The sequence below is a fragment of the Rhizobium indicum genome (assembly GCF_005862305.2).
GTDB classification, from domain to species: Bacteria; Pseudomonadota; Alphaproteobacteria; order Rhizobiales; family Rhizobiaceae; genus Rhizobium; species Rhizobium indicum.
Genome location: NZ_CP054022.1, coordinates 401,634 through 632,319 on the forward strand (window position 1 = coordinate 401,634; position 230,686 = coordinate 632,319).

General features: G+C 61.3%; 204 protein-coding genes and 1 pseudogene (2 of these 205 only partly in view). 112 read left to right on the forward strand and 93 right to left on the reverse strand.

Annotation, left to right across the window (positions count from 1 at the left end; all coding sequences use genetic code 11):
* The 9 genes in view from FFM53_RS26300 to FFM53_RS26340 are tightly spaced (at most 60 nt apart) and all read left to right on the forward strand, a layout consistent with a single transcriptional unit that may run on beyond the window.
* On the forward strand, nt 1-394 hold the 3' portion of the coding sequence (locus tag FFM53_RS26300; RefSeq protein WP_138388998.1) for a FadR/GntR family transcriptional regulator. Its footprint begins 320 nt before the window's first position; 394 of the gene's 714 nt are visible here — the last part of the coding sequence; the start codon falls outside the window, past its left edge; its stop codon occupies nt 392-394.
* Between the two features lie 20 nt (nt 395-414).
* A complete protein-coding gene (locus FFM53_RS26305; RefSeq protein ID WP_138388849.1) occupies nt 415-1,245 on the forward strand; it encodes an NAD-dependent epimerase/dehydratase family protein in 831 nt (276 codons plus the stop codon).
* A complete protein-coding gene (locus FFM53_RS26310; protein WP_138388848.1) occupies nt 1,242-2,132 on the forward strand; it encodes an SMP-30/gluconolactonase/LRE family protein in 891 nt (296 codons plus the stop codon). The genes FFM53_RS26305 and FFM53_RS26310 overlap by 4 nt, the downstream gene beginning before the upstream one ends.
* Before the next feature lie 60 nt (nt 2,133-2,192).
* Nucleotides 2,193-3,143: a dihydrodipicolinate synthase family protein gene (locus FFM53_RS26315; RefSeq protein WP_138388847.1), complete on the forward strand. Its 951-nt coding sequence runs from the start codon at nt 2,193-2,195 to the stop codon at nt 3,141-3,143.
* A gap of 42 nt (nt 3,144-3,185) precedes the next feature.
* Nucleotides 3,186-4,772 (forward strand): ABC transporter substrate-binding protein, encoded by a 1,587-nt coding sequence (locus tag FFM53_RS26320; protein ID WP_138388846.1) that lies wholly within the window; start codon nt 3,186-3,188, stop codon nt 4,770-4,772.
* Nucleotides 4,773-4,778: 6 nt separating this feature from the next.
* Entirely contained in the window at nt 4,779-5,876 is a 1,098-nt protein-coding gene (locus FFM53_RS26325) for an ABC transporter permease (protein ID WP_138388845.1), read from the forward strand.
* Between the two features lie 3 nt (nt 5,877-5,879).
* On the forward strand, nt 5,880-6,815 hold the full coding sequence (locus FFM53_RS26330; protein WP_138388844.1) for an ABC transporter permease: 936 nt from the start codon (nt 5,880-5,882) through the stop codon (nt 6,813-6,815).
* Complete coding sequence (locus tag FFM53_RS26335; RefSeq protein WP_138388843.1) at nt 6,812-7,669, forward strand: ABC transporter ATP-binding protein; 858 nt, start codon at nt 6,812-6,814, stop codon at nt 7,667-7,669. Before FFM53_RS26330 ends, FFM53_RS26335 begins: the two co-directional genes overlap by 4 nt.
* Nucleotides 7,666-8,409: an ABC transporter ATP-binding protein gene (locus FFM53_RS26340; RefSeq protein WP_138388842.1), complete on the forward strand. Its 744-nt coding sequence runs from the start codon at nt 7,666-7,668 to the stop codon at nt 8,407-8,409. Before FFM53_RS26335 ends, FFM53_RS26340 begins: the two co-directional genes overlap by 4 nt.
* 41 nt (nt 8,410-8,450) lie before the next feature.
* On the opposite strand, the gene FFM53_RS26345 is transcribed toward FFM53_RS26340, so the two are convergent.
* A complete protein-coding gene (locus FFM53_RS26345; protein ID WP_138388841.1) occupies nt 8,451-9,296 on the reverse strand; it encodes an alpha/beta fold hydrolase in 846 nt (281 codons plus the stop codon).
* 318 nt (nt 9,297-9,614) lie between these two features.
* On the opposite strand from FFM53_RS26345, the gene FFM53_RS26350 reads away from it, so the two are divergent.
* Together FFM53_RS26350 and FFM53_RS26355 are read left to right on the forward strand one after the other, a co-directional pair.
* Nucleotides 9,615-12,494, forward strand: coding sequence for a helix-turn-helix transcriptional regulator (locus tag FFM53_RS26350; protein ID WP_138388840.1), 2,880 nt, complete (start codon nt 9,615-9,617; stop codon nt 12,492-12,494).
* Between the two features lie 173 nt (nt 12,495-12,667).
* Nucleotides 12,668-13,276, forward strand: a complete 609-nt coding sequence (locus FFM53_RS26355; RefSeq protein WP_138388839.1) for a class I SAM-dependent DNA methyltransferase — start codon at nt 12,668-12,670, stop codon at nt 13,274-13,276.
* 68 nt (nt 13,277-13,344) lie between these two features.
* Here FFM53_RS26355 and FFM53_RS26360 read toward each other — a convergent pair whose 3' ends face one another.
* Nucleotides 13,345-14,457 (reverse strand): hypothetical protein, encoded by a 1,113-nt coding sequence (locus FFM53_RS26360; RefSeq protein ID WP_173883658.1) that lies wholly within the window; start codon nt 14,455-14,457, stop codon nt 13,345-13,347.
* Between the two features lie 364 nt (nt 14,458-14,821).
* On the opposite strand from FFM53_RS26360, the gene FFM53_RS26365 reads away from it, so the two are divergent.
* Both FFM53_RS26365 and FFM53_RS26370 read left to right on the forward strand, forming a co-directional pair.
* Nucleotides 14,822-15,334, forward strand: a complete 513-nt coding sequence (locus FFM53_RS26365; RefSeq protein WP_138388837.1) for a hypothetical protein — start codon at nt 14,822-14,824, stop codon at nt 15,332-15,334.
* A 112-nt stretch (nt 15,335-15,446) separates the two neighbouring features.
* Nucleotides 15,447-15,650 carry a cold-shock protein gene (locus FFM53_RS26370; RefSeq protein ID WP_018480679.1) on the forward strand — a complete coding sequence of 68 codons (204 nt, stop codon included), beginning with the start codon at nt 15,447-15,449 and terminating at the stop codon, nt 15,648-15,650.
* Nucleotides 15,651-16,025: 375 nt separating this feature from the next.
* Here FFM53_RS26370 and FFM53_RS26375 read toward each other — a convergent pair whose 3' ends face one another.
* The 21 genes from FFM53_RS26375 to FFM53_RS26475 form a co-directional block, all read right to left on the reverse strand.
* On the reverse strand, nt 16,026-17,645 hold the full coding sequence (locus FFM53_RS26375; RefSeq protein WP_425504966.1) for a GMC family oxidoreductase: 1,620 nt from the start codon (nt 17,643-17,645) through the stop codon (nt 16,026-16,028).
* A 2-nt stretch (nt 17,646-17,647) separates the two neighbouring features.
* Nucleotides 17,648-19,177, reverse strand: coding sequence for an FGGY-family carbohydrate kinase (locus FFM53_RS26380; protein ID WP_138388835.1), 1,530 nt, complete (start codon nt 19,175-19,177; stop codon nt 17,648-17,650).
* A gap of 32 nt (nt 19,178-19,209) precedes the next feature.
* Nucleotides 19,210-20,052 (reverse strand): class I fructose-bisphosphate aldolase, encoded by an 843-nt coding sequence (locus FFM53_RS26385; RefSeq protein ID WP_138388834.1) that lies wholly within the window; start codon nt 20,050-20,052, stop codon nt 19,210-19,212.
* Complete coding sequence (locus tag FFM53_RS26390) at nt 20,025-21,773, reverse strand: glycerol-3-phosphate dehydrogenase/oxidase (RefSeq protein ID WP_138388833.1); 1,749 nt, start codon at nt 21,771-21,773, stop codon at nt 20,025-20,027. The genes FFM53_RS26385 and FFM53_RS26390 overlap by 28 nt, the downstream gene beginning before the upstream one ends.
* 12 nt (nt 21,774-21,785) lie before the next feature.
* Complete coding sequence (locus FFM53_RS26395) at nt 21,786-22,781, reverse strand: aldo/keto reductase (protein WP_138388832.1); 996 nt, start codon at nt 22,779-22,781, stop codon at nt 21,786-21,788.
* A complete protein-coding gene (locus FFM53_RS26400) occupies nt 22,778-23,782 on the reverse strand; it encodes a sugar-binding transcriptional regulator (protein WP_018480685.1) in 1,005 nt (334 codons plus the stop codon). The genes FFM53_RS26395 and FFM53_RS26400 overlap by 4 nt, the downstream gene beginning before the upstream one ends.
* Nucleotide 23,783: 1 nt before the next feature.
* Nucleotides 23,784-24,776 (reverse strand): ABC transporter permease, encoded by a 993-nt coding sequence (locus FFM53_RS26405; RefSeq protein ID WP_018480686.1) that lies wholly within the window; start codon nt 24,774-24,776, stop codon nt 23,784-23,786.
* Nucleotides 24,777-24,804: 28 nt separating this feature from the next.
* On the reverse strand, nt 24,805-26,343 hold the full coding sequence (locus tag FFM53_RS26410; RefSeq protein WP_138388997.1) for a sugar ABC transporter ATP-binding protein: 1,539 nt from the start codon (nt 26,341-26,343) through the stop codon (nt 24,805-24,807).
* 68 nt (nt 26,344-26,411) lie between these two features.
* Entirely contained in the window at nt 26,412-27,440 is a 1,029-nt protein-coding gene (locus FFM53_RS26415; RefSeq protein ID WP_138388831.1) for a substrate-binding domain-containing protein, read from the reverse strand.
* 367 nt (nt 27,441-27,807) lie between these two features.
* Nucleotides 27,808-28,749 (reverse strand): ABC transporter ATP-binding protein, encoded by a 942-nt coding sequence (locus tag FFM53_RS26420; protein WP_138388830.1) that lies wholly within the window; start codon nt 28,747-28,749, stop codon nt 27,808-27,810.
* 22 nt (nt 28,750-28,771) lie between these two features.
* Nucleotides 28,772-29,407 (reverse strand): ABC transporter permease, encoded by a 636-nt coding sequence (locus tag FFM53_RS26425; protein WP_138388829.1) that lies wholly within the window; start codon nt 29,405-29,407, stop codon nt 28,772-28,774.
* Entirely contained in the window at nt 29,404-30,036 is a 633-nt protein-coding gene (locus FFM53_RS26430) for an ABC transporter permease (protein WP_065283107.1), read from the reverse strand. The genes FFM53_RS26425 and FFM53_RS26430 overlap by 4 nt, the downstream gene beginning before the upstream one ends.
* A gap of 37 nt (nt 30,037-30,073) precedes the next feature.
* A complete protein-coding gene (locus FFM53_RS26435) occupies nt 30,074-30,892 on the reverse strand; it encodes a phosphate/phosphite/phosphonate ABC transporter substrate-binding protein (RefSeq protein WP_138388828.1) in 819 nt (272 codons plus the stop codon).
* A gap of 6 nt (nt 30,893-30,898) precedes the next feature.
* A complete protein-coding gene (locus tag FFM53_RS26440) occupies nt 30,899-31,903 on the reverse strand; it encodes an ornithine cyclodeaminase family protein (RefSeq protein WP_138388827.1) in 1,005 nt (334 codons plus the stop codon).
* 118 nt (nt 31,904-32,021) lie between these two features.
* On the reverse strand, nt 32,022-32,909 hold the full coding sequence (locus FFM53_RS26445; protein WP_138388826.1) for a glycine betaine ABC transporter substrate-binding protein: 888 nt from the start codon (nt 32,907-32,909) through the stop codon (nt 32,022-32,024).
* Nucleotides 32,910-33,023: 114 nt separating this feature from the next.
* Nucleotides 33,024-34,529 carry an HAL/PAL/TAL family ammonia-lyase gene (locus FFM53_RS26450; protein ID WP_138388825.1) on the reverse strand — a complete coding sequence of 502 codons (1,506 nt, stop codon included), beginning with the start codon at nt 34,527-34,529 and terminating at the stop codon, nt 33,024-33,026.
* The gene (hutC, locus tag FFM53_RS26455) at nt 34,526-35,293 is read right to left on the reverse strand and encodes a histidine utilization transcriptional repressor HutC (protein ID WP_138388824.1); all 768 of its coding nucleotides are present in this window, start codon (nt 35,291-35,293) and stop codon (nt 34,526-34,528) included. The genes FFM53_RS26450 and hutC overlap by 4 nt, the downstream gene beginning before the upstream one ends.
* Nucleotides 35,290-36,141 carry a MaoC family dehydratase gene (locus FFM53_RS26460; protein WP_138388823.1) on the reverse strand — a complete coding sequence of 284 codons (852 nt, stop codon included), beginning with the start codon at nt 36,139-36,141 and terminating at the stop codon, nt 35,290-35,292. Before FFM53_RS26460 ends, hutC begins: the two co-directional genes overlap by 4 nt.
* On the reverse strand, nt 36,138-36,944 hold the full coding sequence (locus FFM53_RS26465) for an SDR family NAD(P)-dependent oxidoreductase (RefSeq protein WP_138388822.1): 807 nt from the start codon (nt 36,942-36,944) through the stop codon (nt 36,138-36,140). Before FFM53_RS26465 ends, FFM53_RS26460 begins: the two co-directional genes overlap by 4 nt.
* Nucleotides 36,941-38,491 carry an acyl CoA:acetate/3-ketoacid CoA transferase gene (locus FFM53_RS26470; RefSeq protein ID WP_138388821.1) on the reverse strand — a complete coding sequence of 517 codons (1,551 nt, stop codon included), beginning with the start codon at nt 38,489-38,491 and terminating at the stop codon, nt 36,941-36,943. Before FFM53_RS26470 ends, FFM53_RS26465 begins: the two co-directional genes overlap by 4 nt.
* Nucleotides 38,492-38,591: 100 nt before the next feature.
* The gene (locus FFM53_RS26475; RefSeq protein ID WP_138388820.1) at nt 38,592-39,653 is read right to left on the reverse strand and encodes a YeiH family protein; all 1,062 of its coding nucleotides are present in this window, start codon (nt 39,651-39,653) and stop codon (nt 38,592-38,594) included.
* 64 nt (nt 39,654-39,717) lie between these two features.
* On the opposite strand from FFM53_RS26475, the gene FFM53_RS26480 reads away from it, so the two are divergent.
* From FFM53_RS26480 to FFM53_RS26500, 5 genes are all read left to right on the forward strand, one after another.
* Nucleotides 39,718-40,641 (forward strand): LysR family transcriptional regulator, encoded by a 924-nt coding sequence (locus FFM53_RS26480; RefSeq protein ID WP_138388819.1) that lies wholly within the window; start codon nt 39,718-39,720, stop codon nt 40,639-40,641.
* Entirely contained in the window at nt 40,629-40,814 is a 186-nt protein-coding gene (locus FFM53_RS26485) for a hypothetical protein (RefSeq protein ID WP_138388818.1), read from the forward strand. The genes FFM53_RS26480 and FFM53_RS26485 overlap by 13 nt, the downstream gene beginning before the upstream one ends.
* 3 nt (nt 40,815-40,817) lie before the next feature.
* The gene (locus tag FFM53_RS26490) at nt 40,818-42,314 is read left to right on the forward strand and encodes a DUF1254 domain-containing protein (RefSeq protein ID WP_425504965.1); all 1,497 of its coding nucleotides are present in this window, start codon (nt 40,818-40,820) and stop codon (nt 42,312-42,314) included.
* A 62-nt stretch (nt 42,315-42,376) separates the two neighbouring features.
* Complete coding sequence (locus FFM53_RS26495) at nt 42,377-43,825, forward strand: DUF1254 domain-containing protein (protein WP_246413290.1); 1,449 nt, start codon at nt 42,377-42,379, stop codon at nt 43,823-43,825.
* A 307-nt stretch (nt 43,826-44,132) separates the two neighbouring features.
* Complete coding sequence (locus tag FFM53_RS26500; protein ID WP_138388817.1) at nt 44,133-45,050, forward strand: DMT family transporter; 918 nt, start codon at nt 44,133-44,135, stop codon at nt 45,048-45,050.
* A gap of 46 nt (nt 45,051-45,096) precedes the next feature.
* On the opposite strand, the gene FFM53_RS26505 is transcribed toward FFM53_RS26500, so the two are convergent.
* Complete coding sequence (locus FFM53_RS26505) at nt 45,097-45,888, reverse strand: hypothetical protein (RefSeq protein WP_138388816.1); 792 nt, start codon at nt 45,886-45,888, stop codon at nt 45,097-45,099.
* Between the two features lie 208 nt (nt 45,889-46,096).
* On the opposite strand from FFM53_RS26505, the gene FFM53_RS26510 reads away from it, so the two are divergent.
* The 14 genes and pseudogenes from FFM53_RS26510 to FFM53_RS26575 all read left to right on the forward strand — a co-directional run bounded on the left by FFM53_RS26510 (nt 46,097) and on the right by FFM53_RS26575 (nt 60,554).
* The gene (locus FFM53_RS26510) at nt 46,097-46,387 is read left to right on the forward strand and encodes a hypothetical protein (RefSeq protein WP_138388815.1); all 291 of its coding nucleotides are present in this window, start codon (nt 46,097-46,099) and stop codon (nt 46,385-46,387) included.
* Between the two features lie 95 nt (nt 46,388-46,482).
* Nucleotides 46,483-48,210, forward strand: a complete 1,728-nt coding sequence (locus tag FFM53_RS26515; protein ID WP_138388814.1) for a tetratricopeptide repeat protein — start codon at nt 46,483-46,485, stop codon at nt 48,208-48,210.
* A 264-nt stretch (nt 48,211-48,474) separates the two neighbouring features.
* Nucleotides 48,475-49,455 carry a SphA family protein gene (locus FFM53_RS26520; protein WP_138388813.1) on the forward strand — a complete coding sequence of 327 codons (981 nt, stop codon included), beginning with the start codon at nt 48,475-48,477 and terminating at the stop codon, nt 49,453-49,455.
* A gap of 23 nt (nt 49,456-49,478) precedes the next feature.
* Nucleotides 49,479-49,776 (forward strand): annotated as a pseudogene (locus FFM53_RS36520) (esterase); the annotation flags it as partial.
* 152 nt (nt 49,777-49,928) lie between these two features.
* Nucleotides 49,929-51,563 carry an arylsulfatase gene (locus FFM53_RS26530; protein ID WP_138388812.1) on the forward strand — a complete coding sequence of 545 codons (1,635 nt, stop codon included), beginning with the start codon at nt 49,929-49,931 and terminating at the stop codon, nt 51,561-51,563.
* 59 nt (nt 51,564-51,622) lie between these two features.
* A complete protein-coding gene (locus FFM53_RS26535) occupies nt 51,623-52,600 on the forward strand; it encodes an AAA family ATPase (protein ID WP_138388811.1) in 978 nt (325 codons plus the stop codon).
* Entirely contained in the window at nt 52,597-53,535 is a 939-nt protein-coding gene (locus FFM53_RS26540; protein ID WP_138388810.1) for a DUF58 domain-containing protein, read from the forward strand. The genes FFM53_RS26535 and FFM53_RS26540 overlap by 4 nt, the downstream gene beginning before the upstream one ends.
* Nucleotides 53,535-54,056, forward strand: coding sequence for a DUF4381 domain-containing protein (locus FFM53_RS26545; RefSeq protein WP_138388809.1), 522 nt, complete (start codon nt 53,535-53,537; stop codon nt 54,054-54,056). The genes FFM53_RS26540 and FFM53_RS26545 overlap by 1 nt, the downstream gene beginning before the upstream one ends.
* Nucleotides 54,043-55,032 (forward strand): vWA domain-containing protein, encoded by a 990-nt coding sequence (locus FFM53_RS26550; RefSeq protein ID WP_138388808.1) that lies wholly within the window; start codon nt 54,043-54,045, stop codon nt 55,030-55,032. The genes FFM53_RS26545 and FFM53_RS26550 overlap by 14 nt, the downstream gene beginning before the upstream one ends.
* Nucleotides 55,029-56,582 carry a VWA domain-containing protein gene (locus FFM53_RS26555; protein ID WP_138388807.1) on the forward strand — a complete coding sequence of 518 codons (1,554 nt, stop codon included), beginning with the start codon at nt 55,029-55,031 and terminating at the stop codon, nt 56,580-56,582. Before FFM53_RS26550 ends, FFM53_RS26555 begins: the two co-directional genes overlap by 4 nt.
* Entirely contained in the window at nt 56,579-57,871 is a 1,293-nt protein-coding gene (locus tag FFM53_RS26560) for a BatD family protein (RefSeq protein ID WP_138388806.1), read from the forward strand. Before FFM53_RS26555 ends, FFM53_RS26560 begins: the two co-directional genes overlap by 4 nt.
* 89 nt (nt 57,872-57,960) lie before the next feature.
* Nucleotides 57,961-58,935 (forward strand): formylglycine-generating enzyme family protein, encoded by a 975-nt coding sequence (locus tag FFM53_RS26565; protein WP_138388805.1) that lies wholly within the window; start codon nt 57,961-57,963, stop codon nt 58,933-58,935.
* On the forward strand, nt 58,932-60,026 hold the full coding sequence (locus FFM53_RS26570) for an HAD family hydrolase (RefSeq protein ID WP_138388804.1): 1,095 nt from the start codon (nt 58,932-58,934) through the stop codon (nt 60,024-60,026). Before FFM53_RS26565 ends, FFM53_RS26570 begins: the two co-directional genes overlap by 4 nt.
* 81 nt (nt 60,027-60,107) lie before the next feature.
* Nucleotides 60,108-60,554, forward strand: coding sequence for a pyridoxamine 5'-phosphate oxidase family protein (locus FFM53_RS26575; RefSeq protein WP_138388803.1), 447 nt, complete (start codon nt 60,108-60,110; stop codon nt 60,552-60,554).
* 23 nt (nt 60,555-60,577) lie between these two features.
* Here FFM53_RS26575 and FFM53_RS26580 read toward each other — a convergent pair whose 3' ends face one another.
* On the reverse strand, nt 60,578-61,822 hold the full coding sequence (locus FFM53_RS26580) for a DUF763 domain-containing protein (RefSeq protein WP_138388802.1): 1,245 nt from the start codon (nt 61,820-61,822) through the stop codon (nt 60,578-60,580).
* Nucleotides 61,823-61,939: 117 nt separating this feature from the next.
* Between FFM53_RS26580 and FFM53_RS26585 the strand changes: the two genes are divergently transcribed.
* Nucleotides 61,940-63,466 carry a phospholipase D-like domain-containing protein gene (locus tag FFM53_RS26585; RefSeq protein WP_138388801.1) on the forward strand — a complete coding sequence of 509 codons (1,527 nt, stop codon included), beginning with the start codon at nt 61,940-61,942 and terminating at the stop codon, nt 63,464-63,466.
* Here FFM53_RS26585 and FFM53_RS26590 read toward each other — a convergent pair.
* Complete coding sequence (locus FFM53_RS26590; protein ID WP_138388800.1) at nt 63,413-64,375, reverse strand: lysylphosphatidylglycerol synthase domain-containing protein; 963 nt, start codon at nt 64,373-64,375, stop codon at nt 63,413-63,415. The two genes, FFM53_RS26585 and FFM53_RS26590, sit on opposite strands and share 54 nt — an antisense overlap.
* Before the next feature lie 140 nt (nt 64,376-64,515).
* Here FFM53_RS26590 and FFM53_RS26595 point away from each other — a divergent pair, with 140 nt between their 5' ends.
* Nucleotides 64,516-65,244: an endonuclease/exonuclease/phosphatase family protein gene (locus FFM53_RS26595; RefSeq protein WP_033183281.1), complete on the forward strand. Its 729-nt coding sequence runs from the start codon at nt 64,516-64,518 to the stop codon at nt 65,242-65,244.
* 18 nt (nt 65,245-65,262) lie between these two features.
* Here FFM53_RS26595 and FFM53_RS26600 read toward each other — a convergent pair whose 3' ends face one another.
* The 4 genes from FFM53_RS26600 to FFM53_RS26615 form a co-directional block, all read right to left on the reverse strand.
* A complete protein-coding gene (locus tag FFM53_RS26600) occupies nt 65,263-65,769 on the reverse strand; it encodes a hypothetical protein (protein WP_138388799.1) in 507 nt (168 codons plus the stop codon).
* A gap of 74 nt (nt 65,770-65,843) precedes the next feature.
* Entirely contained in the window at nt 65,844-66,980 is a 1,137-nt protein-coding gene (locus tag FFM53_RS26605; protein WP_138388798.1) for an NAD(P)/FAD-dependent oxidoreductase, read from the reverse strand.
* A gap of 94 nt (nt 66,981-67,074) precedes the next feature.
* The gene (locus FFM53_RS36850) at nt 67,075-68,613 is read right to left on the reverse strand and encodes an amino acid ABC transporter permease/ATP-binding protein (protein ID WP_138388797.1); all 1,539 of its coding nucleotides are present in this window, start codon (nt 68,611-68,613) and stop codon (nt 67,075-67,077) included.
* A gap of 90 nt (nt 68,614-68,703) precedes the next feature.
* Entirely contained in the window at nt 68,704-69,531 is an 828-nt protein-coding gene (locus FFM53_RS26615; RefSeq protein WP_138388796.1) for an ABC transporter substrate-binding protein, read from the reverse strand.
* Nucleotides 69,532-69,713: 182 nt separating this feature from the next.
* Here FFM53_RS26615 and FFM53_RS26620 point away from each other — a divergent pair, with 182 nt between their 5' ends.
* Entirely contained in the window at nt 69,714-70,784 is a 1,071-nt protein-coding gene (locus FFM53_RS26620; protein WP_138388795.1) for a LacI family DNA-binding transcriptional regulator, read from the forward strand.
* Between the two features lie 173 nt (nt 70,785-70,957).
* Entirely contained in the window at nt 70,958-72,061 is a 1,104-nt protein-coding gene (locus tag FFM53_RS26625; RefSeq protein ID WP_138388794.1) for a helix-turn-helix transcriptional regulator, read from the forward strand.
* A gap of 148 nt (nt 72,062-72,209) precedes the next feature.
* Here the strand turns inward: FFM53_RS26625 and FFM53_RS26630 are convergent, their stop codons facing one another.
* The 5 genes from FFM53_RS26630 to FFM53_RS26650 all read right to left on the reverse strand — a co-directional run bounded on the left by FFM53_RS26630 (nt 72,210) and on the right by FFM53_RS26650 (nt 74,152).
* Nucleotides 72,210-72,470, reverse strand: a complete 261-nt coding sequence (locus tag FFM53_RS26630) for a hypothetical protein (RefSeq protein ID WP_138388994.1) — start codon at nt 72,468-72,470, stop codon at nt 72,210-72,212.
* A gap of 128 nt (nt 72,471-72,598) precedes the next feature.
* Nucleotides 72,599-72,829, reverse strand: a complete 231-nt coding sequence (locus FFM53_RS26635) for a hypothetical protein (protein WP_138388793.1) — start codon at nt 72,827-72,829, stop codon at nt 72,599-72,601.
* A gap of 180 nt (nt 72,830-73,009) precedes the next feature.
* Nucleotides 73,010-73,258, reverse strand: a complete 249-nt coding sequence (locus FFM53_RS26640; RefSeq protein ID WP_138388792.1) for a hypothetical protein — start codon at nt 73,256-73,258, stop codon at nt 73,010-73,012.
* Nucleotides 73,259-73,325: 67 nt separating this feature from the next.
* Complete coding sequence (locus FFM53_RS26645; protein WP_138388993.1) at nt 73,326-73,733, reverse strand: hypothetical protein; 408 nt, start codon at nt 73,731-73,733, stop codon at nt 73,326-73,328.
* A 128-nt stretch (nt 73,734-73,861) separates the two neighbouring features.
* Nucleotides 73,862-74,152: a hypothetical protein gene (locus tag FFM53_RS26650; protein ID WP_138388791.1), complete on the reverse strand. Its 291-nt coding sequence runs from the start codon at nt 74,150-74,152 to the stop codon at nt 73,862-73,864.
* A 254-nt stretch (nt 74,153-74,406) separates the two neighbouring features.
* On the opposite strand from FFM53_RS26650, the gene FFM53_RS26655 reads away from it, so the two are divergent.
* The 4 genes from FFM53_RS26655 to FFM53_RS26670 all read left to right on the forward strand — a co-directional run bounded on the left by FFM53_RS26655 (nt 74,407) and on the right by FFM53_RS26670 (nt 77,538).
* Nucleotides 74,407-75,138, forward strand: coding sequence for a suppressor of fused domain protein (locus tag FFM53_RS26655; RefSeq protein ID WP_246413292.1), 732 nt, complete (start codon nt 74,407-74,409; stop codon nt 75,136-75,138).
* A 54-nt stretch (nt 75,139-75,192) separates the two neighbouring features.
* Nucleotides 75,193-75,591 carry a DUF5086 family protein gene (locus FFM53_RS26660; protein WP_246413294.1) on the forward strand — a complete coding sequence of 133 codons (399 nt, stop codon included), beginning with the start codon at nt 75,193-75,195 and terminating at the stop codon, nt 75,589-75,591.
* A gap of 53 nt (nt 75,592-75,644) precedes the next feature.
* Nucleotides 75,645-76,007: a hypothetical protein gene (locus FFM53_RS26665; protein ID WP_138388788.1), complete on the forward strand. Its 363-nt coding sequence runs from the start codon at nt 75,645-75,647 to the stop codon at nt 76,005-76,007.
* 343 nt (nt 76,008-76,350) lie between these two features.
* Nucleotides 76,351-77,538 (forward strand): hypothetical protein, encoded by a 1,188-nt coding sequence (locus tag FFM53_RS26670; protein WP_138388787.1) that lies wholly within the window; start codon nt 76,351-76,353, stop codon nt 77,536-77,538.
* 165 nt (nt 77,539-77,703) lie between these two features.
* On the opposite strand, the gene FFM53_RS26675 is transcribed toward FFM53_RS26670, so the two are convergent.
* The 5 genes from FFM53_RS26675 to FFM53_RS26695 all read right to left on the reverse strand — a co-directional run bounded on the left by FFM53_RS26675 (nt 77,704) and on the right by FFM53_RS26695 (nt 89,852).
* On the reverse strand, nt 77,704-77,865 hold the full coding sequence (locus tag FFM53_RS26675) for a hypothetical protein (protein WP_171600455.1): 162 nt from the start codon (nt 77,863-77,865) through the stop codon (nt 77,704-77,706).
* Nucleotides 77,866-78,057: 192 nt separating this feature from the next.
* Nucleotides 78,058-79,923 (reverse strand): 4-alpha-glucanotransferase, encoded by a 1,866-nt coding sequence (gene malQ / locus FFM53_RS26680; protein WP_138388786.1) that lies wholly within the window; start codon nt 79,921-79,923, stop codon nt 78,058-78,060.
* Nucleotides 79,924-79,952: 29 nt separating this feature from the next.
* The gene (gene treZ, locus FFM53_RS26685; protein ID WP_246413301.1) at nt 79,953-81,713 is read right to left on the reverse strand and encodes a malto-oligosyltrehalose trehalohydrolase; all 1,761 of its coding nucleotides are present in this window, start codon (nt 81,711-81,713) and stop codon (nt 79,953-79,955) included.
* A 152-nt stretch (nt 81,714-81,865) separates the two neighbouring features.
* Nucleotides 81,866-83,542 (reverse strand): response regulator, encoded by a 1,677-nt coding sequence (locus FFM53_RS26690; RefSeq protein ID WP_138388784.1) that lies wholly within the window; start codon nt 83,540-83,542, stop codon nt 81,866-81,868.
* A 10-nt stretch (nt 83,543-83,552) separates the two neighbouring features.
* Nucleotides 83,553-89,852, reverse strand: a complete 6,300-nt coding sequence (locus tag FFM53_RS26695) for a HAMP domain-containing protein (protein ID WP_138388783.1) — start codon at nt 89,850-89,852, stop codon at nt 83,553-83,555.
* Between the two features lie 211 nt (nt 89,853-90,063).
* On the opposite strand from FFM53_RS26695, the gene FFM53_RS26700 reads away from it, so the two are divergent.
* The 7 genes from FFM53_RS26700 to FFM53_RS26730 all read left to right on the forward strand — a co-directional run bounded on the left by FFM53_RS26700 (nt 90,064) and on the right by FFM53_RS26730 (nt 95,227).
* Nucleotides 90,064-90,528 carry a hypothetical protein gene (locus tag FFM53_RS26700; RefSeq protein ID WP_138388992.1) on the forward strand — a complete coding sequence of 155 codons (465 nt, stop codon included), beginning with the start codon at nt 90,064-90,066 and terminating at the stop codon, nt 90,526-90,528.
* A gap of 51 nt (nt 90,529-90,579) precedes the next feature.
* On the forward strand, nt 90,580-90,861 hold the full coding sequence (locus FFM53_RS26705; RefSeq protein WP_138388782.1) for a hypothetical protein: 282 nt from the start codon (nt 90,580-90,582) through the stop codon (nt 90,859-90,861).
* 141 nt (nt 90,862-91,002) lie between these two features.
* Nucleotides 91,003-91,614, forward strand: coding sequence for a MerR family transcriptional regulator (locus tag FFM53_RS26710; protein ID WP_138388781.1), 612 nt, complete (start codon nt 91,003-91,005; stop codon nt 91,612-91,614).
* Nucleotides 91,614-92,252: an RES family NAD+ phosphorylase gene (locus tag FFM53_RS26715; RefSeq protein WP_138388780.1), complete on the forward strand. Its 639-nt coding sequence runs from the start codon at nt 91,614-91,616 to the stop codon at nt 92,250-92,252. The genes FFM53_RS26710 and FFM53_RS26715 overlap by 1 nt, the downstream gene beginning before the upstream one ends.
* Nucleotides 92,253-92,406: 154 nt before the next feature.
* Nucleotides 92,407-93,432 (forward strand): ABC transporter substrate-binding protein, encoded by a 1,026-nt coding sequence (locus FFM53_RS26720; RefSeq protein ID WP_138388779.1) that lies wholly within the window; start codon nt 92,407-92,409, stop codon nt 93,430-93,432.
* The gene (locus tag FFM53_RS26725) at nt 93,429-94,469 is read left to right on the forward strand and encodes a FecCD family ABC transporter permease (protein ID WP_138388778.1); all 1,041 of its coding nucleotides are present in this window, start codon (nt 93,429-93,431) and stop codon (nt 94,467-94,469) included. The genes FFM53_RS26720 and FFM53_RS26725 overlap by 4 nt, the downstream gene beginning before the upstream one ends.
* On the forward strand, nt 94,466-95,227 hold the full coding sequence (locus FFM53_RS26730) for an ABC transporter ATP-binding protein (RefSeq protein WP_138388777.1): 762 nt from the start codon (nt 94,466-94,468) through the stop codon (nt 95,225-95,227). Before FFM53_RS26725 ends, FFM53_RS26730 begins: the two co-directional genes overlap by 4 nt.
* Before the next feature lie 88 nt (nt 95,228-95,315).
* Here the strand turns inward: FFM53_RS26730 and glgB are convergent, their stop codons facing one another.
* Genes glgB through FFM53_RS26745 form a run of 3 tightly spaced genes read right to left on the reverse strand, consistent with a single transcriptional unit; the run spans nt 95,316 to nt 104,029 of the window.
* On the reverse strand, nt 95,316-97,526 hold the full coding sequence (glgB, locus tag FFM53_RS26735) for a 1,4-alpha-glucan branching protein GlgB (RefSeq protein ID WP_138388776.1): 2,211 nt from the start codon (nt 97,524-97,526) through the stop codon (nt 95,316-95,318).
* Nucleotides 97,523-100,804 carry a maltose alpha-D-glucosyltransferase gene (gene treS, locus FFM53_RS26740; RefSeq protein ID WP_138388775.1) on the reverse strand — a complete coding sequence of 1,094 codons (3,282 nt, stop codon included), beginning with the start codon at nt 100,802-100,804 and terminating at the stop codon, nt 97,523-97,525. The genes glgB and treS overlap by 4 nt, the downstream gene beginning before the upstream one ends.
* A complete protein-coding gene (locus tag FFM53_RS26745; protein ID WP_138388774.1) occupies nt 100,805-104,029 on the reverse strand; it encodes an alpha-1,4-glucan--maltose-1-phosphate maltosyltransferase in 3,225 nt (1,074 codons plus the stop codon).
* A 304-nt stretch (nt 104,030-104,333) separates the two neighbouring features.
* Here FFM53_RS26745 and FFM53_RS26750 point away from each other — a divergent pair, with 304 nt between their 5' ends.
* Together FFM53_RS26750 and FFM53_RS26755 are read left to right on the forward strand one after the other, a co-directional pair.
* Nucleotides 104,334-105,212, forward strand: a complete 879-nt coding sequence (locus FFM53_RS26750) for an MBL fold metallo-hydrolase (RefSeq protein ID WP_138388773.1) — start codon at nt 104,334-104,336, stop codon at nt 105,210-105,212.
* The gene (locus FFM53_RS26755) at nt 105,209-105,979 is read left to right on the forward strand and encodes a phosphotransferase enzyme family protein (protein ID WP_138388772.1); all 771 of its coding nucleotides are present in this window, start codon (nt 105,209-105,211) and stop codon (nt 105,977-105,979) included. Before FFM53_RS26750 ends, FFM53_RS26755 begins: the two co-directional genes overlap by 4 nt.
* A 48-nt stretch (nt 105,980-106,027) precedes the next feature.
* Here the strand turns inward: FFM53_RS26755 and corA are convergent, their stop codons facing one another.
* Nucleotides 106,028-107,071, reverse strand: a complete 1,044-nt coding sequence (corA, locus tag FFM53_RS26760) for a magnesium/cobalt transporter CorA (RefSeq protein WP_138388771.1) — start codon at nt 107,069-107,071, stop codon at nt 106,028-106,030.
* Nucleotides 107,072-107,234: 163 nt separating this feature from the next.
* Nucleotides 107,235-107,945 (reverse strand): DUF4272 domain-containing protein, encoded by a 711-nt coding sequence (locus tag FFM53_RS26765; RefSeq protein ID WP_138388770.1) that lies wholly within the window; start codon nt 107,943-107,945, stop codon nt 107,235-107,237.
* A gap of 197 nt (nt 107,946-108,142) precedes the next feature.
* Between FFM53_RS26765 and FFM53_RS26770 the strand changes: the two genes are divergently transcribed.
* A complete protein-coding gene (locus FFM53_RS26770) occupies nt 108,143-110,023 on the forward strand; it encodes a HAMP domain-containing methyl-accepting chemotaxis protein (RefSeq protein ID WP_138388769.1) in 1,881 nt (626 codons plus the stop codon).
* Between the two features lie 67 nt (nt 110,024-110,090).
* On the opposite strand, the gene FFM53_RS26775 is transcribed toward FFM53_RS26770, so the two are convergent.
* The 5 genes from FFM53_RS26775 to FFM53_RS26795 form a co-directional block, all read right to left on the reverse strand.
* The gene (locus tag FFM53_RS26775) at nt 110,091-111,542 is read right to left on the reverse strand and encodes an NCS1 family nucleobase:cation symporter-1 (protein ID WP_138388768.1); all 1,452 of its coding nucleotides are present in this window, start codon (nt 111,540-111,542) and stop codon (nt 110,091-110,093) included.
* Between the two features lie 146 nt (nt 111,543-111,688).
* Nucleotides 111,689-112,867, reverse strand: a complete 1,179-nt coding sequence (locus FFM53_RS26780) for an alpha/beta hydrolase (RefSeq protein ID WP_138388767.1) — start codon at nt 112,865-112,867, stop codon at nt 111,689-111,691.
* A gap of 76 nt (nt 112,868-112,943) precedes the next feature.
* Nucleotides 112,944-116,015, reverse strand: a complete 3,072-nt coding sequence (locus tag FFM53_RS26785) for an efflux RND transporter permease subunit (RefSeq protein WP_138388766.1) — start codon at nt 116,013-116,015, stop codon at nt 112,944-112,946.
* Complete coding sequence (locus tag FFM53_RS26790; RefSeq protein WP_138388765.1) at nt 116,012-117,097, reverse strand: efflux RND transporter periplasmic adaptor subunit; 1,086 nt, start codon at nt 117,095-117,097, stop codon at nt 116,012-116,014. Before FFM53_RS26790 ends, FFM53_RS26785 begins: the two co-directional genes overlap by 4 nt.
* Nucleotides 117,094-118,167, reverse strand: a complete 1,074-nt coding sequence (locus FFM53_RS26795; RefSeq protein ID WP_138388764.1) for an efflux RND transporter periplasmic adaptor subunit — start codon at nt 118,165-118,167, stop codon at nt 117,094-117,096. The genes FFM53_RS26790 and FFM53_RS26795 overlap by 4 nt, the downstream gene beginning before the upstream one ends.
* A 110-nt stretch (nt 118,168-118,277) precedes the next feature.
* On the opposite strand from FFM53_RS26795, the gene FFM53_RS26800 reads away from it, so the two are divergent.
* Nucleotides 118,278-118,910, forward strand: coding sequence for a TetR/AcrR family transcriptional regulator (locus FFM53_RS26800; protein WP_138388763.1), 633 nt, complete (start codon nt 118,278-118,280; stop codon nt 118,908-118,910).
* Nucleotides 118,911-118,985: 75 nt separating this feature from the next.
* Nucleotides 118,986-120,065 (forward strand): LacI family DNA-binding transcriptional regulator, encoded by a 1,080-nt coding sequence (locus FFM53_RS26805; RefSeq protein WP_173883661.1) that lies wholly within the window; start codon nt 118,986-118,988, stop codon nt 120,063-120,065.
* Nucleotides 120,066-120,110: 45 nt separating this feature from the next.
* Here the strand turns inward: FFM53_RS26805 and FFM53_RS26810 are convergent, their stop codons facing one another.
* Nucleotides 120,111-121,133 (reverse strand): helix-turn-helix transcriptional regulator, encoded by a 1,023-nt coding sequence (locus FFM53_RS26810; protein ID WP_484573299.1) that lies wholly within the window; start codon nt 121,131-121,133, stop codon nt 120,111-120,113.
* Nucleotides 121,134-121,411: 278 nt separating this feature from the next.
* Between FFM53_RS26810 and FFM53_RS26815 the strand changes: the two genes are divergently transcribed.
* Entirely contained in the window at nt 121,412-122,563 is a 1,152-nt protein-coding gene (locus FFM53_RS26815) for an ROK family transcriptional regulator (RefSeq protein WP_138388761.1), read from the forward strand.
* 277 nt (nt 122,564-122,840) lie between these two features.
* Here FFM53_RS26815 and FFM53_RS26820 read toward each other — a convergent pair whose 3' ends face one another.
* From FFM53_RS26820 to FFM53_RS26845, 6 genes are read right to left on the reverse strand one after another with little or no spacing between them, the layout of a single operon-like run.
* Nucleotides 122,841-123,887: a carbohydrate ABC transporter permease gene (locus FFM53_RS26820; RefSeq protein WP_138388760.1), complete on the reverse strand. Its 1,047-nt coding sequence runs from the start codon at nt 123,885-123,887 to the stop codon at nt 122,841-122,843.
* 1 nt (nt 123,888) lies between these two features.
* Nucleotides 123,889-124,884 (reverse strand): carbohydrate ABC transporter permease, encoded by a 996-nt coding sequence (locus FFM53_RS26825; protein ID WP_138388759.1) that lies wholly within the window; start codon nt 124,882-124,884, stop codon nt 123,889-123,891.
* Nucleotides 124,885-124,886: 2 nt separating this feature from the next.
* A complete protein-coding gene (locus tag FFM53_RS26830; protein ID WP_138388758.1) occupies nt 124,887-125,993 on the reverse strand; it encodes an ABC transporter ATP-binding protein in 1,107 nt (368 codons plus the stop codon).
* Nucleotides 125,981-127,345, reverse strand: a complete 1,365-nt coding sequence (gene pglB, locus FFM53_RS26835) for a polygalacturonase PglB (protein WP_138388757.1) — start codon at nt 127,343-127,345, stop codon at nt 125,981-125,983. The genes FFM53_RS26830 and pglB overlap by 13 nt, the downstream gene beginning before the upstream one ends.
* Nucleotides 127,342-128,436 carry a beta-galactosidase BglB gene (gene bglB, locus FFM53_RS26840; RefSeq protein WP_138388756.1) on the reverse strand — a complete coding sequence of 365 codons (1,095 nt, stop codon included), beginning with the start codon at nt 128,434-128,436 and terminating at the stop codon, nt 127,342-127,344. Before bglB ends, pglB begins: the two co-directional genes overlap by 4 nt.
* Nucleotides 128,437-128,452: 16 nt before the next feature.
* Nucleotides 128,453-130,975, reverse strand: coding sequence for a hypothetical protein (locus FFM53_RS26845; RefSeq protein WP_138388755.1), 2,523 nt, complete (start codon nt 130,973-130,975; stop codon nt 128,453-128,455).
* A gap of 191 nt (nt 130,976-131,166) precedes the next feature.
* Here FFM53_RS26845 and FFM53_RS26850 point away from each other — a divergent pair, with 191 nt between their 5' ends.
* The gene (locus tag FFM53_RS26850; RefSeq protein ID WP_138388754.1) at nt 131,167-132,450 is read left to right on the forward strand and encodes an ABC transporter substrate-binding protein; all 1,284 of its coding nucleotides are present in this window, start codon (nt 131,167-131,169) and stop codon (nt 132,448-132,450) included.
* A gap of 195 nt (nt 132,451-132,645) precedes the next feature.
* On the opposite strand, the gene FFM53_RS26855 is transcribed toward FFM53_RS26850, so the two are convergent.
* A complete protein-coding gene (locus FFM53_RS26855) occupies nt 132,646-133,569 on the reverse strand; it encodes a LysR family transcriptional regulator (protein ID WP_138388753.1) in 924 nt (307 codons plus the stop codon).
* Nucleotides 133,570-133,683: 114 nt separating this feature from the next.
* On the opposite strand from FFM53_RS26855, the gene FFM53_RS26860 reads away from it, so the two are divergent.
* From FFM53_RS26860 to FFM53_RS26875, 4 genes are all read left to right on the forward strand, one after another.
* Nucleotides 133,684-134,844 carry an FAD-dependent monooxygenase gene (locus tag FFM53_RS26860; RefSeq protein WP_138388752.1) on the forward strand — a complete coding sequence of 387 codons (1,161 nt, stop codon included), beginning with the start codon at nt 133,684-133,686 and terminating at the stop codon, nt 134,842-134,844.
* Between the two features lie 4 nt (nt 134,845-134,848).
* Nucleotides 134,849-135,700, forward strand: coding sequence for an alpha/beta fold hydrolase (locus FFM53_RS26865; protein ID WP_138388751.1), 852 nt, complete (start codon nt 134,849-134,851; stop codon nt 135,698-135,700).
* A gap of 56 nt (nt 135,701-135,756) precedes the next feature.
* Nucleotides 135,757-137,214, forward strand: a complete 1,458-nt coding sequence (locus FFM53_RS26870) for an MFS transporter (protein ID WP_138388750.1) — start codon at nt 135,757-135,759, stop codon at nt 137,212-137,214.
* A gap of 222 nt (nt 137,215-137,436) precedes the next feature.
* Nucleotides 137,437-138,699 carry a DUF3422 domain-containing protein gene (locus FFM53_RS26875; RefSeq protein WP_138388748.1) on the forward strand — a complete coding sequence of 421 codons (1,263 nt, stop codon included), beginning with the start codon at nt 137,437-137,439 and terminating at the stop codon, nt 138,697-138,699.
* Between the two features lie 263 nt (nt 138,700-138,962).
* Here the strand turns inward: FFM53_RS26875 and FFM53_RS26880 are convergent, their stop codons facing one another.
* From FFM53_RS26880 to FFM53_RS26905, 6 genes are all read right to left on the reverse strand, one after another.
* Nucleotides 138,963-139,841, reverse strand: coding sequence for an SDR family NAD(P)-dependent oxidoreductase (locus FFM53_RS26880; protein WP_138388746.1), 879 nt, complete (start codon nt 139,839-139,841; stop codon nt 138,963-138,965).
* Entirely contained in the window at nt 139,838-140,623 is a 786-nt protein-coding gene (locus FFM53_RS26885; RefSeq protein WP_138332643.1) for a 2-oxo acid dehydrogenase subunit E2, read from the reverse strand. The genes FFM53_RS26880 and FFM53_RS26885 overlap by 4 nt, the downstream gene beginning before the upstream one ends.
* Before the next feature lie 10 nt (nt 140,624-140,633).
* A complete protein-coding gene (locus FFM53_RS26890) occupies nt 140,634-141,227 on the reverse strand; it encodes a protein-S-isoprenylcysteine O-methyltransferase (RefSeq protein WP_246413297.1) in 594 nt (197 codons plus the stop codon).
* 60 nt (nt 141,228-141,287) lie between these two features.
* Nucleotides 141,288-141,872, reverse strand: coding sequence for a hypothetical protein (locus tag FFM53_RS26895; protein ID WP_138388745.1), 585 nt, complete (start codon nt 141,870-141,872; stop codon nt 141,288-141,290).
* A gap of 157 nt (nt 141,873-142,029) precedes the next feature.
* Nucleotides 142,030-142,143, reverse strand: a complete 114-nt coding sequence (locus FFM53_RS26900; RefSeq protein WP_138388989.1) for an ABC transporter — start codon at nt 142,141-142,143, stop codon at nt 142,030-142,032.
* A 166-nt stretch (nt 142,144-142,309) separates the two neighbouring features.
* Nucleotides 142,310-142,897 carry a L,D-transpeptidase gene (locus FFM53_RS26905; protein WP_138388744.1) on the reverse strand — a complete coding sequence of 196 codons (588 nt, stop codon included), beginning with the start codon at nt 142,895-142,897 and terminating at the stop codon, nt 142,310-142,312.
* Nucleotides 142,898-143,107: 210 nt separating this feature from the next.
* Here FFM53_RS26905 and FFM53_RS26910 point away from each other — a divergent pair, with 210 nt between their 5' ends.
* Entirely contained in the window at nt 143,108-143,863 is a 756-nt protein-coding gene (locus FFM53_RS26910; RefSeq protein ID WP_138388743.1) for an SDR family NAD(P)-dependent oxidoreductase, read from the forward strand.
* A 525-nt stretch (nt 143,864-144,388) separates the two neighbouring features.
* On the forward strand, nt 144,389-144,520 hold the full coding sequence (locus tag FFM53_RS36855; protein WP_281385746.1) for a hypothetical protein: 132 nt from the start codon (nt 144,389-144,391) through the stop codon (nt 144,518-144,520).
* A 28-nt stretch (nt 144,521-144,548) separates the two neighbouring features.
* On the opposite strand, the gene FFM53_RS26915 is transcribed toward FFM53_RS36855, so the two are convergent.
* The 4 genes from FFM53_RS26915 to FFM53_RS26930 form a co-directional block, all read right to left on the reverse strand.
* On the reverse strand, nt 144,549-145,433 hold the full coding sequence (locus FFM53_RS26915; protein ID WP_138388741.1) for a carbohydrate ABC transporter permease: 885 nt from the start codon (nt 145,431-145,433) through the stop codon (nt 144,549-144,551).
* Nucleotides 145,423-146,349 (reverse strand): carbohydrate ABC transporter permease, encoded by a 927-nt coding sequence (locus FFM53_RS26920; protein ID WP_042954711.1) that lies wholly within the window; start codon nt 146,347-146,349, stop codon nt 145,423-145,425. Before FFM53_RS26920 ends, FFM53_RS26915 begins: the two co-directional genes overlap by 11 nt.
* 68 nt (nt 146,350-146,417) lie before the next feature.
* Nucleotides 146,418-147,641: an ABC transporter substrate-binding protein gene (locus tag FFM53_RS26925; RefSeq protein ID WP_138388740.1), complete on the reverse strand. Its 1,224-nt coding sequence runs from the start codon at nt 147,639-147,641 to the stop codon at nt 146,418-146,420.
* A 50-nt stretch (nt 147,642-147,691) separates the two neighbouring features.
* A complete protein-coding gene (locus tag FFM53_RS26930; RefSeq protein ID WP_138388739.1) occupies nt 147,692-149,014 on the reverse strand; it encodes an alpha-L-fucosidase in 1,323 nt (440 codons plus the stop codon).
* 207 nt (nt 149,015-149,221) lie between these two features.
* Between FFM53_RS26930 and FFM53_RS26935 the strand changes: the two genes are divergently transcribed.
* From FFM53_RS26935 to FFM53_RS26965, 7 genes are all read left to right on the forward strand, one after another.
* Nucleotides 149,222-150,229, forward strand: coding sequence for a LacI family DNA-binding transcriptional regulator (locus FFM53_RS26935; RefSeq protein WP_131620193.1), 1,008 nt, complete (start codon nt 149,222-149,224; stop codon nt 150,227-150,229).
* A 197-nt stretch (nt 150,230-150,426) separates the two neighbouring features.
* Nucleotides 150,427-151,155, forward strand: a complete 729-nt coding sequence (locus FFM53_RS26940; RefSeq protein ID WP_246413304.1) for a FadR/GntR family transcriptional regulator — start codon at nt 150,427-150,429, stop codon at nt 151,153-151,155.
* Nucleotides 151,156-151,347: 192 nt separating this feature from the next.
* A complete protein-coding gene (locus FFM53_RS26945) occupies nt 151,348-151,926 on the forward strand; it encodes an isochorismatase family protein (RefSeq protein WP_172643800.1) in 579 nt (192 codons plus the stop codon).
* The gene (locus tag FFM53_RS26950) at nt 151,923-152,933 is read left to right on the forward strand and encodes a GlxA family transcriptional regulator (protein WP_138388737.1); all 1,011 of its coding nucleotides are present in this window, start codon (nt 151,923-151,925) and stop codon (nt 152,931-152,933) included. Before FFM53_RS26945 ends, FFM53_RS26950 begins: the two co-directional genes overlap by 4 nt.
* A 347-nt stretch (nt 152,934-153,280) precedes the next feature.
* Nucleotides 153,281-154,294, forward strand: a complete 1,014-nt coding sequence (locus tag FFM53_RS26955) for an ABC transporter substrate-binding protein (protein ID WP_138388736.1) — start codon at nt 153,281-153,283, stop codon at nt 154,292-154,294.
* Between the two features lie 95 nt (nt 154,295-154,389).
* Complete coding sequence (locus tag FFM53_RS26960; protein WP_029871310.1) at nt 154,390-155,208, forward strand: ABC transporter ATP-binding protein; 819 nt, start codon at nt 154,390-154,392, stop codon at nt 155,206-155,208.
* An 11-nt stretch (nt 155,209-155,219) separates the two neighbouring features.
* Complete coding sequence (locus tag FFM53_RS26965) at nt 155,220-156,101, forward strand: ABC transporter permease (RefSeq protein ID WP_062942872.1); 882 nt, start codon at nt 155,220-155,222, stop codon at nt 156,099-156,101.
* Nucleotides 156,102-156,198: 97 nt separating this feature from the next.
* On the opposite strand, the gene FFM53_RS26970 is transcribed toward FFM53_RS26965, so the two are convergent.
* The 4 genes from FFM53_RS26970 to FFM53_RS26985 all read right to left on the reverse strand — a co-directional run bounded on the left by FFM53_RS26970 (nt 156,199) and on the right by FFM53_RS26985 (nt 161,152).
* The gene (locus FFM53_RS26970; protein WP_138388735.1) at nt 156,199-157,599 is read right to left on the reverse strand and encodes a sensor histidine kinase; all 1,401 of its coding nucleotides are present in this window, start codon (nt 157,597-157,599) and stop codon (nt 156,199-156,201) included.
* Nucleotides 157,589-158,257 carry a response regulator gene (locus tag FFM53_RS26975; protein WP_138388734.1) on the reverse strand — a complete coding sequence of 223 codons (669 nt, stop codon included), beginning with the start codon at nt 158,255-158,257 and terminating at the stop codon, nt 157,589-157,591. The genes FFM53_RS26970 and FFM53_RS26975 overlap by 11 nt, the downstream gene beginning before the upstream one ends.
* 116 nt (nt 158,258-158,373) lie before the next feature.
* A complete protein-coding gene (locus FFM53_RS26980) occupies nt 158,374-159,234 on the reverse strand; it encodes a carbohydrate-binding protein (RefSeq protein WP_138388733.1) in 861 nt (286 codons plus the stop codon).
* Nucleotides 159,235-159,358: 124 nt separating this feature from the next.
* The gene (locus FFM53_RS26985; protein ID WP_138388732.1) at nt 159,359-161,152 is read right to left on the reverse strand and encodes a heparinase II/III domain-containing protein; all 1,794 of its coding nucleotides are present in this window, start codon (nt 161,150-161,152) and stop codon (nt 159,359-159,361) included.
* 131 nt (nt 161,153-161,283) lie between these two features.
* Between FFM53_RS26985 and FFM53_RS26990 the strand changes: the two genes are divergently transcribed.
* From FFM53_RS26990 to FFM53_RS27020, 7 genes are all read left to right on the forward strand, one after another.
* A complete protein-coding gene (locus tag FFM53_RS26990; RefSeq protein ID WP_138388731.1) occupies nt 161,284-162,270 on the forward strand; it encodes a carbohydrate ABC transporter permease in 987 nt (328 codons plus the stop codon).
* Nucleotides 162,267-163,103, forward strand: coding sequence for a carbohydrate ABC transporter permease (locus FFM53_RS26995; protein ID WP_018245934.1), 837 nt, complete (start codon nt 162,267-162,269; stop codon nt 163,101-163,103). The genes FFM53_RS26990 and FFM53_RS26995 overlap by 4 nt, the downstream gene beginning before the upstream one ends.
* 4 nt (nt 163,104-163,107) lie before the next feature.
* Entirely contained in the window at nt 163,108-164,280 is a 1,173-nt protein-coding gene (locus FFM53_RS27000; RefSeq protein ID WP_138388730.1) for a glycoside hydrolase family 88 protein, read from the forward strand.
* 15 nt (nt 164,281-164,295) lie between these two features.
* A complete protein-coding gene (locus FFM53_RS27005) occupies nt 164,296-165,405 on the forward strand; it encodes an ABC transporter ATP-binding protein (protein ID WP_138388729.1) in 1,110 nt (369 codons plus the stop codon).
* 20 nt (nt 165,406-165,425) lie between these two features.
* Complete coding sequence (locus FFM53_RS27010; protein ID WP_138388728.1) at nt 165,426-166,154, forward strand: DUF624 domain-containing protein; 729 nt, start codon at nt 165,426-165,428, stop codon at nt 166,152-166,154.
* Nucleotides 166,155-166,189: 35 nt separating this feature from the next.
* Nucleotides 166,190-167,464, forward strand: a complete 1,275-nt coding sequence (locus FFM53_RS27015) for an ABC transporter substrate-binding protein (protein WP_138388727.1) — start codon at nt 166,190-166,192, stop codon at nt 167,462-167,464.
* A gap of 77 nt (nt 167,465-167,541) precedes the next feature.
* Nucleotides 167,542-169,392: a DUF2264 domain-containing protein gene (locus tag FFM53_RS27020; RefSeq protein ID WP_138388726.1), complete on the forward strand. Its 1,851-nt coding sequence runs from the start codon at nt 167,542-167,544 to the stop codon at nt 169,390-169,392.
* 25 nt (nt 169,393-169,417) lie between these two features.
* On the opposite strand, the gene FFM53_RS27025 is transcribed toward FFM53_RS27020, so the two are convergent.
* Entirely contained in the window at nt 169,418-169,924 is a 507-nt protein-coding gene (locus FFM53_RS27025) for an HIT family protein (RefSeq protein WP_138388725.1), read from the reverse strand.
* A gap of 209 nt (nt 169,925-170,133) precedes the next feature.
* On the opposite strand from FFM53_RS27025, the gene FFM53_RS27030 reads away from it, so the two are divergent.
* The 4 genes from FFM53_RS27030 to FFM53_RS27045 all read left to right on the forward strand — a co-directional run bounded on the left by FFM53_RS27030 (nt 170,134) and on the right by FFM53_RS27045 (nt 172,410).
* Nucleotides 170,134-170,961, forward strand: a complete 828-nt coding sequence (locus FFM53_RS27030; RefSeq protein ID WP_138388724.1) for a hypothetical protein — start codon at nt 170,134-170,136, stop codon at nt 170,959-170,961.
* Nucleotides 170,958-171,602 carry an RES family NAD+ phosphorylase gene (locus FFM53_RS27035; RefSeq protein ID WP_138388723.1) on the forward strand — a complete coding sequence of 215 codons (645 nt, stop codon included), beginning with the start codon at nt 170,958-170,960 and terminating at the stop codon, nt 171,600-171,602. Before FFM53_RS27030 ends, FFM53_RS27035 begins: the two co-directional genes overlap by 4 nt.
* A gap of 231 nt (nt 171,603-171,833) precedes the next feature.
* Nucleotides 171,834-172,097, forward strand: coding sequence for a hypothetical protein (locus FFM53_RS27040; RefSeq protein ID WP_138388722.1), 264 nt, complete (start codon nt 171,834-171,836; stop codon nt 172,095-172,097).
* Between the two features lie 43 nt (nt 172,098-172,140).
* The gene (locus FFM53_RS27045) at nt 172,141-172,410 is read left to right on the forward strand and encodes a cyclase (protein WP_138388721.1); all 270 of its coding nucleotides are present in this window, start codon (nt 172,141-172,143) and stop codon (nt 172,408-172,410) included.
* 148 nt (nt 172,411-172,558) lie between these two features.
* On the opposite strand, the gene FFM53_RS27050 is transcribed toward FFM53_RS27045, so the two are convergent.
* From FFM53_RS27050 to FFM53_RS27065, 4 genes are all read right to left on the reverse strand, one after another.
* Entirely contained in the window at nt 172,559-172,978 is a 420-nt protein-coding gene (locus tag FFM53_RS27050) for an HD domain-containing protein (protein ID WP_138388720.1), read from the reverse strand.
* Between the two features lie 5 nt (nt 172,979-172,983).
* On the reverse strand, nt 172,984-173,310 hold the full coding sequence (locus FFM53_RS27055) for a DUF2934 domain-containing protein (RefSeq protein WP_138388719.1): 327 nt from the start codon (nt 173,308-173,310) through the stop codon (nt 172,984-172,986).
* A gap of 54 nt (nt 173,311-173,364) precedes the next feature.
* Nucleotides 173,365-173,721: a hypothetical protein gene (locus FFM53_RS27060; RefSeq protein ID WP_138388718.1), complete on the reverse strand. Its 357-nt coding sequence runs from the start codon at nt 173,719-173,721 to the stop codon at nt 173,365-173,367.
* Nucleotides 173,722-173,829: 108 nt separating this feature from the next.
* Nucleotides 173,830-174,120 (reverse strand): hypothetical protein, encoded by a 291-nt coding sequence (locus FFM53_RS27065; RefSeq protein ID WP_138388717.1) that lies wholly within the window; start codon nt 174,118-174,120, stop codon nt 173,830-173,832.
* Between the two features lie 349 nt (nt 174,121-174,469).
* Between FFM53_RS27065 and FFM53_RS27070 the strand changes: the two genes are divergently transcribed.
* The 3 genes from FFM53_RS27070 (at nt 174,470) to FFM53_RS27080 (ending at nt 176,874) form a co-directional block, all read left to right on the forward strand.
* Complete coding sequence (locus FFM53_RS27070) at nt 174,470-174,784, forward strand: co-chaperone GroES (RefSeq protein ID WP_138388716.1); 315 nt, start codon at nt 174,470-174,472, stop codon at nt 174,782-174,784.
* A gap of 149 nt (nt 174,785-174,933) precedes the next feature.
* On the forward strand, nt 174,934-176,562 hold the full coding sequence (gene groL, locus FFM53_RS27075) for a chaperonin GroEL (RefSeq protein WP_138388715.1): 1,629 nt from the start codon (nt 174,934-174,936) through the stop codon (nt 176,560-176,562).
* Nucleotides 176,563-176,616: 54 nt separating this feature from the next.
* Nucleotides 176,617-176,874: a hypothetical protein gene (locus FFM53_RS27080; protein ID WP_138388714.1), complete on the forward strand. Its 258-nt coding sequence runs from the start codon at nt 176,617-176,619 to the stop codon at nt 176,872-176,874.
* On the opposite strand, the gene FFM53_RS27085 is transcribed toward FFM53_RS27080, so the two are convergent.
* Nucleotides 176,855-177,604, reverse strand: a complete 750-nt coding sequence (locus FFM53_RS27085; protein ID WP_138388713.1) for an SDR family oxidoreductase — start codon at nt 177,602-177,604, stop codon at nt 176,855-176,857. The genes FFM53_RS27080 and FFM53_RS27085 overlap by 20 nt on opposite strands.
* The gene (locus FFM53_RS27090; protein ID WP_138388712.1) at nt 177,597-178,346 is read right to left on the reverse strand and encodes an SDR family NAD(P)-dependent oxidoreductase; all 750 of its coding nucleotides are present in this window, start codon (nt 178,344-178,346) and stop codon (nt 177,597-177,599) included. The genes FFM53_RS27085 and FFM53_RS27090 overlap by 8 nt, the downstream gene beginning before the upstream one ends.
* Before the next feature lie 98 nt (nt 178,347-178,444).
* Here FFM53_RS27090 and ydiJ point away from each other — a divergent pair, with 98 nt between their 5' ends.
* Both ydiJ and FFM53_RS27100 read left to right on the forward strand, forming a co-directional pair.
* Nucleotides 178,445-181,501 carry a D-2-hydroxyglutarate dehydrogenase YdiJ gene (gene ydiJ, locus FFM53_RS27095; protein WP_138388711.1) on the forward strand — a complete coding sequence of 1,019 codons (3,057 nt, stop codon included), beginning with the start codon at nt 178,445-178,447 and terminating at the stop codon, nt 181,499-181,501.
* A 45-nt stretch (nt 181,502-181,546) separates the two neighbouring features.
* On the forward strand, nt 181,547-182,278 hold the full coding sequence (locus FFM53_RS27100; protein ID WP_138388710.1) for a FadR/GntR family transcriptional regulator: 732 nt from the start codon (nt 181,547-181,549) through the stop codon (nt 182,276-182,278).
* 146 nt (nt 182,279-182,424) lie between these two features.
* On the opposite strand, the gene FFM53_RS27105 is transcribed toward FFM53_RS27100, so the two are convergent.
* From FFM53_RS27105 to FFM53_RS27130, 6 genes are read right to left on the reverse strand one after another with little or no spacing between them, the layout of a single operon-like run.
* Nucleotides 182,425-184,110, reverse strand: a complete 1,686-nt coding sequence (locus FFM53_RS27105; RefSeq protein WP_138388709.1) for a thiamine pyrophosphate-binding protein — start codon at nt 184,108-184,110, stop codon at nt 182,425-182,427.
* 22 nt (nt 184,111-184,132) lie between these two features.
* Nucleotides 184,133-185,326 carry an NAD(P)/FAD-dependent oxidoreductase gene (locus FFM53_RS27110; protein ID WP_138388708.1) on the reverse strand — a complete coding sequence of 398 codons (1,194 nt, stop codon included), beginning with the start codon at nt 185,324-185,326 and terminating at the stop codon, nt 184,133-184,135.
* A 9-nt stretch (nt 185,327-185,335) separates the two neighbouring features.
* Nucleotides 185,336-186,148 carry an NAD-dependent epimerase/dehydratase family protein gene (locus FFM53_RS27115; protein WP_138388707.1) on the reverse strand — a complete coding sequence of 271 codons (813 nt, stop codon included), beginning with the start codon at nt 186,146-186,148 and terminating at the stop codon, nt 185,336-185,338.
* Nucleotides 186,149-186,160: 12 nt separating this feature from the next.
* Entirely contained in the window at nt 186,161-187,372 is a 1,212-nt protein-coding gene (locus FFM53_RS27120) for a pyridoxal phosphate-dependent aminotransferase (protein ID WP_173883662.1), read from the reverse strand.
* On the reverse strand, nt 187,369-189,024 hold the full coding sequence (locus FFM53_RS27125; RefSeq protein ID WP_425504967.1) for a hydantoinase B/oxoprolinase family protein: 1,656 nt from the start codon (nt 189,022-189,024) through the stop codon (nt 187,369-187,371). The genes FFM53_RS27120 and FFM53_RS27125 overlap by 4 nt, the downstream gene beginning before the upstream one ends.
* A 22-nt stretch (nt 189,025-189,046) precedes the next feature.
* Nucleotides 189,047-191,128 carry a hydantoinase/oxoprolinase family protein gene (locus FFM53_RS27130; protein WP_138388705.1) on the reverse strand — a complete coding sequence of 694 codons (2,082 nt, stop codon included), beginning with the start codon at nt 191,126-191,128 and terminating at the stop codon, nt 189,047-189,049.
* Between the two features lie 306 nt (nt 191,129-191,434).
* Here FFM53_RS27130 and FFM53_RS27135 point away from each other — a divergent pair, with 306 nt between their 5' ends.
* The 5 genes from FFM53_RS27135 to FFM53_RS27155 all read left to right on the forward strand — a co-directional run bounded on the left by FFM53_RS27135 (nt 191,435) and on the right by FFM53_RS27155 (nt 196,519).
* Nucleotides 191,435-192,550, forward strand: coding sequence for an ABC transporter substrate-binding protein (locus FFM53_RS27135; RefSeq protein ID WP_138388704.1), 1,116 nt, complete (start codon nt 191,435-191,437; stop codon nt 192,548-192,550).
* 179 nt (nt 192,551-192,729) lie between these two features.
* The gene (locus tag FFM53_RS27140) at nt 192,730-193,647 is read left to right on the forward strand and encodes an ABC transporter permease subunit (RefSeq protein ID WP_138388703.1); all 918 of its coding nucleotides are present in this window, start codon (nt 192,730-192,732) and stop codon (nt 193,645-193,647) included.
* A gap of 15 nt (nt 193,648-193,662) precedes the next feature.
* A complete protein-coding gene (gene livM / locus FFM53_RS27145; protein WP_138388702.1) occupies nt 193,663-194,973 on the forward strand; it encodes a high-affinity branched-chain amino acid ABC transporter permease LivM in 1,311 nt (436 codons plus the stop codon).
* The gene (locus tag FFM53_RS27150) at nt 194,970-195,788 is read left to right on the forward strand and encodes an ABC transporter ATP-binding protein (protein ID WP_138388701.1); all 819 of its coding nucleotides are present in this window, start codon (nt 194,970-194,972) and stop codon (nt 195,786-195,788) included. The genes livM and FFM53_RS27150 overlap by 4 nt, the downstream gene beginning before the upstream one ends.
* Entirely contained in the window at nt 195,785-196,519 is a 735-nt protein-coding gene (locus tag FFM53_RS27155) for an ABC transporter ATP-binding protein (protein ID WP_138388700.1), read from the forward strand. Before FFM53_RS27150 ends, FFM53_RS27155 begins: the two co-directional genes overlap by 4 nt.
* A gap of 50 nt (nt 196,520-196,569) precedes the next feature.
* Here FFM53_RS27155 and FFM53_RS27160 read toward each other — a convergent pair whose 3' ends face one another.
* Genes FFM53_RS27160 through FFM53_RS27170 form a run of 3 tightly spaced genes read right to left on the reverse strand, consistent with a single transcriptional unit; the run spans nt 196,570 to nt 198,981 of the window.
* Nucleotides 196,570-196,848, reverse strand: a complete 279-nt coding sequence (locus FFM53_RS27160; RefSeq protein ID WP_018445068.1) for a DUF6522 family protein — start codon at nt 196,846-196,848, stop codon at nt 196,570-196,572.
* Between the two features lie 39 nt (nt 196,849-196,887).
* A complete protein-coding gene (locus FFM53_RS27165) occupies nt 196,888-198,018 on the reverse strand; it encodes an HPP family protein (RefSeq protein ID WP_138388699.1) in 1,131 nt (376 codons plus the stop codon).
* A gap of 57 nt (nt 198,019-198,075) precedes the next feature.
* Nucleotides 198,076-198,981, reverse strand: a complete 906-nt coding sequence (locus tag FFM53_RS27170) for a LysR family transcriptional regulator (protein ID WP_138388698.1) — start codon at nt 198,979-198,981, stop codon at nt 198,076-198,078.
* Between the two features lie 261 nt (nt 198,982-199,242).
* On the opposite strand from FFM53_RS27170, the gene FFM53_RS27175 reads away from it, so the two are divergent.
* Nucleotides 199,243-199,554 carry a hypothetical protein gene (locus tag FFM53_RS27175; protein ID WP_138388697.1) on the forward strand — a complete coding sequence of 104 codons (312 nt, stop codon included), beginning with the start codon at nt 199,243-199,245 and terminating at the stop codon, nt 199,552-199,554.
* Nucleotides 199,555-199,845: 291 nt separating this feature from the next.
* Complete coding sequence (locus FFM53_RS27180) at nt 199,846-200,070, forward strand: hypothetical protein (RefSeq protein ID WP_138332566.1); 225 nt, start codon at nt 199,846-199,848, stop codon at nt 200,068-200,070.
* Between the two features lie 30 nt (nt 200,071-200,100).
* Here the strand turns inward: FFM53_RS27180 and FFM53_RS27185 are convergent, their stop codons facing one another.
* Nucleotides 200,101-201,003, reverse strand: coding sequence for a GNAT family N-acetyltransferase (locus tag FFM53_RS27185; protein ID WP_138388696.1), 903 nt, complete (start codon nt 201,001-201,003; stop codon nt 200,101-200,103).
* A gap of 337 nt (nt 201,004-201,340) precedes the next feature.
* Here FFM53_RS27185 and argE point away from each other — a divergent pair, with 337 nt between their 5' ends.
* The 13 genes from argE to FFM53_RS27250 all read left to right on the forward strand — a co-directional run bounded on the left by argE (nt 201,341) and on the right by FFM53_RS27250 (nt 216,161).
* On the forward strand, nt 201,341-202,462 hold the full coding sequence (gene argE, locus FFM53_RS27190; RefSeq protein WP_138388695.1) for an acetylornithine deacetylase: 1,122 nt from the start codon (nt 201,341-201,343) through the stop codon (nt 202,460-202,462).
* Nucleotides 202,463-202,488: 26 nt separating this feature from the next.
* Complete coding sequence (locus FFM53_RS27195) at nt 202,489-203,412, forward strand: 2-hydroxyacid dehydrogenase (protein WP_138388694.1); 924 nt, start codon at nt 202,489-202,491, stop codon at nt 203,410-203,412.
* A gap of 25 nt (nt 203,413-203,437) precedes the next feature.
* Nucleotides 203,438-203,791, forward strand: a complete 354-nt coding sequence (locus FFM53_RS27200; protein ID WP_138388693.1) for a cupin domain-containing protein — start codon at nt 203,438-203,440, stop codon at nt 203,789-203,791.
* Nucleotides 203,792-203,920: 129 nt separating this feature from the next.
* On the forward strand, nt 203,921-205,384 hold the full coding sequence (locus tag FFM53_RS27205) for an aldehyde dehydrogenase family protein (protein ID WP_138388692.1): 1,464 nt from the start codon (nt 203,921-203,923) through the stop codon (nt 205,382-205,384).
* A gap of 9 nt (nt 205,385-205,393) precedes the next feature.
* Nucleotides 205,394-206,437 carry a tartrate dehydrogenase gene (locus tag FFM53_RS27210; protein WP_138388691.1) on the forward strand — a complete coding sequence of 348 codons (1,044 nt, stop codon included), beginning with the start codon at nt 205,394-205,396 and terminating at the stop codon, nt 206,435-206,437.
* A gap of 15 nt (nt 206,438-206,452) precedes the next feature.
* Entirely contained in the window at nt 206,453-207,910 is a 1,458-nt protein-coding gene (locus FFM53_RS27215) for an NAD-dependent succinate-semialdehyde dehydrogenase (RefSeq protein WP_138388690.1), read from the forward strand.
* 225 nt (nt 207,911-208,135) lie between these two features.
* Nucleotides 208,136-210,091: an SARP family transcriptional regulator gene (locus FFM53_RS27220; RefSeq protein WP_138388689.1), complete on the forward strand. Its 1,956-nt coding sequence runs from the start codon at nt 208,136-208,138 to the stop codon at nt 210,089-210,091.
* Nucleotides 210,092-210,132: 41 nt separating this feature from the next.
* Nucleotides 210,133-211,158, forward strand: a complete 1,026-nt coding sequence (locus tag FFM53_RS27225) for a phosphatase PAP2 family protein (protein WP_138388688.1) — start codon at nt 210,133-210,135, stop codon at nt 211,156-211,158.
* Nucleotides 211,159-211,191: 33 nt separating this feature from the next.
* A complete protein-coding gene (locus tag FFM53_RS27230) occupies nt 211,192-212,886 on the forward strand; it encodes a S8 family serine peptidase (RefSeq protein ID WP_138388687.1) in 1,695 nt (564 codons plus the stop codon).
* 207 nt (nt 212,887-213,093) lie between these two features.
* Nucleotides 213,094-214,575: an aKG-HExxH-type peptide beta-hydroxylase gene (locus FFM53_RS27235; RefSeq protein WP_343075048.1), complete on the forward strand. Its 1,482-nt coding sequence runs from the start codon at nt 213,094-213,096 to the stop codon at nt 214,573-214,575.
* On the forward strand, nt 214,572-215,513 hold the full coding sequence (locus FFM53_RS27240) for a ThiF family adenylyltransferase (protein WP_138388685.1): 942 nt from the start codon (nt 214,572-214,574) through the stop codon (nt 215,511-215,513). The genes FFM53_RS27235 and FFM53_RS27240 overlap by 4 nt, the downstream gene beginning before the upstream one ends.
* A gap of 9 nt (nt 215,514-215,522) precedes the next feature.
* Entirely contained in the window at nt 215,523-215,744 is a 222-nt protein-coding gene (locus tag FFM53_RS27245) for a hypothetical protein (protein WP_138388987.1), read from the forward strand.
* Nucleotides 215,745-215,855: 111 nt separating this feature from the next.
* A complete protein-coding gene (locus tag FFM53_RS27250) occupies nt 215,856-216,161 on the forward strand; it encodes a DUF982 domain-containing protein (RefSeq protein WP_003549782.1) in 306 nt (101 codons plus the stop codon).
* Nucleotides 216,162-216,238: 77 nt separating this feature from the next.
* On the opposite strand, the gene FFM53_RS27255 is transcribed toward FFM53_RS27250, so the two are convergent.
* The 4 genes from FFM53_RS27255 to FFM53_RS27270 form a co-directional block, all read right to left on the reverse strand.
* Nucleotides 216,239-217,513 carry an NAD(P)/FAD-dependent oxidoreductase gene (locus FFM53_RS27255; RefSeq protein ID WP_138332540.1) on the reverse strand — a complete coding sequence of 425 codons (1,275 nt, stop codon included), beginning with the start codon at nt 217,511-217,513 and terminating at the stop codon, nt 216,239-216,241.
* Nucleotides 217,514-217,526: 13 nt separating this feature from the next.
* The gene (locus tag FFM53_RS27260; protein ID WP_138388684.1) at nt 217,527-218,195 is read right to left on the reverse strand and encodes a haloacid dehalogenase type II; all 669 of its coding nucleotides are present in this window, start codon (nt 218,193-218,195) and stop codon (nt 217,527-217,529) included.
* 171 nt (nt 218,196-218,366) lie between these two features.
* Entirely contained in the window at nt 218,367-219,041 is a 675-nt protein-coding gene (gene otnC / locus FFM53_RS27265) for a 3-oxo-tetronate 4-phosphate decarboxylase (protein WP_138332536.1), read from the reverse strand.
* 16 nt (nt 219,042-219,057) lie between these two features.
* Nucleotides 219,058-220,056: a LacI family DNA-binding transcriptional regulator gene (locus FFM53_RS27270; protein WP_138332534.1), complete on the reverse strand. Its 999-nt coding sequence runs from the start codon at nt 220,054-220,056 to the stop codon at nt 219,058-219,060.
* Nucleotides 220,057-220,298: 242 nt separating this feature from the next.
* Between FFM53_RS27270 and FFM53_RS27275 the strand changes: the two genes are divergently transcribed.
* The 9 genes from FFM53_RS27275 to FFM53_RS27315 form a co-directional block, all read left to right on the forward strand.
* The gene (locus FFM53_RS27275) at nt 220,299-221,615 is read left to right on the forward strand and encodes an MFS transporter (protein ID WP_138388683.1); all 1,317 of its coding nucleotides are present in this window, start codon (nt 220,299-220,301) and stop codon (nt 221,613-221,615) included.
* 69 nt (nt 221,616-221,684) lie between these two features.
* Nucleotides 221,685-222,629: an L-threonate dehydrogenase gene (gene ltnD / locus FFM53_RS27280; protein ID WP_138388682.1), complete on the forward strand. Its 945-nt coding sequence runs from the start codon at nt 221,685-221,687 to the stop codon at nt 222,627-222,629.
* Between the two features lie 14 nt (nt 222,630-222,643).
* On the forward strand, nt 222,644-223,420 hold the full coding sequence (otnI, locus tag FFM53_RS27285) for a 2-oxo-tetronate isomerase (RefSeq protein WP_138388681.1): 777 nt from the start codon (nt 222,644-222,646) through the stop codon (nt 223,418-223,420).
* A 3-nt stretch (nt 223,421-223,423) separates the two neighbouring features.
* Nucleotides 223,424-224,704 (forward strand): 3-oxo-tetronate kinase, encoded by a 1,281-nt coding sequence (gene otnK, locus FFM53_RS27290; RefSeq protein ID WP_138388680.1) that lies wholly within the window; start codon nt 223,424-223,426, stop codon nt 224,702-224,704.
* 155 nt (nt 224,705-224,859) lie between these two features.
* Complete coding sequence (locus FFM53_RS27295; protein WP_138388679.1) at nt 224,860-225,696, forward strand: GNAT family N-acetyltransferase; 837 nt, start codon at nt 224,860-224,862, stop codon at nt 225,694-225,696.
* 13 nt (nt 225,697-225,709) lie between these two features.
* Nucleotides 225,710-227,086, forward strand: a complete 1,377-nt coding sequence (locus FFM53_RS27300; RefSeq protein ID WP_138388678.1) for an aspartate aminotransferase family protein — start codon at nt 225,710-225,712, stop codon at nt 227,084-227,086.
* 223 nt (nt 227,087-227,309) lie between these two features.
* The gene (locus FFM53_RS27305) at nt 227,310-228,023 is read left to right on the forward strand and encodes an HAD-IA family hydrolase (protein ID WP_138388677.1); all 714 of its coding nucleotides are present in this window, start codon (nt 227,310-227,312) and stop codon (nt 228,021-228,023) included.
* 63 nt (nt 228,024-228,086) lie between these two features.
* The gene (locus tag FFM53_RS27310) at nt 228,087-229,697 is read left to right on the forward strand and encodes an ABC transporter substrate-binding protein (RefSeq protein WP_138388676.1); all 1,611 of its coding nucleotides are present in this window, start codon (nt 228,087-228,089) and stop codon (nt 229,695-229,697) included.
* Nucleotides 229,698-229,786: 89 nt separating this feature from the next.
* On the forward strand, nt 229,787-230,686 hold the 5' portion of the coding sequence (locus tag FFM53_RS27315) for an ABC transporter permease (protein WP_028742929.1). Its footprint extends 51 nt past the window's final position; the window shows 900 of its 951 coding nt (coding positions 1-900); it begins with the start codon at nt 229,787-229,789; its stop codon lies off the right edge, out of view.

Consider the following 230,686-nt stretch of genomic DNA (forward strand, 5'->3'; position numbering starts at 1 on the left):
CGGTCTCGAAGCCGAGGCGGCGGAGCTTGCAGCGCGAAACTGGCAACCGGTCGACAGGGAGCGGATAACGGCAGCGCTTCTGTCGATCGAGCAATGTTTGCGCAACGGGGAGCTTGGCGCCGAGGAGGACCAGGCTCTGCATGATGCAATTGCCATGGCGACCGGGAACCAGTTCCACATCACCCTGCGCGAGTGGTTCAAGCCGCATTTCGCCATCGGGCATTCCGTTACGCGAAGCTTGAGCTTGAAGCGAACGCCGGAACAGATCCGCAGCGTCCAGGATGAGCATGCGGTGATCGTTGAGGCGATCTTCGCGCACCGGGAAACCGAAGCGCATGATGCGATGAAAAAACACATATTGAATGCTCGTGCCCGCATGTTCCAGGGCGTTTGAGCGATATGGGAGGAGAGACGATGAAACGGGTCGCTATGACGGGTGCTGCCGGACGTGTAGGGACGCTACTGCGCCCGCTTCTTCGGTCGCATGTCGAGCACCTCAGCCTGATCGATCTCCAGGAACCTGACGGGCTTGGCGAAAACGAGAATTTCGTCAAGGCCGACCTTACAAAGCTCGACGAGGCGACGGCTGCGCTGAAGGATATCGATGGCGTCGTCCATCTGGCGGGTATCGCAAGCGGCACGGACATGAATGCCATTCTGCACGCGAACGTGCTTGGAACATACAATCTCTACGAAGCCGCGCGGATCAACAAGGTCCAGCGGGTCGTCTATGCATCGAGCAATCATGCCACGGGCTTTTATCCGCGCGGCCAGCTGGTGTCGCCGCTCGACCCGATGCGCCCCGACAGCCCATACGGACTTTCCAAATGCTGGGGCGAACTTGTGGCGGGGCTCTACTACGACACGTCGGGCATTCGCTCTCTTTCCATCCGCATCGGCAATGCGGGCACCTATCCCAACAGCGAACGATCGGTTGCGATCTGGATCAGCGCGCGAGACCTGGCGCAATTGGTCAGGATCGGCCTTTCGCACCCGTTGATCGCAGCAACAGTGGTCTACGGCGTTTCTGACACCGAGGAGATGTGGTGGGAGAACGATCTGGCGGCACGATTGGGCTACCAGCCACAGGACCGGCCGCGTGATCACGCCCGCATCGAAGAGGGATCCGAGGGGCCGGTCGCGCTGGCGTTCCAGGGTGGCGGGTTCTGTGAGATCAATCACGACGGTACCATCCGCATGCGCGATGCCGAGGGCCTGGCCAAGAGCCTGGAGACGGTCGAATGACTGCGCCTCGGATCATCCGCCCGGACGTCCGTCCGGTGTTCCAGCAGCCGCTGACGGTCGGTGAATCACCGGTATGGGACGAAGAGACCGGCACTTTGTGGTTCGTCGATATTCTGGCGCCGGCACTCGTCCAGCTCTCGGCTTCTGGAAAGATCGACCGCTTCGACATGCCGGCTGCAATCGGCGCCCTCGGGCTTTGCCGCGATCACAGGATCGTCGTGGCGCTTCAGACGGGCGTCCATCTTTTCGATCCCGTCTCAGGAGATTTGGAATTTCTGTGCGATCCGGTCGGACGCGACATCAACTGCCGCCTCAACGATGGAAAGGTCGGTCCCGACAGGCACTTCTGGATCGGCTCGATCAGTGAATCCAAGCCGCAGATCGATGAGGCCGCACTTTTCCGCGTGAGCGCCGACGGCAGCACGCGGACCGTGGCCACGAACCTGACGAGCTCCAACGGCCTTGCCTGGTCGCCGGATGGCCGGCGGATGTATCATTCCGACAGCCGGCAATGCTTCCTGCAGGCATTCGACTTCGATCCTGATACGGGCGACCTCGGCGATGGGCGCCGGCTCCGCAGCTTCACTGAAGACGAGGGTCGGCCGGACGGAGCGACAACCGATCGTGACGGGTTCTACTGGAGTGCCGGCGTTTCCGCCGGTCGCCTCAACCGAATATCGCCCGAAGGCGAAGTCGTCGAAATCTACATTCTGCCGGTCCCCGCACCGACGATGCCGTGTTTCGGAGGGCCGGATCTACGCACCCTCTTCGTCACGAGCCTGTCGACGGATCGCAGCGGGCGTTTCGAGACGGGGACGGTGATCGCCTTCGACGTGGATGCAGAGGGCCTGCCGCCCTTCCGCTTCGGGGAGCATCCCGTCGGATGACAACGTGCCGATCACCCTCCGGGTGACGGCGGATTGATGGAAAGATAACGGGGGAGAAAGATGAGCATCGCAACCATGCGCAAGGCGCTTACAGGCGTATCGGGTGTTCCGGTCACCGCCTATGACAGCCAGGGTGAAGTCGAACCCCGGATCACGGCGAAGGTCTATGAGCGGGTGGCGGCAGCGGGTATTCACAACATCGTCGCTGCCGGCAATACCGGGGAATTCTATGCTCTGACGCCGCAGGAGATTAGGATCGTCCACGAGGCGGCGGTTTCAGGCGTTAACGGCAAGGCGCCGGTGACGGCGGCGATCGGCCGGTCGCTGCGCGAGGCGATCGGGATGGCGAAAGATGCGGCGGCGATCGGCGCGTCCGCCGTCATGTCGCATCAACCCGTCGATCCCTTCGCAGCACCTGCAGCCCAGATCGACTATTTCTGCAATCTTGCGGATGCTTCCGCCCTGCCGCTCATCGCCTATGTCAGGGCGGACGGCTTCGCCGTCGCTGATATCGTCCGCCTCGCAAATCACGGCAATATTGCCGGCATCAAATTCGCCACGACCGATCTGATGTTGTTGTCGAGGGCGATCCCGGCGGCGAGCCCCGGCGGCGCGCTGTTCGTCTGCGGCCTGGCGGAGAGCTGGGCGCCGACATTTACGGCAGCGGGTGCGCGCGGCTTCACATCCGGCCTCGTCAATGTCGCGCCGAAGCTCTCGCTTGGGGTCCACGCTGCGCTTGAAAAAGGCGATTTTGCCGCCGCCAGGGCGATCGTCAACAAGCTCGAGCCATTCGAGCGGATGCGAACCAAATTCCGCAATGGTGCGAACGTGACCGTCGTCAAGGAAGCCGTCACCTATTCCGGTCTCGACGTCGGTCCCGTGCGTGTGCCGGGATTGCCGCAGCTCGACCAGCATGACCGCGAGGAGCTTCATCGGCTGCTTCAAGGCTGGGAGGCCGAAGGCGACATTCAAACTCATTCAGACCAGCCGGCCGTAAAGGCGGCCGGCTGATTTCGACACTATCCACAAACAACAGGATTGGGAGGTCTTGAGATGCTGAGACAAGTACTGACAACGATCGCAATTGCCGGCGCCCTGACGACGGCGCAGCCCAGCTTCGCGGCGTCGCCGCCCAACATGCTGGTGATCGGCACCAATCTCACCGGCATAAGGACGCTCGATCCGGCCCAGAACAATGCCCGCACGGTTTCGGAGCTGATCTCGAATCTCTACGACAACCTCGTGCAGTTGTCGCCGGACGATCTTAAAACGCTGAAGCCAATGCTCGCGACGCAATGGAGCGTCTCGGCGGATGGCATGATCATCACGCTGACATTACGCGACGACGCGGTCTTCCAGAGCGGCAACAAGGTGACCGCCGAAGATGCTGCCTGGTCGATCCAGCGCGTCATCAAGATGGGCCAGGTCGGCTCCACGGACATCGCGCTCTGGGGCTTCACACCTGAAAACGTCGAAAAGCTCGTTCGCGCAAAAGACGAACACACGCTCGAGATCGAGCTGCCGCAAGCGGTCAATACCGATCTGGTGCTCTATTCGCTGGCGGGCTCGTCGATCGGCATCGTCGACAAGAAGACGGTGCTGTCGCACGAGGCAAACGGCGATTTCGGCGGCGCCTGGCTTTCCGCCAATTCCGCCGGCAGCGGCCCATTCAGCCTGGCGCAGTGGCGGCCGAACGATGTCGCGATCTTCAATGCGCAGCCGAAATATTGGGACGGCAAGCCGGCCATGGCGCGCGTTGTCGCTCGTCACATCCCTGAATCCGGCAATCTCCGGCTGCAGCTCGAAGCCGGCGACGTCGATGTCGGCCAGTATGTTGCAAGCGGCGACCTCGATGCGCTCGCCACCAAGAAGGACATGGTCATCGAGAATGTCCCGGGTCTCGGCTTCTACTATATCGCCCTCAATCAGAAAGACCCGGATCTGCAGAAGCCAAAGGTTCGCGAGGCCTTCCAGCATGCATTCGACTGGAAAGCGATCTCCGGCAATATCATGCGCCATACGGGCTTTCCCTGGCAGTCGATGATCCCGCGCGGCATGATCGGCGCTCCCGATGAGGCGGCGGTCCGCTACGATTACGATCCCGCCAAGGCCAAGCAGCTGCTGGCGGAAGCCGGATATCCCAATGGCTTGAAGAAGGTGCTCAATCCGTCGGGAGCCCCGACCCTGCCCTTCGCCGAAGCGCTGCAGGCGAGTGCGCGCGCCGCCGGCCTCGATCTCGAGCTCGTGCCCGGCGAGTTCACGCCCGCCTTCCGCGAACGCAAATTCGAAGTGCTGCTCGGCAATTCCGGCGCCCGCTTGCCCGATCCCTTCGCCGTGGCCACGCAATATGCCTTCAACCCCGACAATAGCGACGAGGCCCGCCTCGGCAGCTATTACCTCTGGCGCACGGGCATGAAGGTGGACGAGCTCAACACGCTCATCGACCAATCGATGAAGGAGCGCGACACGGAAAAACGCACCGACATCTTCAAGAAGATGGACGGCATCTATGCCGGCATGGCTTCGCCGCTGGTCATCTTCTTCCAGCGAACCGACCCCTATGTCATGCGCGCCAACGTCAAGGGCTATCACGGGCATACGACATGGTCGACGCGCTGGCATGACGTGACCAAGGAGTAGAACGCCGTGGCGAGCGCCGATATGACATCGAAGGGGGGGAGCAGCCTGCCCTCCCCGGCGGGCGGGTTCGCCGAGGCGGCCCCTCACCCGGCACTGAGCCTGCTGCGGCGCCTGGCGGGACGTGTCGTGGCAGTCGTGACGACGCTGCTCGGCCTGCTCTTCCTGACCTTCTCGATGGGCCGCCTGCTGCCCGCCGACCCGGTGCTCGCCATCACCGGGGCGGAAGTCAGCAAGGAGGTTTACGATCGCGTCTATAACGAGCTGGGTCTTGGGCAGCCGATCTGGATGCAGTTCCTCTCCTACGTCGGCAAGATCGCCACAGGCGATCTCGGCATGTCGGCGACGACGGGCCAGCCGATCCTCACCGATCTCCTGACGATCTTTCCCGCGACGATCGAACTTGCGATAATCGCCATGATCATCGGGGCGATCGTCGGCATTCCCTTAGGGATCACCGCTGCGGTCAGGCGCGGAACCATTATCGACCACATCGCGCGGATCGTCGCCCTTGCCGGCCACTCCATCCCGATCTTCTGGACCGGACTGATGGCGCTCTTCGTCTTTTATGCGAAGCTGAAGCTCGTCGGCGCCTCAGGCCGGATCGATGTCTTCTACGAGGGCCTCGTCACGCCGATGACGGGCTTTCTCCTGATCGACGCGGCGATTCAGGGCCAATGGGACGTGTTTTACAACGCCCTTGGCCACATCATCCTGCCGGCGGCAATCCTCGGCTACTATTCCGTCGCCTATATCAGCCGCATGTCGCGGAGCTTCATGCTGGAGCAACTGAGCCAGGAATACATCATCACCGCGCGGGCCAAGGGGCTCGGCACCCGCAAGGTGGTCTGGCGCCATGCCTTCAAGAACATCCGCGTGCAGCTTCTGACCATCATGGCGCTGACCTTCGGCGGGCTGCTCGAAGGCGCGGTGCTTATCGAGACCGTCTTCGGGTGGCCGGGGCTCGGCCAGTACCTGACCCGGGGGCTGCAGATGAACGACATGAACGTGGTCATGGGTTCGGTGCTGACGATCGGCGCCGTCTTCCTGACGATCAACATCCTGTCGGACTTCCTTTATCGCATTCTTGATCCGAGGACACGGTGAGCCATGACGATCTCCTCTGAGCACGCAGACAGCGTCAACACCGGCGGCCTTCGCAACTGGCTGCTCGCACCGGAGCCCCGAGGCTGGTTCCAGTCATCGGCGCAGCAAATTCATCAGGGCTGGCGGAAATTCAGCCTGCATCCGCTTGGTCTGGCGGGACTGGCCATCATCCTGCTGCTGATCGTGGTGGCGCTGGCCGCACCCGTGCTGACGAGCTATGATCCGATCGTTCAGGACATGGCCGGGCGGCTTGCCGCGCCATCGGCGAGCCATTGGCTCGGCACCGACAATTTCGGCCGCGACGTCTTTTCACGGGTGATCTATGGTGCCCGCACGACGCTCTACATTATCATGCTCGTCACGGTCATTGTCGCCCCGCTCGGCCTGCTGATCGGCACCGTCTCGGGTTATTTCGGCGGCATCGTCGATGAAATCCTGATGCGCGTCACCGATATTTTTCTCTCCTTCCCCGGCCTCGTGCTGGCGCTGGGTTTTGCCGCAGCGCTCGGTCCAGGCATCACCAATGCGATCATCGCGATTTCACTGACGGCCTGGCCGCCGATCGCGCGCCTTGCGCGCGCAGAGACGCTCAGCCTCCGCAAGGCGGATTACATCGCCGCCGTACGCCTGCAGGGCGCGACATCACTCGCGATTATCACTCGCCACATCCTGCCGATGTGCATTCCCTCGGTGATCGTCCGCGTCACCCTCAACATGGCCGGCATCATCATCACTGCCGCCGGTCTCGGCTTCCTCGGCCTCGGCGCTCAGCCGCCATGGCCGGAATGGGGATCGATGGCCGCCAGCGGACGTGAATTCATGCTCGACAGCCCCTGGGTCATCGCAGCACCCGGCATTGCCATTGCGCTCGTCAGCCTCGCCTTCAACCTCGTCGGCGATGCGCTTCGCGATGTTCTCGATCCTCGAGGTTCAGAATGACAGAGCCCTTGATCGATATTCAAAATCTCGAAATCGCCTTTGGCGGCGGACAGGTGCGGGCCGTGCGCGGCGTGAGCTTTTCCCTTGGACAGGAAAAGCTCGGGATCGTCGGCGAATCCGGGTCGGGAAAGTCGACCGTTGGCCGCGCGATCATGAAGCTGCTGCCACCGACGGCCATCGTCAATGCCGGGCGGATGCGCTTTCGCGACGTCGATCTGCTCAAGGCGAACGAAAAAACGATGATGACGATAAGGGGCCGGCGGATCGGCCTGATCCTGCAGGATCCGAAATATTCGCTCAATCCCGTCATGCGAATCGGCGAACAGATCGCCGAGACCTACCGCTTCCATCATCCGAGGACGAGCAGGGCAAAGACCTGGAAGCAGGCGCTCGATATGCTGGAGGCCGTCCAGATCCGCGATCCGGAGCGTGTGGCCCGCCTTTATCCGCACGAAATCTCGGGCGGGATGGGCCAGCGGGCGATGATCGCCATGATGCTGATTGCCGAACCCGAAGTGCTGATCGCAGACGAACCGACGTCAGCGCTCGATGTGACGGTGAGGCTCGAGATCCTGGCCCTGCTCGACGAGCTCGTCCTGCGCCGCAATCTCGGGCTGATCTTCATCAGTCATGATCTCAATCTCATCCGGAATTTCTGCGATCGCGTCCTCATCATGTATGCGGGGCGGGTCGTGGAAGTGCTCGAGGCGCGCGATCTCGACAAGGCCCGACATCCCTATACGCAAGGGTTGCTGGCATCCTTGCCGACGATCGAAGATCCGCCTTCCCGTCTGCCGATCCTGAAACGTGATCCGGCCTGGCTTGAAGAATTCGCATTGGAGCCGCCGCGGTGATTAAAATCGACAATCTTACGGTCCGTTTCGGGCCCGGGCAGCGGCCTGTCGTCCGAGACGTGAGCTTCGCCATCGAAAAAGGAACTGCTTTCGGCCTGGTTGGCGAGTCCGGCTGCGGGAAGTCTACTGTCCTGAGGGCGCTTTCCGGCCTCAACGCCAACTATGACGGCCGGATCGAGCTCCACGGCGAGCCGTTAAGTCAACAGCGCAGCCGACCTTTCTTCCGCCGGGTGCAGATGGTGTTCCAGGACCCCTACGGATCACTTCACCCCCGCAAGACCATTCGCTCGCAGCTGAAGGAACCGTTGCGCAACCAGGGGCTGGATACGAACTCTGTCGACATGAACGCGGTCCTCAGATCGGTCGGCCTCGACCCGGCGCTGAGCTACAGATTTCCGCACCAGCTGTCTGGGGGCCAGCGGCAGCGCGTGGCGATCGCCCGCGCGCTGATGCTGGATCCGGACGTTCTGCTTCTCGACGAACCGACATCGGCGCTCGATGTGTCCGTTCAGGCCGAAATCCTCAATCTCCTCCAGGATCTGCGCACCAATCGCGGTCTGACCTATCTGCTCGTCAGCCATGATCTCGCCGTCGTCTCGCATATGTGCAGCCGCGTCGCCATCATGGAAGCGGGCGAGATCGTCGAACAGGTCGATGTCGGCGCACTCCGAAGAGGTGCGGTCGAACACCCCTACTCGCAACGCCTACTGCGCGCGAGCCGGATGTACGGAAGGGCGTAGCTGTTGTTCGGCACGCCCTGCCTGCTTTTTGACGCCACAAGCTACCGACCGCAATGAGCTTCGATAGCAGAAGTGATCTCCTGCCAATCCTGGAGATGAATTTCGTGGCCACCGCCCTCGAGCCGAATGAGCTTCGCTCCCTTGACGGTTCGTGTCAGCAATTCACCGTGCTCAAAGGGGTAAATCGGATCAGCGGTTCCGTGTATGACAAGGAGGGGCGCGGCAAGTTCACCCAACTTGCCCCTTAAGGCCTGGCCGCCCTTCAGCATGAAATGATTGGTAGCACTGACGAAGTTTTTGGCCCGTTTGACGTCGCGTTCAACAAAGGCGCGCGCCTGCCGTTCGTCGTAAGGGTGCACCGAACCGGCGATCATCTGGGTATCCTTGAGGAGGAATTCGATCACTTGGGCATTGTCTGTCCAATCGACGTGCTCACCCGTCGCTGCGTGCTCCATGTAGGCGTCTGTGGTGTGGGGTAGAGCACTGGTATCAACGCCCACCGGCGTGGTGGAGATCAGCGTTAGTGTCTTGACGCGCTTCGGATTTGACAGTGCGGCGATCTGGGCGATCGTGCCACCCAACGACATTCCAATCAGATTGGCGCGGTCGATGCCGTAGCCATCAAGTACCCTTATGGCGTCCTCGGCCATGTCGTCCATTGCATAGGGCGGCTCCCCCGGCGGGTAGATCGTCGAGCGGCCGGTGTCTCGATTATCGTAGCGGATGACATAGAACTCGTGATCAGCAAGCTTTTGGCAGAATCCGTCCGGCCACCACAACATTGAAGCCATGGCGCCCATGATGAGCAGGATCGGCTCATGCGCCGGATTGCCGAAAGCCTGAGTGGCAATCTCGACGTCGTCAAACTTGATCATACGTTCAGTCACTTGGCGGCATCCTTTATTGGCTTGGGTGAAGCGGCGAAAGTCGCAGGCCTTCGTATCCGCAGGCTTCCACGCGAACGCCACTCGACGTCCGCATATTCCCCACCCTGTGGCTAAGGCGGGTGGTGTCGCATCGGGCATTTTGAGTATGACGGGCCTAAAATCCACTTTGGCAGCATCAGGTGATCCAGTCGGATCCAGGTCAAGGTTCCGGGAGGCTACATCGCCGGCACTTGGGATCTCCGCATCGCTACTCTGCACCGTCGGGATGACTATGTTTTCATCTCTGCTAATCTCGAACTTCAGGTTTCGGAGCATCTTGTGTCGACATCCCTCAGAAGGTCTCGGTTTTCAGGCCGTGCAGTAGAACTCGATTCGATGGAGTCCGCTTTCCGAGATGTGTCCGGCGGGCGGCAACGTTCCTTTCTTGTCGGGGCAGAAGCAGGCGGCGGCAAAACGCGGCTGGTTGAAGAGTTTGCCAACCGACTGTCCGGCCGCGCCCTGATTTTGAAAGGCGGGTGCATTGAGCAGCGGGAATCGGCATTGCCCTACGCGCCGGTAACGGCTGTTCTGCATGAACTTGTTCAGCTGCGCGGCGCGCCGGCAGTCAAATCCTTTGTCGGCGCCGAGGGTGCGCGAGAACTGGCCTGGCTTCTTCCCGAACTCGGCGAGAGCTCCGAAAGATTTGATGCGGGCATCGCAAGAGCGCGGCTGTTCGAGGTGCTGCGAAAGCTGTTAGAGGAGCTGGCACGGGAGACACCGCTCGTGGTGGTCTTCGAGGACATTCACTGGGCCGACCAGGCAACTTGCGATCTGCTTCGTTTCCTCGCGACACGGCTGAAGAAAATTCGGCTGATGCTGATCGTCACCTATCGACCCGAGGAGTCCAGCGCCACCAACGCCCTGCGGACGACCATCGCGGACCTCTCACTTTCCGAGGGTGCCGAGGTGTTGACGCTTCCCCGCCTTCAGCGCGCGGAGGTCGCCGTGCAGCTCGAGGGGCTGCTGGGACGCCCCCCAACACCTGCGCTGATCAACGAGGTCCATGCGCGGTGCTGCGGAATCCCGCTTTTCACGGAGGCACTCATCGATGCGAGCGGAGGCTTGCGCAGAGATTTTCCTGGTTCGCTCAACGACTACCTGCTGAGAGCCGTCAGGGACATGCCGGCGTCGACGGCCGAGCTTTTGAAGGTGATGGCGCTCGGCGGCCCGCATATCACTCATGCGCTTCTTCGCAGCGTCGCGAACAAGGCCGATCTTGAATTAGCGGAATGGCTGCGTCCAGCGATTTTGGCTGGGATCCTGGTGCCTGATCATGATGGATATGCGTTCCGCCACGCACTGATCCACGAAGCGGTGCGGCGTGACCTGATCGCCGGCGAAAAGGTGGCCATCCATCGCGCCTATGCGGACGTGCTCGAACGCGGACCGGTTCCAAGCTACCGGGTTTGGCATTCCGTAGCGCTCGCGCGCCACTGGTACGGCGCCGGCCAAGCCGAGAATTGCCTGCGATGGGCCTGGCAATCCGCCACTGAGGCCGCGGCTACTTTCGCCTATGCAGACCAGATGGAAATGCTGAAGCTCGTGCTGGCAGTATGGCCCGAGGTCGATGATGCGATTGTAGTGATCGGCGCGGATCACTGCAAGGTGTTGGAACTCGCTGCCGATGCGGCCTGCTGGGCAGCGGAGGCGGAACAGGGGTTGGCTTTTGTCGAACGCGCACTCGCCGAAGTGGATGTCGGTCGCGACAAGGAGCAACTGGCAGCACTTCTTCTGCAGCGCGCGGTGATGCGTCAACACGCGCTTATCCCAGGCGAGATCGCCGACCTGGAGCGCGCGCTCGATCATGCGCCCGATTCCACAAGGCTGCGCGCGGACGGACTGGGACAGTTTTCCCGCGCACTGATATTAAGGGGAGAGTTTGATCGCGCCAGCCGCTTGGGCGACGAACTGAAGGACCTGTCTGAAAGGCTCGATGACGAGGAGTACCGGATAGAGGCACTGATCGTCGCCGAGTCTTTGGAGATGGCATCGGGCAGTTACCACATCGATAGCCTCTGGAGCGTCATTGACCGCGCCAGGCAGGCCTCCATCGGACGAGTCGAGGTGCTGGCGGGCGCCGCATTGCTTCGAGCCCTGCTTGAGACCGGAAAATATCCTCAGGTCGCCGAAATCGGACCGGCGATCTTTGCGCGGACGGTCGAGTTCGGCCAGGCGCGCTATATCGGGGCGATAATCGGTTCGCCTTTATGCCGCGCTCTCCTCGCCTTGGGCCGCGTTTCCGAAGCCATTGAGACATGCGAGCGGATGGCGGCATTGGATCCGCTGCCGCTCGGGCTCGTTCATGTTTTCGAATGCCAGGCGGAGATCGCCTTGGTATTGGGGAATTCGGATCGAATTGCCGTTGCGGCGAGATCCTTGCGCAGTCTGCCACCCGGCCCTCAGGTTGCGAGCCGCATGGCGGCCAATCTGTTGAGATTTGACATCGAAAGCCGCGCGCTGGCGGGTGACATGGATCAGTCTGCGACCCTGGCAAGATCCGTCTTGACCCATTGCGAAAAACAAGGACGCGTCTCTTGGCCACTCCTGGCCTCGGCGATGCGCGTTGCCGTTGATACGAACCAGAAAGATGTGGCGCGGCGGTTTGCCGACCTTGCCGCTCGGTCCTCGTGCCGCAATGTGGTGGAGGAAGCCGAGCTGCTGGGCATCCTGGCCGAGATGTCGCGCTCGACGGGTTCCGACCTCGAGGCGTGGGAAGCGGTTGCCAAAAGCTGGGCTGATTTGAGCCGGCCCTTTCGGCAGGCATATGCTCTTATGCAGGCCGGTTGTGCTGCGGTGAATGCCGGCCAGCGCGCGAAGGGTGCGGGCCATTTCCGACGAGGCGCAGACCTTGCCCATTCGACCGGCGCTTCCCTCCTGGGCAATCAGATCGAGACCCTCGCCGAAAAGGCCCGCATTGATCTTGGAAACGGGAAGGAGGGTGGCATGCCGAAGGCACCCCTCGGCCTGACGGATCGGGAATTCGAGGTGCTCCGGCTTCTCGCCGCGGGACAGAGCAATCGCGAGATCGCCGTCCATCTGTTCATTTCCTCGAAAACGGCGAGCGTTCATGTCTCCAACATCTTGAGCAAGCTCTCCGTCCCCAGCCGCGGCGCCGCGGCCGCAATGGCCCACCGGCTCCGGATCGTAGATCCCGCCTGAAGTTCGCTTGTCTGGCTATGCCCTTCCGGTGTCTGTCGTTCGCACGATACAGTCATTGCATTCCTATTTGATTGTCTAGGTATGTTGCCTGATGTGCTTATGCCGGCCTTAGGCCGAGGGTGTTCATATAGCGCGCGCCGAGCGGCGCCCAAATGCGAACATCCGGAGGTCAAATGAACATCTCTTCCGCCACCTTGGCCAACACCCAACGCACGATCGATTCTTATGAAGGTTGTGCCGATGACTATAGTCGCATCGTTGATCAGTTTCCCTGGCCGAGCCTCGAGGCGGCACTGCGTCAGGTCGCCAGCGCCGCCGGCAAGGGCGGCCAGATCCTTGAGATCGGCTCGGGGGCCGGATGGGATGCGGATTTCCTGGAGACACTGGGCGTTTCGGTAAGGCGAACCGATGCGACGCGACGGTTTCTGGAACTGCAGGCGGCGCGCGGCAAGAAGGGCGAGCTCCTCAACGTCATCACCGACGACCTTGACGGCCCCTATGACGCGGTGGTCGCTCTCTGTGTCCTCATTCATGTGCCTCGTGACCAGACCGGCCCGGTTCTCGAAAAGATCGTCGCTGCGCTACGCCCGGGAGGCGTCTTCCTGGTGTCGATGCGCGATGGGGACGGGGAGACAAGCGGCGCCTACCATATGTCCTACTGGCGCCGGGACGATTTCGCGCTGTGCATCAAGGAGGCGGGGCTCGCTCTTGAATGGGACGCACACAGGATCAACCGTGACGGCGATGGGTGGAACACGTTTTACGCTCGCAGACCAGAGTGACGCGGTTTCGTGCCGCTCCGGTCCGCCACCGACCGTGAAGGCTCGGTCAGACAGCGGGGGCCATCTTTCTATTTCCAGCTCGTATAATCGTCGGCGACGCAACCAAACGGCGCGCGATCCTGACCGAACCGCTTCTTCAACTGCTCGCATCCCCACTCGTTCAACGGCGCTGGCATGAGATTGTTGATGTCCATGCCAGGCGATTGGAACGCTGTCGTGGAGGTCGTGACGTACCAAAGCCAGAAGCCGACCACACCCACGACGATCAGAAGCAACACACCGAAGAAAAGCTGCAGCCGCTTCCAGATCGATACCGTCCTTTTTGGTTCTTCAATCAAAATCGGCGCATTCCGATCGCGTTCTTGCTGATACGCGAAAGGTGCAAGAGCTGCGGTGCGCTCATTATCCGTAAGCTCCACGCGCTGAAGACGATCGTCGAGAAGCACCGGCAGGGCCGTATTGCCGTGCCTGACGGCCAGTCCGATCGCCTTGCCATTGGCTTCACCGACGATCAGAGGCTCCTCTCCATTCTTCATGCGCGTGTAAGCCGATCGTCCCGTTTTGTCGTCGGCGATCTTGTCGCTATAGGTGATGGAAAGGACGCCGCGTTTGCGGTCGAATGCGGTGATCTCGACCGGGACAGGGGTCAGCAAGGCAGGCCGAAGCAGTTGGCCCTTGACCCGCCAAATGCGGATAGCGAGAAAAATCATCCCCAGGCCCATGCCGCCAAGCAGAACGGCGAACACAGTAAGCGTGATGATCCGGTTCCAGAGCATGTCCAGACCCAGGCTCATCGTCGCAAGTTCCGGGTGATCGGCTGATATCACCAGACCCGTTTCGTAGTCGCCGGTATGGAAATCGACGAACATGACCTCGACTTCGGTGTCGTAGTCTCGTCCACCGTAGCTGTAGACCAGGCGTGCCTCGCAATCGGTAAAGACTGCCTTGCGTGTCGTGCATCGCCCGTTTTGCACGTCGCCATTTTCAAGCGTCAAAGGGTTCTGGCTGATCTGGAAATCGCGGATTACCCCTGGCGCTTCCGAGACGAATAGAAAGACAGCCAGTGCGAGGATGATGGGCGTTGCCCAGAAGTAAGCATTCGGCGTGGAGATGACGTTGCGCGCCAACGAAAGCGGGCGACCAGGAAGAACAAGTGAAGGCAATGGCGTCGGACCCCTCATATGTGACAGCGCAATGGGCTGGCAAGCTCAGGCAGCGGCCAATGAGGCAGCAATTCAAAGCGCTGCCGCGTCCTTTGCGCAACGCGCGGCGCTATAGCGGAATTGACGCCATTGCGGCCGGCTTGCACAATCTCTTTGTGTAAGACCGATCTAAAGCCTGAGGCGGGAGATCGGCAATCCCTTTCAGCGTGCGTGGGCATCATTTGTACGTTGATCTTGTTGAAAACGTCCGCACTGCGTTGAGAACGCGATCGAATGCCTCCCCTACGGAACCAAACCATCGCCGAGCGGTTATATGACACCCCTCCTCCTCGAAGAGCCAAGCGTCATGATGCGGATGTTATGTGGCCCGAAAGTTACTCAGATGATCAAGATCCTTGCCTGCGCCATCGCCGCTGCTACGGCGTCAATGCTCACGGCCGGCGCCGCCCACGCCGACGAATCCGCCTTCCTCAAAACACTGGCGGGAAACTGGAGCGGTAACGGTACGGTGAAAGTGCGGACAAATGCACCCACGATTAAAGTCACTTGCCGTTTCAAGTCGGACGCGAATGCAAGTTCCCTTGCACTCAATGGACGCTGCACCAGTCTCGTCGTTTTTTCCCGTGTCATCAGCGCTAAACTCAAGGCCAGCGGTGACAGCTACACCGGCTCCTATGTGGGCGCGGGCACCGGCACTGCGGGTCTAGGCGGAAAGCGCGCTGGTAATGCCATAAGCCTCGCGATCAAATGGGCGAAAGAGGTCAATGGTGACCGACGTGCGCAGATGACGATTGAAAAAACCGGGGCATCCGGCATGCGCCTCACAACCGTCGACACAGACCCCGCTACAGGTCGATCGGTTGTTACGAGCCGCATTGACCTTCGTCGGAGCTGATATCTTTTTGCGTTCAAAGAGCCTCTAGCGTGCTAAAGGGTTGATAGAGAAGCTCCGAAGCTATAGTTTCGCCTTCGCAAATCGTCGAACGATACAAGGAAATAGTTATCTCATGCCGACAGGTACCGTTAAATTCTTCAATGACGACAAGGGCTTCGGCTTCATCACCCCTGAGGGTGGCGGCCAGGACGTTTTTGTTCACGTGTCTGCACTGCAGAGCGGCGGGTCGCTCCGCGAAGGCGACAAGGTCAGCTTCGAAGTTGGACAGGATCGCAAGACTGGGAAATCGAAGGCTGAGAACGTCTCGACCATCTGATCGAAATCGAAGGTGGCCCAGCCTGCGTTGAGCGGGTTGGGCTCATCCTCACGAGTCGTGGGCGCGAATGCCTTCGTACTCTAAAGCGCGTCGCGATCTTTCAGGTTCGCTCTCGCGCTTTAGGTCTTTGTGCTACGCACGTCGTTGTCGCAAAACCGCTGCACGGTTTTGTGCGACATGCTTTAAGCCGAACCGACGGCAATCGAGGTCTGAGCGTGTCGTTTGACGTCAGCACCTTGGAAATTCCGAATATGACGCGTGACGACGCTCACGCCAGCGCAGTCGCGGCAAACTGAGCATTTTGTCTCTGACAAAAGGGGATGTTCCACGCATTCGCTTTAGACAATGCGAGAGTTCATCACGGCGAAGAACTCATCACACCCCTGATAGAATGCTTTCCGCGGCCTTCTCGGCAATCATGATCACCGGCGAGTTCGTATTGCCCGACACGATCGTCGGCATGATCGAGGCATCAACCACCCGCAGTTTCGCCAGCCCATGCACCCGCAATTGTGGATCGACAACCGCCATCATGTCGCTGCCCATCTTGCAGGTACCGACCGGATGGAAGATCGTCGTGGCGATATCGCCGACGCGACGGATCAGCTCCTCGTCAGTCCGGTATTCCATGCCCGGCAGCATCTCCTGCGGCCGGTACTTGGCGATCGCACCGGCCTCCATGAGCCGGCGGGCGTGCCGGATCGATTTCGTCGCAACCATCCGGTCGCCGACGGTCGAAAGATAATTCGGGCGGATTTCCGGCGCCACGGAAAGGTCCGGGCCGTCAACATGCACCGTCCCCCGGCTTTCCGGCCGCAGATTGCAGACAGAGACGGTGACGGCGGGATATTTGTGCAGCGGCTCGCCGAGCCGGTCGGTGCTCAAGGGCTGCACGTGATATTCGAGATCGGCGGTTGCAACGGCCGGATCGCTCTTGGCAAAGATACCGAGCTGGCTCGGCGCCATCGACAACGGCCCGGACCGGCGCAGCATATATTCAAGCCCCATACCCGCCCGGGTGAACAGGTTGTGGTACAGCTGGTTCAGCGTCTTTGCGCCCTCGATGCGGAAGACGGTACGGATTTGCAGATGGTCCTGCAGGTTTTCGCCGACACCCGGAAGTTCATGGGCGACGTCCAGTCCGGCAGCGGACAACACATCCGGGCGACCGACCCCGGAAAGCTCCAGGATTTTCGGCGAATTGATCGCACCGGCGGACAGGATGACCTCGCGACCGGCGCGAGCCAAGTGGCTCTGCCCGTTCAACCGGAACCGCACGCCGGTCACCATCCTGCCGTCGAATTCCAGCCGCTCGGTTTCGGCGTCGGTCAGAACACGCAGATTGGGCCGCTTCATCGCCGGGCGTAGAAAGGCCTTCGTCGTGTTCCAGCGCAGGCCACCGCGCTGGTTGACCTCGAAATAGCCTGAGCCCTCATTGTCTCCATCGTTGAAATCGGCGGGCTTCGGGATACCGAGTTCTTCGGCCGCATCGCGAAAAGCATCGAGGATCGGCCAGGAAAGCCGTTGCTTTTCCACCCGCCATTCGCCGCCAGCCCCGTGCATCCGCGACTTGCCACGATAGTTGTCCTCGGATTTCAGGAAATAGGGCAGCACGTCGTCCCAGCCCCAGCCGGAATTGCCAGCCTGCCGCCAGCCGTCGTAATCGGACGCCTGACCGCGCATGTAGATCATGCCGTTGATTGACGAGCAGCCGCCCAGCACTTTTCCACGCGGATAAGGCAGTGACCGGCCGTTGAGGCCGGCTTCCGCCGCCGTCTTCATCATCCAGTCGGTGCGCGGATTGCCCATGCAGTAGAGATAACCGATCGGCACATGCACCCAATGATAGCGGTCGCTGCCGCCGGCTTCGAGCAGCAGGACGCTGGTTTTCGGATCGGACGACAGCCGGTTGGCCAGCACGCATCCCGCCGATCCCGCACCGACGATGATGAAGTCGTAGCTTCCCGCATCAATGGCCACATCATCCACACGCATGTTCACGCCGCCGCCCCCGCTGCCGCCGGCGGGACCGCCGTCAGACGCCGCCAGAGCGGTGCCATTGCTTCGGCGATATCCTGATAGAGAGCGTAGCGTCGCGCGTAATGCACCTCAAGCGAGACATCCGGACGATAATGCCGCTCGGTGCGGACCATGGCCGCAGCACCAGCGCCGAAATCAGCGAAGACGCCGACGCCGGTTCCAGCCGCAATCGCCGCTCCCAGGGCACCGGTTTCGCGCGAGCGGGTAACGCTGACCGGAACGCCGAGCACATCGGCGAAGATCTGCGGCCAGATCAGGCTGCGCGAGCCGCCGCCGGACAGCACCGCTTCGTTGAACACCGCGCCCGCCTTTCGGATCGTCTCGATGTGCTGGCGATGACCGAATGCGACACCTTCGAGAAGCGCGCGAACGAGATGCCCCTTGGTGTGCCAGCCGGCAATGCCGTAGAAGCCGGCGCGTGCGTGACCGTCCTGCTGGGCGCCATAGAGATAGGGATGATAGAGCGGGTCGTCTGCCGCGGGCTCGATCGCCCCGGCCAGCGCGCAGCAGGCATCGAAGGGCGAAACGCCTTCCGCATGCTCGCCTTCGAAGAACTCCCTCACCAGCCATTCGAGATTGGCAGCCGAGGTGGCGCTGTTCTCCATCGCCATGTAGCGGCTGCGATCGAAGGTCGAGGACATGAAGACCGGCCCGTCGAGGTCGGGACTGTCTATAACGACCTGGTTGATGCTCCATGTGCCGGCAATGATAGAGGCGCTGCCGGTGCGCGAAACGCCCGAGCCGAGCGCCGAGGCGACGACGTCGAACAGCCCGCCGACCACAGGCGTACCGGCGGCGAGCCCGGTTTGCGTCGCGACCTCTTCCGTTACCGTACCGGCAATGTCGGCGCTTTCGATGAGCGGCGGCAAGAGGTCCATGCAATCGCCCAGTCCATAGGCTTCCATCAGTGCCTTGTCGTAGCGGCGCGCGGCAAGATCGAGCAGGCCGGCCCCCGACATGTCGGACACCTCGCTGACGCGGCGGCCTGTCAGACGGTTGACGACGAAATCTTTGGAGAAGAACACCGTGCCGATGCGATTGAACAGTTCCGGCCGGTGACGCTTCAACCAGGCAAGCAATGTCGGCGTCTGGGATGGCCACGGGCGCTGGCGGGCAATGGGATAGGTCCGGTCTCCAACGCCGGCCTCTCGCCATTCGTCGACCAGCCCGGCCGCCCGCGTGTCGAGCGACTGGATGCCGATGAGCGGAGCGCCGTCGCGATCAAGCGCATAGAGACCGTTGCCGTGCCCGGCGCAACCGATCGCGGCGATTTCCTCCGGCTTGATCTCTGCCTTTTCGATGCAGGCGCGAATGACCTGCCGTGCATTCGCCCATAATTCGTCCAGCCCCCGCTCGACATGCCCCGGGCTTGGCATGCGGCTGTGTCCCTCTTCGGACGCAGCCGCGATCTCGTTACCCGCGCGGTCGAAAATCACCGCCTTGATGACGGTGTTTCCGGCGTCGAGCCCCAAAAGATAGTTTCCCATGCAGAACCCCTCCCCAGATTCGAAATCGCTGCTCAGCCCTGCTGGTAGAGCGCAAAGGCCTGTTCGCCGCTCGCATCCTCGTGCACGATCGCCATCAGCCCGCGCACCACGGCACTCGGATTGGCGTGCTGATAGATGTTGCGCCCATAGACCATGCCCATTGCGCCTTGCCGCATCAAGGCTGCGGATTTGTCGAAGACGGCGCGAAGATCTTCCTTGCCGCCGCCGCGCACCAGAACCGGGCAACGGGCTGCTTCCACCACTCTGTGGAAATCCTCGGCATTGGTGGTCGGATCCGCCTTGACGATATCCGCACCCATCTCACGGGCGAGCCGCGTCAGCGTAACGATCTTGTCGGCATCGCCATCGACCATGTAGCCACCCTTTTCGGTGACCGGCTGCATCACCAGCGGCTCGATCATCAGGGGCATGCCATACTTGTCGCAATCGGCCCGCACGCGGGAAATGTTCTGCACGCATTGGCGGAACAGGTCTGGCTCGTCCGGCAGCATGAACAGGTTGACGACGACGCAGGCCGCATCCATTTCGATCGCGCCGATCAACGGCTCGGCCTCGTTCTGCAGCACCGCCCACATGTCGCGGTGGCGGATCCGGTTATAGGGATTGCCCATGTCGATGCGCATGACCAGCGACGGCTTGTCCTTGCCGGGCACCTCCTGCAGCAGGTCCGCCTGGCCGTAGTTCATCTGGATCGCATCCGGCCCGGCAGAAACCAGCACCTTGACGACGGCCTGAATATCCTCCAGCCCGTTGAGGAAGGACGGTTCGTTGCAGACGCCGTGATCGATCGCCACGTCGAGGCAGCGGCCGCCGCCGAACAGCCGGTTCATCCGGACTTTGCTGTTGTGTCGCATTCTGTGCTCCTTGGTTCGTTCCTTGCCGAAAGCATATCTTCGTCGACGCCGTGGCGTTCGGTAAGAAGGGTGAGAAAACGATCGCGCTCACGGGCGTGATGCGCGAGCGTCCAGTGCTTTTCCTGCGCCAGCAGGTCGAGCGCGGCATCCATCATGTCGAGCGTAAGCTCGCCCGAAACGGCAAGCGTCGTGCGCCGTAAAAGCAGGTCGTCGAGATGTTCCACCGCTTCACCGCGGATCAGGAACTGCAATTCGCGCACCGAGTAGCCGGCGTGCGGCAGCACCGCATCGGTGCCCGCCGCGATGAAACCGGCAACCGCCTCGGCATCCGTGCCATATCGAGCAAACAGCTCAGCCATGCGCTGGATGGAAAGGCCTTTGCTGGCCGCCACCTGCGTTAGCCAGACAGGCGCGTTGGTGGGAAATGCCTGCCCGCCGCCGATCGGCCGATCGGTTGTCGTAATACGGCGCTGCCTGCCTAGCCTTTCCAGCGCCATGTCGGCCGCCAGTTCCCCGAAGGACCGGAATGTCGTCCACTTGCCGCCGATCATGCACAGAACCGGTGGGCCACCATCCGTCGGTTCTACGACCGTGCAGAAATGATCGCGCGGAATGCGCCCGGTAAAACTGTCGGTGCTGGCCGGCAGCGGCCGCACGCCGGAAAACTGGAAAACGATCTGTTCCGGCCGGATGGCAATATCAGGCAGCACGAAGGCGAGCGACTGCAGGATATAATCCCGCTCGTCCGCCTCGCAGCGCACCGTTTCCGGATCATCGACGCGGATATCGGTGGAACCCACGAGAACCTTGCCGAGATAGGGAAAGAGGATGCAGATCCGCCCGTCTTCGTTCTCATAGTAGATCATATGATCAGCGAGCGCGTCGCGCAGGTCGGCATTGTCGATGATCAGATGCGAGCCCTTGGTGCCGCCCATCAGCGGTGACGGCCGCGCTTCTGGCGAAAGCAGAGTCTGATTGGCGATGTCGATCCAGCCGCCGGTGGCGTTGACGATCAGCGCCGGTTCGACGGTAACCGACGCGCCGCCGATCTGGTCTTCGACACGATATTGGCCATCCTCTGTCCGACGCAGTTCCGCATAGTTCAGTGCCATCGCCCCAAACTTTGCTGAAAGACCGTCCTGCAGAAGCTCGATGCCCACCCGCTCCGGGTGGCTGACCCAGGCGTCGAAATAGGTGGCGGAACTCTTGATGTCGGGATTGAGCGCCGGCCACTTGGCAAGCGTCGTGCGCCGGCCGCGAAACTGGTGGCGCGGCATCAATGCTCGCTTGCGCGTCAGGAAATCATAGATGCTCAGGCCCGCCTTGATGGCAACGGCGCCACGCCGGCTCGGGCGGCGGCTGAGGCCCAGGAAGCGGACGATGCCATTGCCAAGGCCGGAAAATATATCGAACACCGGCACCGTCGTCGGCAGCGGCGCGACGTAATGCGGCGCGTTGCGCAGCAGCCGGTCCCGCTCGACCAGGGATTCCTGCACCAGCTTGAATTCGCCGTTTTCAAGATAGCGAAGCCCGCCATGCACCATGCGCGACAGCGCCGAGCTGGCCCCGGAGCAATAGTCGTGTTTCTCGACGAGCAGCACGTTCAGTCCCTGCAGCGACAGCTCGCGAAAGACGCTGATGCCGTTGATGCCGCCGCCGATGACGCAGACGTCCACCTTCGGGCTCTGGCGGAGCCCGTCCAATATCTCTTGCCGTTTCATGATGGCGATCCGCTACCTGTCCATGTCAGTCAGTTTCGCCGCTATGGCCGTATCGATGGCGGCAAGATCGACCGCATCCAGCCGGATGGTCCCGGCCCGTGCATTGTCGAGCGCCTGTGCCGGATTGCGCGCCCCGCAAAGTGCAAAGGTGACGCCCGGCTGCGCCAGCGTCCAGGCAATCACGATCTGGGCGATGCTGGCGCCGTGTTTTTCGGCGATCGGTTGGATGGCGTCGGCCAGCGCCGTCGCCTTCTGGCGGTTGCCGACTGAAAAGCGCGGATTGCCCTTGCGCTGATCGTCGCCGGAAAACACACGGTCAGGACCGATGGTGCCGGACAGCAATCCTAACGCCAGCGACGAGTAGCTCAGCGTCGCAATGCTGTTGGCCTCGGTCAGCGGCAGAAGCTCCGCCTCGATCTCCCGGTCGATCATGCTGAACCGCTCCTGGATCGCATCGAGACCACCGGCAGCGATATAGGCATTAAGGTCGTCGGGGCTGACATTGCTTGCGCCGATCGCCCGGATCTTGCCCGATATGCGCAGGTCTTCCAGCGCCCGCATCGTTTCCTCAATCGGGGTCGTCGGGTCCTGCCAATGGGTGATGTAGAGGTCGATATAGTCGGTTCCGAGCCGCCTCAGGCTTTCCTCGACCTCATGCAGGATCGCGTCGCGGCCGAGATAACGGTGCACCGGCTTGCCGTCCTGTTCGAAGAAATGACGGCCCTTCTGCGTATGCCAGACAAGGCCGCATTTGGTGGCGATGACAGCCTTGTCGCGTCGCCCGGTCAACGCCCTGCCGACGATCTCCTCGGAACGTCCAAGCCCATAGGCCGGTGCCGTATCGATCAGCGTCACGCCGGCATCGAGCGATGCCTGGATCGCGGCGATGGATTCGGCCTCATCGGTCCCGCCCCACATCCAGCCGCCGATCGCCCAGGTGCCGAGTCCCACCGCCGAAGCGGAAACGCCCGATTTGCCGATCTCACGTGTCAATTGCTGTCCGCTCATGCCCATTTTCCTTCGCCATTCGCCAGTGCCAGCACGCGGGCACCCGTCGCCTCATCGGTCACCAGCGTATCGAGATGATTGCCGCGCAGAACGCTGAGGATCGGCCCTGCCTTGTTCGGCCCGCTCGCCACACCGATCTTGGTGGGGATCGAGGCGAATTCCGGCAGAGTCAGGGACACCAGCGAACGGTTGAGGCTGTAATCGCAGACCTGGCCATGATCATCGAGCAGATGCGCCAGCAATTCGCAGGAGGCGCCGGAGCGCTCGATCGCGGCGCGGTCGGTGCTCGAGGACGGATGCAGGTCGTAATAGCTCGAATCGTCCGAGAGGATCGAGCCGATGCCGACCACCGCCACTTTCGCCTCGCGCGCCCGTTTGAAAACGTCTGCAACGGAACGCATGTTGATCAGCATCGCCCGCTGCTCGGCATCATCGGCAAAGAGGGGCGCATGGATCTGGTAGGAACGCCCCCCAAGCCGGTCAGCCATCAAGGTCGAGACATGGTTGACATCGGTATAGTGTTTACCTTGCACGCAGCCGGTTGCCGGAATGACCTCGACATTGAACCGACGCGGCGGCTGCAGACCGGCCACGACGGCGCTCACCCCTTTGCCGCCGGTGATGCAGATCGTATCGCCGTCGGTGATCTCTTCCAGCAGCAACCTTGCTGCTGCCTCGCCGACGGCTTGAAGCGCCGTCTGCGGATTGTCGGACACTGTCGGCACCACCACGGCGCGGCCGATGCCGCCAAGCGCTTGTAGCCGTTCTTCCATATCGACCAGCGGCTCGACCGGCGACTTGATCTTGATCTCGACCAGGCCGAGCTGGCGGCCGCGCTTGATCAGGCGATTGACGGTGGCGTGCGAGATGCCGAGCTGATCGGCTATCTGCGCCTGTGTCAGTCCCTCGAGGAAATGTAGGACCAGGGCCTGGTGCATCTGCCGGGCGATGACGATTTCCTCGCGCGGCGCATTTGCGGGTTTGAGCTTGGCTATCGGCATATCAGGCAGCCTTCCGCTTGTGCAGGAAATGGTCGATCGAGACGGCGGCAAGCAGAATGCAGCCTTTGATCATGTCTTGCCAATAGACGGACACGTCAAGCAAGATCAACGAGCTTGTTACGACCGACAGCAGGGCAATACCGAGAATAGCCCCAAGGATCGTGCCGGAGCCGCCATTCAGCGACGCACCACCGATCACCGCCGCCGCGATGATGTTGAGCTCCATGCCAACACCAAAGGTCGGGGTCGCGGCGCCGAAGCGGGACATATAGATCACCCCGGCAACGCCGGACAGCGTGGCGCAGAGCACCGTCACCCAGAACTTTACCTGGTTGGTCTTGATACCGGAATAGAGCGCCGCCTTTTCGTTGCTGCCGGTGTAGAACACCTTGCGGAAGGCGGTTGCCCGGCGCAGCAGGAAATCGAACAGCACGACGACCGCAACAAAAATTAGGATCACATAGGGGACGCCATAGAACGTGCCCTGCCCGACCGCCTTGAACGAGGGCGGCAAGGTAAACAGCGACAGTGGCGTGCCCTTGGTGATGATCAGGCAGATACCACGCACGATGACCATCGCCGCAAGCGAGGTGATGAAGTGGTTGAGCCCGACAACCGTGACGAAGAAGCCCATGACACAGCCGATCAGACCGCTGGCAATGATCCCGATCAGGGATGCGCTCCACGGATCGAGCCCCATCAGGAACAGTGAACCCGACAGCACCATCGAGAAGCAGACCACCGAGCCGACCGACAGGTCGATGCCGCCGACGATCAACAGGATGGTCATGCCGACGACGACGATCCCTTCCACCGAAAACGACATCAGCATCGCCCGGAAGTTGCCGAGCGTCAGAAAATGCGGCGAGGCAAAACTCATGACAATGCAGAGCGCCAGGATGATCGCGATCAGTCCCGCCTCGCGCATCGTCCCCAACCGTTTCCAGCCGGGCGCGCGCGCCTGATGTGCCGTTGCCAATGTAGCGTCCGCCATGACCCTGTCTCCTGCCCCTGCTTTTTCCCTACGCGGCATGCTCTGATGCCTTTGAATTGTTGTGGCCGCCGATCCCCGAGGCGAGCCGCATGATCGCTTCCTCCGTCATCGCCTCGCCCTCGACCTCGCCTGCAACGGTGCCTTCGTGGATGACCAGCACCCGGTCGCACAGACCGAGAAGCTCCGGCAGTTCCGACGAGATGACGACGATGCCGATGCCGGAGCGCGCGAGATCGCGCAGCAGCCGGTGGATTTCCGATTTGGCGCCGACATCGATGCCGCGGGTCGGCTCGTCCATCAGGATGACCTTGGGATCGACCGCCAGTTGCTTGGCAATCGCCACCTTCTGCTGGTTTCCCCCCGACAGCGACGAAACCGGCATGTCGATGCCACCCATCCGCACGCCGAGCCGCCGGACCAGGTTGTGGGCACGATCCGCCTCGGCCTTGGAATTCAACAGTCCCAGTGGTCCGGTCAGCGATTTCAAATCGAGAACGGCAATGTTCTGGGCAATGGAAAGATCGAGGAAAATGCCGGAGCCTTTCCGGTCTTCCGACAGATAGACGACGCCCGTCTGCGCGGCCTGCGCATAAGAGCGCGCCCGCAGCCGCTCTCCATGCAGTTGCACCTCGCCGCCGGTTACCGGCCGCAATCCGCAAATACCTTCGGCTATCTCGGTGCGGCCCGAGCCGATCAGCCCGCCGACGCCGAGAATTTCACCCTTGCGCAGGTCAAAGCTCACATCCGTGAAGCGGCTGCCGTCGCCGAGATCGCGGACGCTCAGAATGATCTCGTCGGTCCGCTCCGTCGGCGCCTGCTTTTCCGGATAGAGCTGGGTGATCTCGCGTCCGACCATGCGGCGCACCACATCATCCGGCGTCACGTCCGCCACTTTCTCCGTCGAGACATAACGGCCATCGCGAAACACGGTGACCCGGTCGCAGAGGCTGAAGATTTCGGCCATGCGGTGGCTGATATAGATGATCGAAATACCTTGCGCCTTGAGGTCGCGGATGATTCCGAAGAGGATCTGCGTCTCCGATTCCGTCAATGCCGCCGTCGGTTCGTCGAAAATCAGCACCCGACAATCGAGCGTCAGTGCCTTGGCGATCTCGACAAGCTGCTGGCTGGAGATCGACAGGTCGCCGACTTTGCGGCGCACGTCGATCGGCGCCAGACGGTTCATCACGACCTGCGCATCCCGCTCCAGCCGGCCATAGTTCATGAAAGGCGAGCGGCGGCGGTTGGTCGCCGCCATGAACATGTTCTCGGCCACCGTCGCATCGGGGCAGAGCGCGATTTCCTGATGCACGAGGCCAAGCCCCAGCGATTGCGCCACGGCCGGCGACGTCACCTTTACCGGCGCGCCATCGACGAGAACGTCGCCCTCGGTCGGCTGCAACACGCCGGCAATGATGTTCATCAGCGTCGATTTGCCCGCGCCGTTTTCGCCGCAAAGCGCATGAACCTCGCCTTTTTCCAAGCTGAAGCTCACCTCCGTCAACGCCTTCACCGCACCGAAGTGCTTGCTGACATTGCGGATTTCCAGAACCGGCACCGACGCCATCATCGTCTCCTCCTCACGCTTGCGGTGGCTGTCCGGAGCTTCGTGCCCCGGACAGCCAGCACAAAGGTCTATTCCTCGATGCCTTTGGTGCCCCGCCGCTTCAGATACTTGTCCCAGTAGAAATCGTCGGCATTGGCTGCCGTGACGATAGACAGGCCGTTGTCGACGAACGGAATGCTCATCGGGTTGAAGCCAACGCGCTTGGCGTCGTTCATCGGGTCGATGAGTTCTGGATGCTTGGCAAGCCACAGGAGCATGAAGCCCATGTAACCCTGCATGCCCTGGTTGGGGTTGATCGAGCCGAACACTTCGCCCGCCTTGATCATGTCGAGGATGTTGGCGTTGACGTCGGCGCACATCACGAGGATCTTGCCGCCGCTTTCCTTGTTGGCCTGCGAAGCGCCGATGGCCGAATTCGCTTCCGGCATGAAGACGGCGCCAATGTTCGGATGTGCCTGCACCAGGCTCATCAGGCCCTGATAGGCCTTGTTCGGGTCCTGGTTGGACGCAGCGCGGCCGACCAGCTTCATATCAGGATATTTTTCCTCCATACGGGCGATGAAGGCGGCGATACGCTTGTCGTGGTTGTCCTGGCCCGGATTTTCCAGAACGGCATATTCACCCTTGCCACCCATCTTTTCGGCAATCGCGTCGGCCGCATAGGTGCCTTCGCGGGTATTGTCCGAGGTGACGAACGAGATGCGCTTGGAGAGCGGCGCATCGGCTGCGAAGGTCACGACCGCCGTGCCCTGGTCGATCGCCCGGTTGATCGGCTCGATGAACGGGTCGGAGTTCATCGGGTGAACGAGAATACCGGCCGGGTTCTGGGCCAGCGCCTGGTCGAAAGTGGCGATCTGCTTGTTGACGTCATATTCCGGCGTGCCGGTATAGGCAGTCTCGCAACCGAGCTGCTGACCGGCCTGCTTGAACATTTCATAGACCGGGAACCAATATTCGACGCCCGATACCATGACGTTCATGACGTATTTTTCACCGGGCTTGCAGCGGAACGGATTTTCCGTGTCCGCGCTGGCCATGCCGGCATAAAGCGTCGATGCGAGGACCGCCAATGCGGTCGTGCTTAGAAATTTGCGCAAGTTTCCTCCTCGAGGCCGAAGCCCCTCCCAAATATCCGGCGGCGCCTCAGCAGCTGCCGATGATCCATTGAAGACCGGAGTTCCTCCTCGAAGTCCGGTATGGGCAGATAATCGCAACGGCAGAGCGCTGTCAATATAATTCATGCTATGAAATATATTTCAACACTATCCACTCGTGTGGCGGTCGATGCCTGCCTGCAAGCGCTCAAAGGTTAATACCGGTCGTCATAGCGACTGGCGATGTCGTCCTGCTCCGCAAACGACCCAGCCGGAGCACTTCCGCTTTCCCCGCGCCATGGAAACGCTTTATCTTTTTTGGTTTTGTGCAATTTCGGGCGCAAGACCGCTGCGCACTTTGCTGGATGCTCTACAGCCGATTGGCGCGCAACAAGGTGTCACGAGACAAATATCCCGCAAGCGTCCCATTCGCGGCTCTAACGTGCAGACCCGGCATCTCACCGGAGAGGATAAGCGCCAAGGCGTCGTGAACCGTGGCGTCAGCGTCGATCTCGGCATCGCCGTTCGACGGTTCCGGCGCGGTCATGATCATCGATACGGCAATCAAGCTCAGCCTTTTTATGGCTCGGTCGGGGCCGAGGAAACTCTCGACGAATTCATTGACGGGACGAGCGAGGATTTCCTGCGGGGTATCATATTGAAGAAGGCGGCCATCCCGCATGATGGCGATGCGATCACCCATCTTGATCGCCTCATCGAGATCATGGGTGACGATGACGACGGTCTTCTTCACCTTCCTGAGAATATCGCGGAATTCGTCCTGAAGCCGAACGCGGGTGATCGGATCGATCGCGCCGAATGGTTCGTCCATCAGCATAATGGCAGGGTCGGCGGCGAGCGCACGCGCGAAACCGACGCGCTGACGCTGCCCGCCCGACAATTCGTGTGGCAGGCGCTGCCGCATGATGGCCGGATCAAGCCCCACGAGATCCAACAGTTCGTCGACCCGGCGATCACTGCGCGCCTTTTCCCAACCGAGAAGCCGCGGCACGGTCGCGACATTGCGCGCGATCGACATATGCGGAAACAGACCGACTTGCTGGATGACATAGCCGATGCTGCGGCGCAGCTCTTTCTGATCGACCCGGGCGATATCTCTGCCATCGACCAGCACACGTCCCGTCGTGGGTGTTTCCAACTGATTGATCATGCGCATGGTCGTGGTCTTGCCGCAGCCTGAAGGGCCGATCAGGGCAACCGTCGTACCGGTCTCGATCAGAAGATCGAGATTGTCGACCGCATGCGAGCCGCTTCCGCCGTAATTCTTCGTAACATGGTCGAGATGAATCATCCTGATATCCGCTTTCGGCCGCTTAGCGCCGTTGAGTGAAGACGCGCTCCAGTGCGCCGAACGCCAGTTCCGCAAAGATCGCGAGCAACGCGATCGGGACCGCTCCGACGAGAAGGCGCGGCATGTTCATGATCGCAATGCCGGCATTGATGAAATCGCCAAGCCCGCCGCCGCCGATGAAGGAGGCCAGCGCCGCCCCGCCGATGACCTGGATGGCACTCGTCCTGACGCCCGACAGAATCGACGGAACGGCCAGAGGAAGTTCGATCTCCCACAGCATCTGACCCGCGCTCATGCCCATTCCGTCGGCCGCATCGATCACCGAGGCGTCGATCTCGCGGATGCCGATGATCGTGCTCAACAGCAGCGGCGGCACGGCAAGGACGATGAGGGCGACCACCGACGGCAACAATCCGATGCCGAGAAACGGCATCGCCGCCGACAGGATTGCAAGGCTCGGTATGGAGCGCAAGGCGCCGGCAATATTGACCACTGCAAAGGCGGCACGAGGTGCCCGTGCAACGGCAAATCCGAGTGGCACGGCAATGACGAAAGCGATGCCGAGCGATAGGACGCACATCAGAAGATGGCGATTGAAAGCGTTGAAGAAGGTACCGGAGTTGTTGAAGATCCAGCTGAATGCATCGATAGCGATCATGCTGCTTTACCTCCACTGCGCCGGCGCAGCAGCTTTTCGAACGATGCAAAACAGTAGTCGGCAAAGAGCGCCAGAAATGACGTCAGCAGCCCGCCCGCGATGATCTTTTCGGGAAACCGCTGGTCGATCCCTTCGAAAATGATGACGCCGAGCCCGCCGGCATTGATATAGGCGGCAACGGTCGCGATGCCGATGACCGTCACCATGGCAATGCGGATACCGCCGACGATATAGGGCATCGCCAGCGGCAGCTCGACTTCCCAGATCCGGCGCGCGGTGCCGTAGCCCATGCCATCGGCAGCTTCGAGTATGTCACGCGGAATTGCCTGAAACCCCATGCCGATATTGCGGATCAGGATCATCAGCGAGTAGGCGGCAAGACCGGTAATGGCGGGTGCCGCCCCAATCCCCATGACAGGAATGAGAAGCGCAAACAGCGCCAGGCTCGGCACGGCGAACAGGATACCGGTGAAGATGATGATAACCGCAAAGCTCCGCGGCCGCCTTGCCGCCCATATCCCGACGATCAGCGAGATCACCAGGGCAATGCCGACCGAGGAAAAAACGAGATACAGGTGCTCCAACAGCGCTTCGAATAGCCGGTCGAGGTGTTTAGGGACCCATTTCATTGTCGAGACCTCCGCGTCCGGGCGCTCGTTCGCCTGTCTACCATGAGATCCCCAATCTGCGATCGGCGTCGTCGGCTCTCTGCGGCAGGACATCGTAGGCCGACGGAGCGACCGACGAAAATCGCCTGAGGCCGAGCCGTTCCAAAGCCGCCGCTCCCTCAGGCGTTTCATGCAACGTCACGAGGCTCCGCTGTAACGCTGTGGCGATGTCCGCGGGTAATGTTTGCGCGGCAACCAACAGCGGCGCAGGAAGCGGATCAGTCGTCGCCAGAATGCGAAGGCCATCGATCGCGTCGCGTTCGTGCATCGACAACAATTGAAAGGCATAAGCGTCGATCGCGCCCGCATCGATCCTACCATCCTTGAGGGCTGCGACGATGCCTGAGGGATTGAGCAGTGGTCCGACCGTCGTGCTCTGCTTCATCGTGCCCGCAAATCGGCCGGCAAGGTAGGAGCGCGCCGCGTGGTAGCCCGATTGGGAATCGCGCACGGTCCAGCCCCAGCGTGCCGCAGCGAGATCCGCCACCGCGTTCACCGGCCCGGTGGAGGCGACGAGGATGTGGCTGGCATAGAACGGCTGGTCCAAAGACCATGCTTCGCTCGAGACGGGTGCAGCAAGGGCAGCCGGTCTTAGGCCCTCAGGCATGCGCGAAAACGGATAGCCACACATGAAGACCGCTCCCATGTCCGGCCTCGCCCATAACGCCGACAAGGGTGCTGGTGCGGCATGAGCGATGATCTCCAGCTCGACGCCGGAACGTAGGCTGACCAGCGCAAACAGCGCGTCCCACAGGCCGCGAATGCGCGGACTGAGATTGTACATTCTCGAACAGGCGATTGGCTTGGATATGACCATGGCTATTTAGGCGAACCGCAGGCGCTGGCCGATATTCATCTCCCTGGCCTTCTCCACCATGGCGGCGCCGAGCGCCACGTCGGTCGTGCTGAGGCCGCGATGCCAGAACAGGATCGTCTCCTCGTCGCTCTCGCGGCCGGGTTTCATGCCGCAGACGATCTGGCCGATTTCGGCATGCAGGTTCTCGGCCGTCACCTTGCCCTCGTCGACGTGACGGCGAAGTGCTCCGAACGGCTTGCCGGGGCCGCATTGTCCCCAATCGTCGACGACGACCTTGTCCATGATATCGGTGAGATCGAATTCAAGCGCGCTCATCGTGCCATAGGGCACGACGAAGGCCCCTTTCTTCACCCATTCCGTCTTGAACAGCGGCGCCGGTTCCGGCAGGCGGCTGGCCTCGACCATGATATCGGCGCCCTTGAGGCAATCCTGCCAATTGTCGGTGACGATGATCTTCTTGCCGATATCTGCCTCGAGACGCCTTGCGAAGGCATCGCGGCTTTCCGGGCGGCGTGAGTGTACGCGGATTTCATCGAAATCGAAGAGATGGTCGAGAAGCCGGACATTCCAGTAAGAGGTTCCGCGAGCACCGATATGGCCGAGAATCTTGCTGTCCTTGCGGGCGAGATACTTTGCGCCAAGGGCGGTCACGGCGCCGGTGCGCATGTCGGTGATAGCAGTTGCGTCGATGATGGCCTTTGGCACGCCCGTGTTCGGGTCGAACAGGTTGAGGACCGCAAGCTCCGAGGGCAGATCGACCTTATAGTTGTCGACGAAATCGCCGACGACTTTGACGCCGGCATAGTTCAGCGCTTTGACATAACCGCGAAGCACGTTGAAATGGCCTTTGTCGGAGCTCTCCGGCACAAGATGAACACGCGGCTCGATGACGGTTTCGCCCCTGCCCTGCGCATCCAGCGCTTTCGACACCGCATCGAGAATCTCGTCATTCGTCAGCGCCAGCGCCTTGGCATCGAGGGCGTTGAGATAATCGATCCAGATTTCCTGCATTTCCCGCTTCTCCACATTCCTGTCCGGCTGCTGAACGGACGGATTTTCGAACAAACACCGTAAGAAGATCGCCACACCAGATCGCGGCCGGATCGATACCCGGCCGCGGGCGTGACAATCATTTCGGCAGCAGGCCGTTTTCCTTGAGGAATTCAACCGCCACGTCCTTGGCTTCCTCGTGATCGGTCTCGACCTTGGCATTGAGGACGCGCATTTTCTCGTTATCGAGATGGGTGCCGACGGCTTCCAGCAGTTCGGCAACCTTCGGATTGGCCTTCAGCACGTCCTGGCGGACAACCGGGGCCACGTAGTAGGGCGGAAACAGACCCTTGTCGTCTGCCAACGGCACGAGGTTCTTCGAGCCGATCTGCCAGTCGGTCGCGGCGCCATTGGCGACGTCAATGTCCTTTTGTTCCAGCGCATCATAACGAAGGCCAAGCTTGGCAAACTGCTTGAACTCCTTGAACTCGGCGTCGTAGACACGCTTCAGGCCGGGCAGGCCATCGGCGCGGTCCGGAAATTCAGCGCCGCCGCCGAAGACCAGGGTCTTGGAAACCTTGGCGAGATCCGACAGGCTTTTCAGATTGTTGGCCTGCGCCGTTTCCTGCCGGACCACGATGACATAGCCATTGTTGATGCCGCTCGGCTTCAGCCAGGTGAGGTTGAACTGCTTGGCGTAGAAATCCTTGACCTGCGTGTAGACCTTCTCGGCATCGGTCGACATCTCACCCTTGACGACAGAAGCCAGCGCCGTCCCGGTATATTCCGGATAGAGATCGATCTCGCCGGCTACCAATGCCTGGTGAGCAATCAGCGTGCCGCCGAGGTTGATCTTGCGCTCGACGGTGATGCCGGCATTTTCCAAAACGGCGGCGTACATTTCGGCGAGGATGAACTGCTCGGTGAAATTCTTGCTGCCGACCTTGATGGTCTCCGCGGATGCAGACTGGAACATGGCGGCTGTCATGATGCCGGCTGCAAAGATGCCTTTTGTCCAATTTTTCATAGTCATTCCCTCTTGTTGACTTTTCAATGAACGAACCGACGGCATTCCCCGGAATAACCGTCGGCATGACCGGTCGGCACCCTGCCCTTCTTGCCGGGGCAGTGGCGAACCGGCTTATTGCGGGCCGAGCCCGATCAATGCGGCAATCGTCGCAAAATCCGGCCCTTGCGCGCGATCCTCTTCAAGCGCCGGGACGTGGGTGCGCACGAAAGCATAGGCTTGCGCCGATCCCTTGCCCAATTCGCCCGAGACGCCTCTGAGTTCGACGGCCTGTACCGATGCGATCAGTTCGATGGCGACCAGATAGCGCAGGCGCTCGACGATTGCCTGCGCCTTTGCCAAAACACTCGGAGCCATCGATGCCTGGTCTTCGACGCCATCGGCGACAGGAATGGGCGAAAGCGAAACCGGCATGGCCAGATGGCGGATTTCGGCCTCCATGGCCGAGACGGTCTTTTGCACGGTCGCAAAACCGGTACGGCTCTGGCCCATCGGGGTCAGAAAGCGTGGCAGGTCGGACATAGCAGGCGACATGATTTTCATGATCCGATAGGCGGTGCCTGCCGCACAATGTGCCATCGCCTGCCCCAGCCTTTCCCAGGCGAGCACAAACGCGGTCATGTCAAAATTGCCGTGTGAAAGAATGACGCCTTCGGATGCGATCACGACAGGATTGTCGCTGGAACTGACGAGCTCAATGTCGGTCGCCTGCCTTGCCTCATCGATCGCATGCCTCAACGCGCCCCAGACCTGCGGTGTGCAGCGATAGCTCAAAGGATCCTGGAGACGCCTTGCTGCATCGGCGGCAAGCAAGGAGCTGCCCGAAAGAAGCTCCATCAGCTGAGCCGCGACGCGGCGCTGCCCAAAGGCCGGTCTTGCAGCCAGAGCGCGGTCGTCGAAGGCACTGACATTGGCGCGAAACGCTTCGAAATTAACGGCAATCGCCTTCAGGGACCAATCGAAGAGCTGCTCGATATCCACAAGCGTCAAGCAGGCGAGGCCGATGGAGAGGCTGTTGGCCACAACAAGCGCATGCCCGTCCTTCGGCGCGAATTCGAGAGGCTTCAGGCCGGCCCTTTCAAGGGCGATGGCGGCCGGCAGCACTTCGCCGCCAAGCTCGATCTCACCGAAGCCCAGAAGGCCCCGGCTCATATGGGCAAGCGGCGCCAAATCCGCCGCACCGATCGAGCCCAATGAGGGGACGACAGGATGCACACCTGCGTTGATGGCGGCAATCAGACCGTGGAAGACTTTCAGCGAAACGCCGGAACCGCCCGCCGCCATGCCGGCGGCCCTGACCGCCATCATCGCCCGCACGAATTCCTGGGCAAGCGGTTCTCCGACGCCGACCGAGCGGGCTTGCGGCACGCGCATCTGGAACGCCACCAGGTCTTCCGTTGCAAGTCGTGTATCGATCCCTGCTCCCAGTCCCGTCGTCAGGCCATAAACCGGCAGATCCTTTTCGGTATAGCGATCGACGACGGCGCGCGCGGCCACAATCCGGGCCTCGACCTCGGCGGAGATTTCGATCCTGGCGTGGCGACGGGCAATTGCTGCGATGTCCTCGATCGTCGGCGGCGTCGCGCTGAAGGTGATCGATGGAGAATGGGTGGCGCTCACAGTTTCTCTCCGAGAATGGCGACGGGCCTGGAGGGTCCCTTGGTGGACCGTGCTTCCAGCCGATATTGCGCGCCGGGATAGTATAACAGCGCGCAGGTCACGACGGCCTCGCCTGACCAGGTTCTTCGAAAGACGCGCAGGCAAGGGTGATCATTCCTGAGGCCAAGATATTTGCGTATCGTCGTATCCGGCTTGACGGCCTGGACGATATGTTCGAACGCCGTTATCGGAGCCACCTTCGTCAGATATTCGTGCGGCGTCATGCTGCGGAAATCAGTCGAGAGATAGTCGGGCGCGACCAGGGGATTGACGTAGCGTTCCTCGACCTGAATGGGCCGGTCGTTTTCCATGTGCACGATCAGCGAATGCATCACTTCCGCGCCGAGGATGAGTTCGAGCGCATCGGCAACATTGGCATCCGCCTTCATCAAGCCGGCCGCGACGACAGCTGCCTGATGCTTGTGACCCCGTTCCAGTATTTCGTCGGCTATGTTGCGGATTTGAAGCAGATCGACATCGAGGTGCTTTGGCGAAACGAATGTTCCGATCCCGGCGGATCGCTTGAGAACACCCTCGAACATCAACTCCCTCAGCGCCCGGTTCGCCGTCATGCGGCTGACGCCGAATGCCGCCACCAATTCGCTCTCAGAGGATACCCGGTCTCCCGGCTGCAGCTTGCCCTCGGCGATCTCGGCCAGGATCTGCTCCTTGATCCTGATATAATGGCGCGCCTCGCCGGCGGCCGGTTTGACCGCTTTCGTCATGACAACCTCGCCATGCCATTGTCGAGGATGGTCGCGCCGCGACAAGCAACGAGGCCTCGGAAGCGAATCTCGGCATCATTCCGCCACATCTGCACGGTGATCGTTTCGCCGGGAAAGATCGGCGCGCTGAAACGCGCCGCGATGGCGGTCAAGCCGCTGGCCATGCCTGGATCGATAGCAGCGACAATGGCGTAGCCCGCATAACCGAAGCTGCAGAGCCCATGCAGGATCGGCCGGTCAAAGCCGCTTTTGCCGGCTGCCTGCGGGTCGACGTGCAGCGGATTGAGATCGCCGTTCAGGCGATAGAGCAGTGCGGCGTTGTCAGGGATGTCGATATTGAATTCAAGGTCCGGCTCTCTGTCCGGGACTTTCGGCAACGGTTCGGGCGCAGATCCTGCCGAGCCGCATCCACCGTCACCGCGGCACGCATTCGTCTGGACGATGGTCGCGATCGGCTCATTACCGTCCACGGTTGCGATCAAGCGCTCGAAGCTGACGAACATTCCTTTCTCAACGCCGCGGTCGATCACCGACAGGACGCGCGAGCGGGAGACGAGCGGCACATCGAGGGGGACCGGCCGATGGATCGTCAGGCGATGTTCGGAATGCACCAGACGCGCCCAGTCGACGCCTGTGTCCTTCATCCATGGCCCCGGATGCGCCACGATATTGGCAAGGGTCGGCACGGTCACGAGATCGCGTTCATAGACGTAGTTCAATGCTTTTTCGTCGAGCGCGTTGGTGCCGTAGCCAACCGACAGGGCGTAAAGGATGGCATCCCTTGCGGTGACCACATGTGTTGCCTGCGGCACCGGAAAATCGAGGATGGATTGGGCCGATAGCGTCACGAAGCGGCTCCCCCGGATGCTACGGGTTTGCGAACGCCACCGGACAGGCGGATGCCGCCGTCAACGGAAAGCAATTCGCCGGTGACGAAGTCTGCCCCCTGAACAAGCCAGACAATCGCGCCGGCAACGTCTTCCGGTGTCGCAACCCGACCGAGCGGCGCGGTTTCCGAAAATCGCTTGGCAATGGCTCCATAGGCATCCGGCCCGAGCGTGTCGCGCATCCAGCGCGTATCGATGATGCCGGGACAAACCGCGTTCACGCGGATATCGGGACCGCAGGTGCGGGCCAAAGCCAAAGTCAGCGCATTGAGCGCGCCCTTGGAGGCCGTATAGGCAAGCGAGCTGCCGCCGCCGGTAAAGGCAACGTTGGATGAGACATTGACGATCGCACCTCCACCGCTGTCCCGCATCGCCGGCACCGCCGCCCGGCACATCTGATAAGCGCCGATGACGTTGACGCCGAAAACGTTCTGAAAATCTTCGCCCGATAATGTCTCCAGATCGAAAGGATCGGATTTGACCGTCATTGCGGCATTGTTCACCAGGGCGTCGAGCCGCCCCCATCGATTGACGGCAACCGCGACCATCCTACGGCAAGCCGCGTCGTCGGCAACGTCGGCCTGGACGATCTCGACCTCTGCGCCCAGACTGCGGCAGATATCGCCGGTCTCATCGGCCTCTTTTTTGCTGCGGCTGTAGTTGATGACCACCCGGGCGCCGCCCTCGGCGAATTGCTTCACGCATGCAGCCCCGACGCCCGTTGCCGAGCCCGTGACGATGATGGCGGCTCCATCGATTTTCATGGGGCAAAGCCCTTCATGGCATGGGTCGAAAACAGGCGCGCATCCATCTGCTTCAGCTGGTCCGACACCGCGATGCCCTTCGGCAGGCGGTCGAGAACATCGGCGGCAAGATCGATGCCGGGGGCAAACTCCGTCAGCGTCAAGCATCCGCCGATCACCCGAAAAACCGCCCGCTCGGTGACGACGAGCTGTGACTGTCCCTCCGGCGCAAAGGCCGGGCTCGAACTGATCTGGTCGACAGCCTCGACGATCTTGCAAAGGCGGCCGTCCCTGATGATGTCGAGCCTGCCGTCGGCAACCGCAATTTGCGCGCCGCCAGCCGAAAACGCGCCGAGATAGACAACATGCTTGGCCGTCTGCGAGATATTGGTGAATCCACCGACCCCGACGATGGAATTATTGAAGCGGCTGACATTGACCGCCCCATGCCGATCCACCTCTGCCATGCCGAGGAAGGCGATATCCAGGCCGCCGCCGTCGTAAAAGTCAAACTGCGATGCCTGTGGGACGATGGCAGTCGGATTGACGGCGGCGCCGAAGGACAGCTCCTCGGCCGGCACGCCGCCGATGACGCCGGATTCGATCGTCACCGTATAATCGTCGAATCCCTCTTCGCTGGCGATGCGGCCGATCCCGGCGGCAATGCCGATGCCGAGATTGATCGTCGGGCGGTTCAGCGGCGCCAGTTCCAGGAAGGCACGTCGCTGAATAATCTTATCGACCGACAGCGGCGCCGGCTGCAGGCGGCTCGCCGCCATCCGGACGCGTCCGGTATAGGCGATATTGTCCGTCTCGGCGAAACTGATGCCGTGCTGGGCCGGATCCTCGCAGACGACCACATAATCGACCAACGCCGCCGGGATACGAACGTCATTGGGCTGCAGCGAGCCGCGCTCGGCAATCCGCTTGACCTGCACGACGACGATGCCACCGGAGTTTCGGCCCGCCTGCGCCATGGCGAGCACGTCGAGCGGGAAGGCCTCATCCTCGAGGGTGATGTTACCGTCTTCGTCGGCCGTCGTTCCGCGCAAGAGCACGCAGTCGAGCGGCATCGACGGATAAAGCAGCCATTCCTTGCCGCGCAACGACACACGCTCGACAAGGGGACGCGGCGTCGTCGCATTCATGCGGCCGCCGCCATGAAGCGGATCCATGAAAGAGCCGAGCCCGATATGGGTGACCACCCCAGGCTGACCGGCGGCAATCGCCCGATAGAGCTGCGCGATGACGCCCTGCGGCCAGCAATGCGCTTCGATCTTTTCCTCGATCGCAAGCTTTCCAAGGCGCGGCGTTCCGCGCCATCCCCCTGCAATCACGCAGGCGACCAGGCCTTCGTAACCGAAGTGCCCCATGCCACGCGTCTGACGATCGCCCGTGCTGGCAGCAAACAGAAGCGTCAGGTTGCGGGGTTTTCCAGAGGCGAGGAAACGCTCCTCGACAGCGGCCGTGATGGCCTCGGGATGGCAGCATCCTCCAAAACCGGAAGCAGCGACAGTCATCCCGTCTTCGAGAAGATCCGCAGCTTGCTGTGAAGAGATGACCCGCATGACGATCTTTGCTTCCGTCTGACCTGTATATACAGGCTAGCCGCTGATCGTTTGGAAGGCAACCGGAATCTTTGCAAGTATTTTGGGCATATCACCTCGATCAGACGATATTCAGCAGCCCGATCAGGCAAAGCCCGAGAGCCCCCAACGCCAGCAGCGACAGCGCAGCCGCTGCGAGGACACGACCGCCGGTATGAGCGACGGATCTGACATCGACGGAGAGGCCCAAAGCGGCCATTGCGGTGACGGTGAAGGCGGCGGAGACAGTCGCCATCCCGGGCAGCAGCGGCGCCGGGATAGCGTCGAGGGAACGAAGCGTCGCCATGGCTGCAAAACCGAGGATGAACCATGGGAGAACATGGCGGAGATTGACCGGCGAACCGCCAGGACGGCGGCCATGAACTGCGCCGAGCACGAGGATGACGGGTCCGAGCATCATCACGCGGATCAGCTTGACGAGCGTGCCCACCTGGGTGCTGACAGCTCCGGCAGAGGCCGTGGCCGCCAAGACCTGCGGGACGGCATAGGCTGTCACTCCTGCGAAAACGCCATATTGTACAGCGCTGAGACCAAAGAGCAGGTGAAGAAGCGGCAGCGTCAGCACTGCACCGATGCCGAGCAGTGCGGTAAAGGCTATCGAGGCCGCGATATCGTCGGGTTTGGCGCCGATCACCGGCGCTGCGGCGGCAATTGCAGAATTGCCGCAGATCGAGTTGCCGCAAGCAACCAACGTCGCCAGGCTGGCCGACAGCCCGAAGAGCCGCCCGATAACAAAGCTGCCGACCAAAGACAGAGCAACCAGAACGGCAATTCCACCGACAAGCGGCAGTCCGGCCTGCCTGATGGCAGCCGTGCTGAGCGAGGCGCCGAGCAACACGACCGCAATCTCGAGCAGTGTCTTAGCGGCGAATTGGATGCCGGGAATGAAGGTCTGCGGCAAGCAGACCGAGGAGCGCACGGCAATGCCGATCAGAATGGCGAGCACGAGGCTCTCGATCCAATGCGAGCCGAAAACCATCATCTGCAGCTGTTCAACGAAATAGGCAGAGAGCGTGACTGCCGCACACAGGACGAGTCCCGGCAGGACGGCAGGAAGCGACAGGAAACGTGAGGCGGAAACGAGCATCGGCAGGACCTTGCGGAGGACCGTAGTCTCCCACACTCAATTGTCGACTTCCATTGAATAGTATAGCATGGTTCATTCGGTAAAATCGAACGATTGAATCATGACATTTGAACAGCTTTCCATTTTTGTTGCGGTTGCGGAACGCGAGCATCTGACCAAAGCCGCCTTTGCGATCGGACTCACGCCATCGGCCGTCAGCTCGGCTATCCGCAATCTCGAAACCTCCTATGGCGTCGAGCTTTTCCATCGCGTCGGACGCCGCATAGAGCTGACATATGAAGGACGGGTGTTTCTGGGAGAGGCTAGAGCGACGCTGGCGCGCGCAAAGGCGGCAGCGCTTGTCTTGTCCGATCTCGGCGGCCTACAAAAGGGTGAGCTTGTCGTTTTTGCAAGCCAGACGATCGCCAGCTACTGGCTACCGGCGATGCTGATGCGTTTCAAGATCCGCTACCCGGGCATTGACCTGAAGCTGATGATTGGCAACACGACCACGGCGGCAAAAGCGGTTCTCGATGGATTGGCCGAAGTCGGTTTCGTCGAAGGCAGCGTTGATGAGCCGGCGCTGCATGTTCAGCCGCTTGCCGAGGACGAACTCCTTGTCGTCGTCGGTCCGCGCCATCCCTGGGCGCGTGGCAAACCAATTGCACCGGCAGAGCTGGTTTCGGGCACAAAATGGGTCATGCGGGAAAAGGGGTCCGGAACCCGGTCGGCTTTCGAGACGGCGATTTCCAATCTCGGCATAGTCCCCGGAGATCTGGCTGTCGCGCTTGAGCTGCCGTCGAACGAAGCCGTCATATCGGCAGCAAGAGAGGGCCTTTGCGCGACGGTCGTCTCAGGTGCCGTGGCCGCGCCGCTCTTGACGCAAGGTCTGCTGGTAAAGGCGCGCTTCCCCCTGCCGTCCCGCCAATTTGCGATCCTGCGGCATAAACAAAGGCACTCCAGTCGAGCCTCGCTGGCGCTGGAAACGATTTGCCGCGAGGATAAAGCTGCCGAAGTCCAGAATTGGGATGATTGGGCGCTCTAGACCTGACCGCCACGCTCACTGCCATCGTCAACGGCCATAAGCAGTGCCAGATTGAGGATCTTGCCGTGGAATTGCCCCACAGGATGATCGTGCCTAAAGGCTCCCGTCGGCCCGTAGCGGTCGTCGCCATCATTGAATTCCAAGGCGAACTTGCCGAAGCCTCCTCGCTGTAAATTGTGTCAGTTTACGGCCATGTAACTGTAACGTACTTCCTTTCTTTTCACCTGGCGCGCAAGATTCACCTCAATCTGGAGGTAACCGCCATGATGAAGAGAATTGCCGCGATCGTCTGTTTGATTTTTATTGCGATGCCCTCGCTGGCAGAGAATCTTTCGCAGCAGGCACTTCAGAACCGTGCCATCGAGCGCCGCGCGGTTGAGGCCGTGATCTGGGGCATGCCGGCGGTCAATTATGACTTGATGCTCCAGGAGATGCTGACCACAACCAAAGCCGGACAGCACGAGATCGTTTATTGGGGCCGCGCGCTCGACTGGATGAATCAGACGCTCACGCCCAATCCCGACACGATATATTTCATGACCTTCTTCGATACGCATGATGGTCCCATCGTTATCGATGTGCCGGCTGCGGAAGAAGGTTCGCTCAACGGCAATATCGTCACCGCGTGGCAAATGCCGCTCGAAGATGTGGGCCTCCTCGGCGTGGACAAGGGCGCCGGTGGTAAGTTCGTCGTCCTGCCGCCAGGCTTTTTGGGGACCGTTCCGAAGGGCTTTACGCCGCTGCAATCGGACACCTTTGGCGGCTACGCGCTGGTAAGGTCGAACCTAGCCAGCCACAGCAGCGACGATGTCGACAAATCCGTCGCGTATGGCAAGAAGGTTAAGGTTTACCCGCTCTCGAAGGCAGACAACCCGTCACAGACGGTGTTCACCGACGCGCAGGATGTTCTCTTCGACTCCACCATCCGCTTCGATTCGACCTTCTTCGAGCACCTGAACCGTGTCGTGCAGAACGAACCGTGGCTTGCTCGCGACATGGCGATGATCGACACGCTCAAGTCGCTCGGCATCGAGAAAGGCAAACCCTTCAAGCCTGATGCCGAGACCCGGTCTCTGCTGGATGCCGGCGCAGTGGAGGCGAAAGCCTTTCTCGATGCGAAGTATGAAGCGGGATGGGAGCCGTTCTACGAAGGAACGCAATGGCGTCCGGCTGGCGTGCCGGCGCTCGCCAAGGCCGTTTCGAACGGATATGCCGACACGAGCCTTTATCCAACCGATGTACGCGGCATGATTTATACGCTGGGCTACATCGGTATAAAGCGTCTCGGTGCCGGCCAGTTCTACCTGCTTGCGCCGAAGGATAAGGACGGCGAAAATCTCGATGGTGCGCGAAACTACAAGTTGACGGTACCGGCGAACGCTCCGGTCGACCAATATTGGTCTGTCACCGTCTACGACCGCCAGACGCACGGTCTGGTGAGAAACATGACGCGCGCAAGCAGGGCTTCCAACAATGCCGAGGTCCGGAAAAATCCCGACGGCTCCGTCGACCTGTACTTCGGCCCGACCCCGCCTGCGAGCAAGGAAGCAAACTGGGTGCCGACCGATCCGCTGCGGGAATTCGAACTGATGCTCCGCGCCTACGGCCCGAAGAAGGAGTTCTTCGAAAAGGCGTGGGTGCTGCCGGACGTCGAGAAGGTTGCCGAACAATAAACAGGGGGCGCAAATATCGCGGCGTCGGAGACGGCTCGCCGTAAAGCGTAAGGAGATGGGTTATGATCAACATGGGCTCGACGAGACGACCGCTGGCGATCTCCGCCATCGCGGCTCTCCTGTTCGCCAACACTGCCGTCGCGCAGGAGTACAAGTTCACGGGCGGCTATCCGACACCGGAAACCGTCGAGAAGGTCTACAACGAACTGGACCTCAACCGTGCGATTCATGCCTATCGCTTTTTCTATCCGACGGTGTCGAGCGCTGCGATCTACGAGGAAATGATCCGCGTTGGGGCAAAGCCCAACCAGACTTTTGGCTTTCTGGAAACCATGCCTAAGCATGTCGGTTTCACGCTTAACTCCGACACGCCCTATGGCGGCATGATACTCGACCTGAAGGATGGGCCACTTGTCATCGAAGTGCCTCCAGGTCCGCTGCTGGGTGCTGCCCTCGATATAAACCAGCGCTGGATCATTGACATGGGCTTGCCAGGCCCGGACGCCGGCAAGGGCGGCAAGCATCTTCTGCTCCCTCCCGGATATGAAGGCGAAGTCCCCGACGGATATTTTGTCGGTCGGGCCACATCCTATCGCGTCATCGCCGGCCTGCGCGCCATCCCTCAGGGGGGCGACGTCAAGGGTGCAGTCGAGCGCCTGAAGACCATCAAGGTGCATCCACTAAATCCCGCTGCCGGCTGGGTCGCCCCCACATGGTACGATCAGACACCCGAACCCCAGAACCAGACACCGACGGCGTGGGAGGCAAGTATAAAATTTTGGGAAGTGCTCCATACCGTCATCGAGAGCGAGCCGCCGTTGGAGGATTCGCGAAGCCAATATGGCGATCTAGCCGCGCTCGGCATCATGAAAGGCCAGCCCTTTGCTCCCGATGAACGTATGAAGGACATTCTGGTACAGGCGGCGAAGATGGCATCGGCACAGATGCGGGTGGAAGCACTCGCAGACCGTAGGCCGGATCGGGTTGTTTGGAATGACCGGCAATGGCAATGGGCGGCCTTGCGCTACGAGAACGGGACTTTCGACGCCAAGGACTACAGGGATAACTACGCCCTCGACAAATGGTTCTATCAGGCCATCGCCACGTCACCTGCCATGTTCCGGCGCGATCCCGCTGCCGGCTCACTCTACTGGCTTGGACTGACGGACAAGGCGGGGGCCTATCTGGACGGCGGCAAGACCTACAAGTTGACGGTCCCGCTACCGGTACCAAACAGACTGTTCTGGTCTATCACCGTTTACGATGCCCAGACGCGCAGTCAGATACAGACCGATCAGGAGAATGCGGCTTTGCGCTCCCTGTTTGAGTTGAAGGACCTACAGGGCGAGACGATCGATCTGTATTTCGGCCCCGAGCGACCGCCTGGCAGCGAAGGCCGTTGGATCAAGACGCTTCCGGGCAAAGGATGGTTCGTCTACTTCCGTATCTACGGTCCGCAGCCACTGGCATTTGACGGCTGGAAGCCAGGCGATTTCGAAACCATCAATTGACGCTGGTTTTCGAAGTTCAAACTCGAACCTGCGCACCTCGCGGCGAACAGGCGAATTGTGCCAGATCGATGGACATCTCACGATGCCTTTTTCATTTAGCTGAAATCTCCCTTTGGCGCGAAGCAGCCGTCCCGTTATGGCAGCAATCCTCGAAATTATCTAAGTATCTTGGTTAAGGTGCGGCGGGGACACCGCTGACCTTATACCGGCTGCTTCATCGCATCAGCGATGCGCTTGACATTGGCATTGTTAAGGCAGAAGCCGCACTCGGCCGCGCATGCGCGGCCGTTTTGCGAGGATACGAGAGATGAAGACCAAGACGGCTGCCGCCAACGTCGGAAACCTGATCATGACCGGCGTCATGCTGATGCTGCTCGGCGATCTGCTCTTTGCACTGAACGATGCGATGGGCAAATGGCTGGTCGCAAGCTTTGCCGTCGGCCAAGTGCTGGTGGTCCGCTCGGTAGGCGCTTTCATCGTGCTCGGACCAATGATCCTCCGGCAAGGGCCGATGGCCTTGTTCCGCGTCGAGCAGAAGGGCCTGCAGTTCATCCGTGTTTTCATGGCGACCTGCGATGTCGCACTATTCTACGCTGCCGTCGCCTATCTGCCGCTCGCAGACGTCATGACCTTCTATATGGCCGGACCGATCTATATCGCGGCGCTTTCGCACTTCTTTCTCGGAGAGAAGATCGGCTGGCGCCGGTGGCTCGCCGTTCTGATCGGCTTCGCCGGCGTCGTCATCGCGTTGCGTCCGTCCACGGCGATGCTGTCGCTTCCATCGTTCTTCGGTCTTGCCGGCAGCCTTGCCTTTGCGCTGTCGCTGGTGATGAGCCGCTATCTGCGCTCGACCAGCGACACGACGCTGGTGACATGGCAGACGATCGCCGCGCTCGTCACCGGCATCGTCTTGAGCGTCGGCCACTGGCAGCCGGCAACGCTCATCGATTGGTCCGGCATGCTGCTGCTCGGCATCGTCGCCTCCTGCGCGCATCTGCTCATCACCCGCTCGCTGAAGCTCGCACCGGCATCACTGCTCGCGCCGCTGCAATATACGCTGCTGCTCTGGGCGATCGTCCTCGGCTACCTGTTGTTCAACGATGTTCCCGATACGCAGATCATCGTCGGCGCCGCAATCATCGTTGTTGCGGGGCTCTTCATCTTCCACCGGAAGAATCTGAAAGAGTCGGTTCCGACTGAGGCCGTCCCGCCCGACGGTCATTAAACGATCAAAATAGCAGGAACGTCATCTCGCCCTGCTTGCCGGTCGATCACTGTCCGACCGGTAACTGGAAGTTGACGCCGGCGAAGATCTGCCAACGAGGCGCACCCGGTCCGTCGTGCCAGACCGTATATTGAGGCTCGACGAAGGCATTCATCGTCACGCCCTTGTCGAGCTGGAACACTTTACCGACGCCCGCGCCCATGGGGATGTAGGAGTGGCCATTCTCGAGATTGAAGTTCCACGTCGCCGACGAGCGCAGATACCAGCCGTCCGACAGGTTGATGTTGAGGATCGGCTGGATGGTCAAAAGGCTCACATCCTCCCGGTCGTCCACGCCCGCGAAGGACGTCTGATAGGTCGCGAGGGCTCCGAGGAGGCCCCAGCTTTGAGGTGCGACGACGACGCCCGCCGCTCCGATCTGCCATTTGCCGCTTCCAAGGGACTCGTCCGTGGCTGTGGGAACGACGAGCAGCGGACCGGCGCCGAGGGTGACGTCTCCATGCTTCGGCAGGATGAAGAGATCCATCAGCGTGAGGTCGCCGAGCCCCGTGACATATCCGTTTGGAACGTCGGGGGACGTCGCGATCGGGAGTGTAAAGCGAAGAAGCTGCGGCAGCCCGAACATGTCCGACGGGATGAGGCCGCGCAGCAGGAATTGGTTCGCCTCGGGCTCTCCCGGCGTGTCGATGAAGCTCGGAATATAATAGTCCTGAAGGTTGATGGTGATCTTCGGCGTGAGCGGGTTGTTGGCCTCGTTGACGGCGTTGTGCGCCTCCTGGGCACCGGCGGGGCAAGCCAATGCCAGCAGTAGCGGGAATGCTGGAGCATACGGGCGCACGGAAGCCTCCTCTATCGACCGCGGGCACTTCAGCACGAAACTGTCTTCGGCCGCAGGCTGTAACGGTTACCGTGATCCGGAAGGCGGGCGCTATCGTACGATTGTTACAGTAACATTCTCGATTTTTGCGGTTGACCGGCGCGAGAATGGACCGAGGCGCATCGCGCTTCATTGCACGCCTCCTGTCCGAAAGGAACGCTTGCTCGCCATGGACACTGTCAGAGATGCCGCCCACCGCGGACTTTTGAAGCTGATGCTGCGGCTGCCGTCGTTGCGTGGCGAGCTTCAGCGCCTCTGGCCGAACGATCCGTCCTTCGAGGCTCTCTGCGAGGCTTATCAAGATGCGACCGCCACGCTGGAACGCCTTGTCCAGCGCCCCGGCGACGGCGAGGACGGGCTCGTCGAAGAGTACCGGGGCGTGTGCCAGGCGCTTGAATCCGACATTGTCATACGCTGCCGTGCACGCATGGCGCGACCGCGGCCGGACCGACGCTCCTGACTATTCGTCCAACATGCAAGCGAACAGGATTGCAACTTTCAGTGACATGACGCATATTCGCGACAGCTTATGGACGGGCGGGCGTGAGGTGCGTAATGGCAGCGAACGGCGTGAGCAGCGGGGCACAGGCGGTCTGTGAGAGCGAGGCAAGGTCGGAGGCGGAGCGGCTTCTGGCTGACCCGCGGCTTCATGTCTCCGATCGCCATAGAGCGTTTCTCAGGTACATTGTCGACGCCGTTTTCGAAGGGCGCAGCGACGCGGTGAAGGCCTATTCCATCGCGATCGACGTCTTCAACCGGCCTCCGTCGTTCGATCCCTCATCCGATCCGATCGTGCGCATAGAGGCGACGCGTCTTCGTGAGACCTTGGCGAAATATTACGAGCAGCTCGGCGACGAGCCTGGGGCGCGCCTGGAAATTCCCCGCGGGCGATATGTTCCTGTCTTCGTCGAGCGGGAGCAGCCGCCATGCCCAGGCGACGATGTTTCCGATGTCGAAGAGGACGTCGTCCCGGCAGCCGAAGACGCGACCGCTTCGTTAAGGTCCACCGTCAGCCGAAAGCCTTACGCTGCCGTCGCGCTGGCGGGCCTTGCCGCCATTGCCCTCGCCGGAGGCTACGCAGTCTTCCGCGCCGCCATGCCCGTGCCCCTGGATACACAAAAGCCATTCGTCTCATTATCGCTGAACGCGACGCAGAAGGATACCGTGGCCGGAGAGGCGGTCATGGAAGATCTGGCCGTGTCGATTGCGCGGTTCGGGACCGTCCGCCTCAAATCCGAGGCCAGGGCGGCAAGGCCGGGCATCGACCCGGCCGAGCAGACGACCTACGAGGTCAGGATGCGCTACGGTGAGGATGCGACATCCGTCTCCCTGTGGTGGCAGGTTTCCGACGCGGCCACGGGAGAGGCCGTCTGGACCGACCAGGATCGACGCCAAACCGGAACAGGGACGCGAGATGACGCGATACGCGCGCTCGTCTACGGCGTGTCCCGCAGGATCGCGGGGCCGGTCGGCGTCGTCAACACCATGGAACTGCGGCGCAATCTGCCGGCCTCCACGACCGGCAACATCTGCGTGCTGAAGGGCGAATTTGCCGTCGAACAGCGCGGCCTGGCCGCTCTGAAAGCGGCCCGCCCCTGCCTGGAGGCAACGATCGCTGCGGATCCGGCTGACGCCGACGCGATGGCGACACTTGCGCGCGTCTTCGTGTGGACCGGTCGCACGACCGGCGACGACAGCTACTTCGGCCGCGGTCTCGACCTCGCGAACCGGGCTGCAACGGTATCGCCCACCTCGACAAGGGCAGCGCTTGCCCAGTTGGCGACGCAATATCAGGTCGGCCAGAACGACGCCTCGATCGCGGCCGGCCGGCGCGGTGTCGCCCTGAACCCGGAAAATGCCGATCTGCTGGCGAAGCTCTCCATGGCCCTCTTCCTGAGCGGGCACTGGGAAGAGGGTGTCCGCCTTGCGAAAGAGGCGACCGACCTCGTCGGCCAGACGATACGTGACGCGAATTTCGTCATGATCCTCGACGCCTACCGCCTGGGGAACTATGCCGAAGCGGTCTTCCTTGCCCGGCAAGTCCCGGCAACCGATACGCCGACGACCGTGTTGAAGCTGGCCGCCATCGCTCGCCTCGGTGACCGGCCGGTGACGGAGCAGGAGATAGCCGCAGCTCGTCTGCAGCATCCCGATCTCGACCGGACAGTCGCAGCCATGTTCTCCGGAGCGCGTTTTGACAGCAGTCTCAAAGCTGCTCTTCGAACAGGCATTCTGGAGGCGGGCCTAAAATCGCCGGAACTCGCCAGCAATGGCTCGATGTAACAGTAACATCCTTGTCCGGCAGCCTTCGACGGCTTTCCTTCGATCTGTCCGCAGATTGCGGGTGATGATGTCGAGGGGCGCCATGATGCGCAAGCTGCCTGTCTTCTCAGCCGCCTCCACCTTTCTCACAGGCAACATACTGGCCGATCCCGCGGTGGTGACCACAGGCGTCAATCGGCGCTCGGGACCGGCACGAGCTTCGCCGCGGCGGCCGGTTCCGCCGATGCTGGCCGCAAAGAAAGCTTCACGGAGTGGAGATTTGCCATGATCTGGAATGTTGGAAGACGACTGACGATGATTGCGGCGGTGGCGCTGCTGCCTAATCTTGCCTTCGCGGCCGAACGCGGCGCAGGTTTTTATCTGCTGGGCTCCAAAGGGCCGGCGGCCGGTATCCTTCCTCCTCCAGGCGTCTTCTTTCAGAACGACATCTGGATCTACAATGGCAATCTGGGTGGCGGCAAGCAGTTGCCCACCGGCGGACGTATTGCCGTCGGCGTCGAGGGCAAAGCGGTGTTGGCAGCGCCGACCGTCCTCTGGGTCCTGCCCGAGGAGGTGCTTGGCGGCCGTCTCGGCTTTGGCGCAACCGTTCCCTTTGGCTGGATGGAAACGGATGCCGACTTGACGCTTGCCGGACCGAGGGGTGGAACTGCGAGCGGCTCGATCACCGACACGATCTTCACGATTGGCGATCCTGTCGTCAGCGGAACACTCGGCTGGGACGCCGGCAACTTCCATTGGACGACGGGTGTTCTGGTCAATGTTCCGATCGGCGACTATCAGGATGGCGAGATCTCCAACTTGGCATTCCACCATTGGGGCGCTGACATCAGCGCGGCCGTGACCTGGCTTGATCCGACGATCGGTCTGGATCTTTCGGCGGCTGTCGGCATGACGTTCAATGCCGAGAACCCTGCCACCGACTACCGCACGGGCAACGAATTCCATGTCGAGTGGGCGGCGGTCCAGCACTTCAACGAGCAGTTCGACGCCGGTCTCGTCGGCTACTATTACGACCAGGTGAGTGGCGATAGCGGCGCCGGCGCCTCCGGCGATTTCAAGGGGCGCGTCGCGGCCATAGGCGCGACCATAGGCTGGACGTTCAAAGCGGGCGAAGTGCCGATATCGACCCGTATCAAGTATTTTCACGAGTTCGCCGCCGAAAACCGCGCCGAGGGAGATGCCGTCTATCTGACGATCTCGATGCCCTTGTCGATCACCAAGCCGATGAACATTGCAGCACAATAAGGATCGACCATGCCCCGGGCGACATCGAGACCGGCGACAGCCTCCATCATGGCAAGTTCGCCGAAAGTCCCGGCATCGTTCAGCTCATCGGCCAGCGTCTGATGACCGGGCAAACGCTGACGGATTCCAACATTTCTCTCGGACAGGGCGTCGCCGCCGTCGTGGGCGGGACAGCGCGCACCGTCGGCACGATCGCAGGCGCTGCAGTTGCAGCACCACTTGTGATCATCGAACAGGCGGCAAGAAAGCGGCAGCCGACAGGAACGGAGCTGGGAGACAGCCTGCACAACGACCGCCCAGTCGAAGCCTCTGACACAATAACAGGCTTGGGCGGGCGATTGTTACCTCCGGCCGACCTGGAAGTAACAGTTACAAGCTTACCAGCTGGCTGGGCCTGAAGCAGTATCCCCGTCAAGTCATCCGGTCAAAAAGCAGACCGAAATGTCGAACCGCAAGCAAAAAGGAAACCCGTGATGAGTACGCCCATCTATCGACGACTCCTTGCCGCCACGGCCGCCGTCGCGATGACCATGACCTCGGCCGCGATCGCAACCCCGGTATTCGCGCAGCAGGCGGCAACAGCACCGGCCGCAGCCGATACCTCCAAGCCAAACATTCTTGTCATCTTCGGCGACGACGTCGGGCAGACAAATATCAGCGCCTATTCCTTCGGCGTCGTCGGATTCAAAACGCCAAACATCGACAGCATCGCCAAATCAGGCATGATGTTCACGGATTATTATGCCGAGAACAGTTGCACGGCGGGCCGCTCGACCTTCATCACCGGCCAGACATGCCTGCGCACCGGTCTCTGCAAGGTTGGCGCACCCGGTGCTCCGGTCGGTCTGCAAGCCGGCGACATCACAATCGCCCAGGCGCTGAAGCCGCTTGGATATGCGACCGGCCAGTTCGGCAAAAACCACCTGGGAGACAGGGACGAGTATCTTCCGACCAAACACGGCTTCGACGAGTTCTTCGGCAACCTCTACCATCTGAACGCCGAAGAGGAGCCGGAAGCGCCCTATTGGCCGAAGGATGACACCGAGTTTTTGAAAGCCTATTCGCCGCGCGGCGTCATCAAGGCGTCGGCCGACGGCAAGATCGAGGATAGCGGTCCCCTGACCAAGAAGCGGATGGAGACCATCGACGATGAGACCAGCTCTGCGGCGATGGACTTCATGGACCGTCAGGTGAAGGCGAAAAAGCCGTTCTTTACCTGGATGAACGCGACGCGCATGCATGTCTTCACGCACGTGCGGGAGTCGATGCGGGGCCAGAGCGGCATGGTCGGAAACGAATATGCCGATGGCATGGTCGAGCACGATGAGATGGTCGGAAAGATTTTGAAAAAGCTCGATGAACTCGGGATCGCCGACAACACCATCGTCGTCTACACCACCGACAACGGGCCGAACCAATGGTCTTGGCCGGACGCGGCGACGACGCCGTTCCGCAGCGAGAAGGATACCAATTGGGAGGGCGCGTTCCGCGTCCCGGCCATGGTCAAATGGCCGGGCCACATCCAGCCCGGCCAGGTTTCGAATGGAATGATATCCGGTCTCGACTGGTTCCCGACGCTGCTTGCGGCCGCGGGTGATCCCGACGTGAAAAGCCGCCTCCTGAGTGGCTGGAAGCCGGATGGAAGCGCCAACAGCTTCCGCAACCATCTGGATGGCTATAACCAGCTCGACTACCTCACCGGCAAGGCCGATAAGAGCGCCCGCAGCGACTTCTACTACTTCGACGACGACGGCGGGTTGGTGGCGACGCGCTACGACGACTGGAAGGTCGTCTTCAAGGAACAGCCGGCTCCGGGCGGCTTTGCCGTCTGGCAGACTCCATTCGTCACCTGGCGCATTCCGAAGCTGTTCAACCTGCGGATGGATCCATACGAGCGCGCGGACACCGTTTCGGACCAGTATAATGACTGGCTCACGCGCAACGACTACCTGCTCGTGAAGGGTCAGTTGCAGGGAGCGGCCTTCCTGGAAACATTCGTCAAGTATCCGCCCAGCCAGCGGGTCGCCAGCTTCAACATCGAAGGCGTCCGCGCGGAGGTGGACAAGGCGATTGACCAATCCTTCAAGGATCGCGGTATCGAGAAGTAGGCAACGCACCAAGGCGCGCAGCGGTCTGCGCGCCCCTCTCCTTCTCACCGAGGCCCCCCATGACGGCTCGCGACGACATCCTCGATCTCGGCACGCGTATCGGCCGGTCGATCATCGGTCAGGAGACCATGGTCGAACGGCTCCTCCTTGGGCTGCTTGCCAATGGCCATCTGCTGGTCGAGGGCCTTCCCGGTCTCGCAAAAACCAGAGCAATCAAGAGCCTGGCAAAGAACCTTGATTCAGAGCTTTCACGCGTTCAATTCACGCCCGACCTGCTGCCAGCCGACATTACCGGCTCCGAAATCTACTTCAGCGAGGGCGGCAAGGGCGAATTCAGGTTCCAGCAGGGGCCGATCTTCGCCAATCTCATCCTGGCGGACGAGATCAACCGCGCGCCGGCCAAGGTGCAGTCCGCGCTGCTCGAGGCCATGGAGGAACGCCAGGTCACCGTTGGCGGCAAGAGCTATCCCCTGCCGCCGCTCTTCATGGTGATGGCGACGCAAAATCCCATCGAGCAGGAGGGCACCTATCCCCTGCCCGAAGCCCAGCTCGACCGCTTCCTCATGCATGTCGAGGTCGGCTATCCGGACGAGGCGTCGGAGGCAGCCATCATGCGGCTCAACCGCAATGAAGAAAACGAGGCGCATGGCGGCGCGAAGCCGCCGTCGCCGGAAAGGCTGAACCCACAGGCCGTATTCGCCGCCCGCAAGGAGATCGGCGCTGTCACCGTTTCCGAACCCGTCGAGAAGTACATGGTGGCGCTCGTCTTCGCCACGCGTTATCCCGACCGCTACGACAAGGATCTCGCGACGCTGCTGCAGGTGGGCGCCAGCCCCCGCGGTGCGATCGGCCTCGACAAGGTTTCGCGATCCTATGCCTGGCTGAAGGGGCGCGATTATGTGACCCCTGATGACGTCAAGGCGATCGTCCACGACGTTTTTCGCCACAGGCTGATCTTGTCCTACGAGGCGCATGCGTCGAACGCCACGCCGGACAAGGTGATCGACCGCATCGTCGAACTGGTGGCGGTCTCATGAGCGATGCGGGCGTCTATGTTTCGACGGACGAACTGGTCGCGCTCGAAGCGAGAGCCCGAGATCTGAGCTTCGTCCAGAAGGCACGCAGCCACCAGCAGCTTGCAGGCCGCATGCAATCGGCGATGCGCGGCCGGGGACTGATCTTCGAAGAACTTCGCGACTATCTGCCCGGTGACGACATCCGCTCCATCGACTGGCGCGTCACGGCGCGAACCAGCCGACCGGTGGTCCGCGTCTACTCCGAGGAAAAGGAGCGGCCCGCGCTGATCATCGTCGACCAGCGGATCAATATGTTCTTCGGCAGCAGGCGATCGATGAAATCGGTAACGGCAGCGGAAGCCGCGATGCTCTGCGCCTGGCGCATACTGGGTTCCGGCGACCGGGTCGGCGGCTTCGTCTTCGGCGAAAGCGGGACGAACGAGGTCAAACCGCATCGCAGCCGCAATGCGGTGATTGCCTTTGCGGAGAAAATCGCACGGCAGAACGCGGGCCTGCGCGCAGACAGCAAAGGCGAACCTGACCCGCAAGCGTTGGACAAGGTTTTGTCGGCGGTCGCAAATATCGCCCACCACGACCATCTCGTGGTCGTCGTCTCCGACTTCGACGGCCATACCGCGACGACACGAGACATCCTGCTGAGGCTCTCCATCCACAACGACGTGATCTGCCTGCTCGTCTACGACCCCTTTCTATTGGACCTGCCGACATCGGGCGACATCGTCGTCAGCGGCGGCGGCCCTCAGGCCGAGCTGGTTCTGCGAACAGCAAGCGTCCGATCGTCGATCGACGCGTTCGCACGCAACCGCGGCCGGGAGTTGAGAGCGTGGCAGCGTCAGCTCGGGCTTCCAATGCTGCCCATATCGGCCGCCGAGGAAACCGCTCCGCAGCTCAGACGTCTGCTGGAGCAGTCTGCGTGGCGGCAACGGAGGCGTTGATGGAGCCGGCAGCAAAGCTTGATCCGATGACGGACATGGCGCTGCGTTCGCTGCACGACATCATGGTTCCGGCGCCGGTCTCATGGTGGCCGCAGACCTGGGGCTGGGCTCTGCTGGCAGCCCTGCTTGCATTCGCCGTTCTCCTGGCGATCTTCCGGCGGATCAGGCGTTACCGCGCCAACGCCTACAGGCGCGAGGCCTTGACCTTGCTGGCAGGGATCTCTGACAGACTTCGACACCCCGCCACGCGCCCCGACGCCATAAAGGATCTCGCAGAAGTTCTGAAGCGCACAGCGCTGGCAGCCTGGCCGCGCGGTGAAGTCGCCTCCCTTTCCGGTAACGGCTGGGTTCGATTTCTCGACGCGCATGACGAGGATGGGGCCGGAGACACGCTCGAACGCCTCCTGGACGACTTCGAATATCATGGCGCGGAGATCGTCGCGGATCTGCCGTCGAATGTCTGCGGCGATCTCGTCATCGCCGCCCGCAAATGGATCGAGCAACATCATGTATCAGCTTGATTTGCCCTGGCTTCTGCTTGTGCTGCCGTTACCGATGCTGCTCTGGTGGCTGCTGCCGGCTCATCGGGAAACATCGGCGTCCGTGAGACTGCCCTTCTTCTCGCAGGTCGCCGAGGCGGCGGGCGTTCGTCCGACTGAGGGATCGGTGGTGACGCGCAGGACATGGCCACAGCTCGTCTGCGAGACCCTGGCCTGGGGCCTGGTGATGCTCGCCCTGGCACGCCCCCAGCTCGTGGAACCGCCGATCGAGAAGATCGAGCCGCAACGCGATATCCTTCTCGCCCTCGACCTGTCGCAGTCGATGGATGCGCGGGACTTCCCTGGCGCCGAGGGCGCGCGCCTCGCCCGCGTCGAAGCCGTCAGGCAGGTCGTCGCCGACTTCGTCGAGAAAAGACCCGGCGATCGGATTGGTCTCGTCGTCTTCGGAGACGCGCCCTATCCGCTCGCACCCTTCACGATGGATCACGAGCTCGTCCGGACGATGATCGCCGACACCGTTCCCGGGATGGCCGGACCGCGGACGTCGCTGGGAGACGCTCTTGGTCTTGCGATCAAGATGTTCGAGAAGACGACCACTCCGGAAAAGGTGCTCATCGTTCTGACTGATGGTAACGACACGGCCAGCAGGATGCCACCCCTGAAGGCAGTGGAGATCGCGAAATCGAAGGGCGTGATCGTCCACACGGTGGGTATCGGAGACCCTGCTGCGACGGGCGAGGACAAGCTGGATACCGCGACGCTGCAGAAGATCGCCGCGAATACCGGCGGTCGCTATTTCTTCGGAGGCGACCAGTCGCAGCTGGCAGCGATCTACGAGGTGCTCGACCAGATAACCCCGGAGGATCAGAAGAACCTGTCCTGGCGGCCGCGGATCGAGCTGTTCCACTGGCCGCTGCTGGCCGCCGTCGCACTGCTGGCGGCCTATTATCTCGCCTCGGGAGTGGCGGCCGCATTCAAGCGGAGGGCGGCGGCATGATTGCGGATTTTCATTTCCTGCGTCCCTGGCTCCTGCTCCTTCTCGTACTGCCGGCTGCGATCCTCTGGATGGTTTCACACTCCGGCGACATCCGTGCACAGTGGAAGGGCATGATCGCGCCGCATCTGCTCGACCGCCTCGTTGTCGATGCTTCGGGGCGCTCAAGAATGCGGCCATCCTGGTTGCTGGCGGCCGTCATGGCTGCCGGGATCGTTGGGGCGGCAGGGCCGACATGGCAGCGTGAGCCGCCGCCCTTCGTCGAGGACACAGCGCCTCTCGTCATCGCCGTCGACCTGTCGCAGACAATGGACGCCATCGACGTGACCCCGTCCAGGCTGGAGCGGGCGAAACTCAAGATCAAGGACGTGATCGAGGCCAGACAGGGCGCGCGCACGGCGATCGTCGCCTATGCCGGCACCGCCCATCTGGTCCTGCCGCCGACCGAGGATGCGGCGCTGCTTGAAAGCTACTCCGAGGCATTGGCGACGCGCATCATGCCGACGCCGGGCAAGGACACGACAGCCGCGCTGCGGCTCGGACAAAGCCTCCTGCACAAAGAAGGGGTCGCCGGAACGATCCTGCTGCTGACCGACGGACTGGAAGCCGCTGCAGCGCAGACACTCAAGTCGAGCGGCGACGGCGTCGTCATTCTCGGGATCGGCACGTCGGCGGGCGGACCGGTCAAGACGCCGGATGGCGGATTTCTCTCGGATGCATCCGACACACGTCTCTTTCCTAAGCTCGACGTCGCCGGGCTCGAGGCCATCGGCAATGAAACCGGGGCAGATGTCGCGACAATCACGGACGACGACACGGATGTTCGCTGGATCATGCAGCGTATCCGCAGTAACTTCGCGCAGAAGCAGGAGACGGAGGGTGACCGCTGGCGCGATTTCGGCTGGTGGCTGGTCGTCCCGGTCGCGGTTGCGATGGCCCTGTCGTTCCGCAAGGGCTGGGTGGTGCGGATAGCCACGTTGCTGCTCGCCCTGCGGATGCTGTCGCCGGGCAGCGCCCGTGCGGACGGGCTGATCGATATATGGCTGACGTCCGATCAGCAGGGCCGCATTGCCTTCGAGCGGGGTAATTACGACGGGGCCACAGACCGCTTCGTCGATCCGATGTGGAAGGGCGTCGCCCTCTATCGAGCCGGCAAATTCGAGGAGGCGATCGACGCCTTTGCTTACATCGATACGGCGGAGAGCTGGTACGACCAAGGCAATGCTCTCCTCCAGCTATCGAAGTTCGAGGAGGCTGTCGCAGCCTATGAGAAGGCTCTCGATAAACGAAGCGAATGGCCGGAGGCCGAGGCGAACCTCGCCGTCGCACGGCAACTCCTGAAGCAACAGCAGGAAAAGCAGGAAGAACAGCCCGAACAGCCGAGCGAGGATCCCGACAGCGTCCAGTTCGACGAGAGGGGAAAGGAGGGCAAGGAAGGTCAGATTAATATCGCCGAGCAGACTTCGGAGATGTGGATGAAGAACATCAACGTCAGCCCGGCGGACCTGATGGCCCGCAAGTTTTCCCTCGAAGCGAGGAGGCAGTCTCCATGAGGCTTTCAGCCACGCTTCTTTGGGCGTTCATATGCGGACAGGCCATCGCCGCCGAGCCCTTCGGACGCGCCGCCATCGAAGGCGCAGATGGGATTGTCCCCGGCCAGCAGGTCCACGTCGTCGTCGACATTTTCGCGCCGGAATTCTTCACGTCGCCGCCGCAATATCCGCTGTTCGAGGTCCCGGATGCCCTTGTCACGCTTCCCGACGATCGTGCCCAGAACCTCGTCCAGACGATCGCGGACGTCCAATATTCGGGAATACGCAGGAGCTACGTGATCGTCCCGGAAAAGACCGGATCCTTCGTGCTGCCCGAAATCGCGGTCGATCTTGGCTATTCGGCGAACGGAAGCGCGATCAAGGCGCAGCTGCATGTAGCCCTTCCCGCCTTCGAGGTCGTGGCCGCTCCCGACCAGACCGCCAGGCCCTTCGCCGCCCGCGACCTGACGGTAACCCAGTCCTTCGACAGAAGCCCGTCAACCTTGAAGGCCGGCGACGCTGTCGTGCGGACGATCGTCGTCTTTGCCGAGGACACGCAGGCCATGCTGATCCCGCCGGTCGATCTGGGACGGGCAGCCGGGGTCGCGCAATATCTGAAGCCGCCGTCACTGACGGACGGCGTCGAACAGCGCGGGATCGGCCGGAGCGTCGAGACCGGAAGTACCCGGACCGAAACGGTGGTCTACACGGCTTCGGCCGAAGGCAGCTTCCAGGCGCCGGCCGTTTCCTACCAATGGTTCGACCTCGATGCCCATGCCGGAGCGACGGCGACCCTTCCGGCCGTCGATATCGTCGTGGCGAAGGCGGCCTCAACCGAGCGCATCGATCCGAAATTCGATCCCCCTGGCGAAGATCAAGGAAAGAATGCTTGGCAGGTAGTGCTGTTATCATGCGCGGCCGTGCTCGCCTGCTTCGCGGCAATTGTCGCGTGGCAAAAGGGCTCGGCAATCCGCGCATGGGCGGAGCGGCGTCGAATGAGCCGCCGAAACTCTCCACGGAGAAGACTTCGCCGCCTTCGAACCATCATCAGGGTCGGGCCCGATCCGGCAATCTATCGGGCGCTTCAGGATTGGAGCGGAAGTCTCGGATTCCGGTCGGTTTCCGACTGGGCTGAAGCGCAGGGCAATCCCCGGCTTTCGGCACAGGTCACCATTCTCGAGCGGCGCCTCTTCCGGTCGCGCGACATGCAATTGGATCGCGGCAAGTTCGCGGACTCCATCACCCTGGCAGCGACGAACAAGGGGCGAGCGCGAAAATCCGCCCTACCCGCCCTCAATCCGGTGGCATGACGGACGCGTTGTTACGTCGAGTTAACAGTAACATTCTTTCCTGACGGCGCGCGGGAGCTAAGGTCGGGACATCGGTTCTGGAGGCCGCGATGGCATTGGCATTCGACAGCGCGACAGAAGCCCGGCGCGAGTCCGAGGGCATGGTGTGGATTCCCGGCAGGTCGTTCACGATGGGATCCGACCATCATTATCCGGAGGAAGCCCCGGCCCACCCGGTCAAGGTGGACGGCTTCTGGATTTCGCTGACGCCGGTCACCAACAGGCAGTTCAAGGAATTCGTCGAGGCGACGGGATATGTCACCGTCGCAGAGATAGCTCCCGATCCGAAGGACTATCCCGGTGCGAAGCCTGAGATGCTGAGGGCGGGGTCGCTGGTGTTCACGCAACCGAAAGCCGTGAACGGCGCCGACATCTCCCAGTGGTGGACATTCAAGTTCGGTGCGAACTGGCGCCGCCCTCTCGGCGGCCTCAGCGATCTGCGCGGCAAGCTCGACCATCCGGTCGTGCATGTCGCCTATGCGGACGCCGCTGCCTATGCGGACTGGGCCAGGCTCGATTTGCCGACGGAGGCCGAATGGGAGCTTGCCGCCCGCGGCGGGCTGGATGACGCGGAATATGCATGGGGCGACGAGTTCGCGCCGGGCGGCGTCCCGATGGCAAACACCTGGAGCGGCACGTTCCCTACCCACGCGATGAAGCCGAAAGGACACGAACGTACCTCGCCTGTGCGATCGTTCCCGCCGAATGGCTTCGGCCTCTACGACATGATCGGCAACGTCTGGGAATGGACGAGCGACTACTGGTCGCCCCGGCATCCCGAACCGGCGAAACACTCGTGCTGCATTCCGAGCAACCCGCGCGGCAGTGACGCCGAGGCAAGCTACGATCCGCGCCAGCCGGAAATCCGGATAGCGCGCCGGGTGCTGAAGGGCGGCTCCCATCTTTGCGCTCCAAACTACTGCAGACGCTACCGTCCTGCCGCCCGCCACGCCGAACCCGAGGATACTTCCACCAGCCATGTCGGCTTCCGCTGCATCAGGCGCACGGAAGGAAAAGCGAAATGAGAAGACGTTTCCAGGCCTCCGATACCATGCTCCCGTCGTTGCCGCTTGTCGGCGGCGAAGATCACGTCGCTCCCGCAAACCCCATCGCCGTCTTCGGAGCAATGCCACTGACGCGCCGTGCAGTTCTGGCCAGTCTCTTTGCCGCTTATTTTTGCGTCTTTGCCGTGCAGCAAGGGTTAGCTCAGTCCGATCCGCTGGCTTCCTGGAACGATACCCCCACCAAGGCGGCCATCATTGATTTTGTCGCCCGTGTCACGACACCCGCCGGTCCCGAGTTCGTGCCCGAGGAAGAGCGCGTGGCGGTATTCGACATGGATGGAACACTCATTCCGGAGAAACCTGTTCCTGCGGCACTCATCCCGATCATCATCGATATCAAGGCCGCGATCACCGCAAAACCGATGCTCGCCGAAAAGCCTGGCATCCAGGCATTCTTGCGCGGGGACGAGGCGGCACTCGCGGCTGCCGGCGAACAGGGCCTCAACGAGCTCATCGCGGCGGCAACGGACGGAAAGACCACGGAAGAGTTCTCTGCGGAGATATTGCCGCTGATGGAGAAGACGCCGGAAAAGAGATTTGGCGTTCCCTACACGCGCGCTGTCTATCAGCCGATGCGTGAACTGCTCGCTTATCTTGAAGCCAACGGGTTCCAGAACTGGATCTGCAGCGGAAGTCCGATCCTGTTCACCCGGGCGGTTTCCGAAGCCATGCTCGGCATTCCGCCGCAGCGTGTCATGGGAAGTACCGCCGGCACCAGGCTTGACGAGCGTGGCGGCAAGACCGTGCTCGTCTTCGATGGCAGCGTCGATCACGTCAATGACCGCGAAGGCAAGCCGCCGACGATCAACCTTGCTCTCGGAATGCGTCCCGTCTTCGTCGGGGGCAATGAAGGTGGCGGTGGCGACATTGCGATGATGCGCTGGTCGAAAGACCGGAAAGGTCCGAGCTTCCAGCTTCTTATAAACCACGACGATGCGGACCGGGAATTCGCCTACGCGGAGCCTGACGGTTATTCACTCAATGCAGCGAGCAAATATGGATTTCACGTCGTCAGCATGAAACAGGACTGGAAAGTGGTCGTCGCACCATAAAGCGGAATGCGGGGCTGTTCACCTTGGAACAATCTGGACGCTTGCACGCTACTCCCGAGCATACAAACCTGGGAGATTGCAATGTCCATGACCCTCGAAGACCTATCCTCGCAACTGAAGAAGATCGATTTCTGCATGCTGTCGACGAATGCCGGGTCGGGCCGCATCTCGGCCCGACCGATGAGCAACAACGGCGACGTCGAATATGACGGGGATTCCTGGTTCTTTTCCTATGAAGACAGCAGGAAAATCACGGAGATCGAAGGCATCGAAACCGTCTCGCTGACCTTCACGGCGCCTCCCAGCCTCCTCGGCAAGCCCGGGATTTTCATCGCTGTCGAGGGCGCAGCGTCGCTGGTACGGGACAAGGCGGCACTCGAAGAACATTGGATCCCCGATCTCGAGCGGTGGTTTCCTGAAGGAGTGGACACTCCTGGGATCGTTCTTATCAAGGTTTCAGCGTCCTCCATCCGGTACTGGGATGGTGAGGAAAACGGCGAGGTCGCCCTGCCTGGCTCAGCGACTTAAGGTAATGGCATAAAAGGGATGCCTTACTTCGCGGGCGGCTCCTCCCAGCCGAAGACGCTCCGGCCGCCGAAATCGGCGGATTGGCGGAATTCACCGGCAATGATTTCCTTGAGGTCGGGACCCGTCACGTAGCGTTCCATCTGCCTGGACTGATCGTCCAGGCGCTTGAGCGCCTGCAATTCCTCCTCGCGTCCGAGCCTGCCCTTCTGCACCGCCGATTTCATCACGGCGATCGTCTCGTCATAGACCTTGAGCGGAACCGGAAAAGGATGACGGTCCTTGCCGCCATGGGCGATCGAGAAGCGCGCCGGATCGGAAAAACGGCAGGGCGCGCCGTGAACGACTTCCGCCACCATCGCCAACGCCTTCACCGTGCGGGCGCCGACGCCTGGCACGAGCAGCAGCTCTTCGAAATCCGCCGGCCCGCGGTCGGCAGCGGCAGCCAGATTTCCATGCAAGCGCCGCATGTTGACGTCGCTCTCGCGGACATCGTGATGGGCAGGCATGATCAGGCGCGGCAGCATCGGCTGTTCGGCCGGTTCAGGCGCCGGCGCTTCGGCACGTTGCAAGGCCGCGGCTTCGCGGATGATCCGGTCGGGCCCGAGGGTCGCCAGTAGATCGAGCTGACCGCGCCGCGAGCGTTCGGCGCGCCGGTCGGCAAGATTGACGATCTCGCCCTGGCTCCTTCCTTCGATTGCCGCATGCGGCGAATCGACGAAGCTCTCCAGGCCTTCGGACAGCCAGTGATACCGCCGGGCCTGCCGCCTGTCGCCGTTCATGCCCTGCTGCACAACCACCCAATGGCCGTCATCGGCGACGATGAACCCGTGCAGATAAAGATCGAACCCATCCTGAAGGGCAGCGCTGTCGACCTTGGCAATAAGACGGCTCGTGGTCGCGAGCCCTTCCCCGTCGAGACCGACACGCTCGCCGATCGAGACGAGTTCCTGCGGCGTCTTGCGCGAATGCGCGCCGCGGCCGCCGCAGACATGCAGCCCGAGCTCTCCGGCGCGCGGCTTAAGCCCGCGCTTCAGCGCGCCGAGAACGCTGGTGGTGATACCGGAAGAATGCCAGTCCATGCCCATGACCGCGCCGAAGGACTGGAACCAGAAGGGATGCGCGAGCCTCCGCAGGAATTCGTCGCGGCCATAGTGATGGACGATCGCCTCAGTGATCAGCGTCCCCAACCGCGTCATCCGGTCGCCCAGCCAATGCGGTACGCGTCCCCCGTGAAGGGGAAGATCGGCGCTGCCTGCTCGTTGTGACATTTCGCATCCTTGCACTTCGTATCGCCGGCCCTACCAACCCGACCGCCTCATCTGGCGCCGCATGGAACCCAAAAATATTCCAAGCGTTTGCTCTCCCAGTTAGAGGCCGAGGCAATCATGACGACATTCGAAACCATCTTCAATAACCCGAGCTTGCCCCAGACAAAATCACAACGGCCGGGCGCCCGCCAAAAACAGGAGGGCAACGCCTTGTGTCTGGAAGGGAGCGCTGCCAAGGCGGCCTTCCTGATCAACGGCAACAGTTATTTCGCCGAGCTGGCGCGCGCATTGCGGCAGGCGCGGCGCACCATTTGGATCATCGGATGGGATTTCAATCCGGACATCCGGTTGGAACCCGATAAGTCCGACGAAACGCTGGCCGACCTGTTGCATGCCCTGGCAGCGGCAAATCCGAAACTCGAAATACGCATCCTCATCTGGGCACTCGGTCCCGTTTATTCCGGCAAGTCCCTGCAGCCGCTGCGGAAGAAGAACTTTCCCAGAAATGCGCAGATCGATCTGCGCTTCGAGCTTCAGCCGACATTGCGCGGCTGCCACCATCAGAAACTCGTCTCTATCGACGATGCCGTTGCCTTCATCGGCGGCATAGACCTGACGTCGCGCCGGTGGGACACCTGGCTCCACCGTGCCAAGGATAAATTGCGACGTGACCCCAAGGGCGTTTCCTATGATCCGCTGCACGACGTTCAGGCAATGGTCACGGGAGACGCTGCCAGGTTGATCGGCGATATCGCCAGGCGGCGCTGGGAAAACGCCACCAGTGAAAGCCACCTGCCGTTGGCCGAAGATGTCCCTTTTTCCTGGCCGGACGATCTCGCCGTTTCGATGAGGGAGATCGCGGTCAGCTTCGCGCTGACGGAGCCGTCGACCGCCTTTCGCTCCGGCATCAGCGACGGCATCGCCATGACATTGGATGTCATCGCCCGGGCGCGGCGGCAGCTTTACATCGAGGCGCAATATCTCGCCTCCTTCCGCGTCGCCGACGCCATTGCCGCGCGGCTGCAGGAGGAGAACGGGCCTGAAGTCGTCATCATCTGCACGCGCAGCTCTCACGGGCTGATCGAAAAGCTTGTCATGGGCGGCAATCGCGACCGGGTCATCCGCCGCCTCAAACGAGCCGATCGCGCCGATCGCCTGCGCGTCTACTATGCCGTCGTGCCCGGGCCAATCGTGCCCGGGCCAGTCACGCCGCAAGAGGGCGGCGACGTGGAGGTGCTCGTCCATTCCAAACTGATCATCGCCGATGACGAGCTGGTCCGCATCGGCTCCTCCAACCTCAACAATCGCTCGGAAGGGATGGATGGCGAATGCGACATGCTGTTCGAGGCCGGCAACAACGAGCATCGCCGCGCGATCGCGGACCTGCGCAATTGCCTGCTTTCGGAATATCTCGGAACCACACCGGAAAGCTTTGCCGCAGCCTTTATGCAAAGCGGCTCGTTGATCCAGGCGGTCGACGCGCTCAATGACGGGCCTCGGGGTTTACGGGAATTCACCGTCGAGCTGTCGGGCAGCATTTCACCGATTTCAGGCACGGCGATCTTCGACCCGGTTCGACCCGTAACGGTTTTAGACCGACTGGGCCTCGGCGCGCTCGTCCGCCGCCTCATTCGCCCCGCGTGACCTCCGCCGGAAAACGGCTTCGCTGATGACGAGCAGCGTCGTGCCGAGCGCCAGCGGAATGAAGAAATAGGCGCAGCGAAACGCAATCAACGCGCCGATAGACGCCTCCTTCGGCACGACATAGGAGACCGTCGCCTCGAGCACGCCGAGACCGCCCGGAACATGCGTTGCGAGGATCGCCGAATTGGCAAGCACGTAAGCCGTCACCGACCTGAAGAAGGCAACGTCGCCGAAGGCCGAAAGCATCTGGTGCAGGCAGGCGGCGACGAGCATGAAATTGATCGTCCCGACCCCGACCTGTGCGACCGCGATCGAAAATCGCGGTAGCTGAAACGACCAGCGCCACAGCCGCAACGTGCCGCGGATGAAAAACGAAAGGCCCGCATAGACCACCGGCACGACCAGCGCCAGCAAACCGAAGATGCGGACGCTGGCAGGATCGATGCGCAGCAGGCGCCCGGCATCGCCGGGATTGACGATCATGGCGATGCCGCCAAGTGTGATCAGCCCGAGCCCCACCGTGACACCACAAAACAGGATGATCTTCGCCACGTCCTCCGCCGTCAGCCCCCAGCGCGAATAGAAACGATAGCGAAATGCGCCGCTGCTCAGCCCGGCAAAGCCGATATTGTGGCCGAGCGAAAGGCTAATGAAGGAAGCCAGCGCAATCCTGGAATAGGGCAAGGATTTGCCGAGCGAACGGATTGCCAGGAGATCGAAGCAGCTTAGGCACAGATAGGACGCCGCAGCAAAGAGAAGTGCAGTGCAAAAGGTCGAAAGAGGTATGCTGCGAACCGATTGGACGATCTGATCGAGGCTATATTGTTGGAAGATTCGATAGAGGAGAAAGACCGCAAGACAAAGGGCAGCAACGAGCAGTCCATTCCATATCATGCTTTTGAAGCTCATCGATTGTCCTCAGGAGTGCGAGCGCGATGGTTCGATAATCGGGAACGATCAAACGAGTTTTGTGTTCCCTGGAGACCAAGTTCTATGTTCTCCGGGGGAACTTCTATGTTCTCCCCGGGGGGAACGAGCCAGCAGGGCCTATGCCGGATCAATCAATCAAAATCCTGACCTATAATGTGCACAGTTGTATCGGCGGCGACCGGAAGCTCGATCCCGGCCGCATCGCTTCTGTCATCGCCGAGGCTGAGGCTGATATCGTCGCTCTTCAGGAGGTCGATGTCCTCCGGCGCAGGACCGGCGGCGTCGACCAGGCCCATGCTATCGCCTCGCTTCTGAAGATGCAGGCTCATTTCCATCCGGCGCTGTCGATTGCCGAGGAGCAGTATGGCGATGCGATCATCACTTCGCTGCCGACAGGCGCGGTCAAGGCCGGACCATTGCCATCCATCGGCGAACAGCGCGGCGCCATTTCCGTCGAAATAGTGGTCGGCGACAGAAAACTGCTGGTCGTCAACACCCATCTCGGCCTTCGCGGCCGCGAGCGCATCCGGCAGATGACGACATTGCTGAACCCCGGCTGGCTGCGCGGCACGGCGGATGAACCTCTTCCGACCATCCTCTGCGGCGATTTCAACGCCATTCCGTCATCGGCGACTTACCGACTTGCCGCGCGGTCGTTGAAAGACGCCCAGCTCGCAGGCAGCGCCGCGCCGAGAGCGACCTTTCCCTCGCGCTACCCGCTGATGCGCCTCGACCACATCTTCGTCACTGACGATCTCATCGTCAAACAGGCGGCGGTCCTCGAAAACCGCCTGACAAGGATTGCCTCAGACCACCTGCCTCTGCTCGCGGAAATCGGCTTCGCCTGATCCGTCGTCTGACGGCTTTCACCGGGCAAGCTTCCGGTTCATCGCCGCCGCCACCAACGGTAGCGCCGTCGTCGCCACGGCTCCCAGCGGCAAACGCATGATGCCCCTCGTGACGACGAAGGTCGCCGCCATTGCACCTGCCAGCTTGAGCCAAGGCTGATTGCCGAGCTGCGCATGGGCGCTGGCATCGGCCCATCGGACGTTCTCCGTCACGACGGTCGCGGCCTGATGTTGGATCACATGAAGGCGAGCGCGGAGGTTTTCGAGCTCTTCTCGCAGTTCTTGCAGACGGCCTTCCAGGACATGACCTTCGTAGATCGGGAGAGGCTCCTCGACGGTGTCTCCAACGAAAGCATGACCACCGAGCGTCGCAATATATGCCCGATATTCGGCCTCGCTGGCGAAACCCTCACGTCTGATAAGATCAGGGTTGATGCTCGCCTCTTCGAAGGAGGCCTGCGCGGTTTCCACACCGTCGCGCATATCCTTGTTTGTGCCGGTGTCCCCGAGTTCGTCCTTGAACATGATGCGTCTCCAGTTGTTCCTGGCGATAGAACGCTCGACGGCTCAGAAGGATGCATCGGCCTCCGCTCCTGCCTTCATCTTCGCGACGCGCTGAAACGCTCCGGCCGAAAGTCCGCCAGCAGCGGATGGCGGTGTCCGGTGGCGATCTCGTCCGCCAGCAGTTCGCCGGCAATCAGGCCGAGAGTGGCGCCGCTATGGCTGAAAGCGACGAAATAACCCGAGATCGACGGCAGTTCGCCGAAGACGGGCTCGCCGTCGCCTGGGATGGGCTTCGGGCCGACCCCATAATCTTCGACCTCCAGTACCGGATTGCCTTCGAGAACCCTGGAGGCCTCGCGCAGCAGCCCCTCCAGCGTCGATTGCCTGACATCATAGCTGCCGTCGGGCCTCACGCTCACCTCTTCCTCGGACCAGGCGGCGTCGAGCGCGAAACCACCGTTGGGCGTCGGCCGGATGGCGACGCGAGGGGTGTTGAGCACGGCCTTCAGCGGATGGCGGATCGGCTTGGTCCGGACGAGAAGGGCGACAGGCGTTGCATCGCCGATATGCTGGCCGGCCTCGGCGACGATGGCCGGAACGTCGCCGCCGGCAGCAAGCAGCACGGCATCAGCATCCCGGCGCATGCCGTCTGCCGTGATCACGCCACGGGCGCTCCCGCTTTCGACATCGACCGTCGCGCGACCCGCGTCCGTGACGATCTCGCCGCCCAGCGTGCGGAATTCTTCCACGAGCGTGCCGATCAAGGACGGAAGATCGACCCAGCCCTCCCCGGGATTGAGGATCGCGCCTTGCGGCGTCACCGCACTTGCATCGACACCCGGCGTCGCCGCGGCAATTCCCTCCGGCGCGAGCCATTGCGCGTGATAGCCGAGATCGCGCTCATAGTCGAAGATCTCGGCGATCTCGTTGCCGGCATCGTCCGCATCCCAGGTTAGGCCGCCGTCAAAGCGCAGCCACGGCGCATCGGGATACCGGACGGCCAGCGTGCGGTAGCGATCTATGCCGGCCAACCGCAGCCGGTGATAGACATCGGTGCGTTTGCGCGCCGAGTTGAGCCAGGCGAGCGAACGGCCGGAGGCGCCGTTGGCAAGCGGGCCATCATTGATGAGCACGGTGCGGACCCCGAGCCGGGCCAGATGGACAGCGGTCGAGACGCCAAAGATCCCGCCGCCGATGACGACGACCTTCGAAGGTTTGGTGGAAGCATTCATGTCGATAACCTTGTTGTCTGCTCTTGCTAGGTCGAGTGAAATCCGGCACGCCCGGGGTGAGGACGACCGGGAGCACCATGCGTTGCCTGAGGCTTCAGAGAACTTCAGCGAGGAAGCGCTTCAGCCGCTCGCTTTTGGGATTGTCGAAGATCTGCTGCGGGCAGCCGGCCTCGACGATGCGGCCCTCATCCATGAAGACGACCTGGTCGGCAACCCTGCGCGCAAATCCCATCTCATGCGTCACCACGGCCATCGTCATGCCCTGGCGGCCGAGGGCGGCCATCAGGTCGAGCACGCCCTTCACCAGTTCGGGATCGAGCGCACTCGTCACTTCGTCGAAGAGCATGACCTCGGGATCCATGGCCAGCGCGCGGGCGATGGCGACGCGCTGCTGCTGCCCACCCGACAGACCTGCGGGCCGATGATCCCTACGCTCTGCGAGGCCGACCTCGGCCAGACGCGCCTCGGCGATGCGCCGCGCCTCCAGCCTCGGCATCTTCTTGATCTTGGTCAGCGAAAGCATGACGTTTTCGAGTGCCGTGTGGTCGGGAAACAGGTTGAAGTGTTGGAACACCATGCCCACACGCCGGCGCAGCCTCTCCGGCTTCATCGCCAGGATGCTCTCGCCATCGAGCAGGATGTCGCCGCCTTTCGGTTCGACAAGCCTGTTCATGCAGCGCAGCAGCGTCGATTTGCCCGAGCCGGAAGGACCGATAATGCAGGTGACGGTACCAGCGGCGATGTCGAGATCGACACCCTTCAGCACGTCGAGATCGCCATAGGCCATGGTGAGGTCCCGGATGTTCAGGGCGCCGCCTTTGAAGCGCGGCGTACTCTCCTCGGCCGCCTTGACCGTGGGATGCTTGCCGGCAGCGGCCCGCAGTTCGCTCACCTCGACCAATCCGCTCGCGGCACCCGAGCCGCGGCCTTGTTTTCCGAGCCGCAGTCTCGCATCGATATAATTGACGAAGTGGGTCAGCGGCACGGTGATGACGAGATAGAAAACGCCTGCCAGCAGCAGCGGCGAAAGATTGCCGGTGACGACGGCCTGATCCTGGCCGACACGGAAGATCTCCCGCTCGGAGGCGAGCAATCCAAGGAAGTAGACAAGGCTGGAATCCTTGACGTTTCCGATGAATTGGTTGACCAGCGCCGGTAGAACGCGCCTGATGCCTTGTGGAATGACGATCAGACGCATGCCCTGCCCGTGGCTCATGCTGAGCGCCCGGCAGGCTTCCATCTGGCCGCGTTCGACGCTTTGGATGCCCGACCGGAAGATTTCACCGATATAGGCTCCGGCGATCAGGCTGAGCGCCAGGATGCCGAGCGGAAATGGCGACGGACCGAAGATCTCACGCCCGATCCGGGCAAAACCCTGGCCAATGATCAGGATCGTGACGATCGCCGGTAGCCCGCGGAAAACATCGGTGTAGATGCGTGCCGGCAGCCGCAGCCAGCGGGACTGCGAGATGCCCATCACGGCAAGCGCCATGCCGATGATGACGCCGAGCACGGTCGAGGCAGCGGCGAGGATCAGGGTATTCTTCAAGCCGACGCTGATCATGCTCGGCAGAACTTCCGCCATGGCGTCCCAGTCCAGGAAGCTGCGGCGCAGATTTTCAAGCCAGTTCATTCAGATCCCCATGAATTCTTGCCCGGCGCGGACGCCGCCGTCCGGCAGAGCCTTGGTAAGCCGCCCGCGATGAGCGGGCGGCTTGCGGCGTCACTTCTTGGGAAGATACTGTTCCGGCATCGGCGAGCCGGGGAACCACTTTTCGTAAAGGGTCTTCCAGGTGCCGTCCTGCATCGCATCGTGAAGCGCGCCGTTGAGCGCCGTGCGAAAGGCGTCATTTCCTTTTCGGACCACGAAGCCAGCAGGCGCATCGAAGGACGGGATATTCACGGCAACCTTCAGCGCGGGATAGCGCTCGCCATATTGCTTGGCGGCCTCGTAGTCGAGAAAATGCGCATCGACCGTTCCGTTGTTGAGGGCGGCCACCGCGGAATTGTTGTCGGGAAATTTCACCAGATCGGTTCCCCCGAAATTCTTGGCTGCATAGACCTCCTGCAAGGTCCCCTGCACGACGCCGAGACGCTTGCCCTTGAGGCCATCGGCATCCTTTATACCGGCATCCGGGGTCAGGACGGAGAGATAACCGGCAAGATAGCCGTCGGAAAAGTCGATGGTCTTCTTGCGGGCTTCGGTGGTTCCGATCGCCGCAACGGCAACGTCGAACCTTTCGTTTGCGACCGACGGCAGGAGTGCTGAAAATTCCTGACCCGTGAACGTCACCTTGTCTTTTTGAAAGCCGAGGCGGGAGACGACGTTGAGAAACAGCTCGATATCGAAACCGGTGAACTGGCCGTCCGCCGTGGCAAACGTATAGGGCTTGGAATCGCCCATCGTGCCGACGCTGATAGTCCCGGGCTCGATCAGGTTATAGGGATTGTCGACGGCGGCCGCAGAACTTGCGCCCATCGCAAGAAGGCATGTGACAAGGCCGGCCCGCAACGGGGCCGTGATGGTCGGAAAAAATAGAAAAGGCTTCATCGTCGTTCTCCACTCTGAAAGGAATGCTCTTGTCGGCATTGTCGGTCGCCCTGCCCTGCCGCGCAGTTGCGGTAGAGATTTATGGACAAGATACCGGTCTCTGATATAAAGAGACCGGTCTCACAACATATTTGATATCCGTCAATTGACCGGTCGTCAACAACTCTTGTAGTCCTCGGCCCATGGAAGATTCCGCTCATCCGAAACGTTCAGTCACGGTCGCCGACGTCGCGAAGGCCGCAAAGGTCTCGAAGGCCACGGCCGCCCGCGTTCTCGGCGGCTACGGCGTGGTCAGCGCCAAGATCACAGATCAGGTCATGGCGGCGGCCGCCGCCCTCGAATATCGCCCGAACGAACTCGCCCGCAGCATGAGCACCGGAAGATCCGGCATCATCGGGATCGTGGTCGGCGACATCGAGAACGCTTTCTTCAGCCTGGCAGTGCGCGGCATTAGCGATGCGGCCCGTCTTGCGGGCTTCAACGTCATCATCGCCAATTCGGGCGAAGAGCTCGATGCGGAAAAATCGGCCGTCGACCTCCTGATCGGCAAACGCGTCGATGGCCTGATCGTCACGCCGGCCCGCTGCGACAGTATCGATCATCTCCACCACGTCCGCCGTGCCGGCGTGCCGCTCGTCCTGTTCGACCGGGCGATCCCCGAACTCGATGTCGACGCCGTGACCGGCGACGACCGGGATGCGGCCATCTCGGCGACCCGGCATCTGATCGGGCAAGGACATCGCCGCCTCGCCTACGTCTCTGCCATGGATGCCGAGGGCGGCGGGCTCACCGATATCGGGCGGATCTCGAATTCCGCCGTGCGTGAACGCGTGGAGGGTTTTGTCAGCGTCCTGACCGAGGCGGGTTTGCCGAACCCTCTTCATTATGTCAGGCTCGGCGCCACGGATCAGCATCAGACGGACGGCGTGATCAAACGCCTGCTCGCCGACAGCGCTGCGCCGACGGCGCTGCTGGCATCGGACAGCCTCGTCGGCTTGCGCATCTTCAAGTCGCTGCAATCGCTCGGCCTGTCGATCCCCAAGGACGTGTCGATGATTTCGTTTCTCGACGCCGATTGGACCAGCGTCACTGTTCCGCCGATCACCATCGTCGACCAGCGCGTCTACGAGATGGGCAAGCTCGCCGGCGAGCGGCTCATCGCCCGTATCGAACGCACCCCTCTTGCCGTCGAACGCCTGCGCGTCAGCACCAGCCTCATCCTGCGCGGCTCCGTCGCGGCGATCGGCCAGTGAAACCTATTGAGTTGGCCATACCCGCATCGCTTGAAGCAGCGAGTAGTACCGCATTGCGATCGCAACTGATGTCCATCGTCGCCGATTTGATATTACATGGGGTTGCTGTTGTCTTTGCCTGACCAACGTTATTTAATACCGAAAATACTCGCTGTGGGATTTTCAGAAAGATCATGCTCCAGTCAAAAGACGCTTCATCTGAGCTGATAGATTTGATCTATGGAAGTCTATTCGGTGAGTGCAACTGGCAGGATTTTCTGGATCGCGTTGCGCAAACCTCGCCGAATGGAAAGGCTGCCCTCCATTACCACGATCTGGCCTCGCCTGTGGCCCATGTTCCCTACGTATCGGGGTTTTCGAGGAATGAGGTCGACCAGTTCAGCAGCCACTTTGCCGCAGTGAACCCCTGGATTCCGAGATTGAGCTTTGTGCCGGTTGGTCAAGGTGTCTGCGGAGACGAAATCTTTCCACGCGAAGACTTGCTCAAATCGGAATTCTACAATGATTGGCTGAAGGGACAGGCCCAATGCGAGACGAGCATCGGTGTCTCGATCATTCGGGAGGAAACCCGCACCTTCGTGCTATCGACCTGGACGTCGTCAGCCGACACCGATTTCAACAAAGAGGCAGCCGGGCGTTACACGATACTCGCGCCTCATTTGAAAAGAGCTTTCGACTTCATCCGGAAGCGCGATCTACTCGCCCCGGAAAGACAGACGACGCAAACCCTGTTTGATAGCATCGGCGTCGGACTGATCTACGTTTCGGAGCAAGGGCGAGCACGTCAATGGAATAAGAGCGCGGAAGGCTTAATGGAGGCTGGCTTTCCTGTGCAAGTCGCTCCAAGCGGCAAGCTCGAACTTCAATGCGAGAGGTCGACTGCCGTTCTTAATTTCCTGACTTCCAGAAGGGGTATGCAAACAAGGCCGCATACGGCGATTGCAAAAGCGAAGGACAAGGCTAGCTATCGCATCACACTCCTCCGGCTCCAGTCCGATGCGTTCACTGAGTTCTTGGAGGGGCCGACCGTGGCCGTCATTGTCGAGCCGATGGTGGCCACGCCACTCAATGAGCGGCGAGATTTCCTAATGGAAGCCTACAAACTGACTGCGACGGAGATTCGGATCGCATCAAGCATTGCCTCGGGCCATTCTCCAAAGGAGGTGGCCATAGCCGATCACATCAGCTACGAAACAGTCAGAACCCACCTCAGAAACATCTATTCCAAGCTCGGGGTGAACTCCCGGGTTGGTTTGGTTGCGCTGCTCATGCGCTGACCAACGCCTTGAAATTCGTCCCTACCGCCCGCGTGGCCAGCGAGCCTTTGCATATTGCGAACGGGTTCCGAGCGCAAAGACGTGCGACACTCGACATGAATTCCGGCAACCCTTGTCTCATTGCGTTGGAAAACCAGTGCTACGCCGTCTAATCGTAGAGTTCGCCGTGACCAATCTGCTCCCTTGCAGGCAAATCGCTGATTGAGGGATCGTCGGCCGGATCGGGATCTCTCTTGTTGGCATCGCTCAGAAACTGCGCGGCCTTAAGCAGTGCCGCGGTCACCTCCTCGGTGCCCCAGCCGGCTTCATTGGCGGCTGCAATCAGCCTTTCCAAAGCGTCGCGCGCAGCTGCGGTCGCCTCTTCGAAGCGCTGCGCAGGGGATTCGGTCTTCGGTGGTGGAAAGGTCATCGGCGTTCCCTCCATAGGTCTGGCTGTTGGGAGTGAACGCAGCCCAGGGGAAATAGATGCACGACCATGCTGATTAAAACCGATGCCCAGCAGCGCCGTACCGGCAAGGGCCGGCAACGTCTTTCCCCTTAGATGACCGTCTGCAACAGAAACGGAGAGCTCTCCAACGGACGCTGGGCGAGGATCCTCAGCATTGCGGGGCCTTGTATGCCGGAAGTCGTGCAGGAATGGCCGTCGTGATAGACCACCGTCATGATGCGGCTGAGACTATTGTACCTGATCTCTGCGATCGTCCGGGTGTGAACCGGAAAGATGAATTCATGGGGTTGAGATTTCTCCCCCGAGGTTTTCAAGGTCATTGCGATGCCCCAACGAAAAAAGCAATTTTAGCCCCACCGCGCCCTGGTGTGAGCCTAACGGTGCCTATCAAGCACATATTGCTGCGACGGTCGCGTGACATCGGCGTGACACGCAGAATCGACACTGCCAACTCAGGGCGGAATTGGTGGCGCGTTAGTTGCCAAGGCGGCCATCAACCGTCAATGCAATGTCCGACGGATCCCGTGTGCGAGAGTGGCCTGCGGCCAGCATTCGACCGTGCGCGCCAACGATCGAACGGCTTCGTCCACGTTGAAAACCACGTCCCCGAGCCGCTCGATCTCATAATCGAGATCGTAGACCTCGACTTCGTCGAGGTCGTCGCTCTGGAGCAGTCGCCTCATTGCTTCGATAAGGCGCTCAGTCCGCCCAACGATATCAAGAGCGCTGCGTAAGATGATATCGAACATGATTATCCCCTCGCTTCGATAATGAAGCGTCGGCCATAATCGCGATGCTGACAATCCTGAAATCTTGTCAGAGGCGTTCGCGGATCGTGTCGTAGAGATCCCTTAACTCCCGCAGTGCCGGTTGATGCCTACGGCGCGGCAGGGCGGCGCGGCGTCCGGCAAAGGCAAGTGCGCCGGCGACCGCCGCGACGAGCAGCAGCGTTGAGGCCGGGTAGAGCTTCACCGCTGCCTCCGTCTGACGCATGGCTTTCCCGGCATTTCCCTTTGCCGATCGGGCGGCATCGAGGACCTGCTGCTGGAGCGCGCCGATCTGCTGTCGCAGCGCGCCGAGCTCTTCGGCCAGGTTATGATCAGTCTGCCGGGGAACGCCGACCGAGGCCGTATTCGTATCGATGACGGCTTTCGGAACGGGCTCGCCGATCTTGGCTCCCTTGGTGTCGAGGGTCGTCGTCTCAGTGCTCTTGCGGCGCGGCATGATCATTTCTCCTTCCTAGAACTTGATGCCGAAAGGTGTAAGCGGTCTTCAGCCGACATCCTGCTAACTATCTAATGTAGAACAAGATTCAGATTTTTTGGGCCCACCGGGCCTGAAATCATCCTGTTCTAGTCGTCGTCGAGCGAGAAGACGGGCCGGTAGTGACGCGCGGCGATCAGCAAGCTCCGGTCGGGCTGGATGATGTAGATCTCCTCGACCTGGCGTCCCCACTGATCTGTGAAGGTGTGGGGGAAGGAAGAGCCCACGGGTGATTTCGTCAACTTCGTGCGAGGCTGGCCACTATACGTGATGCTGCCGGGAATGGGCGCCAGTCCTGCCGACGAATAACTGCCTGCGCTGGTCGTGCAGCCTGTCAGCACAAGCGCAAATACCAGCACAACTGCTATGCTCCGCTTCATCGATCCCTCCAACTGCCTCGTCTTCACGCGACACCCGCTTTTATCGTCAATGTAACAGGGGACGACAGACATTGTTCCAGAATTTGGCCGGAGACATCAGTGCAGGCGAGACCTCGGCCCGAAACCGGAACGACCGCGCCATCGCGTCGCTCGGTCGGAGCGCAAGCAGTCGTCTATCCCCTAACGTTGACGTTGAATTTTTCAGAGGCCGGTGGCATTAAAAATCCATTCAAAGCGTGGTTGTGCTTCTAAATATGTTCCCACTTCTCAGAGCATGCAGTCGAAGGCGTTTTCTGGCCATGACCTTGGCCTGTAGTGCTGCGCCGGCCCGGCCTGCCAGGTCTGCGTGGAATGGAAAGAATGGAGAGACGGCGACGATGCCAGGAGCAGAAACGACATCTCTCAACGCATACCGTCGCACCGTTTATGAGAATGAACTGGAGGAACCGGAATATTCCTTCGCAGACGACCGATCGGACGGCATTGAAATTCATGCGTTCGGACGCGACTTCGCGCCGGTCGGTACGGACGAAGGTTACGTGCTCCTGACCAACGGCATGAGCGATCGGCGAATGACGCTGCCGACCTCGCACCGGGAAAAGGGCGAAAAGCCCAGAGCCGAACTGATGTGGTACGTGCGTGAGCCGACGCCCGAAATTATCGTCAATCTGCGCTGGCTTGCCGAACTTCCATTCATGGATGCGACCTGGTTCGGTTTCGGCCATCGGGTGCCGATGCCGACCCCACCGGTCGAGGGATGCGATTTCAGGACATTTCTCTTTCTCACGCCGATCATCGAAACTGACCAGCGCATTGCGGCAGCGCTTATGGTCGAGAATGATCCGGTCGAGATCCTCACGGTGAATTTGATTTCCGATGCGGAGTACCGCTTCATCAAGGAGAAGGGACTGAACCCTTTTCTCGACATGCTGGACGAAGAGGATTATCCGCCGATATTCGACCCGAAGCGAAAATCCTACCTATAGCGATCGCACATGCGCATAAGTCCTGGAGCTATCCTTCTTGCTGTCGCGACCATTTTGGGCGCAGCGGTCTTCGCGCGTGCCGACGCTGTGAAACCACCTGATGTTTCCACCGTCGTTCTCTCCCTCTCACCACGGACCGTTCGCTGGGCCACCGTCCACAAACATCCGGAGCCTGCCGATCACGATCTTTACTACCATGTCGAGGTGATCGAGAAGGAGCGAGCTTCGCCGCCATGGCAATTCAAACGGCTTGCCGCACATGTTGTCGTAACGGCGGACGCTTTGGACAGGAGCCGCGTGCGACCAAAAGCCAAGACCTATTTTTACAAGGACATCGAATTCCGGATCGCCTACCGAGCCTGGCGCGCGCAACCTCTCATGCAGCAGGAGGCCGGCGTTTGCCGCACGACAATTCTTGAATGCGTCGACGCCGCAGACAATATGCGGCCATAATAGTCAGAGGACGACCCTACCAACGCGGCGCGTGAACAAAAGGAAGTTCGGCGATGTTAGCAAGACCAGCCGGATATGCCGGGGCCGCAATCGCTGCTCTGTGGGCGGCCCGCCAGATGGGCCGACTTTATTCCTCCACCGAACCGTTCGGTCCCGAGCTCATGAATGTTGCAAGAAATCTCGGCATTTTCATTCTGCCGGCGCTCGTTCTGCTCCTGGCTGGGCCTTTCAGGATGTGGTTCGACAGATTTGCGCCGCTGTACCCCTTAGTGCTCGGAGCCGGCATCCTCAACATCTATATGCAAGACGATGCGCTGGCTGCCGGTCTGCCGATCATCGTGCTCGTCTACCCCTTCCTGGTGGTCTTTGCGCTCGCCTACTTGTTGCGCGGGCGAGTGTCGGAAATGCGCAATTGAATCATGCAGCGCCCCGCGGACGAGCGACTCCCATCTCGGCATTCGAACTTCGAAGGGTTGCAAGAATCGAAGAAATACAATTTTTGTGTAATGGATGAGTCTCAACGCTACCCCTGCTAGAGAAAATATTGCCGCCCCTCACCGGCGGAGGGATATCTATGTTCCTTCAGCCGCAACGTTCCGGCTGATCCTGACCTCACCGCCCCCAAATTAGCTGACCAGATGAAAGCCGTGAAATCGAGCGGCGCTCTTCGTGGACCGCCTTTTCTGACCTGAGAGCGGGACTCGGCCCGTCTGGAAATTTCGAAATCCTCGCATCTATTTTCTACATAAGGACATCTCCATGAAGCATATGCGTAATCTCCACCTGATGATGGCAAGCACCGCGTTCCTGACGCTGGCCGGCCCGGCGCTTGCCCTTGATGGCACGGACATGATGAAGAAGCTCAATGCCGCAACCAGTGCCGGCGGTACGGTCATCACCTTCGAAAAGGCGGAAGCCGATGGCGACACGGTAACGGCGACCGGTGTCCAGGTGGGATCCTCGAGCCTGCCCGGCGACACTTTGAAGATCGGCGACCTCACCTTCGAGGGCGTCGAGGAAATCGAAGGCGGTGGCTATCACGCCAAGACCGTCTCCTTCCCGGATATCGATATCAGCCAGGAGGAAGGACGTTTTTCCGCAAACGAGATCCAGATCACAGGCCTGACGATTCCCGCCAATGCGACGGGCGATACGCTGAACGACATCCTCCTCTATGAAACCGTCAGCACCGGCCCGATCGCTCTCAACATCAAGGGCAAGGACGTGCTCGCGATCGACAGCATCGAGTCGAACCTCGAACGCCAGGATGGCGGCTTTGCCTATGACGCCAATGTCGCCGGTCTCAAGGCCGACCTGTCGCAGGTCGAGGATTCGAATGCGAAGGAGGCCATCGAGAAACTGGGCCTGACGACGCTCGACGGCACGGTGACGATGAAGGGCATCTGGGAAATCGAAAGCGGCAAGGTCGCTGTCGACGAATATGCTTTCGACTTCAAGAATGTCGGCCGGCTGAATTTCGCCGTCGATTTCTCCGGTTACACGCTGGGCTTCATCAAATCGCTGCAGGAGGCGGTGAAGACTGCCAAGGCCAATCCGAACAAGGAAGAAGCCAACCAGGCCACCGGCCTTGCGATGCTGGGGCTGATGCAGCAGCTGACGATCAACAGCGCCTCGATCCGCTTCGACGATGCCTCGATCACCAAGAAGGCGCTCGATTATGCCGGCTCGCAGCAGGGCGTGACGGGCGACCAGCTGGCGCAATCGCTGAAAGGTCTAGTGCCGATGATGATGGCGCAGCTCAACATGCCCGAGCTGCAAAACCAGGTGGCGGCTGCCGTCAACACTTATCTCGACGGACCGAAAAGCCTGACGATCAGCGCCGCGCCGGAAAAGCCGGTTCCCGTCCCGATGATCATCGGCGCTGCCATGGGCGCACCGAACACCATTCCTTCGGTGCTTGGCGTCAAGGTCACGGCGAACGACTAACTATTCGCAGAGGCGCTTCACGAACGCCGGCTGCCGGAGGCGGGTTTTGCCAACCTGCCTCTGCATCCTTTTCTGGGAAATCAGAGTAACATCCAAGCCGACGAAAGGTGTCCACCACCTCTAGCCACTCCAGGAGAAGTGCGAAGCGGTTTTCCCGCGAAAGGCTCAAAACTCGTCGCTGCGACGCTTCACGGCGTGCTTCAACGCCGCCATATGCCTTCGCCGCTCCAGCATATAATCGGCATATCCGACGCAGATGAACAGCAATGTCGGACCGGCGTAGATGATGATCAGAGCCAATGCGATAAGGATGAATGCGCTCGTCATGGTCTTTTTTCCATCAATATAGTCGCCGCATCTGACGCGGCGAAAGCGGACGGGTCCTCATCTCGGCAATGCCTGTCCCTATTCCTTGAAAATTCGCCGGCTTCCTATTCGTTCCTTGCGCGAAGCGATTTCCATATGCGCAGCAGGCCTTATTGAACGACATTGATGAAGCGGACGGCCCGCCAGCCTTAATCACTCCCGCGGCCTTTCCTCCCGCATTGCCGCCGTGACGCTCTTCAGCAGCGGGCTCGACATCAGATCCGCGAGCAAAACCGATAGCTTCGGCTTCCAGTTCGGATAGCTGTCGCTGGTGCCTGGCACATTGGTTGGCCTCTTTTCGTCGGTGAGATCGGCGAGACGGACCGCGGCGAGAAGCGAGGGCGTCCTGGCGATGAAGCGATAGGCGCTGACGGTCAATTCCCTCAGCGTCTCGTCGGTTGCCCGCGCTTGGGAAAGCCTGGCCGGCAGTTCGAGGCCGGCAGCCTTCAGCGCCGCTTTCAGGTTCCTCCGCTCGCGCTTGCGGTCTTCGAGATGTATCTCGGTGAGATCGGGCGGCACGATGCCGTGCTCGCACCGGGCCTGAATGTCGGCGCCGCGCCACCAGCCGGCAAGGGTCTGGTGGTCGTGCGTCGAAATGCAGGCCAAAGCCAGGACGGGATAGACGTCCGCCGGCTTGAAGCCCTTTTTGTCCTGTTCATAGGAAAGGATGCGGTAGGAGAGAATGTGGGCCGCCGCCAGATCGTCCTGCAATCCCTTGGGGATCAGTCCCAGGTCTTCTCCGATGACGAGGCACCGATGCTCGGCGGACACTTCTGCGAGGATCTGCAGCAGCCGATCCTGGGGATAGCGGACATAAGCGCCGCCGTCCGGCCTGCTGCCCAATGGCACCAGGAAGAGGCGGCGAAGCGCTGCGGCGTGGTCGATGCGGATGGCGCCCGCATATCGCATGGCAGCGCTGACCATGCGCCGGAAAGGCGACATTTCTCCTGCCGCGATCGCGGAAGGCAGATATCCGGCAAGGTGCCAGTCCTGCCCGTCCACGGCGAATGGATCGGGTGGGCTGCCGATGGTGGCCTTCGAGACATAGATATCCGGCTCGCTCCATGTCGCCGAGCCATCGACCGCCTCCCCGACGGCAAGATCGAGATAGAGCCCGATCCGCAGGCCGGCCTTTCGCGCCCGCTCCGCCGCCTGCATCAGCTGCCGGTGAGCAAGCCATTGCAGCCACATGTGGAAGCGGACATCGTCCGCGTGTCCGCGCTCAAATTCAGAGACAGCGGCGCTGTCGAAGCGCTGGAAATCGGCTGGCCAACGTTGCCAGCCGGCGCCCACCCCGCGCTCGACCATGGAAAACGAGAGGCATTCGAAAAGCGCATGCAGCCGCAGGCTGTTACCGCCTTGCGTGATGAAGGCGTCGAAAGCGGCCGGATCATAGGCCTCGTCGATCACGCTGCGCTGTCGCCAGGCCGGCCAAAGATCGCGCAGGACCCTCAGCTTGATCTGTGCGACGCCGACGTAGTCGACGAGATCGGTTTGGCGAAGGCTTTCCAATTGCCGTTCGAGTTCGGGACTGCAGGCAAAACCCGGCAACCGGTCGACCGCGATATAGAGCGGGTTGAGATGCTGGCGGCTCGACGGCTCGTAGGGACTGCAACGGTCGGGATCGGCGAGAAACGGCGCGTGAAGCGGTGTCAGGCCGATGAAATCGGCGCCCAGCGATCTCGCGAGATCCGCCATATCCGACAGATCCTCGAAATCTCCTATGCCCCAGTTGCGTGCCGAACGGAGCTCGTAGAGCTGCAGGCTTAAGCCCCAGACGCGCGTGCAGGAAAGGAAATCGGGCAGAAATGACCTGGCGATCTTCTTAGCCGCCAGCTTGGACTCCCGCCCCTGCGCGCCGGTCTCGGGATCGGCCGCTCCCGGCACGTCGATCTTCAGTGCCGAGAGGATCTTGCGCTTGGTCTCGGCTGATATCGCCAGCTCCCGATTGTCGGGACTGGGCCTGGTCAGGCTGATGCCGTGCCGGCGGGCGAGCTTGTCGAGCTCAGCAGATTTCATCGTTCGATCGCCTTCCTGTCAGCACGCCGTCAAGCCTCGCCGATGCTCCAGATCACCGTCCAGGGTGCGAGATCGCCGCCATCGTTGCCGCCGAGACGGAAGATCGTCTCGCCGTCGTCCTGCTGCGAGACGGGCGGCGCCGCCTCGGCGCCGAGGTTGGCGTGCAGCTGAAGACGCCGGTTTTGTGCCAGGGTCCAATCCACCGCGAGCGCGCTTCCCGCCGAGCGATAGACCGCGTTCCCGGCGCCAGCGCCTTTCAGCAAAGGCACGATCCTGCGGTGCCGGAGGTCGAGAAGCGCCCTGTAAAAACCAAGGACCTCGGAAGAGGCGAGTTTCGACCAGTCCAGCTTGGCGGCGGCGAAGGTTGATGGCGCCGTCGGGTCGAGAAGGTCGTCGGCGTCGAAGCCTGGCAGACGCGAAAGCTCCTCGCGACGGCCTTTCCTGACCTTCTCGTTCAGATCCTCGTCGAAATCGCAGAAGAAGGGGAAAGGCTCTCTGGCGCCCCATTCCTCCCCCATGAACAGCATCGGGATCTCGGGCGCCAGCAGGTAGATGGCGGCGACCGCCTTGACGACATCTGCAGGGCTCGAAGCCAGAACCCGATCCCCCAGCGCCCTGTTGCCGATCTGGTCATGGTTCTGGATGAAGGAGATGAAAGCGGTGGGCGGGAGATAGCCGCTGGGCTTGCCGCGGCTTCCGCCGCGATAGGGCATGTGCTCCCCCTGAAAGACGAAACCTTCCGCCAGCGCCCGGCCGAGCTTGCCGGCATCACCAGCGTAATCGGCATAATAGCCGAAGGTTTCGCCGGTGGCAGTGATATGCAGCACATGGTGTACGTCGTCGTTCCACTGGGCGGTGAACAGCCTCACCTCCCCGTTTTCGTCACGCGTCAACAGGTCGCTGTCGTTCTCCTCGTTTTCGACGATCAGATGAACATGCCGGTTGCCGGCCGCGGCCCTGACGCGGCGGGCAAGCGCGTGAAGCAGATGCTCGGCGCTGTCGTCCTTGATGGCGTGGACGGCATCGAAGCGGAAACCGTCGAGCCTGAACCTGGTGATCCAGTAGATGGCGTTCTCGATGATGAACTCGCGGATCATCTCCGATCCGTCGCCATCGTAATTGATGCCGTTGCCCCAGGGCGTCTTGTGATGGTCGGTAAAGAGCGGCGCATAGGCGGGGATATAGTTCCCGTCGGGCCCGAAGTGATTGTAGACCACGTCCAGGAAAACCGAGATGCCGCGCTGGTGCGCTGCGTCCACCAGCGCCATGAAATCTTCCGGCCGGCCGTAGCTGCTGTCCGGAGCGTAGGGAAGCACGCCATCATAACCCCAGCTGTAACGGCCGGGAAATTCACTAAGCGGCATGATCTGCAGCGCCGTAACGCCCAGCGCTTGCAGATGGTCGAGCCGCTCGATCGCGGCCTTGAAAGTACCCTCCGGCGTGAAGCAGCCGATATGCATCTCGTACATGACCATCTCTTCCCAAGGCCGACCCGTCCAGTCACCCGTCTTCCAGCGATAGGAGGAAAGGTCGACCACTTCGCTCGGCCCGTGCACATCCTGCGGCTGGAACCGCGAGGCGGGATCGGGAATTTCGAGACCGTCCGGCAGGACGAAGCGGTAGCGCGTACCGACACCGGCATCCGCGACCGTATAGTGGTGCCAGCCGTTCCCGACCGCCTGCATCGGCCGCGGATCAGCGCCTTTGAGTTTCAGCGACACGCTTTCATGCAGGGGAGCCCAGAGGCGGAATAGAATGCCCTCTTCAGTGAATGCCGGTCCGAACGTCATTTTGGTCAAGGGAAAGCCTTCGATGAAAATGGGATGAGATTTGGCTAACTTTTGCGGGAGCGAAAAGTTTCGTCCGCACGCGGACGCGCGAAAACGGCCGCTATCACCGGGATAGCCGCGCCGTTCGCCTTGGCATCGTTACGCTTCGACCCTCAGGCCACCGCGACTTTGCCCGAGAGCGCCTGATCCATGGCCGTCTGAAGCTGTTCCTGCGTGAATGGCTTCTTCATCCGCAGCATCCGGCCGAGGCCATGGTCCTCGGAAAACTCGGCATAGCCCGAGGCAAGGATGATGGGCAGGCCTGGAAAGGAGGAGCGAAGGTGACGCGCAAGCTCGGCGCCCGTCATGCCCGGCATGGCATGATCGGTGATGACGAGATCGCAACCCTGCCCGTCGGCAAAGAATTCCAAGGCCTGGGAGGCGGAAGACGCTTCCTGCGGCAGGTGCCCGAGATCCTCCAGCATCGCCACGGTTCCGGTCCTGACAAGGGCATCGTCATCAACTACGAGAATGGCAAGCGGCCGCGACGCCGGTTTCAAGGGCTCCGTCGCCGGAGGTTCAACGGGAGGCTGCACCTTGACGAAAGTTTCGGCAACGGGCAGCCACAGGGAAACGGTCGTGCCCTTGCCCCTGATGCTCGATATCTGGATCGAGCCGCCGGATTGCGCCGCCAGGCCATGCACCATCGACAGGCCGAGGCCGGTGCCCTTGCCGACCCCCTTGGTGGTGAAAAACGGTTCGGCGGCACGCGAGACCGTTGCCTCGTCCATCCCCTCGCCATCGTCCGACACCGATATCCGGATGTAATTTCCGCCCGCGAGCCCGGCCGGGCGGGCGTCTTCGGCTGCCGCCGCGGCAACCGTCACGGCTCCGCCGCTTTCGAGCGCATCCCGGGCATTGACGAACAGGTTGAGCAGCGCCAGTTCCAACTGGTTGCTGTCGACCAGAAGGGGTGCCAGATCCGCCGGGATGCTTTTGCGGATTTCAATGCGCGGCCCCACCGCCTTGGCGAGAAGATCCTCGACATTTTCGAACAGCCTGAAGAAGTCGACCGCCTGCGGCTTGAGCTCCTGGCGACGTGCGAAAGCAAGCAGGCGCTGGGTCAGCGCCGTGCCGCGTTCGGCCGCCTGGATCGCGTTCGTCACCAGGCGTTCACTGCGTTCATCGGCCGGAAGCCGCTTCTTCAGAAGGTTCAGGCTGCCGAGAACCGCCATCAGAAGGTTATTGAAGTCGTGGGCCACGCCACCGGTCAGGTGGCCGATCGTGTCGAGCTTCTGCGCCTCGAACAGCTGTGCGAGCGCCTCTTCGCGCTCCCGTGTCCGTTGATCGATCCGGTGCTCGAGCTCTTCGTTGAGCTCCCGCAACTGCGCTGCCGAGGCCTCGAGTTCGGCGGTACGCTGGTGAACGCGGGCCTCCAGCTCGGCGTTCAGGCGTTCGAGCTCCCTCGTCTTCCTGTAGAGATCGGCAAAGACCCGCACCTTGGCTCTCAGCACCTCGGGGACAATCGGGACGGAGACGTAGTCGACCGCGCCCACAGCATAGCCGCGCAGCCGGTCCGGTTCCGCCAGCATCACGGCGGAAACGAAGATGATCGGCGTGTTCTGATAGCGCGGATGCTGCCGGATCATGCTGACGAGCTCGAATCCATCCTGTTCGGGCATGCAGACATCGACGAGGATCACCGCGATTTCAGTGCGCAACAGGTGCTCGAAGGCTTCGCGAGCGGATTGCGCCTTGATGAGGTTTTCCTGGAGTTCTTCGAGAATGACCTCGTAACTGAGGAGTTTTGCCGGTTGGTCGTCGACGAGGAGGATGTTGACGGGGTTCATGGCCAGATCCTCAGCGATGCAGCCACATGCGAAGAGCCGACAGAAGCTGTTCGGTATTGACCGGCTTCGCCAGATAGTCGGACGCGCCCGCTTCCAGGCATTTCTCGCGGTCACCCTTCATCGCCTTTGCCGTCAACGCCAGGATCGGCAGCCGCCGGAACCGGGGCTCCGAACGGATGACCTGCATCGTCTCGTAGCCGTCCATCCCAGGCATCATGATATCCATCAGCACGATGGCGACGGATGGTTCGTTGTTGATGACCTCGATGGCTTCACTGCCGGTCGTCGCGGTCAGGACTTTCATTCCCCGGCGTTCGAGAACACTGCTCAGCGCGAAAATGTTGCGGGCATCGTCGTCGACGAGCAGGACGGTCTCGCCGACCAGATCTTCGTCCGAGCTGTGCAGGTCCTGCAGCGTCGCCTGTTTTGCTGCCGGTAGGTCGGCGACAACCCGGTGCAGGAACAAGGCGGTCTCATCCAGCAGACGCTCGGGCGATTCGACCCCCTTGACCACGACGCTGCGGGCCATGCTGTGCAGCGTCGCATCTTCCTCAGCGGAAAGCTCGCGGCCGGTGAACACGACCACCGGCACCTCGCCGATCTCGGCGTCGTCGCGTATTTGCTCCAGCACTTCGAAGCCGGACATGTCGGGAAGGGAGAGGTCGAGCACCACGCAGTCGGCTGCATTCTGCCGAAGAGCGGCGAGAGCCTCCGATCCGGAGCCGACGCTGGTGATATCGATGTCGTCGTGTCCGAGAAGGGCGGTGACGCTCAAACGCTCGGCCTCGTTGTCTTCCACGAGCAACAGATGCTTGCGGCGCGGCTGCGCATAGGCCTTCAATCGCGACAGCGCCTTGCCGAGACCTTCCGGCGTCGTCGGCTTGCTCATGAAAGCGAAGGCGCCGCGGGTCAGCCCATGCTGGCGATCCTCGTCGAGACTGATGATCTGGACCGGAATGTGCCGCGTCTGCGGATTCTGTTTGAGCTGGCTCAGCACCGTCCAGCCGAGCATGTCGGGCAGAAAGATGTCGAGCGAGATCGCCGCCGGCCTGTAGTCCTGCGCGAGTGCGAGCGCATCGCTGCCGCGCATCGCCACCAAAACCTTGAATCCATTGTCGCGGGCGAGATCCACCAGCACGCGGGCGTAATGCGCATCGTCCTCGACGACGAGCAGCACCGAGTCGCCGGCCACTATCTGATGGCGATCGTCTTCGACATGTTCGATCGGCTTTTCGGCGCGGCGGTTTGCTGCCGCCTCGGCGAATTCCACGACATTTGCCGACGGAACGGTCTTGGGCGCAGCCGCGCCGGCGCCGACATAGGTGAGCGGCAGGTAGAGGACGAAGGTGCTGCCGACACCGGGGGTGCTGCGCAGCTGGATCTCGCCGCCCAAGAGGTTCGCCAATTCGCGGCTGATCGCCAGGCCGAGGCCGGTGCCGCCATATTTGCGGCTCGTCGAAGCATCCGCCTGCTGGAACGCCTCGAAAATGATGCGCTGTTTTTCAGGCGGTATGCCGATGCCGGTATCGACGACTTCGAAGGCGATGACAGACGGCGCGTGCCTCAACGAGGGATGATCAGACGACCAGCCGCTCGTTGCCGACGCGACGCGAAGTGTCACGCCGCCCTGCGCGGTGAACTTGAAGGCATTCGACAGCAGGTTCTTGAGGATCTGCTGCAGTCGCTTCGAATCCGTAATGAGGCTCTTTGCGACATCGGCGCCGACATCGACCGAGAATGACAGGTCCCGGTTTTCGGCCTCGTGCCGGAATGGCCGCGCCATCATCTCGAGCAGGTTGCTGACAAAAATCTCCTCGGCATCGACCGAGACCGTTCCGGACTCGATCTTCGACAGGTCGAGGATATCGCTGATGAGGTTCAACAGATCGGTTCCCGCACCGTGGATCGTCTTTGCGAACTCGACCTGTTTGCCCGAGAGGTTGCCATCCGGATTTTCTCCCAGCTGCTGGCCGAGGATGAGGATCGAATTCAAAGGCGTGCGCAGCTCATGCGACATGTTGGCGAGGAATTCGGATTTGTACTTCGATGTCAGCGCGAGCTCGGTTGCCTTTTCCTCGAGCGCGCGCCGGGCCTGCTCGATTTCCTGGTTTTTCGCCTCGACTTCGACGTTGCGCTCCTCCAGTTGCTGCGCCTTCTGCCCGAGCTGCTCGTTGGTCTGCTGCAGCTCGCGCTGCTGCGTCTGAAGCTCGGCGGCAAGCTGCTGGGACTGCTTGAGCAGGCCTTCGGTCTGCATGGTTGCTTCGATCGAGTTGAGGACGATGCCGATCGATGTCGTCAGCTGGTCAAGGAAGGAGAGCTGCAAGTCGGTGAATTCGCCGACGGAGGCTAGCTCGATCACTGCTTTCACCTGTCCCTCGAAATGCACAGGCAGCACGATGGCGCTCCTCGGCAAGGTCGTGAACACGCCGGAGCTTATCGGAACGACATTGTCGGGAAGGTCGGTGACCAGGATGCGGCGGGCGTCGCTGGCGCACTGGCCGACAAGTCCCTGGCCGAATTCGAGCCGCGCCGGGTGCGCCGCCTCGCCCCCTTTCGCGTAGACAGAGAGCAGCGACAAGATCGGCTGCCGCTCGTCGGAATCCACCTGGTAGATGACCCCCTGATGGGCGCCGACCAGAGGCGCCAGCTCCGACAGCAGCATCTTGCCGACCAGCGTCAGGTCGCGCTGCCCCTGCAGCATGTTGGTGAAGCGAGCCAGGTTGGTCTTCAGCCAGTCCTGCTCAGTGTTGCGCTCGGTGGTGAGCCTGAGGTTGTCGATCATCGTGTTGATGTTGTCCTTGAGCTCGGCCACTTCGCCGCGCGCGTCGACCTTGATCGAGCGCGTCAGGTCGCCCTTGGTGACGGCGGTCGCCACCTCGGCAATGGCCCGCACCTGCGTCGTCAGGTTGGCTGCCAGCAGGTTGACGTTGCCGGTCAAGTCCTTCCAGGTTCCCGCAGTACCCGGAACATTCGCTTGACCGCCGAGACGGCCTTCCACGCCCACCTCGCGCGCAACCGTGGTCACCTGATCGGCAAAGGTCGCGAGCGTGTTGGTCATGTTGTTGATGGTCTCGGCAAGGGCGGCCACCTCCCCCTTCGATGCGACGGTGAGATTTTGCTTGAGGTCGCCGTTCGCCACAGCCGTCACCACCTTGACGATGCCGCGGACCTGCTCGGTCAGGTTGGCGGCCATGACGTTGACGGTGTCGGTCAGGTCTTTCCAGGTTCCGGCGACGCCAGGCACCTGCGCCTGGCCGCCGAGCTTGCCCTCGGTGCCGACTTCGCGGGCGACACGCGTCACTTCGCCGGCGAAGGCGTTGAGCTGGTCGACCATCGTGTTGATGGTATTCTTCAGTTCGAGGATTTCCCCCTTCACGTCGACGGTGATCTTGCGCGACAGGTCGCCGCGCGCAACGGCCGTCGTCACCTCGGCAATGTTTCGAACCTGGGTTGTCAGATTGGCGGCGAGCAGGTTGACGTTATCGGTCAAGTCCTTCCAGGTGCCGGCAACACCGGGAACGACGGCCTGGCCGCCGAGCCTGCCATCGGTGCCGACTTCGCGCGCCACGCGCGTCACTTCGCCGGCAAAGGAGCGAAGCTGATCGACCATGGTGTTCAAAGTGTCTTTCAACAGCAGGATTTCGCCGCGCACGTCGACGGTGATCTTGCGCGACAGGTCGCCATTGGCGATCGCGGTCGCCACCTCGGCGATGTTGCGCACCTGCGCCGTCAGGTTACCCGCCATGGAATTGACGCTGTCGGTCAGGTCCTTCCAGGTGCCGGCGACGCCGGAGACCTGCGCCTGGCCGCCGAGCTTGCCTTCGGTGCCGACCTCGCGGGCAACGCGCGTCACTTCGCCGGCGAAGGCGTTGAGCTGATCGACCATTGTGTTGATGGTATTCTTCAGTTCGAGGATTTCGCCTTTCACGTCGACTGTGATCTTGCGCGAGAGGTCGCCGCGCGCCACGGCCGTCGTCACTTCGGCGATGTTTCGGACCTGACCGGTCAGGTTGGAGGCCATGGAATTGACGTTTTCGGTGAGGTCCTTCCAGGTGCCGGCGACGCCCGGCACCTGCGCCTGGCCGCCGAGCTTGCCTTCCGTTCCGACCTCGCGCGCGACGCGCGTGACTTCGGAGGCGAACCGGTTCAGCTGATCGACCATGGTGTTCAGCGTTTCCTTGAGCTCGAGGATTTCGCCCGAGACCGACACCGTGATCTTCTTCGACAGGTCGCCATTGGCAATCGCGGTCGAGACTTCGGCGATGTTGCGCACCTGCGCCGTCAGATTGCCCGCCATGGAATTGACGCTGTCGGTCAAATCCTTCCAGGTGCCGGCGACGCCGAGCACGTTCGCCTGGCCGCCGAGCCGCCCTTCCGTGCCGACCTCGCGCGCCACACGCGTCACCTCGCCGGCAAAGCCGTTCAACTGATCGACCATCGTGTTGATGGTCTCCTTCAGTTCGAGGATTTCGCCCGACACGGTGACGGTGATCTTCTTGGAAAGGTCTCCCTGGGCAACCGCGGTCGCGACTTCGGCGATGTTGCGCACCTGCCCGGTCAGGTTGGAGGCCATGGAGTTGACGCTGTCGGTGAGGTCCTTCCAGGTGCCGGCAACGCCGCGCACATTGGCCTGGCCGCCGAGCTGGCCTTCTGTGCCGACTTCGCGGGCCACACGGGTCACTTCCGAAGCGAAGGCGTTCAGCTGATCGACCATCGTATTGATGGTTTCCTTCAGTTCCAGGATTTCGCCCTTCACGTCGACGGTGATCTTCTTCGACAGATCGCCATTGGCGATCGCGGTCGACACTTCGGCGATATTGCGCACCTGCGCCGTCAGGTTACCGCCCATCGAGTTGACGTTCTCGGTCAGATCCTTCCAGGTGCCGGCGACGCCGCGCACATTGGCCTGGCCGCCAAGCCGTCCCTCCGTGCCGACTTCGCGAGCGACGCGGGTGACTTCCGAAGCGAAGGCATTCAGCTGATCCACCATCGTGTTGATCGTTTCCTTCAGCTCGAGGATTTCCCCCGACACCGTCACGGTGATCTTCTTCGACAGGTCGCCATTGGCGATCGCGGTCGAGACCTCGGCGATATTGCGCACCTGCGCGGTGAGGTTCGATGCCATGGAATTGACGTTGTCGGTGAGGTCCTTCCAGGTGCCTGCCACGCCAGGCACCTGCGCCTGGCCGCCGAGGCGGCCTTCTGTGCCGACTTCACGCGCCACGCGCGTCACCTCGCCGGCAAAGCCGTTGAGCTGGTCGACCATCGTGTTGATGGTTTCCTTGAGCTCCAGGATTTCGCCCGAGACGTCGACGGTGATCTTGCGCGACAGGTCGCCGCGCGCCACGGCCGTTGTCACCTGGGCGATGTTGCGCACCTGCGCCGTCAGGTTGCCGCACATGGCGTTGACGCTGTCGGTCAGATCCTTCCAGGTGCCGGCGACGCCTGGCACCAACGCCTGTCCGCCGAGCTTGCCTTCGGTGCCGACCTCGCGGGCGACGCGCGTCACTTCCGAGGCGAAGGACCTGAGCTGGTCGACCATGGTGTTGATCGCCTCCTTCAGCTGCAGGATCTCGCCGCGCACGTCGACGGTGATCTTCTTGGAAAGATCGCCGTTGGCAACGGCGATCGTCACTTCCGCGATGTTACGCACCTGCGCCGTCAGGTTCGACGCCATCGAGTTCACGCTTTCGGTGAGATCCTTCCAGACGCCCGTCACCTCCGGCACCTGTGCCTGGCCGCCGAGCTTTCCGTCCGTGCCGACCTCGCGCGCGACGCGCGTCACTTCCGAAGTGAAGACGCTCAGCTGCTTGATCATTGTGTTGACGATATCGGCCGAGCGCAGGAACTCGCCTTTGAGCGGCCGCCCGTCGACGTCAAGCGGCACGGTCTGCAAGAGATCCCCCTTGGCGACCGCCGTGATCGTGCGCGTGACGGCGGTCGTCGGCCACAAGAGATCGTCGATCAGACCGTTGATCGATCCTTCCATTTCGGACCAGGAGCCGTCCGACAGGCCGAAGCGTACGCGCGTGCTCGTTCGCCCGTCCCGGCCGACCACCTGCCCGACATGCTCGAGCTGCTGGGCCATGCGCTGATTGGCGGCGATGATGTCGTTGAGGGCATCGGCGACCTTGCCGGTGAGACCCGTCAGGTCGGACCGCATCCGTACGGAAAAGTCGCCGCGCCGGACCGCGACAAGGACTTCCAGAAGCGCGCTGGCGTCGTCGAACGCCATCGTTTTGTGGTCATGCCCATTGAGGCTGTCTGCCGCAACGCTGTCGCGCGCGAATTCGCTGGTTTGGTTGCTCACGAAAATCCCCCTGTTCGACGACTGGTAATTTAGTGCTCAACTCAGAAAATGGTATGGGCCGTCCCGCCCACATTCTAACATGATTCACCGCCCAAAATGAGCCCGACAGTTGCAGATATCTGAAGTGCTCGCCGGAAACCGTCTCGGTGGAATTTGCGGTTTTTCGTGCGCGGGGAACACTTTGCTGCCGGCTGTCGTTTCCGTCCTGACAATGGAGAGCGACATGTCGAACGTCTCAAGGACAGGCAAGGAAGAGATCAACAACGCGACCAGCCCGACCACCTTCGGAAAGTCGGTCGAGAGCCAGGCGCAAATTGCGGATGCGGCTGCGCAAGCGTCGCCCGACGTCGGCGGCGAGATGCTCAACATCTACCGGTTGGAGCCGATCGCGGCGCCTGACGATCCGAGATGGGAAAACTCCCCCGGACATGGCATTATCGTCGTGGCCGCCAGAACGCCGGGCGACGCCAGGATCGTTGCCGCGGCTCGGGAGCTCGATTTCATGGAAGTGGATGCAGCTCCCGCCGAGGATGTCACCACGGTCAATGCCAGCGCCTTCCGCGACGACAAGCTCTACACCGTCATCGAGATCGATCGGGATAGACGTGACGTCAAACGCGGGGTCGTCGAAGGTGTGATCTCGGTCGACACGATCCGCCCGGTTCAAGAAGACTGACTCCACTATGACAGCGGCCGGAGAGACCGCTTTACTTCCTTAGAGGGCACAATGAATACAGCGAACCTGCAGCTCGAAGGCCTCATCATGGCGATCGCATCGATAACAGATGCAATCGTCGAAAAAGGACTCCTCACTCATGAGGAGCTGGACGTTGCGCTGTCGAAGGCCAGGAAAAGCGTCGAAGAAAATAACGGGCACGATCTGTCCGACGCCAACCGCGCGGCAACCCTGTTTCCCCTTCGCGTGCTTCTGCTTGCCAATCAGGCAAGCCAGAAAGGCGAACGACTTACGTTTTCGGACTACGCCAAGCTCGTGGGAAAGCTGACCTGAACATGTTCGAAGGCTTTACGCTGAACAACTGTCGACGGCGGTCCCGGGCGGGTTCGCGTCCGAGCTGTCCGGCTCCGCATGTTTGGTTGACTTCATATCATCATTAGCCATATAAATACCTTGTCAACCAAGGAGCGCTCCATGGCCCGCCACGCATCCGGTCCCGCCACCGCGCAGGAAGAGCCGAATTCCATCAGGACCGCGTTTCTGCGACGCGCGACCTCGGCGCTCGAGCGCATTTCGGCGAATGTGCCGGCAAAGGACCTGGCCGATGCGCTTTCAGCCCCGACCGACGCCGGATCGTTGGCACAGCTTCTCAGCCGCTCGGATATGGTGGGCGCGGCGATAAACGATCTCGACCCGCTGGTTCCGGCGCTGGCTCGCAACGTTGAACATCGGCAAAATCTTGTCGAGCGGGCAGGCGGAACGATGTCGGCCGAGGACGCCGGACGGATCCTCAGCATCAGCAGGCAGGCCATCGACAAGAGACGGCGGGCCGGCACGTTGCTTGCGGTGCGCGAGGGCAGCGACTGGCGCTATCCGCTCGGCCAGTTGGATCAAGGTGAGGTGATCGCCGGGATATCCGACGTCGTGCGTGGTTTTGCCGCCGCCGGTCCCTGGATCGCATTGGATTTTTTGCTTGCTTCCGATACGGTTCTCGGTGGTCGGACTGCTCTGCAGGCGCTGCGCGACGGCGATCGTGAAGCAGTCCAGCGTCTGATCCGGATTGAAACCTCTGACGGCTTTGCCTGATGCCGTCAAATGCGGACCGAGGGCCGTCGGGAGCTGCCCTGCCCCCGCCCCCTTGGCTCGCCCATTCGTCATTGCCGATCGACCTCATTCCGCCCGGGCAGGTTCTCCATAGGGTCCATCGGACGCATCTCGATCCCATCTTCTTTGGCCCCGGCCCCGGGATTGCCGCCACCAATCGTTTCGACAGCGCCAGCGGACGTTTCGGAATTCTCTATGTCGGGATGAGCCGCAGGGGAGCGCTTGCGGAAACGATCCTGCGCAATCCCCAGCGGTTGATGGTGTCCGCGACCGAAATCACCACACGCGCCATCAGCGAGCTCAGCTATAGCAGACCACTGAAGATCGTGCGCATGCACGGAACCGGCCTGCAGGTCCTCGGCACCGATAATGCCATCTCCGCCGGCCCCTACGGACCATGCGGCCTTTGGACGGACGCGCTTTGGGACCATGCCGATCGGCCGGATGGCCTCGCTTACCAGTCGCGCCATGATTCGAGCGAGATCTGCCTCGCCCTTTTCGAACGCAGTGACATGGCGTTCGATAGAAAAGGCACGCTTCCGCTCTCCGGTATCCTCAAGGAGATCGCCGCGATCCTCGAAGTCTACGGCAAGTCGCTGTCACCGGTCGGCCCCGTTTAGACGGTAATCGCGGCTGCTGTTCGACGGGCGATGCACGTTGCCCCGTAGCAATGCGCTGTCAATTTTGCGATAAGTTGATTTATTTGGTCTTGTTTTCCGCATGTTTCTGAGGCTATACGGCGGCCGCATATACTCACGCACCGGGAATTTCTTCGTGACCATCCTCAAATCAATTCTGGCCGCCTGCGGCCTCTCCGCCCTGATCGGCCTTGCCGCAAATCCGTCTTTGGCCGGTTCGACGACCTACCCGCTGACGCTCGAAAACTGCGGCGCGCAGGTGACTTTCCAGAAGGCGCCCGAACGGGCGATCGGCCTCGGCCAGAACAGCGCTGAAATCCTGCTGCTGCTCGGCCTTCAGGACAAGATGGCCGGCACGGCCTTCTGGCCGAGCAAAGTTCTGCCGCAGCTCGCACAAGCCAATGCCAAGGTCAAGCTTCTGACCGTCGAGATGCCGACCTTCGAATCGATCCTCGCCGAAAATCCCGACTTCGTGGCGGTGGCTCTGCCGAGCCTGGTCGGGCCGAACAGCAAGGTCGCCAAGCGCGAAGATTTCGACAAAGTGGGCGTCGCGACCTATCTCTCGCCCAGCACCTGCCTCAGCACCAAGGACGTCAAGGACCAGTACGGCAGCCGCGCCGAGCTGTGGAACATGGATCTTCTCTACAGGGAGATCGATGAACTCTCGCAGATCTTCGACGTCGCCGACCGCGGCCAGGCGCTGATCGCCGACTTCAAGGCGCGCGAAGCCAAGCTTCGCTCCAGCGTTTCGAAGGACGGCAAGAACCTTTCTTACGTGTTCTGGTTCTCCAGCCCCAGCCCGTCGGCCGACGCCTATCTTGGTGGCAAGAACAGCGCGTCCGGCTTCATCGCCGACCTGCTCGGCGGCCACAACGCGATATCAGCGGAAGCGGAATGGCCGACTCTCGGCTGGGAAGGCATCATCGCCTCCAATCCCGACGTCATCGTTGTCGCCAGTCTCGACCGCAATCGCTGGGAGCTCGACAAGCCGGAGGCCAAGATCAACTTCCTGAACACCGATCCGGCCGTCAGTCAGATCCCCGCCGTCAAAAACAAGGCGATCGTGATCATGGATGGCCAGGCCATGAACCCGACCGTCCGGACGGTCTACGGCGCTGAGCAGGTGGCCGGCCAGCTGAAGGCTCTCGGTCTGTTGAAGTGACGGACGCGGGCCGTATCTTCCGGCAGTTGGGAGCGCTCACGGCACTTTTCCTGGCCTCCCTCTGCCTCATCGCGGTCGCCATCGGCGTCAGCGTCGGGATCGGCGACCTGCCGATCTCGCTTGCAACCACGTTTTCGGCCGTCACCAACCGGCTCGGATGGACCGCGATCGAGCTGAACCGCATCCACGAGACGGTGATCTGGGATTATCGCCTGAGCCGCGCACTCGTCGCCGCCTTCTGCGGCGCGGGTCTGGCGCTGTCGGGCGCGATCATGCAGTCGCTGCTGCGCAACCCGCTTGCCGAACCCTATGTTCTCGGCATCTCCGCCGGCGCTTCGACCGGCGCCGTCGCAATCGTCATCCTAGGGATCGGCGCCGGCGCAGTCTCGCTCTCCGCCGGCGCTTTTGCCGGCGCCTTCGCGGCCTTCTTTTTCGTGGCGCTGCTGTCGAACGGCACCCGCGGCGGGGCAGACCGCACCATCCTCGCCGGTGTCGCCGCATCGCAGCTCTTCAACGCCTCGACCTCCTATATCGTCACCACCTCGGCCAATGCGCAGCAGGCCCGCGACGTGATGTTCTGGCTGCTCGGCAGTTTCGGCGGCGTGCGCTGGCCGGAATTCGCGCTGGTCTCGATCGTCGTAGGCCTCAGCCTCGCCGCCTGTCTGTTCTACGCCCGCGTGCTCGACGCCTTCGCTTTCGGCGACGAAGCGGCATCTTCGCTCGGCGTCAATGTCGGGCGCGCCCGCATGGTGCTCTTCGCGCTGACGGCGATGATGACGGCGACGATCGTCAGCATGGTGGGGTCGATCGGCTTTGTCGGCCTCGTCGTGCCGCATGTCGCCCGCTTTGTCGTCGGGCCGCTGCATGTCCGCCTGCTGCCGGCCTGCGCCATAACAGGGGCGATCTTCATGGTGCTCGCCGACATCGCCGCGCGCGCCCTCATTCCCAACCAGATCCTGCCGATCGGCGTCGTCACGGCGCTGGTCGGCGTCCCCTTCTTCTCGATCATCCTCTATCGGTTCCAGCGCGCATCATGAGCATCAAGGCCGACAACCTCATCTGGAAAATTGGCAGGAAGACCATTCTCGATGGCGTTTCCATGGAAGCGCAGCCCGGCCGGATGCTTGGTCTGCTCGGGCCGAACGGCTCGGGCAAGACTTCGCTGCTGCGGCTTCTCGCCGGCCTGAAGCGGCCGCATTCCGGCCGCGTCACGCTCGACCGGAGCGACATCGGTACCATCAGCCGCCGCTCGATCGCCCGGCGGATCGCCTTCGTCGAGCAGCATGCCACGACGAATGCCAATCTGAAGGTCGTTGACGTCGTCAAGCTCGGAAGGTTTCCGCACCGGTCGATGTTCTCGGGCTGGACGAGGGCCGACGAAGAGGCAGTCGAAGAGGCGTTGGCGCGCGCCGGCATGGCGGGGAAGCGCGATGATCGCTGGCAGAGCCTGTCGGGCGGCGAAAAGCAGCGCACTCATATTGCAAGGGCGCTCGCCCAGTTGCCCCAGGAACTGATCCTCGACGAGCCGACGAACCATCTCGATATCCAGCACCAGATCGGCCTGATGCGGCTTGTCTCCGGCCTGCCGATCACCAGCATCGTTGCCTTGCACGATCTCAACCATGCCGCCATGTTCTGCGACCAGCTGATCATCATGCAGCAGGGCAGGATCGTTGCCTCCGGCGCACCGCAGGACGTATTGAGCGAAGACCTTCTGCGTGACGTCTTCTCCGTCGAGGCCCGTATCGAAACCTCTCCCTATCATTCGCGCCCGCATATCCATTATCTCAGGTGACGGTGGAACCGTCACCGAGATGATCGTCTACGGTCGTCTCACGTGACGGTAAAACCGCCACCGAATTGACCGTTCCGCGGCGGCGCCGTCAGGGTGACGGCCCCTGCAGAAAAATCGTCGATAGCGGCGGCAGCGTCAGTGACAGCGAGACCGGCCTGCCGTGGGCGGGCACGGGTTCGGTCGACACTGCGCCATTGACCAGGCCCGAGCCGCCATATTCCCGCGCATCCGTCGTCATCCGTTCGATCCACACACCGTCGCTCGGCACGCCGATCCTGTAGCCGTAACGCGGCACCGGCGTGAAGTTCGACATGACCAGCACCGATGAAGCACGATCGGGCGCATAACGGAGCATCCCGAGCACGGAATTGACGGCGTCGTCGGCTGCCGCCCATTCGAAGCCCTCGGGATGAAAGTCTCCGAACTGCAATGCCGGCTCGTCCGCGTAGAGGCCGTTCAGATCCTTCACCAGCCGCTGGATCCCCACATGCTGAGGCCGGTCCAGCACATCCCAGGTCACTGACCCGTCATGGTTCCATTCGCCGGGCTGGGCGACTTCACTTCCCATGAACAGGAGCTTCTTGCCGGGGTGGCCCCACATGAAGGCGAGATAGCTGCGCAGGTTGGCGAATTTCTGCCATTCGTCGCCCGGCATCTTCGTCAGCAGCGAGCCCTTTCCATAGACGACCTCGTCATGTGAAATCGGCAGAATGAAGCGTTCGGAATAGGCATAGATCATTCCGAAGGTCATCGTGCCATGGGCATAGCTCCGGTAAATCGGATCCTTCTCGATATAGCTCAGGCTGTCATGCATCCAGCCCATGTTCCATTTGATATCGAACCCCAGCCCCCCTTGCTCTGGCGGCTTCGTCACGCCCGGCCAGGCCGTCGATTCCTCGGCGATCGTCATCGCGTGCGGGCAGCGCTCGTGAATGATGCTGTTCAGGTGCTTGAAGAATTCGACCGCTTCCAGATTCTCGCGACCGCCATATTGGTTGGGAATCCATTCGCCCTCGTTGCGGCTGTAGTCGCGGTAAAGCATCGAGGCAACGGCGTCGACCCGCAAACCGTCGATATGGTAGCGCTCGAGCCATTCCAGCGCGCTGGCGATCAGGAACCCCTTCACCTCGTTGCGGCCGAGATTGTAGATCAGCGTGTTCCAGTCGCGGTGAAGGCCTTCGCGCGGATCTTCGTGCTCGTAGAGAGCGCTACCGTCGAAGCGGGCAAGCCCCCAGACGTCTGTGGGAAAATGGGCCGGCACCCAGTCGAGGATGACGCCGAGCCCGGCGCCATGGCACCGGTCGGTGAAATAGGCGAAATCCTCAGGCGTCCCATATCGGCCTGTCGGAGCGAATAGACCGAGCGGCTGATAACCCCAGGAGCCGCCGAACGGATGCTCCATGATCGGCAGCAGCTCGATATGGGTGAAGCCCATGTCGGCGACATAGGGAACCAGCCGCTGGCTGAGTTCGACCCAGTCGAGCGACCTGTTGCCGTCCTTTAGATCGCGAAGCCAGGAGCCGGCGTGCACCTCATAGACGGAGAACGCGCCCTCCAGCCTGTCTTGCCGGGACCGGCCCTTCATCCAACCGTCATCAGTCCATCGAAACGGCGTCGACGAGGCGACGATGGAGGCGGTGGACGGAGCGGCCTCACTTGCCCTCGCGACCGGATCGGCCTTCTGCGGCAGGCAGGTCCCCTCAGCATCGACGATCTCGAACTTGTACCTTTCGCCGGGGGCGAGGCGCGGAATAAACAGCTCCCAGACGCCCGCCGACGGTCTCAGCCGCATCGGGTTTCGCCGCCCGTCCCAGGCGTTGAAGTCGCCGACAACCGAGACGCGGCGCGCATTCGGAGCCCAGACGGCGAAACGAACGCCTGATATCCCGTCGATCGACATATCAACCGCGCCGAGCGTCCGGCTCAGACTATAGTGAGTTCCCTCCGATATCAGATGAAGGTCGAGCTCTCCGAGCAGCAGACCGAAACTGTAGGGGTCCTCGGTGATCTGAACTGCATCCGGCCATGTGATCCGCAGCCGGTATCCCGTCCTCGAGGCGGCCGCCGCCGCAAACAGGCCGGACGGGTGGGCGATGCTGAACGGCGCCACCACCCGGCCGCTCGTCGCATCGATGAGATCGACCGCTTCCGCGCCGGGCAGATACACCCGCACGATCGTCATGCCACCGCTTCGGTGAGGGCCGAGGATCGAAAACGGATCGCCATGACGCCCCTCGATCAAGGCCCATAGCGCATCCTGTCCGATGCCCGCCAGAAGTTCCGAGCGCTCAACATTCATGCCGTGACCCCCGCCAGACGCGATACGATTTCGGTAAGGCCGGATAGCGGGATCGGAAGCCATTTCGGCCTGTTGCGAGCTTCGTAGGCAATCTCGTAGGCGGCCTTTTCGAGAAGAAAGGCATCGAGAACCCTGCGTCTTTGATCGGGTGGCATGTCAAGCTCCTTCGATACGGAGACAGCCTGCGAATAGGCATCGAGAAAGGCCTCCTCGGCATTGCGCCCGAAGCGGGCGATCGCCTCGCGGCGGACTTCGTTCTCATGTTCGATGACCGCGTCGTTATCGAGCTGGGCGGTGGCCACGAGATAGCTCAGCGATCTCAAAAGCCCGGCGACATCACGCAGCGGGTTCGTCTTGGCGCGGCGCTCGGTCAGGTTTTTCGCAGGCTCGCCCTCGAAGTCGATGATGACGGCATCACCCTCGCTGACAAGGATCTGGCCAAGATGGAAGTCGCCATGCGTGCGTGTCATCAGTGTATGGCGGCAGCTCTCCGCGAGCGTCCCGGCGAGCTCTGCGAGTTCGGAACGACGCTCGAGAAGCGGCTTTGCGAGCAAGTCGATTGCAGGGCCGGTATTCTCGTCGCGTTCATCGAGCTTCGACATGGCATAGGCGAGCTCGCCGGCAACGGCCTTCCTCATCGCCTCGACCTCGCTGTCGCCGGCAACCACCGGGCTGAAGGCCTCGTCCCCGGTCTTCGCGGCGAGCACGACATGCAATTCGCCGAGCCTGAGGCCCACCATCGCGACGAAACTGATCAGCGACCGGAAGACGTCGTCGTCTGGTTGGACCGCCGGATCGTTCAGCACCAGTTCGTCGGCCCCACGGCGCAGATTGTTCAGCATCCAGTTCCAGGCGTCGCCCTGGTTGCGGATCGCCCCCTGGACGATGATCAAGGTGGAACGGCGTCCGCTGGAATCGGTATGCGCGACCTCGCCGAGCAGGGGCGCCGTATGGTCATAGCCGGCGCGGGTGAGATAGCGCGTCATCTCGACTTCCGGATGGATGCCCGGGAAGATGTGCCTGATCAGTTTGATCATCGCTACGTCGCCGACGAGCAGCGAGCTGTTGGACTGTTCAGCCGATAGCCAATGCACCGGCAGTTCGCCTGAAATATCGAGGCTGTCGAGCTGTTCCGTCCCAAGGAATTCGAGCGTGCCGGTCCGGCCGGTGGTGCGCGAGCGGTCGCGAAGTCCGTGCAGAATGCCGCGCGCCATTGCCTCCACTGCGAAGCCATCTGTGAGGAAACCGACGCGTCTACCTTGGCGAATCCTCCCAAGCGCAAGCTGCTGGGCAAGCGCGGAAGGGTGCGCATCGTCCCAGGCGACCGCGAGCGGCAGTTGGTAGGATTCGCTGTGGTTCGGCAGCACGACCTCCAACTCGCCGAGGACGACGCCGTCGGCGAATGGGATTGGTGTCACGGAGATCAGTCGGGCGGCCTGAAGCGGCTGGTCCTTTGCCCCGAACCATCGCCGCCTGGAGAGATAGGCGGGCAGGATTTCGCCGCTCAGGATGCGTGCATGACCCGGTTCATCCACGAGGTCGAGCAGGCTACGCCGGATGACCATCGTCAACAGATCGGGAAGCTGTTCCGGCGGTGCGGTGCGCCACGCCGGCGGGTCGGCATCAGCCGTCAGCTGGAACCAGAAGAAACCGTAGGGCGGCAAGGTCAGGAGATAGGTCAACTGGCCGATCGGCGGAAACGGCGACATGCCGGTCAGTTCGATGGGAACGCGCCCCTCGAAGCTCGACAAGTCGAGTTCGACGGCCTGGGGCAACCTTGAGAGACTTGCAACACAAAGCAAGACCTCGCCTTCATACTCCCTGAGATAGGCAAGGATCTTGCGATTTTCCGGCGAAAGGAACCGCAGCGTGCCACGCCCGAAGGCGGGATGCCTGCCGCGCAACGCCAACATTCTGCGCGTCCAGTTGAGCAGCGAATGCGCGTCTGTGCTCTGCGCCTCGACGTTGACGGCCTCGAACCCGTAGAGCGGGTCGGCGACGGGCGGCAGGACGAGACGGGCCGGATCTGCCCTGGAGAAACCGCCATTGCGGTCCGGAGACCATTGCATCGGCGTCCTCACCCCATCCCGGTCGCCGAGATAGATGTTGTCACCCATGCCGATCTCGTCACCGTAATAGATCACCGGCGTTCCCGGCATCGAAAGAAGAAGCGCGTTCATCAGCTCGATCCGCCGGCGGTCGCGCTCCATCAATGGCGCTAAGCGCCGCCTTATGCCGAGGTTGATGCGGGCACGTTTATCGGATGCATAGGTCTCCCAGAGATAATCCCGCTCGGCGTCGGTCACCATTTCGAGCGTCAGCTCGTCGTGGTTGCGAAGGAAGATCGCCCATTGGCAGTTGTCTGGAATCTCCGGCGTCTGGCGCAGGATATCGGTGATCGGAAACCGATCCTCCTTGGCGATCGCCATATACATGCGCGGCATTAGCGGGAAGTGGAAGGCCATGTGGCATTCGTCGCCCTCTCCGAAATATTCGCGCGTGTCCTCTGGCCATTGATTGGCCTCGGCAAGCAGCATCACGCCGGGATGGGTGGCATCGAGCGCGGCGCGTATGCGTTTGAGGATCGCGTGGGTTTCCGGCAGGTTTTCGTTGATCGTCCCCTCGCGCTCGACGAGGTAAGGGATCGCGTCGAGACGAAAACCGTCGATGCCGGTTTCCAGCCAGAAGCGCATCACCCTCAGCAATTCCTCCATGACAAGGGGACTGTCGAAATTGAGGTCGGGCTGATGGGAATAGAAGCGGTGCCAGTAATAGGCGCCGGCGACCGCGTCCCATGTCCAGTTGGATTTTTCCGTATCGATGAAAATGATGCGCGTTTCCGGAAATTTCTGATCGGTATCCGACCAGACGTAGAAGTCGCGCTCCGGCGATCCCGCCGGCGCCTGGCGGGCGCGCTGGAACCAGGGGTGCTGATCGGAGGTGTGGTTGATGACGAGCTCGATGATGACGCGGATATTGCGCTGGTGGGCGGCGTCGACGAAAGCCCGGAAGTCCTCCACAGTCCCGTAATCGGGGCTGACACTACCATAGTCGGCGATGTCGTAACCGTCGTCTCGGCGCGGAGAGGGAAAAAAAGGCAGGAGCCAGATGGCATTGACACCGAGGGCTGCGATGTGATCGAGCTTCTGGTGCAGGCCGGCGAAGTCGCCGACCCCGTCGCCATTGGCATCGTAGAACGACTTGATGTGCAGCTGGTAGATGATCGCATCCTTGTACCAGAGCGGCTGCGGCGCGCTATCTGCATTCATCGTGTCCATTCATGCCTCCCTTGAGCGAATACGCCAGATCGCATAGGGCAGGACCTCAGGATTGAGACTGATGCTCTGCCATTTGCCGGTCCATTTGAAACGATGCCCGCCGATCAGATCTTCGGCATCCAGCGTGCCGCCGTCGCCCAGCGACCACTGCCAGAGCGGCAGCTCGACGTCGCTCTGCTGGAAATTGTGGGGGTCGAGGCTGATGGCGATGAGCAGGACGTTGTCGCGGGCACGGCTCGCCTTCCCGAAAAACAGGATATTGTCATTTCGCGCATTCAGCAGCGTCAGCCCGAGATGCGAATGCAGCGCGGTGTTTTCGCTCCGGATGCGGTTGAGCGTCCTGATTTCGGCGATGATATTGCCCGGCCGGTCGTAGTCCCAGGCGCGGATTTCGTACTTCTCGCTGTCGGCATATTCCTTGCGCTTGGCATCGGGACGCCCCTCGCAAAGTTCGAAACCGTTATAGACGCCCCACAATCCCGAAAGGGTGGCGGCAAGTGCTGCGCGGATCAGGAAGGCCGGGCGCGGCGCATTTTGCAGGAAATCCGGATTGATATCATGCGTGTTGACGAAGAAATGCGGGCGGAAGAATTCCTTCGGCGCCGTCTCCGTCAGCTCCCGCATATATTGCTCGAGCTCCCACTTGGCATTGCGCCAGGTGAAGTAGGTGTAGGACTGGGAGAAGCCGATCTTTGCCAGCCGATACATGACCTTCGGCTTGGTGAAGGCTTCCGACAGGAAGACGACATCGGGATGACGGGCCCTGATATCACCGATCAGCCATTCCCAGAACGGAAAGGGCTTTGTGTGCGGATTGTCGACGCGAAACAGCTTGACGCCCTGGTCCACCCAAAGCTGGACGACATCCCTGAGCTCCACCCATAATGAAGGCAGCGCATCTTTTGTGTAGAAATCGACGTTGACGATGTCCTCGTATTTCTTCGGCGGGTTTTCGGCATATTTGATCGTGCCGTCGGGACGCCAGTCGAACCAGCCGGGATGCTCCTTCAGCCAGGGGTGATCTGGCGACGCCTGGATTGCGAGGTCGAGAGCAATCTCCAGGCCATGCCGGCCAGCCTCTTCCACAAGCCGGCGGAAATCCTCGAACTCGCCGAGCTCGGGATGGATAGCGTCATGGCCGCCGTCCCCGGAGCCGATGGCATAGGGACTTCCGGGGTCGCCCGGTCCGGCTTTCAGGCTGTTGTTTCGGCCTTTCCGGTTGGTCGAGCCGATCGGATGAATCGGCGGGAAATAGAGCACGTCGAAGCCCATGTCACGGATGGCGGGCAATCTCGGGATGACGTCGTCGAAGGTGCCGTGCCGGTCCGGATCGCCGCTCTGCGAGCGCGGGAAGATCTGGTACCAACTGGCAAAGGCAGCCTCCTTGCGTTCGGCATCGACGGCGCTTGCCGTCGAGCGAAGCCGAAACGGTCGCCTGTCCGCCTTGTTCATCAATTCCAATGTCCCGGCATCGAGCAGGATCGCCGTGCGCTCGGCATCAGACGCCCTTTCGAGACTGTCGCCGAGGGCCTTCAATTCGGCATTGAGCGTTGCGCCGGCATGCATCTCAGCCGAGCGGATGAGGTTCAATCCCTCCTGGAGTTCGAGCTTCAGGTCCAGCCTGGCATCGTTCTTCTTCGTCAACTCGTAGCGGAAGATCGCAAACGGGTTCTTCCATGCCTCGACGGCAAATTCATAGCGTCCAATGCGCTCCAGCAAGAATTCGGCGCGCCAGCGGTCATTTTCGACCAATTGCATCTCCGTCTCATTCCAGTCTGCCGCATCGAGCGGTCGCCAGAGCAGGACCGCGGCGATCGGGTCGTGGCCGTCGGCGAATATATCCGCCTCCACGGTGAGGATGTCGCCGACCACCCGCTTGACGGGAAAGCGGCCGTCATCGACCCGTGGCATAATGCTCTCGATCGCGAGGCGCGGCGAAGCGACCGCCTGCTCGATATCGAGGATCGGCCGCGATGTGATCGGCGCCGGCGCCTTGCCTTCGATCACCAGGGTCTCCCCTGCCCGCAGCCGCAGAGCCGTACCATCGGCTGCGGCGGGAAGAAAACCGGAAGCCGCTTCGCGCAGTGCGGTTACCGGAGCAGGCGCACTTTTCCGAAGGTCCCTGTTGAGCAGGATGAACCGCACATTCTCGGCGCTGCGAAGGTCTTCCACCGCCGATTGCAGCAGCGCTGAGACCGGTCCGTTGGCGTTGCGGATAAGCCGCAGCGATGCGGCACGCGCATGAGGGTTCTTGCCGATCTCAGTGTTCGCAAGGCGAATTTCGGAGGAGATATCGAAAGCGAGGTCATGGCGCATCCCCCGCAAGCCCGTTCCATTCCCATGGGTCGGATCGAGCGGCGTGGTTGCGCCATATTCGAAACCCATCGGAACCATCACGCCACCGCCGAGCGAGGCAGCAAGGCGCAGAGCCCTGATGGCGCGTCGTTCGAGGATTTCGCGGCTCTCGGTTCCGTGCGCGATCCGCCTGGCGAATGGTGGCTCCGGAAAAGCGATCTGCCAGCCAAGCTGCTTCTGGACGCGGTGTTCTTCGATGAACCATCTCTCGTCAAAATCCCACCAAGCCATCGATGAAAAACATCCATCGAAGCCTGTATTCTTGACCGCGTCCCTCACCCCGAAATCAGTGCCGGGCGTCCAGGCGAGGAATTGCGCGTCCGCCTTCTCGCGCACCGCCGAAATCAGCGATTTGAAAACCGCCGGCGCAATGCGATCGATCCCCAGCGCCCGATAGCCGGCGAGCCCAAGACCGGCCAACCCTCGCAGCCGTTCGGTCCATTCTTCCAACAGCCGCGATTGAGACTCCGCCTCCATCGCGATCATCGGTTCCGCCGGGTCCAATGGCGAGCGCCTCGGATCGACCGGGCGAAAGCCTGCCTTGGGATCCCGGGCCTTGCCGTCGAGCATCAGGTCCATCATCAGGGCGACGCCGCTCTTGCGGGCGGCCTCCGCCAGGCGTCCCAGCCCATCCTCGACTGCGCTTCCGAGCGACAGTTGAGGATCGAGACGATTCAGATCCTGGGAGGCAAAGATACTGCGCTCCCCGCCCCGATCGAAGAGAGGTGCCGTCAGCACACGATCGAAACCGGTATCCGCAGCGTGGTCGAAAGCCTCACGCCACGCATCGATACCCTGAAGAAGGAGTGGATTGACATAATAGATCCGGGGTGGGGTGCTCAACACACCCTGGTTTGGAGAGAATGACATCGGCCGCCGCTCGAGTTTGGTTTGAAGGCAAACTTCCGTTGGCCGCGGTTGTTCCACTGAAACTGCCATTCGCGATGCGCAGACATCGTCGACCGCACTGGCGCGGGATCGATAGGACCCGCTCCGTTCGCGCATCAAAGGCCCTGGATTCCGCAGACGAGCCTTGAAATTTCGTGACGTATTTGGATAGTCTTCCGCGTCCAGGGAGGGTGACCCATTCCGCACAGTTCTGAAAGAGCAGGCGCCCGAACGGGACTTGATATATCCGAATGAATCACTGCGATTGCAATAGAGGCGACCAGACGTGAATCCATCGGTGGAATTGTGTTCATACCCCGAACTCGATGATCGAATCGTGATCGTCAGGGCGGGAGACGAAGTTGATGCCGTGTTCGTCCGGACCCAGAGGTTCAACGTCCTGATCGATACGCTCGGAACGCCCGAACTCTGCAAGGCGGCGCTGGACCTGCTCGAGGTACAGACGAACACCCGTCCGCTGATTGTCATCAATTCGCACATGGATTGGGATCATTTCTGGGGGAATGCCGCCATTGCCGGGCGCGCTCCGATTATCGCGCATGCCGCCGCGCTCGACCGTTTACGCGACCCTTCCGCACGCGAAGTCCTGAGGGACAAGGCGAGCCAGGAGTCGAGGTTTCGGAATGTCGACCTCATCGGTCCCGATATCACGTTCGCAGGCTCGATGACCCTCAACGGCGGCGACCTGACACTGGAGCTCATTCATACACCTGGACACACGCCCGACCATATCGCCGTATGGATTCCCGAACTTCGCATCTGCCTGGCCGTCGATGCGGTGGAATACCCCGTTCCCGAAGTCTGGAGCAAAAATGCAGACGACCTCCGCTTGATCCGTTCCTCGCTCGAGCGGATACGTGGCCTGGATGCAAGACTGGTCATCCCGGCGCACGGCCGGACCTATTCCCCTTCGGCGGTGGATGAGAACCTCGCCTATTTCCAAGCCCTGGCCGATCGTGTCGGCAGCTTGAGCAAGAGCCAGCTGGCGGATCCGCAACTCGACGGTTCAAGCGGCCTGCGGCTTGAAGACTTCGTCCCCATCCCCGACGGAATGCCTTCCGACGTGGTGGCTTTCTATCGGAAATGCCATGAGACAAACCTCGGCGCCACGGTTCAAGCCCATATCGAAGAGGCCGGACAGTGAAATTGTTGGGGGGCGGGCGAGCTGGGCAGATCTGGCGTGACGGCAACACCGTGATCAGGCCTGCCGGCGCATGGACGCCGACGGTGCACCGGTTCTTGCGCCATCTCAGGAGCAGAGGTTTTCCGGGAGCGCCGGATCCCATTGAGATAACCGGAAACCAGGAAGTCGTCAGTTATGTCAGCGGGCGCGTCTGCGAAGACCTGAGCGACCAATTTGTCGGATCGGAGCGCATGCTGCTTTCCGCAGCCAAGCTTCTGAGCGATTTTCATTCGGCATCTCAAGGATTTCTGGAAGTGGATCGCGAGGTCCAGACATGGATGTTGCCGCCACAGGAGCCACGCCAGATCATATGCCACGGCGATTATGCGCCCTATAACGTCGCCACGGCAGGTCATGCGGTTGTCGGGATCATCGATTTCGATACCGCCCATCCCGCGCCGCGCCTATGGGATCTGGCCTATTCGGTCTACCGCTGGGCGCCGCTTTCCGATCCTGCCAATCCTCATGTGACCTTCAGCCTCAACGAACAGCTGCGGCGAGCGGAACTCTTCTGCACGGCATATGGAGCGACGAAGGAAGAACGGCTCCAGCTCCCCGAGATGATTTGCTGGCGGCTTCAGGCGCTCGTCGATTTCATGCTGGCGAGTGCGGCCGCTGGAGATGAGACGTTCGTGGAGGACGTGGTTGCCGGAGACGCCCGGCTCTATCTCAGCGATATGGACTATGTTCGCAGCCATCGGGATCGGCTGCTGAAGGCCTTGTGCTGACGTATCTTCGCCAGCCCGGATATTCCGTCTGCCCCCTACATCACATATCTATAGCCACTTCTTTCGACGGAAGAAACCGAAGAGGCCCAGGCACAAGGTGACGATGACGCCAAGCACGACGAAATAGCCGTACTGGAATTTCAGCTCCGGCATATCGTTGAAATTCATCCCGTAGATACCGGCGATCGCGGTGGGAACGGCGAGGATTGCCGCCCAGGCGGCGAGCTTGCGGGCGATCGCCGTCTGCTCCGTCTGGCCGATCATCACGCTGGCCTCGAAGGCGAAGGCAAGGACCTCGCGCAGCGCATCGATATCTTCCTGAACCCGGCGCACGTGATCGGTCACATCGCGAAACAGCGACTGGAGTGTGGGATCCATGCCGGGAAGATCGATATGCTCGTACCGCCGACAGACGTCCACGAGCGGCACGACGGCGTTGCGCAGCCGCAGCAGCTTGCGTCGCAACAAGTAAAGCCGCTCGATGTCGGACTTTTCCAGCTGTTCGCGCAGCACCAGATCCTCGAGCTTCTCGACCTCCTCCTGCACGACCTCGATGACAGGCATGTAGTTGTCGACGATGAAATCGAGGATGGAATAGAGAATATAGTTCTCGCCGTGGGCAAGTGCTGCCGGCGTGGCCTCGCATCGCTGCCGCACCGCCAGGTACGAAGACGAGTCCCCGTGGCGGACGGAGACGACATAACCGCGACCGACGAACAAATGTGTTTCGCCGAAGACGATTTCGTCATCCTTCATATGGGCGGTCCGGGCGACGATGAACATCGCGTCGCCATAAATCTCCAGCTTCGGGCGCTGGTGAGGCTGTGCTGCGTCCTCGATCGCCAGGGCATGGAGATTGAACTCGGCCTGAACCTGGTGCAGCAGCACTTCATCCGGCTCGTGCAGGCCAATCCAGACGACGGCATTCTCCCGGCTTCGCCATTCGCCGGCCTCTTCTATCCTGATGTCGCGAATGCGTTGCCCATGCTGATAGACGGCGGCGGCCACGACGCCGGGCCGTTCATACGGAGGCGATGTGGAACCGCTACCTGCTTGCGCCAGAGCACTGTCCAGATCCTTCAGCCGTTCCAAATCCAGCTATCCTCTCCATTCCCGCAGGGGATCATATATCCGCGGGGCCAATCCCTTCGCCGGTCAGGCGCTCAGCCGATCATAATGCTATTTCGTAAAACATGCATCACCGCGTCGGTGTGGGTACCAGCCGCCTTTATCGTGGCCAGGCGCCCAGGTAGCATCACGTGTCCGTGGAAATATCGTCCCAATCCTGGTCCATGTAGCCAATCAGCCAGTTGAGAGCGTAATGCCGCTCGTAGACCACGCCCTTATCCAATCCGGCTGGAGGCTCCTCTCCCTTCAGCCGCGCGTTCACGGCGGCCCAATCGTAGCGGAAAATGAGGTCGGCGGCGTCCAGGAGCTCTTTCTGCGGACGAAGCTTGGCACGACGCATCAGCCCATCCGTCCCGAGTTCGCGCAGCGTGTTCGCAATGAATGGCACGTCGCAAATATGGTCGGGACGGTCGAGATCGGAGCTGATCCCGAGTGCCCACAACATGACGTCCACGCCCTCGTAGCGCCAGGCCAAGTTCGTCCGATCCTGATCCGTGGGATCGGGATCGTCCATGAACGCCCGTTCCTTCGGGGTGAAAAAACTTGCCGCGTCGAACTGCCGGATGAGAGCCTGACCCATTTCGTGGTCGCCGGTCTCGCCTTTCACGGCGACGATCGCAAGCGCAATCGTGCGCTGAACGACAGCCTTTGTATTTCGGCGGGTGCTCTCGCTCTCGGGCTCGATGGTCGGCAGATGATCGATGGTCGGCACGCCTTCCGATTGAAGCTGGGCGATAGACCGAGCTTTGCGTGCCCCCGCTTCGTCGGCGGGTTGCGAAACGGCCGCCTGCATCGGAAGGATCCATGCGAAAAGGGCGGAAAATATGCGCTTCATCATTTCTGGCTCGTGTCATCCCTGACGCCGCATCGATAGGCATTTTCCTGCTTTAGCGGGAGCCCGAGCACGAAGGCGGCGGCGATTTTCCGGAAAACTGGTAAACGGCTTTTTTACATATGGAACAAATCGTTAAATTTTTTTCGCTACAAAAGTCCTTGGCCAACCGGTATGAAGCCGGCGTTCGATGAGGACTTTCGATGCGTCGTCCAAACATAAAATCGAGCTTGCTATTGATTTTCAGCGGCATTGCTCTTCTTTTCGGTCTTGTCGCCTATCTCGCGGTCGACGGTCTTCGAAATACGAACGGCTCCACTGAAGAAATTGCGACCCATTGGCTGCCGAGCGTTCAGGCTTCGCAGGCGATCAATCTCTCCATGACGAATTTGCGCCTCGCCTATCGTGATCACATCATCGCGCAGTCGGATGCGGAAAAGAAAACACGCGAAGACGCCATTAAAGTCGCCGAGGATGCAGTCGGCAAATCGGTGGACGCCTATCTTCTGCTGGCTTCATCCGACCATGAGCGTGAACTGATCAGGACGATTAAGGAAAGTGTTGGAGGCTACATCGCCAGCAGCTCGCAGCTGCTCGCCCTTTCCCGCGCCAACAAGACCGAAGAAGCCGGGCAATATCTGGGCGGAGAGATGCGCTCCTATTCGGACAAGCTCAAGGAAGCCACGACGACCCTGGTCGAATTGGACGTCAGCGGCAGCAACAAGGCGGCCGAACTCAGCAAGCAAACCTTCGATTCGATAGAGTTCTATCTGCTTGCGGCGATCGGCGTTGCTGGATTGCTCGTTCTCGGCGCCGTCGCTTTCGTGCTGACGGGCATCGCCAATCCGATTACCGGGATCACCGCCTCGATGCGGCGGCTGGCCGAGGGAGACACAGATTCGGAGATTCCATTTGCAAACCGCGCCGATGAGATCGGATCGATGGCGGGAGCGGTGGAGATCTTCCGCCAGGCCGCGATCACCAACAAGCGGATGGCAATCGAAGCCGACGAAAACCGCAACAGGGCGGAGGCCGATCGCCTTGCCGCCCAGGAGCAGGCGGAAGCCGACGCCTCGGAGCGGTTGCGCATTGCCACCTCGGGTCTCGCCGCCGGTTTGAAGCGGTTGGCGGCAGGCGACCTCGCCTTCCAGCTCAACGAGGCCTTCGCGCCGGACTTCGAAGCGCTACGCCATGACTTCAACCAGTCCGTCACCCAACTCGGCGCGACGCTTAGAGCTATTTCCGACAGCATCGGTACGATCGACGAAGGCACGCGGGAAATTTCTTCCGGGGCGAGCGATCTTGCAAAGCGCACGGAGCAGCAGGCAGCTTCACTCGAAGAGACAGCGGCCGCACTGGAGGAGATCACAGCGAACGTGTCGAACTCCAGCAAACGAACCGAGGAGACGCGCACGGTGGCCACGGAGGCAAATCGCAGCGCCGGGGTCTCCGCGGAAGTCGTTTCCCACGCCGAAGAGGCAATGGAACGCATCGAGACCTCGTCGCAGCAGATTTCCAACATCATCAGCGTCATCGACGAAATCGCGTTCCAGACCAACCTTCTGGCACTGAATGCCGGCGTGGAAGCGGCAAGAGCCGGCGAAGCCGGCAAGGGCTTCGCGGTCGTCGCCCAGGAAGTGCGTGAACTCGCCCAGCGCTCGGCAAGTGCTGCCAAGGAAATCAAGGGCCTGATCCAGAACTCCTCGAAAGAGGTGGAAGGCGGGGTCAAGCTGGTGCGCGATACCGGCCAGGCCTTGAAGACCATCGGCGGCTTCATCACCCAGATCAATCACCATATGGATTCGATCGCCACCTCTGCGAAAGAGCAGTCCATCGGACTCAGCGAAGTCAATGTCGCGGTCAACCGGATGGACCAGACCACGCAGCAGAACGCAACCATGGTGCAACAGTCGACCGCGGCATCCAATTCTCTCGCGCAGGAAGCCCAGAAGCTTCGCGAACTCATCGCCCAGTTCAGGCTCGACGATGCGGTCAGTCAGTCCTCGGCTCTTCGCTCGACGGCGAGAACCATGGCGCAGCCCGCAGCCCGTGCAGCCGTGCATGCGGTTGCCGCTCGCCGCTGAAACGGACGGCGACAGGAAACCCCGACATAAAAAGGCGCCCGGCGATTGCCGGGCGCTTTTCATTCGGTCAGGACGCGAAGGCCGGTTTGCGCCGCGCGCCCATTCTCAACACGAAATAGATCGCCCCGCCGATGGCGACGCCGAAGAACCAGCCATAAGTTCCCCACCAGTCCGGCAGGATGGTGGTGAAGGTCGGCAGGATCGAGGAGAAGAGCACGCCCACCGCGAATGCGATGAAGGCATTGCCGTGCCATCCGCTCTGGAACCGGAACTCGCCATTCTCATGATAGAGCGCTTCGACGTTCAGCTGGCTTCTCCGGATGAGATAGTAATCCACCATCATGATGCCGAAGATCGGTCCCATCGTCGATCCGATGAAATTGACGAAATGCGCAGCACCCGTCTCCCACGGAGCAAACGGGTAAAGCACGAGAGCGATCAATGCGGCGATATATCCACCGCGTTTGAAGTTGATTTGGCGCGGGAAGACATTGGCGAAGTCGAAGGCCGGCGACACGAAGTTCGCCACGACGTTGATGCCGAGCGTTGCGATCGCGAATGTCAGCGCCGCAAGCAGCGCCAGGAACCAGCTGTCGAATTTCGCCGATATCATTTCGGGATGCAGCAAGACCTCGCCATAGACCGTAAATGCGGCCGTGGTGGTGACGCCTGCAACGAGGCAGAAGGCCAGGAGGTTGATCGGCAGGCCCCAGAGATTGCCTTTCCGCAGCGCCTTCTCGCTCGTCGCGTAACGCGAGAAATCGCAGAAGTTCAGGTAAAGCGCGGCGAAATAGGTGATCCAGGTGGCGGCCACGGCGGCAAGGGCTGCAAAGGAGCCAGGCTCGCCCGGCACGCCGGCATCCTTGGTCTTTTCGATCAACACGTCGCGCGGGATCTCGGAACCGAAGGAGAAGGTGCCTGATTTGACGACCAGATAGACCGCGAGGATCAGCATCATGATCCAGACGGCGGGACCCGCCCAATCCTGGAACTTGCGAACTGTTTCCATCCCGCGCTGAATGATCAGCAGCTGCAGACCCCAGACGATGACGTAGCAGATGAGCTCGAGGGTCGAGTGGCCGAGCATGTGGCTGTTTTGATGAAAGGCAAGCAGGCTGTCGTTGCGGATCAGCAAGGCAACGATCGCGCCGGATGCGGCGGCGGTCTGCGCCCCGTACCAGAAGCAGGCAACCACCGCCCGGACCAGTGCCGGAACATTCGCCCCGAACGTGCCGAAGGAAGCGCGCGCCAGAACCGGAAAGGGGACGCCGGTACGCACGCCGGCATTGCCGACCAGGCTCATCAGGCAGAAGATGACCAGCGATCCGATGCCGATGGCGATGACGAAATTGACGAAGCTGCCACACAGCAGGAACAGGCTCGCCGCCAGATAATAGCCCCACAGGCTGTGGACGTCTGACGTCCAGACGTTAAAGATGCTGAATGCACCCCATTTGCGCTCCTCGGCGGGTGCAAGATCCTCGTTGTACAACGAGGGAGACGGATTTCGTACGCTCATGAATGCCCTCCCATATCCTCGAGGTCAATTTGACCACAGGCAAAAGTCTGCTCTCCATTTGTGCATCTGACAATTTAATAGTCACATTATACACATCTCTTGGCGATGCCTGAGGATTAGCCATCGCCGCTCTTACCTCAGTCCGGTCATTGCGAGCCGACGACACGCCCGGCCAGACGAAACGGACTTGCGACCGCGGCGCCGGCAGCATCGAAGACATAGGCGCCGACGTCGCCGGCGGTCGACCGCCTGCCGCTTTCGAAGGAGGCAAGCTGCGCTCCGAACTTGGCGAGCGATGCGTAGCGGTCATGCCCCAGCCCGTCGGATGCCTGGATCGACGTGATGTCGATGACCCGAAGCCTCTCCTTCAAGGCAGCCTCCCTGATGACGGGATCGTCAATATCGAGGCGTCCGACGCGCGCCCGCTCTCCCGCTATGAAGCTAGAGGCCACCAGCGCCCGGTCGTCCTTCGAAACGAGAAGAGATATCGGGATCGGCATCCGCCCGATATCCTTCAGCTGGGAGCGGAAAACATCGACGTCAATGTCAGGGGCCGCCAGGATCACCGCCAGTTTGCCGATGACGTCGTCGCGATGCTGCAGTTTGAGCTGGCGCACCGTTTCCATGACCAGGAATCCGCCCATGCTGTGTCCGAAAAGGATGATGCGTTTCACCTTTCCTGAAGCCGAGAGTGACGTGACAAGCGAGTCGAGGTCGCTACGCGAGGAGAGAGCCGCATCGCGGTCGGCGACATAGCCGGCGACGGCTGCGGCCGAAGGCCACGAAAACAGAATCGGAGAGCCCGGAATGTTGGCGTCCGCGGCGATCTGCGCAGTGCGAAACAGCGCCTCCTGATAGCTATAGTTATAGCCATGCACGAAGATGCCGACAGTGCCGTCGGACTGCGTAGAGTGGAGCGCCTCCTCTACGAAGGCGTCCTTTGCAAGCTGCTTGCGCCTGATGACGGCAAATTGGCGTTCGGGATCCGGCCTCGAGGTCGGATAGGTGATCGCGGTGTCCTTCCGGCCGGGAGGGACCGAAAACGCATATTGCTCGTAGGTGAGATTGTCAGCCCAGGTGCTGCCGAACCCGCCGCGTGCGGTGTCGAGGCTCCTGTTCGTCGCAGCGAGCACATTCACCCGGCTTGGGGCGGCGTCATCAGTGTGAAGCGATGCATTCAGATGAGCTGGGTGAACGGGCTGATGGACCGGGTTCAACACATCGGGCGACGGTCTCGTGGCGCAACCGGCGAGCATCGCCAGGCCGATTGCGACCAGCATCGCCTTGGCTCCCATCGGAAACCCGTTCAAACGCTGTTCCGTCATCGAGCTCTCTCCTCGGAGACCAGGATATGCAGCGGCCGCCGCGGCGGCCGCATGCGATGGACGTCAAAGCCCATGCTCATGCCTTTGCCGCGGCTTCGGTCTGAACGCCTTCATCCCTCGGGATCCTGAACCACGCGACGTAGAGCGCAGGCAGAAACAGCAGGGTGAGCGCGGTTCCGACGACGATGCCGCCCATCATGGCGTAGGCCATCGGCCCCCAGAAGATCTCGCGCGAGATCGGGATCAGCGCCAGCGTGGCCGCCGCGGCCGTCAGCATGATCGGCCGCATGCGGTGTTCAGTAGCCTCGACGACCGCCTGCCAGGGCGCCATTCCTTCGCTGCGCAAATGCTCGATCTGAACGACCAGGATGACGGAGTTGCGGATCAGGATGCCGATGAGCGCGAGCACGCCGAGGATCGCGACAAAGCCCATGGGGGCGTTGCTGAGCAGCAGCGCCGCGACGACGCCGATCAGGGCTGTCGGAGCAACGGCGAACACCAGGAAGAGCCGGCTGAAGCTTTGCAGCTGGATCATCAGGATGGTCGCCATCACAAACAGCATCAGCGGAGCCACAGCCGCGATCGGCCCCTGGGCATCGGCGCTGGATTCGACCGCGCCGCCCACTTCCACCTTGTATCCCACCGGAAGGCCTTTCTGGAATTCTTCGACCTTCGGCTTCAACTGGTCGACGATCGTGGCCGGTTGCGTCGGACCAACGACGGCCGCCTTGACCGTTATGGTGGGTTGCCTGTCGCGACGCCAGATGGTCGGCTGTTCGAGCTCGTAGCGGAAATTCGCCACGGCGGAGAGCGGCACGACCTTGCCGTTGGAGGTGGAGAGCTGCAGGTTCTGCAACGTCTGGATGGAATCGCGCTCGGATGCCCTGGCGCGGCCGATGACGTTGACCAGGTAAATGTCGTCTCGAACCTGGGTGGCCGTCGAGCCTTCGACGATGCCGTTAAGCGCGGTAGCGATGTCTTCGGAGGATACGCCGAGCTGGCGCGCCTTGTCCTGCAGGACATCGACCTTCACCACGCGGGACGGCTCGTTCCAATCCAGGACCATGTTCGCCAGAAGCGGGTGCGATCCGATGACGCCGGCAAACTGCTGGGAGAGGTCGCGGACCTTTTGAATATCGGGGCCACTGACCCGGTACTGGACCGGTTTGCCGACCGGCGGACCGATGTCGAGAAGCTTCACGAAGGCGTCGGTGCCGGGGAAGGTTTTCGTCAGATAGTCCTGCAGTTCTGCCCGCACCTTGTCACGCACGTCGAGTCCCTTGGTGACGATGATCGTCTGTCCGAACGACACGTTGGGCGTCTGCACGTCAAAGGACAGGATGAAGCGCGGCGCGCCCTGGCCGACATAGGTCGTCCAATGATCGATATCCTTGTTGTCGGCCAGCATCTCTTTTTCGAATCTCGCCATCTGCCTGTTGGTTTCGGCGATCGAACTGTTGTGAGGGAGGTTCCAGTCGATGATGAGCTCGGGCCTGTCCGAATTGGGGAAGAACTGCTGTTGCACCAGCCCCATGCCGCCGACGGAAAGGCCGAAGACGCCGACCGTCAGAATGATGGTGACCCAGCGCCAACGCATCGCCAGGCCCAGGAGCCAGGAGAAGACGGAGGCGAAGCGGCCCTTCTTCTCATGATGCGATTTCATGGTCTTCGGCAGGATCGTGACGCCGAGAAGCGGGGTGAACAGCACCGCCACCACCCAGGAAACGATCAGCGAAACCGCGATGACCACGAAAAGCGTGAAGGTGAATTCGCCCGCCGCGCTGTCGTTGAGACCGATCGGAATAAAGCCCGCAACCGTGACGAGCGTTCCCGTCAGCATCGGAAAGGCGGTCGACGTGTATACATAGGTGGCCGCCTTTCTGAGATCATCGCCCGCCTCCAGGCGGGCCACCATCATCTCGACGGCGATCATGGCATCGTCGACAAGAAGCCCGAGCGCGATGATCAACGCTCCGAGCGAGATGCGCTGAAGCGAAATGCCGGAACATTCCATCACCACGAAGGTGATCGCCAGGACGAGGGGAATGGAGATCGCCACTACCATGCCGGCGCGAAGACCGAGGCTGATAAAGCTGATGACCAGGACGATGGCGATCGCTTCGAAGAGCGCCCGGGTAAATCCGGACACCGCTTCGTCGACGACGGCCGGCTGATCGGAAACACGGTGGACGTCCACGCCGATCGGAAGGTCAGCGACGACACGTTTCATCTGCGCATCGAGCCCCTCGCCGAACTCCAGAAGATTGGCGCCCTGCTTCATGCCGATCGCAAGCCCGATCGCAGGCTGGCCGTTGAACCGGAACAACGCCGACGGCGGATCCACGTAGCCGCGTTTGATCGTGGCGACGTCGGTCAGCGGAAAGAAGCGGTCGTTGATCCGAAGATTAATCGATCTCAGACTTTCCTCGGACGTGAATTGTCCACTCACCCGCAATGCGATGCGCTCCGGCCCGGCGTCGACGAAGCCGGACTGCGTGACGGCATTCTGCGCCTGCAGGGTCTGGATGACCGACTGCTGGTCGATCCCGAGTGCTGCGATCTGGCGCGTGGAGAATTCCAGATAGATCGCCTCGTCCTGGGCGCCGACCACATCGACCTTGCCGACGTTGGGCACGGTCAGGACCTCGGAGCGGGCGTTTTCCACGAGATCGCGAAGCTGCCGCTGGGTAAGGCCATCGCTGGTGAAGGCGTAGATGTTTCCGAACACGTCGCCGAAGCGATCGTTGAAGAAGGGACCGACGACGCCGGTCGGGAAATCGCCCTTGATGTCGGCGATCATGTTGCGGATGCGCAGCCAGGTCGGAGCGACATCCTTTGCCTTGGTCGTCGGCAGCAGCTCAACGAAGACGGTCGTCTGGCCGGCAATGGTCTCGCTCTTGGTATAGTCCAGCGATTCCAGTTCCTGGAGCTTCTTCTCGATCCTGTCGGTCACCTGCCGCGTCACCTCTTCGGCGGAGGCGCCGGGCCACTGGGCGGTGATCACCATCGTCTTGATCGTGAAGTTCGGGTCTTCTTCGCGGCCGAGCTTCACGTAGGAGAAGGCGCCTGCGAGAATGAAGACGATCATGAAGTACCAGACGAGCGAACGGTGTTCGAGCGCCCAGTCGGAAAGGTTGAAGGACTTCACTGGCTGATCTCCTGGTCGATCCTGATGGCCTGGCCATCTTCAAGTTTATGCACGCCTGCCACGACGACCCTTTCTCTGGGGGCGAGCCCCTCGGTGACGCGGACGCTGCCGCCGTCTTCGACGTCGCCGTCGATCTTCACGCGGCGACGCGATACCTTCCCGGCAGGCGCATCGACGATCCAGACGCTCGGGCCGTCGCTGCCGACGAGGATTGCCGAGGAAGGCAGCACGATCTCAGGATCCGCGGCGATTGTTGCAGAGGCTGTGATGACCGAACCGAGCCTGAAGGCTTCGGGCGGATTGGTGAGCGCGATCTTGGTCCTGCTCGTGCGGGTGGAGGTCTCCGCCTCCGGTGCTATTTCGCGCACGATCCCGGACGTGCGGATGGTGGGATCGAGTTGCAGCGTCACCTCGAAGGGCGCGCCGATCTTCAGTTTCTGGGCGGCGGCCTGCGGGACATCGACGACGGCGTCGCGCTTGTCCGGCCGGGCGATGGTCACAACCGTCTGCCCGGCCGACACCACCTGTCCGACTTCGGCCGAGGTCGCCGTCACAACGCCATCGAATTCCGCCCGAAGCTGCGCGTAACCGTGTTGCTCCGTGGCCTTGTCGAGGTTGGCCTGCGCCTTGGCGACGGCGGCGGCCGCCGTCCGCTTTGCCTGCTCAGCCTCTTCGAGCGAGGCTTCGGTGCCGGATCGCGACTCCAACAGCGCACGCTGGCGCTGCTCGGTGGTCACTGCATTCCTGAGCTGGGCGTCGCTGTTCTCGACGTCGGACTGCGCGTTGCGCACGGCAAGCTCCAGCGCCAGCGGATCGATGGCGGCAACGACGTCATCCTTCTTGACGAGATCGCCGACATTGACGTTGCGGGCGATCATCCGCCCGAGAATCCGGAAGCCGAGTTCGGTCTCGATCGTCGGCTCGATCGTGCCGGTCAGGCCCAGGCTCGCGGCGGCCGTCTGCTTGACTGTCATCGACAGCACGGGACGAGGCGCTTCCTCCTTGCTTTCCTCCTGCGGTGCGCAGGAGGAGATCAGGGCCGTGCCCACCATCAGAGCGACTATGTTGAGACGAATACTCACTTGGAAGCTTCCTTGACATAAGACACGATTTCACCCGGCCTGAGGAACTTGGTCCCATCGGCCACCACGACCTCTCCTTCCGACACACCCGCCTTGACGATAAAGCTGCCGGTCTCGTAGCCGGCGACGTCGACCGCTCGGACCGAAACCGCGGACGATGCGGGATCGACGATCCAGACGGCCGGCTTGCCGTCCTTGGATGTCATGGCGGACCAGGGAAGCTGGATGACGTCCTGCGAGACGTAATTGAACCTTCCGACGACGGGAGCACCGAGAGGGATCGGAGCGTCGCTCGATATCGCGACCTTGACCTTGATGGTTCCGGTGGAGGAATCGATCGTCGGCGAAATCTCGCGAACCTTCGCCGCGATCTTCTGCGTCGGGTCAGACAGAAGGGTCACGGTGCCGTCGCCGTCGATCGGGCGCAGGAACGCACTTTCGACCACCTCAAAGACGGCATCCCGGTCGCCGTCATGGGCAAGCGTGAAGACGACCTGGGCGGCCTGCGCCACCTGCCCGACCTCGGCATTGCGGGCGGTGATCATCCCATCGGCGTCCGCCTTCAGCTCCGTGTAAGACAAGGTGTCCTGAGCGGTTTCCAACAGCGCCTGCGCCGACTTCGTCGATGCCTGCGCGGTCAGAAGCGCCTCCTGCGCCTGGTCGAGTGCCGCACGCGTCGTCACCTGCGTTCGAAACAGGCTCTGCTGGCGGTCGTATGCGAGCTGCGCCTGGGTCTGCTGCGCCTCAGCCGACTGAAGATTGGCCGCCGCCACATCCAGGTCGGCCTTCTGTTCTTCCGGATCGATCCGCGCGAGGAGCTGCCCCGCCTTCACGGATTGTCCAACTTCCACCAGCCGCTCGATGATCTTGCCGCTGACGCGGAAGGACAAATCGGTCTGAACCCGCGCCCGCACTTCTCCTGTGACCGCGCCGCCCTGGACTAGCGGCTCAGGCTTAGCGACGATGACGCCGACCTCTCGTGGGGTTGGCCCAGTCGGTCTGCTCTCATCGCTGCATGATCCGAGACCGATGGCGCATATGATCGCTGTGGCGACCAGAATGGTTCTCATAGTTGACCTCTTGCTCTCAACGGCCGCTCCTATATAATTGACTGACGGATTAGTCAATGAAACTTTGTGCCGCAGGGACGAGGGCGTGCGCAACAAGGCAGGCGAGGCAAATGGCAGCTCAGAAGAAGATCACACGCGCGGAACAGAAAGCGCTACGGCCCATCCAGATTCTCGATGCCGCCTTCGAGGAATTCGTGAGAAGCGGTTTCACCGGCACGCGCGTCGAAGACATCGCCGACAGGGTCGGCGTCACCAAGGGTACGGTGTACGTCTACTTCGAGACGAAGGAGAAGCTTTTCGAAGCAATGATCAACCACTTCTCCGTGCCGTTTCAGGAACTGCTGGGGATCACCGCGAGCCTCAGCGGCAGCGCCACCGACCGGCTGATCTCCATTCTCGGCCTGCTCTACGAGCAAATCGCCGAGGATCGCACGACCCGCGAGCTGACGCGGCTCGTCATTGCGGAAGGACACCGGTTCCCCGACCTGATCGACCGCCACCACGATCAGTTCATTGAGCCGATCATCACCAAGGTCGACTCTCTCATTCTAGAGGGTGTGGCGTCAGGGGAGTTTCGCGAAGTTCCGGTGGAATTCTCCGATATCGTGGTCGCACCTATCCTGACGACGACAGTTCTGCGGCTGATATTCGACGACCGCCGCGTGCCCACTCCCAATAAGGAGGCCTTCCTGCGGGCCTATTTCGACCTGCTGCTCAATGGCCTGCTTGCCAAACCTCACTGATCGCCGAATGACGAAAAATACCGCGCCAGGCACGTAGCTTTTCTCAAGTTTTTATGTGAAAACATCGAGTTAGCGATGCCTTCGAAGGCACGACCTCAATTCGCGACGGAAAAAGTGGAACGCAAAGTCAATCTCAAGGATGTCGCGCGCGACGCGGACGTGTCGCTGAGCACGGCCTCGCACGCGCTCAACGGAACCGCGCCGCTGACGATCGAGGTGCGCGAAAGGGTTCTGGATTCAGCTAAACGCCTGGGTTACCTCGACCGCCGGAGGAAGAAGGCGACGATTGCGGCCTTGCGCGTCCTGCTTCTTGCGATTCCCGACGATGCCGCACCGGAGAGCGATCTCAATCTGGTGAGCTGGACGATCCTCAACGGTCTTCGCAGGGAGTGCGAACGCCGCGGCATCAGGATCGTACCCTTCGTCAGCACCGGCCGGCGTATCGACGGCGCTCAGGTCAGGCAGATCGCGCTCTCGGAACGTGCCGACGGCATCGTGGTCCTGAACGATGATCAGCCGGAACTGATCCGAAGCCTCGCCTCCCCTGATATGCCTGTTGTCATCGTCAACGGAGAAGACCCCGCCATGCTGGTCGATACGGTCACCCCCGAAAACCGCTTCGGAGCGCGGCTCGGCATCGAGCACCTGCTGGCGCTCGGGCATCGCCGCATCCTGCATCTGACCTGGAAGGGCCGCACGACGATCCAGCGCCGATATGACGGCTTTTCCGACGCCTATCTTGCCGCCCAGCTTCCGGTGCCTGACGATATGATCGTCGAGGCCGAGGGATATGAGCCCAGACACGGCGAGGCTGCCATCAACGCGCTGCTCGACCGCGATCCCACGGTGAAAGGCGCGACCGCCGTCTTCTGCGCGGCCGACAATCTGGCGCTCGGCTGCCTGAAGGCATTGGCCGATCGTGACATACGCGTGCCGGAAGCGATTTCGGTCCTGGGGTTCGACGATATCGTCCCCGGCGAATTCAGCCGTCCACCGCTTTCGACGGTCAGCGTTCCCACAGACAGGCTCGGGGCTGCCGCTTTGGCGCTCATCGAACAGAGGCTGATCGCCAACGATCCGCAGCGGCCGGCCCATCGCCTGGAACTCGGATGCCATCTCGTCTTGCGTGGCAGCATCGCGGCGCCGCGCTCCTAGAGCATGATGTTGTCCGAAAACCTTCACACTTTTCGGCGTCCTTCTTTATCGCAAACGCTCGGCCCGCAGGCGCGTATCGCGCGGGCTTTCTCCAAAGGCGCTGCGGTAGATAATAGAGAACCTGCCGGCATGAGAAAAACCCCACATCGCGCAGATTTCGCGGACGGATCGCTGATTCATCGGGTCCCGCAACTGGTCGCGGGCTGCTTGCAGCCTGATCGTGCGCAAGTAACCGCCCGGTGAAGTTCCCCGGAAGGCCCTGAAACCCGTTTGCAGCGCACGAAGCGAAACACCGACACCATCGGCAACCATCGTCATGGTGAGGGGCTCTGCGATATTGGCGTGCATATAGTCGATAGCACGCCGGACATGCCACGGCGCGATCAAACACACTTTCTGTTTTTCCAAATGGTCGGAAAGACGGTGGCGGCCAAAACGGATCACGAGGTTAGCAAGCGTTTCGCTCATCGCCGCCAAGGCGAGAGGTGAAGACAGAAGTGGACCGCCATTGCGCATGCCCTGCACGATCGTCTGCACCAGGCTGCCGATAAGCTGGCCCGACGGCGTTGCGAGATCCACAACCGGCTCAAGGTCAAGCGAGTCGAGGATCGGCATTTCCACCAGTGAAACGAGCATTCGCCTCACAACTTTCCAGTCCAGAAAGAGGGCGTCCGAGCAGTGCGGGCCGCCTTGAATGAGACGATCGCCAGCCTCGTGGTTGTTGGCCATGAGGAGACGACCTGGCCCACTTTCAACCACCGTCTTTCCAATGGAAAGCCGGAAGGATCCCGAGTGCGGAATGTAAAACGCAAGGTGTTGCGGCGTCTCATCTAGCGTCCGACTTGTCCAGGAACTCTGATAAACCGAATGAAGCACCGTAAATGCCTCACTTGTTCGCAAGTCCGCGGCCCAGGCAAAGGCCCGATCGTTGCTCAACGGCTTCGCGCCAAACACCCCGTAGCCCGCCGAATAGGCGCGAACCATCGACTCGAAGTCAGTGCCTTCATGGGTTGGCGCAAACCCATATACTTCACGCTCGGGAGCGCACACCGTATTTTCGGATCTCAACGATATCTGCAACTCGGTTGTTTCCCTTTCCACACCCCGACCGGCTAACCGCCTCAAGCGCTCCATCTCGTTTGAGATCGCCGCAACGCTGATATCGTGCCTTCCAAACGCTTGGGGCACGATCACCTCCACCTTATTGCTGTCATCCCGGCTGGCCTGGCCAACCTCGATGAAGTAAGCAGGGCCGGCAAACCGGGGATCGAATTCCCTGTTTGACAGAAGCAGAATGCCCTCCCAATGTGGTTCACACTCATAGTGTAAATCAAAACGAACCGAAAATGAAGTATGATCCTTTAAACCATGTTGCCGCGCATTTTTTGCGAGACACGCAACCCGTGCGCGTAGCATCCCGCAACGAGCGCGACCTGTTGCGGCTGATCTGGAAGTCTCCGGGGATCGAACGCTCCGACCTGACAGAGCCGCTCGATCTCACCCAGCAATCGTTGCACAGGATCGTCGCGCGGCTTCATGAGCGAGGAATGCTCGTCTTTTCCCATTCGGAAACCCGGCGGCCGGGACCGCCCAGCCCGGAGCTGACCCTTCGCAAAGACTGGTGTTTAACGCTGGGCATCTCCGTGAACGTCGGCTCGATCGGCCTTTGCCTCATGGGTTTCGGCGAACCTTTGGAAAACATGGAAATCCCACAGGCGGGCTCCTCGCTATCCGTTGAAATGGAGCGGATCGACGCGGCGGTCGAAGAACTTCTTGCCCGCCGGGGCGCCAAACGGCGTGACGTCCTCGGCGTCGGCCTGGCCGTCGCCGGCCACCGCATGCTGGAGACGGCATTCAATTGCCCCTTGCCGCTCGCTCATTGGTCGTTGATCGACTTGGCACCCCTGCTTGGACAGCAACTGGGGCTGCCGGTCTGGGCAGACAATGTCGCCAGGACCGCAGCCTTGGCGGAAGCCATTTTCGGCGTTGGCCGCGATGTCGCAGATTTCGCCTATATCGCCCATCTTCATGGCTATGGCGGCGGCCTGGTTTCCGGAGGCATGCCGTTTCGCGGTAATTTCGGCAACGCCGGCGAATTTTCCGTTCTCTTCGGGCGCCAGGACTACGAGGAACGCCCTGCACTCGGCGTCCTGCTTGAACATCTTCGTGCCAAAGGGCGCATGAACTTGACCCTGAGGGACCTGAAGAACGAGGACCTGATGGACTGGGATGGCGTTGGGGAGTGGGTCGACCGCGTCACGCCGGCCCACAATCGAGCCATCAATGCGATCTGCGCAATATTCGACCCGGCATTGATCGTCCTCGGCGGCGAGCTTCCGCACTCACTCGCGAGAATGCTGATCGAACGGACCGAATTCAACAATCTGCCTCGGCATGGCGTTTTACGCGACGTCCCCAGGCTTGCCGTGGCACAGATAATCGACGCCCCCGGCGCAATCGGCGCGGCCTTGATCCCGCTCTTCGAAACCGTTTTGTGATATTTGCAGGACGCCGTAGCATTTTGAAATCGTCGTCAACATAGCCGAAGACGGCCGCCCATCAGGTCGCGGAGGCGGCCGGCCTCGGTGGCACGCGCTACGCTCGCCGCGGAGCTGCCGCCCACAAAATGGGCGGCGATTTTGGGAGCCATGCACGAAGACAAAGGCCGAAACGCGCCGCATGAACTAGGTTCAATGCGACGCGCCTCAGCCGGGAGGAAGACGTGATATCGGTTGTTCGGCGATTGCGGGGAGGTCTAGCTCCATGCCCTGCCGTTCACTTCATGCCTGTTCCGGCGATGCCCGTGGTGATGTACTTCTGCAGGAACAGGAAAACGATGGTGACAGGCAGCAGGCTGAGGAACGTCATCGCCAGGATATAGTGCCACTGCACCGAGAACTCGCCCTGGAACGCATTCAGACCGACCTGCAGGGTGAAATTCTCGCGGCTGTTGAGGACGATGAGCGGCCAGAGGAAATCGTTCCACCGCCAGAGCACCGAAAAGATCGCCAGCACCGCGAGCGCCGGCGCCGTCAGCGGCAGGATGATGCGCCAGAAGATGCAGAATTCGCTCGCCGCATCGACGCGCGCCGCCTCTATCAGCTCGTCGGGTATGGTCAGCATATATTGCCGCAGCAGGAAGACGGCGGTCGGAGAGGCGACCGTCGGCAGAATGACGCCCCACAGGTTGTCGGCGAGCCCGACCCCGACGATGACGAGATAGGCCGGCACCATGACGACCGCGAGCGGGATCATCAGCGTTGAAATGATGATGACGAAAACCGTCGTATCCCCCGCAAATTTGTATTTCGACAGGGCGAAGGCCGCCATGGCGTTGACGATCAGCGTCAGCAGCGTTGCGACGAAGGTGACGAACACCGAATTCTTGAGGAAGGTCAGGAAGTTGAAGCGCGTCAGCGGATCGGTGTAATTCTGCGTGGCGATCGTCAGCTTCTGCACCGGCGTCAGCCCCTTGACGTCGACGCTGACCGGTGGTCCCGGATTTGCGGGATCGACCATCTGGGCTTTGAGGCCGATGCGGCGGACCATGGCCATTTCGCGCATCTGACCGTCGATGGTGACCTGCCAGAGGCTGAGCGGTTTGTCGAAGCCGGGCACGGTCTGCTCCACGGCGGCCCGAGGTAGCAGCGTTGGCGGAAACCGGGTGATCTCGGCGGCCGGCTTCAGCGAGGAGAGGCCCGCCCACATGACGGGAACGAGCACGACGAAGGTTCCGCCGATCAGCCAGACCCACGACAATATGTCGGTGATATCGATGCGTCCGGCCCGGCGTGTGCGCGTGAAAAAGCTGATCGGGTTCATCTCAGGACTCCATTCGCTTGCCGATACGCAGCTGTATGAGGGTGAGAACCAGAAGCACCAGCCCCATGAGAACCGATGCGGCGGAAGCCAGTCCGAAGAGGCGAAGATCGCTGCCGAATGCCATCTGGTAGATATACTGGACGATGAAGCTGTTGGCCGTGCCCGGGCCGCCGCCATTGGTCAGAACCCAGGCCTCGTCGAAGATCTGGACGGATTTGATCATCAAAAGAATGAACACGACCAACAGGTTCGGCGCCAGAAGGGGAAGCGTGATCCTGAACAGCGTGCGGCGTGGCGAGGCGGCATCGATGGAGGCAGCCTCATAGAGCTCCTTCGGGATGGCCTGGAGGCCGGCCAAGAGGATGAGCGTGTAAAAGCCCATGTGAAACCAGACCGATACCGCGACGACGAAGAAGCGCGACCAGCCGACGTCGAGCAGGAAGATCTCAGGGGGAACGCCGATCATCTGGAAGAAGGCGTTCAGCAGCCCGTTGCGATCGAGGAACCATTTCCAGATGAGACCGATGACGACGGGCGACAGCAAGACGGGATAGAAGAACATCGCCCTGAAGAAACCACGCGCGACGATCGCCCGATTGAGGATCAGCGCCGTGATCAGCGCCACCAGCAATGTCGCGACGACATTGAAGGCCACGAACCAGAGGGTGTTCCACACGGCCGTCCAGAACAGCGATTCCTGGCAGGTTCCCGGCTGCAGATAATTGCCGCAGGAAAGCAGCGTGCGGAAATTGTCCAGGCCGACGAAAGGCCGCTCCGACACGAAAAGATTGGTGCCGCCGGTGAAGGCGTAACCGATCGCGATCGCGATCGGAAGGAACGTGAAGATGGCAAACAGAACGAGGTTCGGCGCCAGGAACAGCCATGGCATACGCTTGCGGCCGAAGATGCGCTCGATCACATTTATTGGGGCTTCGACCACTCTCATCGCCGTTTCCCCTGTCTGGGACAGCAATGCACCTGCCTTGAGCGCCGCCATGTTCAGCGCCTCCCCTGTCCGGGCCGCCGGGCAAAGGCCAGGCCGCTTTCGGGATCGAACAGATGAACCCGTCCCGGGGCGGCGTCGATCAGGATGTGATCACCAGGCGACGGCGCGAAATGGCCGGCCTCATGAATGATGATCTGCTCGTCATGGCCTGCAAGGTTGCCATAGACATAGGTCTCGGTGCCGAGGCCCTCGTGATACTGGACGATGAACGGCAGGCCTTGCTCGCTGGAACGTGAAAAATGCGCGGGCCGAATGCCGGCGAGAACGGCCTGTCCGACCGCAATGCCGGCGGGATCGACATCGCTGACGACCTTACCACCATTGCCGACATCGATGACGACACCGCTTTCCTCGATGCCAGCGACCTTGCCCTTGATGATGTTCATACGCGGCGAGCCGAGGAAGCCCGCGACGAAGAGATTGCGCGGGCTGTCGAACAGGTCCAGCGGTGCTCCGACCTGCTCGACCCGCCCGGCGCGCAGCACGACGATCTTGTCGGCCATCGTCATCGCCTCGACCTGGTCATGCGTGACATAGATCATCGTCGTCTTGATCTCGCGGTGGAGCTTGGTGATCTCGGCCCGGGTCTGAACGCGCAGCGCCGCGTCGAGATTGGACAGCGGCTCGTCGAAGAGGAAAATATCCGGTTCGCGCACGATGGCCCGGCCGATCGCCACGCGCTGGCGCTGGCCGCCCGAAAGCTGCTTCGGGCGCCGGTCCAGATAGGGTTCGATCGCCAGCATCCTGGCAGCTTCGGCAATCCGCGCCTCGATCTCGGCACGCTTGAACTTCAGGTTCTCCAGGCCGAAAGCGAGGTTCTTGCGAACGCTCATATGCGGGTAGAGCGCGTAGGACTGGAAGACCATCGCGATCTTGCGCTCGGCCGGCGAGAGCGCGCTGACGTCGCGGCGCCCGATCGCGATTGCGCCCTCCGTGACCTCTTCGAGGCCGGCGATGACACGCAGCAGGGTCGACTTGCCGCATCCCGACGGACCGACGAAGACGACGAACTCGCCGTCTTGGATATCGAGTTCGACGTCATGCAGGACTTTGACCGAGCCATACGACTTGTTGACGTTGGAAAGTTTCAGTTCTGCCATGTTCCACTCCCATCAGGTGCCGCCGTTTCGAAGACGGCGTCGTTTTTGTTCCAGCCTTGCGGCAGCGGTGTCGGCCTCGTGATCCGCACCTCGTTCATCGAGAGCCCGGTGACATCAGCCACGTAGACGGCCGGCATTCCTCCCGGATAGTGCTCAAGACCAATCACCCGCCCGTCCGACCCGCGCGTCCAGGCATTCGCACGGCCGCCGCCATCGGCTTTCGGGGAAAGGTCCGCGTTCGTCGGACGCAGGTCGTAGGATCGCGCCGTGCCGAGTTGCCCAGGCTGCTGATCAATGGCGATGCGTGCCAGCGATGCGTTCCTGATGCCGGCCGACGAGGTCGATATGACGGTGATCGCCCCCTCCATCCGCCCGGTGATGTCCTCGACGATGAGATTGTCGATGGCGCCAGCCGCGCGTTCCGTAACACGGTCGACGACATTGACGGTCAGCGCTTCCCCCGAGCCCCAGAAACCATCGGGGGTCTCGCGGCACTCTACCGCAATTCGTGAAAACCTTACGTTCGATATCCGGCCGCCGTCGCGGGAGAATACGCCGAGCGCCCTGTTGGAAGATGAGACGCTGCAATCCTCGAACACGACATTGGTGACGTCGCCATGCGTTTCCGTGCCGATCTTCAGCGCGCAGCTAAGGCTCTGAACGGAGCATCGACGAACGAGAATGTTTTCGCAACGCCCGATGGCGACACGGTCAGGACCGATGCTCGTCTTCAGGCATATGCCGTCGTCGGCCGTCGATATCCGGCAGTCCTCGATGACGGCGCCGCGGCAGGCATCCAGCACGATCCCGTCCGTGTTGGGAAGGCGGCGGTCGTTGTCGATGGTCACGTTCCTGACCGCGACATCGGTGCAGTTGACGAAGTGCAGCGTCCACATCGGCGAGCGGCAGATATGGACGGAGCTGATCTCGACCTCGTCGCAGCCCTCGAAGACGACGACGCGGGGACGAAATTCGGCCGGGATGAAGGTTCCCACCGTCTCGTCGTCTCCCACGATGAAGCTGTCGCAACCGGCTTCGATGCGCCCCTTCCCCGTCAGGCTGATGCGCCGCGCATCCTTGGCGACGATCATGCCGCGGTCGGATTTTTCGGCGATCACCGAAACGGTCGTATGCGCATAGGCGGCATAGTCCGGAACGGGACGCAGGATCGCACCGGCGGCTAGATGAAGGTCGACACCGGATCTGAGCTGCAGCCCGCGGCAGACATGAATGCCGGCCATGAGCTCCACGCGTCCGCCGCCCGAAGCCGACAGGCCGTCGATGGCCGCCTGCAGGCGGACCGTATCGTCGCCCTCCGCCGGCTCGATCGCGACAAGAGACACGGGGCTCATTGGCGCTGGCCGTTCTCGAGAAAGACTTCCGTCAGCAGCAGCATGGTCAGCGCCTGGCCATAAGGCGTCGGCACGTTGGGGATGCGCCTGTAGAAATCGAGGTCATGGCCCATCGGCGTGCCGTCCGAGACGCCGTGGACGACGCCTTCTTCGTCGATCTGCGCCAGCACCGCCGCAAGCGCGCGCTCCGCATAGGCCCTGTCGTCCTTGTCGAGAATGCCGGCATCGATGGCGCGCAATATGCCGTAGGCAATGCCCGCCGTGGCCGAGGTTTCCAGCGGCGACGACGGATCGTCGAGAAGCGTCGTGAACATGCCGTCCGGCCGCTGGTATGCTTTCAGCGAGCGTACCTGGCTGACGAGGACGTTCGACAGAAAACGCCGGTCCTTCTCGCCGAGCGTCGGAACGAGGTCGAAGAGCTCGGGGATGGCGACGGTGATCCAGGCATTGCCGCGCGCCCAGAAGGCCTTGGCGAAATTGTGCCGTCCGTTGAAGGTCCAGCCGTGATACCAGAGCCCGCTGACCGGATCGGAGAGATAGCGGGTGTGGATCACGAACTGATAGACGGCCTCGTCGATCCACTCGCTGCGCTCGCAGAGAACGCCGGCGCGGGCGAGAAACAGGCAGGCCATGAACAGTGTATCGTCCCACAATTCGCCGTCGTTGAGGCGCTCCTTGACGACGTGCTGAAAGCCGCCGTCCTCGGTCTTGGGCAGTTCCTTGACGAGCCATTCGGCCCAGTCCTCGACAAGCGCGCGAAAATCGGGACGGTCGACATGCTGAACGAGGATTGCAAGCGGCAGCATCGGCGCCGTACTGTTGATCTGGCGCGGCGGCAGGCCGCGTTCGATCTGGCCGGCATACCAGGCGACGAGTTCCTGCAGCGCTTTCTGATCATTGGTGGAAATGGCGCGACGCAGGAAGCCGTAAAGACCAACGCCGACTTCCCAGTCCCATTCGTCGAACTGGATTCCGGACGCGGAATTTCCCGTCACGAGACCTTCCTTGATGCCTCTGAGCCGGCTGAAAGCCGTTGCCACGCGATCGATCGTCGTCAGGAGGGCGGCGTTATCGACAGATGTTGTGTTCATGCTGGAGACCTATGTTTTAAGAGTAGAACGGCCCGTCAGTGCCGGCGCCGGAGGCTGCACTGTCGTGGGTGAGGATCGGGTGCGGCTGATCATGGGCGAAGGGCTTCGCCTCGCCGCCGATCGAAAGACCGTCGGCATAGGAGAGGTCGATCGCCGGGCCGCCCGGCGGCGTCAGGGAGAGACGCCGAAGCTCGGGATCGAAGGAAACCGTCGTTTGGCCCAGGCGTTCGACGAACGCCTTGAAGGCGTCGCCATCGCCGCATCCGACGATAGCGGCCCAGCCGCAAAGCTCTCCGTGGGAGCGCGCCTCGCGGCCGGCGGTCGGGCCGTCGGTGATCAGGTCCAGGCCGTTCGACGCCCAGAGGGCAGAAAATCCCCGGCCCGATCGCGCGATGAGCCACTTGTCTTCGATGATGAGATCGTCCAGCCCGTCGCGGCCGATATAGGCGTGCGTCCATGCGTGGCGTGCGTCGCTTGTGTCCTCGATCAGGAGGGCAACGTCGCGATGCTGGGCAACGCGCGGCAGGATGCCGTTGCCGGCCCAATAGGACGGCCTTTGATTGCCCCAGGGATCGTCCTCGCCGGGATGGTTGACCCACAGCCTCGCCATCGGGTGGCCGGCCAGCCGGATGTCAAGGACATGCTGCTGATGCCCCTTCTGGCCGGTCTTGTGATCGACGACCGTCGAAAGCTGCGCCGCCTCATTTTTGAACAGCACGAGTTTTCCGCTCTCGAGCCCCTGGCTGTAGCGCGCCTCGACGCTTCTTCCCCGGTTGAGCGTCGCAAGTTCGGCCAGATCGGCGGGCGGCTCGTAGCCGCCGGCGCAGAACATGGTCAATGCCGCCACACCATTGTTCAGCCAGCCGGTCCCGAAGGCGACCTGGGCGAAAGGCGCAAGCTCGGTCAGCGGGCCGGCGCGCAACTCCTTGTCGTAAGCGCGGCCCTGCGATCCGGCCGGAACGCCTGCCAGCGTATGAAGGGCGATCATCCGGAAGATGAGATCGATCTGGGCGCGGGCGCGCGCTGACATCGCCGTCTCGGCCCAGCGCTCCAGCGCCATCAGGCCGATGAAATCGATGGGGTAATAGGCGGCCGAGTTCCACTCCGCCAACCCATGGGCCTCGACGCTGTCGAACCAGCGGCCGAGCCGCTCGCCGGCAAGTTCCGCCTGCTGCTGCCCGGTCCTGCCCGAGGCCGAAAACACCTCATCGGGCAGAAGAAGTCCGGCCAACAGCTGGCTCGTGTGAAAGCAGAGCACATGGTTCTCGCTCCAGAACCACATCGCGTCGTTACCCGGCTCGTCGACCCAGTAACGGTAGGAGCGAACGGAATGCCGAATGCGATCGACCACGGCATCGGGCATCCGGTCGGCATAGGCGCCGAGCAGCCACAAGAGCGGCACCATGATGAAATCCGAGCAATCCTCCCGCGCATCGATGGAGGCCAGCGTCGCGTCGATGATGCGGTCGAAGCTTTCCTGGTCGTGATGGCCGGTTTCCATCATGGCGATCAGGCGCCCGACGCGGTTTGCGCCGAAGCGGGCGCTGTATTCCAGTGCCTGCCGCTTGCGGGCGGCGAGCGACGTCTCTGATGGCAACGACGAAACGCTGCTCATGAAGGCGGCATCGATGACGCGCGTAACCGAACCCGTGCCGCTGCCGATCGTCATGTGGACGCCGTGATAACCGTCCGCAATGCCGCAGATATCGTCGGCCGTGAGGCTGCTCTGATGGGCCTTGAGCGTCAATCGGGAATGCGCGAGAACGGGCCGCTCGTGGCCATGACCGACGACCTTGAGCTCTACCGGCAGATCGCGTTCGGGCGCAGTGCCGAAGATGATCTCCAGCGGCTGATTGACGAAGACGTCACGAGCCGGACGCACGCCGCGCGCAAGGGCTTCCAGCTCGCGGACCTCATCCTGATCCAGCGATACGGGCAGCAGCACGCAGAGCGGCTCCTCGTCCAGCATCTCGAGCTCGAAGAACCACGTCGTGTCGCGCTCGGCCAAGTCTTCGGTGTAGACGAGGATCTGGTTGTCGCCGGCGTCCAGCGCCAGCCTTATGTCGGTTGCGCTCTCGGTGTTGCGCTTGAAGGGTTCGAAGCGCACCGCCTCCTGTCCGTTGACCCATATGCGAACGCCGCCGCAGGTCTTCAGTCTGAGATTGAGCGCTCGCGCGGTCTCCGTTCTGAACGTGCCCTTCAGCCATCGCCTAAGATGCGTCGGTACGTGCCAGAAGCCGGTGAACTCGACGCGACGGTTCGAGCCGGGAAGATTGAGGCTTTCGGTCGGCCAGGCGGTGTCGGGCAATAGCGGCCGCCCGACCATGGCCGACCAGAAGGCCTTGCGGCAGGGCAGGTCGCCGACATCGACGAAACCGTTGATGAAACGATAGTTTACGCGATCTTCGGCCGGCGCGGGCTCGCCGGGAAAATAGCTGGCGATCAGGCCGGAATCGGCCCATGCCGTGATCGTCTGGCCCATGGCCACACTGTATGCTGGCGCCATCTCGCCCGGCTGCTTGATGCATTCCGTTTTCACAGACCGCCTCCTCCGCAATCCTATGAAAATATTTTCATTAGGTTATTTGTGCGCGCCATTTTTGCAAATTGCTCAAAAACATCGCTATTGCCGCAGAAAATAGCTTGACGGAACGAATGTCAAGTATATGAAATTGATTTATCGATGGCTGAAGCCGCGATTGATGAAAATGTTTTCATGGGAGGATGAAAATGAAAACCTATCTCTCAGGGGCCGTCGCACTGGCGTTGGCAACCGTTTCTTTCGCATGGGCCGGCGCGGCCATGGCGGAAACCAAGACAATCACCTTTCTGTTCACCGACGACGACCAGGCTTACGTCGAGCGGATGGAAGCGCTCAGCAAGGAATTCGAGGCGGCGCATCCCGACGTCAAGGTCAACTTCGTCTCTTCGGGCTATGATGCGGTCGCCAAGCAGCTGCCGGTGCAGCTTGCCGTCGGCGAAGGCCCTGACATCGCCAAGATCACCGACTGGCAGCTTGCCCCCTATTACCTCGACATGCGTCCCTACATGAAGGACCCGGATGGCTTCGCCAAGCTGCACGGCGACAGCCTGAACACGCTTCGCTTCCCCGGCGTCAACGATCCGCAGTCGATCAACGGCTATATCGCGTCGCAAACCTTCAACCTGCCCTTCGTCAACAAGACGCTGTTCGAACAGGCCGGCGAACCGCTTCCGAAGCCCACCGCCACGCTGAAGGATATCGTCGAAGCCTCGGCACGCGTCGCCAAGGCGACTGGCGCTCAGATCCCCTTCACGATGGACCGCTCGGGCCACCGCTTTTCCGGCGCGGCATTCTCCTACGGTTCGAACTACGTCAAGGACGGCAAGTTCTTCTTCCCCGACGATGCCGCCAAGCGCTATGTCACGGATCTCTACGGCTGGACGAAGGACGGCTCCTTCCCCAAGGAAATGTGGGGGGCTGCCGGCGGAACCCAGTACAAGAACATGGGTGACGAATTCGTCAACGGCAACGTCGTGACCTATCTCGCCGGCAACTGGATGGTCAATCCGTTCCAGAAGAAGATCGGCGATGCCTTCGACTGGACGGCGATCAGCGCCCCGTGCGGCGATGCCGGCTGCTATGCGATGCCCGGCGGCACCGCGATCGTCGGCTTCAAGCGCACCAAGTCTCCCGAGGCCGTGGCCGCGTTCATCGAGTTCCTGGGCTCTGAAAAGGTCCAGCGTGAAATCGCTGAAAACTACGTCGTCCTGACGGGCGCCGACATCAAGGACCCGCAATACAAGCTCGAGAGCAAGAATGCCAAGGAAGCGATGGCCGTCTTCCTCGGAAGCCGCAATAGCGTGCCGCAGGCAGCCCGGGACCTGGAACGTCTCAAGGGATCCTCCGCCATCTATCAGCTCATCGTTCAGAGGATGAGCCAGCTGATCGTCGGCGAACTTTCCCTCGACGAGACCTTCAAGGCAATGAATGCCGACGTCGACAAGGTCAACCAGGCGCTCGCCGCCAAGTAACCGGTCACGCGTTGTCCCGCAAAATGCGCGCACGCACCAGCCACGGCCTCGCAACAGGGCCGTGGCTTTTTCGTTTCCTCTCGAACGCTTCGATGCGTTTCGAAATCGATGGCCTGGACGTCTGGCCTCGGCGGAGGTCGAACTGTCTCTGCTGCCGATGCGGCTGCTTCATAGCCTAGCGCGCGCACTCAACGGTCAGGCACGACCACGCATATGCGCGGGGACGGCAGCGATTTCCTTCGTGAGTGCAACGAAATTCCTCACGATCGAGAGCTTCAGATCACGCCGGTAAGCGATGCAGAGCGGCAAGGGTGAAAGTTGGCCGGGAGCGAGCGCGCGATAGGCGATGGCCTCCGGATGGAGGACCTGCATGGAGGCTGGAACGATCGTGACGCCGCGACCGCCGGCAACGAGGTTGATCGCTGCGACGATGCGATAGACTTCGTCGACGATCGCAGGCGTCACGCCTGCACGATCGAGTGACTGCAAGATGCGCTCGAAGATGCCTGGGCCGTCGGGTCGCCGATAAACGACGACATCCTGCCCCTCCAGCATTTTCAGGGTGATTGGCCCGAGGCCTTCATCTGCGAGGGGATGGCCGAGAGGGACGGCGACGATCATGTCCTCTTCGGAAAGCACCGTGCTTGCCAGATCCGGAAATCGATTAGCATCGATGTGCAGCAATGCTGCATCAATACGCCCCTCCTGCAGGGCGAGAATGAGTTCGTAGGTCTCGCTTTCTTCGACGGCGATTTTGACGAGCGGATAGGAAAGACGGAACTGCTGCAGCAGCTTCGGCGCCAGAACATGCAGCGACGCCGAGCTCGTAAAGCCGACCGACAGCTGGCCGGCCTCGCCTTTGTCGTACCGGCGGACATTCTCGACTGCCTGACCGGCCCGCTTGAGGATGTCGCGGGCGTCGGCAAGGAAAACTGCGCCGGCAGCATTAAGCGAGATCTTCTTCGGATGCCGGTCAAAGAGCGAAACGCCAAGCTCGTATTCGAGATCGCGGATCTGTTGACCGAGCGGCGGCTGCTGGATGTTGAGCCGCGCGGCAGCCCGCGAGATGCTCCCCTCTTCTGCGACGGCCACGAAATAGCGGAGGTGTCTCAATTCCATTGGCGCCCACCATAAACTTAAAAGGTTTCAGACATAAATTATATAAATATTTTACATACTATAGATGCCGAACTACGACTACCTCCATCTTGATTGCCAAGGGAGGAAAATCGCATGGCTGGAAATAAACCGAAAATCGCGATCGTTGGTGCAGGCATGGGTGGTCTCGCCGCCGCGGCGACCCTTCGCCAGGTCGGCATCGACGTAAATGTCTACGAGCAGGCACCGAAATTTGCCCGCATCGGCGCCGGCATCCAGATGCTGCCGAATTCATCGCGCGTGCTGCGCGGCATCGGCGTCCTCGACAGGCTTCAAAAGCTTGCGTTCGAGCCCTATTCTCATCTCAACCGTGTCTGGGATACCGGCGAGATCAAGCGCGAGCTTCCGATGCCGGAAAGCCTTTACGGTGCGCCCTTTCTCTGCATGCACCGGGCCGACCTGCATGAAGCGCTCTATTCCGTGCTGCCGCCGGAGATCGTTCACCTCGGCAAGAAGCTTGTCGGCCTGGATCAGACCAAGGCTGGCGTGACCCTCTCTTTCGCCGACGGCACGAAGGCGGATGCCGATGCCGTAATCGGCGCCGATGGCGTGCATTCGCTCGTTCGCGACATCGTCGTCGGCCCTGACAAACCGATCCACAAGGGCCGGATCGCCTACCGCGCGGTCTTCGACGCAAGCCTGATGAACGGCGGCGAGATCCAGGCGTCCAGAACGAAGTGGTGGGGTGTCGACCGCCATATCGTCATCTACTATACGGCTGCTGATCGCAGCTCGCTCTACTTCGTCACCAGCGTGCCCGAGCCCGCCGACTGGCTGACCTCGGAATCCTGGTCCGCCAAGGGCGACGTGAAGGAATTGCGCACCGCCTATGAAGGCTTCCATCCTGAAGTGCAGATGGTTCTGAATGCATGCCCGGACTGCCACAAATGGGCAATCCTCGAACGTGAACCATTGCCGCGCTGGAGCGACGGACGCGTGGCGCTTCTCGGCGACGCTTGCCATCCGATGACGCCTTATATGGCTCAAGGGGCTGCGACCTCGATCGAAGACGCTGCAGTGCTGGCGCGGTGCCTTGCCGGCGTCGACAATGACGACATCGAAGGCGCGTTCCGCCGCTACGAGGCGAACCGCAAGCCGCGCACCTCGCGCATCCAGGCGATTTCGAGCGCCAATACCTGGATGTCAGGAGGCAACGAAGACACCTCCTGGCTCTATGGCTACGATGCGTGGAACGTGCCGCTTGTGGGCGAAAACGATATGGCGCTTGCCGGGTAAGGGAATGTCGATGTCCAACAGTGCAGCAAATGTGCGCGAGACGGCTTCCGCCGTCGCCTATGCGAGAACGTCCGATGGTATCGGCCTTGCATATAGACGCAGCGGACGGCCCGGTGGGCCGCGTGTCGTTCTGATCCATTCACTGGCGCTCGACGCCAGTGTCTGGGATCGGGTCGTCGGGCGGCTGGAGGATGCGGATATCGTCACGATGGACTGCCGCGGCCATGGCAGGAGCGACAAGCCTGCCGGCCCTTATGATGTCGAGCGGTTCGGCGACGATATCGCCGACCTGATGGGAGAACTCGGGTGGAGTGACGCCGTCGTCGCAGGCTGCTCCATGGGCGGTTGCGTGGCCCAGGCCTTCGCGGCGCGGCACCGCGAGCTGGTGCGCGCCATGCTGCTGATCGATACCACCGCCTGGTATGGTGCCAACGCGCCCACGGAATGGCGGGCCCGGGCGGCAAAGGCTCGCAGCGAAGGGCTGGCATCGATGGCTGAGTTTCAGGCAACGCGCTGGTTCGGCGATCGATTCCGGATGGATCATCCGGCGCAGGTTCAGCATGCCATGTCGGTCTTTACCGCCAACGATATCGATGCCTATGCCGCGACCTGCGCCATGCTCGGCGATGCGGATCTGCGCCGGCATCTGGGAGGTTTCCGGTTTCCCGTTTCGGTGGTCGTCGGCGAGGAGGATTACGCCACCCCCGTCGAGACGGCCCGAGATCTCGCTGCGGCCATTCCGGGCGCATCCCTCACCGTCTTGCCCGCGGCGCGGCATCTGACGCCGATCGAATGCCCCGACCAGATCGCAGATGCGATCCGGTCGCTGTTCAGGCGGTCAACGGCTAACGGCTAACGCCGGCGCTACGAAGGCGCCGGCCATCATCAAGGTGCTGAATCTGGGAGGATAGAATGCACGACAACACAATTACGCTGGCCGCATCCGCGACCGCAGATGGGCTTGAGGCCCACGATCCGACCCCGGCATCCGACAGCGGTCGCGCCGCAGCGCTGACTGCCCGTTTCGAAGCCATTCCCTTCACACCATGGCACCGCCGGGCGCGGATCGTCATGGGGAGTGCCACGTTCCTCGATGCCTTCGATGCCCTTTCGCTGGCATTCGTCCTTCCGATCCTGATCAAGCTATGGGAGCTTTCTCCGGCCCAGATCGGCTGGATGATCGCCGCCAGCTACATCGGCCAATTGCTCGGCGCCCTGCTCTTCAGCCGTCTTGCCGAAAGTTTCGGCCGCGTCCCCACGGCGGCAGCGGCCACAGCGCTGATGTCGGTCATGGGCCTCGCCTGCGCGCTCACCGGCAATTTTCAGATGCTTTTCCTGTGCCGCCTGATCCAGGGCATCGGTGTCGGAGGAGAAATGCCGGTTGCGGCCACCTATATCAGCGAACTTTTGCGGGCGAAGGGACGCGGCCGCTATTTCATGCTCTACGAGATGATCTTTCCGGTCGGGCTGATGATCACCGGCCAGGTTGGGACCTTGCTCGTGCCGATCCTCGGATGGACATCGCTGTTCTTCATCGGCGGCATTCCCGGTCTCGTCATCGCCTATCTGCTTTATCGGCTGCCGGAATCGCCGCGCTGGTTGATCGGCCAGCAACGCCTCGACGAAGCGGAAGCGATCATCCGCCAGGCTGAGGGGAGCGCAAGAAAGGCAAAACTCGATTATCAACAGGAGCCGCAATCGGCGCCCGAAGCGTCGGCTACAGCACCCGCCCCTGCACAGGTCGCCCGGCAACCGAGAAGCCGCTGGAGCGAGCTGCTGTCTCCACGCTTCCGCGTGAGGACGTTGATTGCCTGGGTCCTTTGGGCGAGTTCGTTCTTCGTCGCCAACAGCCTCAACAACTGGATGCCAACACTCTATCACACCGTCTACAAGCTCGAGCTCGGAAGCGCTCTTCGGGCGGCGTCGATGACCAATGTCGCCCAGGTCGCCATCCTTCTGGTTTGCGCTTTCTGCATCGACCGCATCGGTCGAAGAACTTGGGCCATCGTGTCCTTCCTGGTCGGCGCGGCACTGTTGAGCGCCTTGGCGGCTGGTGGTGCAGGCCAACTCTGGTCGTTGATCGTGCTGGCAACGCTTGCCTATGGCGTCGTCGGGTCGATCAATGCGGTCTTGTACCTGTACACGCCGGAGATCTATCCGACGCGGATGCGCGCCATCGGAACCGGCCTTGCGACATCATGGCTGCGCATAGCGTCGGCCGTCGGGCCGACCACGGTCGGTTATATGGTGGGGACGCAGGGCATCAATTCGGTGTTCATGATGTTCGCGATCGTCGCCGCCATCGGTGCGGTCGCGGCTATCGGAATGATCGAGACCGGCGGCCGACGGCTGGAAGAAACCTCGTCGTAAGGCCAGCCTCACCAGTCCAGCGGGTGACAATCGAACAATGGGGCAACGATGTCGTGCAAGCCGCCGACATCGTTGCCCTTTATGGTGACATGTGGTTCGGGAGAGGCTATAGGCGTTGTCAGCCTTCGCCGGCTCGCAGGCGCCATGGTCAACTCACACATGCCGGCAACCCGGTTACATCCGGCGACCCAGCGACTGTCTACCGTATAGAGGTGCATTTCCATGCCGATGGGCTCCGAGCATCCGCTGCGAAGGGAACTTCACAACGAGCTCCACGCGCGGCCGTCGCTCTACTTCGATGGCGACACGGATGTGTGGCACGTCGCCATCGTCGGAGAAAATGCCCCTCCTCAGATACCAAGTTCCCTGCCGGGACTGGAGGATGTCTCCACGACCCGCGAGGGCAACCACGGCATCGGCCGCATCGGCGACGGCCGGCTGAAGTGGGAGGCTCATACCGAGTTCCTCACCCTGACCTTCGTCGTTCCAGCATCGGCCGAGCCCGGCAGCAATCCGCCGGAAGCGTTTCAGGCCTACTGCCGCCAGATCGACGGGAAGATCATCGCGGCCGTTCGGGTGCTGGTGCGGGACGAAAAGGACGGGCAGCGTCCGGAAAAACCGAGGCTCGACTATGTCGCCTCTCAGGTCGGCGGCGGCGATGCGGAAGTGCATTCGAACTTCCGGCTGACCGACAGCGGTTTCGTCGAATTTCTGTTCTTCAACCGCAACCTCAATGCCTATCGCACCGGCCGCATGGTCAGGCGTTTCCTGGAGATCGAGACGTACCGGATGATGGCGCTGCTGGCGTTGCCGATGGCACGCGAGACGGTGTCGAAGCTTTCCGTCTTCGACCGGCGCCTCGACCTGCTGATCGCGCATATGCAGAGTGCGGTCAAGGTCGACAAAGCCCTGCTTTCCGAGGTCACCAAGCTCTCGTCGGATGTGCTCAATTTCTCCGCTCTCGCCCGTCACCGCTTCGGCGCGACGAAAGCCTATGCGGAGATCGTCGCAAGCAGATCGTCGGAGCTGCGCGAGGAGCGCGTCGAACAGCGCCAGCGGATCGGCACCTTCATCGACCGGCGCTTTCAACCGGCCGTCCGTGCGGTTCACGCCGCCGAACGCCGCCTCGATGAACTGGCCGAACGTGTGAGCCTGGCCGGCGACCTGCTCAGAACCACCGTGCAGGTTCAGCTCGAAGATCAGAACGCCTCACTGCTGACATCAATGGAAGAGCGGGCGCGCATCCAGGTCCATATCCAGCAGGCGGTCGAAGGCTTCTCCGTCATCGCCATCACCTATTACACCGTTGGCCTCGCAAAGATCTGCCTGGAAAGCATCTCCGAACTGGGCGTCGATCCGCACGTGTCGAAGCTCGCCGTTCTCGGCGCCATCCCGCTCGTGCTTTTCGCCGTCTGGGCGGCAGTTCGTCATGTTCGCAAGAGCATTGCCGGCCACTCTCACGGTCCCGCATCAGAGAGCCACTGAGGCGACGCTGGCCGATGATCGCTCACCGCCGCCCTTTCGAGGCGGCGGCGTTTTCTTGCCTGCTTCGGCAGGACGTCAGGATGCCATCGCGTAGTGGCGATGTTCCGATGCCCGGCCGCTGCCCGTTCTGAACCGCCGCAGCAATTCGGCAAGGCCTTCGGTTTCATGTGTCAAGCTCTGCGCGGCCGCCGTAGTCTCCTCGACCAACTGAACGCGATCATCCCGCTTTCCGGATATCGTTTCGACAAACTCGTCGACGGGCACTATTTCTGCAGCTTGCTCCGTGCCGGGGAGCGGCTACCGCAACATTCCTTGAGGCTCTTCCCTGAACCGCAAGGACATGGATCTTTGCTCCTGCGCTGCAGGCGACCGATCAGAGGGAGAATAGCTGCGGTCGGCAAGAATGCGGCGACAAGAGTGATCAACTTGGCTGAAATGCCAGGGACAACGCGGCGACGGCCGGAGTTGAAACCGCTCCAGGCCCGCTCAGCGACATATTCAGCGTCCAGCTTGGGCAATATCTTGAAGAGAGCCGCCCGGTTCGCGCCGGCCTTTTCAAGGAATTCGGTGGATACCGGTCCGGGCGCGACACATGTCACGGTAACGCCAAAGCGGCGCACTTCCTGATGGAGCGCGTCCGAAAAAGAGTGCACGAAACCCTTGCTTGCGTAATACAAAGCCATGTACGGCCCGGGAACCAAACCCGCTATGGAGCCGAGATTGATCACGCCGCCACGTCCGCGCGCCAGCATTCCAGGCAGGAAGCGAAGGGTCATATCGGTCAGGGCGCGTATATTGAGATCGATGATCCCAAGCTGATCGTTGACGGGGAGTATCGTTGCTGCACCTCGCAGACCATACCCAGCACTGTTGACCAGGACGCCGCAGACCAAATCGTTGGCGGTTAGAAAAGCCTCGAGACGCGCCGACGCATCGGCTGCGAAGAGATCCAGCTCCAGCGTGAACGCCTCGCCGCCGGCCTGCCGTACGTCGGCCGCCGCAGCGGCGAGGCCTTCAGGCGAACGCGCGACGAGCACGACGACATTGTCTTCACGTGCCGCAATCTTTGCAATTGCTCGTCCAATGCCGCGGGAAGCCCCAACCACGACGACAGCCAAACGAAACTCATCCTGCACGGTCATTTCGACGTCCCTACCGTCGACATGATGGTAGGGGTTCCGCTCTGGGCGAGGCTTTTTACTTCGTCGGCGATCTCGCCGTTCAAGATTCTTTCGAACCGTTCTAACGCCCGAGCGACATTCGCTCCATCCATGACCCTGTGGTCGTAGTGGATGCGGACAGCAACCGATCCATCCTCGCCGATTGGACCGTAGTTGAGAAGTGTGGTCAGTGGGGTGATCGGGTTGAGAGACTCCGCTCCCAGGCCCGAATAGACAGACAATTGGAACGTGCCGAAATAACGCGCACGCTTCCGCCCGATATTGAGCCCGAGCCACATGAGCAGCCACCTCACAGGGGCAGGTGCGCGAGCGAGCTTCAGCGAGCGCCGAAACTCCTTGATCTCCAGAACCGGAAGTGACCTTGCTGCGCGGATCAGCGTCTCCAGCTGGGAAATGGAGCGTTGCTCGGGACCTTTGATGATGCTCAGCAGAACGACCCGCTCTCCGTCATGCTCGCGCTCATGGGCAATGGAGGCCACACTGGCCGGATATTCATAGAGCTGCGGCCTTGGAAACTTGACATAAGCGCGCCGCAATTCGGGAATTTCTTGAGAGAGCAGGGCGTATCCCTTCAAGAAAAGCACAGTCCAGGACGGCCGGGCATCCGGTCCGTCTCTGGCATCGAGGAGCGGCCGAAGGTTCATTTGCCGCTGGACCGTCACGCGTGGCACCCCGATCGAGAATCTCATCAGATCTCCGACAAGTCGTCGCGATGCCGAGAGCTTGATCGTTCGGCCTCTCATCTAGCCACCTCTAGTAAAGATAAGGGATGATGCGCTTGGTCTTCGCCATATACGCTTGGTATTGCGGGCCGAAAACTTCCAACATCATACGTTCTTCCTTGTCCACCCTTAGGAAGAATAGAACGGTGAAGCCGATCAGGCCCGCCATGCCTGCCACCCAGTTCGACAGCAGAAACGCTTGTGAAAGCCCCATCAGAAGGAACGACGTGTACATGGGGTGGCGGACAAGGGAGTACGGGCCAGCGCATATCAATTCGTGCCGCTGGCGGATCTCCAGCGTAATCGACCAGTTTCGTCCTAATTGCTTGTGGGTTCTTCGAAAGACCCACATTGCGGCACAGAAGAGTATTGTCCCGATCACGACGGCCCACAAATGGGCGGTATAGTCGGCCACCTCAGGGATGCCAGTCGCGACGTAAAATCCCGGCACGATCGCAAGCCCGACGAGAGCTGCAGCAAGCCCGATCGCCTCCGAACCGGTACGGCGGTTGCTGACGACCGGCACTCGCTTCGCGCGACGCTCAAATGGGTATCGAATGATGCACCATGCCACAATTCCAAGAACCCAGACCATCTCGCCGACGACGGCTACTGATAAATTCAAATCAAGTCACCAGAACCTTTCTATGATCGGCCTTCCGCGATCGCCAACGCCCGCACGCAATCAACCTGTATTCATCTCCCGCAGGGTTGCAATGAATTGTTGCGGCCTTAGCCAAATGCCGGGCGCCTTATAACCCATGTGCCGTGCGATATCCGCCACGAAGGCGTTGCAATTATAAACCGTTGCCTCCCAGAGATGAGTGGTTGCCTGCAGTTTGCGTATATACGCAACTGTGTCGCGATATTCATCATCAGTCAGCATCACACGCCAGCTTGCCGACCTGTACTGCTCTTCCAGGTCACCATCCGTTACTCCGGTCGAGGCCGGAACGGGTATGAAATGGCCTAATACATAGGGCGCGGCATTGTCAGATGCTGGCGCAAGTCCGGCGACTTCGGGATTGATCATATTTCCGTTCTTATCCGCCCGCCCAAAAACGACGTAGGTGTGGCCGTAGGTCAGCGCATAGCGTGAGCGGAATTCGATGAAATACCGATTTGCTTTGTTTTCAGCCGCATTGGTTGGAGCTACGCCTCTGCCATTCGACGTATAATGCGGTAGAGGCCTTTTGTCTTCTGTCTGGCATGAAGATGCCATGACCGCCAACATAACAACTAGCGACACACCGCCTCTTCCAAGCGCCATCACTATGCTCCATATGCAAGCCCTACAACCGCGAGCCTGAAGTCAGCGGATACGCCACTTTTGCGCCGTGAATCGCGAACGAAGGCAAGCCTGGCGGTTTATGCTGTTAGGAAGAGGAAGGGCCTGCTCGACCCTTCCTCAGAACAAACGCCATATGCTACTTGTAGACTGCTTCTGCCGGCGGTGGGGCCTTCCCCTTGCCCATCGAACCGCAAGCGCTCAGATTGGCCACCGCAAACATCGCGACGATCACAACTAAAATTCTGCTCATCATGAAGTCCTCTCCTCATCATGGGATAGCTTTTCGACGGCTACACCTCAAAGTTTAGCGACAATAGCACTTTAGATAGTGCAGAAATGATGCAACGTGCAACATTCCTACATTAGCAGATACCTATCGATATGACCAACCCTGCGATTTCAAATGGTAAATGGCATCAGATGACGACTACGCGCGTGCCCACAAGAGCACGAGAGTAGAGGTCGACAATGTTCGCATTCGTCAAGCGAACGCACCCGCTTGATACCGCATGGCCTATCGACCAGGGAGCATTCGTTCCATGCAACCGGAACATGGTATCTTGTCCATCTTGGTAGAGATAAAGGGCGGCTGCGCCGAGAGGGTTGAGCGGCCCTCCCGGTACGCCGTCGGCATATTTCGCCAGCCGGGGCTTGCGCTGAATCATGTCGTCGGTGGGCTTCCACGAAGGCCACTCTGCCTTGCGACCGATGGTGGCCTCGCCCTTGAAACTCAGTCCTTCCTGTCCGACGGCAACACCATAGCGTGTGGCCTGGCCATCCGCCTCCACGAAGTAAAGGTAGCGCCTCCCTGTATCAACGACGATGGTTCCGGGCGGTTCGCTTCCCGTATACGCGACCTCCTGCCGCCGATAGCGGGGATCGACATCCGGATCCATAGCAAATGCGTAGCCCAGCGGCGACCGATCCTCCAAAGTACATCCTGAAAGCATCAACGCTAGGCTACCCAACATGAGCCCCCGGCGTGTGATATGGTGTTTGTCCATTTCTACCTGCCAAGTAATTTAGTCAGTCCCGGTCAAATCAAAATTGAGACGCTTGTTGAACACCACAACCACCTCTACAGACTATGAGCCTGCCACGCGGATAAATGTCTCAAGCCCCGCAATATCATGCGCATTCGTTCATCCGCGAAGCCTCCTGCATCAACCATCTCCCTCTGATTGAATATTAGCATATCAACAAGGACTGAAACGATGAAGCTTTGCCTGGAAGGAAAAGTCGCGATCGTAACGGGCGCAGGTTCCGGAATTGGCGCCGCCGTTTCTCGACAACTCGCTGATGAGGGTGTTGAGGTTGTGGCTGCCGATATCGATGCGGACGCAGCGTACAAGATTGCCTACGCAATCCGGTCAAATGGGGGCCGTGCCCATGAATTTGTCGTCGATGTCAGTGATAGTGGAGATGTGCAGAAGCTTATCGATTTTACCGTTGAGACATGTGGCGGCTTGGACCTGGCCGTCAATAATGCCGGAATCGATGGGGTTCGCGCAGCGGTCGCAGATTATCCGCTCGACAATTGGCACAGGGTGATGAACGTCAATCTCAACGGCGTTTTCTATTGTATGAAGTCCGAAATTGGCGCGATGCTTAAGCTGGGTGGCGGCGCAATCGTGAATTTGTCTTCCACTCTCGGGTCCGTTGGATTACCCACCGCGGCGGCATACACCGCAGCCAAGCACGGGGTTGTTGGGCTGACGAAAGTCGCTGCGATGGAGTATGCGAGATTGGGTATCCGCATAAATGCCGTCGGTCCCGGCTGGATCGAAACGCCACTTTTGTCAGAGCACCTTGAGGCCGCGAGTACGCGACGCATGGCATCGCTTCAACCAATGGGCAGGCGTGGAAAACCGGAAGAGGTCGCGACGCTTGTGTGTTTCCTCTTGTCCGAGCAGGCCAGTTTCATCACCGGGGGGCACTATTTGGTAGACGGGGCCTATACCGCTCATTGAAGAAAGGGTTTGAGAGGAAGAGGCGATTCCAGACTGTGTCCATTTGCCTGATGACGTGCTGCGGACCTGTCGGCGGTCAGTGTTCTCCCCTCGGGTCTCTCTCCCCTGATCTGTGATCGGCTATCTATGGATGAGCGAAATAAGTTTCTCCATGGAGCCTACTTTGGGGGTTCTCCCGAACAGCAAGGCCGGACATGACGGGCGGGCATCGCCACTGGCGGGACTAGATCAAGGCGCGGATTGTGTTGGAGAGTTTGTGGCCGGGATTGACGATAAATGGTTGTGGAGCGCTATGGACTGACGCCGAACCACCTGTCTTTCTGGCGAACGATGGCGCGGTGTGGCAAGCGCATGTGCGGGCCTCCAAATACGCCGGTCTTCTTCCACGCTATGCCTGGCACGAGCCGCTAGTGGCAGCTTCCATTCAAATCTAATCTCGTTGGTGCTGAAGAGCGAGTGGTCGCATGGTGCGAAATGGTCGGCGGAGCAATTACGCGCGCTCCGCCGGCGCCGATCGTCTGGGCATTGGCAGCAGAGATCGATATCGCCAAGGCGATGGATGCAAGCGTGGCCGTTTTCGTGAATCCCGCTGCGCAATTCGCCTTCTTCGGCGCAAATCCACCGAACTTGAAGGACATCACATCAAACTTGATGTGATGTGTTTAAGATTTTGCTCTTATAGAAATTAGCGTCCGCCGAAGCCGGAGCTGACGGTAATGCCCTTGTAAATCACCCTCTGCAGCACGATGGCCAGCACGACACCCGGCACCATGGAGATCGTCGCACCGGCCATGATGTAGTTCCAGGCGGTTCCCTGCTGTGTCTGGAACAGGGTGAGCCCGAGCGGCAGCGTGGCCATTTCGACGCCGCTGGTGGCGATCAGCGGCCAGAGGAAACTCTTCCATTGTGCGATGAAGGTGAATAGCGCCAGCAGGCCGATGGCCGGCATGGCAAGCGGAATGATGACCGTAACCAGGATGCGCAGGCGCGAAGCCCCGTCCATCATCGCCGCCTCGTCGAGATCCTTGGGAATACCGAGGATGAACTGCCGCAGCAGAAAGGTGCCGAAAGAGCTGAAAGCGACCGGCAGGATCATGCCGTGATAGGTGTTGATCCAGCCGAACTTGCTGACGATGAGGAAGAGCGGAATGACCAGCATGACCTGCGGGATCATCAGCGTGGTGAGATAGGTGAGCAGCAGACCCTCCCGGCCGGGAAATTTCAGCCGAGCAAAAGCGTAGGCAGACAGGCAGGAGACCGCAATCACGATCGCCGTAACGCCGCAGGCGACCACGAAGGAATTCAACAGGAAGGTTCCGAACGGCAAGGAAACCACGGCTTCGACGAATGTTCCCCAATGATATTCCTCGGGGAAGATGCGGACCGGCACGGCCATCACCTCGGCATTGGAGCGCACCGCGTTCGACACCATCCAAAAGAACGGGAAGAGGAAGAGCAACGCGATCAGCGAAAGCCCCGTGTAACTGGCGAAGGAGCCGATGCGCCGCAATAGGCGGTGACGATGCTGGGACACGGAATGCGGATGCCGTGAGGTCAGATCAGTCGTCATAATGCACCCATTTGCGCTGCATGTGGAACTGCAGGATGGTGAGCGCCATGATCATGACGAACATCACCCAGGCGAGAGCCGAGGCATAGCCCATCTGGAAATTGGTGAAGCCCTTCTGGTAGATGGCAAAGCCAAGCGTGGCCGTCGCCGAGCCCGGCCCGCCGCGCGTCATCGCAAAGATCTCGTCGAAGATCTGCAGCGAGGTGATGGCCGTCATCACGGTGCCGAAGAAGATGGTCGGCGATATGAGCGGCAGGCGGATGCGCCAGAAGCGCTGCCAGGCATTGGCGCCGTCGATCGTCGCCGCCTCGAGATAATGCTTCGGCACAAGGTCGAGCGCGGCGTTGAACATCACGACGTTGTAGCCGACATTCGCCCACAGGGTGACGAGCACGATCGCCTGCATGGCCCAGGTCGAGCTCAGCAGGAAATTCGGCAAGCCGAGGCCGAGCGCGCGGATGATGGTGTCGGCCAGCCCGTCCGGTGTGAAGATGAGCAGCCACACCACCGACGCCGCGATGGTGGGCGTGAAGGTCGGCAGGAAGAAGATTACCCGGAAGATCGCCTTGCCGCGCTTCAGGCTCGATATCCAGACCGCCAGCGTCAACGAGATGACGAGGTTCAGCGCCAGATACTCGACGGCGAAGAACAGCGTGTTGCGCAATATGGTGTAGAAGGCCGGATCAACGGTGAAGAGCCTGATATAATTCTGAAAGCCGACGAAGGACGGCGTCGAGATCAGCTGCCAGTTGGTAAAGCTGAGCGCCAGCGACGCCACGATCGGCAAGGCCATGAAGACCATGAAGCCGAGGAAGCTCGGCAGCAGGAACAGCATGGCTGTCTGCGTCTCCGGCTTCAGGAAGCGCCGGGGCCGACCGGGCTGCAAGGAAACTTCGGCAACAGCGCTTTGCGACATATCTTCCTCCATGCGCGGCAGGTCCTGCCGCGGGCGGGCGCTAGCGCGTCCTGTCGGACGCGCTCGCTTTATTGCTGCGCGAGGCTCTGGATGGACTCCATCGTCTGCTTGGCATCGGCGCTGCCGGCGAAAGCCGGCGGGAAATACTGGTTGAAGAGGTTTTCCACCGCTGCCCAGTTGTTGGTGATCACGTAGGGCACGGAGTGCGCCAGGGAATAGTCGATGGCCTCGCCGCCATTGGTGATGTCCTTGGCCGCCACCTTGTACCAGGCGGATTGCGCCGCCGTGCGCGCCGGCAATGCGCGCCCCCCTTCGGCAAGATAGGTCAGCGCTTCCGGGCTGGTCAGCACCTGGATCGCCTTCCAGGCCGCATCCTTGTTCTTGCTTGACGTGGAAATACCGAAGCCGGAGCCTGCTGTGACGGCCGACAGTTCGCCTTCGTCGCGCGGCAGGGTGGTGAGGCCGATCTTGAACTTCGCCTGGTCCTTCATGCCGATAATCGACCAGGGGCCGTCGATATACATGGCGACATTGCCCGAATTGAACCGGCCCTGGACGACATCACCGGGATCCGCGCCACCCGACGGGACCAGCGGCGCGATCTTATCCTTGGCGGCAAAGCCGATCACCCTGTCGGCGGCGGCAACTGCGCTCGCACTGGTCAAGTCAAGCTCGCCGGCATCGTTGACGTATTTATCGCCCCAGGCCGCGGCCAGGACCGAATAGTTGGTCGGAGTGATGCCGAAGCCATACTTGCCGTCCTTCGTCAGCTTCTTGGCGGCATCGGTGAACTCGGCAAGTGTCCAGCCCGGCTTCGGCAGCGGAACGCCGGCGGCTTCGAGCGCGTCCTGGTTATAATAGATGACCCACGGACCAACGTCATAAGGCAGACCGTAAAGCTGCTTGTCGACGGACATGCCGCCGATGATCGAGGGTGTGAAGGCGGCGACGTCGAACTTATCGGCCTCGATCCGGTCATTCAGGGGCTCGAGCAGCGAATAGAAGTTCGGCATGCGCAGCGACTGCATGGAAACGATGTCGGCGAGCTGTCCCGATGCCGCCAGCACCGGCAGCCGCGTCCAGTAGTCGACCCAGCCCGTCGTCGTCAGCGTCACCTTGATATCGGGATACTTGGCGGTCACCATCTCTGCCAGGTGCTGCCAACTCTTGGTGTCGGTTTCGGAGCCGGTCCACATCTGCCAGGTCAGGTTGACCTGCTCGGCCGATGCGGCTGTGGCAAAAAGACTGCTGCCGATAGCGGCAAGCAAAAGCGTTTTCTTCAGAACCTTCATGGGTTTCTCCTCCCTCCATGAACGCAAAGGACACGCGAGTGCGATCGAGCTCACGCCTTCAGGACGATCTCGATCACCGGCACGGTAACGTCCGGGCGCCGGACCGGCAGTTCGAGCGTGATCATGCCTTCCGGCACCGTCACGCCGATATTGGAATCCACATCTTTGGCATGGCTCAGCCAGTGCACCTCGCTGGCGTCGTGCAGGAACTGCGCATAGGCGATCCTGTCGGCGAGACCTTCGATGTGGATGTGGCGGTAAGGCCAATTGTAAACATGCAGATAAAGGCGGTTGCCGCGCTGGGTATAACGGCAGCCGGCAGGCACCGGATAGCGAGATGGCCCTGCCCCATAGATGGAACGTCCGTTGACGGCCATCCAGTTCTGATAAACCTCGAGCGCGCTGATGGCGCGCGCATCGAGCGTGCCCCGGCCGGTCGGGCCGACATTCATCAGCAGGTTGCCGCCGAGCGCGACGGAATCGATCAACAGCTGGATGATCTGTTCCGGGCTTTTCCAGGTATCTTCGTCGCGGTGATAACCCCAGGAGCCGCTAAAAGTGTGGCAGGTTTCCCAGAGCACCCCCTGGCTGGCGATGGCGGGGGCGACACGCGGCGTATATTGCTCCGGCGTCGTCACGTCAGGCAGGGTGCCGGGCGGCAGATCGAGGCGGTTGTTGACGATGATGCCGGGCTGCAGCTCGCGCACCAGATCCACCAGGCGCTCGCTCTCCCAATCGGCGCGCCCCTTGCCGGGCAGGCCGCGATATTCGCGCCCGGGATAGCTGAAATCGAACCAGATGATGTCGATGCGGCCGAAGCCGGTCAGAAGCTCGCTCACCTGTTCGCGCATATAGGCCGCGTAGTTGGCGATGTTACGGCCGGCATTCAGGGCCTTGGCGTCGGGATGGTTGCGCAGCGGATGGTGAACGTCGATCGGGAAATCGGGATGGTGCCAGTCAAGCAACGAATAGTAGAAGCCGATCTTCAGCCCTTCGGCGCGGAAGGCTTCGACCAGCGGCGTGAGCAGATCTTTGCCGCAGGGCGTGTTCGGCGCCTTGTAGTCCGTCACCTTGCTGTCCCACAGGCAGAAACCCTCATGATGCTTGGTCGTCACCACGACATATTTCATGCCGGCAAGACGCGCCCGGCGGGCCCACTCCTTGGGATCGTAGAGATCGGGATCGAAATTGTCGAAATAGCGCTGGTAATGCTCGTCGGTCAGTTCCTCGCGGTTTTTCAACCACTCGTGCCGGGCTCCCAAGGCATAGAGGCCCCAATGGATGAACATGCCCAGGCGATCCTGGCTGAACCAGGCGTGTTTCTCCGCCCCACCTGATGCCGGATTTTCCGGCTGGCGTTCCGAACTCGTCACAGGTTTCTCCTCCCTGTTTTCCGGCTCAACATCATATCGAACCGGTTCGGTAAATGATCATCTCGCCTGATCCGATGTCTGTCAAGCCGAAATTCGCGATCACCAGATCAGAAAGGCAAGCCCCGCAAAACAACTGATTTGAAGCATAAATGTTGCGCCGACCAATAAAATCGGACATAACAAGGCATTAGAACCGGTTCGACAGACATGACCACGATACGAGACGTAGCGCGCCTTGCGGGGGTTTCCATCTCGACCGTCTCGCTCGCGCTCAACAGCCCGAAGCGGGTCGGCGTCGAGACGCTCGACCGCATCCAGCAGGCGATAAAATCGACCGGTTACCGCATCGACCCGGTGGCCCAGACGCTGGCGCGCGGACGCAGCTCGTTGATCGGTTTCGTTTCGGCCAATCTCGGCAACATGTTCTTCGGCGACATCCGTCGAGAGATCGAGCACCAGGCGCTCGACCACGGTTATTTCGTCCTGATCGCCGACTCCTCCGGCAGGGCCGATCTCGAACGGGCGCTGCTGGAGCGGCTGGAAGCGCAGAAGATCGCCGGAATTGCGCTGGCGGCAAACGGGCACGGCGAGGAGTACGCCACGTTCCTGCGCGACTTCAAAACCCCGATCGTGATGTTCGACCAGAAGGTGGAAGGGGCGGAACGCGATTTTGTCGGTTCCGACAACCCGCTTACCACCACCATCCTGACCGAACATCTGCTGCAGCTCGGCCACAGGCGCATCGGTTTCATCTCCGGGCCGAGCGGCCTGCACACTGCCGACGAGCGCCTGAAGGGTTTCATGAACACGATGGCCGGCGCCGGTGTGGACATCGATCCTTCGCTGGTGGTCGAAGGCGGCTACACCCGGACTGGCGGCCATGCACAGGCGATGCGCCTCTTGACCCGCCGCGACCGGCCGACCGCCATCATCGGCGCCAACAACATGACCGGCCTAGCAGCACTTCAGGTCATGCAGGAGATGGGCTTCCGCTGCCCTGACGACGTGTCGCTGGCGATGGTCGACGACGTGCCCTGGAGCAATGTCATCACGCCTCGCATCACCATGGTGGTGCAGGATGCGCAGAAGCTCGGGGAATTGGCGGCACAACGCCTCCTGGCAAGAATAGCAAGCCCCGAGGGCGCCGCCGCGCCGCCTGAAGATTTCATCCTGACGCCGAGATTCGTACGCGGAGAATCGACCAGGCGGTTGTGAGTGCTTCCACCGGTCCTCACGCATATGCCAAACCGGCGTCGAGAGATGTAAGCGCAGTGCCGGATTTTCTCTCGTCGGCCCTTATCCATTGAAAGGCGGCAAAATTTGTCATACATGTGTGATGAATCGTGAATTTCGCAATGCCGCGCGTTTGAACGGCATTCGGATCAAGGCCGATGCGGGGGTCAAGCGTGGCTATGCAGGTGAAGGATCGCAGCAAAGGCTCCGGGTCGCTGGTCTCACAGGTTGGCGAAAGCCTCCGGCAAGCCATATTGAGCGGCCAGTATTCCGCCGGCGACAAGCTTCCGAGCGAACACGAGCTGACCGAAACGCACAGCGTCAGCCGCACCGTCGTGCGCGAGGCGGTGGCCGCACTTCGCTCCGACGGGCTTGTCGAGGTGCGCCAGGGAGCGGGGATTTTCGTGCTCGGTGCCGATCCCGCGCTCTCCGCGCGGAAAGTCGACAAAGCCCGCGTCGCCTCCGATCTTGAGGTCCTCGAGATCAGAACACCTGTCGAAATCGAGGCGGCGGGCCTAGCGGCCCTGCGCCGCTCGCCGGCACAGGAGGAAGCGATATTCGAATGTCATCGGAAAATCCTCCAATGCATCGAGAGCGATCAATCCATTCGCGATGCGGATCTCGAGCTCCATGCCGCAATCGCCGAAGCCACGAACAATCCGCTGTTCAGGCGGTTCCTGGAATCGCAGGGCTCTGCGATCATCCCGCAGTCGAGGCTCGTCCCGGAATCGAGGACGGCCGAACAGACCGCCTATCGAAAGCTGATCCACAGGGAGCACGAGGCAATCGTCGTCGCCATCTCGGACAGGGACGAGCAGGCCGCCCGCAACGCCATGCGCGACCATCTGGTCGGAAGCCAGGCCAGGTACCGCAACTTGCTGAGGGATCTGCGAAGCTTTACGAGCTGACATCCGATCCGGAATTGCGTGGAAGCGGACTGATTATGTGCGCACGACCGGCAGGCGCCGGATGTGGCTCGAGGCGCTTGGCGCAAGGCCGCTCCTGAGCGTGGCTATTGGCGCGAATTGTCCGTTATTTGTCCGGCGCGCGCATTTTCCCCTGTCTTCAAATCGCCGAATATGACTTCATGATCAACCTGCATGGAGCAAAAAATGTCCGGCCATGATACTGTCCTTCTCGTTATCGACGCTCAAGAGTCCTTCAGACACCGCGATTACTGGGATGAAAACCTCGCTTCCGCCTATATCGATCGTCAGCAGGCTCTGATCGACGGCGCGCAAGCCGATGGAATACCCATCATCCAGATCTTCCATGTCGATGAAAATGGGCCGTTTTCGGAAGCATCCGGGTTCGTCAGCACACTCGCCCCGCTCAGGATCGCTCCCAAGGCGACGTTCAGGAAGAACCGCCATAGCGCCCTGGTCGGTTCCGGTCTCGACGTGTGGCTGACCGAGAACGGCGTCCGTCGTATCCTCGTCTCCGGCATCCGCACCGAACAGTGCTGCGAGACCACGACCCGCCATGCCTCGGATCTCGGCTATCAAGTCGACTATATCGGCGAAGCGACCCTGACCTTCCCGATGACCGATGCCGCAGGACGCACCTGGAACGCCAAGGAAATCCGGGACCGGACCGAACTGGTCCTGTCGGGCCGTTTCGCTCGGATCGCGACCGTCGAACAGGCCCTGGCTGGGCGCGGAAAGTCGCTCGCCGCATGACGGACGCCGCGCAGCCCTTCGATATTCCGGTCTTCGTCGTCGTGCCGCCGCGCGTGCTGCTGCTCGACGTGGCCGGCCCGATCGAAGTGCTGCGCAAGGCGAACCTCGAACAGCGCACAGTGCGCTTTACCGTCGCCTATATCGGCCCATCGGCGACGGTCGGCAGTTCGATCGGCCTTGCCGTTACGGGAGTCGCCGCATTGCCGGAACGCTTGCCCGATACCGCGCTTGTCATCATTGCCGGCAGCGCCGATGCCCCGATGAAAAATAGCGCCCCAGGGAACGAACAGGAGCGCGCCGACCAAGCTGCCATCGTCGCATGGCTGAAGCGCGCCATTCTTCCGGGAATTCGTCTGGTCTCGATCTGCTCGGGCGCATTGCTCGCTGCCGAGGCAGGCATGCTCGACGGCCGCGATTGCACTACCCACCATGCCTGCATAGAGGATCTGGTGAGACTCGCACCCACCGCGCGCGTCCGGGACAACCGGCTCTATGTCGAGGATGGAGACCGCCTCACGAGCGCCGGCATCACCGCCGGCATAGACCTCATGCTGCATATCGTTGCCGAAGCAGCAGGACATGCCTGCGCGCTCGCGGTGGCGCGATATCTTGTCGTCTATCTCAGGCGCGGCGGCTCGGATCCGCAGCTTTCGCCCTGGCTTGAAGGTCGCAACCATATTCACCCGGTCATTCACCGCGCGCAGGATGCGGTGGTCGCCAACCCCTCTCACGACTGGTCGGTGGCGTCGCTTGCGCACCTCAGCGGTGCCAGCCCGCGCAACCTTTCACGGCTGTTCAACGAGCAGACAGGCATGAGCGTTACGGATTTCGTCAACCTTATGCGCGTGGCTCTTGCCCGCGAGATGCTCGCCGGTTCACGGCTGGACATGGAGGCCGTCGCGATGCGCGCCGGCTTTGGCTCGGCGCGGCAGCTCCGCCGCGCCTGGAATCGTCTGAATGACGGCCCGCCGAGCGCGGCGCGGTCGAGGCTGCCCGTCGATTCATAGACTGCTCGCCGCCGGTCACCAGATCGCGATGACGATCGCGGACATATTGTCTCGCAGTTTTCACATTGAAGCGCTTGCCGCGATGGCTTGATGCTGCATGCGCTCGGAAAGAGATCCGTCTGGGCACACATCTATGGAAGGGACGGCGCATCTGGCTTAAGAAATGACTACGCGCCCGTTGCTCCCGCGATGAGGGATGCATGGATGGAATTCGACGGGCTGCTTACCCATCCGCGACTGAAAGCTAGTTGAAAGCTTCGACGTCATAGGAAGAGGCAGCATCGTGGAGGAGACACGGGTCAAGGTGGCGAGACGACGATGCTAGCAAACCACAGGAGGAGATTTCCATGCGTTCTTCACGCAGCCTTTTTCACACCGTCGCTTTTTCGACGCTTCTCGCCGCAGCATCTTTCGCGACCAGCGCCGCACATGCGGCCGATAAGATCACCATCATGGTCGGCGGTTATGAAAAGCAGATCTATCTGCCCGCCAAGCTTGCCGAATCGCTCGGATATTTCAAGGACGAGGGTCTCGACGTCGAACTGCTGAACGAAGCTGCCGGCGTCGATGCCGAAAATCAGCTTCTGGCCGGCGCCGTCCAGGGCGTGGTCGGCTTCTACGACCACTGTGTGGACCTGCAGGCCAAAGGCAAATTCGTCGAATCCATCGTCCAGTTCAGCCAGGCGCCGGGCGAAGTCGAGATGGTTTCGAGCAAACATCCTGACATCAAATCGCCGGCCGACTTCAAAGGTAAGACCCTCGGCGTCACCGGTCTCGGCTCGTCCACCAACTTCCTGACCCTCTTCATGGCCTCGAAGGCCGGGCTGAAGCCCGGCGACGTCGTGACGGTTCCGGTCGGCGCCGGCGGCACCTTCATCGCTGCCATGCAACAGGATCAGATCCAGGCCGGCATGACGACCGAGCCGACGATCTCGCGCATGATCAAGACCGGCGAGGCGAGCGTGCTCGTCGACATGCGCACGGTCGAGTCGACCCGTCAGGCGCTCGGCGGCACCTATCCGGCCGCCTCGCTCTACATGGAAGCCTCCTGGGTCGACGCGCACAAGGAAGAGGCACAGAAGCTCGCCAACGCCTTCGTCAAGACGTTGCGCTACATCAACACGCATTCGTCCGCCGAGATCGCGGACAAGATGCCGAAGGACTTCTACGTCGGCGACAAGGACGGCTACATCAAGGCTCTCGACGACGGCAAGGGCATGTTCACACCGGATGGCGTCATGCCGGAAGACGGTCCGAAGACCGTGCTTGCCGTGCTCTCGGAGTTCTCCAAGAACGTCAAGGGCAAGCAGATCGACCTTTCCAAGACCTACACGACGGAATTCGTCAAGAACGTCAAGTAAGGCGTCGCGTCGCTTCCGGTCCCAACCGGAGGCGACCTCCCGATCGATCCATGGGCATTGCGTGCACGCGCCCAAAGCACGCCTCAGGTATCATCATGCAAAATGACAAGAACCAGATCCCGGCGATCGAGCTGATCAATGTCAGCCGCCGCTTCGTCTCGCCGACTGGCAAGTCCCTTACGGCCTTGCGCGATTTCAACATGACGGTCGCCCGCGGAGAGTTCGTCGCCGTCGTCGGCCCCACCGGATGCGGCAAATCGACGACGCTCAATCTTGTGACGGGTCTCGCACGCCCAAGTGCCGGTGAAGTCCGGTTGATGGGCGGTCCGATCACCGGCATTGACCCGCGTGTCGGCTTCGCGTTCCAGACTGACGCACTCTTTCCCTGGAAGAACGTGATCGACAACGTCATGGCCGGTCCGCTGTTTCGCGGCAAGTCGCGCACTGAAGCGGAAAAGAGCGCACGCGACTGGTTGGCCCGTGTCGGCCTTTCGAAGTTTGTCCATCACTATCCCCACCAGCTTTCCGGCGGCATGCGCAAGCGCGTCTCACTGGCACAGACCTTCATCAACGAGCCGGAGATTCTGCTGATGGACGAGCCGTTTTCGGCTCTCGACGTCCAGACCCGCACCGTCATGCATGAAGAGCTCTTAAAGCTGTGGGCGGAGCGCAAGGCCTCGGTGGTGTTCGTCACCCACGATCTCGAAGAGGCCGTCGCGCTCGCCGACAAGGTCTATGTGCTGACCGCCGGCCCAGCAACGGTAAAGTCGGTCTACACGATCGATCTCCCCCGTCCGCGCGTCGTGTCGGAAATCCGCTACGAGCAGAGCTTCATCGACTATTGCAAGACGATCTGGGAGGACCTCCGCGAGGAAGTGGAGACCAGCTACCGCCGCGCGAGCGAAGCGGCCTGAGGGAGGATATCATGGCACACATCACACTTGAGGCCGGTTCGGCCACCATGTTTCGGCCGGGCACGTCGGACACGGAAATCGAGGCATCGGCGCTGAAGGCAATGCGCCGGCGCAAGACGCTGGTGCGCTTTTGGCAGATCGCCATCCTGGTCTTCGTGATCGGCATGTGGGAGCTGTCCTCAAACATGCAATGGATCGATCCGTTCTTCTATTCGAGCCCGAGCGGCGTCGTTCAGCGCCTCTACGAATGGGCAACCGAAGGCACCACGGAAGGTTCGCTCTGGTATAATCTATGGGTGACGATGGAGGAGGCCTTGATCGGCTTCTTCGCGGGTTCGATCACCGGCGTCTTCGTCGGCATCGGTCTTGGCCGCAACCGCTTCCTGTCGGACATCTTCTCCGTCTATATCAAGGCGATCAACTCGATACCGCGCGTCGTTCTTGCCCCCATCTTCATCATGATCATGGGTCTCGGCCTGCCCTCCAAGGTTGCTCTCGCCTTCATCATGGTGTTCTTCGTCGTCTTTGCAAACGCCTTCCAGGGTGTGCGCGAGGCCGACCGCAATATGATCGCCAATGCCCGCATTCTCGGCGCCTCGGACTGGCAGGTCACCCGCACGGTGGTCATCCCGTCGGCGATGAGTTGGATCTTCGCCAGTCTGCACGTGTCCTTTGGTTTTGCGATCATCGGCGCAATCGTCGGCGAATTCGTCGGTGCCCGCTTTGGGATCGGTCAGCTCATCTCGATCGCCAAGGGTACCTTCGATGCGGCCGGCATGTTCGCGGCAATCCTCCTCGTCATGGTCGTCACGCTTTTTGCCGAATACATCATGACATTGATCGAGAACCGCCTGGCGAAATGGCGTCCGCAGCAGCACCTCGATACCCAGTGATCCAATCGACCTCCTCCCAAGGCAGATCGAACAGAAGGCCGGGCGCCATGCCCGGCCTTCCCTCAATCTTGGAAAGAGCATTAGTGCGCATTCGGGTTTACGTAAGCGGAAGCCGGACCGTCACGACGAGCCCACCGCCTTCCGCATCTTCGAGTGAGACTGAACCTCCAGCGCCTTCGACAACCTCCCGAACGATCGCAAGCCCCAGACCGCTCCCCTCGGCTTCGGTCCCCATGATCCGGTAGAAGCGTTCGAAAACCTGCTCGCGCTCGCCGCTCGGAATACCCGGCCCGTTGTCTTCGACGGTGACCACGGCGTTGCCGTCCGCCTGCCCGACGGCAACGGTCACCCGTCCATTCGGGCCGGTATAGCGGATCGCATTGTCTATGAGGTTGACCAACATCTCGCGCAACATCGTCGCGTCGCCGTCGACAATGACCGGGCGGACGGCTTCCAGGCCGACGTCGATGTTGCGTCTTAGCGCCTCTTCGGCATGTGCTTCCAGGATCTCGCGGGCAGCCTTGCTAAGGTCGGTCGCATCGCTGCGCGGGCGCCGGCTTCCGGGCTCGGCCCGTGACAAGGTAAGCAGCTGGCTGGCGAGACGCGAAATCTGCTTCGTGCTGGTGCGAAGGGCGACAAGCGCCTCGTCGCGGCGAGCCGCATCGGCTTCGCGGGCCGCCACGCTCGCCTGGGTCGAAATCAGCGCCAGGGGAGTTCGCAGTTGATGCGCAGCATTCGATACGAACCGTCGCTGCGCGGCCATCTGGTTCTGGACGCGCTCCATATAGTCGTTCAGGGCGTGAACGAGCGGTCGCAGTTCGCTCTGCACCATCTCCGGCGGCAGCGGATCGAGGCGGTTGCGCCCGCGCTGGCGCAGAGCGTCCCGCAGTCTCAGAGCAGGGGCCAGGCCCCGTTGGAGCCCAAGGATGGTCACCAGGCTTGCGACGAAGACGAGCACGAACTGCTTCGAAAAGTCCGAGAGCCACAACTGCCGTCGCATCGCATACTGGCTGTTATGCGTAACGGCGACGGTCACGGAGATCGCGCCGTCATCGGGAAGGCCGACGACGGGATGGTCGAGCATCATGACGCGGATATCGGCACCGTGGAACGCGCGATCCTCGCCGGTGCGCTGGACGACCGGCAACGGCAGGTCGGGAAGGCCGCTGACCAGACTGCCCCACGCGGTAATGACCTGATAAGACACCCGGTCGCCGAAGCCCGTATCAAACATCTCCAGCGCGGCAGGCGGCACGTCCAACTGAACATTGCCGCCCTCGTCAACGCGCACGGCTTCGGCAATGACGCGCGCCGACGCCAGAAGTGTTCGATCCGTCACCAGCTTTGCTGTGGCATCAGCCGTCCAGAAGCTGTCATAAAGATTGAAGCCGATCGCCCCGCACAGGGTCAGCAGCACCCAGCAGAGCAACTGCACCCTCAGGCTCTGGCTGAGCCGCGCGATCGTCGCGCCCACCTTGGTGACGAGGCTACTGGACATGTCTGAGGAGATAACCAAGTCCGCGCAACGTGGCAATTTGAACCGAACTGCTCTCGAGCTTCTTTCGCAGCCTGTGGACGTAGATTTCAATGGCGCTCGGATCCGCCTCGTCGTCGAAACCGAACACGCTTTCAGAAAGGGCGGCTTTCGAGACTGTGTTGCCAAGCTTCGTGACAAGTTGCTCAAGCACGGCATATTCGCGCGGCGTCAGTTGCAGCAGCTCGCCTGCGACGAAAAACTGCCGCGTCCCGCCGGAGAAACGCAGGTTGCCGACGGTAATCTCGGATGATGCCCGATCCTGGCCGCGGCGGACCACTGCACGAATCCTCGCTTCAAGCTCGGCGATTTCGAAGGGTTTGGCGAGATAGTCGTCTGCGCCGCTGTCAAGCCCTGCAACACGGCCGTCCAGGCTCGCATTGGCGGTCAAGATGATAACCGGCAGCTTGTTTCCGGACTGCCGCAATCGCTTCAAAAGCGTCAATCCGTCAAGCTTGGGCAGCGCCAGGTCGAGGATCATCGCCGAATACTCCGCCACCTTGAGCATATGCTCGGCGTCCTCGCCGTCATGGGCAATGTCGATAGCGTATTGCGCCTGTCGCAGGGCTTTACCCAGCCAGGCCGCCAGATCCTTGTTGTCCTCCACCACAAGCAGTCGCATCCGACCTCCTTAGCATGGGCAGGCGGCCCGGCGGAAGCGTGACACGCTTTCCACAGCTGTTGCTTGGCCTCTATTCCCGACCGAAGCAGAAAGAGATGCTATCGCATGCGATCGCCCTAAACGTCGTCACCAAGCGCTCCCGTCGGCGCCTCCGCAATTGTCGTCGACCGCAACCGCGACGTCCCGGTCTCCGGCGCCTCGGTTCCCCAGATTTCGATCTGGGTCAGCGCCGGATAGGGCGAGGCGTCTTCGGCCTTGATCAGACCGTGCAGTTCCACCCATTCGACGATGCAGGGCTCTATCGGAAAGGCCTGGGCGACGCCCGATTTCACCAGCGGAAAACAACAGGTCTTGCCGTTCGAGAAGGTGAGGCTGACCTTTTCCCACCAGGAATCATGCGGAAAGTCGGCCCGGAGATAGAAAGCGATCTCGTCGATCCTGACCGGCCTGCCGAATTCCACCGTCAGGGCCGCTTGCGGATCGCGATTGATGCCCCAGCTCGTATAGGGCCAGAAGCCGTGATCATCGTTGGCCTTTTCGCCGTCGATCGCGTTGCGCGCTGCAAAGACCGCTTCGCCGCGGGTCTCGACATTGGCGCGCGCATGCGGAAACAGAGCCCCATTGGCGTGATCGTCCCAGGGGTTGAGGGCGAGATTGCGTCGATGGACAATCTCGTCGGGGCGCGTGCTTCGCGCTGAAAGCCGGTGGATATCGCCCCTGAAGGCATTCGGCGAATAGGGCTTGCGTTTGTCGCCAAAGGGTACGGCCAGCGAATAGGCGCATTCCTTCATATAGACCAGGCCGGGTTGGATCGCGCCATCAAGGGCGAGGAAGACATGTCCGGGCTCGGAGACCTCCACGATCACGCGATCGCCTTCGCGATAGCTATGGCGATAGACCAGGAACGTCTCGTCCCAGCCTGTGGAACTCGCCAGCACCGCCCCATCGGCGTCCACGATCTTCAGCGTCAATTCCATGCTCGCCCTCCCTAGAGCATGATGCCGAAAAGTGTGAACGATTTTCGGACGACATCATGCTCTAACTCTTTAATTTAGAACAGGATTCCGATTTTAGGCCGACCCGGCCTAAAATCATCCTGTTCTAGACGATCCGCAATCTCAGTAGCCTGCCAGCAAACGGCACACGCAGCCGATAGATCTGTTCGGGCCAGGCCGATCTCAGCCGGGCGTCGTCCACGCCGATTTCGTCGATTTCGATCTCGCCGGCGCCCTCGACGAAAATGCTGCCGAGATCGGCCAGATCGATCCTGTCCGGACCGACGGTCGGCGCCAGGCATGTCATCAGCGACAGGGCCGCTGGTTTGCCGCCGTCATAGGTGTCGACGATCTCGACATCGCGGCCGCGCAACAGGGAAACGACGCGGCGGTAGCTGTGCAACTGCGCTTCGGGGGGATAGGCGTCTGAAATATCAAGCGATATGCGCGCGCTCCCTTCGTCAAACGCGACCTCGACATCGCGCGCGCCAAAAGTTTCGCCGGCGGACTGCATGACGCCTGCGAATGTCGGCAGGTTGTGGAACGCCGACTGCATCGTCCATATCTCGTAGCGCCGCGCCGAAAAGGTTTTTGCCGTATAGGTCTCGACACCGACATCGATCAGGAACGGATGTCCGTTCTTGTAGAGCGTCACGCTTCCGACATCGTTGTGATTGTGGCCCTCGCCATTGTTGCCGCCCTTGACGGCAAGCGAAAACTGCTCGTCGCGGGCGATGAACAGGCCGATGCCGGGATAGAAGATATCGCGCCGGGATGCAGGATGCGGCGGGGCAGCGGGAAGCGTCGGGCCGACCAGCAGTTCCTGCACGCGATACCAGAGGTTCCATTCCCCCGGCAGGTGCGGATTATCGGAAGCGGCTCTGTCGGATGCAGCGAACTCAGCCAGCATCTCAGAGCCGACCGCCTGTCCGAACAGACATTCCCGCGCGCTGCAGGGTTCGACCACCGCGGAGGAATCCGCAAAGTTGAAATAATGGCGGCCGGCCACATGCATGTGAGCGATATATTCGGCCATATTGCGGATCTTCGGCTGTTGCCAAAATCGGCCGAACAGGCCCGGCGCCGCCGTATCCAGGATCGTCAAAGCACCATGCAGGCAGAGTGCGGCGTGGCGGTAATAGAGCACGCCCTCCTCGCAGGCTCCGTCCTCGGCATAGTCCTTCAGGAAGGCGTCGAGGCTGCCGAGCGCCTTTTTGACGACGGCGTGACGCGTGGGCTGATCGGTTTTCAGGGAGAAGACCGTCAACAGGACGTTCTGGCTTATCCATGGCGTCCAGTTGTTCATCCGCTCCTCGCCGCGGCCCATCCACCAGAAATGCCGGCCGAGATAGGGCGAAAGGATGCGGGTTTCGATCTCGCGCTCTATGCGTGCAGCAATCTCGGGGCTGATGCCCTCGAGCTTGTCGCGAAGCAATGCGACGACGGTGGCAAGCAGCGCCGCCGTTTCGGCGGCGAAGAGATCGACGACAGGCTGCGAATTGTCGGGAAGCGGCAAGCGCGCGCCGCTTCGTTCATAGGCGTTATGCGCCGGCAACTGCCAGCCGCTCTCCTCCGCGATCAGGAAGATGCCGTCGACGATCTTCGGCAGGAACCGCGCCCCGCCTTCGAGGAGTTCGCCGAGCACCAGATTGTTGAGCATCCGGCGCCGTGTGAAATAAAGCTCCTCGAAGCGCGCGCGGTTGCCGGTTTCGGTGAACTCCCGGTAATCCGAAGCCGTAATCAGCGGCCAGGCGCGCGCAAGCGTCTCTTCGGCCTCGCCAATGACCAGTTCCCGTACCGCTTGCGGCACAGCGCTCCATCTGGCGCGCTCGGAGCAGACCGCCCCGGGCGTGAAATCGCCCAGCACATCCGGCAGCTTTGCTGAAATCTCGCTGAACATGTCTCTCCCCGTACCGGAAAAGCATCGATGGCCGTTTGGTCTGCATGCTCACCTATCATATGTATTTTGCGCTTTCCATAAAATTCGTATGACCTGTTCAGAACTTGTTTGACCAATACCGGATATGTGCTATGTCGTTGCGGGAGGAAGAGGAGGCATCGGTGTCCCTATCGAATTCGGTCATCGCGACGGATGGCGCTCTGGCAACCTCCGGTCGGAAGGTCGCGGTCCTATCCAAGCGCCAGCGCAGGATCCGCAACGCGCTCGTCGCCTACTCCTTCATCGCGCCAAATTTCATCGGCTTTGCCGTCTTCACGCTCGGCCCGATCCTGTTCGCCTTCGCGCTCGCCTTCATGCATTGGGACGGCTCGAATGCGATCACATTCGCCGGGCTGGATAATTTTTGGCGGCTCTTCGACGACAAGGCCTTCATCGCGGCGTTCTGGAACACGGTGATCTATACTGTCGCCTCCGTGCCGGCGACGCTCATCTGCGCGCTCGGCCTCGCCGTTCTCCTCAACCAGAAGATCGCGGGGCGCGACTTCTTCCGCACGGCGATGTTCTTCCCCTATGTCGCCTCGCTGGTGGCCGTCGCGGTCGTCTGGAACATGATCTTCAATCCCGAGATGGGACCGGTGAACATGATCCTCTACACGCTCGGTCTCGATCCCAAGAACATGCCGGGATGGGCCGCCGATCGCCACTGGGCGATGGTGACGGTGATCCTCTTCGGCATCTGGAAGAACATGGGCTATTACATGGTCATCTATCTGGCCGGCCTGCAGGGCATCAATTCGGAGCTCTATGAGGCCGCCGATCTCGATGGCGCCAATTCCTGGCAGAAGTTCATCCATGTCACCGTGCCGCAGCTCGGGCCGACGACCTTCTTCGTCACCGTCATGCTGACGATCCAGTCCTTCAAGGTGTTCGACCAGATCTACATGATCACCCAGGGCGGGCCCGGCACCTCGACGCTCGTCCTCGTCTACCACATCTACAACGAGGCCTTCATTTCCTGGGATCTCGGCTATTCCAGCATGGTCGCGCTGGTGCTGTTTTTCCTCGTGCTTGCGGTCACGGTCTTTCAGTTCCGGCGCCAGAGGGAGGACGGCGAATGAGGATCGCAGGACGCAAGGTTACCCTCAAATCCGTCGCGATCTACGCCATCGTCATCGCCGTCACGCTCATCATGCTGATGCCCTTCGCCTGGATGCTTTCGGCATCGCTGAAGCTCAGCCGTGACGTCTTCGCCTTCCCGATCGAGTGGATACCGTCCGAGCCGCAATGGCATAACTACGTCGATATCTGGACGAAGATCCCGCTTGCGCTCTTCATCTACAACACGTCGAAGCTTACGATCATCGTCACGCTGTTGCAGCTTTTGACCTCCAGCTTTGCGGCCTACGCCTTCGCCAAGCTGAATTTCCCCTACAAGAACACCCTGTTCCTCGGCTACATCGCCACGATCGCCATGCCCTGGCAGGTCTATATGGTGCCGCAATTCCTGCTGATGCGCGAATTCGGCCTCAACAACACCCACCTGGCGCTGATCTGCCTGCAGGCTTTCACCGCCTTCGGCGTCTTCCTGATGCGGCAGTTCTACATGTCGATCCCGACCGAACTCTGCGAGGCGGCCCGCATCGACGGCATGAACGAGTATCAGATCTGGGCGCGCATCATGCTGCCGCTGTCGAAGCCCGCGCTCTCGACACTGACGATCTTCACCTTCGTCACCACCTGGAACGATTTTCTCGGGCCGATGATCTACCTCACCAAGACCGAGCTGAAGACCGTCCAGATCGGCCTGCGCATGTTCATCTCGCAATATTCGGCCGAATACGGGCTCATCATGGCAGCCTCCGTCGTCGCCCTCATTCCGGTTCTCGTCGTCTTCCTCTCTCTCCAGCGCTTCTTCGTCGAAGGCATCGCCTCGACGGGACTGAAGGGTTAAATCCATGAACGCCGTCTCGTCCGTCGCCCCACAGCCGATCACCGACCCGGAGGTCAAAGCCGCGCTCGATCTTGCCGTCAGGCAGATCAGGCGCAACCTCCCCCAGTTCACCCATGCCTCGCAGAACCATTCGAGCGTCGGAAATTTCTATCCCGCGGTGGCGAACGATCAATGGACCGCGGGTTTCTGGCCCGGAGAGCTGTGGCTCGCTTTCGAGCACAGCGGCGAGGCGGTTTTCCGGGATGCCGCGCAGATCCAGGTCCAGTCGTTCCTGCATCGGATCGTGAACCGCATCGAGACCGACCATCACGACATGGGCTTTCTCTATTCGCCCTCCTGCATCGCCGCCTGGAAGCTCGTCGGAGACGAGGATGGCCGCAGGGCCGGCATCCTGGCCGCCGACCAGCTGATCGAGCGTTTTCAGCCCATCGGCCAGTTCATCCAGGCCTGGGGCCGCAAAGGCAAGGCGGAGGAATACCGCTACATCATCGACTGCCTGCTGAACCTGCCGCTTCTCTACTGGGCGAGCCGCGAAACCGGCGATCCTAAATACCGCGAGATCGCGCTCATTCACGCCCGCACCACACTCGCCAACTCGGTTCGGCCGGACGATTCCACCTATCACACCTTCTATATGGACCCGGTCACCGGAGCGCCGGTGCGCGGCGCCACCAAGCAGGGTTACAAAGACGACAGCGCCTGGGCGCGCGGACAGGCCTGGGCAATCTCGGGAATGGCGCTCTCCTATCGCTATGAGCGGATCGATGAATATCGCCAGACCTTCGACCGGCTGCTCGCCTTCTATCTCAACCGGCTGCCTGCCGACATGGTGCCTTATTGGGATCTCGTCTTTTCGGACGGCGACGGCGAGCCGCGCGACAGCTCGTCGGCGTCGATCACCGCCTGCGGCCTTCTGGAAATGGCCGATCTCGCCGAGCCGGAACCGGCAGCACGCTATCGCATGCTGGCGCGGCGCATGATGAAGAGCCTTGCGGATCATTATGCGGTCAAGGACCCCACGATCTCCAACGGCCTGGTGCTGCACGCCACCTATTCGAAGAAATCGCCGTTCAACACCTGCCGCGGCGAGGGTGTCGATGAATGCGTCTCCTGGGGAGATTATTATTACATGGAAGCTTTGACGCGCCTTTCGCGCAACTGGTCTTCCTATTGGTGAATTCAGGAGAACCCGATGGCCAGCATTTCGCTTAAAGAGCTGAACAAGAGCTACGGTGCGCTCACCGTCGTCCACGACATCGACCTCGAGATCGCCGACAAGGAATTCATCATTCTGGTCGGCCCCTCCGGCTGCGGCAAATCGACGACGCTGCGGATGATCGCCGGTCTCGAGGAGATATCGGGAGGAGAGCTCAAGATCGGCGGCGACGTCATGAACGACGTTCCTTCCAAGGATCGGGATATCGCCATGGTCTTCCAGAATTATGCGCTCTATCCGCATATGACCGTCTACAAGAACATGGCTTTCGGCCTGCAGCTCAGGAAGGTGTCGCGCGACTTCATCGATGCCCAGGTGCAGGACGCCGCCAGGATCCTCGACATCTCTCATCTCCTGAACCGCAAGCCGAAGGCCCTTTCGGGCGGCCAGCGCCAGCGCGTCGCGCTTGGCCGCGCCATGGTGCGCAATCCGGCCGTCTTCCTGCTCGACGAGCCGCTTTCCAATCTCGATGCCAAGCTGCGCGGAACGATGCGCTCCGAAATCACCAAGCTGCACAAGCGACTCAACGCCACCTTCATCTACGTCACCCATGACCAGGTGGAAGCCATGACCATGGCGGACCGGATCGTCGTCATGAAGGACGGGCACATCCAGCAGGTCGATACGCCGCAGAACCTCTATGACCGCCCCGTCAACATGTTCGTCGCCGGTTTCATCGGCGCGCCCCAGATGAACATGCTGCCCTCGACCATTCTGCGCCGGGGCGATGGCTACGTCGCCGTCTTCGACGGCCGGGAACTGCCGCTGCCTGCCCATTTCGACAAGAGCAGGATCGCCCCCTACGAGGGCCGCGAACTGGTGCTCGGCATCCGTCCGGAGAATTTCCACGAACTGCCGCCGGCCGACATCGCACCGGAGAACCTGGCGCCGCTCAAGGCGATCGTCGAACTTGCCGAGCCCATGGGCTCGGAAGTGCACCTGAACATGGTGGCGGGCGGGCGCAATCTGATCGCCCGGGTCTCGCCGCGCTACCGGCCCGATATTGGCGAGGAGGCGACGCTGGTCGCCGATATGACCAATGCGCAGCTGTTCGACAAGGAAACGGAACGCTCGATTCTATACTGAGGCGCCTGCGGGAGATGGCTATGCAGTGGTTGCGGGACATGTGGACGAGGGAGGGACCGGGCATTCCGAAGGATGCGCCCAAGAGGACCGGCCTTGCCTTGTTCGCCGAGATCCTCGTCCGCGAGTGGTGGGAGATGGTCAAGCTGAACATCCTCTTCATCCTGGCCGCCCTCTTCGTCGTGACGCTACCGGCAGCGCTCGCCGCCATGGCCCGGGTCTCGGTAGCCTTGGTGGAAGATCGCAACACCTATCTTCTCAGGGACTTCACGGAAGCTTTTCTGCGCTACTTCTGGCGCGCCACCGCCTGGGGCCTGGCGTTGGGCGGCGCGCTCGCAATCGGCCTCTATGCGATCGCCACCTATGCCGCAGGCGCACGCGACAATCTGTTGCTCAGCGCACCGCTGACGGTCGCCCTCGTCGCCACCGCCTATGTCGCGGTCCTCGCCTGCCATCTCATCGTTCTCATGGTGATGCGCGATCTGCCGGCTCTTAGGCTGCTGCGCCTCGCCGCGCTCGCCTCCGTCATCCGTCCGCTCCCGGCGCTTGCCGCGCTCGCCTTTGCCGCCAGCCTTTGGCTGGCGCACATCCTCTTCTATCCGGTTTCCGTGTTCATGCCGGCAACCTTCAATTTTTCACTCGGAATGTTCGCCGTCGCATTCGGCGTCCATCGGGCGGCGGTGACGGTTCTAGACCTGCCAAACGCAACACAGCCGCACCGCGAACCGCATACGAGACGCTTCATAAAATAACTGATCCAGAGATGATCCAGGGAAGGAGAACGGGAATGTATTTGGATAAATTCGGGGGGACGGTGAAACTTGCCGTGGCGGGTTTCACCTTGGCCGCGATGACGGCCGGGGCAGCGCTTGCCCAGGACGCCGGGACGCTCAAATGGGCTTTGTGGGACTGGGACAAGACCGCCTATTACAAGCCTCTGATCGAGGCCTATCAGGCCAAGCATCCCAACGTGAAGTTCGAGCCGATGGACCTCGGCTCGCAGGACTACCAGCAGATGATCTCGACGCAGCTGACCGGCGGCTCCAAGGACATCGACATCGTCACCATCAAGGATGTGCCGGGCTACACCAATCTGGTGCGCGCCGGCAACATCGCCGATCTCAGCGGCTTCGTGAAGGATCAGAAAATCGACCCGGCTCCTTATGGCGGCCTGATCGAGGAGCTGACCATCGACGGCAAGATCTACTCGCTGCCGTTCCGGTCCGACTTCTGGGTCGTCTATTACAACAAGGACATATTCGACAAGGCAGGCGTCGCCTACCCCACCAATGACATGACCTGGGCGCAGTTCGACGAGACCGCCGAGAAGCTTTCGGGCGGCATGGGCACCAACAAGACCTACGGCGCGCTTCTGCATACCTGGCGCTCGACCGTTCAACTGCCCGCCATCCTCGACGGAAAACACACGCTGGTCGACGGCGACTACGGCTTCCTGAAGCCCTGGTACGAGAGGGCGCTGACCCTGCAGAAGGATGGCGCAATTCCCTCCTATGCCTTCCTGAAGACGTCGAACACACATTATTCGGCGCTCTTCTTCAATGGCACGATCGGCATGCTGCCGATGGGCACCTGGTTCGTCGGCACCCAGATCACCAAGGTGAAATCGGGTGAATCGAAGAGCAAGAACTGGGGCATCGTGAAGTTCCCGCATCCCGACGGTGTGGCGACCGGCACCACCGCTGCGCAGATCTCGGGCTTGGCGGTCAACGCCAATTCCGTTCACAAGGATGCCGCGCTCGATTTCATCAAGTTCGTCACCGGTCCTGAGGGCGCAGCAGTCATCGCGTCGACGGGCACCTTCCCCGCGCTCAAGACGGATGACGTTAGCGCCCAGATCGCGGCAACACCCGGCTTTCCTGAGGATGCGGCCAGCAAGGAGGCGCTGAAGCCGTCGAAAACCTACCTGGAGATGGCGGTCAACCCGAACGCGGCCAAGATAGAGGTCGTGCTCAACCGTGCGCATGACGCGATCATGACCGACAGTACCTCCGTCGATGACGGGCTGAAGGAAATGACCGAAGGCGTGAAGGCGATCAAGTAGGCGTCCAGAAATGTCGACGGCCGCGGGCAATATCTGCCCGCGGCTGATCCTGTTTTTCATGAATTTCGAGCCTGACAATGACTTATGATCCCGCCCGGGCCAATCCGCTTTTCGGCAATCCCTTGAAGACACGCGACGACCTCGCCAAGGCCGTCATCGATCTCTTCGAGCCGCTGCTGCCGTATTTTTCCGAGGGCGGCGCCCGTGTGCGCCTCGGTGCGGCCGGCGCGATCTTCGATCGGGCGGCGGCGGATCTGGAGGGATTTGCGCGGCCGCTCTGGGGGATCGTTCCGCTCGTTGCCGGCGGCGGCGCGTTTCCGCACTGGGATCTCTATCGCCGCGGGCTGGCAAACGGCACCAATCCGGCTCATCCCGAATATTGGGGCGATCTTGCCGACCGCAATCAGCGGCTGGTCGAGCTCGCCGCCGTCGGCTTCGCCCTGGCGCTCGTGCCCGAGCACATCTGGGAACCGCTCGACGACAGCGAGAAGAAGACGGTCGCTGCCTATCTTCTCAGAGCGCGCGAGCTGGAATTCATCGACAACAACTGGAAATTCTTCCGCGTGCTCATCGATCTCGGGCTGGAACGCGTGAGCGTGGCGTTCGATCACCGGAAAACCCTCGCCTATCTCGACGAAGTGGAGGCTTTCGACCTCGGAGAAGGCTGGTATCGCGACGGGCCGGTCCGGCGGGTCGATCATTACATTCCCTTCGCCATGCATTTCTACGGCCTGATCTATGCGGTGCTCGCCAAAGGCGACGAGGCGCGCAAGGTTCGTTTCCGCGATCGTGCCGAGATCTTCGCCAGGGATATCCGCCACTGGTTCGGCCCCGATGGCGCAGCCCTTGCCTTCGGCCGCAGCCAGACCTACCGCTTTGCAGCGGGCGGCTTTTGGGGCGCGCTTGCCTTTGCCGGCGTCGAAGCGCTGCCCTGGGCGGAGATCAAGGGCTATTACATGCGACATATCCGCTGGTGGTCGGCGATGCCGATTGCCGATCGCGACGGCGTTCTTTCGGTCGGCTACGGCTATCCGAACCTCTTCATGAGCGAGAGCTACAACTCGCCCGGTTCGCCCTATTGGGCGCTGAAATTCTTCCTGCCGCTCGCCCTTCCAGGGGATCATCCGTTCTGGGCTGCCGAGGAGGCGCCGCAGCCGGAATTTCCGGAGCCGGTTGCGCTGAAGCCGGCGGGAATGGTCGCCATGCACACGCCGGGCAACGTGGTCGTGCTCTCCTCAGGGCAGCAGCACGACAAGATGCGCGGCGCAAACGAGAAATATTCGAAATTCGTCTATTCCACCCGCTACGCCTTCAACATCGAAGCCGACGATCGGAATTTCTCCGCCGCAAGCTTCGACGGCATGCTCGGCCTCTCCGATGACGGCGTCCATTTCCGCATGCGGGAAACTCTCGAAGAAGCGTTGATCGCTGGCGACCTGCTCTATTCGCGCTGGCGCCCCTGGAGCGATGTCACGGTCGAAACCTGGCTGCTTCCCGAAAGCCCATGGCACATCCGCATTCACCGCATCGCCACACCACGCGCCCTGATGACCATCGAGGGCGGCTTTGCGATCGAACGCGCGGATTTCAATGCCGACCGCTCCGATATAAGGGATGGCCGAGCTGTCTGCTACGGGCAGACCGACGTCAGCGCGATCGTGGATCTATCGCCCAATCGAAGGTCCGGCCATGCGATGAGCCCGATCCCGAACACCAACCTCATCCACGCCAAGACCCTGCTGCCGCAGTTGCGCGGCGACATCGGCGCAGGCACCATCGTGCAGGTGACCGCCGCGATGGCCCTGCCCAGTCGCGAGAATTGGGCAAAAGCGCTCGATAACCCGCCCGCCTGCCCCCGCCTCGAAGAGGTGGAGCAGCTCTTTCGCCAGAACGGCGAGCGGGTGTCGGCATTCGCCCTCCAGACATAGCCTGGGATTGGGGGAACAGGAGTGACTATCGTGCGGTCAACTCGGCACGGTATGCTTCTGCAATGCGCTGCGCCAACTCTGCCATTTGATCGTCAGGTATCTGCAGGACCCCATACTCCGCCATCAGCGCATGGTATTGCTGCTCTTCGAGAGGCACGCCTGAAGGCAAGGGAACGACATGAAAATGCAGGTGGCTATTGGCTTGCTGGCTGCCGAGCGAAAGCACATAAATTCGCTCGGCGTCGAACACGCTCTTGAGGGCACGCGACAAGACGTGCACCTTCTCCTGTAGTCGAAGATATTCATCCGTCGACATATCCCGCGCCAGATCCTCACGATGCGCCTTCGGACAGACAAGGCAATAGCCGGGTAGAGTGGGATATTTGCTCAGGAAAATGATCGTCTCACCGTCTTCAAAAACGCGATGATGAAAGAAGTCAGGGTCATTAGAGACCAAGCCGCAAATAAAGCATGACCTTGTTCCGATGTCATGCGTATAGGCCTTGAGATCAAATGGTTGGCGTTCGCTCATCCTGAACCTCCGTCGTCTCACGCGCCGAGGCGTATCCGATCGTCAAATTGGTGCGGCAGCCGATATTGGGAAGTCAAATCGATCCTGCCATCAAATCTGTCCACGGGTGCATATGCGAGGTTATGGTCGTCCTGACACTCCCGATTGCAATCGATTTTGCATGACTTAAGTGATATTGAGATGTTCATCACCAATCTCACGTGGCCGAAATGACCGAAGCTCTCTTTTCCGAATTTCTCATGATTGACCGGTCGTCCGCCAACGAGGGACGAACCGTGCCATTGGCTGGCCGCCGGCGCAAAGGCGTTCCTCCAGAGCGGATCTCGGATGAAAACGCTCTGCGTGATGCGTTCGCGGATGCCTTCCTGCAGACCCTGACGAAGTTCGCCATCGATCGATCTGCTTTTCCTGAGAAGGCGGACCCCGAACTCGCGAAGCTCGCCAGGGCGATGGCAAATGTTGCGGTCGGGGATTCCGTGGTAATCCGCTTGAAACCCGATCTCCCGGAAGGACATCGCAGATCCGTCAAGACCTTCTTCCAGACGATGGTCCGCGTCAGCGGCTCCCTGGAGGAAAGCCGGCTGGAAGACGCGATCAACAAGCTCGCGGACGTTATCCTGCCTGATGAGCTTGGCGAGGCGCGCGGCGTGCTCGCAGCGGACAATCTGGAGCTCAGGGATCGCTTCATCGCTGAGGTGCCGCAGCTCACCAGCGCGGAGATCGGAAACCGCGCCGGCTCAAGCGCGCGAAACCTGTACGCGACCGCAGCGCGCTGGAAGAAAGCCGGCGACATTTTCTCGGTACATCATCGCGGTACCGAATACTTTCCGGCGTTTCAGCTCCGGGACGGACGGCCGCATCCCGCAATCAAGAAGGCGCTTGCGGCTCTTCCGGACAAGCTGTCTCCATGGCAGCGCGCATTCTGGTTCGTTTCAACGAACGGCTGGCTGGACGACAAGGCGCCCATGGATGTGCTTGACGATATGGACGCGGTGACGGCTGCCGCGACCCGCGAGCGGCAAGAGGTCGCTGGGTGAGCCACCCTCCTCTGCCAAGCCCGCCGTCGCCTTTTCCAACGATCAACATCCGGACGATCAAGGCAGGTACGGCGCTTCATCGAAGCCATCTGTCATCGTTCCGGGTAGGACAATTCAATCCCTGCCAGGGACAGCCGACGAGCTTTGCTCCGTTCAACGACGCGCAGGGCAATTGTGTCGCCACGCTCTATGCCGCAACGAGCAGAGAGGCGGCCGCCTTCGAGTCGATCTTTCACGACATCGAACCCACCGCCGCGTTCAAGACCGTCCGGCTTGCCGTCGTCGAAGCGCGGACGGTGAGCGTCATCGCGCCAAAGCGTGATCTGCGGCTGGCAAGCCTTTTCGCACCCGATTTGAAGGCCTGGAAACTCAGTCAAACGGATCTCATCGAAACGCCGAAGTCGACCTATGGCGAGACCGTCCTATGGGCCGAAGCCATTCATCGGGCGCGCGCCGACGTCGACGGGTTGGTCTGGACGTCCCGCCAGTGCGACCCCGAGCAATGTATCATCCTGTTCGAGGATCGCTTGGCAGAGGACCGGCTCGACGTCGTTCAATCCATTGACGCCGGTGCGGACGCCGATCTCCTTCTCGAACTGCGGGACTATGGGCGCCGTGCGGGCATCACGATCATATCTTAGCCCCAATGACGCTCGCTGACTCCAGAGCCGCCACCAAAGCTATTCTCAAAAAACCAATGCGCGCTCAACGCCGCCGTCGCATAATATTTTCGAATTACTCAATAATTATATTTACATCTTCAACTAATGAATAAGAAAAACCCACTCTTCGCAACATTGCTGTAATGAAATCCGGCAACGCGCAGCAGCATGCTCAGCTTTCAGTTTCCGAAATCTTGAGAGGAGACCGCAATGCCCACCATAATGATCTGTCACGACGTCAAAGACACGAAACACTGGCTCGCTTCACCCATCCGCAAACAGGTATTGGAACCCGTTGGCGTCACGAACATTCGCACGTTTACAGACCCTCAAACGTCCAACCGCGTCGGCTTGGTCATGGACGTTGCAGACATGGAAAAGTTGATGGCCTTCATGCAGACCAAGGCAGCGGCCGATGCGATGGCGAGTGACGGCGTCTTGCCCGAGACCATGACCTTCCTCGTGCAATCGTAACCACATCTCGACGAGACTTGGAAATGCAACGCGGGAGGATGATATGACGACATTATTCGTGCGGCACGAAGTCTCCGACTACGCCGCTTGGCGCAAAATATATGATGCCTTTTCGCCAGTGCAAAAGGCCAATGGGGTGACAGCGCAAGCCGTTTATCGAGCCGTCGACAATCCGAATGATATTACCGTGACCCACGAGTTTGCCACGCTGGAAGCGGCTCAGTCGTTCAGCAAGCTGGACGAGCTGAAGACGGCGATGCGCACGGGAGGCGTACTCGGCGCGCCGACGGTGTGGTTTACCAACAAAACATGAAATAGGGCCAAACGGCCTCCGCCGCTGCAAGCGGAGGCCAGGTTGCTGTCGCGCTCGGCACATGACATGGAAGCCGAGTAGTGTGCCCCTGCGCCAATTGCCGACCTTGGTGGCAGTTGCAGGCGAACTGCGCAAATTTGTCCGAGGTCTATTGTCCGTTCCTGATCTCGCGCAGCAGATCCAGGCCGCGCTGGTATCTTTCCATTTTCTCGCCGGCCTGTTCGGCCTGCCGGAGATTGTCTTCGAGGTCGGCCCGTTTGACGGGCAAGGCCAGCGGGTTTGATGCCGCACGTCTGACGAAGTCGTCATCCGGCTCGTCCGGCCGCCGTGTCAGAGCATTCACCGCCGAGATGATCGCCGGCGGAAAGCCTTCTTCCCTCAGCCTGTCGAGCGTCCAGGCGCTTCCCCTCTCGACGACGTCATGAAGGTAAGCGACCGTTCGCGTCTCGTCGCCGGAAACCAGAAGGGCTACCCGCTGGCAGTGCTCGAAGTACGGCCGGCCGGTTTTGTCCGCCTTACCTTCATGGGCCGTAAGAGCGATCTGGATGGCATGGTCGAGATGCTGCATGGCGATTATGGCCCTTCGGTTTTTCTAATCTTCCGCGGGTAAGGCTTTTCGCCCGTCGTCATCTCGATGTCAGGGGCGGGAGCCACGGCGGCCTGGACAGGCCCCGCCCGCCGCCGATCGAGATCGCCACTCTCACCGGCGCCTTGAAGTAGCGCCGCATCATCCCTGTCGTCTTCATCGAGCAGATTCTGCAGCGTCTCATTCTCATCGTCGCCCGACAGTTCGTCGCAGGCTTGAAGCCAATGGCGCTGGTCGGCGCCATCCGGGCGGCCCTCGGCCTCCCAGATTTCGTAGGCGCGCTGGCGTATCTGCTCGTGCTTGTCTATCGCCATGATCTCCTCCAAGCGCACTGGGATGAGCCCTCCGAAGAGCGGCCCGGCCGCCTATCAGGGCGTGTTGATGGTTGGAAGAAAATCCTCCACCTGTTTGCGTTGATCCTTTGGAAGCGTCTCCACCCGTTCCTTCCAGAACCGTTCGGCCTCCGGCGGATCCTCGTCCCATTGGCGAACATCGGTGATATTGTCGTCAATCATGGATCGGCGGTGGCCGCCGAGGCTAAGATATTCCTTTGTAAGCTTCAGGCTTGGGGTTTCGGTTTCGGTATCACGATCTAATGCCGAGCTGGCGTTGCGTCGGGCAGTTTCCATTGCCCTTTTACGATCGGTCTCGGCCCGTTCTGTATCGGCGGACCGCGCATCGTCGGTGCCGCTCTCGGGCGGCACGCTGGATTTGAAAGTCGTCATGGATCACCTTTCGATGTTGTGATCCAATAACCTTCGCAAAGAGTGAGAGTTCCGCGTGGTTGGCGATTGATTTGAGCCGGCGACCGAGCCGCACCGCCCGGGCGGCAATCAATGAACGGCCATACTCACCATTCGATAGGGGTGCACGGCCTCGAATTGCGAGATCATCGCCGTCGCCTGCTGAAATACGAGCTCGGCATTTTCCGGATCATCACGGGCGAGTTCATCGGCGTTGCCGCGGATCGCTTCGGCCATGTTGTTGGAAAGTGCGGCAAACTGCGTGTTGCCTTCGACATAGGCCTCACGCGCCGTGTCCTCCAGCGTACGAGCGATATCGACGAGGATTTCCTCGCGTTCCTCGATACTGAGGTCTTTGATGATATTGGTCTTCTCTTCCATGTCACTCACTCCAAAAAGACGTGGGACGATGACCGAGCTCAAGCAAGCCTCGATCATCAAAGAGTTGGGAATGCCGAAATCCGGATTCAAGCCTCAATCCTGCTCGAACTCGCCTCCGGCACCACGCCGTCGCCTTCGTTATTCGAACGCGGGAGGCGATTTTCTGTTCCCTGCCGGGCGTTAGCACTCACGAGCAGGTAGTGCCAATTTCTCTTCCATCACCTCTTGAATTGCAAAACCATCGAACCAAATCATTGTCGCAAGGCTCGCGCGCGAGCACCCGCCCGGATTGGTCATCCGGTCCGGCCAGGGAAACAAACGTCATCACTGTTTGTCGATGGAGGAAGACATGTCGTTCCGACCGCTTCATGACCGCATTCTCGTCCGCCGGGTCGATTCAGAGGAAAAGACCAAGGGCGGCATCATCATTCCCGACACCGCTAAGGAAAAACCGCAGGAAGGCGAAGTGATCGCCGTCGGCCCCGGCGCGCGCAACGAAGCCGGCCAGATCCAGGCGCTCGACGTCAAGCCCGGCGATCGCATCCTGTTCGGCAAATGGTCCGGCACCGAGATCAAGATCAATGGCGAAGACCTGCTGATCATGAAGGAAAGCGACGTGATGGGCATCATCGAGCCGCAGGGCGAAAAGAAGCAGGCCGCCTGAGATCCCTGCGGAGGTCGTCAATGTTGGAGTGCTTCAGCTTTTCATGGAAAAAGAACCGCTCCAACCTTTTATTTCAGACGCGATTCCAGATGGAAAACCGCGTCGCACTTTCCTGGAATTGCTCTGGCTGCCTATGAAGGAGTGAGGACATGGCTGCTAAAGAAATCAAATTCAGCACCGAAGCCCGCGAGAAGATGCTGCGTGGCGTCGACATTTTGGCCAACGCGGTGAAGGCGACCCTCGGCCCGAAAGGCCGCAACGTCGTTATCGAAAGATCTTTCGGCGCGCCGCGCATCACCAAGGACGGCGTTTCGGTCGCCAAGGAAATCGAACTCGAAGACAAGTTCGAAAACATGGGCGCCCAGATGGTCCGCGAAGTTGCTTCGAAGACCAGCGACGTCGCCGGCGACGGCACCACGACGGCAACGGTGCTGGCCCAGGCGATCGTCAAGGAGGGCGCCAAGGCGGTTACTTCGGGCATGAACCCGATGGACCTGAAACGCGGCATCGATCTTGCGGTCGCCGCCATCGTCGCGGAACTGAAGGCCAACGCCCGCAAGATCTCCAACAATTCCGAAATCGCCCAGGTCGGCACGATCTCCGCCAATGGCGATGCCGAAATCGGTCGTTTTTTGGCGGAAGCGATGGAAAAGGTCGGCAATGATGGCGTCATCACTGTCGAAGAAGCCAAGACCGCAGAAACCGAACTCGAAGTCGTCGAAGGCATGCAGTTCGATCGCGGCTATCTCAGCCCCTACTTCGTCACCAATGCCGACAAGATGCGGGTCGAGTTCGAAGAACCTTATATCCTCATCCACGAGAAGAAGCTCTCGAACCTGCAGTCGATGCTGCCGGTTCTCGAAGCCGTCGTCCAATCCAGCAAGCCACTGCTTATCATCGCTGAAGACGTCGAAGGCGAAGCCCTCGCAACGCTCGTCGTCAACAAGCTGCGTGGCGGCCTCAAGATCGCCGCCGTCAAGGCGCCCGGCTTCGGCGACCGCCGCAAGGCCATGCTCGAAGACATCGCCATCCTGACCGCCGGCACCGTCATCTCTGAAGATCTCGGCATCAAGCTCGAATCCGTCACGCTCGACATGCTCGGCCGTGCCAAGAAAGTCTCGATCGAGAAGGAAAACACCACAATCGTCGATGGGTCAGGCGCCAAGTCCGACATCGAAGGCCGTGTGGCCCAGATCAAGGCCCAGATCGAAGAAACCACTTCGGACTACGACCGCGAGAAGCTGCAGGAACGTCTTGCCAAGCTCGCCGGCGGCGTTGCCGTCATCCGCGTCGGCGGCTCGACGGAAGTCGAAGTGAAGGAAAAGAAGGACCGCGTCGACGACGCGCTTCATGCAACCCGCGCGGCGGTCGAGGAAGGCATTCTGCCGGGCGGCGGCGTGGCGCTGCTGCGCGCCGTCAAGGCGCTCGACAACCTCAAGACAGCCAATGGCGACCAGCGCGTCGGTGTCGACATCGTTCGCCGCGCGGTCGAGGCTCCGGCTCGCCAGATCGCCGAAAACGCTGGCGCGGAAGGCTCGGTCATCGTCGGCAAGCTGCGCGAGAAAAGCGAGTTCTCCTACGGCTGGAACGCGCAGACGGGCGAATATGGCGACCTCTATGCACAGGGAGTCATCGATCCGGCCAAAGTGGTTCGCACCGCGCTGCAGGATGCGGCCTCCATCGCCGGTCTTCTCGTCACGACGGAAGCCATGATCGCCGACAAGCCCAAGAAGGACGCGCCGCCGCCAATGCCCGCCGGCCCCGGCATGGACTTCTAAGGCGTTTGCCGGCCCGCCGGCCTCGCTGGGCGGGCCTTATCTGAGGGAATAGAGATGGTTCAAACGATCAGAAACCGATCGCAGGTACCGCTGGACTCCCGCGATCTTGAAATCTGCCAGCGGGTCTTCGACAAGATCAGATCCGAATACCAGGTGGAAAAGGACAGCGACGAAGCCGAACGAACGGCGAGCATCATCATCGAGCTTTACCGGCAGGGCGTGCGCGACCCCAATCACCTGCAGTCGATGGTCGAGGCGGCCCGCGGCCTCTTCGAAACGACCGAGCGCCCGCCTACTGCTCCGGGAATTTGACCATGGTGCCGCCGCCGGTTGCCTGGTCCGTCGGGAAGACTTCAATTCGGGCGACGTCGACGAAGACGGGAAGCTCGATGGCGTTGGAGATGATCGAGGCGATGTGAGAAGGCTGGATCGGACGGTAGCCGTCATAGAGCAGTGACCGCGCCTGGTTGCCTGCTATTGCAGTTCGATAAAGCTCCGTCTGGACGCGGCCCGGCACCACCTCCGTCACACGCACCGAGGTCCCGAGCAGGTCGCAGCGCAAATTGTCGCAAAACAGGCTGAGCCCGGCCTTCGACGGGCCGTAGGCGGCCATGTTCGGATAGGGCGCCTGACCGCCGCTCGAACCGATATAGATCAGGTGGCCGCGCTTTCGCTCGACCATAGCAGGCAGGAATGCGCGGGTCAGATGCATCGGCGCCTTGAGATTGATGTCGATCATGGCATCGATCTCGGACGGTTCGATCTCGTTGAATGTCGCCCGTGTCGAGAGAATGCCGGCATTGTTGATCAGGATATCGACGTCTGTTCCGTGAAGCTGCCTGACGATTTCCGCGGTATCGCGTACATCGGCACGGACCGGCTTCGCCCCGCTTTCCCGCGCGAGTTCCTCAAGAGCCTCGGCGTTTCGGCCAACGGCATAAACCGTCAGCCCCATCTCGCGTAGTTTGCCGACGGTGGCGCGGCCGATGCCGCTCGTCGCACCGGTGACCACGGCGACCCGATAGGGCAGCGGCTCAGACATAGATATAGCCTCCGCTGACGACGACGTTTTCGCCGGTGGCATAGGTGTTGCGGCTCGATGCCATCATGACGATCCACTCCGCCATTTCGACCGGCTCGGCCGCGCGGCCAAGCGCGCTGGCCTTGGCCAGTTCCGGAAGGAATCCCAGCTCCTTGGCGCGATCCGTGGCGAAGCCGGCAGGAGCGACGGAATTGACAAGGATCTGGTCCTTGGCGCATTCCTGGGCAAAGGATTTCGTCAGGCTGACGACAGCCGCCTTGGTTGCGGCATAATGCGCATTCTGGGGATGGGCCTTGAAAGCATCGACCGAGGTCACGTTGACGATCCGCCCGGTAACCGCAGGCGCGTTCACGTGCTGGCGCATATGAAGAACGGCGGCCACCATCATATGATAGGTACCCTTCACGTTGATCGCATTTTCGAGGTCCCATTCCTCGTCGGTGATCTCGAGGATAGGGCGTCTCGGATAGATGGCAGCGCTGTTGACGAGCACGTGGACCCGACCGAGCTTGCCGGCGATCTCGTTGAACCCGCGATGAGCCGTTTCCGCCCGGGAAATGTCAGCAACCGCGGTTGCGACCTCGGCGCCGAGCGCGGCAAGCGCCTCGGCCGAAGAGGCAAGCAACTGCTCATTACGATCGATGAGCCCGATCCTGGTCGCCCCATGCGAGATCATCAGTTTGGCCGTCGTCAATCCGAGCCCGGAAGCGCCGCCGACGATGATTGCGGTCTGGTTCTTCAAAGTTCCACCTCAGTGTTTTGCGTTGCACCGCTGGCATTGTATGTTATCACTTATATGCCAACTTCGATAAAGCTCAAGTGCATTCTGAAGGTCTCGACATGATTCCACGCCTCCGGCCGAACGGTTCAATCCCCCTTCCCGCTGCGGGATTCTTCCAGCGGCTCATCGAGGCGGGGTTCGGTGGCGACATCGAAAGCGGCGCGGCGAGCCGGACCGTTTTTTCGACCGACAATTCCATTTATCAGGTCGAGCCGGCCGGTATCCTTTTCCCCAGAGGCGTCGAAGACCTGCAGATTACGGCGGCCGTGCTGTCGGAGCCGGCTTTTCTGGGGATCACCGTCGCGCCGCGCGGCGGCGGAACCGGCACGAACGGTCAATCCCTCACCTCAGGCATCGTCGTCGACTGTTCGCGACATATGAATTCCATTCTCGAAATCGACCAGATCAGGAGAATTGCTCGGGTCCAGGCGGGCGTGGTCAAGGATCAGCTGAACCAAGCGTTGAAGCCCTACGGCCTGTTTTTTGCGCCTGAACTCTCCACCTCCAATCGCGCTACCATCGGCGGCATGGTCTCCACCGATGCCTGCGGCCAGGGTTCATGCCTCTACGGCAAGACCAGCAACCATGTGCTGGGATTGCGCATCGTGCTCGCGGATGGAACCGACTGGTGGTCGCGCCCGCTCGATGAAGCGGCGCTCGAAGAGATCGTCGCGCGTCAGGACAGCGTCGGTGAGATCCACAGGACGGTCGACCGAATCGCGCGTGAAAAACGCGACCGGATCGCCGAGATTTTTCCGAAACTCAATCGCTATATGACCGGTTACGATCTCGCTCACATCCGGCGCAGCGACGGACGCTTTGACCTCAATGCCATTCTCTGCGGCTCGGAGGGAACGCTGGCGATGATCGCCGAAGCGGAACTTAACCTTCTACCGATTCCAGCCCATGCGGCGCTGATCAATATTCGTTACGGGGACTTCAACACGGCATTGGAGGATGCCCGCACGCTTGTCGCGCTGAATGTCGCCTCGGTGGAAACGGTCGATGAAAAAGTTCTAGGCCTCGCCAGGGGCGACATCGTCTGGACGGGCATTGCCCGCTTTTTCCCTGACGATGCAGGCGGAACCACAAACGGCATCAATATCGCCGAAGTGCTCGCCGACGATGAAGCCGAACTCGACCGCAAACTGGCCGAAGTGATCGCCGCTCTCGACACGGGCGCAGATGCCCGTCACCTGGGTTATACGATCGCGCGGAGCCATACCGACGTCGAGGCGATCTGGTCGATGCGCAAACGGGCGGTCGGCCTGCTCGGCAATGTGGACGGGCCGGTCAGGCCCGTCGCCTTCGTCGAGGATACCGCCGTGCCGCCGGAAAACCTCGCGGCCTATATCCGCGAGTTCCGCGCATTGCTTGATGGCGCGGGCCTTTCCTACGGCATGTTCGGCCATGTCGATGCCGGCGTCCTGCACGTGCGGCCTGCCCTCGACCTCACCCGCAATGACCATGTCCGGCTGGTCCGGGAGGTCAGCGATGGCGTGGTGGCGCTGACGCGCAGATATGGCGGCGTGCTCTGGGGGGAGCACGGCAAGGGGGTACGTTCCGAATATGTGCCGGAATTCTTCGGCGATCTCTATCCCAGCCTGCAGGAGATCAAACGGGCTTTCGATCCGGAAAACCGCCTCAATCCGGGCAAGATCGCAACTCCTTCCGGCCAAGCGCTGCTGAAGATCGACGAGGTTCCGCTGCGGGGAGATACCGACCGCATCATCGGCAACGAGATCCGCGCAGCCTTCGACAACGCCGCCTATTGCAACGGCAACGGCGCCTGTTTCGATTTCGACGAAACGAGCCCGATGTGCCCCTCCTACAAGGCGACACGCGACCGGCGTTTTTCGCCCAAAGGCCGCGCCGCTCTGATGCGGGAATGGCTGAGGCTGCTTGCCGAGAAAGGCATCGATCCTCGCCAGGAGGCAAAACGCCTGCGGCAGAGCGTTCCGCTCGCGCGCTTCGCTCGGCGCGTTTTCAACTCGCTGAATCCTCAGAATCGCGACGACTTTTCCCACGAGGTCCGCGCTTCAATGGACACCTGCCTGGCGTGCAAGGCCTGCTCGGGACAATGTCCGGTGAAAGTCAGCGTCCCGGCTTTCCGCTCCAAATTCCTGGAGCTTTACTACGGACGCTACCTGCGTCCGCTGAAGGATCCGCTGGTCGCAGCCATCGAGACCACCCTGCCGCTGGTCCACCGGATACGACCTGCCTACAACTTGGTCGTCGGCACGCGAGCCGGCAGGATGATGATGCGCGTTGCCGGCCTGACGTCCCTGCCTCGCCTGCCGCGGATCTCTCTGGCGAAGGAAGCCGCCGGCCTTGGCGTGCCGCTTGCGACCCTTCCGCAAATCGAGGCCTTGTCGCCACGTGAGAGGGAGCAGAGCGTCATCTTTGTCGCCGATGCGTTTACCGCCTATTTCGATCCTGAGGTCGCCCTCGCCGCAATTGGACTCGCGCGGAAAATGGGGCTATCGCCCTTCCTCGCGGCGTCGCATGTCAATGGCAAAGCCCTGCACGTGCATGGCTATCTCGGACGCTTTGAGGCTGCGGCCGAGCGGACCGCGCGCTATCTGCAACGGCTGGATGATACAGGCGTGGCGCTGGTCGGGCTCGATCCGTCGATGACGCTCGCCTTTCGCAGCGAATACAAAGGGAGGCTGCAGGCAACCATTCTCCTTCCGCAGGAATGGCTGATCGCCAAGCTCGACAGGCTCGCCGCTTCCCCCTCCGCCAGCAAAGGCAGGAGCTTCCGGTTGATGGCCCATTGCACCGAACGTACCAATGCGCCCGCCTCCATCGCACAATGGAAAAGCGTATTCGGAAGCCTCGGCATCGACCTTCAGGCAGCAGAAACGGGGTGCTGCGGAATGGCCGGCACCTTTGGCCACGAGGCCCGCAATCGGCCGATCTCCGAGCGCCTCTATGCGATGAGTTGGAAGCGGGAGATCGATGCCGCCGGCGACAGCGACAGTCTCATGGCCACCGGATATTCATGCCGCTCGCAGGTGAAGGAAATCGACAACAAGCGCATCCCGCATCCCTTTCAGGTGATCGATAAGATAATGTCTGAAAAAGCCGACGTTCCGCAATCAGACGTGGCATGATATGTGATATGTGCTAAATTTTATCGTGAAAATCGGAGCAAACCAGTGTCAATCATCACGCAACGAGGCAATCTTGCGGAAATCGTCGTTGCGAAGCTGATGGAACGGATCGACTCCGGCCTTTATGCTCCCGGCGAGAAAATTCCGTCAAGCGCCCAGCTGTGCGAAGAGTTCGGCGTGTCCCGAACCGTCATTCGCGAGGCGCTCACCTCTCTTAAGGTGGGCGGAAGGGTCACGACGCGACAGGGTGCCGGCGTCTATGTGAGCGACAAGGACGCAAAGACCCTCAATTTCGAAATCAGCCGCATCGAGGATATTCGTTCCGCGATGCAGATCCTGGAATTGCGGCTCGGCGTCGAGATCCAATCCGTCGCCCTTGCCGCGTCGAGGCGCACGCCGGAGGCGCTGGCTGAAATTGCCCGCGCCTACGACAACCTCGAAAACCTGGTGACTGAGGATGCCGAGGTCGAGGCACGCGCCGATTTCGAATTCCATCTCGCGATCGCCCGCGCCACCCGCAATCCCCACTTCCCGAGTTTTCTGGAAGCGGTGATAGAGAGCATCAATTTCGACCTCGTGCTCAAGCATCGCCAATCGGCGCGCGGCTACAGCACCTACCTGAAGAAAATCAACAAGGAACATGCCGCTATCCTGGCCGCCATCACCCAGGGTGATGCCAAGGCTGCGAAGGCCGCGCTGATCGTCCATCTGGAGGAAAGCCTCCATCGTTACCGCACGATGCTCAATGAGCCGACGAGTAGCGAAACCGAGGATTAAGTCAGGGGGAAGGAAAGGATGATCCGCCTGCTGCGACACATCCTGCGCTCCTATCTCGCCCTTTTCCACGCCCCTCAAGCGGCTTCACTTTCCGCTGGTCTGCTGAGGCGCCGCCCGGCTTTTTGAGGCGGCGCCTTTTGCTGCGATCACTTTCCCTGGGCGATCGCCTGGTCGCGAATTTGCGTCAGGCTCATTTTCGGTGTCAGCGCTTCCGGGTCGATCCGGATTTCGATGAGACCCGGCTTGCCGGATAACTCGCAGCGTTCGAAGGCGCCGGCGAAATCCTCGGTCTTTTCCACCGTCTCACCGTGGAGGCCATAAGATCGCGCCAGCGAGGCAAAATCCGGATTCGTCAGGCGGGTGCCGGAGACGCGGCCGGGATACTCACGCTCCTGATGCATGCGGATCGTGCCATACATGCCGTTGTTGATGACGAGAAAGATGACGCGAGCGTCATACTGCATGGCGGTTGCGAGTTCCTGACCGTTCATCAGGAAACATCCGTCGCCGGCGAAGGCAACGACCGTGCGCGCGGGATCGGTGATCTTGGCAGCGATCGCCGCCGGCACGCCGTAGCCCATGGAACCGTTCGTCGGTCCGAGCTGGGTGCGAAAGGTGCGATACTGATAGAAGCGATGCGCCCAGGCGGAATAATTGCCGGCGCCGGTGGTCAGGATGGCATCCGGTTTGAGATGTCCGCGCAGCCATTCCATGATATCGCCCATCTGCACCGGACCCGGCACCTTGGGATGATCGAGGTTTTCGAGGTAGTCGGCATGGGCCGTCCTGGTCCAATCCTTCCATACCGGGGCAGCTAATGGCTTCAGCTTTGCCGCCTGCGACAGGAAACCAGCGACGCTGGCATTGATCGGCAATCGCGCGTGATAAACGCGCCCCAGTTCCTCCGCGCCCGGATGGATGTGAACGAGCAAATGCTTCGGAACCGGAATGTCGATCAGCGTATAGGCGCCTGTCGTCATCTCCCCAAGGCGGGCGCCGATGGAGATCAGCAGGTCGCAATCCTTCACATGACGGATCAGCTTCGGCCCTGCCGCAAGGCCGAGGTCGCCGGCATAGTTTTCGTGCGTATTGTCGAACAGGTCCTGGCAGCGGAAAGAAGCGGCGACGGGCAGGCCGAAGGCTTCCGAAAATACCTTCAGGTTGGCAACGGCCTGCTGCGTCCAGCCGCCGCCGCCGACGACGACCATCGGGCGCTTCGCCTCGGAGAGAAGGCCGAGCAATTCCTCGAATTGCTGCGGGCCGGCAAAGCCCTCGACCCGCTTGTAGGGCGGGGTGTCGGCGACATCGACCATATCGGTCAGCATGTCTTCGGGAAGGGCGACGACCACCGGCCCGGGCCGGCCGTTGACCGCTCGGTGGAATGCCTGGCTGATGAGCTCGGGAATGCGGGCGGCATCCTCGATCTCGACGACCCACTTCGCCATCTGGCCGAACATGCGGCGATAATCGATCTCCTGGAACGCTTCGCGCTCCATCTGATCGCGCGCCACCTGCCCGATGAACAGGATCATCGGTGTCGAATCCTGGAAGGCCGTATGCACGCCCACGGACGCGTTCGTCGCGCCCGGCCCGCGGGTCACGAAGCAGATGCCGGGTTTGCCGGTCATCTTGCCGTAGGCTTCCGCCATGTAGGCAGCGCCGCCTTCCTGCCGACAGACGATGAATTCGATGGCGTCTTCCACGTCGTGAAGGGCGTCGAGGGCAGCAAGATAGCTTTCGCCCGGCACGCCGAACACGCGCTCGACACCATGGATGCGCAAGGCATCGACGAGCACCTGGCCGCCGCTGCGCTTCAATGTTTCGTTTTTCATCGGGGAGCCCCTCTGCTGTTCGTTAAATGACGGCGTCTTCGAGGAAGGGGCGCTGTGCTACTACCCGCTCGTAGCCGAATGGCGAAAGATCAAGGGTCTTGAAGCCGCCATAGGTAATCAGTTCCGAGAGACCCCGTCCCATCGCCGGCGACTGCTGGAGACCGTGCCCCGAGAAGCCGTTTGCGAACAGGAAATTGCCGACCTCGGTATGCGGTCCGAGGACGACATTGTGATCGAGGGTGCAATAGTCATAGTGGCCGGCCCAGGAGTTGACGACCTTGATTGCCTCGAATGCCGGAACCCGGTTCGCCATGATCGGCCAGATTTCCTCATCGAATTCGTCGTGCATGACATCGAAATCGTTGGGGTCTACCTCAGGGTCATGTTTGGGATAGGTGCCCATCAGGTAGAACTTGCCCTCGGGCCGGAAGAAGACGCCGGTAGGATCGATCGTCAGGCCCACTTTTCCTTCCAGAGGCGTGCGGCAATCGACGACGAACAGCGAGCGTCGGCGCGGCTCCACGGGAACGTCGAGCCCGGCCATCCCAGCGATTTTCTTGCCGTTGGTTCCTGATGTATTGACCATCGTGCCGCAGGCGATCGTCTGGCCGCTCTTCGTCGACACGGAAACGATGCGGTCTCCCTCTCTATTGACGGCAAAAACTTCGTCTTCGATGTATTCGACGCCGAGCGCGCGCGCTTTCTTGCGAAAGCCCTGCAGCAGACCGACGCTGTCGAACCAGCCCTCGCCCCGCTCGCCGGTGCTGCCGAGTGTCAGTCCTTCGAGGTTCAGCCAGGGAAACCGCCGGCCGAGACCATCAGGATCGAGCAGCGTGACTTCCGCGCCGCACGAGATCTGGGTTTCGTGATTGCGCCTGAGAACCTGATCGCCACGATCATCCTCGGCGAGGAACAGATAACCGGCCTCGTGAAAACCAATCTCGGGCGTGTCGTCGTCGACAGCCACGTTTTCCTTGAAGTTGCGGATGAACTCCGTCCCGAACTGCGAGACTTTGACATTGATCGCATTCGAGAACTGGTGGCGGATAGAGCTGGAAGACAGCGCCGTCGCCGATCGCTGATAGGTCCAGTCCTTCTCGATCACCAGGACCGATCCGTTGAAGTCGGGGTTGGTCGCCAGAAAATATGCCGTCGAACTGCCGACCACTGCACCGCCGACGATCACCACGTCATAGGATGACTTGGAAGCTTGCATCAGGGCGTCTCACTTTTTCTCGTCTTCATAGTGGCCGGCGGCGGCAAAGCTGCCGCCCTGGAAGCGCACCGCCGGATCGTTGGGATCGCCTTGTTTCGTCTTGCCGAAGACCTTGTCCGCATAATCGTCGGCGCTGTCTTCCGGCTTGTATCCAAGCGAAGCCGCCGTGCGGTTGTCCCAGAACGCCCGGCTGTTGTTGGACATGCCATAGGCGACCATGAAGCCGACGCGTTCGGCCGACAGGCTCTTTTCGACGAGCTGGCGGCAATCGCGATAGGAAAGCCAGGTGATGAGGTGGCGCCGGTCCGTCGGCTCCGGGAAGGACGAGCCGATGCGCAGGCTCACGGTCTCGATCCCGAACTTGTCGAAATAGTAACGGCCGAGATTTTCGACGAAGGTCTTCGACACACCGTAGAGACTGTCGGGGCGGGTTGGAACGTTGCCGTCGATCGTCTCGGTACGTTCGTAAAAACCGATGGCGTGAACGGAGCTGGCATAGACGATGCGCTTGACGCCATGCTGCCGGGCCGCCTCATAGATGTTGTAGCTGCCGACGATGTTGGCGTTGAGGATGGTGTTCCAGGGGGCTTCCAGCCCTTGACCACCCATATGAATGATGGCGTCGCAGCCCTTCACAGCTTTCGAAACGGCGTCGAAGTCGGAAAGGTCCGCCGGAAAATCCTCCTCGTGCGGCTCGATGTTGTCGCAAGGCTTGCGTGCAGACAGCCTGAGGATCTTACCAAGCCTTGTTCCGGATTTGCGCAGCTGGGTTCCCAGAGCGCCGGCCGCGCCGGTCAGAAGCGTGCGCTGATAATCGGTCATCGAATTTTCCCTTTAGCGAAGTTTGGCCAGTGCATCGGCGGTGCGCTCGATGGCAATGGCAAGATTGTCACGCGATGTCGCGAAGGAAAGGCGAATATAGGGTTCGACACCGAAAGCGGCGCCGGGAACGGTTGCGACCTTGCCTTCCCTCAGGAGATAGGAGGCCAGTTCCGTATCGTTGGAAATCCTGGCGCCGTCTGGCGCCGTCCTGCCGATATAGTGGGCGCATTTCGGAAAGAGATAAAACGCCCCTTCCGGAGCCCGGACATCAAGACCGGGTATCGCGCTGAAGCCCCTTGCGACCAGTTCGCCACGCGCCTTGTATTCGGCAACCGCCGTCCTGACGAAGTCCTGGGGACCGTTGAGCGCTGCGGCGGCCGCAAACTGGGTGATGGAGGACGGGCAGGTCGTGCTCTGGGACTGAAGCTTGTTCAAGGCCCGGGTCAGTTCCCGCGGACCGGCCGCATAGCCGAGGCGCCATCCTGTCATGGCATAGGCCTTGGATACGCCGTTGATGATGAGCGTGCGGTCCTTCAGCTCCGGGCACGCGACGACGAACGACGTGAAGGGCACGTCGCCGCAGACGATATGTTCGTAGATCTCATCCGACATGATCGCCACGTGGGGGTGGCGCGCCAGCACCGCGCCAAGCGCTTTCAGTTCGTCCGCCGTATAGATCGCCCCCGTCGGGTTCGAGGGAGAATTGAACAGGAACCAACGCGTCTTCGGCGTGATGGCTGCTTCCAGCCGCTCGGCTGTGATCTTGAAGGCGTCCTCGACACCGCAAGACACGGTTTTGGGAATGCCGCCATGCAGGATGACGATGTCGGTATAGGAGACCCAGTAAGGCGCCGGCACGACCACTTCGTCGCCGGGCTCCAGCGTGGCCAGAAATGCATTGAAGAGTATCTGCTTGGCGCCGTTGCCGATGGAGATCTCATCCATGGCGTAGTCGAGGCCGTTCTCACGTTTGAACTTGGCGACGATCGCTTCGCGCAGCTCCACCAGGCCGTCCGGCGCAGTATAGCGGGTAAGCCCCTTGCGCATGGCCTCGATCGCCGCCTGAACGATATGATCCGGCGTCTCGAAATCAGGCTCGCCGAGCGAAAGGTCGACGACATGCTCTCCTTTGGCCCGCATCGCCTTGGCGGCGACCGATACCGCCATGGACGGTGAGGACTTGATCGTCGCAACGCGTGTACTTTCGAATGCAATCATATTCATGCCTCGCCTCCCTTGGTCCGGCTCCTGCCGTAGGCTTCAGCCTGTTCCTCTGTGATGTATCCATGTTTCAGATCGTGCTCGATCGCGTCAGCCGGGCGGTGTGCCGGATCGCCGTAACCGCCGCCGCCCGGAAGCGACAGAACCAGGCGCCGGCCTTCCGGCACGAATTGCAGCCCCTTGCCCTTGAGAACCGTACCGTCGTCGAGCGCAACTGCGCCGGCCGTGCCGCTCAGTCCGCCTTCGCGGCCACGCGCGGGGTGGCCAAGCCTGTCGAACATGGCGGAGAAGCGGAAGCTGAAGCCCTCGGCCGCTTCGATCTCGATCATCTGGCCGAGACCGCCGCGCTGCGCGCCGGCCCCTCCGGACCCCTCGCGCAATTCCTTGCGCCAGATGATGACGGGACCGACATTCTCCGTCGCCTCGATCGGCATCGTGTGCACGCCGCTCGGAAAGGCAGTGGCGTTCAAGCCGTCGAGAGTGGCGCGGGCGCCGGTGCCGCCGGAATTGAACATCAGGATTTCCGCGCCCTTGCCGCCGATCTGATCGGAGACGGGGCGCACGCTCATATGCAGGTTCCAGAGCGCGCTCGCACCCTCAGCCGGGACCTGGCCTGGAAGCGCCTGATGCAGCGCGCCCAGCACGAGATCCGGGACGAAATGGCCGAGAACGTGGCGGACGGCGACCGGCGCCGGCCGTTTGGCATTGAGGATGCAGCCTTCCGGCGCCACCACCTCGAAGGGCTCAAGCGAGGCCGCATTGTTTGGAATTTCCGGCGCCACGACGCATTTGATGCCGTAGCAGGCATAGGCCTTGGCATAGACGAGCGGCACATTGATGCCGAACTTGCTCATGCCTGAGGTGCCGTCGAAATCGACCACGACGCCATCGGGGCCGATGCTCAGCTTGGCGGCGAGATGCACCGGCTCGTCATAGCCGTCGAGGTCGAGGCTATAGTTCCAGGAGCCATGCGGAAGGTTTTTCAGCCGCTCCAGCGTTGCCTCGCGGCTATGCTTGAGGATGAAGCCGCCGATCGTCGACAGATCAGGAAGATTGAATTCCGTCAGCATGTCGACCAGCCGCCGCTGGCCCGTTTCGTTGCAGGCGGCGAGCGCATAGAAGTCGCCGACGACCTTGTCGTTTTCGCGAACATTGTTTCGGACGATATGGATGAGCGTCCGGTTCAGCTCGCCGCGCTCGAAGAATTTCATGATCGGAATGAAGATGCCCTCTTCATAGACTTCGCGGGCATCCGGGCCGAAACCGCGGCCGCCGACATCGACGACATGCGCGGTCGAGGCAAAATAACCGACCAGCTTGCCGTGATGGAAGGAGGGCGTGACGACGGTGATGTCGTGCAGGTGGCCGGTTCCCTTCCAGGGATCGTTGGTGATGTAGACGTCGCCTTCGAAGATATTGTCCGGCCCGATATCGGCGATGAAATGCGCAACGGATTCCGCCATGGCATTGACGTGGCCGGGCGTGCCGGTAACCGCCTGTGCCAGCATGCGGCCTTCCAGGTCGAAGACGCCCGCCGACAGATCGCCTGCCTCGCGCACCGAGGTGGAGAAGGCCGTGCGGATCAGGGTCTGCGCCTGCTCCTCGACGACGGAGATCAGCCGGTTCCACATGACCTGCATATGGATATCGATCATGGATTGGTTCACGTGACTATCCTCAGATCCGGGTTGCGAGAAGGCAGCCGTCGTGCTGAACGATGGCCTTGAAGGAGGAAGTGAGAACGGTTGAGGTCTCACGCTCGACGATGACGGCCGGGCCCTTGATCACGTCGCCAGGCTTCAGGGCGGTGCGCTCGTGAATGCCGGCTTCGAGATAGGCGCCTTGGGAAGCCTCGAACAGACGGCGGGTCTTGCCCGGCGGCACGACATTGCCTTCGGCGACGGAGGGGATGCGTTCGACCGGCGGCAGCGGCGAACTCGCCTTGACCGACCAGCTGACGATCTCGATATCGAGACCCTCGATGGCGCGGCCGAAGAAGCGCTCATATTCCCTTTCGAACAAGGCTGCGATCGTCTCGGCGCTCGCAGGGTCGAAATTGTCGTCGGCAAGCGGGACCGGGATATCCCAGCCCTGCCCGGCATAGCGCATGAACAGCGTGCGCTCGATCACCGGGGAGCCGGCGTCGAGCCCGCCTTCGACGAAGCCAAGCGCTTCGGCCTTCATCGCTTCCAGGAGGCGGTTGGCCTCCGCATATTCGAAATTCGACAGGTTGAAGACGGCGCTGCGGACGGATTCGTAGCCGAAGGGCGCCTTGAGGAAACCGATCGCCGAACCGACGCCGGCGCCTGGCGGAACGAGGAAGGTCGAGATACCCATCTTTTCGCAGAGGCGTGCGGCATGCAGCGGCCCTGCGCCGCCGAAGGTGATCATGGTGAAATCGGAAATGTTCTTGCCGTTCTCGACGGTGTGAACGCGGCCGGCATTGGCCATGTTCTCGTCAACCATTTCGCAGGCGCCGTAAGCGGAAGCTTCCGGATCGAGACCGATGACCGAGCCGATATCGTCGCTCATCGCCTGGTGGCTCGCCTCGACGGAAAGCGGGATTGCGCCACCGGCGAAATTGGCAGGATCGAGCTTGCCGAGGATCAGGTCCGCATCGGTCACGGTGGGGTTCTTGCCGCCGCGCTGATAACAGGCCGGGCCGGGCTCCGAGGCCGCCGAATGCGGCCCGACGCGGATCTGACGCATTGCGTCGACCGAAGCGATCGACCCGCCGCCGGCGCCAATTTCGACCATCTCGACGACCGGGATGGAAATCGGCATGCCTGATCCCTTGCGGAATCGATAGGTGCGCGCGACCTCGAAAGTCTTGGCCGTCTTCGGCACCTGGTTTTCGATCAGGCAGATCTTGGCGGTGGTGCCGCCCATGTCGAAGGAAAGAACCGTGTCGAGACCATATTGACGGGCGATGTCGGCCGCGAAGATCGCGCCGCCCGCCGGACCGGATTCGACCAGGCGGACCGGAAACTCGGAGGCGCTCTCGACCGAGACGATCCCGCCGCCGGAATGGATCATGAAGACCGGGCAGCCGACGCCGATCTCCTTCAGCGACACGACGAGACGGTCGAGATAGGATTTGATCGCCGGCTTGACATAGGCATTGGCGCAGACCGTGTTGAAGCGCTCGAATTCGCGCATCTGCGGAGAAACCTCCGACGAGATCGAAACGGAGAGGCCAGGAAGGCGCTTCAGGATCGCGTCGCGGACGGCGATCTCGTGGGCGCCATTGGCATAGGCATGGATGAAACCGATCGCGACACTTTCATAGCCGCCTGCCGCGACCTTCTCGACGACGGCTGCGACCGAAGCATCATCCAGATCAAGCAGAACCTTGCCCGTCGCATCGATACGCTCACGCACGACGAAGCGGTCGGCGCGCGCGATGAGAGCCGGCGGCAGGGAAATATTGAGATCATATTGTTCGAAACGGTTCTCAGTGCGCATCTCGAGCACATCGCGAAAACCTTCCGTCGTCACGAAGGCGGTCTTGGCGCCGCGCCGCTCGATGAGTGCGTTGGTGGCAAGCGTCGTGCCATGGATGAGGATGCCGATCTCTGAAAGAGCGATGCCCGCCATGTCGGCAACGGTCTTCACACCCTTGAGGATCGCCCGCTCCGGCGCCGTATAGTCCGTCAGGATCTTCGTCGAGTGAAGCGCCCCATCGAGGTCGAGAGCGATATCCGTAAAGGTGCCGCCGATATCGACGCCCACCCGGCAGTTTCGTGGCGTGCTGCTCACCGTCTTGTTCCCCGCTTTCTTAACCTTCGAGACCGCGCTGCGCGGCCATGCATCCCGCCATTCTTCACTGTTGCAAACGACACTGCAACATTTCCGCTTGACGGTCTTCGTATATGTCACTTATCATATAAGTGTCAATTAAGAAAAGGCCCGAAAGTCTCGAAACTCGCCCTTCTCGGCGTTTTCAACGAGAACGAATTACACAGCAAAAATAATAGCTTCGCCGAACGACGAAGCATGAACGCGGACTTGAACCGCGTCGAGAACGACTAAAAATCGAATGGCTTCAACCAGAGGGAAAAACACATGAAATCCATCTCGACACTTCTTAGCGCCACCGCCGTCGCCTCCGTCCTGCTGTTTTCCAACGCATTGGCGGCCGACACGATCAAGATCGGCGTCGCCGGCCCCTATACCGGCGCCAATGCGACCTTTGGCGAGCAGGTGTTCAGCGGCGTGTCCGCCTACGTCACCGACGTCAATGCGTCGGGCGGCATCAATGGCAAGAAGATTGAACTGGTGAAGGGGGACGACGCCTGCGAACCGAAGCAAGCCGTTTCCGTCGCCAATCGTTTCGTCGACCAGGACAAGGTCCAGGCCGTGATCGGACATTTCTGCTCGTCCAACACGATTCCCGCTTCCGAAATCTACAATGATGCCGGCATACTCGAAATGACGCCATCCTCGACCAATCCGACCGTCACCGATCGCGGTTTCGACAATCTGTTCCGTGGCTGCGGCCGTGACGACCAGCAGGCCGTCGTTGCCGGCAGCTTCATTCTGGATACGCTGAAGCGGGACAAGATCGCCCTCATCCACGACAAGGACACCTATGGCCAGGGCTTGGTGGACGCCGTCAAGAAGACGATCGAAGCGCGCGGAATCAAGCCTGTGATGTACGAGGGCCTGACCCGCGGCGAACGCGACTTCAACGCGCTCGTCACCAAGATCAAGAGCTCCGGCGCCAACGCCGTTTACTTCGGCGGCCTCATCCCCGAAGGCGGTCCGCTGATCCGCCAGCTGAAGGAGCAGGGTGTCGACGTGGTCGTCGTCAGCGGCGACGCCTTCGCCCAGACGGAACTCATCGCGGCAGCCGGCGGCGCGCAAAACCTGAAGAACGTCTATTATTCGGCAACGCCCGATCCGCTGGCCGATCCCTCGACGCAGGGCGTCCAGAACTCGCTGAAGAAAGCCAACATCACGCCGGCCAACTACGTGCTCTATGGCTATGCCAATGCGCAGGCCGTCATTGCCGCGCTGAAGGCCGGCGACGAGTTGAAGGCCCAGGCCGACTATCTTCGCAACAACACCGTCGATTCCGCCATCGGCAAGATCACCTGGGACGCCAAGGGCGACATCAAGGACTTCAAGTTCGTCTTCTACAACTTCGACGACAAGGGAACCCCTGTCTTGGTGAAGTAAGGCATTTTGCCCGAGCCGGCCGGACCTGAAGCTTGTCACGGAAAACTGTGCAGCGGTTTTGCGGTAACGACATGCGGAAAACTAAGGACCTAAAGCGCGACCAGAGACTCTGAAAGATCGCGACGCGCTTTAGGTTCGGCCGGCTTATCCATCCCCGAAAACCATAAGAGGGGTTCACCATGGACTTTTACATCCTGGTTCAACAATTGTTCAATGGCATCACGCTGGGGACGATCTACGGCCTGATCGCGGTTGGATACACCATGGTCTACGGCGTCATCCGGATGATCAACTTCGCCCATGGCGACGTCTATATGGTATCGGCCTATATCGCCGCCATCACGCTTGCCGTTCTCGGTTATTTCGGTGTTCAGTCGGTTCCCTTCGCCCTGATATCAGTGCTGGTGATCAGCTGCGCGATCACCGCCGTCTATGGCTGGGTGATCGAGCGCGTCGCCTATCGTCCGCTTCGCGGCTCGACCAAGCTTGCTCCGCTGATATCGGCCATCGGCATCTCGCTGATGCTGCAGAGCTACGTCCAGATCGCCCAGGGCGCACGCGACCAGGGTGTGCCGACGCTCATCCAGGGGGCGTTTCGCATCGGAAACGATACCCACTTCGCGCAGATCACCTACATGCAGACGGTGATCCTGTTCGCGTCGCTGATCGCCATGGGCGTGCTGACCTATGTGATCAACTACACCAGGATCGGCCGCGAATGCCGCGCCACCCAGCAGAATATCCGGATCTCCGCGATACTCGGGGTCAATACCGACCGGATCATTTCGGCGGTGTTCGTCATGGGCGCGGCCACTGCCGCCGTCGGCGGCACGCTCGTTACCTTCAACTACGGCTCCTTCAACTTTTTCATCGGCTTTGTCATGGGCATCAAGGCCTTCACGGCCGCGGTTCTCGGCGGGATCGGCTCGCTGCCCGGCGCCGTACTCGGCGGCATCGTCCTCGGCCTGACCGAGGCTCTGTTCGCCGGCTATGTCAGCACCGACTACAAGGACGTCTTCGCCTTCGCATTGCTCATCACTCTCCTGTTTTTCCGACCGTATGGCCTGCTTGGCCGGGCGGAAATCCAAAAAGTCTGAAGAGGAGCACGAACCATGGAATCCAACCGCCTTCGCGCACTCTTCAAGCAAGCACTCCTCACTTTTACGGTCTCCCTCATCCTGTTCGGCCCGATCTCGGGGCTGGTGCTCGACGGATTTTCGTTCACGAACGAATTGATGCGCGCGGTGTTGTTGGCGGCCGTCGTCACGGCAGGCCGATCGGCACTCTCGCTGTTCCAGATGAGCAGCCTCGGCCGAAAGCTCACCCGGGGCATGGCAGGCAACGGCGCCGGTGTGACCGTCATGACCGGCAAGGAACGGTCGCCGATGCTGGTCCTTGCCCTGTTGTTTTTCGCCGGGTTGAGCCTGCCGTTCTTTGCCGACAAATACTTCCTAGGCATTGCGATCCTCGCCTTGATATATTGCCTGCTCGGCCTGGGGCTCAACATCGTCGTCGGGCTTGCGGGTCTGCTGGACCTTGGCTACGTCGCCTTCTACGCCGTCGGAGCCTATCTCCTGGCGCTCGGGTCGGAATATCTCGGCATCGGGTTCTGGGGCGCTCTGGTCCTTGCGCCTTTTCTGGCCGGTCTCTTCGGCATGATCCTCGCCTTCCCCGTTCTCAAGATGCATGGCGACTATCTTGCCATCGTCACGCTCGGATTCGGCGAAATCATTCGTCTGGTGCTGAACAACTGGCTGGAATTCACCGGCGGCCCCAACGGCGCTCCGGTTCCGGCACCCACCTTCCTCGGCCTCGAATTCACCCGTACGGCCAAACAGGGCGGCGTTCCCATTCATGAATATCTGGGCATCCCCTACAGTGCGGACTACCGGTTCTGGTTCCTCTATTTCGTGCTGTTTCTCATCGTCTGCTTCGTCATCTACGCCGTGGAGCGGCTGCGCGTCATCCCTCTTGGCCGCATGTGGGAAGCGCTGCGGGAAGACGAGATCGCCTGCCGTTCGCTCGGCGTCAATCACGTCTTCACAAAGCTCACGGCCTTCATGCTCGGCGCCTCCACGGGCGGCCTCGCCGGCGTCTTCTTCGCCGCGCAACAGGGCTTCGTGAACCCGACCTCCTTCACCTTCTTCGAATCCGCGCTGATCCTCGCCATCGTCGTGCTCGGTGGCCTCGGATCGACGGCAGGCGTCATCTCGGCAGCTCTCGTTCTCACCATTCTTCCGGAGCTTCTGCGTGAGTTTGCCGAATACCGCGTTCTGGTCTTCGGCATCCTGATGGTGGTGATGATGATCTGGAAACCGCGCGGCCTGGTCCGCATCAAGCGTCCGGCATTCTTTCCGAGCTCGATGAAAGAAGGCATCGGCACCGAACTGTCCTTTGAGGGCAAGGCGGAGGCGGGGCGATGAACGAACCCATCCTCGAAGTGCAGAATGTCACCATGCGTTTCGGCGGCATCGTCGCCAACCGGGACGTCAGCTTCTCCGTCGAACGCGGTGATGTCACCGCCCTGATCGGCCCCAACGGCGCCGGCAAGACGACGATGTTCAACTGCATCACCGGATTCTACCGCTCCAGCGAAGGCCGCATCATGCTGAACGGACGCGATGGTCCGACGGATATCGGCCAATTGGTGACGAAACCGATGACCGGCGGCTCGCACCTCGTGACGCGCGCCGGGATTGCCAGGACGTTCCAGAACATCCGCCTGTTCAAGGAAATGTCGGTCATCGAGAACCTTCTGGTCGCCCAGCATCTGGCCACCCGCAACAATATTCTCAGCGGCGTTTTCCGAACCGGGGCGTTTCGCAAGGCCGAGGCAGACGCCGTCGACCGCGCCTATCACTGGCTTGGACAGATGAAGCTTGCCGACGACGCCAACCGTCTTGCCGGCGAACTGCCCTACGGCCGGCAGCGCCGCGTCGAGATTGCCCGCGCCATGTGCACGGGTCCAAGCCTCATATGCCTCGACGAACCGGCCGCGGGCCTCAACCCCTCCGAAACGCTCGATCTGGCGGAGGTCATCCAACGGCTCTGTACCGATCACAAGCAGACGGTTCTCGTCATCGAGCACGACATGGGTCTCGTCATGCGCATTTCGAACCACATCGTCGTGCTCGATCATGGCGAGGTGATCTCCGACGGCACGCCTGAGTATGTCGCCAACGACCCGGCCGTCGTCGCCGCTTATCTCGGGGTCAGCGAAGAAGAGGTACCAGCATGAGCCAGTCGTCCGACACGCAGGTACCGCTTCTCGAATTCGCCGGCGTTCACGCCCATTACGGCCCGGTAGAAGCGCTGAAGGCGGTAAACGTCCATATCTCAGCCGGTGAGATCGTCAGCCTGATCGGCGCAAACGGCGCCGGCAAGACCACGCTGCTTTCCTCCATCTTCGGCGCGCCGCGCGCCTCATCCGGCAAGATACTGCATCGCGGCGAAGATATCTCCCAGATGCCGACAAGCAGGATTTCCCGGCGCGGCATCGCGCTCGTTCCGGAAGGTCGTCAGATCTTTCAGGAGATGTCCGTCGAAGAGAATATGATGATGGGCACGACGCCAATCGGCATGGCCCGCTTCGAAGAAGACCGGAACACCATGTTCGAGCTCTTCCCGCGCCTCAAGGAGCGCCGAAATCAGACCGCCGGCACCATGTCGGGCGGCGAACAGCAGATGCTCGCCATCGCCCGCGCCATGATGGCGCGGCCCGAGCTGATCCTGTTCGATGAACCGTCGCTCGGCTTGGCGCCGCTGATCGTCAAGCGCGTTTTCGAAGTTTTGCGGGAGATCGCTGCGATGGGCAAAACGATATTTCTCGTCGAGCAGAACGCCAACCATGCACTGAAGCTGTCGCAGCGGGCCTATGTCATGGTCAACGGCCGCATCCACCTTTCCGGCGACAGCGCCGCCCTGCTCGATAACCAAGAGGTCCGCAAAGCCTATCTCGGACTGCACTGAACAAGGGGCTTCCAGCCGGCATGGCCAATCTGCCGACAGCTGGCGTCGATTTAGCGCGGATGCCGTCCGGAGGATTTACCCCGAAGAACGGTCATCTGTTCCTGCTGCACTTCATTTTCATCGTTCAGAACGGCTTGCCAAAGCCTGTTGCCGAGCCGAAGCGACACGCGTTTTGTCCCCTCATGTTCGGCAGTCCCGATTTCCACGGAACTGACGACGGAACCATGGCGCATGTGGCGGCGAAGATCGGCCAGCGACAATCCGAACCGTTTCGCCAGCTCCGATGATTCCAGGATAAAATCGCCATTTGAATCGCGCTCAATCAGCACCGATTTTTTCTCCAGCTAAGTTCCACGCTCACGGCCGGCTCAGGCCACCGCCGGAATCGCATTGTCCTCCTTTGGCAGCAGCCGCGCTACTGCGCTCAGCAGATCCGTCTGAGATATCAGGCCAAGGATGCGGTAATCGTCGTCGACGATGATGACGGCATGCGTGCGCCCGTCTGTCAGGACGGGCAACAGCGACAGAACAGGATCCGAAGGTCTCGCCACTGCTGGCCTCGAGATCGCATGCCCGATGGTCTCGGTGCTCATCGACAACTCCCGCAAGCCGACAGCGCCGACGAGACGGCCCTCCGGGTCCTTCACCGGCAGCGTACGGATATTGTGCTTCAAAAGAAGATGCCGTGCGGCATCCGGTTCCGAAGCTTCGCCAATGGCGATCACGTCGCGCGACATGATATCGGCACAGTTGATCTTGCCGTTTGAGCGGATGGCCGCTTGCAGCTCGACCTGCTGCAGCAGCCGGCTAAGGTCTGCCCGGTCGATATCGAAGGTTTCGTCGAGCGCCTCAAGGGCCGCATCGACATCCTCCTCGCGAAAACCCACCCGCACGGCTGATGGCAGGTCGATCGTCTGATGGGTGTTCTCCGCCGGCTTTGGAACGACGTGCGGATAATTCCGCTTGGAAAGCTTGTGGAACAGCAGGCCAAGGCCGACGAGAATGCAGGAGTTTAAAGCGACGGGCACGAAGGGAAAAAGGAATCCCCAGCCGGCAACGACAGGACCGCCGAGCACGGCGGTCAGCGCAGCCGCTCCTCCTGGCGGATGAAGGCAGCGCGTGAAGGACATCGCGCCGATGGCAAGCGAAACGCCGACGCCGGTCGCGATGATCGGATCGCGGATGAAATAGGCAGCAATAATCCCCATCAGGGCGGAAATGGTATTGCCGCCGATGATCGACCAAGGCTGTGCAAGCGGGCTTGCCGGCACCGCAAAAAGCAGCACCGCGGACGCGCCCATCGGCGCGACGATCAGCGGAAGATGTGGCCCCTGCCCGAACATATAGCCGCTGATGACGCCGGTGAGACCGATGGCCAGCAAAGCGCCGAGACATGCAATCAATCGCTCTCGTAAGGTCGCACCGGCCAATATAGGTGAGAACAAGCGGAAGCGGCGGAAGCGGCTCGGTCCCACTTTCGGGGAAACGGGATACTGCATGACAAGACCAATTTTAAGCGAGGATTATCTAGCGGACCAAAGAGGAAGACGTGCGGACTAGTTTGTCGCCAGCCTGACATCTCTGCCTTTTGTCGCGCTGAGGACTTCGTGGAATGCGTTGAAGGCGCTGGGGCGATCATTCTTGCGATAGACGAGCAGCGTCTCGACGGGGCCTAGCTGGTGGGTCTGGACAGGCGTCGGCCAGTGCATGAGGTCAAGGACGGATCGCGGCATGACACCCGCCGTGTTGCCGGTCGCAACGCTCGCCAGGATCGCGTGGTAGGAGCCGAGTTCGCTCGTCGGCAGGGCGCTCGATTTGCGCGCCCAGTTTTCGGCGATCCGGCGATAGGTGCAACCGGGCTCCAAAGCGGCGAGCGACCCGACACGCAGGTCGGCGGCGGATTTGATGGAGGGATGCCCGGACGGCAACACGATCAACAGGTCCTCGACAAAGACCGGCTCGATCTCGAGCGCCTTGAGTTCGGCATCGAAGCTCGAGTCTTCCTCGCGCATCGTCTTCGGCAGGCGGGCAATCAGCGCACAATCCAGCGCATCAGAGAGAACGTCGCGGGTCAGATCGCGAGACGCCCCCATCGTCAGATGAAGCGACACCTCCGGCCACATCTGATTGAATTGCGTCAGCGCCGCCGGCAGCCTGCTTGCCGCCGTGCTCTCCATGGTGCCGACCCGCAATGTCCCTGATGGGGCGAGAGGCCGCACGGCCTGGCGCGCTTCGAGCGCAAGCGCCATAAGCCGGTTGGCATAGGCGAGAAACGTCTCGCCCTCGCGTGTCAACGTCATCTTCTTGCCGTCACGGCTGAAGAGCGAAACGCCGAGATCCTCCTCCAATTGCTGGACGCGCGTCGTCACATTCGACGGCACCCGCCCTACGGCCTTGGCAGCCTTGGTAACACTGCGGTCGCTGGCAACAGCGAGGAATATCTCGATCGATGAAAGGTCCAATGAAAGGATCTCATTTCCGGAATTAAGACGATAGATAATTCTCTATATAAAAATCATCGCCGCAGCTCAAGCCGGTTTCGGCATCGGACGAAAAACATGAGCCCAAGCTGACGAGCGATTGCCGAAAAAAGGGTCGCGACGCCGAGGAAATAGCCATGCAAGCCGCGACATTGCCTCTATCGGGCGACGTTTTGAGGGGTTTGAGGCTGGCATGAGGTTTGCATGCGTAGGGCTATCTGCGGATCGATCGGCGACGACCCTATGTTGCAACTTGTCTTGACCTGTCTTCTTCTGAGCGTCGCTTCAGGCTTGAGCATGCGCCGTTTTCTAATGCCGTATTTCCCAGGCGGCGATCTCGCCGAGAAGTCTGCCCCTGTGACAATCGTCGCAAGCGCCGTCTTTCTGGCGGCAATCGCTTTCACCGTCTCCGATCAAGATCTCTGGGCAAAATCCGTCATCCTGATGCTCGGCCTTTTGCTGGCAGCCATGTTCGATGATGCAAGACCCAGGCTGACGATCGCCCTCTCCGCCGTCAGTCTGGCAGCCTATCTCGGGCTGCGTTCGATCGGCTGAGCATCCAACCATCACGCAAACAGATCAGTGGCGATTGAACACCGCAGCTCATTGCAGGTGTCGAAGCCCAATCGAGGCGTTGCATCTACCGGCCACATCAATCGTCAACAGAGCCACATCTTACAACCTGAAACATCCACCGACCGCGGACAAGAAAGACTTCGCGCAATACGGGAAAATGATCTCCATTGAAGAATATTCTCTCGCTGTTATTCTCCACAATAGAACATTTACCGAGGCACGCCGGGACCGCAACGGCTCCCGTGCCGCACGGATGTTCGAGTTGCGCCGATGATGAGGAGGCGAGTGGCGATCATGGACAGCGACCCGGCAGGAAAAATCTGGTCGGAATGGTACGCGTGGCATCCTGTCTTGCCGACCGATGACACAGTGTTCTGGCTCGAGACCGTATACCGCAAGGAAAGCCCGGAGGGTTTCTGGCAATACCGCTCGTTCCGGCCCGAATTCGAACGTCAGCAGGCTCTGACCTGCATACCCATCTGTCCCGGCGCCTAAAACCCGACAACGATCGTCAGTAGGCTTGTGTCAACCGAGTGCTTGGCTGACGAGCGCATAGGTCTTCGGCTCGGGCGCCATCGCGCGTCCGGCAACCGGAAGCCAAGGGCCACCGAGCGACATGGTCGTCACGATATCGTAGACAGGAAGACCGCAGCGGGAGAGGAAATCGGAAAAGGTCCCGCCCTGCTCGCGTGTGTCGAGGCGCAGGAACGCCCCTGCATGCTCGACCGCATGCGGGCGGACGACGGCGATCGCGTCTGCGTCACTGCGCGCCACAACCGGACCGATGACATGGCCACGCCCGAACCGCCGGCAAAGCGAGAATGCCTCGATCCGGCCGGCGCGGCTCAACACGATGCCCTTGGAATTTGCCAGGAGCCGGGCCAGGAGCAGTTTGCGATCCGTGCCGAAGGCCACGCAATCCAATTCGGCGATCGCTTCCAGATCGCCAGCCTCGACGGCCCGTATCACGGCGCCGGACGGCGGCGCCACATCCGGCGGCAATATCGCTTCGCCATGGCATTGAAAGACGAGCGCCTCCCGAACAAAATTCAGGGACCGATAAAGACGGCGCGCTGCGCGCGTCGCATTCAGCCCGAGGTTGCGCCCAGCGACCTGATTCAGCGCATGGCCCATCAACCATTGACCGGCGCCATTGGTTTGAAGACGCGGCGAGGTGATGACCATACCGACCGTGGCAAATTGCGCGTCATAGGGAAACCACATGGCAGAGCCCAGGATACGGCCGATTTCATCGATCGCCACGATGCCCTGTCCGAACTCCCGCAGGAACTGCCAGTCCTCACCGCGATGCGGCCAGGCGACGGTCATCGAAAGTGCGTGCAACTGGTCAAGGGCAACGCTGTCGATCCCGGCGATATGCGTCTCGAAACTATCGACGAACCTGGATTCGGATATCAGTTCACTCACTCCCGCCCTCCTGCCGCATTTTTCTGGCCAAGTCTGCGCCCGGAAACTTCTCCGCCCAGACTAGAACAGATCGTTCGACACAATTCACTGGTGAAGCCTGCGCAAACACAACAATCGACCAAATCCCGATGCGCTTTCGGCAAGTAACGCCTGCGCCTCCCTCTAGACTCATCGACAAATCCAGCGGCCGGAGTCGTCATTCACTGTGAGAGCCCGGAAATGTCACCTCCCTCAGCCCAGTTGCAAACACCTCTAACATCTCGCTGGGCCGAATTGTCGTTTCCGTCGGCGGCATGGCCGCCGTCTCGGCAAGCAGGGCATGCTTGTGAGGTCACCGATGCAGGCCATTGAAATTCTCGAAAGGCTCGTCGGTTTCCCCTCCGTCGTCGGCACGCCGAACGGCGAGATCGTGGCGTGGATCCGGCACTACCTGCGAAGCCACGGCGCCGTCGTCACGGAGCTTCCCGGCCCGGAGGGCGATCGCTCGAACCTCTTCGCCACAATCGGCTCAAAGGGGGAGCCGGGCTATATCCTCTCAGGCCATATGGACGTGGTCCCCGCCGCCGAAGGCGGTTGGACCAGCGACCCGTTTCGCCTGCGCGCCGAGGCGGACCGCCTCTACGGTCGCGGCGCCACGGATATGAAGGGCTTCCTGGCCGCGGTTCTCGCGGCCGTCCCCGCGCTGGCGGAAACACCGCTTCGCCGCCCCGTCCACCTTGCCTTTTCCTATGACGAGGAGGCCGGCTGCCGCGGCGTGCCGCACATGATCGCCCGCCTGCCGGAGCTCTGTGCAACTCCGCTTGGCGCGATCATCGGCGAGCCGAGCGGCATGCGGGCGATCCGCGCCCACAAGGGCAAGGCCGCCGCCCGGCTGACGGTCAGGGGCCGGTCCGGCCATTCCTCGCGCCCGGACCAGGGACTGAACGCAATCCATGCCATTACCGACGTCCTGGCTTGCGCTCGCGCCGAAGCCGAACGGCTCACGCGCGGCCCGTATGAGCCTGTCTTCGAACCGCCCTACTCCTCGCTTCAGGTCGGCACGCTGAAAGGCGGCCAGGCGGTCAACATCATTCCCGACAGCTGCGAGGCCGAGTTCGAGGCGCGGGCTATTTCCGGCGTCGATCCCGCCGCGTTGCTAGCGCCCCTTCGAACATCGGCCGAGGCGCTGTCGCAGTTCGGCTTTCAGGTTGAATGGCGCGAACTCAGCGCCTATCCGGCGCTTTCACTTGCCGCCGATGCGCCGCTTGCAACTCTGCTCGGCGAACTGACCGGCATCGAGCCGCTCGCTGCCGTCAGCTACGGCACGGAGGCCGGGCTTTTCCAGCGCGCAGGCATCGATGCGATCATCTGCGGCCCCGGCGACATCGGCCGCGCCCACAAGCCGGACGAATTCATCCTCGCCAGCGAACTGCTCGCCTGCCAGGCGATGGTCGAGGCGCTTGGCCGCCGCTGCACCTGATAACATCGGATCAAGGAGCCGACGCCATGACCTTTCTCTTCAATTCCGATGCGAAGCGCGGCGCCATCTTCGCCGAAGCCTTCGCGCGCGAAATGCCCGACATTGCTTTCTCCATGGATCCCAAATCGGTCGAACCGGACGCCGTGCGCTACCTGATCACCTGGACCGTACCGGATGATCTCGCACGCTATCGCAATCTCGAAATCCTGTTTTCGATCGGCGCCGGCATCGACCAGTTCCATATCGATGCGGTGCCTGCTTCGGTGAAGGTGGTGCGCATGGTCGAGGACGGCATTGTCAGGATGATGCAGGAATATGTGACGCTGGCAGTCCTTGCGCTGCATCGCGACCTGCCGGCCTATCTCGACCAGCAGCGGCGCCGGACCTGGCAGACGATCGCTTCTAGGCAGGCCTCGGAACGCCGCATCGGCGTGCTCGGGCTCGGCATGCTTGGCAGCGCCGTGCTCGAACGTTTACAGCCCTTCGGCTTTCCGCTTTCGGGCTGGAGCCGCAACCCGCGCGAGATCGACGGCGTCCGATGCCTGAGCGGCCGGGACGGCCTCGACATTCTGCTTGCAACCACCGACATTCTCGTCTGCCTGCTGCCGCTGACGGACGAGACGCGGGGCCTCCTGAATGCCGAGCTTTTCGCCAGACTGCCGGCCGCTGCCGCACTCGTCCATGTCGGTCGCGGTCCTCAGCTCGATCATCAGGCGCTCGTCGACGCGCTCGACACCGAGCATCTCTCCGGCGCCGTCGTCGACGTTACCGATCCGGAGCCGCTTCCCGCGGATCACGCCTTCTGGAACCATCCGAAGATCCTGCTGACGCCGCACATTGCGAGCGTCACCCAGCCTGAAACAGCCGCGGCTGCCGTGATCGGCAACATCAAGCGGCACCAGGCGGGCGTCGATCCGATCGGTCTGGTCGATCGCAACCGTGGCTACTGAGTTCTCAACCTAGGAAAGCAAAATCATGTCCCTCCTCAAGACGATCGACACCAACCCGACCTTCGCGCCGCGGGAGTCCGGGCCACTCCCAGAACGGCTGATCTCGGGCAATCCGGCCTTCAAGACCTGGGCGCAGGATGTCGCCCGCGGCGAGACGGTTCATAGCGGCGTCTGGGAAGCGACACCCGGCGAGACGCGCTCGATCAAGGGCGAGGCGTTCGAGTTCTGCCATATCCTGTCCGGCCTGATCGAACTCACGCCGGAAGGCGGCGAACCGGTGGTCTACAAGGCCGGCGACAGCTTCGTCATGAAGCCGGGCTTCGTTGGCGTCTGGAAGACGATCGAGACGGTGCGCAAGATCTACGTCACCGTGTCGTGATGCCGACGCCGTAGATTTGACTGCGGCAGCGGCGAAAACGCAATTTTTCGCCGCTGCCGCATCGCCGGTCGACGCATGCTGCTCGCCTTCCCCGGTTAGGCTTGTCTCAGCCCATCCCGAGGACATGCGATGACACTCAGCTTCGATCCGAATACGATTTCCCTGCCCGTCGGACATTTCATCGGCGGCCGGCTGGTTCCGGCCGAAGCCGTCATCGACATGCACCGCCCATCCGACGGCAAGGCCTATGCCGGCTGCCCGCTGGCCGACGAGGCCCTTGTCGACCAGGCCGTCGAAACCGCCAGAGAAGCGTTGAAGACGAGCAATTGGGGTGGTGTACGGCCGCGCGAGCGCACCGTGGTGCTGCAGCGCTGGGCGGACCTGATCGAAGCCGAGGCGGAGACCCTCGCCAGGCTGGAAGCACTTTCCTCGACACGACCCGTCGGTCATCTCGTCGCCGGCGATATCGCCGTCACCGCTGAGCAAATCCGCTTCTTTGCCGAATTCGCCGACAAGGAAGGCGGCGACCTCGTCCCGACTGACGACGCGAATTTCGGCATGATCATGACGGAACCTTATGGCGTCGTCGGCGCCATCACGCCCTGGAATTTTCCCTTGTCCATGGCCGGCTGGAAGCTCGGCCCGGCGCTGGCGGCGGGCAATGCGGTGGTGCTGAAGCCATCGGAAATGACGCCGTTTTCCACACTCTATCTCGCCGAACTTTCGGTGCGAGCCGGCCTGCCGGCCGGTCTCGTCAACATCGTGCTCGGCGACGGCCCGACCACAGGAAACGCGATCACCGGACATCCGGGCATCTCCAAGGTCAGTTTCACCGGCTCGACCGCAGCCGGCGCGGCGATCATGACCAACATCGCCCGCACCGGCGTCAAGCCGATGACGCTGGAACTCGGCGGCAAGAGCCCGCAGCTGGTCTTCGCCGATGCCGATCTCGATCTTGCGGCAGGCGCAATCGCCGGCAGCATTCTCTCCAACGCCGGTCAGGCCTGCGTTTGCGGATCCCGCCTTATCGTCGAGGCGAAGGTGGCGGACGCGCTCGCGGCAGCCCTTGTCGAGAGGCTGGCGGCTATCCGCCCCGGCCCCACCTGGGACGAGGCGACCGATTATTCGCCCGTCATCTCCGAACGACAGATCGCCCGCATGGACGGCATCATCCGTGCCGCGATCGACGACGGCGCCGAGTGCCTCACCGGTGGCCGCCGCCTCGACCGCGAAGGTTATTTCTACGCACCGACCCTGATTTCGGGCGTGACGGCAACATCGCCGGCAGTTCTTGAGGAAATTTTTGGACCGGTCCTGACCATTCAGACCTTCGAGGACGAGGAGGAGGCGCTGAGCCTCGCCGACCATCCGGCCTATGGGCTCGCCGCAGGCCTCTTCACCCGCGATCTCTCGCGTGCCATCCGCGTGACGCGCCGCCTGCAGGCCGGCACCGTCTGGGTCAACCGCTATGGTCGCTCGCGCGACCATATCCTGCCGACCGGCGGCTACAAGCAGTCCGGCATCGGCAAGGATCTCGGCCGCGACGCCTATCTCGCCAACCGCAAGAGCAAGAGTGTGCTCATCAGCCTGTGAGGATCTGCGATGAAAACCTACAAGATCGCCCTTCTGCCCGGAGACGGCATCGGCCGTGACGTGACGGCAGCAGCCTGGGCCGTGCTCGAAAAGGCAGCTCGCCTGAACGGATTTTCTCTTGACGCAACCAGCTATCCCTGGTCCTGCGACTACTATCTGGAGAACGGCAGCATGATGCCCGCCGATGGCATCGAAACGCTCAGATCCTTCGATGCAATCCTGCTCGGCGCCGTCGGCTGGCCTCGCAAAGTGCCGGATTCCGTGTCGCTGCATGGGCTGCTGCTGCCGATCCGCAAGGCCTTCGTGCAATATGCCAATATCCGCCCGCACCGGCTGCTGCCGGGTGTGCAGGGGCCGTTGCGGTCCGATGGCTTCGACATCCTCTGCATTCGTGAAAATACCGAGGGCGAATATTCCGGCGCCGGTGGCCGCGTCCACCAGGGCACCGATAATGAGGTGGCGGTCGAGACCTCGATTTTCACCCGCAAGGGGGTTGAGCGCATTCTGCGCTTCGGCTTTGAGCAAGCGCGTGCGCGCAGCGGCAAGCTTGCCTCGGTGACGAAGTCCAATGCCCAGAAATATTCGATGGTCTTCTGGGACGAGATCACCCAGAGGCTTTCAGCGGAATATCCCGATGTCGAGGTGACCAGCTACCATATCGACGCCATGGCCGCCCGCATGGTCATGGCGCCTGATAGTCTCAACGTCGTGGTCGCCTCCAACCTGTTCGGCGATATCCTGACCGACCTCGGCGCCGCCATCCAGGGCGGGCTCGGTTTTGCCGCCTCCGCCAACATCAATCCCGATCGCTCAGCGCCATCGATGTTCGAACCGGTCCACGGCTCGGCGCCCGATATCGCTGATCTCGGCATCGCCAATCCGATCGCCGCCATCTGGTCGGGCGCGATGATGCTGGAGCATTTGGGAGAAAAGGCTGCTGCCGCAAGGGTGATGGCATCAATCGAAGCGACAACGGCGCGCGGCATCGGCGCAATTCCCGGCAAGGACAAGACCGACGCGATCACGGCATCGGTGCTTTCGGCACTCGGCTGATCAATGGAGAACAGAATGAACGGATTAAGAGATAGCAGTCTGCTTCGCCAGCAGGGGCTGATCGACGGAGAATGGCGCGGGGCTGAAGCTGGGCGCACGATCGAGGTGATCGACCCGGCGACGCAGCATGTGCTGGGCACGGTGCCCGACATGGACGGAGCCGATACGAGGACGGCGATCGCCGCGGCGGAAAAGGCCTTTGGTCCGTGGCGCGCAAAGACCAATGCCGAGCGCGGCGCATTGCTGGAAGCCTGGCATGATCTGATGCTCGACAATATCGAGGATCTGGCGCTGATCCTCACCCGAGAGCAGGGCAAGCCACTGACGGAAGCGCGCGGCGAAATCCGCTATGGCGCCTCGTTCATCAAATGGTTTTCCGAGGAGGCGCGCCGCATCGGCGGGACGACCATTCCCTCGCCGACGGCAGATCGGCGGATCGTCGTTCTGAAGGAGCCCGTCGGCGTGTCGGCGATCATCACGCCGTGGAATTTTCCGAATGCGATGATCACCCGCAAGGTCGGACCGGCGCTCGCCGCAGGCTGCACCGTCGTCGTCAAGCCATCGGACCTCACCCCTTATTCGGCGCTGGCGCTCGGCGTATTGGCGGAGCGCGCCGGCATCCCCAAGGGCGTGATCAATATCGTCACCGGCATGCCGGCCGGCATCGGCGACGAACTGATGGCGAACCAAACCGTCCGCAAGATCTCTTTCACCGGCTCGACCCGCGTCGGCTCGCTGCTGATGCGCGGTGCGGCCGACAGCATCAAGCGGCTCAGCCTCGAACTCGGCGGCAACGCGCCCTTGATCGTCTTCGACGATGCCGATCTCGATCTGGCCGTGGAAGGCGCGATCGCCTCGAAATTCCGCAATGGCGGGCAGACTTGCGTCTGCGCCAACCGGCTTCTCGTCCAGTCCGGCGTCTATGAGGCCTTTGCCGCCAAACTTTCCGCGCGCGTATCGGCCATGAAGGTCGGGGCCGGCACGGATGCCGGCACCGATATCGGGCCGATGATCAACAAGGCAGCGATCGAGAAGATCAAGCGTCATGTCGACGATGCTGTGGAAAAGGGAGCGAGGATCCTCGCCACTGCGGGTTCCGTGCCTGAAGGCGATCAATATGCGGTGCCGATGGTGCTTGGCGGTGCGACGACCGAGATGCAGCTTGCCAGCGAAGAGACCTTCGGGCCTGTTGCCCCGCTTTTCCGTTTCGACCACGAGGAAGAGGCGATCCGCATCGCCAACGCCACGCCCTTCGGGCTTGCGGCCTATTTCTACACCGAGAGCCTGAAACGCTCCTGGCGTGTCGCCGAAGCGCTCGAATTCGGGATGGTCGGCCTGAACACAGGGGCGATCTCGACCGAGGTGGCTCCCTTCGGCGGCGTCAAACAATCCGGTCTTGGCCGGGAGGGCGCGCAATGCGGCATCGAGGAATATCTCGAAATGAAGAGCTTCCACATCGGCGGGCTCGCCTGACTACAGGAAACAAAAGAGCGCCGGGACATCATCCCGGCGCTGGATGCTCGGAGCGACGGTCGATGCTCCTGCTGGAGCAACTCCGACACGTCGTTTTAAGTACTCCGCAGCCTTTGGCGGATGGCTGCAAAATTACGGTGCCTAAACAACATTTCTTTGACGCTGCTTTGACGGCAGGATGCTACGGCCGCTTTGCGAAGTTACGCAGAGGGATTTCAACCGGTTATGCTTCAGTTCGATCATCGTCATAGCATAGATTTACATTTCGCAATCCCGGTTTCCCTTCCCGGTTGCTTGTCAGGAGCCGAAGTTGTGGCAGACTGGCCCCTGGATGCCAGGTTTTCCGGCCGCCAAACGAGCGTATCGGAGGCAGCGGGGGCGGGGCCGGTGGATCGCATGAACAAGGGGCACGATCCGTTTCGGATGTTCCTGCTCGGGCCTTTTGCCCTTGTGGACGCCGGGGGGCGGTCGGTTGCTCCGAAATCCAAAAAGGCACAGGCTCTTCTGGCAATGCTTGCATTGTCCACCCGGGGCTCGCGCTCGAGAATCTGGCTTAGGGACAAGTTATGGAGCGATCGCTCCGATGACCAGGCGGCAGCCAGTCTACGCCAGGCGCTTTTGGACATTCATAAGAGTCTGGGGCCGGCACGCGATCTCTTGATCGCGGATAAGAATACCGTTTGGCTGGATACGGACCGACTCGTGCTCGATACCGACCTGGTGCTTCGGACGGAGCGGTCTCCGGATCAAGTTACCGACGAATTGCTCGAAGGTATCGACATCCGCGATCCCGAATTCGAGGACTGGTTGGCGCTGGAAAGGCAAAACTGGTATCGCCGTCTCGATGAAGGACAAGTCCACGATGTATTCGAGCCGCGACAGCAGCCGAGCCGCGATATCGCCAAACATTCCGCCCTGCTGCCTTTAACAGGCGCCCCGGATACGTCGAGAACAGGCAAACCCGTGGACATCGCCAGCAGCGACCCATATGGGCGGCGGGTCGGCGGTGGCTGGCAATGGATGATGGCTCTTCTGTCCCCCATCGTGGTGGGTGCCGGAGAGGGTGGACAAATTGCTGCGACACGGTTCCAGAACCTCATTGCAAAAGCCATCATCGATGGGCTGGGCTTTGGCGTCACCGACCTCTCCTTTACCTTGCCGGATACTGAAGAGAACGAACAGCAGATCAGCCTTCCCATATGCCTGCAGCTTCGCCTGACGTTTGATGGTGACATGGTGCTGATCGAACTGGCGATGAAGCACCTGATCAACAACCGTATTCATTGGCTGGGCAGTCAGGCAATCAACCGCACGCAGTTCGAGCGGGGCGAGTTCGGCATCGCCGCTGCGCTGATCAGCCAGGCCGTCGATCAGCTGGCCTATTTCCAGGAGATCCAGGCAACCGACAGCCGATTGTCGCAAGACGGTCTCCTGATCGACGCCGTCAATGCGATCTTTCGGCTGTCGCGCGACGACCTCGATAACGCGGAACGGCGCCTGGAAGAACAGATCCATTATCAGCCGCGATCATCGACTTTTGCCTGGCTGTCATTCATTCGGACTTTCCAGGTCGGCCAACGTTTCAACGCGCTGGACGCGCCTCTGATCGAGGAAGCCCAGGCCTATGCACGCAAGGCGCTGGAACTCGATCCGCAGAATTCCGTGTCGCTTGCGCTCGTCGGCCACGTCCATTCGTTCCTGTTCGGCGAATACGACTATGCGGCCAACCTGTTCGAGAAATCGATCCGCCTGAATCCGGCCCTGCCGCTCGGTTGGGACCTCTACGCAATGCTGCACTGCTATGCAGGCCAGCCCGACAAGGCGGTGGCGATGGCGCGTTGGGTACAGGAACTCGGCGTCTACAGCCCGCATAAATATTACTTCGATACGACCAAATGCATTGCGGCAGCGCTTGCAGGCGACCATGCCGCAGCCATAACTGCAGGCGAAGAAGCCTTGCGGGCACGGCCGAACTTCAACAGCCTGCTGCGCTATCTTGCCTCCAGTCATGCCCATTCCAACGATCTCGGCGGCGCGCGGCATTACCTGCAGCGTCTTGAGGCAGTCGAGGGCGGCTTCTCCATCAACGACTTCCGCGGCAGCGGCTATCCGCTGCTCGACACAGGCGGCGGCCAGATCTTGATCGACGGCCTGCTCAAGGCCGGCGCCAAGCTGCGCTGAGCCCCGGACAATTCTTCACATCATCGCGCAAGGAGGCTGCAATGGAAGCGGACACTGCCCACGAATCGCAATCAAAATTAGTTTTATTTCTAAACAGTTATAAATTCAGGATTGAGCCGGATACGGTCCTCCCATGCGAACCCAGGGACGATGCCGCTGCTGATCCTCTCGCCGGTGCGTCGCCGGCAGCACCTGATGCAGCCTCCGAACCTGCGCTTTTCCCCGGCACGGGTGAAGATGCATCGCCTCTGGCAGGGCCTATGATGGCGACGATGGCCGTAGCCTCGGTCCTCACGAGCGTGGCGAATAAGTCGGTGCTCAACAAGGCGTCACTGAACAAAAACAAGAACAAAAATAAGAATAAGAACAAGAACAAGTCGACGATGGACGGCGCCAGCCTCGGCGTGTCGCAGCTTATCCCCTCCTTCGAGCTGCGCAGGCTGCACCAGCAGCCGTCACGCAACGCCTATACCGCGGCGCGGCGCTTCACCTGGGAAATGCTGGATATACTTCCGCCGCCCGGCCCGGATTATACCCGCCTCGAAACGACTGTGCTGCTCTCCATGCAGCGCCGCGACCGCGAGCGTGTGCGGCGCCTGCCCGACATCCAAGTCGAGTCGACGATCTCCGTGGGGGAATTCACCCGCGCATTGCATATCGAGGATCTCGGCGGTTTCGAGCAGACGGAAGGGCTTTTCCAGGCGATCCTGACGGCCTGCGAATATGTCGGACTGATCTACAAGAGCCAGTTCAACCGGCTGCGGCCAAACCAGTTTGAGCCCATGCTGCGGCCGTTGCTGGCCGTGCCGGTCCACGAGTCCTATCCCAGCAACCATTCGTTCCAGTGCTTTTCGATCGCCTTTGCGTTCTCGACGATCCTGCCGGAACATCCGGCCACCGACGAGCTTGCCCGCATCGCCCAGAACGTCGCCGAAAATCGCGAATGGGCCGGCCTGCACTATCCGAGCGACACGCAGGCAGGGCGAGATCTCGCCCGACGCTTCGCTCCCTACCTCCACGACGCGTTCGGTCCTCTGTTCCAGGCCGTACACGACGAATGGGTCTGAATTCTCCAGCTGCTGCTCAACAGGGTTAAAACCATGACGGATCAAACAAAAATGCCTGAGCCCGCGCCGATCAACTACTACTATCTCTGGCACCTGACTGCTCTTGGCGTAGTCGACGCGGAATACGGATCGGCTCCGCCGGCGCCTCCAGCGCCCGATGCGAGCGCCGCACGCGCGCTCCCCGATCCCCTCATCACCGGCACGGTCTGGGATGCTATCGTATCCGCCGGCCCGCTGCGTCCCGCCCGGGTCGCGCTGATCGATGTCGGCGTATCTCCGGATCATCCCAATCTGGCAACCCGGCTTGACCGGGAGGCGTCAATCGATTTGACGACCCATCGCTACGGCGCGCGCGTGCTCGAAATTCTCGATACGACCACGTCCTTTGACCGTGAGGAAAGACATCCCTTCTTTGCCGGGCTCGACATCGCTCCGCTCGGCAATATGGGCCTTTCGAACGACGACCGAGACTATCTTGGTGATCTGGTTGCCGAATACGCCGCGTCGGAGGGTGTCCTCCGGCGGCTCTACAATCCGGAATCGCTGTTTGCGTCGCATGGTACCTGCTGCGCAGGGCTGATCGTCGGCGAACCCGCCGTTGTTGCGGAAGAAGGCACGCCAAGCCTTCCGCCGGAAGGAGCCTTCTACGGGAATGGCGACGAGCTGCGTACGAGCGGCAATCGCAATGTCATCCCCTATTTCGGCGTTGACCCTTTCTCAAGGCTCATCTCGATCAGAACATCCTTCGAAGACGATGTCAGGCAGTTCATTGCGGCCTTCCTTTATGCCTATCTTCAGAAAGCAGACGTAATCGTCTTGCCGCGCGGTCTGCCTGACCCGAAACACAGCATCGTTGATCCGAAGAACGAGCTGAAGGCCGACCTGGAATTATGGAAAAACCAGGATGCCGCCAATCTGTTCACGCGCATTGCCCTTGCTGATCAGGGTGGGCCTGAACTGGAGCCGAAGGCTGCGCAGAAAGGCTCCAATCCGGATCGCCCATGGCATGTCCTCAAACAACTCATCCTCGCCATCAGCCGGCACATCCCGATCGTCTGCGCCGCAGGAAACAGTGGCGAGAGCCAGCTGATCTATCCGGCAAGTCTTGCCGCCGACAACAACGGCGTCATTGCAGTTGGAGCCGTTACCGTCGAAGGTTTCCGTTCGGGCTACAGCAATTACGGCGAAGGATTGACGGTTGTCTCCCCCTCCGACGACGGGGAAGTCTTCAACAGGCATCAGTTGCGCCTCGACCGGCTTTCTCCATTTGCCGCGCAGCACGACTACAGCGCTTTTCGAACGCGGGAATACTGCTATTCGCACTTCTCGCTGCTGACGACCGACCTATCGGGGATTTTCGGCTATGATCATGGCTCCGATCCGTGGTCGGCCGTCGTGCCGTTCGGAACCAATCCCGGCATCGGGGGCGGATACTACACCACCTTCGGGGGCACATCAGGCGCGGCGGCGCAGGTGGGCGGGCTATGTGCCCTGATACAGCGGGCCTACAAAAGCGGCCATAATCCCGGTGACCGCCTCTCGGGGCCTCAAGTGAAATCGATTCTGAAGACCACATCCCGCCTGGACGCCATTGTCGCGCCCGGAACGAGGAAATTGACGGCGGATTGCATGAACGCCGAAAGCGAGGACGCCGTCGAGATGGGCTATTTCTTTGGATCGGGCCTGCCAAATGCGCGGGCAGCGGTACAGGCAGCCCTGGCCATCTGAAGCCCGGGGATGCTTTTCGAGAGATTCCAAGCCTCCTCTATCGAGGGGGCTTTTTCTTTGTTTACGCCCCTTTTTACGGATTTTTAACGCGGTACTGGCGGGCGAATGACGCCCTTGGGCAATAGTGCCTCTCAACGGACGGCGCATACCGTTCCGATACTCGACGAAGCCGGCCCGAACTCCGGCATTCTTGCCTGAGATGCAACCTTGATCCGCCCGAAGACAAACTCACGGAGGCTGCCGATGTCCGCGTCACGCATACAACAGTTGGCAGATGAGGCGCGCCTCCTGCTTAAGCGCAATCCCCTGATGGCAAGTTCCGTCTCCCTGCAGCGCGTGGCAACACGCAACCTTTTGAAGCGACGCTTCCAATATGGCCGCACGCTTGCGGCGGCTTCGAAGCTCGCCGGTTGTTCGGCTGGGGTAGAGGCACTGTCAGGTTATTTCCCCGACCTTGCAGATGGCGGATACACTCGCCTGCCGGACCTTCCGCCAGCGGTTGCCGGACCGGTCGGCGCCGACCCTTACCGTTCATCCGTACTTGCAGCCTGGATGGGTGCGCTCGCGCGCAGTCTGGAATGGCAGGCAGCCCGCCCCGATGTGCAGGTCGTCGGCCGCTATCTGCAGCCGGATCTGATCGCATCGGATCTTGAACTCGAACGTCAGACAGCGTGCCGGCTCTCTTGCGGCATCGGTCTCGTGCACATCGAAAGTCCGGCCCGAAGCCGTATCATGCAAGCCCTCCTCCGCCAATGCATGCCGGACTATCCCCGGCCCGGCTATCCGATCACCGACGATGCGGAATTGGATCGAATCGCCGACCATCTGGAGAAGGCCTTCGCATTGATCGCGGACTTGGACGAGTACGGCCATCATCGTCTGATCGCCGGCCTGCACACGCTTTACGTTGGCGTGCGGCGCGAACCGCAGTGCTCCTTTTCGAGTTCGAACGAATTGCCGGGCAGCGCGCTCATCGTCCTTTCCAGAGAGAGATTGCGCGCCGGCGATCATGCCGCGACAGCGGCCCAACTGCTTCATGAGGCGGGCAATATCCTGCTCGGGTTCTATACGACCTCGGCGGCGGCATCCCTGCCCGGCGAGTTCCAATATGTTTCCCCATACAAGAAGGACTTACAGACGCTCGAGAGCATCCTGCATACGGCCTACACCATTCCCTGGGAGTGCGCCTTGCGCATGGCATGCCTATCCACCGAGGCGGATCCTGAGCGCCGCGCCCGGAAAGCGGCATTCATAATCGCCTATGCCGCGCGGCAAGTCCCGCTTATCGACATCGCTCGGAAAGGTATCGAACGGCTCGGCGGCGATGTCCTCCTCGACCTCCCAGACATCGCCGCCATTCCTTCCTGGAGCAGTCGGATCTTGTTCCTCGTCAGCCAGTTGCTTGCCGAAGAACCCATTGCGCACCGGCAGGCGCATCTTGCCGAGCGCCAGCGAGTTCTCGATCGCCAAGCCTGGGATATCGGACAGATGCTGCTGCGCGGCAAGGAGCCGATCGATCCTCGGATGGGCCGGCGAGAGATCGATGACAGCGGCGACAATGTCAGCCTCTGGTACGACGGCAAATTCCACGTGATTGTGAAGACCCCCGACCATGCGATGGGCGAGGATTACGGTCACTACGCCGCGACGATCCGCGGATTTGCGCCCAGCGAGATGGAGGCGATGTGATGGTCAATGATCGTTCCAAACGATTATCGGCGGCCGCCACCGCGTCCGTCGACTTCCCAAACCTCGTCACCCACAGCCTCGGGCGGGGCGGCCGGGGGGCTCTGTTCACCGGCAATAGTGCCGATTCTGTCGAGGAACAGAGCCCCCATGTTACCCGGTCTGCATTCGTCGTCTCGTTGAAGGCTTCCGAGCCGGCGGAGGACGAATATGACTCCGCCGCAATCGATCACCACGACGCAATCCTGACGCCTCTTCATCGGCAACGCGACATCGCACGGTTTGGCGATATCGACTTCGTCATCATCGGATGCTGCGACTTGGGCTCACAGATCGCCATCCAGCTTGCGGCCCTCGGCGCGCGCCATTTCCTTCTCGTGGATGCGGATCGTATCGATGAGAACAACTTGAACCGTCTCCCATGGGCAAGCGAGGCTGATCTCGGCTGGCTGAAGACGGACAGGCTGGCGACCCATCTGGCCGCGGGTTTCTCGGCCTATGTCTTCGCGCTGCCGGAATTTGCGGAAGGCGCCTCGGCGCTAAGGTTAATCGCAGACTACGCTAATAACCCGTTCTTAATTTTCGCCGGCGACGATTCTCGTCGAGCCCAAGATCTCCTGTCGGCCTGCCGAGCATTGAAAGCCGGCCTCCCGCCGCATCTGCATGTCGGCCGCTCGGCAAACTATTGCATGGCAGGTCCTTTTGTCTTGGTGCATGAGGACGCTTGTTCCGTCTGCCATTGCGCCACCCAGGTTGCAACCGACGGCAGCTTTCGCACCCTGCCGGCCACCGTCGACAACCCATTGGTCGCCGACCTTGCGGTGTCGCAGATCGCCCAAAACTGCCTTTCGAGACACTCGGTCGCCCGGGGACGCCAATGGATATTGGACCTCAAAGGCGATCAAGCCGAGCTGCACTCTCTTAAAACACCCCGAATGTAAGGTATGTCCATGATCGCGCTATTTTCCTCGGAATATTGTTGCTCCGTTGGCGCAACTGCCGGAAAGAACGATGAGCTGACGATAACCGAAGCTCTTCGTGATCCACTGATCGCCATGGTGATGCGCGCGGATGGCGTGACCTCCGAAGAATTCAAGCGACTCCTTGAGGCGGCAGCCCGCGAGCTAAAAGCCAATCTAGCGAACTCCTCCTTCCCACCAACCGGAGGATAGGCACGTGATTGTCGAGATGACGCGGAAGATGGTTGACGAGCATGTGCGGCCAATCTCGGTCCGAACCATGGCCCGGCATTGGCACTGGCCGTCCCGCGGAGTTCAGGGGCAATGAGATTCGATATGGTGAGAAAGTTCCCAACGATAATTCTTGTTTTTGCCGAAGGGAAAGATCGCAAGGTGATCCGTACCGCTCACGAGGCTGCCCAACTGTTGCTGAAGGAATGGCCCACCGACGATGGTGAGGAATTCCTCACGGCGGTGAGAATCTGTTTGGAGGTCCTTACCGGAGAGAGCGAACCCGAGCAATTGCATGAGGCAATCGTCCGCGCCGCATATGAAGCGGGTATTGCAGCGATCACGACTGATAACCGCCTTGGGATTCTCAGGATCTATCCAGTCAGCGAGGCCAGATAGTTGAACTCCGCGCAGGTGCTCATCTCAATCCTGCCCCCATCGAGCCGTTTCGGCTGCAATCGGACTGATCCGGTCCGTTACTGGAAGCGATCGAGGGTCTTGTAATAGAGCCCGACGAGCGGCAGGAACCACGGCTTTCCGAAATGGCCGGGAACGGCCGGCCATTCGAGCCCCTTGATCGGATTACGGTCGGCCTTGCCGAGGATGGCGTCGGCCATGATCATGCCGAGATGGGTGGAGAGCTGGGCGCCGTGGCCGGAATAACCCATGGCATACCAGACACCATCGACATAGCCGGCACGCGGATAGCGGTCCTTCGTCATGTCGACGAGCCCGCCCCAGCAATAGTCGATCTCGACGCCGGCAAGCTGCGGGAAGATTTCAGCCAGGCTGGCGCGGAGAATGTCGCCGCTCCTTGCGTCCGAGCGCTGATCCGATTTGGCGGAAAACCGGGCGCGACCGCCGAAAATCAGCCGCTTGTCGGGCGACAGCCGGAAATAGTTGCCGATGTTCATCGACGTGACACAGGTGCGGTTGCCCGGCATCGCAGCGGCGATTTCGGCGTCGGTCAGCGGACGGGTCGCGATCAGAAAGCTGCCGACGGAAATGATCCGGCGGCGGAAATAATTAAACAGCGACGGCGTATAGGCGCCTGTCGCGACCAGGACGTGATCTGCGGTGACGGTGCCGCGTGCGGTCTCAAGGCTGTGGCGACCGTTGCCCTGCCGGTGCGCGGTCACGGAGGCCTTTTCGAAGATGGCGGCACCGTGACGAGTGGCCGCAGTGGCGAGCCCCGCGACATAGCGGCCCATATGCATCATCGCGCTCTTCTTCGAGAGCATGGCGCCATGGAAGGGCGAGCCGACCTCGCTTTTCAGGTCACTCGCCGTCAGAAGCGCCGTGTCCGGATCGACCTCTCTGTGAACAGCCTCGAAATTGTGGGCGATGGCATCGAAATGCTGCGGCTTGGAAGCGAGCTTCAGCTTGCCGGCGCGGCGGAAATTGCAGTCGATTCCCTCTTCGGCAATGATCGCCTCGATCGTGTCGATGGAATCGTCGAACGCCTTGTAGAGGGCGACGGCCCGCTCCACGCCGAGTGCTGATTTGGCGGACAGGAAACTGTGGGCGAGCCCGTTGTTGAGGTGGCCGCCATTGCGCCCCGATGCCCCCCAGCCGACCCTTTCGGCTTCCAGCACGACGACCTTGACGCCCGTTTTCGCAAGCTGGCGCGCAGCGGCAAGCCCGGTGAAGCCGGCGCCGATGACGGCGACGTCATAATGTCCTTCGACGGGGCCCTGAGCGCCGCCGGCAAAGGGCTGGGCGGTGTTGTGCCAGTAGGATTCGAATTGCATCCGCGCGTCTCCGTCAGAGCCCGACGACGCCAGGCAGGCCCGAGATGTCAGGAATTTCGACATAGCCGTAATAGGGGTTGGCCGGCTCGTGGCCACGATTGACCCAAACCTTGTTCTTGATGCCGAGATCGTGGGCCGACATCAGGTCGTAGCGGAAGGAGGACGAGCAATGCAGCACGTCTTCCGGCCCGCAGCCCAGCATATCGAGCATATATTCAAAGCCCTTGAAGCGTGGCTTATAAGACTGAGCCTGCTCGGCGGTATAGACCGCATGGAAGGGCGCGCCCAGTTTTTCGACGTTCGACATGATCTGCGAATTCATGGCGTTGGAGAGGATGACCAAAGGGATTTCCTTGGCGACCTTGGCGAGACCGGCCGGAACGTCCGAATGCGGCCCCCAGGTCGGAACCCGCTCATAGATCATCCGGGCGGCTTCGTCGCGAAATGTCACGCCGTTGCGCTTGCATGTCCGCTCGAGCGAATTGTGTACGACCTCGGCATAGGGTTTCCAGTCGCCCAGGATCTCGTCGAGCCGATAGGCGGCGAAATTCTTGATGAACTCCGCCATACGTGGCTCGCCGAGCTCTTCGCCGTAGAGGTCGCGCGCCGCTTCCGCCATCTGAAAGTTGGTCAGCGTGCCGTAGCAGTCGAAGGTGATGTATTTCGGACGGAACGTCGTCATCTGCGTATCCTTGAGCGATCGGAACTGGGGACGTGTCACAATCATAGGCACCGCTTCACCCACAGCTCGCCTGAATTGCCGCCATCGGAAGCAGAATCTATCGTATCGAAAGCAGGGTTTGGCAGAAGGTTGCGCGCCTGCCCGCGGTCAACGGCCGGCGGAGTGACTCATTCAATCGCCGTCGTGATCATGATCGTGATGCGACGGGAGGTCGAGGCCGAAGGTGTTGACGAGATCGGCCACCTGCGCCGGGCTGAGGAAACGGGGATTGAGGTTGCGCAACAGCAGATAGAGCTTCGCCGTTTCCTCCAGTTCCTCGGTCGCAAAGACCGCAGCCTCCAGGCTGTCGCCGGCGACAACAGGTCCGTGATTGGCCAGAAGCACTGACGAATATTTGCCCGCCAGTCCGCGGATCGCGTCAACCACCGCCGGATCGCCGGGACGATAATAGGGCACCAGCGCGGTTTCGCCGGCGCGCATCAGATAATATGGCGTCATCGGCGGCAGGGCGGCGCGCGGATCGATCTCCGGCAGCATGGTCAGTGCCACCGCGTGGGTAGAGTGAAGATGGACGATTGCGCGGGCGCTGCCGCGCGTATCGTAAAGGGCAGTGTGCAGCGGAATTTCCTTGGTCGGCTTGTCGCCGGACAGGAGCCGGCCTTCGGCATCGAGCCTGGAGATCCGTGCCGGGTCGAGAAAGCCGAGCGACGCGTTGGTCGGCGTGACCAGCCAGCCGCCATCCTCCAGCCGTAACGATATGTTGCCCGACGAACCGGGCGTCAGCCCGCGTTCGAACAGCGAGCGGCCGTATCGGCAGATTTCCTCACGCAGGCGCGCGTCGGACATGACAGTTCCTCCGATATTAGGCGGTAGCCCCTTCGATCAATTCAAAGCCGAGATCGACGGCCTGTGGCGGCGCATTGGTGACGACCAGTTGCGCGGCGATCTCCCCGGTCGCGACGCGCGGCGTTCGGATGGTCGACAACGGCTGCGGTGTTGCCCGGCCGATATCGAGGCCGTTATAGCCGAAAATGGCGAGCTTCGAGGGGATCGCGATTCCCTTAGCCAGACAGTGAAAATAGCCGCCCAGCGCCATGTCGTCATTGGAGAAATAAACCGCATCGAGATCGGTCGTCCGGGCAAGCAGCCGCTCCAGCCCCAGCCTGCCATTTTCCACGGACGAAGCGCCTGGGAGAATCTCGCGGGCGACGAGCGGGGCGTCATGCGCAGCGAGCGTTTCGCAAAAGCTGGAAAACCGCTTGCCGGCACGGGTATCGCGGTTCAGGTCGTGGCCGACATAGCCGATCCGGCGATAGCCCCGCTTCAGCAGGAATGCAGCGCTCTCCCGCCCGGCCGCGCGGTTCGAGAAACCGACCGCGATATCGAGAGCATCGCCGTCCAGATCGAGCAGTTCGACGACCCGGCACCCGCTGGCGCGCAGCATCTTCACCGTGCCCTCGGTATGCTCGCATCCCGCCAGCATGACCGCCGCCGGCCGCCAGGCAAGCATCGCGGCGGCGAGCGCTTCCTCCTTGCCCGGATCATAGTCCGTCACGGAGAAGACCGCCTGATACCGGTTCTCCTCCAGAACGGCACTGGCGCCGCGCAGCACATCGGGAAAGACGATGTTGGACAGCGAGGGAATGACGAAGGCCACAAGACGCGAACCGGTGGAGGCCAGCGTTCCCGCAATCCGGTTCGGCACATAGCCCAGCCGCTCGACGGCAGCCATCACCCGCTCGCGCGTCTTGCCGGAAAACGAACCGTGGTTGCGCAGTACGCGCGACACCGTGCTCTCGCCAACACCGGCCGCTTCCGCGACCTCGGCAAGCGTCACCGTCGCCTGATGTTTGAATTCCATCGTTACGTTTGAACCCGACTGTTGAGGTGGTTGCCCGGCCTGCCGGCCCGATGACCACCGCTCTGCCCCCATTTTTCACCGCTACCGTCAAGAAGCAAGGTTTTTTTGGCAGCGCTACCAATTTACCGTTGGCAGCGCTGCCAAAATGGGTTAATGAGAATGGCAGCGCTGCCAAAAAAAATGGCATGGCGTGCCGCGGTAGGATCTCAAGGAGACCGCGGCAACAATCGGAGGAGAAAATCATGACGCTGCAGACGCAGGCGCCAGTTGTTGGCGTACATCCCGCCCAGACGCTCGAAGACCGTGCCTATGGCAAGGTATTCTGGCGCATCGTACCCTTTTTGATGCTGTGCTACGTGGTCGCCTATCTCGACCGCGTCAATGTCGGCTTCGCCAAGCTGCAGATGTCGAGCGAGCTCGGCCTCTCGGAAGCCGCCTATGGCGTCGGCGCAGGCATTTTCTTCATCGGCTATTTTCTGTTTGAAGTGCCGAGCAACATCATCATGAACAAGGTTGGCGCGCGGGTGTGGATCGCCCGCATCATGCTTACCTGGGGCGTCATTTCCGCCGCCTTCATGTTCACCTCCTCGGAAACCGTCTTCTATGTCCTGCGTTTCCTGCTGGGCGTTGCCGAAGCCGGATTTTTTCCCGGCATCATTCTCTATCTGACCGCGTGGTATCCGGCTCATCGCCGCGCCAGGATCATCACAACCTTCATGTCGGCGATCCCGATATCCGCCATTTTCGGCAATCCGCTTTCGGGTCTCCTGATGGACAGTTTCCACGGCACGCACGGACTTTCCGGCTGGCAGTGGATGTTCCTGATCGAAGCCATTCCGGCTATTCTTTTCGGCGTTGCGACGTTCTTCTACCTTGATGACACGATCCAGGGCGCGAAATGGCTGAGCGATGAGGAAAAACGCGTGCTGACGGCCAATATCGAGGCGGAGAACCGGGCCAAGACAGCAAGCCCGCACAGCATCGGCGCAACGCTGACCGACCGCCGCGTCTGGCTGATGTGCCTGATCTATTTCTGCTTCGTGCTCGGGCAATATGGCCTGAATTTCTGGATGCCGACCATCGTCAAGGCCTCGGGCGTCAACGGAAACCTCAATATCGGCCTGATTTCTGCAATCCCCTATATCTGCACATTCGTCGTGATGCTGGCGCTCGGACGTTCCGCCGACAGGCTGCGCGAACGCCGCTGGCACCTCGTCGTCCCGGCCTTCATCGCCGCCGGTGGTTTCGTCGCGGCGACGATGGCGACGAGCACGACGGTCTCGATTGTCTGCCTCTCGCTGGCTGCCGCCGGCGCCATCAGTTGCGCGCCGCTGTTCTGGTCGCTTCCGACGGCTTTTCTCGCCGGCACGGGCGCTGCGGCCGGCATTGCCTGGATCAACTCGGTCGGTAATCTCGCCGGGTTTCTCGGGCCGTTTCTGGTAGGCTATCTCAAAGACTTCACCGGCACCAACAGCGCCGGCATGTATCTGCTGGCGGCTGCGTTAATCATTGGTTCGCTGGCCGTGTTGACGGTTCCTGCGAAAAGCGTCAATCGCTGAGCTACAGCTCCTCCGGGATAATACCCGGAGGGGCGCAGACCTTTCCTCACAAGACTGGAGAAGCTCCTCATGTCACCGCTTGCTGAAAACTCAGGTCCCGGCATTATCGCGGCCGTCATCGGTCTTGGTTCCATGGGGCTTGGAATGGCCCAGTCGATGAAGCGCGCAGGTCTCGATGTCGTTGGATATGACATCACGCCGGCGGCAGTGGACCGCTTCGTCGCCGAGGGCGGACGTGGCGCGGCGACCCCAGCCGCTGCGGCAAAGGATGCCGACATCGTCGTCTCCGTGGTCGTCAACGGCGCGCAGACCGAGGCCGTGCTGTTCGGGCCTCAAGGCGTCGCAAATGCGATGAAGCCCGGCGCCGTCTTCGTCTCGTCGGCCACCATGGATCCCGCCGTCGCGCGCGATCTGGCCGGGCGGGTGGAGGCTCTCGGCCTGCATTACCTCGACGCGCCGATTTCGGGCGGTGCGGCCAAGGCGGCGCGTGGCGAACTGACGATCATGGCATCCGGCTCCGGACAGGCCTTCGATACGGCGCGCCCGGGTCTCGACGCCATGGCCGCCAAGGTCTACGAGCTCGGCGACGAGGCCGGAAAAGGCGCGGCCTTCAAGATGATCAACCAGCTTCTCGCCGGTGTGCACATCGCGGCCGCCTGTGAGGCCATAACCTTTGCCGCCAAGCAGGGCCTCGACCTCGACAAGGTCTATGAGGTGATCACGGCATCGGCCGGCAATTCCTGGATGTTCGAAAACCGCGTGCCGCATGTGCTGGCCGGAGACTATACTCCGCTCAGCAGCATCGAGATTTTCGTCAAGGATCTCGGTATCGTCCAGGACATGGCCCGCTCCGAGCGTTATCCCGTACCGCTCGCGGCAGCAGCCCTGCAGATGTATCTGGCCGCCTCCGGGGCGGGCATGGGCCGTGACGACGATTCCTCGCTGGCGCGGCTCTATGCCAAGCTTTCCGGCGCTGAATTGCCCAGCTCCACCAAAGAGCCGCAGAGCCTGTAAAAGGAACGCTAGATATGCCGGTTTTCGCCGCCAACCTGACGATGATGTTCAACGAATGGGCGTTCCTCGACCGCTTCGACGCCGCAGCCGATGCCGGCTTTGCCGCCGTCGAATACCTCTTTCCCTATGAAGCCACGCCCGAGGCAATCGCCGAACGGCTTGCCCGCAACAATCTGCAGCAGGCCTTGTTCAACCTGCCGCCGGGCGACTGGGTAGCAGGCGAACGTGGCATCGCCGCTCTTCCCGGACGGTTCGATGCGCTGAAAGCGGATGTCGAGCGGGCACTGGACTATGCGGCGGCAACGGGCGTCAGACGGTTGCACTTGATGGCAGGCATCGCCGACCTTCATGACGAAGACGCCGCCTCCTCTTATCGGCGCTCCGTCACCTATGCTGCCGGGCGGCTTGCGGAAAAGGGCATCGATCTCCTGCTCGAGCCGATCAACGGCCGAAACATGCCTGGATATTTCCTCAACGACTTCGGCGCCGCCGAACGGCTGATCGCCGAATGCGGTCTGCCGAACCTGAAGCTCCAGTTCGACATCTATCACCGCCAGATCATCCATGGCGACGTCACCATGGCGTTGCGACGCCTGCTGCCGATTGCCGGCCATATCCAGATCGCCAGCGTGCCGTCCCGCAACGAGCCGGATGGGGAGGAGCTGAACTATCCCTATCTGTTCGGCGAAATCGATCGCCTTGGTTACGACGGTTTCGTCGGCTGCGAATACATCCCGCGCGGCCACACACTGGACGGTCTTGGCTGGTTCAAACCTTTTGTACGGAGCTAGACGATGGCTATTTTGCTCGGATCAATCGCCGACGACTATACGGGCGCCTCCGACCTCGCCAACACGCTGACGAAGAACGGTCTGCGCACGGTGCAGACGGTCGGCATCCCCGACCCGTCGCTGGCACTACCGGATGTCGACGCTGTGGTCGTTTCTCTGAAGATCCGCTCCGTCCCGGCCTCGGACGCCGTGGCGGCGGCGGCGAGCGCCGAGCGATGGCTGCGTCAGCGGGGCGCCGGCCATGTGCTTTACAAGATCTGCTCGACCTTCGATTCCACCGATGCCGGCAATATCGGTCCGGTCACCGAGGCCTTGAGCGATGCTGCCGGCGGCGGCATCGTACTGGTAACGCCCGCCTTTCCGGAAACGGGACGCACCGTCTATCTTGGCCATCTGTTCGTTGGCGGACAGCCGCTGAACGAAAGCCCGCTCAAGGACCACCCCCTCAATCCGATGCATGACGCCAATCTCGTTCGGGTGCTCACCCGACAATCGCGCAACGCTGTCGGACTAATCGATCTGACGACCATCGCGGCCGGACCCGGCGCCGTCAAAATGAGGCTCGATGCCTTTCGCACCGCAGGCGTCACTGCTGTTATCGCCGATGCGATTTTCGAACGGGATCTTGAAACGCTCGGCGAGGTCGCTCTCGAGACGCCGGTGTCCACCGGTGCGTCCGGCCTCGGCCTCGGCCTTGCCCGTGCGCTCGTCCGCTCCGGCCGGATATCCTCCGGCGGCGCAACGACGGCGGACGCCATTCGCCCGGTGGGCGGGCTTTCAGCGATCGTTGCCGGCAGTTGTTCCAAGGCGACACTCCATCAACTCGACATCGCCGAACGATCGATGCCCGTCCTGCGGCTCGAACCGGAGCGGCTGCTTGCCGGTCCCGATGAGATCGCCGCGGCAATTTCCTGGGCCGGAGACCGCATCTCCGCCGGCCCCGTCGTGGTCGCCGCGAGTGCTTCGCCTGAAACCGTGTCCCGGCTGCAATCGATCTATGGACGAGAGGCCTCCGGCCATGCGATCGAGACCGCGACGTCGATCATTACAGCCGAACTGGTGGAGAGAGGCGTGCGGCGCCTTGTGGTCGCCGGCGGCGAAACCTCGGGCGCGGCAGTCGACAGGCTCGCTATTCCGGCATTTCTGATCGGCCCCGAGATTGCGCCCGGCGTGCCGGTGCTGCGCACGGTCGGCAATGCGCAGGGCGACATGCTTCTGGCGTTGAAATCAGGAAACTTCGGAGGCGAAGATTTCTTTACGGCAGCGCTGGCGATGATGCACTGACAGGACCTGGGTGGGATGGATATCGATCGCTTCTAGCATAAGATGCGGCGGCCGATGATGGCAAAGCCATAAGATACTGCTTGAACCATGGCCTTCAGACGATCTGCCCGCCGGCGCTCCGGCAGACTGGCGGGCACGACATGAAGGACGCCCCCATGCAAGCAAGTCAGATCGAAATCGTCCCGTTCGGCCCCGACCATCTGGAAGCCGCCGTCGCGCTCTCCCGGCAGGCGGGCTGGCCGCATCGGACGGAAGATTGGCAGCTTGCGCTCGCTTTGAGCGAAGGGATGGTTGCGGTCGAGGATGGCAGGGTCGTCGGCACAGTACTCGTCACGCCGTACAAGGGCGATTGTGCGACCATCAATATGGTCATCGTCGACGAGACGATGCGCGGCAGGGGTCTCGGCCGCAAGCTAATGGACGCCGCATTGCTGGCCGCCGGAGACCGGCCGCTGAGGCTGGTGGCGACGACGGCAGGCCTGCCGCTCTACCAGAAGCTTGGCTTCCACGAGACGGGAACCGTGGCGCAACATCAGGGCCTTGCCGGAGACATCGCCGCGCCGGCGGAAACGCAAGCCGCCACCGACGCCGACCTCCCTGCCATCGCGGCACTCGACCGCCTTGCCTTCGGCGCCGACCGCGAAGGGCTGCTCTCTTATTTGGCCGGGATCGGCGCATTCGCCGTCCTTCGCCGAGACGGCCACGTTTCGGGCTTCGCTTGCCTGCGCCCCTTCGGCCGCGGCGAAGTGATCGGGCCCGTGGTGGCCGCCGACGTCGGCGAGGCCCGAAAACTCATCGAACATTTCATCGCCAGACGGCCCGGACGGTTCCTCAGGGTCGACACCACGGCCGAGACCGGGCTTTCGCCATGGCTCGCCGAACACGGGCTCGCCCATGTCGGCGGCGGAATCACGATGAAAAAGCCCCTCGTCCATCACGCCGCCGACCCGGCCGTCACCACCTTTGCCCTCGCCAGCCAGGCACTCGGCTGATCCGGAGATCTCCATGTACAGCAATTCTCTCATCGAACTCGATCGCGCCCACCTCATCCATCCGGTCGCCTCCTATCGCGGCCACGAAAAGCTCGGCGTGCGCGTGCTGGCCTCGGCCAAGGGCGCGACAGTCACCGACGCCTCCGGCAAGCAGCTGATCGACGGCTTCGCCGGCCTCTGGTGCGTCAATGCCGGTTACGGCCACGAGAGCATCGTCGAAGCGGCGGCCCGGCAGATGCGCGAGCTTCCCTATGCGACGGCCTATTTCGGCCTCGGCTCAGAGCCCGCGATCCGGCTTGCCGGCGAACTCGCCGACCGCGCACCGGGCGATCTCAACCACGTCTATTTCACGCTCGGCGGCTCCGATGCGGTGGACAGCACGATCCGCTTCACCCGCTATTATTGGCATGCCCGTGGACAGCCTCAGCGCGATCAGTTCATCTCCGTCGAACAGGGCTATCATGGTTCCTCGACGGTCGGCGCGGGTCTGACCGCGCTACCTGCCTTCCATGCCGGCTTCGGCGTTCCATTCGATTGGCAGCATAAGATCCCGTCTCACTATGCCTATCGCAACCCGGTGGGCGACAATCCGCAGGCGATCATCGACGCCTCGCTTGCGGCGCTGAAAAGCAAGGTCGAGGCGATCGGTCCGGAACGCGTTGCCGCCTTCTATGTCGAGCCGATCCAGGGCTCGGGCGGCGTTCTGGTGCCGCCGAAAGGCTGGATGAAAGCCATGCGCGAATTCTGCCGCGCGCACGACATCCTTTTCGTGGCGGACGAAGTGATCACCGGCTTTGGCCGCACCGGCCCGCTTTTTGCCTGCAGCGAGGATGAGGTCGTGCCCGACTTCATGACGACCGCCAAGGGCCTCACCTCGGGTTACGTCCCCATGGGCGCCGTCTTGATGGCCGATCACGTCTATCAAACGATTGCCGAGGGCGCGGGTGCTGCTGCCGTCGGCCATGGCTATACCTATTCGGCCCATCCCGTTAGCGCCGCGGTCGGCCTGGAAGTCCTGAAGCTTTATGAAAACGGTCTTCTCGAAAACGGCGTCAGAGCCGGTGCGCGGCTGATGCATGGCCTGGAATCGCTGAGGGATCATCCGCTCGTCGGCGATGTCCGCGGCCGCGGCATGCTCGCCGCCGTCGAGCTCGTGGTCGACAAGGTGAACAAAACGCCGTTGCCGGCATCTGCCGAACCCGCCCGCCGCATCTTCGATCGCGCATGGGAAAACGGCCTCGTCATCCGCGCCTTCGGCAATGGTGTGCTCGGCTATGCGCCGCCGCTCTGCTGCACCGAAACGGAGATAGACGCGATCGTCGAGCGCACCCGCACTACGCTGGACGAGACGTTGGAGGACCCGGATGTGCGTCGGGCGCTGCAGGCCTGAGAATATCGGGAAACGGTCAGATTCGGTATTTTGTGCCGCCTCATGGTGTCTATTCGGCGAATCCGGCGCAGTGCAGGTGACAAACTGAAGTCAACGAAAGGCCTGGATCCCGGCAGATGCGGGCCTTCCCATACAAGAGCGGGACAATGACCCCGCCAGCGGAACAGAATTTTCTTCTTCGAGAAGCCGAGCTCCCAACGGAGCCGAACACTGGGGAATTCACGTGAGCAAGAGCCTTTCGGAATTCAAATACATGACCTTCGACGTCGTCGGCACGCTTATCGACTTCGAGGGCGGCCTCAAGACCTGCCTCGCCGAGATCGCGGCCGAGGCGGGGACTGAAATCGACGGCGAGCAGGCGCTCGGCCTCTATCGGGCAGCTCGCTATTCCGAGCATGCCGATCTCTTTCCGGACGACCTCGTGCGCGTATACCTGGCGATCGCGCCGAAGCTCGGCCTGCCCACTGAGCAAAAATATGGCGAACGCCTGCGGGATTCGGCGAAGAGCTGGAAGGGTTTTGCAGACAGCGCCGCGGCGCTGGCAAGTCTTGCGAAGGATTACCGTCTCGTTGCGATGACCAACGCCCGCCGCTGGGCCTTCGATTTCTTCGAGAAGGAACTCGGCAATCCCTTCTATGCCGCCTTCACCGCGGATGATACCGGGACCGAGAAACCCGATCCCGCATTCTTCGAGAAAGTATTCGACTACGTCGTCTCGCAAGGACATTCGAAGGACGACATCCTGCATGTCGCCCAGAGCCAGTACCACGATATCGGGATTTCCAGGAAACTCGGGCTGACCAATTGCTGGATCGAGCGGCGACATGCCGAGAAGGGTTATGGCGGTACGATCGAGCCGGCCGAATTCACCAAACCCGATTACCATTTCACCTCCATGGCCGGCCTTGCCGATGCCGTGGCCGCTGCGCGCGCCTGACTTTGAAAGCAGATCGGGCTTGCCCGCAACGGGCAGCCCGCCACACAAGAAAAGGGGAATGAGATGAACGACAAGATCACCAATTGGACCACATCGGACGATGCCAAGATCGAAAGCGCCATCCGTCGTGGCGCCACCCGTCGCGAATTGCTGCATATGATGCTTGCGGGCGGCGTGGCCATATCAGCCGGCGGGCTCGTGCTTGGCCGTGCCGGCAAGGCGCTCGCCGCCACGCCCGTTTCCGGCGGCTCGCTCAAGGCGGCCGGCTGGTCGTCCTCGACGGCCGATACGCTCGACCCCGCCAAGGCATCGCTCTCCACCGACTATGTCCGTTGCTGCTCCTTCTATAACCGCCTCACCTTCCTCGACAAATCAGGCACGCCGCAGATGGAGCTTGCCGAGGCGATCGAATCCAAGGATGCGAAAACCTGGACGGTCAAGCTGAAGAAGGGCGTCACCTTCCACGACGGCAAGCCGCTGACGGCCGATGACGTGGTCTTCTCGCTGAAGCGCCATCTCGACCCGTCCGTCGGCTCGAAGGTCGCCAAGATCGCCGCCCAGATGACCGGCTTCAAGGCGGTCGACAAACAGACCGTCGAGATCACGCTGGCCAGCCCGAATGCCGACCTGCCGACCATCCTGTCGATGCATCACTTCATGATCGTCGCCGACGGCACCACCGATTTCACCAAAGCCAACGGCACCGGCGCTTTCGTCAAGGAAGTCTTCGAACCAGGCGTTCGCTCGGTCGGGATCAAGAACAAGAACTACTGGAAATCCGGCCTGAACGTCGATTCTTTCGAATATTTCGCGATCAGCGACGACAATGCTCGTGTAAACGCACTGCTTGCGGGCGACATCCATCTCGCAGCCACGATCAATCCGCGCTCGATGCGCCTCGTCGAGGCCCAGGGCGACGGCTTCACCTTGTCGAAGACGACGTCCGGCAACTATACCAATCTCAACATGCGACTGGATATGGAGCCCGGCAACAAGCGAGACTTCATCGAGGGCATGAAGTATCTCGTCAACCGCGAACAGATCGTCAAATCGGCGCTGCGCGGTCTCGGTGAAGTCGGCAACGATCAACCCGTTTCGCCGGCGAACTTCTATCATGACGCAGAGCTGAAAGCGCGAGCCTTTGATCCTGAGAAGGCGAAGTTCCACTTCGACAAGGCCGGCGTGCTTGGCCAATCCATCCCGATCATCGCTTCCGATGCGGCGAGCTCGTCGATCGACATGGCCATGATCATCCAGGCGGCGGGTGCCGAAATCGGCATGAAGCTCGATGTGCAGCGAGTGCCATCTGATGGTTACTGGGACAATTACTGGCTCAAGGCGCCGATCCACTTCGGCAATATCAACCCGCGGCCGACCCCTGATATCCTCTTCTCCCTGCTCTACACCTCGGACGCTCCGTGGAACGAAAGCCACTACAAGTCGGAGAAGTTCGACAAGATGCTGATCGAGGCGCGCGGCTCTCTCGATCAAGAGAAGCGCAAGACGATCTATAACGAGATGCAGGGCATGGTCGCCCAGGAAGCTGGTACAATCATTCCGGCCTATATCTCGAACGTCGATGCCACGACCGCCAAGCTCAAGGGCCTGGAAGCCAACCCGCTAGGCGGCCAGATGGGATACGCTTTCGCGGAATATGTCTGGCTTGAAGCCTGATTAAGCAAAGGAGACTGGGGCTGCAGCCGCGCCCCAGTTCCTCCATCTGCATTGATGGAACTCAACTCGAACGCAAAGGGAAGACGCCCGTGAACCGCCAGGTCTTATCCCTTGTACTGAGCAGATTGTTCGTCGCCGTGATCACCCTGGTGATCGTCTCCTTCGCCGTCTTCTTCGCGACAACGCTGTTGCCTGGAGATACGGCGACGATCCTGCTCGGCCAAGCCGCCACGCCGGAAGCCGTCGAAGGCCTGCGCAAGGCCATGCATCTCGACGAACCGGCGCTCTTTCGTTTCCTGCGCTGGTTAGTCGGGCTACTGCAAGGCGACCTCGGCACGTCCTATGCCAACGAAATGCCGATTGCCGCTCTCATCGCCGGCCGCTTTGTCAATACGTTGAAACTTGCCGGCGTCACCGCGCTGTTCTCGGTGCCGATTGCGCTGACGCTCGGGATCACCGCAGCGATGCTGCGCGGCACCCTTTACGATCGTATCGTCACGGTAATCACCATCGGCGTCATCTCCGTGCCGGAGTTCATGGTCGCGACCTCAGCAGCGCTCATCTTCGCCGTCTATCTGAAATGGCTGCCGGCACTTTCTTTCGCCAATGAGGTCCACAGTCTGACCGATCTGTTGCGCGTCTATGCTATGCCGGTGATCACCCTCACCTTCGTCGTCTCGGCCCAGATGATCCGCATGACGCGGGCGGCTGTCATCGAGACGCTCAATACACCCTATGTCGAGATGGCATTGCTCAAGGGCGCCTCCCGGCCGCGCATCGTCTTTCGCCATGCACTGCCCAATGCGCTGGGTCCGATCGTCAATGCCGTTGCGCTTTCGCTGTCCTATCTGCTCGGAGGCGTCATCATCGTCGAGACCATTTTCAACTATCCCGGTATCGCCAAGCTGATGCTGGATGCCGTCGCCACCCGCGACCTGCCGCTGATCCAGAGCTGCGCGATGATTTTCTGCCTGGGCTATCTGCTGCTG

Bases quoted from the DNA above. Each gene is read 5' to 3' on its own strand.
- FFM53_RS26855 (WP_138388753.1), bottom strand. From the start codon at position 133,569: ATGGAATTGAGACACCTCCGCTATTTCGTGGCCGTCGCAGAAGAGGGG.
- FFM53_RS27120 (WP_173883662.1), bottom strand. From the start codon at position 187,372: ATGAATATGATTGCATTCGAAAGTACACGCGTTGCGACGATCAAGTCC.
- FFM53_RS27085 (WP_138388713.1), bottom strand. From the start codon at position 177,604: ATGTCTGAGCCGCTGCCCTATCGGGTCGCCGTGGTCACCGGTGCGACG.
- FFM53_RS27115 (WP_138388707.1), bottom strand. From the start codon at position 186,148: ATGACCGATTATCAGCGCACGCTTCTGACCGGCGCGGCCGGCGCTCTG.
- FFM53_RS26330 (WP_138388844.1), top strand. From the start codon at position 5,880: ATGACGATCTCCTCTGAGCACGCAGACAGCGTCAACACCGGCGGCCTT.
- otnK (WP_138388680.1), top strand. From the start codon at position 223,424: ATGGCTATTTTGCTCGGATCAATCGCCGACGACTATACGGGCGCCTCC.
- FFM53_RS26965 (WP_062942872.1), top strand. From the start codon at position 155,220: ATGGCACACATCACACTTGAGGCCGGTTCGGCCACCATGTTTCGGCCG.
- FFM53_RS26335 (WP_138388843.1), top strand. From the start codon at position 6,812: ATGACAGAGCCCTTGATCGATATTCAAAATCTCGAAATCGCCTTTGGC.
- FFM53_RS27020 (WP_138388726.1), top strand. From the start codon at position 167,542: ATGACTTATGATCCCGCCCGGGCCAATCCGCTTTTCGGCAATCCCTTG.
- FFM53_RS26650 (WP_138388791.1), bottom strand. From the start codon at position 74,152: ATGAAGCGGAGCATAGCAGTTGTGCTGGTATTTGCGCTTGTGCTGACA.
- FFM53_RS26420 (WP_138388830.1), bottom strand. From the start codon at position 28,749: ATGATTCATCTCGACCATGTTACGAAGAATTACGGCGGAAGCGGCTCG.
- FFM53_RS26560 (WP_138388806.1), top strand. From the start codon at position 56,579: ATGAGGCTTTCAGCCACGCTTCTTTGGGCGTTCATATGCGGACAGGCC.
- FFM53_RS26570 (WP_138388804.1), top strand. From the start codon at position 58,932: ATGAGAAGACGTTTCCAGGCCTCCGATACCATGCTCCCGTCGTTGCCG.
- pglB (WP_138388757.1), bottom strand. From the start codon at position 127,345: ATGAGCCCCGTGTCTCTTGTCGCGATCGAGCCGGCGGAGGGCGACGAT.
- FFM53_RS26935 (WP_131620193.1), top strand. From the start codon at position 149,222: ATGACCACGATACGAGACGTAGCGCGCCTTGCGGGGGTTTCCATCTCG.
- FFM53_RS26355 (WP_138388839.1), top strand. From the start codon at position 12,668: ATGAACATCTCTTCCGCCACCTTGGCCAACACCCAACGCACGATCGAT.
- FFM53_RS27005 (WP_138388729.1), top strand. From the start codon at position 164,296: ATGGCCAGCATTTCGCTTAAAGAGCTGAACAAGAGCTACGGTGCGCTC.
- FFM53_RS26990 (WP_138388731.1), top strand. From the start codon at position 161,284: ATGTCGTTGCGGGAGGAAGAGGAGGCATCGGTGTCCCTATCGAATTCG.
- FFM53_RS26940 (WP_246413304.1), top strand. From the start codon at position 150,427: ATGCAGGTGAAGGATCGCAGCAAAGGCTCCGGGTCGCTGGTCTCACAG.
- FFM53_RS26595 (WP_033183281.1), top strand. From the start codon at position 64,516: ATGCCGGATCAATCAATCAAAATCCTGACCTATAATGTGCACAGTTGT.
- FFM53_RS26915 (WP_138388741.1), bottom strand. From the start codon at position 145,433: ATGACGACTGATCTGACCTCACGGCATCCGCATTCCGTGTCCCAGCAT.
- FFM53_RS26770 (WP_138388769.1), top strand. From the start codon at position 108,143: ATGCGTCGTCCAAACATAAAATCGAGCTTGCTATTGATTTTCAGCGGC.
- FFM53_RS27205 (WP_138388692.1), top strand. From the start codon at position 203,921: ATGACACTCAGCTTCGATCCGAATACGATTTCCCTGCCCGTCGGACAT.
- FFM53_RS26310 (WP_138388848.1), top strand. From the start codon at position 1,242: ATGACTGCGCCTCGGATCATCCGCCCGGACGTCCGTCCGGTGTTCCAG.
- FFM53_RS26715 (WP_138388780.1), top strand. From the start codon at position 91,614: ATGCCGTCAAATGCGGACCGAGGGCCGTCGGGAGCTGCCCTGCCCCCG.
- groL (WP_138388715.1), top strand. From the start codon at position 174,934: ATGGCTGCTAAAGAAATCAAATTCAGCACCGAAGCCCGCGAGAAGATG.
- FFM53_RS27010 (WP_138388728.1), top strand. From the start codon at position 165,426: ATGCAGTGGTTGCGGGACATGTGGACGAGGGAGGGACCGGGCATTCCG.
- FFM53_RS26980 (WP_138388733.1), bottom strand. From the start codon at position 159,234: ATGGAATTGACGCTGAAGATCGTGGACGCCGATGGGGCGGTGCTGGCG.
- FFM53_RS26780 (WP_138388767.1), bottom strand. From the start codon at position 112,867: ATGACGGAACAGCGTTTGAACGGGTTTCCGATGGGAGCCAAGGCGATG.
- FFM53_RS27040 (WP_138388722.1), top strand. From the start codon at position 171,834: ATGCCCACCATAATGATCTGTCACGACGTCAAAGACACGAAACACTGG.
- FFM53_RS26370 (WP_018480679.1), top strand. From the start codon at position 15,447: ATGCCGACAGGTACCGTTAAATTCTTCAATGACGACAAGGGCTTCGGC.
- FFM53_RS27210 (WP_138388691.1), top strand. From the start codon at position 205,394: ATGAAAACCTACAAGATCGCCCTTCTGCCCGGAGACGGCATCGGCCGT.
- FFM53_RS27220 (WP_138388689.1), top strand. From the start codon at position 208,136: ATGCTTCAGTTCGATCATCGTCATAGCATAGATTTACATTTCGCAATC.
- FFM53_RS27105 (WP_138388709.1), bottom strand. From the start codon at position 184,110: ATGAAAAACGAAACATTGAAGCGCAGCGGCGGCCAGGTGCTCGTCGAT.
- FFM53_RS26465 (WP_138388822.1), bottom strand. From the start codon at position 36,944: ATGAAAATCGATGGAGCCGCCATCATCGTCACGGGCTCGGCAACGGGC.
- FFM53_RS26820 (WP_138388760.1), bottom strand. From the start codon at position 123,887: ATGAACCCGATCAGCTTTTTCACGCGCACACGCCGGGCCGGACGCATC.
- FFM53_RS26865 (WP_138388751.1), top strand. From the start codon at position 134,849: ATGTCGATGTCCAACAGTGCAGCAAATGTGCGCGAGACGGCTTCCGCC.
- FFM53_RS26365 (WP_138388837.1), top strand. From the start codon at position 14,822: ATGATCAAGATCCTTGCCTGCGCCATCGCCGCTGCTACGGCGTCAATG.
- FFM53_RS26690 (WP_138388784.1), bottom strand. From the start codon at position 83,542: ATGAACCCCGTCAACATCCTCCTCGTCGACGACCAACCGGCAAAACTC.
- FFM53_RS26675 (WP_171600455.1), bottom strand. From the start codon at position 77,865: ATGACGAGCGCATTCATCCTTATCGCATTGGCTCTGATCATCATCTAC.
- FFM53_RS26775 (WP_138388768.1), bottom strand. From the start codon at position 111,542: ATGAGCGTACGAAATCCGTCTCCCTCGTTGTACAACGAGGATCTTGCA.
- FFM53_RS26860 (WP_138388752.1), top strand. From the start codon at position 133,684: ATGGCTGGAAATAAACCGAAAATCGCGATCGTTGGTGCAGGCATGGGT.
- FFM53_RS26730 (WP_138388777.1), top strand. From the start codon at position 94,466: ATGAGCATCAAGGCCGACAACCTCATCTGGAAAATTGGCAGGAAGACC.
- FFM53_RS27065 (WP_138388717.1), bottom strand. From the start codon at position 174,120: ATGGAAGAGAAGACCAATATCATCAAAGACCTCAGTATCGAGGAACGC.
- FFM53_RS26510 (WP_138388815.1), top strand. From the start codon at position 46,097: ATGGACACTGTCAGAGATGCCGCCCACCGCGGACTTTTGAAGCTGATG.
- FFM53_RS27125 (WP_425504967.1), bottom strand. From the start codon at position 189,024: ATGATCGATATCCATATGCAGGTCATGTGGAACCGGCTGATCTCCGTC.
- FFM53_RS26945 (WP_172643800.1), top strand. From the start codon at position 151,348: ATGGAGCAAAAAATGTCCGGCCATGATACTGTCCTTCTCGTTATCGAC.
- livM (WP_138388702.1), top strand. From the start codon at position 193,663: ATGGAATCCAACCGCCTTCGCGCACTCTTCAAGCAAGCACTCCTCACT.
- FFM53_RS27080 (WP_138388714.1), top strand. From the start codon at position 176,617: ATGGTTCAAACGATCAGAAACCGATCGCAGGTACCGCTGGACTCCCGC.
- FFM53_RS26520 (WP_138388813.1), top strand. From the start codon at position 48,475: ATGATCTGGAATGTTGGAAGACGACTGACGATGATTGCGGCGGTGGCG.
- FFM53_RS26630 (WP_138388994.1), bottom strand. From the start codon at position 72,470: ATGACCTTTCCACCACCGAAGACCGAATCCCCTGCGCAGCGCTTCGAA.
- FFM53_RS26400 (WP_018480685.1), bottom strand. From the start codon at position 23,782: ATGCCGATAGCCAAGCTCAAACCCGCAAATGCGCCGCGCGAGGAAATC.
- FFM53_RS27295 (WP_138388679.1), top strand. From the start codon at position 224,860: ATGCAAGCAAGTCAGATCGAAATCGTCCCGTTCGGCCCCGACCATCTG.
- FFM53_RS27070 (WP_138388716.1), top strand. From the start codon at position 174,470: ATGTCGTTCCGACCGCTTCATGACCGCATTCTCGTCCGCCGGGTCGAT.
- FFM53_RS26905 (WP_138388744.1), bottom strand. From the start codon at position 142,897: ATGGACAAACACCATATCACACGCCGGGGGCTCATGTTGGGTAGCCTA.
- FFM53_RS26470 (WP_138388821.1), bottom strand. From the start codon at position 38,491: ATGCGGGTCATCTCTTCACAGCAAGCTGCGGATCTTCTCGAAGACGGG.
- FFM53_RS26910 (WP_138388743.1), top strand. From the start codon at position 143,108: ATGAAGCTTTGCCTGGAAGGAAAAGTCGCGATCGTAACGGGCGCAGGT.
- FFM53_RS26700 (WP_138388992.1), top strand. From the start codon at position 90,064: ATGGAGAGCGACATGTCGAACGTCTCAAGGACAGGCAAGGAAGAGATC.
- FFM53_RS26500 (WP_138388817.1), top strand. From the start codon at position 44,133: ATGAAGACCAAGACGGCTGCCGCCAACGTCGGAAACCTGATCATGACC.
- FFM53_RS27150 (WP_138388701.1), top strand. From the start codon at position 194,970: ATGAACGAACCCATCCTCGAAGTGCAGAATGTCACCATGCGTTTCGGC.
- FFM53_RS27045 (WP_138388721.1), top strand. From the start codon at position 172,141: ATGACGACATTATTCGTGCGGCACGAAGTCTCCGACTACGCCGCTTGG.
- FFM53_RS26995 (WP_018245934.1), top strand. From the start codon at position 162,267: ATGAGGATCGCAGGACGCAAGGTTACCCTCAAATCCGTCGCGATCTAC.
- FFM53_RS26360 (WP_173883658.1), bottom strand. From the start codon at position 14,457: ATGAGGGGTCCGACGCCATTGCCTTCACTTGTTCTTCCTGGTCGCCCG.
- FFM53_RS27000 (WP_138388730.1), top strand. From the start codon at position 163,108: ATGAACGCCGTCTCGTCCGTCGCCCCACAGCCGATCACCGACCCGGAG.
- treS (WP_138388775.1), bottom strand. From the start codon at position 100,804: ATGGACACGATGAATGCAGATAGCGCGCCGCAGCCGCTCTGGTACAAG.
- FFM53_RS26580 (WP_138388802.1), bottom strand. From the start codon at position 61,822: ATGTCACAACGAGCAGGCAGCGCCGATCTTCCCCTTCACGGGGGACGC.
- FFM53_RS26440 (WP_138388827.1), bottom strand. From the start codon at position 31,903: ATGCAGGAAATCTGGATCGATTATCTCAACGCCCTCGATGCCAAGGCG.
- bglB (WP_138388756.1), bottom strand. From the start codon at position 128,436: ATGAACACAACATCTGTCGATAACGCCGCCCTCCTGACGACGATCGAT.
- FFM53_RS26445 (WP_138388826.1), bottom strand. From the start codon at position 32,909: ATGAAAAATTGGACAAAAGGCATCTTTGCAGCCGGCATCATGACAGCC.
- FFM53_RS26545 (WP_138388809.1), top strand. From the start codon at position 53,535: ATGGAGCCGGCAGCAAAGCTTGATCCGATGACGGACATGGCGCTGCGT.
- FFM53_RS26670 (WP_138388787.1), top strand. From the start codon at position 76,351: ATGAAGCATATGCGTAATCTCCACCTGATGATGGCAAGCACCGCGTTC.
- FFM53_RS27155 (WP_138388700.1), top strand. From the start codon at position 195,785: ATGAGCCAGTCGTCCGACACGCAGGTACCGCTTCTCGAATTCGCCGGC.
- FFM53_RS26530 (WP_138388812.1), top strand. From the start codon at position 49,929: ATGAGTACGCCCATCTATCGACGACTCCTTGCCGCCACGGCCGCCGTC.
- FFM53_RS27245 (WP_138388987.1), top strand. From the start codon at position 215,523: ATGATCGCGCTATTTTCCTCGGAATATTGTTGCTCCGTTGGCGCAACT.
- FFM53_RS26710 (WP_138388781.1), top strand. From the start codon at position 91,003: ATGGCCCGCCACGCATCCGGTCCCGCCACCGCGCAGGAAGAGCCGAAT.
- FFM53_RS26950 (WP_138388737.1), top strand. From the start codon at position 151,923: ATGACGGACGCCGCGCAGCCCTTCGATATTCCGGTCTTCGTCGTCGTG.
- FFM53_RS26895 (WP_138388745.1), bottom strand. From the start codon at position 141,872: ATGGCGCTTGGAAGAGGCGGTGTGTCGCTAGTTGTTATGTTGGCGGTC.
- FFM53_RS26410 (WP_138388997.1), bottom strand. From the start codon at position 26,343: ATGGCGTCGGTGCCGGTTCTGGAAATCCGCAATGTCAGCAAGCACTTC.
- FFM53_RS26585 (WP_138388801.1), top strand. From the start codon at position 61,940: ATGACGACATTCGAAACCATCTTCAATAACCCGAGCTTGCCCCAGACA.
- FFM53_RS26640 (WP_138388792.1), bottom strand. From the start codon at position 73,258: ATGTTCGATATCATCTTACGCAGCGCTCTTGATATCGTTGGGCGGACT.
- FFM53_RS26395 (WP_138388832.1), bottom strand. From the start codon at position 22,781: ATGAGCGGACAGCAATTGACACGTGAGATCGGCAAATCGGGCGTTTCC.
- FFM53_RS26540 (WP_138388810.1), top strand. From the start codon at position 52,597: ATGAGCGATGCGGGCGTCTATGTTTCGACGGACGAACTGGTCGCGCTC.
- ydiJ (WP_138388711.1), top strand. From the start codon at position 178,445: ATGATTCCACGCCTCCGGCCGAACGGTTCAATCCCCCTTCCCGCTGCG.
- FFM53_RS27310 (WP_138388676.1), top strand. From the start codon at position 228,087: ATGAACGACAAGATCACCAATTGGACCACATCGGACGATGCCAAGATC.
- FFM53_RS26745 (WP_138388774.1), bottom strand. From the start codon at position 104,029: ATGTCATTCTCTCCAAACCAGGGTGTGTTGAGCACCCCACCCCGGATC.
- FFM53_RS26375 (WP_425504966.1), bottom strand. From the start codon at position 17,645: ATGCGTGTGGATGATGTGGCCATTGATGCGGGAAGCTACGACTTCATC.
- FFM53_RS26885 (WP_138332643.1), bottom strand. From the start codon at position 140,623: ATGAGAGGCCGAACGATCAAGCTCTCGGCATCGCGACGACTTGTCGGA.
- otnI (WP_138388681.1), top strand. From the start codon at position 222,644: ATGCCGGTTTTCGCCGCCAACCTGACGATGATGTTCAACGAATGGGCG.
- FFM53_RS27015 (WP_138388727.1), top strand. From the start codon at position 166,190: ATGTATTTGGATAAATTCGGGGGGACGGTGAAACTTGCCGTGGCGGGT.
- FFM53_RS27180 (WP_138332566.1), top strand. From the start codon at position 199,846: ATGATGAGGAGGCGAGTGGCGATCATGGACAGCGACCCGGCAGGAAAA.
- FFM53_RS26315 (WP_138388847.1), top strand. From the start codon at position 2,193: ATGAGCATCGCAACCATGCGCAAGGCGCTTACAGGCGTATCGGGTGTT.
- FFM53_RS27135 (WP_138388704.1), top strand. From the start codon at position 191,435: ATGAAATCCATCTCGACACTTCTTAGCGCCACCGCCGTCGCCTCCGTC.
- FFM53_RS26615 (WP_138388796.1), bottom strand. From the start codon at position 69,531: ATGAAGCCTTTTCTATTTTTTCCGACCATCACGGCCCCGTTGCGGGCC.
- FFM53_RS26900 (WP_138388989.1), bottom strand. From the start codon at position 142,143: ATGAGCAGAATTTTAGTTGTGATCGTCGCGATGTTTGCGGTGGCCAAT.
- FFM53_RS27175 (WP_138388697.1), top strand. From the start codon at position 199,243: ATGTTGCAACTTGTCTTGACCTGTCTTCTTCTGAGCGTCGCTTCAGGC.
- FFM53_RS27165 (WP_138388699.1), bottom strand. From the start codon at position 198,018: ATGCAGTATCCCGTTTCCCCGAAAGTGGGACCGAGCCGCTTCCGCCGC.
- FFM53_RS27255 (WP_138332540.1), bottom strand. From the start codon at position 217,513: ATGCAATTCGAATCCTACTGGCACAACACCGCCCAGCCCTTTGCCGGC.
- FFM53_RS26620 (WP_138388795.1), top strand. From the start codon at position 69,714: ATGGAAGATTCCGCTCATCCGAAACGTTCAGTCACGGTCGCCGACGTC.
- FFM53_RS26515 (WP_138388814.1), top strand. From the start codon at position 46,483: ATGGCAGCGAACGGCGTGAGCAGCGGGGCACAGGCGGTCTGTGAGAGC.
- FFM53_RS26435 (WP_138388828.1), bottom strand. From the start codon at position 30,892: ATGGTCATATCCAAGCCAATCGCCTGTTCGAGAATGTACAATCTCAGT.
- FFM53_RS26625 (WP_138388794.1), top strand. From the start codon at position 70,958: ATGCTCCAGTCAAAAGACGCTTCATCTGAGCTGATAGATTTGATCTAT.
- FFM53_RS27270 (WP_138332534.1), bottom strand. From the start codon at position 220,056: ATGGAATTCAAACATCAGGCGACGGTGACGCTTGCCGAGGTCGCGGAA.
- FFM53_RS26575 (WP_138388803.1), top strand. From the start codon at position 60,108: ATGTCCATGACCCTCGAAGACCTATCCTCGCAACTGAAGAAGATCGAT.
- ltnD (WP_138388682.1), top strand. From the start codon at position 221,685: ATGTCACCGCTTGCTGAAAACTCAGGTCCCGGCATTATCGCGGCCGTC.
- FFM53_RS26655 (WP_246413292.1), top strand. From the start codon at position 74,407: ATGTTCCCACTTCTCAGAGCATGCAGTCGAAGGCGTTTTCTGGCCATG.
- FFM53_RS26815 (WP_138388761.1), top strand. From the start codon at position 121,412: ATGAAGTATGATCCTTTAAACCATGTTGCCGCGCATTTTTTGCGAGAC.
- FFM53_RS27200 (WP_138388693.1), top strand. From the start codon at position 203,438: ATGTCCCTCCTCAAGACGATCGACACCAACCCGACCTTCGCGCCGCGG.
- FFM53_RS26425 (WP_138388829.1), bottom strand. From the start codon at position 29,407: ATGATCGCTATCGATGCATTCAGCTGGATCTTCAACAACTCCGGTACC.
- FFM53_RS26590 (WP_138388800.1), bottom strand. From the start codon at position 64,375: ATGAGCTTCAAAAGCATGATATGGAATGGACTGCTCGTTGCTGCCCTT.
- hutC (WP_138388824.1), bottom strand. From the start codon at position 35,293: ATGACGAAAGCGGTCAAACCGGCCGCCGGCGAGGCGCGCCATTATATC.
- FFM53_RS26875 (WP_138388748.1), top strand. From the start codon at position 137,437: ATGCCGATGGGCTCCGAGCATCCGCTGCGAAGGGAACTTCACAACGAG.
- FFM53_RS27025 (WP_138388725.1), bottom strand. From the start codon at position 169,924: ATGAGCGAACGCCAACCATTTGATCTCAAGGCCTATACGCATGACATC.
- FFM53_RS26605 (WP_138388798.1), bottom strand. From the start codon at position 66,980: ATGAATGCTTCCACCAAACCTTCGAAGGTCGTCGTCATCGGCGGCGGG.
- FFM53_RS26795 (WP_138388764.1), bottom strand. From the start codon at position 118,167: ATGAGAACCATTCTGGTCGCCACAGCGATCATATGCGCCATCGGTCTC.
- FFM53_RS27250 (WP_003549782.1), top strand. From the start codon at position 215,856: ATGAGATTCGATATGGTGAGAAAGTTCCCAACGATAATTCTTGTTTTT.
- FFM53_RS27225 (WP_138388688.1), top strand. From the start codon at position 210,133: ATGGAAGCGGACACTGCCCACGAATCGCAATCAAAATTAGTTTTATTT.
- FFM53_RS26385 (WP_138388834.1), bottom strand. From the start codon at position 20,052: ATGCGACACAACAGCAAAGTCCGGATGAACCGGCTGTTCGGCGGCGGC.
- FFM53_RS26825 (WP_138388759.1), bottom strand. From the start codon at position 124,884: ATGGCGGCGCTCAAGGCAGGTGCATTGCTGTCCCAGACAGGGGAAACG.
- FFM53_RS26600 (WP_138388799.1), bottom strand. From the start codon at position 65,769: ATGTTCAAGGACGAACTCGGGGACACCGGCACAAACAAGGATATGCGC.
- FFM53_RS26805 (WP_173883661.1), top strand. From the start codon at position 118,986: ATGCCTTCGAAGGCACGACCTCAATTCGCGACGGAAAAAGTGGAACGC.
- FFM53_RS26705 (WP_138388782.1), top strand. From the start codon at position 90,580: ATGAATACAGCGAACCTGCAGCTCGAAGGCCTCATCATGGCGATCGCA.
- FFM53_RS26925 (WP_138388740.1), bottom strand. From the start codon at position 147,641: ATGAAGGTTCTGAAGAAAACGCTTTTGCTTGCCGCTATCGGCAGCAGT.
- FFM53_RS26870 (WP_138388750.1), top strand. From the start codon at position 135,757: ATGCACGACAACACAATTACGCTGGCCGCATCCGCGACCGCAGATGGG.
- FFM53_RS26565 (WP_138388805.1), top strand. From the start codon at position 57,961: ATGGCATTGGCATTCGACAGCGCGACAGAAGCCCGGCGCGAGTCCGAG.
- FFM53_RS27215 (WP_138388690.1), top strand. From the start codon at position 206,453: ATGAACGGATTAAGAGATAGCAGTCTGCTTCGCCAGCAGGGGCTGATC.
- FFM53_RS27055 (WP_138388719.1), bottom strand. From the start codon at position 173,310: ATGGCGATAGACAAGCACGAGCAGATACGCCAGCGCGCCTACGAAATC.
- FFM53_RS26635 (WP_138388793.1), bottom strand. From the start codon at position 72,829: ATGACCTTGAAAACCTCGGGGGAGAAATCTCAACCCCATGAATTCATC.
- FFM53_RS26550 (WP_138388808.1), top strand. From the start codon at position 54,043: ATGTATCAGCTTGATTTGCCCTGGCTTCTGCTTGTGCTGCCGTTACCG.
- FFM53_RS27260 (WP_138388684.1), bottom strand. From the start codon at position 218,195: ATGACGACGTTCCGTCCGAAATACATCACCTTCGACTGCTACGGCACG.
- FFM53_RS26380 (WP_138388835.1), bottom strand. From the start codon at position 19,177: ATGGGAAACTATCTTTTGGGGCTCGACGCCGGAAACACCGTCATCAAG.
- FFM53_RS26830 (WP_138388758.1), bottom strand. From the start codon at position 125,993: ATGGCAGAACTGAAACTTTCCAACGTCAACAAGTCGTATGGCTCGGTC.
- FFM53_RS27060 (WP_138388718.1), bottom strand. From the start codon at position 173,721: ATGACGACTTTCAAATCCAGCGTGCCGCCCGAGAGCGGCACCGACGAT.
- FFM53_RS27230 (WP_138388687.1), top strand. From the start codon at position 211,192: ATGACGGATCAAACAAAAATGCCTGAGCCCGCGCCGATCAACTACTAC.
- FFM53_RS36850 (WP_138388797.1), bottom strand. From the start codon at position 68,613: ATGAACTGGCTTGAAAATCTGCGCCGCAGCTTCCTGGACTGGGACGCC.
- treZ (WP_246413301.1), bottom strand. From the start codon at position 81,713: ATGACGTTCGGACCGGCATTCACTGAAGAGGGCATTCTATTCCGCCTC.
- FFM53_RS27195 (WP_138388694.1), top strand. From the start codon at position 202,489: ATGACCTTTCTCTTCAATTCCGATGCGAAGCGCGGCGCCATCTTCGCC.
- FFM53_RS26320 (WP_138388846.1), top strand. From the start codon at position 3,186: ATGCTGAGACAAGTACTGACAACGATCGCAATTGCCGGCGCCCTGACG.
- FFM53_RS26985 (WP_138388732.1), bottom strand. From the start codon at position 161,152: ATGTTCAGCGAGATTTCAGCAAAGCTGCCGGATGTGCTGGGCGATTTC.
- FFM53_RS26405 (WP_018480686.1), bottom strand. From the start codon at position 24,776: ATGGCGGACGCTACATTGGCAACGGCACATCAGGCGCGCGCGCCCGGC.
- otnC (WP_138332536.1), bottom strand. From the start codon at position 219,041: ATGTCCGACGCGCGCCTGCGTGAGGAAATCTGCCGATACGGCCGCTCG.
- FFM53_RS26665 (WP_138388788.1), top strand. From the start codon at position 75,645: ATGTTAGCAAGACCAGCCGGATATGCCGGGGCCGCAATCGCTGCTCTG.
- FFM53_RS26850 (WP_138388754.1), top strand. From the start codon at position 131,167: ATGAAAACCTATCTCTCAGGGGCCGTCGCACTGGCGTTGGCAACCGTT.
- FFM53_RS27050 (WP_138388720.1), bottom strand. From the start codon at position 172,978: ATGCAGCATCTCGACCATGCCATCCAGATCGCTCTTACGGCCCATGAA.
- FFM53_RS27110 (WP_138388708.1), bottom strand. From the start codon at position 185,326: ATGCAAGCTTCCAAGTCATCCTATGACGTGGTGATCGTCGGCGGTGCA.
- malQ (WP_138388786.1), bottom strand. From the start codon at position 79,923: ATGAAATCTGCTGAGCTCGACAAGCTCGCCCGCCGGCACGGCATCAGC.
- FFM53_RS26800 (WP_138388763.1), top strand. From the start codon at position 118,278: ATGGCAGCTCAGAAGAAGATCACACGCGCGGAACAGAAAGCGCTACGG.
- FFM53_RS26390 (WP_138388833.1), bottom strand. From the start codon at position 21,773: ATGAAACGGCAAGAGATATTGGACGGGCTCCGCCAGAGCCCGAAGGTG.
- FFM53_RS26955 (WP_138388736.1), top strand. From the start codon at position 153,281: ATGCGTTCTTCACGCAGCCTTTTTCACACCGTCGCTTTTTCGACGCTT.
- FFM53_RS26535 (WP_138388811.1), top strand. From the start codon at position 51,623: ATGACGGCTCGCGACGACATCCTCGATCTCGGCACGCGTATCGGCCGG.
- argE (WP_138388695.1), top strand. From the start codon at position 201,341: ATGCAGGCCATTGAAATTCTCGAAAGGCTCGTCGGTTTCCCCTCCGTC.
- glgB (WP_138388776.1), bottom strand. From the start codon at position 97,526: ATGAATGTTGAGCGCTCGGAACTTCTGGCGGGCATCGGACAGGATGCG.
- FFM53_RS26920 (WP_042954711.1), bottom strand. From the start codon at position 146,349: ATGTCGCAAAGCGCTGTTGCCGAAGTTTCCTTGCAGCCCGGTCGGCCC.
- FFM53_RS26960 (WP_029871310.1), top strand. From the start codon at position 154,390: ATGCAAAATGACAAGAACCAGATCCCGGCGATCGAGCTGATCAATGTC.
- FFM53_RS26645 (WP_138388993.1), bottom strand. From the start codon at position 73,733: ATGCCGCGCCGCAAGAGCACTGAGACGACGACCCTCGACACCAAGGGA.
- FFM53_RS27300 (WP_138388678.1), top strand. From the start codon at position 225,710: ATGTACAGCAATTCTCTCATCGAACTCGATCGCGCCCACCTCATCCAT.
- FFM53_RS26970 (WP_138388735.1), bottom strand. From the start codon at position 157,599: ATGTCCAGTAGCCTCGTCACCAAGGTGGGCGCGACGATCGCGCGGCTC.
- FFM53_RS26305 (WP_138388849.1), top strand. From the start codon at position 415: ATGAAACGGGTCGCTATGACGGGTGCTGCCGGACGTGTAGGGACGCTA.
- FFM53_RS26880 (WP_138388746.1), bottom strand. From the start codon at position 139,841: ATGACCGTGCAGGATGAGTTTCGTTTGGCTGTCGTCGTGGTTGGGGCT.
- FFM53_RS27275 (WP_138388683.1), top strand. From the start codon at position 220,299: ATGACGCTGCAGACGCAGGCGCCAGTTGTTGGCGTACATCCCGCCCAG.
- FFM53_RS26430 (WP_065283107.1), bottom strand. From the start codon at position 30,036: ATGAAATGGGTCCCTAAACACCTCGACCGGCTATTCGAAGCGCTGTTG.
- FFM53_RS26765 (WP_138388770.1), bottom strand. From the start codon at position 107,945: ATGATGAAGCGCATATTTTCCGCCCTTTTCGCATGGATCCTTCCGATG.
- FFM53_RS26480 (WP_138388819.1), top strand. From the start codon at position 39,718: ATGACATTTGAACAGCTTTCCATTTTTGTTGCGGTTGCGGAACGCGAG.
- FFM53_RS27030 (WP_138388724.1), top strand. From the start codon at position 170,134: ATGACCGAAGCTCTCTTTTCCGAATTTCTCATGATTGACCGGTCGTCC.
- FFM53_RS26555 (WP_138388807.1), top strand. From the start codon at position 55,029: ATGATTGCGGATTTTCATTTCCTGCGTCCCTGGCTCCTGCTCCTTCTC.
- FFM53_RS26495 (WP_246413290.1), top strand. From the start codon at position 42,377: ATGATCAACATGGGCTCGACGAGACGACCGCTGGCGATCTCCGCCATC.
- FFM53_RS26975 (WP_138388734.1), bottom strand. From the start codon at position 158,257: ATGCGACTGCTTGTGGTGGAGGACAACAAGGATCTGGCGGCCTGGCTG.
- FFM53_RS27140 (WP_138388703.1), top strand. From the start codon at position 192,730: ATGGACTTTTACATCCTGGTTCAACAATTGTTCAATGGCATCACGCTG.